This window comes from Lacunisphaera limnophila (genome assembly GCF_001746835.1).
Classification (GTDB): domain Bacteria; phylum Verrucomicrobiota; class Verrucomicrobiia; order Opitutales; family Opitutaceae; genus Lacunisphaera; species Lacunisphaera limnophila.
Map to the genome: position 1 here is coordinate 1,429,345 of NZ_CP016094.1, position 230,686 is coordinate 1,660,030.

General features: G+C 66.7%; 172 protein-coding genes and 2 pseudogenes (2 of these 174 running past the window's edge). 71 read left to right on the forward strand and 103 right to left on the reverse strand.

What is annotated here, in order from left to right:
* Both Verru16B_RS06025 and Verru16B_RS06030 read left to right on the forward strand, forming a co-directional pair.
* Positions 1-398 carry the 3' portion of a hypothetical protein gene (locus tag Verru16B_RS06025; protein ID WP_069961441.1) on the forward strand. 265 nt of this gene lie to the left of the window's left edge, so only the last 398 of its 663 coding nucleotides appear in the window; its start codon lies off the left edge, out of view; its stop codon occupies positions 396-398.
* A gap of 255 nt (positions 399-653) precedes the next feature.
* Positions 654-1,811, forward strand: a complete 1,158-nt coding sequence (locus Verru16B_RS06030; RefSeq protein ID WP_157772277.1) for a zinc metalloprotease — start codon at positions 654-656, stop codon at positions 1,809-1,811.
* A gap of 5 nt (positions 1,812-1,816) precedes the next feature.
* Here the strand turns inward: Verru16B_RS06030 and Verru16B_RS06035 are convergent, their stop codons facing one another.
* The 6 genes from Verru16B_RS06035 to Verru16B_RS06060 all read right to left on the reverse strand — a co-directional run bounded on the left by Verru16B_RS06035 (position 1,817) and on the right by Verru16B_RS06060 (position 7,596).
* Positions 1,817-2,296, reverse strand: coding sequence for a paraquat-inducible protein A (locus Verru16B_RS06035; RefSeq protein ID WP_069961443.1), 480 nt, complete (start codon positions 2,294-2,296; stop codon positions 1,817-1,819).
* Between the two features lie 67 nt (positions 2,297-2,363).
* Positions 2,364-2,777: an RrF2 family transcriptional regulator gene (locus Verru16B_RS06040; protein ID WP_069961444.1), complete on the reverse strand. Its 414-nt coding sequence runs from the start codon at positions 2,775-2,777 to the stop codon at positions 2,364-2,366.
* Positions 2,778-2,812: 35 nt separating this feature from the next.
* Positions 2,813-4,162: a sulfate adenylyltransferase subunit 1 gene (locus Verru16B_RS06045; protein ID WP_069961445.1), complete on the reverse strand. Its 1,350-nt coding sequence runs from the start codon at positions 4,160-4,162 to the stop codon at positions 2,813-2,815.
* A gap of 24 nt (positions 4,163-4,186) precedes the next feature.
* On the reverse strand, positions 4,187-5,125 hold the full coding sequence (gene cysD / locus Verru16B_RS06050) for a sulfate adenylyltransferase subunit CysD (RefSeq protein ID WP_069961446.1): 939 nt from the start codon (positions 5,123-5,125) through the stop codon (positions 4,187-4,189).
* Positions 5,122-5,796, reverse strand: a complete 675-nt coding sequence (locus tag Verru16B_RS06055) for a phosphoadenosine phosphosulfate reductase domain-containing protein (protein WP_069961447.1) — start codon at positions 5,794-5,796, stop codon at positions 5,122-5,124. Before Verru16B_RS06055 ends, cysD begins: the two co-directional genes overlap by 4 nt.
* An 84-nt stretch (positions 5,797-5,880) precedes the next feature.
* Positions 5,881-7,596: an NADPH-dependent assimilatory sulfite reductase hemoprotein subunit gene (locus Verru16B_RS06060; protein WP_069961448.1), complete on the reverse strand. Its 1,716-nt coding sequence runs from the start codon at positions 7,594-7,596 to the stop codon at positions 5,881-5,883.
* Between the two features lie 70 nt (positions 7,597-7,666).
* Between Verru16B_RS06060 and cobA the strand changes: the two genes are divergently transcribed.
* Positions 7,667-8,452, forward strand: a complete 786-nt coding sequence (gene cobA / locus Verru16B_RS06065; RefSeq protein ID WP_069961449.1) for a uroporphyrinogen-III C-methyltransferase — start codon at positions 7,667-7,669, stop codon at positions 8,450-8,452.
* 70 nt (positions 8,453-8,522) lie between these two features.
* On the opposite strand, the gene Verru16B_RS06070 is transcribed toward cobA, so the two are convergent.
* The 3 genes from Verru16B_RS06070 to Verru16B_RS06080 all read right to left on the reverse strand — a co-directional run bounded on the left by Verru16B_RS06070 (position 8,523) and on the right by Verru16B_RS06080 (position 12,766).
* Positions 8,523-9,326, reverse strand: a complete 804-nt coding sequence (locus Verru16B_RS06070; protein WP_069961450.1) for a sirohydrochlorin chelatase — start codon at positions 9,324-9,326, stop codon at positions 8,523-8,525.
* 130 nt (positions 9,327-9,456) lie between these two features.
* The gene (locus tag Verru16B_RS06075; RefSeq protein ID WP_069961451.1) at positions 9,457-11,145 is read right to left on the reverse strand and encodes a mucoidy inhibitor MuiA family protein; all 1,689 of its coding nucleotides are present in this window, start codon (positions 11,143-11,145) and stop codon (positions 9,457-9,459) included.
* 76 nt (positions 11,146-11,221) lie between these two features.
* Entirely contained in the window at positions 11,222-12,766 is a 1,545-nt protein-coding gene (locus Verru16B_RS06080) for a sialate O-acetylesterase (protein WP_069961452.1), read from the reverse strand.
* Between the two features lie 83 nt (positions 12,767-12,849).
* Here Verru16B_RS06080 and Verru16B_RS06085 point away from each other — a divergent pair, with 83 nt between their 5' ends.
* The 3 genes from Verru16B_RS06085 (at position 12,850) to Verru16B_RS06095 (ending at position 14,720) form a co-directional block, all read left to right on the forward strand.
* Positions 12,850-13,149 carry a Dabb family protein gene (locus Verru16B_RS06085; protein ID WP_069961453.1) on the forward strand — a complete coding sequence of 100 codons (300 nt, stop codon included), beginning with the start codon at positions 12,850-12,852 and terminating at the stop codon, positions 13,147-13,149.
* A 96-nt stretch (positions 13,150-13,245) separates the two neighbouring features.
* Positions 13,246-14,088 (forward strand): SDR family NAD(P)-dependent oxidoreductase, encoded by an 843-nt coding sequence (locus tag Verru16B_RS06090; RefSeq protein ID WP_069961454.1) that lies wholly within the window; start codon positions 13,246-13,248, stop codon positions 14,086-14,088.
* 152 nt (positions 14,089-14,240) lie between these two features.
* Positions 14,241-14,720 (forward strand): TspO/MBR family protein, encoded by a 480-nt coding sequence (locus Verru16B_RS06095; protein WP_069961455.1) that lies wholly within the window; start codon positions 14,241-14,243, stop codon positions 14,718-14,720.
* 63 nt (positions 14,721-14,783) lie between these two features.
* On the opposite strand, the gene Verru16B_RS06100 is transcribed toward Verru16B_RS06095, so the two are convergent.
* On the reverse strand, positions 14,784-16,271 hold the full coding sequence (locus tag Verru16B_RS06100) for an excinuclease ABC subunit UvrC (RefSeq protein ID WP_069961456.1): 1,488 nt from the start codon (positions 16,269-16,271) through the stop codon (positions 14,784-14,786).
* 129 nt (positions 16,272-16,400) lie between these two features.
* Here Verru16B_RS06100 and Verru16B_RS06105 point away from each other — a divergent pair, with 129 nt between their 5' ends.
* The 6 genes from Verru16B_RS06105 to bamJ all read left to right on the forward strand — a co-directional run bounded on the left by Verru16B_RS06105 (position 16,401) and on the right by bamJ (position 24,268).
* The gene (locus tag Verru16B_RS06105; RefSeq protein WP_083270145.1) at positions 16,401-17,723 is read left to right on the forward strand and encodes a CinA family nicotinamide mononucleotide deamidase-related protein; all 1,323 of its coding nucleotides are present in this window, start codon (positions 16,401-16,403) and stop codon (positions 17,721-17,723) included.
* A gap of 105 nt (positions 17,724-17,828) precedes the next feature.
* Complete coding sequence (gene holA / locus Verru16B_RS06110) at positions 17,829-18,944, forward strand: DNA polymerase III subunit delta (protein ID WP_069961457.1); 1,116 nt, start codon at positions 17,829-17,831, stop codon at positions 18,942-18,944.
* A gap of 143 nt (positions 18,945-19,087) precedes the next feature.
* Entirely contained in the window at positions 19,088-20,533 is a 1,446-nt protein-coding gene (gene purB / locus Verru16B_RS06115; protein ID WP_237023479.1) for an adenylosuccinate lyase, read from the forward strand.
* A gap of 243 nt (positions 20,534-20,776) precedes the next feature.
* Positions 20,777-22,036 carry a 6-phosphofructokinase gene (locus Verru16B_RS06120; RefSeq protein WP_069961458.1) on the forward strand — a complete coding sequence of 420 codons (1,260 nt, stop codon included), beginning with the start codon at positions 20,777-20,779 and terminating at the stop codon, positions 22,034-22,036.
* 202 nt (positions 22,037-22,238) lie between these two features.
* Complete coding sequence (locus Verru16B_RS06125) at positions 22,239-23,471, forward strand: SpoIIE family protein phosphatase (RefSeq protein ID WP_169829279.1); 1,233 nt, start codon at positions 22,239-22,241, stop codon at positions 23,469-23,471.
* An 86-nt stretch (positions 23,472-23,557) separates the two neighbouring features.
* A complete protein-coding gene (bamJ, locus tag Verru16B_RS06130; RefSeq protein WP_083270146.1) occupies positions 23,558-24,268 on the forward strand; it encodes a BamJ family beta-barrel-assembly machinery protein in 711 nt (236 codons plus the stop codon).
* A 50-nt stretch (positions 24,269-24,318) separates the two neighbouring features.
* Here the strand turns inward: bamJ and Verru16B_RS06135 are convergent, their stop codons facing one another.
* Positions 24,319-26,058, reverse strand: a complete 1,740-nt coding sequence (locus Verru16B_RS06135) for an HDOD domain-containing protein (protein ID WP_169829280.1) — start codon at positions 26,056-26,058, stop codon at positions 24,319-24,321.
* Positions 26,059-26,287: 229 nt separating this feature from the next.
* On the opposite strand from Verru16B_RS06135, the gene Verru16B_RS06140 reads away from it, so the two are divergent.
* Complete coding sequence (locus Verru16B_RS06140; protein WP_218918812.1) at positions 26,288-27,871, forward strand: serine hydrolase; 1,584 nt, start codon at positions 26,288-26,290, stop codon at positions 27,869-27,871.
* Between the two features lie 103 nt (positions 27,872-27,974).
* On the forward strand, positions 27,975-28,496 hold the full coding sequence (gene gpt, locus Verru16B_RS06145) for a xanthine phosphoribosyltransferase (protein ID WP_069961461.1): 522 nt from the start codon (positions 27,975-27,977) through the stop codon (positions 28,494-28,496).
* Between the two features lie 32 nt (positions 28,497-28,528).
* Here the strand turns inward: gpt and Verru16B_RS06150 are convergent, their stop codons facing one another.
* On the reverse strand, positions 28,529-28,990 hold the full coding sequence (locus Verru16B_RS06150; RefSeq protein WP_218918813.1) for a DUF3224 domain-containing protein: 462 nt from the start codon (positions 28,988-28,990) through the stop codon (positions 28,529-28,531).
* A 66-nt stretch (positions 28,991-29,056) separates the two neighbouring features.
* The gene (locus Verru16B_RS06155) at positions 29,057-29,449 is read right to left on the reverse strand and encodes a hypothetical protein (RefSeq protein WP_069961462.1); all 393 of its coding nucleotides are present in this window, start codon (positions 29,447-29,449) and stop codon (positions 29,057-29,059) included.
* 202 nt (positions 29,450-29,651) lie between these two features.
* On the opposite strand from Verru16B_RS06155, the gene Verru16B_RS06160 reads away from it, so the two are divergent.
* Positions 29,652-30,464 (forward strand): tetratricopeptide repeat protein, encoded by an 813-nt coding sequence (locus Verru16B_RS06160; protein ID WP_069961463.1) that lies wholly within the window; start codon positions 29,652-29,654, stop codon positions 30,462-30,464.
* 26 nt (positions 30,465-30,490) lie between these two features.
* Here the strand turns inward: Verru16B_RS06160 and Verru16B_RS06165 are convergent, their stop codons facing one another.
* Positions 30,491-31,693, reverse strand: coding sequence for a hypothetical protein (locus Verru16B_RS06165; protein ID WP_099093263.1), 1,203 nt, complete (start codon positions 31,691-31,693; stop codon positions 30,491-30,493).
* A 146-nt stretch (positions 31,694-31,839) separates the two neighbouring features.
* Between Verru16B_RS06165 and Verru16B_RS19100 the strand changes: the two genes are divergently transcribed.
* The gene (locus tag Verru16B_RS19100; protein WP_069961464.1) at positions 31,840-32,556 is read left to right on the forward strand and encodes a YceH family protein; all 717 of its coding nucleotides are present in this window, start codon (positions 31,840-31,842) and stop codon (positions 32,554-32,556) included.
* A gap of 99 nt (positions 32,557-32,655) precedes the next feature.
* Here Verru16B_RS19100 and Verru16B_RS06175 read toward each other — a convergent pair whose 3' ends face one another.
* The 9 genes from Verru16B_RS06175 to Verru16B_RS06215 form a co-directional block, all read right to left on the reverse strand.
* Positions 32,656-32,988, reverse strand: a complete 333-nt coding sequence (locus tag Verru16B_RS06175) for a nuclear transport factor 2 family protein (protein WP_069961465.1) — start codon at positions 32,986-32,988, stop codon at positions 32,656-32,658.
* Positions 32,989-33,075: 87 nt separating this feature from the next.
* Positions 33,076-33,900, reverse strand: coding sequence for a 3-ketoacyl-ACP reductase (locus tag Verru16B_RS06180; protein WP_069961466.1), 825 nt, complete (start codon positions 33,898-33,900; stop codon positions 33,076-33,078).
* Between the two features lie 147 nt (positions 33,901-34,047).
* Entirely contained in the window at positions 34,048-35,196 is a 1,149-nt protein-coding gene (locus Verru16B_RS06185; protein WP_069961467.1) for a Gfo/Idh/MocA family protein, read from the reverse strand.
* Positions 35,197-35,295: 99 nt separating this feature from the next.
* On the reverse strand, positions 35,296-36,120 hold the full coding sequence (locus tag Verru16B_RS06190; RefSeq protein WP_069961468.1) for a sugar phosphate isomerase/epimerase family protein: 825 nt from the start codon (positions 36,118-36,120) through the stop codon (positions 35,296-35,298).
* A 106-nt stretch (positions 36,121-36,226) separates the two neighbouring features.
* Positions 36,227-37,609, reverse strand: a complete 1,383-nt coding sequence (locus Verru16B_RS06195; protein ID WP_069961469.1) for a glycosyl hydrolase — start codon at positions 37,607-37,609, stop codon at positions 36,227-36,229.
* A 104-nt stretch (positions 37,610-37,713) separates the two neighbouring features.
* Positions 37,714-38,250 carry a helix-turn-helix domain-containing protein gene (locus Verru16B_RS06200; protein ID WP_069961470.1) on the reverse strand — a complete coding sequence of 179 codons (537 nt, stop codon included), beginning with the start codon at positions 38,248-38,250 and terminating at the stop codon, positions 37,714-37,716.
* A gap of 239 nt (positions 38,251-38,489) precedes the next feature.
* The gene (gene araD, locus Verru16B_RS06205; RefSeq protein WP_069961471.1) at positions 38,490-39,191 is read right to left on the reverse strand and encodes an L-ribulose-5-phosphate 4-epimerase AraD; all 702 of its coding nucleotides are present in this window, start codon (positions 39,189-39,191) and stop codon (positions 38,490-38,492) included.
* A 91-nt stretch (positions 39,192-39,282) separates the two neighbouring features.
* Positions 39,283-40,791, reverse strand: coding sequence for an L-arabinose isomerase (araA, locus tag Verru16B_RS06210; protein ID WP_069961472.1), 1,509 nt, complete (start codon positions 40,789-40,791; stop codon positions 39,283-39,285).
* 117 nt (positions 40,792-40,908) lie between these two features.
* Positions 40,909-42,567: a ribulokinase gene (locus Verru16B_RS06215; RefSeq protein WP_069961473.1), complete on the reverse strand. Its 1,659-nt coding sequence runs from the start codon at positions 42,565-42,567 to the stop codon at positions 40,909-40,911.
* Between the two features lie 194 nt (positions 42,568-42,761).
* On the opposite strand from Verru16B_RS06215, the gene Verru16B_RS06220 reads away from it, so the two are divergent.
* From Verru16B_RS06220 to Verru16B_RS06230, 3 genes are all read left to right on the forward strand, one after another.
* A complete protein-coding gene (locus Verru16B_RS06220) occupies positions 42,762-43,844 on the forward strand; it encodes a LacI family DNA-binding transcriptional regulator (RefSeq protein ID WP_069961474.1) in 1,083 nt (360 codons plus the stop codon).
* A 126-nt stretch (positions 43,845-43,970) separates the two neighbouring features.
* Positions 43,971-46,367 carry a TonB-dependent siderophore receptor gene (locus Verru16B_RS06225; protein ID WP_069961475.1) on the forward strand — a complete coding sequence of 799 codons (2,397 nt, stop codon included), beginning with the start codon at positions 43,971-43,973 and terminating at the stop codon, positions 46,365-46,367.
* A 111-nt stretch (positions 46,368-46,478) separates the two neighbouring features.
* Positions 46,479-47,270, forward strand: coding sequence for a sugar phosphate isomerase/epimerase family protein (locus Verru16B_RS06230; RefSeq protein ID WP_069961476.1), 792 nt, complete (start codon positions 46,479-46,481; stop codon positions 47,268-47,270).
* A 104-nt stretch (positions 47,271-47,374) separates the two neighbouring features.
* Here Verru16B_RS06230 and Verru16B_RS06235 read toward each other — a convergent pair whose 3' ends face one another.
* The 11 genes from Verru16B_RS06235 to Verru16B_RS06285 form a co-directional block, all read right to left on the reverse strand.
* On the reverse strand, positions 47,375-48,277 hold the full coding sequence (locus Verru16B_RS06235; protein ID WP_069961477.1) for an alpha/beta hydrolase: 903 nt from the start codon (positions 48,275-48,277) through the stop codon (positions 47,375-47,377).
* Between the two features lie 6 nt (positions 48,278-48,283).
* Positions 48,284-49,420 carry an alginate lyase family protein gene (locus tag Verru16B_RS06240; RefSeq protein ID WP_069961478.1) on the reverse strand — a complete coding sequence of 379 codons (1,137 nt, stop codon included), beginning with the start codon at positions 49,418-49,420 and terminating at the stop codon, positions 48,284-48,286.
* The gene (locus Verru16B_RS06245; protein WP_069961479.1) at positions 49,398-51,587 is read right to left on the reverse strand and encodes a heparinase II/III domain-containing protein; all 2,190 of its coding nucleotides are present in this window, start codon (positions 51,585-51,587) and stop codon (positions 49,398-49,400) included. The genes Verru16B_RS06240 and Verru16B_RS06245 overlap by 23 nt, the downstream gene beginning before the upstream one ends.
* Before the next feature lies 1 nt (position 51,588).
* Entirely contained in the window at positions 51,589-53,454 is a 1,866-nt protein-coding gene (locus Verru16B_RS06250) for a DUF2264 domain-containing protein (protein ID WP_069961480.1), read from the reverse strand.
* Positions 53,451-54,455 carry an NAD(P)-dependent oxidoreductase gene (locus Verru16B_RS06255; RefSeq protein ID WP_069961481.1) on the reverse strand — a complete coding sequence of 335 codons (1,005 nt, stop codon included), beginning with the start codon at positions 54,453-54,455 and terminating at the stop codon, positions 53,451-53,453. Before Verru16B_RS06255 ends, Verru16B_RS06250 begins: the two co-directional genes overlap by 4 nt.
* A gap of 30 nt (positions 54,456-54,485) precedes the next feature.
* Positions 54,486-55,592, reverse strand: coding sequence for a class I mannose-6-phosphate isomerase (locus tag Verru16B_RS06260; RefSeq protein ID WP_069961482.1), 1,107 nt, complete (start codon positions 55,590-55,592; stop codon positions 54,486-54,488).
* A gap of 6 nt (positions 55,593-55,598) precedes the next feature.
* Positions 55,599-56,357, reverse strand: coding sequence for an SDR family oxidoreductase (locus Verru16B_RS06265; protein WP_069961483.1), 759 nt, complete (start codon positions 56,355-56,357; stop codon positions 55,599-55,601).
* Positions 56,354-58,102 carry a sodium:solute symporter family transporter gene (locus tag Verru16B_RS06270; RefSeq protein ID WP_069961484.1) on the reverse strand — a complete coding sequence of 583 codons (1,749 nt, stop codon included), beginning with the start codon at positions 58,100-58,102 and terminating at the stop codon, positions 56,354-56,356. The genes Verru16B_RS06265 and Verru16B_RS06270 overlap by 4 nt, the downstream gene beginning before the upstream one ends.
* Before the next feature lie 102 nt (positions 58,103-58,204).
* Positions 58,205-59,248 carry a LacI family DNA-binding transcriptional regulator gene (locus Verru16B_RS06275; protein WP_069961485.1) on the reverse strand — a complete coding sequence of 348 codons (1,044 nt, stop codon included), beginning with the start codon at positions 59,246-59,248 and terminating at the stop codon, positions 58,205-58,207.
* 168 nt (positions 59,249-59,416) lie between these two features.
* Complete coding sequence (locus tag Verru16B_RS06280) at positions 59,417-60,772, reverse strand: Gfo/Idh/MocA family oxidoreductase (protein ID WP_069961486.1); 1,356 nt, start codon at positions 60,770-60,772, stop codon at positions 59,417-59,419.
* Entirely contained in the window at positions 60,769-63,339 is a 2,571-nt protein-coding gene (locus tag Verru16B_RS06285; RefSeq protein WP_069961487.1) for a glycosyl hydrolase, read from the reverse strand. Before Verru16B_RS06285 ends, Verru16B_RS06280 begins: the two co-directional genes overlap by 4 nt.
* Positions 63,340-63,559: 220 nt before the next feature.
* Here Verru16B_RS06285 and Verru16B_RS06290 point away from each other — a divergent pair, with 220 nt between their 5' ends.
* The 9 genes from Verru16B_RS06290 (at position 63,560) to Verru16B_RS06330 (ending at position 79,018) form a co-directional block, all read left to right on the forward strand.
* Positions 63,560-64,738: a Gfo/Idh/MocA family protein gene (locus tag Verru16B_RS06290; RefSeq protein ID WP_069961488.1), complete on the forward strand. Its 1,179-nt coding sequence runs from the start codon at positions 63,560-63,562 to the stop codon at positions 64,736-64,738.
* A 66-nt stretch (positions 64,739-64,804) separates the two neighbouring features.
* Entirely contained in the window at positions 64,805-66,322 is a 1,518-nt protein-coding gene (locus Verru16B_RS06295) for a sugar ABC transporter ATP-binding protein (RefSeq protein WP_069961489.1), read from the forward strand.
* A gap of 32 nt (positions 66,323-66,354) precedes the next feature.
* Positions 66,355-67,248 (forward strand): ABC transporter permease, encoded by an 894-nt coding sequence (locus Verru16B_RS06300; protein WP_218918814.1) that lies wholly within the window; start codon positions 66,355-66,357, stop codon positions 67,246-67,248.
* Positions 67,245-68,273 carry an ABC transporter permease gene (locus Verru16B_RS18650; RefSeq protein ID WP_069961491.1) on the forward strand — a complete coding sequence of 343 codons (1,029 nt, stop codon included), beginning with the start codon at positions 67,245-67,247 and terminating at the stop codon, positions 68,271-68,273. Before Verru16B_RS06300 ends, Verru16B_RS18650 begins: the two co-directional genes overlap by 4 nt.
* Positions 68,274-68,294: 21 nt before the next feature.
* Positions 68,295-69,281, forward strand: a complete 987-nt coding sequence (locus tag Verru16B_RS18655; RefSeq protein WP_218918815.1) for an autoinducer 2 ABC transporter substrate-binding protein — start codon at positions 68,295-68,297, stop codon at positions 69,279-69,281.
* 200 nt (positions 69,282-69,481) lie between these two features.
* A complete protein-coding gene (locus Verru16B_RS06315; RefSeq protein ID WP_157772279.1) occupies positions 69,482-73,174 on the forward strand; it encodes a TonB-dependent receptor plug domain-containing protein in 3,693 nt (1,230 codons plus the stop codon).
* Positions 73,175-73,391: 217 nt separating this feature from the next.
* Entirely contained in the window at positions 73,392-75,425 is a 2,034-nt protein-coding gene (locus tag Verru16B_RS06320) for a sodium:solute symporter family protein (protein WP_069961493.1), read from the forward strand.
* Positions 75,426-75,434: 9 nt separating this feature from the next.
* Positions 75,435-78,038 (forward strand): glycoside hydrolase family 2 protein, encoded by a 2,604-nt coding sequence (locus Verru16B_RS06325; protein WP_069961494.1) that lies wholly within the window; start codon positions 75,435-75,437, stop codon positions 78,036-78,038.
* A gap of 2 nt (positions 78,039-78,040) precedes the next feature.
* Positions 78,041-79,018, forward strand: a complete 978-nt coding sequence (locus Verru16B_RS06330) for a glycoside hydrolase family 43 protein (protein ID WP_069961495.1) — start codon at positions 78,041-78,043, stop codon at positions 79,016-79,018.
* Here Verru16B_RS06330 and Verru16B_RS06335 read toward each other — a convergent pair.
* A complete protein-coding gene (locus tag Verru16B_RS06335) occupies positions 78,966-79,658 on the reverse strand; it encodes a DUF6250 domain-containing protein (RefSeq protein WP_069961496.1) in 693 nt (230 codons plus the stop codon). The two genes, Verru16B_RS06330 and Verru16B_RS06335, sit on opposite strands and share 53 nt — an antisense overlap.
* A 57-nt stretch (positions 79,659-79,715) precedes the next feature.
* Here Verru16B_RS06335 and Verru16B_RS06340 point away from each other — a divergent pair, with 57 nt between their 5' ends.
* Positions 79,716-81,320, forward strand: coding sequence for a rhamnogalacturonan acetylesterase (locus tag Verru16B_RS06340; protein WP_069961497.1), 1,605 nt, complete (start codon positions 79,716-79,718; stop codon positions 81,318-81,320).
* Positions 81,321-81,366: 46 nt separating this feature from the next.
* On the opposite strand, the gene Verru16B_RS06345 is transcribed toward Verru16B_RS06340, so the two are convergent.
* On the reverse strand, positions 81,367-82,398 hold the full coding sequence (locus tag Verru16B_RS06345) for a LacI family DNA-binding transcriptional regulator (protein WP_083270149.1): 1,032 nt from the start codon (positions 82,396-82,398) through the stop codon (positions 81,367-81,369).
* Positions 82,399-82,700: 302 nt separating this feature from the next.
* Here Verru16B_RS06345 and rhaM point away from each other — a divergent pair, with 302 nt between their 5' ends.
* The 3 genes from rhaM (at position 82,701) to Verru16B_RS06360 (ending at position 87,192) form a co-directional block, all read left to right on the forward strand.
* A complete protein-coding gene (gene rhaM, locus Verru16B_RS06350; protein ID WP_069961498.1) occupies positions 82,701-83,015 on the forward strand; it encodes an L-rhamnose mutarotase in 315 nt (104 codons plus the stop codon).
* A gap of 156 nt (positions 83,016-83,171) precedes the next feature.
* Entirely contained in the window at positions 83,172-85,979 is a 2,808-nt protein-coding gene (locus Verru16B_RS06355) for an exo-rhamnogalacturonan lyase family protein (protein WP_069961499.1), read from the forward strand.
* A gap of 73 nt (positions 85,980-86,052) precedes the next feature.
* Entirely contained in the window at positions 86,053-87,192 is a 1,140-nt protein-coding gene (locus tag Verru16B_RS06360) for a glycoside hydrolase family 88/105 protein (protein ID WP_069961500.1), read from the forward strand.
* A 55-nt stretch (positions 87,193-87,247) separates the two neighbouring features.
* On the opposite strand, the gene Verru16B_RS06365 is transcribed toward Verru16B_RS06360, so the two are convergent.
* The 7 genes from Verru16B_RS06365 to Verru16B_RS06395 form a co-directional block, all read right to left on the reverse strand.
* Positions 87,248-88,171, reverse strand: coding sequence for an alpha/beta hydrolase (locus Verru16B_RS06365; protein ID WP_069961501.1), 924 nt, complete (start codon positions 88,169-88,171; stop codon positions 87,248-87,250).
* A gap of 43 nt (positions 88,172-88,214) precedes the next feature.
* A complete protein-coding gene (locus tag Verru16B_RS06370) occupies positions 88,215-90,206 on the reverse strand; it encodes an alpha-L-arabinofuranosidase C-terminal domain-containing protein (protein WP_069961502.1) in 1,992 nt (663 codons plus the stop codon).
* A 65-nt stretch (positions 90,207-90,271) separates the two neighbouring features.
* Positions 90,272-91,294, reverse strand: a complete 1,023-nt coding sequence (locus Verru16B_RS06375; protein WP_083270150.1) for a glycoside hydrolase family 43 protein — start codon at positions 91,292-91,294, stop codon at positions 90,272-90,274.
* A gap of 5 nt (positions 91,295-91,299) precedes the next feature.
* Positions 91,300-93,699, reverse strand: a complete 2,400-nt coding sequence (locus Verru16B_RS06380) for a glycoside hydrolase family 127 protein (RefSeq protein ID WP_083270151.1) — start codon at positions 93,697-93,699, stop codon at positions 91,300-91,302.
* Between the two features lie 180 nt (positions 93,700-93,879).
* Complete coding sequence (locus Verru16B_RS06385) at positions 93,880-94,659, reverse strand: alpha/beta fold hydrolase (protein ID WP_069961503.1); 780 nt, start codon at positions 94,657-94,659, stop codon at positions 93,880-93,882.
* 112 nt (positions 94,660-94,771) lie between these two features.
* On the reverse strand, positions 94,772-95,689 hold the full coding sequence (locus Verru16B_RS06390; protein WP_069961504.1) for an alpha/beta hydrolase: 918 nt from the start codon (positions 95,687-95,689) through the stop codon (positions 94,772-94,774).
* Positions 95,690-95,750: 61 nt separating this feature from the next.
* Complete coding sequence (locus tag Verru16B_RS06395; protein ID WP_069961505.1) at positions 95,751-97,685, reverse strand: glycoside hydrolase family 97 protein; 1,935 nt, start codon at positions 97,683-97,685, stop codon at positions 95,751-95,753.
* 276 nt (positions 97,686-97,961) lie between these two features.
* Here Verru16B_RS06395 and Verru16B_RS06400 point away from each other — a divergent pair, with 276 nt between their 5' ends.
* Complete coding sequence (locus tag Verru16B_RS06400; RefSeq protein ID WP_069961506.1) at positions 97,962-99,197, forward strand: alpha/beta hydrolase; 1,236 nt, start codon at positions 97,962-97,964, stop codon at positions 99,195-99,197.
* Between the two features lie 97 nt (positions 99,198-99,294).
* Here the strand turns inward: Verru16B_RS06400 and Verru16B_RS06405 are convergent, their stop codons facing one another.
* The 20 genes from Verru16B_RS06405 to Verru16B_RS06500 all read right to left on the reverse strand — a co-directional run bounded on the left by Verru16B_RS06405 (position 99,295) and on the right by Verru16B_RS06500 (position 127,578).
* Entirely contained in the window at positions 99,295-102,003 is a 2,709-nt protein-coding gene (locus tag Verru16B_RS06405) for a glycoside hydrolase family 3 C-terminal domain-containing protein (protein ID WP_083270152.1), read from the reverse strand.
* Positions 102,004-102,052: 49 nt separating this feature from the next.
* Positions 102,053-103,165 (reverse strand): glycoside hydrolase family 43 protein, encoded by a 1,113-nt coding sequence (locus Verru16B_RS06410; protein ID WP_069961507.1) that lies wholly within the window; start codon positions 103,163-103,165, stop codon positions 102,053-102,055.
* A gap of 137 nt (positions 103,166-103,302) precedes the next feature.
* Complete coding sequence (locus tag Verru16B_RS06415; protein ID WP_069961508.1) at positions 103,303-104,862, reverse strand: carboxylesterase/lipase family protein; 1,560 nt, start codon at positions 104,860-104,862, stop codon at positions 103,303-103,305.
* Between the two features lie 25 nt (positions 104,863-104,887).
* Positions 104,888-106,072 (reverse strand): esterase, encoded by a 1,185-nt coding sequence (locus tag Verru16B_RS06420; protein ID WP_069961509.1) that lies wholly within the window; start codon positions 106,070-106,072, stop codon positions 104,888-104,890.
* 134 nt (positions 106,073-106,206) lie between these two features.
* Positions 106,207-106,539, reverse strand: a complete 333-nt coding sequence (locus Verru16B_RS06425) for a hypothetical protein (protein ID WP_069961510.1) — start codon at positions 106,537-106,539, stop codon at positions 106,207-106,209.
* Positions 106,540-106,575: 36 nt separating this feature from the next.
* Entirely contained in the window at positions 106,576-107,364 is a 789-nt protein-coding gene (locus tag Verru16B_RS06430) for an alpha/beta fold hydrolase (RefSeq protein WP_069961511.1), read from the reverse strand.
* Between the two features lie 100 nt (positions 107,365-107,464).
* On the reverse strand, positions 107,465-109,012 hold the full coding sequence (locus tag Verru16B_RS06435) for an alpha-L-arabinofuranosidase C-terminal domain-containing protein (protein ID WP_069963637.1): 1,548 nt from the start codon (positions 109,010-109,012) through the stop codon (positions 107,465-107,467).
* A 156-nt stretch (positions 109,013-109,168) separates the two neighbouring features.
* Positions 109,169-110,128: an alpha/beta hydrolase gene (locus Verru16B_RS06440; protein WP_069963638.1), complete on the reverse strand. Its 960-nt coding sequence runs from the start codon at positions 110,126-110,128 to the stop codon at positions 109,169-109,171.
* Between the two features lie 276 nt (positions 110,129-110,404).
* Positions 110,405-111,244, reverse strand: coding sequence for a sialate O-acetylesterase (locus Verru16B_RS06445; protein ID WP_069961512.1), 840 nt, complete (start codon positions 111,242-111,244; stop codon positions 110,405-110,407).
* A 20-nt stretch (positions 111,245-111,264) separates the two neighbouring features.
* Entirely contained in the window at positions 111,265-112,980 is a 1,716-nt protein-coding gene (locus Verru16B_RS06450) for a GH39 family glycosyl hydrolase (RefSeq protein WP_069961513.1), read from the reverse strand.
* 18 nt (positions 112,981-112,998) lie between these two features.
* On the reverse strand, positions 112,999-113,928 hold the full coding sequence (locus Verru16B_RS06455) for a ThuA domain-containing protein (RefSeq protein WP_157772281.1): 930 nt from the start codon (positions 113,926-113,928) through the stop codon (positions 112,999-113,001).
* Positions 113,929-114,020: 92 nt separating this feature from the next.
* Complete coding sequence (locus Verru16B_RS06460) at positions 114,021-116,138, reverse strand: glycoside hydrolase family 43 protein (RefSeq protein WP_069961514.1); 2,118 nt, start codon at positions 116,136-116,138, stop codon at positions 114,021-114,023.
* Positions 116,139-116,253: 115 nt separating this feature from the next.
* Positions 116,254-117,537 (reverse strand): rhamnogalacturonan acetylesterase, encoded by a 1,284-nt coding sequence (locus Verru16B_RS06465; RefSeq protein WP_083270154.1) that lies wholly within the window; start codon positions 117,535-117,537, stop codon positions 116,254-116,256.
* Between the two features lie 35 nt (positions 117,538-117,572).
* Positions 117,573-119,939, reverse strand: coding sequence for a glycoside hydrolase family 95 protein (locus Verru16B_RS06470; RefSeq protein ID WP_069961516.1), 2,367 nt, complete (start codon positions 119,937-119,939; stop codon positions 117,573-117,575).
* Between the two features lie 32 nt (positions 119,940-119,971).
* A complete protein-coding gene (locus Verru16B_RS06475; protein ID WP_069961517.1) occupies positions 119,972-120,853 on the reverse strand; it encodes a PKD domain containing protein in 882 nt (293 codons plus the stop codon).
* On the reverse strand, positions 120,853-121,794 hold the full coding sequence (locus Verru16B_RS06480) for an alpha/beta hydrolase (protein ID WP_069961518.1): 942 nt from the start codon (positions 121,792-121,794) through the stop codon (positions 120,853-120,855). Before Verru16B_RS06480 ends, Verru16B_RS06475 begins: the two co-directional genes overlap by 1 nt.
* Before the next feature lie 19 nt (positions 121,795-121,813).
* On the reverse strand, positions 121,814-122,866 hold the full coding sequence (locus tag Verru16B_RS06485; RefSeq protein WP_069961519.1) for a glycoside hydrolase family 43 protein: 1,053 nt from the start codon (positions 122,864-122,866) through the stop codon (positions 121,814-121,816).
* Positions 122,867-122,935: 69 nt separating this feature from the next.
* Positions 122,936-124,621 (reverse strand): alpha-L-fucosidase, encoded by a 1,686-nt coding sequence (locus Verru16B_RS06490; protein WP_069961520.1) that lies wholly within the window; start codon positions 124,619-124,621, stop codon positions 122,936-122,938.
* Between the two features lie 189 nt (positions 124,622-124,810).
* A complete protein-coding gene (locus tag Verru16B_RS06495; protein WP_083270155.1) occupies positions 124,811-125,848 on the reverse strand; it encodes a glycoside hydrolase family protein in 1,038 nt (345 codons plus the stop codon).
* 185 nt (positions 125,849-126,033) lie between these two features.
* The gene (locus Verru16B_RS06500) at positions 126,034-127,578 is read right to left on the reverse strand and encodes an alpha-N-arabinofuranosidase (protein ID WP_083270156.1); all 1,545 of its coding nucleotides are present in this window, start codon (positions 127,576-127,578) and stop codon (positions 126,034-126,036) included.
* 215 nt (positions 127,579-127,793) lie between these two features.
* Between Verru16B_RS06500 and Verru16B_RS06505 the strand changes: the two genes are divergently transcribed.
* From Verru16B_RS06505 to mqo, 6 genes are all read left to right on the forward strand, one after another.
* Complete coding sequence (locus Verru16B_RS06505; protein ID WP_069961521.1) at positions 127,794-129,806, forward strand: beta-galactosidase; 2,013 nt, start codon at positions 127,794-127,796, stop codon at positions 129,804-129,806.
* A gap of 200 nt (positions 129,807-130,006) precedes the next feature.
* On the forward strand, positions 130,007-130,792 hold the full coding sequence (locus Verru16B_RS06510; protein ID WP_069961522.1) for a DeoR/GlpR family DNA-binding transcription regulator: 786 nt from the start codon (positions 130,007-130,009) through the stop codon (positions 130,790-130,792).
* A gap of 136 nt (positions 130,793-130,928) precedes the next feature.
* Complete coding sequence (locus Verru16B_RS06515; RefSeq protein WP_069961523.1) at positions 130,929-133,121, forward strand: bifunctional rhamnulose-1-phosphate aldolase/short-chain dehydrogenase; 2,193 nt, start codon at positions 130,929-130,931, stop codon at positions 133,119-133,121.
* A 158-nt stretch (positions 133,122-133,279) separates the two neighbouring features.
* Positions 133,280-134,731: a rhamnulokinase gene (locus Verru16B_RS06520; protein WP_069961524.1), complete on the forward strand. Its 1,452-nt coding sequence runs from the start codon at positions 133,280-133,282 to the stop codon at positions 134,729-134,731.
* A 105-nt stretch (positions 134,732-134,836) separates the two neighbouring features.
* On the forward strand, positions 134,837-136,108 hold the full coding sequence (locus tag Verru16B_RS06525; protein ID WP_069961525.1) for an L-rhamnose isomerase: 1,272 nt from the start codon (positions 134,837-134,839) through the stop codon (positions 136,106-136,108).
* A gap of 116 nt (positions 136,109-136,224) precedes the next feature.
* Positions 136,225-137,724: a malate dehydrogenase (quinone) gene (gene mqo / locus Verru16B_RS06530; RefSeq protein WP_069961526.1), complete on the forward strand. Its 1,500-nt coding sequence runs from the start codon at positions 136,225-136,227 to the stop codon at positions 137,722-137,724.
* A 280-nt stretch (positions 137,725-138,004) separates the two neighbouring features.
* Here mqo and Verru16B_RS06535 read toward each other — a convergent pair whose 3' ends face one another.
* Positions 138,005-138,604 (reverse strand): YdeI/OmpD-associated family protein, encoded by a 600-nt coding sequence (locus Verru16B_RS06535; RefSeq protein WP_218918816.1) that lies wholly within the window; start codon positions 138,602-138,604, stop codon positions 138,005-138,007.
* A 315-nt stretch (positions 138,605-138,919) separates the two neighbouring features.
* Between Verru16B_RS06535 and Verru16B_RS06540 the strand changes: the two genes are divergently transcribed.
* The 6 genes from Verru16B_RS06540 (at position 138,920) to Verru16B_RS06565 (ending at position 144,468) form a co-directional block, all read left to right on the forward strand.
* On the forward strand, positions 138,920-139,105 hold the full coding sequence (locus tag Verru16B_RS06540; RefSeq protein WP_069961527.1) for a hypothetical protein: 186 nt from the start codon (positions 138,920-138,922) through the stop codon (positions 139,103-139,105).
* Complete coding sequence (locus Verru16B_RS06545; RefSeq protein WP_069961528.1) at positions 139,090-139,395, forward strand: type II toxin-antitoxin system RelE/ParE family toxin; 306 nt, start codon at positions 139,090-139,092, stop codon at positions 139,393-139,395. The genes Verru16B_RS06540 and Verru16B_RS06545 overlap by 16 nt, the downstream gene beginning before the upstream one ends.
* Positions 139,396-139,692: 297 nt before the next feature.
* Complete coding sequence (locus Verru16B_RS06550; protein WP_157772283.1) at positions 139,693-140,238, forward strand: hypothetical protein; 546 nt, start codon at positions 139,693-139,695, stop codon at positions 140,236-140,238.
* A gap of 213 nt (positions 140,239-140,451) precedes the next feature.
* Positions 140,452-142,227, forward strand: coding sequence for an ATP-dependent nuclease (locus Verru16B_RS06555; protein ID WP_069961530.1), 1,776 nt, complete (start codon positions 140,452-140,454; stop codon positions 142,225-142,227).
* A 128-nt stretch (positions 142,228-142,355) separates the two neighbouring features.
* Positions 142,356-142,925: a hypothetical protein gene (locus Verru16B_RS06560; protein WP_069961531.1), complete on the forward strand. Its 570-nt coding sequence runs from the start codon at positions 142,356-142,358 to the stop codon at positions 142,923-142,925.
* A 103-nt stretch (positions 142,926-143,028) separates the two neighbouring features.
* Entirely contained in the window at positions 143,029-144,468 is a 1,440-nt protein-coding gene (locus Verru16B_RS06565; RefSeq protein WP_157772285.1) for a hypothetical protein, read from the forward strand.
* 229 nt (positions 144,469-144,697) lie between these two features.
* Here Verru16B_RS06565 and Verru16B_RS06570 read toward each other — a convergent pair whose 3' ends face one another.
* The gene (locus tag Verru16B_RS06570; protein ID WP_069961533.1) at positions 144,698-145,741 is read right to left on the reverse strand and encodes a hypothetical protein; all 1,044 of its coding nucleotides are present in this window, start codon (positions 145,739-145,741) and stop codon (positions 144,698-144,700) included.
* Positions 145,742-145,971: 230 nt separating this feature from the next.
* On the opposite strand from Verru16B_RS06570, the gene Verru16B_RS06575 reads away from it, so the two are divergent.
* Entirely contained in the window at positions 145,972-146,337 is a 366-nt protein-coding gene (locus tag Verru16B_RS06575) for a DUF2200 domain-containing protein (RefSeq protein ID WP_069961534.1), read from the forward strand.
* Between the two features lie 182 nt (positions 146,338-146,519).
* On the opposite strand, the gene Verru16B_RS06580 is transcribed toward Verru16B_RS06575, so the two are convergent.
* Positions 146,520-148,739, reverse strand: a complete 2,220-nt coding sequence (locus tag Verru16B_RS06580; protein ID WP_069961535.1) for a S9 family peptidase — start codon at positions 148,737-148,739, stop codon at positions 146,520-146,522.
* Between the two features lie 317 nt (positions 148,740-149,056).
* On the reverse strand, positions 149,057-150,052 hold the full coding sequence (locus tag Verru16B_RS06585) for a cupin domain-containing protein (RefSeq protein ID WP_069961536.1): 996 nt from the start codon (positions 150,050-150,052) through the stop codon (positions 149,057-149,059).
* 340 nt (positions 150,053-150,392) lie between these two features.
* Between Verru16B_RS06585 and Verru16B_RS06590 the strand changes: the two genes are divergently transcribed.
* Entirely contained in the window at positions 150,393-151,160 is a 768-nt protein-coding gene (locus Verru16B_RS06590; RefSeq protein WP_069961537.1) for a rhomboid family intramembrane serine protease, read from the forward strand.
* Between the two features lie 33 nt (positions 151,161-151,193).
* Here Verru16B_RS06590 and Verru16B_RS06595 read toward each other — a convergent pair whose 3' ends face one another.
* The 6 genes from Verru16B_RS06595 to Verru16B_RS06620 form a co-directional block, all read right to left on the reverse strand.
* Positions 151,194-152,414: an MFS transporter gene (locus Verru16B_RS06595; RefSeq protein WP_157772287.1), complete on the reverse strand. Its 1,221-nt coding sequence runs from the start codon at positions 152,412-152,414 to the stop codon at positions 151,194-151,196.
* Between the two features lie 351 nt (positions 152,415-152,765).
* Positions 152,766-153,443: a DNA methyltransferase gene (locus tag Verru16B_RS06600; protein ID WP_069961539.1), complete on the reverse strand. Its 678-nt coding sequence runs from the start codon at positions 153,441-153,443 to the stop codon at positions 152,766-152,768.
* A 132-nt stretch (positions 153,444-153,575) separates the two neighbouring features.
* Positions 153,576-154,073: a GNAT family N-acetyltransferase gene (locus Verru16B_RS06605; protein ID WP_069961540.1), complete on the reverse strand. Its 498-nt coding sequence runs from the start codon at positions 154,071-154,073 to the stop codon at positions 153,576-153,578.
* Between the two features lie 188 nt (positions 154,074-154,261).
* Positions 154,262-154,657 (reverse strand): response regulator, encoded by a 396-nt coding sequence (locus Verru16B_RS06610; RefSeq protein ID WP_069961541.1) that lies wholly within the window; start codon positions 154,655-154,657, stop codon positions 154,262-154,264.
* Between the two features lie 135 nt (positions 154,658-154,792).
* Positions 154,793-155,809 (reverse strand): zinc-binding alcohol dehydrogenase family protein, encoded by a 1,017-nt coding sequence (locus Verru16B_RS06615; protein WP_069961542.1) that lies wholly within the window; start codon positions 155,807-155,809, stop codon positions 154,793-154,795.
* Positions 155,810-155,923: 114 nt separating this feature from the next.
* Positions 155,924-156,808, reverse strand: a complete 885-nt coding sequence (locus tag Verru16B_RS06620) for a helix-turn-helix transcriptional regulator (protein WP_069961543.1) — start codon at positions 156,806-156,808, stop codon at positions 155,924-155,926.
* Positions 156,809-156,963: 155 nt separating this feature from the next.
* Between Verru16B_RS06620 and Verru16B_RS06625 the strand changes: the two genes are divergently transcribed.
* From Verru16B_RS06625 to xdhC, 11 genes are all read left to right on the forward strand, one after another.
* Entirely contained in the window at positions 156,964-157,758 is a 795-nt protein-coding gene (locus tag Verru16B_RS06625; RefSeq protein ID WP_069961544.1) for an SDR family oxidoreductase, read from the forward strand.
* 108 nt (positions 157,759-157,866) lie between these two features.
* Positions 157,867-158,226, forward strand: a complete 360-nt coding sequence (locus tag Verru16B_RS06630) for an L-rhamnose mutarotase (RefSeq protein WP_069961545.1) — start codon at positions 157,867-157,869, stop codon at positions 158,224-158,226.
* A gap of 155 nt (positions 158,227-158,381) precedes the next feature.
* A complete protein-coding gene (locus Verru16B_RS06635; RefSeq protein WP_157772289.1) occupies positions 158,382-159,197 on the forward strand; it encodes an amidohydrolase family protein in 816 nt (271 codons plus the stop codon).
* A gap of 7 nt (positions 159,198-159,204) precedes the next feature.
* On the forward strand, positions 159,205-159,960 hold the full coding sequence (locus tag Verru16B_RS06640) for an SDR family NAD(P)-dependent oxidoreductase (protein WP_069961546.1): 756 nt from the start codon (positions 159,205-159,207) through the stop codon (positions 159,958-159,960).
* A gap of 207 nt (positions 159,961-160,167) precedes the next feature.
* A complete protein-coding gene (locus tag Verru16B_RS06645) occupies positions 160,168-161,469 on the forward strand; it encodes an L-fuconate dehydratase (protein ID WP_218918817.1) in 1,302 nt (433 codons plus the stop codon).
* Positions 161,470-161,503: 34 nt separating this feature from the next.
* A complete protein-coding gene (locus tag Verru16B_RS06650) occupies positions 161,504-162,313 on the forward strand; it encodes a fumarylacetoacetate hydrolase family protein (protein WP_069961547.1) in 810 nt (269 codons plus the stop codon).
* A gap of 241 nt (positions 162,314-162,554) precedes the next feature.
* Entirely contained in the window at positions 162,555-163,496 is a 942-nt protein-coding gene (locus Verru16B_RS06655) for an ABC transporter substrate-binding protein (protein WP_237023480.1), read from the forward strand.
* Between the two features lie 101 nt (positions 163,497-163,597).
* Positions 163,598-165,070 (forward strand): sugar ABC transporter ATP-binding protein, encoded by a 1,473-nt coding sequence (locus Verru16B_RS06660; protein WP_179947405.1) that lies wholly within the window; start codon positions 163,598-163,600, stop codon positions 165,068-165,070.
* 141 nt (positions 165,071-165,211) lie between these two features.
* Complete coding sequence (locus Verru16B_RS06665; RefSeq protein WP_069961548.1) at positions 165,212-166,195, forward strand: ABC transporter permease; 984 nt, start codon at positions 165,212-165,214, stop codon at positions 166,193-166,195.
* 139 nt (positions 166,196-166,334) lie between these two features.
* Positions 166,335-167,585, forward strand: a complete 1,251-nt coding sequence (locus tag Verru16B_RS06670; protein ID WP_069961549.1) for a serine hydrolase domain-containing protein — start codon at positions 166,335-166,337, stop codon at positions 167,583-167,585.
* A gap of 121 nt (positions 167,586-167,706) precedes the next feature.
* Positions 167,707-168,501, forward strand: a complete 795-nt coding sequence (gene xdhC, locus Verru16B_RS06675) for a xanthine dehydrogenase accessory protein XdhC (protein ID WP_069961550.1) — start codon at positions 167,707-167,709, stop codon at positions 168,499-168,501.
* Between the two features lie 50 nt (positions 168,502-168,551).
* Here the strand turns inward: xdhC and xdhB are convergent, their stop codons facing one another.
* From xdhB to aceB, 7 genes are all read right to left on the reverse strand, one after another.
* Positions 168,552-172,328: a xanthine dehydrogenase molybdopterin binding subunit gene (gene xdhB, locus Verru16B_RS06680; protein ID WP_069961551.1), complete on the reverse strand. Its 3,777-nt coding sequence runs from the start codon at positions 172,326-172,328 to the stop codon at positions 168,552-168,554.
* A 77-nt stretch (positions 172,329-172,405) separates the two neighbouring features.
* The gene (allE, locus tag Verru16B_RS06685; protein WP_069961552.1) at positions 172,406-173,149 is read right to left on the reverse strand and encodes a (S)-ureidoglycine aminohydrolase; all 744 of its coding nucleotides are present in this window, start codon (positions 173,147-173,149) and stop codon (positions 172,406-172,408) included.
* Positions 173,150-173,151: 2 nt separating this feature from the next.
* Positions 173,152-174,549: an allantoinase AllB gene (allB, locus tag Verru16B_RS06690; protein WP_069961553.1), complete on the reverse strand. Its 1,398-nt coding sequence runs from the start codon at positions 174,547-174,549 to the stop codon at positions 173,152-173,154.
* A 128-nt stretch (positions 174,550-174,677) separates the two neighbouring features.
* Positions 174,678-175,949 (reverse strand): allantoate amidohydrolase, encoded by a 1,272-nt coding sequence (locus Verru16B_RS06695; RefSeq protein WP_069961554.1) that lies wholly within the window; start codon positions 175,947-175,949, stop codon positions 174,678-174,680.
* A gap of 4 nt (positions 175,950-175,953) precedes the next feature.
* Positions 175,954-176,298: a hydroxyisourate hydrolase gene (uraH, locus tag Verru16B_RS06700; protein WP_069961555.1), complete on the reverse strand. Its 345-nt coding sequence runs from the start codon at positions 176,296-176,298 to the stop codon at positions 175,954-175,956.
* 92 nt (positions 176,299-176,390) lie between these two features.
* Positions 176,391-176,906, reverse strand: a complete 516-nt coding sequence (gene uraD / locus Verru16B_RS06705; RefSeq protein ID WP_069961556.1) for a 2-oxo-4-hydroxy-4-carboxy-5-ureidoimidazoline decarboxylase — start codon at positions 176,904-176,906, stop codon at positions 176,391-176,393.
* A gap of 95 nt (positions 176,907-177,001) precedes the next feature.
* The gene (gene aceB / locus Verru16B_RS06710; protein ID WP_069961557.1) at positions 177,002-178,594 is read right to left on the reverse strand and encodes a malate synthase A; all 1,593 of its coding nucleotides are present in this window, start codon (positions 178,592-178,594) and stop codon (positions 177,002-177,004) included.
* Between the two features lie 149 nt (positions 178,595-178,743).
* Here aceB and Verru16B_RS06715 point away from each other — a divergent pair, with 149 nt between their 5' ends.
* From Verru16B_RS06715 to Verru16B_RS06725, 3 genes and pseudogenes are all read left to right on the forward strand, one after another.
* Positions 178,744-179,244, forward strand: coding sequence for a nucleoside deaminase (locus Verru16B_RS06715; RefSeq protein ID WP_237023481.1), 501 nt, complete (start codon positions 178,744-178,746; stop codon positions 179,242-179,244).
* A gap of 7 nt (positions 179,245-179,251) precedes the next feature.
* Positions 179,252-180,453: pseudogene (locus Verru16B_RS06720) on the forward strand (urate hydroxylase PuuD).
* A gap of 75 nt (positions 180,454-180,528) precedes the next feature.
* Positions 180,529-182,232, forward strand: a complete 1,704-nt coding sequence (locus tag Verru16B_RS06725) for a hypothetical protein (protein WP_069961558.1) — start codon at positions 180,529-180,531, stop codon at positions 182,230-182,232.
* Between the two features lie 120 nt (positions 182,233-182,352).
* On the opposite strand, the gene Verru16B_RS06730 is transcribed toward Verru16B_RS06725, so the two are convergent.
* The 5 genes from Verru16B_RS06730 to Verru16B_RS06750 all read right to left on the reverse strand — a co-directional run bounded on the left by Verru16B_RS06730 (position 182,353) and on the right by Verru16B_RS06750 (position 187,883).
* The gene (locus tag Verru16B_RS06730) at positions 182,353-183,750 is read right to left on the reverse strand and encodes an adenosine deaminase family protein (RefSeq protein ID WP_069961559.1); all 1,398 of its coding nucleotides are present in this window, start codon (positions 183,748-183,750) and stop codon (positions 182,353-182,355) included.
* 131 nt (positions 183,751-183,881) lie between these two features.
* Complete coding sequence (locus Verru16B_RS06735; RefSeq protein ID WP_083270492.1) at positions 183,882-185,216, reverse strand: solute carrier family 23 protein; 1,335 nt, start codon at positions 185,214-185,216, stop codon at positions 183,882-183,884.
* Between the two features lie 5 nt (positions 185,217-185,221).
* Positions 185,222-186,058, reverse strand: coding sequence for a 5'-methylthioadenosine/S-adenosylhomocysteine nucleosidase family protein (locus Verru16B_RS06740; protein ID WP_069961561.1), 837 nt, complete (start codon positions 186,056-186,058; stop codon positions 185,222-185,224).
* Positions 186,055-186,807 carry a 5'-methylthioadenosine/S-adenosylhomocysteine nucleosidase gene (locus Verru16B_RS06745; protein ID WP_083270160.1) on the reverse strand — a complete coding sequence of 251 codons (753 nt, stop codon included), beginning with the start codon at positions 186,805-186,807 and terminating at the stop codon, positions 186,055-186,057. Before Verru16B_RS06745 ends, Verru16B_RS06740 begins: the two co-directional genes overlap by 4 nt.
* A complete protein-coding gene (locus Verru16B_RS06750) occupies positions 186,804-187,883 on the reverse strand; it encodes a purine nucleoside permease (protein ID WP_069961563.1) in 1,080 nt (359 codons plus the stop codon). The genes Verru16B_RS06745 and Verru16B_RS06750 overlap by 4 nt, the downstream gene beginning before the upstream one ends.
* 129 nt (positions 187,884-188,012) lie before the next feature.
* Between Verru16B_RS06750 and Verru16B_RS06755 the strand changes: the two genes are divergently transcribed.
* The 3 genes from Verru16B_RS06755 to Verru16B_RS06765 all read left to right on the forward strand — a co-directional run bounded on the left by Verru16B_RS06755 (position 188,013) and on the right by Verru16B_RS06765 (position 192,989).
* Positions 188,013-190,367, forward strand: coding sequence for a TonB-dependent receptor (locus Verru16B_RS06755; RefSeq protein ID WP_157772291.1), 2,355 nt, complete (start codon positions 188,013-188,015; stop codon positions 190,365-190,367).
* A 252-nt stretch (positions 190,368-190,619) separates the two neighbouring features.
* A complete protein-coding gene (locus Verru16B_RS06760) occupies positions 190,620-191,522 on the forward strand; it encodes an SAM hydrolase/SAM-dependent halogenase family protein (protein ID WP_069961565.1) in 903 nt (300 codons plus the stop codon).
* Positions 191,523-191,648: 126 nt separating this feature from the next.
* Positions 191,649-192,989 carry a uracil-xanthine permease family protein gene (locus tag Verru16B_RS06765; protein ID WP_069961566.1) on the forward strand — a complete coding sequence of 447 codons (1,341 nt, stop codon included), beginning with the start codon at positions 191,649-191,651 and terminating at the stop codon, positions 192,987-192,989.
* Between the two features lie 125 nt (positions 192,990-193,114).
* On the opposite strand, the gene Verru16B_RS06770 is transcribed toward Verru16B_RS06765, so the two are convergent.
* The 8 genes from Verru16B_RS06770 to Verru16B_RS06805 all read right to left on the reverse strand — a co-directional run bounded on the left by Verru16B_RS06770 (position 193,115) and on the right by Verru16B_RS06805 (position 202,853).
* A complete protein-coding gene (locus tag Verru16B_RS06770; RefSeq protein WP_069961567.1) occupies positions 193,115-194,122 on the reverse strand; it encodes an aromatic ring-hydroxylating oxygenase subunit alpha in 1,008 nt (335 codons plus the stop codon).
* Positions 194,119-194,355 (reverse strand): hypothetical protein, encoded by a 237-nt coding sequence (locus Verru16B_RS06775; protein ID WP_069961568.1) that lies wholly within the window; start codon positions 194,353-194,355, stop codon positions 194,119-194,121. The genes Verru16B_RS06770 and Verru16B_RS06775 overlap by 4 nt, the downstream gene beginning before the upstream one ends.
* A gap of 362 nt (positions 194,356-194,717) precedes the next feature.
* Complete coding sequence (gene dctA, locus Verru16B_RS06780) at positions 194,718-196,028, reverse strand: C4-dicarboxylate transporter DctA (protein ID WP_257785154.1); 1,311 nt, start codon at positions 196,026-196,028, stop codon at positions 194,718-194,720.
* Between the two features lie 54 nt (positions 196,029-196,082).
* Positions 196,083-196,802, reverse strand: coding sequence for a GDSL-type esterase/lipase family protein (locus Verru16B_RS06785; RefSeq protein WP_069961569.1), 720 nt, complete (start codon positions 196,800-196,802; stop codon positions 196,083-196,085).
* Between the two features lie 12 nt (positions 196,803-196,814).
* A complete protein-coding gene (locus Verru16B_RS06790; RefSeq protein ID WP_069961570.1) occupies positions 196,815-198,704 on the reverse strand; it encodes a sialate O-acetylesterase in 1,890 nt (629 codons plus the stop codon).
* Between the two features lie 52 nt (positions 198,705-198,756).
* Positions 198,757-200,412, reverse strand: coding sequence for a right-handed parallel beta-helix repeat-containing protein (locus Verru16B_RS06795; protein ID WP_083270162.1), 1,656 nt, complete (start codon positions 200,410-200,412; stop codon positions 198,757-198,759).
* Between the two features lie 35 nt (positions 200,413-200,447).
* Positions 200,448-201,788 (reverse strand): MFS transporter, encoded by a 1,341-nt coding sequence (locus tag Verru16B_RS06800; protein WP_069961572.1) that lies wholly within the window; start codon positions 201,786-201,788, stop codon positions 200,448-200,450.
* Positions 201,789-201,932: 144 nt separating this feature from the next.
* Complete coding sequence (locus tag Verru16B_RS06805; protein WP_069961573.1) at positions 201,933-202,853, reverse strand: alpha/beta hydrolase; 921 nt, start codon at positions 202,851-202,853, stop codon at positions 201,933-201,935.
* Between the two features lie 124 nt (positions 202,854-202,977).
* On the opposite strand from Verru16B_RS06805, the gene Verru16B_RS06810 reads away from it, so the two are divergent.
* Positions 202,978-204,006: a LacI family DNA-binding transcriptional regulator gene (locus tag Verru16B_RS06810; protein ID WP_083270164.1), complete on the forward strand. Its 1,029-nt coding sequence runs from the start codon at positions 202,978-202,980 to the stop codon at positions 204,004-204,006.
* 22 nt (positions 204,007-204,028) lie between these two features.
* Here the strand turns inward: Verru16B_RS06810 and Verru16B_RS06815 are convergent, their stop codons facing one another.
* Positions 204,029-206,446: a hypothetical protein gene (locus Verru16B_RS06815; RefSeq protein ID WP_069961575.1), complete on the reverse strand. Its 2,418-nt coding sequence runs from the start codon at positions 206,444-206,446 to the stop codon at positions 204,029-204,031.
* 148 nt (positions 206,447-206,594) lie between these two features.
* Between Verru16B_RS06815 and Verru16B_RS06820 the strand changes: the two genes are divergently transcribed.
* The 6 genes from Verru16B_RS06820 (at position 206,595) to Verru16B_RS06845 (ending at position 221,231) form a co-directional block, all read left to right on the forward strand.
* On the forward strand, positions 206,595-210,215 hold the full coding sequence (locus Verru16B_RS06820) for a CRTAC1 family protein (RefSeq protein ID WP_069961576.1): 3,621 nt from the start codon (positions 206,595-206,597) through the stop codon (positions 210,213-210,215).
* 311 nt (positions 210,216-210,526) lie between these two features.
* Positions 210,527-213,514: a TonB-dependent siderophore receptor gene (locus Verru16B_RS06825; RefSeq protein WP_157772293.1), complete on the forward strand. Its 2,988-nt coding sequence runs from the start codon at positions 210,527-210,529 to the stop codon at positions 213,512-213,514.
* Between the two features lie 161 nt (positions 213,515-213,675).
* A complete protein-coding gene (locus tag Verru16B_RS06830) occupies positions 213,676-215,676 on the forward strand; it encodes a beta-galactosidase (protein ID WP_218918821.1) in 2,001 nt (666 codons plus the stop codon).
* 101 nt (positions 215,677-215,777) lie between these two features.
* Positions 215,778-216,659 (forward strand): alpha/beta hydrolase, encoded by an 882-nt coding sequence (locus Verru16B_RS06835; RefSeq protein ID WP_157772295.1) that lies wholly within the window; start codon positions 215,778-215,780, stop codon positions 216,657-216,659.
* Positions 216,660-217,347: 688 nt separating this feature from the next.
* Positions 217,348-219,114: a sodium:solute symporter family protein gene (locus Verru16B_RS06840; protein WP_069961579.1), complete on the forward strand. Its 1,767-nt coding sequence runs from the start codon at positions 217,348-217,350 to the stop codon at positions 219,112-219,114.
* Complete coding sequence (locus Verru16B_RS06845) at positions 219,111-221,231, forward strand: glycoside hydrolase family 3 C-terminal domain-containing protein (protein ID WP_069961580.1); 2,121 nt, start codon at positions 219,111-219,113, stop codon at positions 221,229-221,231. Before Verru16B_RS06840 ends, Verru16B_RS06845 begins: the two co-directional genes overlap by 4 nt.
* Positions 221,232-221,317: 86 nt before the next feature.
* Here Verru16B_RS06845 and Verru16B_RS06850 read toward each other — a convergent pair whose 3' ends face one another.
* From Verru16B_RS06850 to Verru16B_RS06885, 9 genes and pseudogenes are all read right to left on the reverse strand, one after another.
* Positions 221,318-222,820 (reverse strand): DUF1961 family protein, encoded by a 1,503-nt coding sequence (locus Verru16B_RS06850; protein WP_069961581.1) that lies wholly within the window; start codon positions 222,818-222,820, stop codon positions 221,318-221,320.
* 4 nt (positions 222,821-222,824) lie between these two features.
* Complete coding sequence (locus Verru16B_RS06855; protein WP_069961582.1) at positions 222,825-223,943, reverse strand: endo-1,4-beta-xylanase; 1,119 nt, start codon at positions 223,941-223,943, stop codon at positions 222,825-222,827.
* A gap of 55 nt (positions 223,944-223,998) precedes the next feature.
* Entirely contained in the window at positions 223,999-224,670 is a 672-nt protein-coding gene (locus tag Verru16B_RS06860; protein ID WP_069961583.1) for an SGNH/GDSL hydrolase family protein, read from the reverse strand.
* Entirely contained in the window at positions 224,667-225,875 is a 1,209-nt protein-coding gene (locus Verru16B_RS06865; protein WP_069961584.1) for a hypothetical protein, read from the reverse strand. Before Verru16B_RS06865 ends, Verru16B_RS06860 begins: the two co-directional genes overlap by 4 nt.
* A 123-nt stretch (positions 225,876-225,998) precedes the next feature.
* Positions 225,999-226,985, reverse strand: coding sequence for a sugar phosphate isomerase/epimerase family protein (locus Verru16B_RS06870; RefSeq protein WP_083270166.1), 987 nt, complete (start codon positions 226,983-226,985; stop codon positions 225,999-226,001).
* Positions 226,986-227,146: 161 nt separating this feature from the next.
* Positions 227,147-228,007, reverse strand: coding sequence for an ABC transporter ATP-binding protein (locus Verru16B_RS19265; protein WP_425483042.1), 861 nt, complete (start codon positions 228,005-228,007; stop codon positions 227,147-227,149).
* 36 nt (positions 228,008-228,043) lie between these two features.
* Positions 228,044-228,907 (reverse strand): annotated as a pseudogene (locus Verru16B_RS19270) (ABC transporter transmembrane domain-containing protein); the annotation flags it as partial.
* A 28-nt stretch (positions 228,908-228,935) separates the two neighbouring features.
* Positions 228,936-230,366, reverse strand: a complete 1,431-nt coding sequence (locus Verru16B_RS06880; RefSeq protein ID WP_069961586.1) for a hypothetical protein — start codon at positions 230,364-230,366, stop codon at positions 228,936-228,938.
* Between the two features lie 18 nt (positions 230,367-230,384).
* Positions 230,385-230,686 carry the final stretch of an MFS transporter gene (locus Verru16B_RS06885; RefSeq protein ID WP_069961587.1) on the reverse strand. It continues 1,084 nt past the right edge of the window, so the window shows 302 of its 1,386 coding nt (coding positions 1,085-1,386); the start codon falls outside the window, past its right edge; the stop codon is at positions 230,385-230,387.

A 230,686-nucleotide genomic window follows, 5' to 3' on the forward strand; every position in this document is an offset into this window, starting at 1 on the left:
TCGCGTATGATTACTCGCGGACGGGCTCGTTCGCGGGATCGCATGTCTCCCAGCACACCGTGAGTGCGGCGCTGCGGGCGTTCAGCACGAGCTACACCTGGGGCAAGCCCTACGTCGAGGCCGGGGTCGGTCACGCGTGGAGCCGCTTTGCCGGCGCGCGGGACAATTCGTTCCTCTGGGAAGTCGCCGTGGGCGCGGAGTTCCAGGTGCTGCCGCGGGCGACGGTCACGCCCTACGTCCAGTACGTGGACGCGCCCGACCTCGCGGGTGACGGCGTGTGGAACTACGGCGTGAAAGGCAGCTACTGGATCGACACCTCGTGGGCGGTCACGGCCGGCTTTGAGCGCGACGACGAGCAGAACACGGCCTTCACGGTCGGCACGAACTTCCGGTTCTAAAAATCCGGACGCCGCCATGGGGCGGAGACCGCGATAGGTCACGGGCCGCGGCGCAGCGATGCGCGGCGGCCCTTGTTTTTTGCCGTCCGGTCCGGCGCGTGCCGGCGCCAGCCGTCCGCCCGACAAACCGCCGGTCCCGGGGCGCTTGAACGGCGGGGCAAAGTGGATTGCTAATCGGCGCATGAGTGCGAACCACACCGGGGCGGTTGAGGCGGGGGGCGGAGGGATCCAGGGTATCAGCCTGGGGCCGCCCCGGTGCGACCGGAGGCGGTGCGGAAGTTCACGTGGCGGCAGGTGGCGGTGACCGGCGCGCTGGCCCTCGTCGGAGCCGCCCTGGGCTTTTTCGCGGCCCGCGATGGGGCCGGGTTGCTGCTGCCGTTGCCGCACAAGCTCCACAAGCTCATCCCACTGGCGGCGCTGCCGCTGGTCTGGCTGGTGGTGGTGGGATTCCATGAGTTGGGCCATCTGGTGGGCGGGTGGCTGACCGGCGGGCGGTTTCTGCTCTGGGTGGTGGGGCCCGGCATGATCCGGCGCACGCCGGCGGGCTTGAAGGTGGCTTGGAACCGGAACGTGAACCTGGCCGGGGGCATGGCCGCGTGCCTGCCGTTGGAGCCGGGGCGGATGACCCCGCGGCGGGCGGCGGTGATGATCCTGGGCGGCCCCGTGTTTTCGCTGGTCCTGGTGGTCGCGGCGCTCGGACTCGCGGCGGGGCTCGTGTCGTTGCCCGAACCGGTCCCACTCGGCCGGGCGCTCGCGCAGCATCTGGCGATGAGCACGGCCGGCTTGTCGCTGCTGATCTTCGGGGTGACGGCCTTTCCCGGCACTGCGGGCGGCTTCAAGACGGATGGGAAGCGGGTGATCGACCTGCTGCGCGGTGACCACCGCTCGGACCAGGAGGCGGCGCTGCTCACGCTGTCGACGGCCGGTCTCGCCGGAGTGCGGCCGGCGGATTACGATCCGGTGGTGGTGGCGCGTACGGTGGCGTTGGGCGACGGATCACTCTTCGATTTGTACGGGCATCTCACGGTTTATTATCATGCGGCCGACCGCGGGGATTGGGCGGCGGCGCAGGGCCACCTCGACCGCGTACTCGCGGGGGAGGAGAAGCTGGTGCCTTTCATGCGCGACACGGTGCGGAGCGAGTATGCCTGGCTGCTGGCGACGGTGGGCGGGGTGGAGGCGGCGGGGTGGGCGCGGGCGTGGTTGGACACGGCGGGCCGGCTCGATTTTGACCCGGCGACGCGGCTGCGGGCCGAGGCTGCGGTGTTGGCGGCCGAGGGCAAAGCGGCGGAGGCGGCGGCCAAAGCCCGGGAGGGGCTGCACGCCCTCGAGCACCGCAGCCTCAGTCCGGTGAAGAACCAGTTCGCCGCCGAGGCATTGGCGGCGATCCGTGATCGGGCGGCGACCGGCTGAGGCCGTCAGGGCCGCAGCAGGCGGTCGAGCCACGCCGAGGCCAGCTGGGTGGCGACGACGGAAAACGTGAACAGGTAGAGGCCGGAGCCGATATGGATCTCGGCGACGGCGGCGGACTTCATTGCGACGATGAGAATGGCGACGACGAACACATCGAGCATGGACCACTTGCTGAGCGTGGCCACCCAGCCGTGCAACCGGCGGACCCGGGCGAGGTCGTGCGCGCGTTCCAGCCAGACGATCGCCAGCAAGCCGAGCTTGGCGCAGGGGAACACGAGGGTGAACAGGCTGAGCACCGCGAAGAGGAAATACTCGCCCTCCTGGAACAGGGTGAGGATGCCGCCCACGACGGAGACCCCGCTGTTGAAAACCCAGAACTTAGTGACGTGGAAGAAGGGGAAGAAGATGCCGGTGCCGAAAAGCAAGACGGCGACGACGATCATGACAGGGATGCCGCGGGAAGCGGGCGGCGTGGACTCGGGCATGGCGGGTTTGTAAGGCGGGCGAGGAGGTGCCGCCAGCGGCAAAACGGGTTCCACCTGGGGCCGGCCCTCAGATGTAGTACATCTCGCTGGGGTTCTTGGCGGCGATCTGGTCGAGGGTGTAGCTCTTCACCTTGTCGGCGAGGGCGGCGCGGACCTCGCTCCAAACCTGCTTGAGGCGGCGGCCGCTCTGGCCCTGGAAGTTACCGCTCAGGCCGAGGCAGTCGCCCTCGGTGGCCACCATGATGTCGTAGAGCGAGATCTCCTCGGGGGGGCGGGAGAGCTTGTAGCCGCCGAGGTTGCCGCGGCGGCTGATGATGAGGCCGTGCGTGCGGAGCTTGCCCAGGATCTGGGCGAGGAAGTTGGCGGGCACAGCCTCGGTGCGCGCCAGGTGCTCGATCTGCGCCAGCTCGCCGGAGCCGTCGAGCCGGGCGAGTTCGGCCATCACGCGGCAGGCGTAGTCGACTTTGACGGAGATCTTCATGGAGAGGGCTGGAGCGGGTTAGGGGTGATCCAGCTTCAGATCGCGTAGTCGGTGATCTCGGGCTTCACGAGCTCGGTGGGGGCGAGCAGCATGCCGGCGGCGACGGTGGCGTTGGTACCCTGCTCGATCAGGATGAAGGAGCCGGTGAGGCGGTTGGTCGCGTAGCCGTCGTAGTAGAGCGGTTTGGCGGTGCGCAGGCGGATCTCGCCGAGGTCATTGACGGCGAGGTCGGCGGGGGCGGGCTGGGCCTCGAGCGTGGCCATGTCGAGGCGGCTTTCGATTTCGGTGACAATCGCCTGGACGGTGCTCGTGGTGTGCTTGAGGAAGAATTTCTTGCCGCGCTGCAGGGCACGCGGGTGCATCCAGCAGACCTTGGCGTGCAACTCGGTGGCGCCGCCGGGGAGGGCGTCGACGCCGACCAGCATGCTGCCGCGGCTGACGTCCACATCGTGCTCAAGCACGACCGAGACGGATTGCGGGCAGAAGGCCTCGGGGACGGCGCCGTCGTAGGTGTGGATTTCCTTCACCGTCGTGACCACGCCGCCGGGGAGGGCCATGACCTTCTGACCAACCTTGACGATGCCGCCGGCAATCTGGCCGCTGAAGCCCCGGAAGTCGTGGAGGGTTTTGTCGGTGGGGTTGTTCGGGCGGTTGACCCACTGGACGGGGAGGCGGAAGGCGCCGAGGTTCCAGTCGCTGGCGATGTGGACGGTCTCGAGGTGGCCGAGGAGGGTTGGGCCCACGTACCAGGGCGTATGGGGGGACGGCTCGACGACGTTGTCGCCGTTGAGTGCGCTCAACGGGATGAACTTCACGTCCTTGATGTCGAGGCGCGGGAGGAATTCCTCAAACTGTGCACGGATCTCGTTGAAGCGGGCTTCGCTCCAGTCGACGAGGTCCATCTTGTTGACAGCGACGACGAGGTGCGGGATGCGCAGAAGTGACGCGATGGCGGTGTGGCGGCGGCTTTGCTCGATCACGCCGAGACGGGCGTCGACGAGGACGATGGACAGGTTGGCCGTCGAGGCGCCCGTGACCATGTTGCGGGTGTATTGGACGTGGCCCGGGGTGTCGGCGATGATGAACTTGCGGCGCGGGGTCGCGAAGTATCGGTAGGCGACGTCGATCGTGATGCCCTGCTCGCGTTCGGCGCGGAGGCCGTCGGTGAGGTTGGCGAGGTTGATCTGGCCGCCGCCGGTGATGTCGGCGGAGCGCTCGAGGGCCTCGATCTGGTCCTCCATGAGCGACTTCGAGTCGTAGAGGAGGCGGCCGATGAGCGTGGACTTGCCGTCATCGACGGAGCCGCAGGTGTTGAGGCGGAGGATGTCGACGACGGGCACGGGCGCGCGGGGGGTGGAAAGGGAGGAGGAGGCGACCACGGACATGAAAGGTTGGGAGTTGGCTGGGTTCTAGAAGTAGCCCGCTTTCTTGCGGTCTTCCATGGCGGCCTCAGAGGCCTTGTCGTCGGCGCGGGAGCCGCGCTCGGTGACGCGGGCGGCGGCGACCTCGCCGATGATGTCGTCGACGGTGCTCGCCGGGCTTTCGACCATGCCGGTGCTGATCATGTCGGCGATGGTGCGGACGCGGCAGACCATGGTCTTGCGGGCCTCGGTCGGCTTGGGCCGGGCGCCGGCGTAGGGATCGGGCTTGGTCGCGTCGGTGTGCGGCGGGGGCACGGGCAGCCACTGGCCGCCGCGGCGGAAGCACTCGCGGGTGTGGCTGAAGTAGATGTTGGGGACCTCGAGCTTCTCCTTCTTGATGTATTCCCAGACGTCCATCTCGGTCCAGTTGCTCAGCGGGAAGACGCGCATGTTTTCGCCGGCGTTGAGGCGGGCGTTGTAGAGGTTCCAGATTTCGGGGCGCTGGTTCTTGGGGTCCCACTGGCCGAAGCTGTCGCGGAAGCTGAAGAAGCGTTCCTTGGCGCGGGCCTTTTCCTCGTCCCGGCGGGCGCCGCCGATGGCGCAGTCGAAGCGGAATTCCTCGATGGCGCCGAGGAGGACGGGGATCTGGAGCTTGTTGCGGCTGACCTCGCCGGGCGCCGGGGTGGCGGTGCCGTTGGCGATGGCCTGGTCCACGGTGCGGACGATGAGCTTGGCGCCGAGCTCCCGGGCGCGGCGGTCGCGAAACTCGATCAGCTCCGGGAATTCGTGGCCGGTTTCAACGTTGAGGAACGGCATCGGGAGATCCGACGGGCGGAAAGCCTTCTCCGCCAGGCGCAGGAGACAGATGGAGTCCTTGCCGCCGGAAAAGAGCAGCACCGGGCGCTCGAACTCCGAGGCGACCTCGCGCATGATGTGGATGGCCTCGGTCTCAAGGTGAGCGAGGTGATCGAGATGGTAGCTGCTCATGAGGCGGAGGCGGTCTGAGCGGCGTGTTTGCCCCAGGCGGCGTGGAGGCCGCACTCGCGTTTCTCGTCGGCCTTGGCCGGGTCGAAGTAGTCCCACTCGTTGGGCAATTTATATTCGGCGAGGTAGGCTTCCATCTGGGCGTCGGTGAAGGTGAAGACCGGGCTGACCTTCAGGGCGCCGAAGTTCGCGTCGAGGGAGACGATGTCGAGGCCGGCGCGGTTCGGGTTTTGCACCTTGCGCAGGGCGGTGATCCAGACGGTCGGGGCAAGTTCCTTCATGCCGCGCTGGAAGGGCTCCAGCTTCATGATGCCGCTGAACTGCTTCAGGCCGGCCTCATCGTCGAGCGAAGGGATGGGGCCGTGCACGGCGTCGCGGTGCGCAGGCGTCATCCGCGGGAGGAAGGGCTTGAGGTTGAGCTTCAGCTGCGCGCGGAGCTGCTCGGCGTGTTTATAGGTCGCCGGGCGGTTGTAGCCGTGGTCGACCCAGAGCACGGGGATGTCGGCCTGCGCCTGCGTGGCGAGGTGGAGGACGACGGCCTCGTAGGGGCGGAAGTTGGTCGAGACGATCGCGCGACCGGCGGCTTGGGCGATGGCCCAGCGGACGACCTCGAGCGGGGACTTGGTGGCGAGCTCGGCGTTGAGTTGCGTGAGTTGATCGGGCGTGAAGGACATGGAAGAGGGGAAAAGGGAGGGAGGAAGAGCCGGCTTGCCGGCGACCGGTGAGGGATCGCCTTCAGGGAAGCTCCGCCGCGGGGATCACGTTGCGGCCGGAGCGGCGGTTTGGGCGGCGGCCGCGGCGCGGGCGGCCTCGGGCAGGAGGATGCGGGTGGAGAAGTCGCCGAAGCGTTCGCCGGTGAGGCGTTCGTTCTTCCAGCGGGTGAGGAGCGGGCGCAGCTCGGCCTCGAGCTCGGCTTCCTTGATGACTTCCTTGTAGACCTGGTTGAGGCGGGTGCCGGAGCCGTTGCCGCCGAGCCAGAGCTGGTACTTGCCGGGGGCCTTGCCGACGAAGCCGAGCTCGGCCATGTAGGGGCGGGCGCAGCCGTTGGGGCAGCCGGTGGAGCGGATGATGATCTCCTCGCCGGCGAGCCCGAGCTCGGCGGCGACTTTCTCGATGCGGTTGATCAGGCCGGGCAGGGCGCGTTCGGACTCGGCGAGGCCGAGGCCGCAGGTGGGCAGCGACGGGCAGGCCATCGAGGCCGCGTGGAGGATGGACGTCTGGTTCTCCGTCTTCACGCCGTGCGTGGCGAGGAGGGCGGTGATGCCGGCCTGGTCGGCGGGCGGGACGTTGGCGAGGATGACGTTCTGGTTGGCGCTGATCCGGAACTCAATGTGCGGGAATTTCTCCGCAACGGCGCGCAGGGCGGACTTCATCGCGTGGCCGGGGACGTCCTTGATGCGGCCGGTCTGGACGAAAAGCGTGAGGAACTGCGAACCGTCGACGGCGCGGTGCCAGCCGAGGAGGTCGCCGGTGGAGGTGAACTCGAAGCGGCGCACGCCGGCGAGGGCGTTGCCGGTGCGGCGGTTGAGCTCGGCGGTCAGCCACGCGACGCCGCGCTCGGCGACGACGTACTTGAGGCGGGCATGCTTGCGGTTGGTGCGGTCACCGAAGTCGCGGTGGATGGTGAGGACGGCGCGGGCGACCTCCACGACCTTGTCCCGCGGGATGAAGCCGATCACGTCGGCGAGGCGGGTGTAGGTCTGGTCGTTGCCGTGGCTGCGGCCGAGGCCTCCGCCGACCGCGAGGTTGTAGCCGAGGAGCCGGTCGCCCTCGACGACGGCGATGAAGCCGAGGTCGTTGGTGTAGACGTCCATGTCGTTGACCGGCGGGATGACGAAGGAGGTCTTGAACTTGCGGGGCAGGTAGGTCTGGCCGTAGAGCGGATCGGTGAACGCGGTGTTCTCCGGGGCGTCGAGGTTGAGCTGGACGTTGTCGACCCAGATGGAGTGGTAGGCGGGGGTTTTCGGGGCGAGGGCCTCGGTGACGAGGTAGGCGTCCTCGATGACCTGGGCGCGGGCCTGGGTGTAGGCGGGCGTGGGCGAGGCGGTGATGTTGCGGTTGACGTCGCCGCAGGCCGCGAGGGTGGAGAGGAGGGAGTCGTTGATCCGCTTGATGAGCGGACCGAGGCCGTTCTTCACCACGCCGTGGAACTGGATGCTTTGGCGGGTGGTGAGGCGGAGGGTGTTGTTGCCGTACTGGGTGGCGAGGTCGTCGAAGACCTGCCACTGGGCGGAGGTCATGATGCCGCCGGGGATGCGGCCGCGGATCATGACGAGCCACTTCTTGCCGGTCTTGCGGAGGTCGCGGTCGTCCTGTTGGTAGATGCCGTGAAACTTGATGAACTGCTCATCATCCTCGGAGAACTTCTCGAGGGCCGGGTCGTTGATCGTGGCGGCGATATTGCCGGCCAGTGTGGGAATGCGCTGCTTGAGGAGCTCGTTCTTGGCGAGGGGGGCGGTGGTGGTTTCGGACATGACTAAGAGAACGCTTGCCACTATACCGAAAAGATAAAGAATAAAAGAGGTCATACTTACTAAAGAAGTCATGTTAACAACACAAGATGCTGCCAAAAAAGGATTTGTCTGGCTCGTTGGAGCCGGTCCTGGGGCGGCTGACTTGATCACTTTGCGGGGTTTGAAGCTGCTGCAAGGCGCCGAGGCCGTGGTCTATGACGAGTTGGCCAACGGGGATTTGCTGCAGAACTGCCCGGCCGGCTGCGAGCTGCACGCGGTCGGAAAGCGGGCGGGAAAGCACAGCGCCACGCAGGGCGAGATCAACGCCCTGCTGGTCAGCTTGGGGTCCGCCGGGAAGAAAGTGGTGCGCCTCAAGGGTGGCGATCCGCTGGTGTTTGGCCGGGCCGGCGAAGAGATCGAGGCGCTGCGGGCCGCCGGTCTGAGCTTTGAGATCGTGCCGGGTGTGACGGCGGCGACGGCTTCGGCGGCGGCGCTGGGGCTGCCGCTGACGCATCGCGATTTTTCCTCGGCCGTGGTCTTCGTGACCGGACACCAGTGCGCCGCCAACACGGATGCGCTCGATTGGGGCGCGTTGGCCCGGCTGCGGGCGACGCTTTGTTTCTACATGGGGGTGCGACGCCTGCCGGAGATCGCGCACAACCTGCTCCACCACGGAATGGCCGCGGCCATGCCGCTGGCGCTCATCAGCGAGGCCACGCGGTCGACCCAAAAAATCACGATCACCACGCTCGGGGAGGCGGAGCGGATGGCGCCGGAGGAAATCGTGCAGCCCGCGCTCGTCGTGATCGGCGAGGTGGTACGGCTGGCGGATTTTGCGGACCGGGTGCCGGGGATGGTGGCAAAAGCCGCGGGCTGAATCCAACCGACGGCGAGGTCGCCGTCGCTCCAAAGAGGAAATGGAGCGTGGGCGACCCCGCCCGCGGGGATTATCGCGCCGCTGCCCGCCAGCGGTCGGCGAGGATGTCGAGCAGCAGCGGGTGTTCCGCGACCAAGGCGGTCATCGTCGTGTGCAGGGCGCCACCGCTGGCGGTCTCGGCCTCGCGGCAGATCTCCGCGACATCGCCGGTCGGGCCGGCATGGCGGCCGGGCAGGAGGAACTGCATCGCGATGGTTACATCGCCGGCGTGCCAACCGGGTTGACGCAGCAGGCGAGCCAGCAAGGGCTCACAGAAATCATAGGCCGAGCCCTCCCGGCGTTCCATGCTGCAGGGGGCGACGGTGTAGGCGGGGCCGAGTTGCCCCGCCAGCTGGCAGGCGAGTTCGTTGCGGACCTCCGTGACGGCTCGGGCGGGGCTGCCGTGGTCGACGAGGGCGACGCGGCGGGAGGGGAGGGCGCGGACCTGGTCGGCGAGGATGCGGGCGAGGCGGTCGTCCTCGGCGGCGAAGAGAGGGGCGGCCACCGTCACGTTCAGGGCGGGGTATTTCGTGCGCAGGTGGGCCAGGCGCTTGGGCAGGTAGTCGGTCAGGGCGCCGCTCGGGCCGAAGAACAGGGGGACAAGCACGAATTCATGCTGGCCGGCGGCGAGCCGGCGCTCGAGGGCGGGCTCGAAGATCTCCGCCGGGGTGCCGTCGAGTTTCTCCGCGGGGACCGCGCTGGAGTGGAGCAGTGAGATGGGTTCGACGGGCTGCCCGATGCACGCGGCGAGGGCCGCTGCCAACCGGCGCAGGCCGAGCGTGGCGGCCGGCTCGAGCGAGCCGTTGTCCATGAGGATCGTGAGTGAGGCGGGCATGGGTTCTGGCTGACGCTTAACCAGTGGCGTCACATGTCAAATTGTAGGGCGGGGACTCCGATCCCCGCCGGCCTGCGTAGGCGTCAACACGGTCGAGGCGGGGTGCGGAGACCCCGCCCTACAGGGAGAATCACTCCAAACCCGCGACATTCACGTCGTTGTCGTGCTCGATGGTGAACTTCACCGTGAGCTCGCGCTTCTCGCCGGGCTTGAGGTCGAGGGTCCACTTGAGCGTGCCCTCGTCGGTGGGCTTCACTTCCTTGGCGTCGGGGGAGAGGAGCTTCACCACGATCTTCTCGTTGCGGGAGAGCGGCACTTGATCGGCGACGATCACGCGCTCGCTGGTCTTCTTGTTGTTCTGGACGGTGATCAGGTATTCGTAGGTGATCCGCTTGCCCGAGTTGGTCAGGCCGGTGTCCTCGGTGAACTTGGTCACGCGCTTGTGCTTGATGGCGATGCCGTCGTCCACGCCGAGGGCGAGGTCGAATTTCTCGCCGCTCATGACGGTGCGCAGGGCGCTGGTGGCGACGAAGGTGCCGTCGAGGAAGACGTTCATCGCGCCGGCGAGCAGCGGGAACTCGGAGCTGTTGACTACCTTCGAGGTGAGGAAGGCCGCGGCCTGGCGCTTCGGCACGGTGAGGTACTCGGGCACGGCCTTGAGGCTCGCCGTCGTGACCGGGACTTTCTGGGGCGAGTTGTCGCTGGGGATGCTGGTGCTGACGGCGATCTTGAACGAGGCACTGGTGGCGCCGGCCTCGAGGGTGGCGGTGGCGAAGGCGGCATCCTGCATCTCCTCGGCCATGCCCCCGGCGTTGCTGGTGAGGGTTTGCATGTTCACCGCCGATGGCGCGCTGGCCATTTTGGCCATCCGCTGTTCGTCACGGCGGGAGCGCTCGGCCTGCTCGCGCAGGGCGATGGGATTGTAGATATCCAGCTGCCATACGTTCAGTACGGGGGCGGCGCCGCCGAGAGACGGGCGGGCGGTGGAGAGGGTGAGGGCGACATCCTGCCAGTCTTCGCCGGTGCTTTGGCGGACAAGGCCGAAGTAGTCGAGCTGCACGAGGCGTTCGCTGCTGGCGACGCGCGCGTCGTAGCCCGGCACCCAGGAGGCACCGGGGACGGTGTAGGCGAGCGAGACATCAAGCGAGCCGGCCTGGGCGGCGGCGACGCGGACGGTCACCGTCTTGAAGGCCCGGCCGCCGGCGCCGCGCAGCTCGTTGAGCTGGTTTTGCACGGTGTTGGTCCGGTTCTGCAGCTCCTCGCGCTGTTCATCGAGGGTGGCGCGGTCGGTGGTGATCTTGGCTTTCTGTTCGGAGAGGTAGGCGAGGGCGGTGGTGAACTGGTTGAGTTCGGGCCGGGGCACATCCTTGGTCGGTGGGGCGAAGAGGGCGGTCTCCATGCGGTCGAGCGAGGCGGCGGAGGCGTTGAGGAGATTGTGGCGGTCGTCGAGGCCGCGCATTTGTTTGCCGAGGCTGCGGAGCTGGTCCTCGAGTTCCTTCACGCGGGCGTCGGGCGTGTAGTCGACGTAGGTCTGGCGCGTGCTGACATCGAGGATGGTGGCCTGGGCGGTACCCGTGCCGCTGACCTGCAGCGACTGCTCGTTGAGGGCCTGGGGCAGGTTGGAGAAGACGAGCTCGACGGTGCCGGGGGTGAGCTGGGCCGTGGCGGTGCGGGTGACGACGGCGCGATCCTGGTAGACGGTGACGGCGGAGATGCGGGAGTCGACGGCGCGGCCGGTCTCGGGGCTGGCCGGCGCGGCGGACAAGCGGAGGCCGGAGGAAAGAAGACAGAGAGACAGAAGCAGACGGGAGGTTTTCATGAAGGGAGAGATAAGACGGTGAGGGGGAGACGCGTCGTGGAACCTTTCCTTAGGCGGATCGGTCGTGAAAAAACAATTACTCCCAATCGTCCGTGCGGAAGGGAACGGCGGGCAGACCGGCGGCGTTGTACAGGGACACGGTCGGGGTGTTGGTGAAGGCGTGGCGCACGGCCACCGGCTCGGGGACCGCGGGTGAGCTCACGAGCACGGAGGTGCCCTCGATTGTCACGGTGGCCGGGTGGAACACGCGGTCGGCGCCGGCGATCGTGAAGCCGGTGATCGCGGGGGTCCGGCTGTTCAGGCCGGTGGCGTCGGTGAAGCGTACGCGGAGGGCGGCGCCCTCGCGGGTGACGGCCTGCGGGGCCGGGCCCGAGTCGACGACGTCGCGCACGCCGTGGATGCGCGCGAGGGCGAGGCGGGCGAGGCGGTCGCCGACCGGGACCTTGTCCTGCGGGTGCAGATCGAGGGGCTCCGTGCCGTCGATGATCACAGCCAGGCCGGCGGCAGGCGTGCGGTGCACGGCGAGTTCCTGCGCCTCGCGCAGGTAGGCCCAGCCCGTGCCGGTTTCCTTGTCCCAGCCCTCGAAGTTGGGCAGTTGCACGACGAGGAACGGGAAATCGCCCTGCGGCCAGGCTGCGCGCCACGCACCGATCATCGCGGGCAGCAAGTCCGCGTAGTCGCGGTGGCGGCCGACGTTGGACTCGCCCTGGTACCAGAGGGCGCCGCGGAGGGCGTAGGGAGCGAACGGGGCGATCATGCCGTTGAAGAGCCGGGCGGGGGCGAAGCCGGAGCCGGGGCCCATGGGCGGGCGCGGCCACGCCATCGTGACGGGTGTGCCTTTGATCCGGTAATCCTCCTGCGCCTGCTGCCACGCGGCGTCGAGAGCGGGCTGAACCGCGTAACGCTCGGGCCACACGGCCAGCGACTCCTGCCATTGCTTGTTCAGGGCCGGCCAGCCGCGCGTGGTACGCAGGACCGGCTCGGGGATCCAGGACTCGATGGCCGTGCCGCCCCAAGAGGCGTTGATCAGGCCGACGGGCACCTGGAGTTTTTCGGCCAGCTGTTGCGCAAAGTAGTACCCCACCGCGGTGAAGGCGCCGAGCGTATCGGGTCCGGCGACCTGCCAACCGCTATGGTTCACGCGGGACACGGGCAGATCGGCGCCGACGTGGTCCACGCGAAGGTGGCGGAGCAGCGGGTTGGCGGGTTTGTTCTGCTCGACCGCAAAAAGCTTCGGTGAGCTGTGCATGCCCCACTCCATGTTGGACTGGCCCGAAGCGAGCCAGACCTCGCCCACCACCACGTCGCGCAGGGTGATGTGGGTGTGGCCGCGGGTCACCACGAGGTCGGCGCCGGTGGCGTTGGCCGGCATCGCGGCAAGGTCGGCGCGCCACAGACCGCTGGCGTTGACCTGGGTGCGCACGGTCTGGCCGGCAAAGGTGATGGTCACGGTGGCGCCGGGCTGGTCGTCCCAACCCCAGACCGGGACGGCGACCTCGCGCTGGAGCACGGCGTGGTCGGTGAAGGGCGGGGCAATTTCAAGGGCGGCGGCGAGGCCGGGCAGAAGGGCGAGGACGGAAAACAGCGGGGGGAGCAACCGGAGCGGGCGGGACGGTTTCATGGGGTGCACCAGCCAAGCCGGAGGTCGCGGGACTCGCAATAGGCATTTGCCACCGCGCGCGCCCGGTGTTTCCTCGGGGGACCATGCTTTACCACTGTGTTTACTTCTGGCTGAAACCCGAGCTCACCGCGGAGCAGCGCGCGGAATTCCGCCGCGGCGTCGAGACCCTCAAGGGGATCAAGAGCGCCGCTCAGGTGGCGGTCGGGGTGCCCGCCAAGACCACGCCGCGGCCGGTGATCGACGCGAGCTACGACGTGGCACTCGTCGTGGTGTGCGCAGATGTCGCCGCCGAGGCCGCCTACCAGGTGGATCCGCTGCACCTCGCCTTCGTGGCGAATTTCAAGACCTATTGGACGCGGGTGCAGATCTACGATTCGGAATAAGGCCTCCGGTTGAACCACGAAGTCCCGAAGAGACAAAGCAGACCCCCAGCCCCGGGCCCTGAGGTTCGGATTGAATAGCAGGAAAACCCAACCCACATGCCCGCCCTCACCACCCAGGTCGTGATCGTCACCGGCGCCTCTTCCGGCATCGGCGAGGCCACGGTGCGGCGGCTGGTGCGCGGCGGCGCGCGGGTGGTTATCACGGCGCGGCGGCAGGACCGGTTGGAGGCGCTGGCGCGCGAGGTGGACCAGACGGGCATCTCGGTGCTGGCCGTGGCGGGTGACATCACCAGCGACGCCGATCGGCAAAAAATCCTGGCGGCCGCGCTGGCCAAGTTCGGCCGGGTGGACGCGCTGGTGAACAACGCCGGCTACGGCACGCGCGGCCCGGTCGAGATTGTCCCGGTCGACCTGATCCGACAAAACTACGAGACCAACCTCTTTGCGCTGATCGCGCTCACGCAGCTCGTGCTGCCGGGCATGCGGGAGCGCGGCACGGGTTGCATCGTGAACATCGGCTCCGTGGCCGGCCGGATCGCGCGGCCGCTCTCGAGCGTCTACGACTCGACCAAGCACGCCCTCGAGGCGATCACCGACGGACTGCGCGGCGAACTGCAACCCTTCGGCGTGCGCGTGAGCCTCATCCGGCCGGGCTTCATCCTCACGGAGTTCATCGAGGCGGCGAACGCCGTGTCGGCCGAGGTGATCGCGCAGGCCGGACCGTACGCGCCGTATTACCGCGGCTACCACGAGGGCACGACCAAGCTCCGCGCCTTCGCCGGCACGCCCGACGACATCGCGCGGCTGGTGGAAAAGGCGCTGGTGAGCGACAACCCCGCGCCGCGCTACAACGGACCTTTCCACGCGAAGGTTTTCCTGTTCCTCCGCTGGCTGCTGCCGAGGCGAGTCATTGGCTGGATGACGCGGCTGAAGACTTGAGCGGTTGGCCACCAAAAACACGGGAAAGGCAAAAAGAGCATGAAGCTGCCGCGGCCGGCGGTTCTCCCAGGGTTCGATTTTATGATTCTCGTGTTTTTTTGGGCCAAACCCTGCGTGAATCTGTCGGAAGCTCTCGGACGTAGTCCAAAACGATGAATGTTTCCTCTGCCCGTGGCTCCTGGTTCGTGCTGGCCGGTTTTATCACCGCCGCTTTCGTGGCGGGAGCCATCGGCTCGGCGGCGACGTTCGAAAACGTCCGCACGTGGTATCCGACCCTCACGAAGCCGTCATGGAACCCGCCCGGCTGGATCTTCGGCCCGGTGTGGACGACGTTGTATGGGCTGATGGGCGTGGCGGTCTGGCGGGCGTGGCGCACCGGCCCGGCGGCGCGGCCGTTGGTGAGGCTCTATTTCGTGCAGCTGGTGTGCAACGCGCTCTGGTCGGTGCTGTTCTTCGGCCTCAAGCAACCGGCGTGGGCTCTGGTCGACATCCTTGCGCTGCTGGGGTGCCTCCTCTGGCTGCAACGCGGCTTCTGGCGGACGGACCGTCTGGCCGGCGCGCTCTGGGTACCTTATGTGCTGTGGGTGAGCTTCGCGACGGTGCTCAATGCGACAATCGTGCGGCTGAATTGACGGCCCGCAGGGACGCGGGCCCTCCCGTTGGAGGCAGGCGTGGGATTCGGGGCTGAGGGCGGATCAGTCCGGGATCACCGTGGTGGGTTTGGCTTCGTGGAGGAAAGCGTGCAGCTCGGCGGCGAATTTAGCGCCGAAGCCATCGAGTTCGGCGATCTGGTCGGCACTGGCGCTGCGGAGCCGGTCGATGGAGCCGAAGTGGGCGAGGAGCGCGGTTTTCCGCTTTTCGCCGAGGCCGGGGAAGTCGTCCAGGATGCTCTCCCGGATCTTCCGCGAGCGGAGGTCGGCGTTGTAGGTGTTGGCGAAACGGTGGGCCTCGTCGCGCAAGCGCTGGAGCAGGTTCAGGCCGGGGTGGCCGAGCGGAAGGTTGAGCGGGGCGCGCGCGTCGGGGAAGATGATCGTCTCGTGCTTTTTCGCGAGGCCGATGAGGGCCGGCGGCGGCGAGTCGAGCGCGACGAAGGCCTTGAGCGCGGCGGCAATCTGGCCGCGGCCGCCGTCGATCACGATGAGGTCGGGGAAAAGTTTTTGCTCAGCGAGCAGGCGCCGGTAGCGGCGGCCCACGACCTCCTCCATGGCGCGGAAGTCGTCGTTACCGATGAAGCTCTTGATCTGGAAGCGCCGGTAGTGGTCCTTGTCCGGTGAGCCGTCGGTGAAGTGCACCATGGACGCCACGACGAAGGTGCCGCTGATGTGCGAGATGTCGAAGCACTCCATGTGCACCGGCGGCGACTCCAGGCCGAGGGCCTCCTGCAGGGCGCGCAGGGCCTCGGCGTTGGGCTGCAGCTTCGTCAGGTCACGGGTGAACTTGCGCGTGCGGGCCAGCGTGCGCTCGAGCGCGAGCACCACGTCGCGCAACTCGGCGGCCTTCTCGAACTCCTGTTTATCGGACCGGGCCTGCATTTCGTCGCGCAGGGCCTTGAGCCATTCGCGCGACTTGCCGTCGAGGAAGGCGCAGGCCTGCGCCACGCGTTCCTGGTAATCCGCGGCGCTGACCTCGTTGGGCCAGGTGGTGAGCTCGGCGCGCACGTCGTCGTAAAGGCGCCAGCGGCCGTCGGGGAGCTTGACCGGGTGGGTGTCGCCGAGGAGCACGCCGAACTGTTTCCGCATGGAGGCGAGCGTGCGGCGCAGGAGCCCGGAGTGGGCGAAGGGCCCGAAGTAGCGCGAGCGGTCGTCCTTGCGGAAGCGGGTGAGGGTGAAGCGCGGCAGCTCGTCGGCGGGGTTGAGGCGGACGAGGAGGAAGCGCTTGTCGTCGGTGAAGTCGGTGTTGTATTTCGGCCGCCACTGCTTGATCAGCTTGCCCTCGAGCAGGAGGGCCTCGGGCTCGGACTTCACCTCGATGATCTCGAAGTCCTCGATCATCTCGATCAGGGTGCGGATCTTGGGCTGGTGGCGCAGGGCGCGGGTCCGCCCGGCCTGGAAGTAGGAGGAGACGCGCTTCTTCAGGCTCTTGGCCTTGCCCACGTAGATGATGCGACCGAGGCGGTCCTTCATCAGGTAGACGCCCGGGGACTCGGGCAGGGCGCGGACTTTCTCCTTGAGGTCGACGGACATCGCCGGAGAGGGAGCACGAAAGCGGGCAAAAGTCAGCTTCCGCTTGTTGGACGGGGGTATGCAGGCCGGGGCGCCCGCAGGCTGGCATTTTGCGGGAAAGGGGGTACGGTGCCCCAGTTAGTTCAGTAAATGGCACACATTCCGGCACACTCCGATCCCGCGCGCCAAGGCGCGCCGACAACTTCCTCACGCTACGAACTCCTCACCCTCGGTGACGAGCTGCTGCTTGGGTTGACGGCGAATGCCCACCTCACGTGGATCGGCGCCCAGTTGGGCCGGCGCGGCGTGCAGTTGCAGCGCAACGTGACGGTGACGGACGAGGCCGACGCCATCGCCGCGCAGTTTCGCGAGAGCTGGGCGCGGGCGGATGTCGTCATCACGACGGGTGGCCTGGGCCCGACCTGCGACGACCGCACGCGCGAGGTTCTCGCCGCGGTGCTGGGTCAGAAACTGGTATTCGACCCGCGGACGGAAGAGGCCATCCGGGCCCGCTTCGCGAAGTTCCAGCGCGTGCCGACGGCGAACAACCTGAAGCAGGCCTATCGTTTTGAGCGCGGCGAGGTGCTGCCCAATGCCAACGGCACGGCCCCCGGCCTCTGGGTCGAACAAGAGGGCAAGCTGCTCATCATGCTGCCGGGCCCCCCGAACGAATTGCAGCCGATGTTCACCGAGCAGGTCATCCCGCGCCTGGCGGCGCGGGGCAAACTCTCGGACCAGGAAGCCTACATCCAGATCCGCTCGATCGGCATCGGCGAGTCGGCGCTGGAAACGATGTTCGAGTGCACCTTCAGCCGCAGTCCGGGGCTGGGCATCGCCTTTTGCGCCCACCAGGGGCAGGTGGACTGCCGCATCAGCTCCCCCGACGGGCGGTATGGGATGGAAAAGCTCCGCGCGATCGCCAGCGAGTGCGCGGCGCTGCTCGGCGACAATCTCCTGTGTTTCGGCCATGACAGCATCGCGCAGGTGGTGGCGGACCAGCTCAAGCAGCAGGGCCGCACGCTCGCGGTGGCCGAGGCCAGCACGGGCGGCATGCTGGCCAACGCCTTCGCCGACCTCTGCGGCGCCTGCAAATTTTTCCAGGGCGGCATCGTCAGCACGAGCAATGAGGCCAAGATGCTCATGCTGGAGTGTCCGGAGTGCCTCCTGAAGCAGCATGGTGCGGTCAGCCCCGAGTGTGCCGTCGCGATGGCGAGCGGCGTGGCGGAGAAGCTGGGCGCCGACTACGGCCTGGCGATCACCGGTTTCTCCGGCCCCTGCACGGGCGGAGGCGAGAATCCCCTCGGCAGCATCTATATCGGCCTGCACAGCCCCCACGGTGACTGGGCCAAGCAGCTGACCTACCCCGGCCCGCGCGCCGCGGTGAAGCAGCGCGCGATCAACGACGCGATCGACTGGTTGCGGCGGGAGGTGCTGAAGGAAACGCACCGCATCGCCGCCCCGCAGGTGAACTGAGGGGGCCTGGTTGCAGGGCGGGAGCTCTACATCCCGCCCTTCAGTTGAAATGCCATAAAAATTCGGCGTGCGCTTTGGGAGGATTCGTGGGCAAATCACCGACCGATGCCTCCCGCCGCCACCAAAGCCTTCGTCTTCGTCTGCGGACCCGACGACTTCCTCGTCGGGCGCGTGGGCCGGGAGCGGTTCGACGCCCTGGTGGCCGAGGCGCAGGCCGACGATTTTTCCCGTGAGATCATCAACGGGTTTGCCGGCAACCTGGAGGAGGTGGAGACCGCGGTGAACCGCTTTCGCGATGCCGTGCAGACCGTGCCGATGTTCGGCGGCAAGCGCGTGGTGTGGCTCAAGGACGTGAGTTTCCTCGCGGACAACGTGACCGGCCGGGCCGAGGGCACGCTCAAGCAGGTCGAGGCACTGCAGGAGATCCTGGCCAAGGTGAATCCGGATGAGGTCTCCGTGGTGGTGACCGCGGCACCGGTGGACCGCCGCCGCAGTTTTCCGAAGTGGTGCGAGGCGAACGGCGATTTCACGCTGGCGGGCGGCGACGGGGACAATGCCGTCGAGGCCCTGGCGGGCGTGGCCCTGGCGGAGGCGCGCGCGTTTGGCGTCACGTTCGGCGAGGGGGCCGTGGAGGTGCTGCTCACCAAGGTCGGCGCCAACACGCGGCTCATCACGGAAGAGGTGCGCAAGCTGGCGACCTACGTGGGGCAGGAGGGCGGGGTGATCGAGGCGGCGCAGGTGATCGAGCTCACGCCCAACATGGCGGAGGGTGATTTCTTCGAGTCGGCCGAGCGGTTCTTTGCCGGCGACCTGCACGGCACCCTGCGCGCGCTGACGCAGCATTTCTTCACCGGCGGCGACGCCCGCCCCGTGCTCTCGTCGCTGCAGAACCGCAACCGCATCCTGATCCAGGCGCGCGTGCTGATCGATGCCGGCGACCTGCGCGCGCCCGGTCCCTACGGTTTCGACAAGGCGGCCTGGGCGCGCGCGCAGGGCGCCTACGCGAAGCACTTCGGCGGGGACGCCGAGAAAAGTGGCTACAACCTCTTCACGCAGAACCAGTGGTATGTCGGCAAGCTGGTCGGCACGGGCCGGTTGCCGCCGCTGCGCCGGCTGATCGACAACCAGCAGGAGTTCATCGCGGCGTTCGAGGAAATCATCCGCCGGCCCAATGATCAGGAAACCGTCCTGCGCGAGATGGCGGTGCGGTGTTTGACGTAAGGGTCGCGGTTGATGGGCGCACAGGGTATCACGGGCGCGGCCCAGCGGGAGCTGGGCCCTCCCACAAGGCAGGGGATCCCGCGGCCTACCTGACACGGTTTGCCATTGGCAAGGGGGCGGGCGGGGGCTAACGCTTTCCGGTCTTGAACCACCCGACGTCCACCCCCGCCACCGATCCCATTCCCAACGTGCTCGCCGAGCGTTATGCCTCGCGCGCGATGCAGGAGATCTGGTCGGCGCACGGACGCATCCTGCTGGAACGGGACTTCTGGATCGCGGTGATGAAGGCGCAGCGCGACCTCGGGGTCGCCATCCCGGCCGAGGCGATCAAGGATTACGAGCGCGTGCGCGATGACGTCAGCCTCGAACGCATCAAGGAGCGCGAGCGGGTCACCCTCCACGACGTGAAGGCCCGCCTGGAGGAGTTTTCCGACCTGGCCAGCCGCCAGTTCATCCACCTCGGGCTGACCAGCCGCGACCTCACGGAGAACGTCGAGCAGCTGCAGGTCGCCCGCGCACTGAAGCTCGTGCAGTTCAAGGCCGTGGCCGCGCTCCATCTCCTCGCCCAGCGCGCCGCCGAATACCGCGACGTCATGCTCACCGGCCGGACGCACAACGTGCCCGCGCAGCCGACCACGCTGGGCAAGCGCCTCGCCATGTTTGGCCAGGAGCTGCAGCTGGCCCACGACCGGCTCGATAACCTCATCGCCCGCTACCCGGTGCGCGGCCTCAAGGGCGCGGTCGGCACGCAGCTGGACCAGCTCACGCTGCTCGGGGGGGACACCGACAAGGTGGACCAGCTCGAGGGCCGCATCATCAAGCACCTCGGTTTCAAGGCGGCCTTCGGCGCCGTGGGCCAGGTCTACCCGCGCTCGCTCGATTTCGACACGGTGAGCGCGCTGCACCAGGTGGGGGCCGCGGCCGCCAGCTGCGCGACCACGCTTCGCCTCATGGCCGGGGCGGGCCTGCTGACTGAGGGTTTCCAGGAAGGGCAGGTGGGCTCGTCCGCGATGCCGCACAAGGTCAACGCCCGCAACTGCGAGCGCGTCTGCGGCTTTTCGACCATCCTCTCCGGTTATGTCACGATGACGGCGGCCCTCGCCGGCCACCAGTGGAACGAGGGTGATGTGTCGTGCTCGGTGGTGCGCCGCGTGGCGCTGCCCGATGCCTTCTACGCGATCGACGGCCTGTTCGAGACCTTCCTCACCGTGCTGCGCCAGCTGGAGGCGTTCCCCGCCGCCATCGCGGCCGAGAACCAGCGCAACCTGCCCTTCCTCGCCACGACCACGATCCTGATGGAGGCCGTAAAGAACGGCGCCGGTCGCGAGACCGCCCACGAGGCGATCAAGGAACATGCGCTGGCGGCCGCCAAGGCCCTGCGTTTGGGCGGAGACGCCGATCTGCTGGCCCGCTTGGCCGGCGACAAGCGCGTCGGCCTGGGCAAGAAAAAGCTCACGGAGGTCCTGCGCCAGAACGAGCGTTTTGTCGGCGCGGCCCCGCACCAGGTGGATGCCTTTGTGGCCGCGGTCGCCCCGCTGGTGAAAAAGCACAAGGGCGCCGCCGAGTACCGGCCGGGCAAGCTGCTCTGACGTCATTTTGTAGGGCGGGGTCGCGGACCCCGCCTTGCGTTCGAACATGATAGAGCGGGAGAGGCGGGGTTGCTCCGCCCTCTCCGCCAAGCCTCCGTCGGCGCCCCGCCCTACAGTCGAGCCGTTGCGCTCGGGTCGCCCTAAATCCCCCCGGCCGGGAGATTTGGTTTGCCAGTCCCCGGGGCGGGGCCTTTTTTGACCCTTCGCGTTCATTTAGATACCAGCTTTAACCACACCCACACCATGGCAGAAGAACTCCAAGGCAACTGTCTCATCGGCCAGACCGGCGGCCCGACCGCCGTCATCAACGCCAGCGTCGCCGGCGTTGTCGCCGAAGCCCTCAATCATTCGTGCATTGAGGAAGTCTACGGCGCGCTCAACGGCGTGCACGGCCTCCTGAACGAGGACCTCGTGGACCTCGCCTCCGAGTCGCAGCAGGCGATCCGCGGCCTCCGCTATACGCCCGGCGCCGCCCTGGGCTCCTGCCGCACCAAGCTCAAGAAGCCGGCCGATTTCGACCGCGTGCTCGAGGTCTTCAAGGCCCACAACATCCGTTACTATTTCCACATCGGCGACGGCGACTCCCAGGAGACCGCGGTCAAGCTCGGCGAGACCGCCGCGGCCGCCGGCTACGAGCTCCGCGTCATCGGCATCCCGAAGACGATCGAGAACGACATTTCCGCCACGGACCACTGCCCCGGCTACGGCAGCGCCGTGAAGTTCATCGCCGCCAGCGTCAAGGAGCTCGCGCTCGACGCCGAGGCGATCGGCCAGGGCGACCTCGTGACGCTCGTCGAGGTCATGGGCCGCAACACCGGCTGGCTCGCCGCCGGCGCCTCGCTGGCCAAGCGCCGCGACCACCCGAACGATCCCCCGCACCTCGTCTATCTCCCGGAAGTCCCCTTCAGCAACGAGAAGTTCGTCGAGGATGTCCGCCGCGTGCTCAAGCGCGAGAAACACTGCGTGGTCGTCGTGGGCGAGGGCCTCGTGGACAAGGACGGCAACTACGTTTCCGTCGAGACCAGCGCGTCCGATCCGGCGGGCCATGCCCAGCTCGGCGGCGTGGGTGAGGCGCTCAAGGATCTCGTGGAGTCCCAGGTCGGCGCGAAGGCCCGCGTGGCCCGCTTCGGCGTCGCCCAGCGCGCCGCCGCCCACCTGGCGTCCAAGACCGACGCCGACGAGGCGTTCCTCGCCGGCCAGGCCGCCGTCAAGGCGGCGGTCAACGGCGAGACCGGCAAGCTCGTCACGCTCGTGCGTGGTGACGGCGATGTCTACACCTGCGAGACCGGCCTGAGCGCCCTCAGCGATGTGGTCGGCAACCTCAAGAAGCTCCCGAAGGAGTGGGTCAATGAGGACGGTGTCAGCCTGAACTTCCAGTTCTTCCGCTACGCCACCCCGCTCATCCAGGGCGAGGTCGCGGTGCCGTTCGACAACGGCCTGCCGGCCTACGCCAAGCTCACCCGCGAGAGTGTCGACAAGACGCTCCCGGGCTACGAGGGCTGAGCGCCGCAACCCGATTGATTTCCGAGAGCCGGTCCGCGAGGGCCGGCTCTTTTTTTGTCAGGGCCGCGAAAATCACATGGCGGGGTCGCCGTCGCGCCCAGGAATGATGGAGCGCGGGCGAACTCGCCCTCGGTCGGGTTGACCCTTGCCCCAAAAAACCCTCGCGTGACCCGCGCTGGCGTCGATGATGGGCGTACCCGCCATGGACAGCAGCCCCATCCCGGTCCTGATTGTGGACGACGACCCGACGACCACGGCGGTGCTCCGGGGTTTGGTGCGTAACCTGGGCGGGGGCCTGACCTGCGAGGCAACCTGCGTGGCCACCGGGGCCGCGGCGCGCGTGGAATTTAAGCGCGGCGGCCATGCGCTCGTGCTGCTCGATTATCTGCTGCCGGATGAGGACGGGCTCACGCTGCTCGCGGCCGTGCACGCGCTGCCCGAGGACCGGCGCCCGGTCGTGATCATGCTGACCGGGGCGGGGAGCGAGCAGGTGGCGGTCGAGGCGATGAAGCTCGGCGCGAAGGATTACCTGGTGAAGACGGCGCTCAACCTGCCCACGCTGCGCCGGGCTATTCTCGGGGCGCTCGAGCGCCGGCGGCTCGAGGAGCAGCTGGCCGAGTCCACCGCGTTGCTGCGCCGCCAGCACGCCCAGTTGGAGGCGGATCTCACCATGGCGCGCGAGGTGCAGCAGGCGCTGCTGCCCCAGGGTTACCCGGTGTTCCCGGCTGACGCGGCCCCCGCGGACAGCCGGCTGCGGTTCTGCCACCACTGGATTCCCAGCCACCAGGTGGCGGGGGATTTTTTCACCGTGTTTCCGGTGTCGGCCACCGCGGCCGGCGTGTTCCAGTGCGATGTGATGGGGCACGGCGTGCGCGCCGCGCTGATCACGGCGTTGTTGCGCGGGTTGATCCGCGAGCAGCAGGCGCTCGCGGGCGACCCGGGCGCCTTCCTCGGCGCGCTGAACGCCCAGCTCCACGCGTTGCTCGCGCGTGTCGGCGACCTCGTCTTTGTGACCGCGGTGTATCTGGTGGCCGACGCTGCGGCCGGCGAGGTGCGCCTGGCCAACGCGGGGCATCCCACGCCGTTGCACCTGGAACGCGGGGCCGGCCGGGTGACCCCGTGCACGCTGCCCGACGGGCCCGGCCCGGCGCTCGGGCTCATGCCGGAATTTGTCTACGCCACCGCGCGGCGTCCGCTGGCGCCCGGCGACGCCGTGTTGCTGTTCACGGACGGGATCTATGAGGTGGAAGGGGGGGATGGTGAGCAGTTCGGCCAGGACCGGCTGCGCGAGGCCGTGGCCGCCCGGCTGGCCCAGCGCTCCGGCGAAGTCCTCGACGGGCTGCTGGCCGAGGTGCAGGCGTGGCGTCCTCCCGGCATCGGCGGTTTGCCCGACGACGTTTGCCTCGTGGCGGTGGATTGCGCGCCGGTCGGCTGAGCGGCGGCAATCCCGGTCTTGTGTTGCCGCGCGCGGTCGTTTTCTGTCGCGGGCCTGTTTCCTTTCCTGCCACCGTCCACCCACCCATGACCCTCCACTCCCCCGTCATCCGCGCCACGCTCGCCGTCCTTGTTCTCTCCCTCACCGCCTGCGGCAAGAAGCCGGCGGAGGCCCCGGCCCCGAAGGCGGCGGTCATTGAGTCGGTCGACCAGAAGGTGAGCTATGGCATCGGTTTCAACATCGGTTCCGGCCTCGCCCGGGACCGCGCACTCGCGGTGGACCAGGCGGCGCTCTTCGCCGGCGTCAGCGACGGCCTGGCCAAGGCCGAGACCCGGGTGAAGGAAGCGGACCTCGAGGCGGCTTTCCAGGCGATGCAGCAAAAGATGACCGCGGCGCTCGCGGCCGAGGGGGAAAAGCAGCTCGCCGAGGGGCAGGCCTATCTTGCCCAAAACAAGGCCAAGCCGGGCGTGACCGTGACGGCCTCGGGGCTCCAGTATGAGTTGCTGGCCACCGGCACCGGCGCCAAGCCGAAGGAAACCGACACGGTGAAGGTCCACTATCACGGCATGCTGACGAACGGCACCGTCTTTGACAGCTCGGTGCAACGCGGTGAGCCGGTCGAGTTCCCGCTCACCCGGGTGATCTCGGGCTGGACCGAGGCCCTCCAGCTGATGTCGGTCGGCGACAAGTGGAAGCTCACGATCCCGGCGGGGCTGGCCTACGGCTCGCAGCCGAAGGGCGACATCCCGCCGAATTCCGTTCTGATCTTCGAGGTCGAGCTGCTCGGGATCCAGTAAGGATCTGACAGGCGTTTCCGCGACCGCGGCTACACGTCGTTCAGGCCGCGCTACGGGGCGGCCTCGGCGACGAGTTCGCCGACGGTGCCGGCCTGGTGGCCGCTGAGCTCCGTGCGCAGGCGGCCGCACTGGGCGTGGATCTTCGCCTCGAAATTCGGCAGGTTGAAGCTGGGGTAGAGTCCCTCGCTGAGAACGCGCCACTGCGCGGTCGCCTCAATCGGCTTGGCGGTGTCGAGGACCGGATCCCCGCTGGCGCCGACGCCGTTCTGACGGCAGAGCTTGCGGGCGAGCGACACGATGGCGGCGAGCTGTATGTCCTCGGTGATGGCGGCCGGATCGTCGATGCCGCGGAGGACATTGATGAAGCGGCGGGAGAGCCCGAAGCGTTCGCCGAAGTGCACGCCCAGGTGGTTGCCGGTGCAGCCGAGAAAGAGTTTTTCCGCGTCGTGGAGGCGGAGGCGCTGGGTGTGGGCGTGCTGGAGGATGGCCTGGAAGCCGGCGGGGTGGAGGTGGGCGAGGATCAGCCGGCCGATGTCGTGGAGCTGGCCGGCGACGCGGGCCACGGGCTCGAGGCTGTAGAACTCGAGGTCGTGGCAGATGGCCTGGGCGATGCGCGCGACGCCGCGCTGGAAGGTCCAGTAATGCGGCCAGTTGAACGTGGGAGGCAGGTTGAGCCGGCGTTCCTCCACGACGACCAATCCGCGCGCCTGCTGCTCGAGCCGCAGTTCGCCGAGCTGGCCGACGGCGAGCCGGGCGTCCTCGATGAAGTTGTCGCCGGCCTGCGGGGGATGGGCCTGGTTGGCCGCGATCAGCATCTGGACGGTCAGGCCGGGGTCGCGGGCGACCAGGTCCATGAGCGGGTTGATGCAGGAGGGATGGCCGTTGGCGATCATCTGGAACGCGGCGGCGGCGGAGTCGATCACCGGGCAGCCGGGCAGGGCCTCGATCTCGCGCTGGAGCTGGGCCCAGGGCAGGACCGGGCAGCGTCCTTCCGCGGGGGCGGCGAGCCAGTTGGCCCGGTCCTGGGCCTCCTCGACGGTCATGTCGGTGGTCTCGACGTAGAAATCGGGCGACGCCGCGTGGTCGGGATCGAGCCGGCTGGCGAGGAGAAGGATGGCGTAGTCGAGATTCTCGAGGTCACTGGACCAGAGGGACCAGCGGTTCTCCCCGGCGTGTTCGATCATCTGGGTCAGGGCCTCCACGACGGCCCAGGCGCCGGCGGCCTCGGCCTGCTGGCGCAGGGGGGTCACCCGGTTGGAGGCGAGGCGGCTGTCGGCCATGGCCTCGCATTGTTGGAGGGGCAGGCGCGCGAGGCCGAGGTCGCGATGCAGCGCCGCGAGCTGGTCATGCAGGGCGGCGGGCGTGAGGCCCATGAGGCGGCAGAATGATTTTTCCTCCTCGAAGAAGCGGTTGCGCCACGGGTCGATCGCGGCCTTGTCGATCTCGGCGAAGATGTCCTCGTCGTGATACGGTTTCACGAGGAAGTTCTGGACGCGGAGATTGACGGCGAGGCGCACGGCATCGCGGTCGCCATGACCGGTGTAGACGACGACCGGGAGGTGTTGCAGGCAGGGATCGGCGCGCAGTTTCTGGACGAGGGACAGGCCGTTGCCGCTGCCCTCGAGCTTCAAGCCGGTGAAGAGCAGGTCCACCCCGGGATTCCGGCGGAGGAAGGTCCAGGCGGCGCCGGGGCTGTCGACGGCGACGAAACGATGCTCCCCGCGGGCGAGGATGCCATGCATGGCTCGCCTCGCCGTCTCGCTGGGGTCGACAAGTAGAATGCGGGCCATGGGACGGGGTAACGCAGTGGCGTCCGCCAGCGACGGGGCCGAGGGCGGACATTTGTGCGTCAGGGAAGCCATCGTCTCCCGCCGGGCGGGGCTTGAGGTAAAAACCCGGTCTAGTCCGGCCGGGCGCGCCCGGCCAACGGCTTCGGATTGTAAAATGCGCCCGACCCGCCGGGTGCTGGGGTCGCTCGGACTTTGACAATACCCGGGTGGGGTGGGAAATCATGAGGTCATGAAGATGATCCTGCGGGCGGTTCTGGTATGCGTCGTCGGGTTGACTGGCCTACGGGCAGCGGAGCGCCCCGCGGGGCTCCATGATTTCGACGCCTATGTGGCGCGGGTGCAGCAGGAGTTCGACGTGCCGGGCCTGGCGGTGGCGATCGTCAAGGACGGCGAGGTGGTGCTGGCGCAGGGTTACGGCGTGCGCGAACTGGGCCGGCCCGAGCCGGTGGATGGGCGCACGCTGTTCGCGATCGCGTCGAACACCAAGGCCTTCACCGCGGCCGGGCTCGCGATCCTGATGGACGAAGGGAAGGTGGCTTGGGATGACCGCGTGACGGAGCGCCTGCCGTGGTTCCGGATGAGCGACCCGTACGTGACGGCCGAGATGACCGTGCGCGACCTGCTCACGCACCGCAGCGGCCTGGCCCTCGGGGCGGGCGACCTGCTGTTCTGGCCGGCGACGGATCTCACGACCCGCGAGGTGGTGGAGCGGCTGCGGTTCGTGCCGCTGGCGAACAGTTTCCGCGCCGAGTACGCCTACGACAACATCCTGTACGCCGCGGCCGGGCTGGTGCTCGAGGAAGTGTCGGGGATGAGCTGGAAGGATTTCATGCGGCAGCGGATCTTCGCGCCGGTAGGCATGACGGACTCGCTGGTGAACTGGCTGGACCTGCCTCCCGGTGGCAACGCCGCGATGGGGCACGCCAAATACGATTTCAAGGATCTCAAGCCCGTGCCGCCGCTGGCGTGGGACAACGCGTCGGCCGCCGGCGGCATCTATTCGAGCGCGCAGGACATGGCCAAGTGGGTGCGGGTGCAGCTCGCCGGCGGCCGGTTGCCGGCGGGCGCCGACGGCAAGGAGGCGGTGCTGTTCCAGCCGGCCCGACAGAAGGCGATGTGGTCGCTCGTGACGCCCATGGGGATCGGCGAACCCAAGATCGAGGCGCTCAAGGTCACGCGGCCGAACTTCCGCGGTTACGGCCTGGGGTGGGACCTCGCGGACTACCGCGGCCGCAAGGTGGTTTCGCATACCGGCGGCTGGCCGGGGCAGGTGTCGAAGGTTGCGCTCATCCCCGAGCTGGGGCTGGGCGTGGTGGTGCTGACCAACGCTGAGTCGGGCGCGGCGTTCCAGGCGGTGAGCCTGCGGGTGCTCGACGCCTACCTCGGGGCGCCGGCGACCGACTGGGTGGCGGCCTACGCCGAGCTGATGAAGCAGGGGCAGGGCAACGCGGACGAGTCGTGGGCGAAGCTGGTGGCCGGGCGCGCGGCGGACTCGACGCCCTCGCTGCCGCTGGCGAAGTACGCCGGCACCTACCGCGACGTGTGGCGCGGGGATGTCTTCATCGAGGAAAAGGACGGGAAGCTCGCGATGCGTTTCAGCCGGACGGAGAAGCTCACCGGCGACTTGGAGCACTGGCAGCACGACACCTTCATCGTGCGCTGGCACGACCGGTCGCACAACGCGGACGCCTTCGTGACCTTCGCCCTGACGCCCGCCGGCGGGATCGACCAAGTGAAGATGGAGGCGATTTCGCCGCTGACGGACTTCAGCTTCGATTTCCACGACCTCGTGCTGAAGCCGGTGGCGCCGTGACGCCCGGCCGGCCACGCGGCCGGAGCCTGACTGTTTTTTGGCATTTTGCCTCCTGATTCCGAAGGAGGGTTGACGCCGGCGTGGGCCGGGTTTGCGATCCGGCATGTCCTCCGACCCCACCTCGCGCTACGACGACGAAATTGTCATTTCCTGGGCCGAGTTGCACCGGGACGCCCGGTACCTGTCCAAGCAGCTCCATGCGCTGGGCAGCTGGCGAGGGATCATCGCGATCACGCGCGGCGGCCTGGTGCCGGCGGCGCTGGTGGCGCGCGAGCTGGAGATCCGTCTGATCGACACGGTGTGTGTCACGAGCTACGGCGCGGCCGGTGGCGGCGCCGAGCAGCACCAGGGCGAGGCCACGGTGCTGAAGGGCGTGACGGGCGACGGCGACGGTTTTCTGCTGGTGGACGACCTGGTGGACACGGGGCGCACGGCGAAGATCGTGCGGCAGATGCTGCCCAAGGCGCATTTCGCGACCCTCTACGCCAAGCCCCTCGGGCGGCCGATCGTCGACACCTGCGTGAAGGAATTCAAACAGAACAAGTGGATCTTCTTTCCCTGGGACATCGAGTACCGCTTCGCGCGCCCGATCAAAGACGGCGGCGGGGACACGGCGAAGGGCTGAGGCGAGGGGAGCCCGTTGGGGCCAGAACGGGATCAGCCCGGTTCCGGCAGCGTGTAGTCGAAGGTGTAGGTGTGGCTGCCGTCGGCGGCGATCTGTATGTCCATCGTGCCGGTGAGGCCGGTGAGCCCGGCGGTGCCGGAGTCCGGCACGACGGTGATGCTTAATGAGGGGGTTCCGCGGTTCATCGTGCCCGTGTGCTGCAGATAAAATGTGCCGCTGCGGCCGGCGATCGAACCGGTCACCTTTTCGATGGCGACATAGCCGGCCGAACCCTTGGTCGTGGTCATGGCGACGAGCATCTCGCCCGTGGCGGTGGCGGTGAGGTCGCCGGTGTAGCTTTTGTCGAGGGTGAAGCGGGCCTCGCCGGCCGGGGTCATCTTCACTTCGAAAGCCCCGGCGGCGCGGGTCGGGCCGGGGGCCGCGATGGGCTGGGCGGACGACAGGGCCGCAGTGGCCAGGCCGAGGGCCAGGGTGGCGAGAAGGGGTTTGGTCATGACGGTCAGCCTAGCACAGGGGTCTGACAGCGTGATGTCAGGAGCAATTTTAGCCGCCGGCCCGATTCAGAAGAGGCCGCGCCACCGACCCACCAGCCACGGGGCAAAAAACAGCACGAGCATGCCGAAGCCCAGCAAGCCGCCCCGGCGCAGGTCGAAGTCCGACAAGATGCGTTCCCAGCTCGCATGAAAGACGAAACGCCCGAGGGAGATTTCAAAGGTTAGCATGCCCGCGAGCCACAGGCCACCGATGGCCCAGGCGTCGGAGGGGGTGGCTGGCGCGAGCCAGGGCAGCGTGAACCAGGCGATGGTCAGGATGAGAAGGGAGGCGGTGCCGACACTGAGCTGACGGGCCCGATGGTCGCCCACGCGGCGGTTGAGCAGCCGGACGCGCAGGATGCCATGCACGGTCTCGGCCAGTGCAATCAACCCACAGACGAGCAGGGCCCGTATAAGCATCAGGGTTCCAGGCTAGGCGAGGAAAGACACGGGGTCGAGGCCGGGGCGAGTGCTTGAGCGGGCGCGACGCCGGCCAGGACCGCGTGAAATCCCGGCAGCGTGAAAATCGTCGCCTGATTGTCACGCGACGCCACTGGACAGGAAGGGCCCCGGCGCTTGGAGTGCAGGGGCCGTCCATGGGCCGTCCATCACCTTGCCAGTCATGAGATTCCGTCTCCTCGCGCTTTTCTTTGCGGGTCTGGGGTGGAATGTCGGCGCGGTGGAACCCGATCAGGCGGTGGTACTCTATCGGGCAGGGCGTCAGGCGGAGGCCGAGATCGTTTTCCGGCAGCGGCTCGCCGAACGACCGGAGTGTGCCGAAACGCGGTGCTATCTCGGCAAGCTCGCCATCCGGCGCGGGGACTATCCGGCCGCCACGGAGTTACTGGAGCAGGCGGTCGCGCTCGCGCCGCGGGAGTCGGAGTATCACCACTGGCTGGGCAACAGCCTGGCGTGGGCGGCGGCGGGGGCGCCGTTCCGCGAGAAGGCGGCGTTGGGCCGACGGTGTCTGGCGGCTTATCGCCACGCGCTCGAGTTGGATCCGGACAATCTCCGGGCGCGTTTCAGCCTGATGAATTTTTATCGGCATGTCCCGCGGCTGTTGGGCGGCGGGCTGGGTCGCGCGCGGGAGGAGGCGGCCGAAATTCACCGCCGGGATCCGGTGGAGGGCGCCTATGCGCGGGCCGTGTTGCAGGCACAGGAGGAGGATTTCGCCGCGGCGTTCAGTTCCTTGCGGGAGGTATTGGCGCGGCAGCCGGGGCATTATGCGGCGAATCATCTGCTGGGCCAAGTGGCGCTCGCCTCCGGGGAGCGGCTCGCCGAGGGGGCGTACGCCCTCCGCCGTTGTCTCGAGCTCGAACCGACCGAAACCGATGCTGGGCACGAGGCGGTGGTGCGGTGCCTCGGCGAACTGAGGGCGCGGGGAGCCGGAACCGAACCCAGTGAGGTCGCGCGGCGGGTGGGCGCCAGCGGATGAACCCCATCAATTGAGGCTGATCCCCGTTATTTCTTCCTGGCGTTGAAGTGCAGCACGGGCCCGTGGCCGGCCGGGTTCTCCGAGGCGTAGATCGTGCCGGAAAGGGCGCCGAGCGGGCGGATGAGGAGGCCCTTGCTCTGGCCGTCGAGCAAGCGCTGCAGCACCGGGCGAGGAAGGGTGAAAAACGCCGGGGCACCCGGCTGGTCCGCGAGCTCGAGATCGATGATCATCTGGGTGTTGAAGACGTCGGCGTAAGCCCGACCCTGCAGGAGGCTCTGGTAGGTGACGGTTTCCTGGTCCCAGGCCGGGTCGCCGCCGAGGATCTCGATGACGTGGATCTTGCCGAATTCCTCGCCCAAGTCCCTGCCCATGGCGGCCTGGTATCGGCCGCCGAGGGCCAGCGAGCTGGTGGTCAGCTCCAGCACGCCGCCGCCGTCGGCCTGGAGGCCACGGAACGCCGCGACATCCCAGCGGAGGACGATCCACTGCGTGCCGTTGACGGTGAGAACGCGGGCCGGACCGGCGGGTTCGCGGACGCGCCAGTCGTTGAAATTCACGTCGGGGAAATCGGTGCTGATCACGCTGTCGTGCGTGACGGGCGCGTGATGGGAGAAGGTGGCGACGGGTGGCACCGGCGGGTGATAGGCGAGCGGTTCGCCCAGGTCGGGGGCAGCCTCATCCCGGCGCACGACGTCGGCGCGATAGTAGTCGATATCGACCTCGTAGTGGTCCGGGCCGAAGTCGGTGGCGCAGAGCTGGACGAAGACGGAGTCGCCGGGACCGGCGTCGAAATTGCGGGTGGTCATGCTGATGACGTACCAGGTGTTGGGCTCGGCGAGGTCGTACTCACGCAGGTGCTCGTGGTAGTCGGTCGTACGCTGGGTATTCAGCATGAAATTAACGCGGCGGGGGGCGTGGCTGGAGCGGACGCGGGCCTCCACGCGCAGCTCGTAGACGGGGTCCCGGAGCTTCGCGAGGTCGAGGCCGGCGGAGACATCGCGCTTGATGAGGGTGTACCAGACGCCGTGTTGGTCAGCGGTGGCGTCGATCGTGAGGCGGGCGAAGCCGTCCTGGGGGACGAGGGTGGCCTGGGCGGCGCCGTCGCCGGTCATGGTGAACCAGCCCTCGATCTTGGGTCCATCGAAGCCATCGATCCACTGGGCCCGGCCGGGAACGACGGGGATGAGAATCAAGAGGAAGAGGGTGAGCAGACGGGGCGGGGTAAGCATGGCCCGGGTGATACTTCCGCCTTGGTCCGGGTGCAAATGTGGCCTGAGGCTCTATATAGACTGGAGGGCGCGGCGTGAGCTAGCTCACCGCCCACGGCTAGTGAAGCGGTGGTTGCAACGGGCGGAGGCGGAGGTGGAATGAAGGCATGGACACCCTGGATCAATCCCCGCCGGAAGGAACGCCGCCGCCGGTCGCGCTCGATTTTGTGGAGGCCCGGGTGCTGGGCTGCCTGATCGAAAAGGAGGCGACGACGCCGGATGCGTACCCGCTGTCGCTCAATGCGCTGGTGAACGCGTGCAACCAGAAGAACAACCGGGCGCCGGTGACGGAGCTGGGCGAGCGGGAGGTCGAGGGCGCGCTGGACCGGCTGAGGGGGAAGCGGCTCGTGACCGCGTTCAGCGGGGCAAACGCGCGGGCGATCAAATTCAAGCACCGCTTCGGGGAAAGGTTTCCCGTGGAGCCACTGGCGCAGGCGATGCTGGCCGAGTTGATGTTGCGCGGACCGCAGACGACGGCGGGGTTGCGCGGGAACTGCGAGCGCATGGCGGCCGTGCCGGATCTGGCGGGGTGTGAGGTGCTGCTGGCTCATCTGGGTGAGCGGGCAGAACCGCTGGTCCGCAAACTGCCGCGTCAGGCCGGACAGAAGGAGGCACGCTGGGTGCAGCTGCTGACGGGCGAGCCGTCGGCGGAAGACGTGGCGGGTGCGGCCGGAGCCGAGGGGGCGCGCGAACCGCTCAAGGTGGCGGTGGCGCTGACGTTGCCGCCGGAAATAGAGGCGAGAGTGGCGGCGCTGGAGGCGGAGGTCGCGGGCCTGAAGACTGAACTGGCGCGGTTGCGGAAGGCGCTGGGCGAGACGGGCTGAGGCAGATTAACCACAGAGACGCAGGGAGTCCCGAAGTAGCGATAGGGAAAGCCGAGGTCGGGTGTTACTATTCCGACCGCTGTTAGTCGCTAGCTGGATTCAGTCGGAGGTTATCTCCAAGGCTGCGATTTTATCGTCCTTGAGCGTCAAGTGATACTGGAAGGGGAAAGGGCTGCCGGGGAAGTCGCCGGAGACTTCGGCGGTCAGCACGGTTTTTCCGCCCTGTTTCTCGATGGCGGTCACGCTCATCCGGGTGCGATATTTGCGGGATACTTCCTCGAACCAGGCCTGGATGGCGGAGGCGCCCCGGTGGGTCTGCTGTTCGTCGCGCACGATTGCATCGGCTGCAAAGCAGGCGGTGAACGCGATGCTGTCGTGGTCGTTCTTCGCCGCGACAAACGCGGCCAGCAGGGGCGGGAGAGGTGGTTTCATGCACGCAACATAGCATGAACAGCTGACAAGCTTGTGTCAGGAGGGAGTGCCATGGGAAAGGCGAACGTGAATTGCCGCCGTCACGCCTCAGAGGCGGGGAATGGTCAAACCACCGTCGACCATGACGACTTGCCCAGTTGAGAACGGAAAATCACCGCGGGCCAGCCCGGCGACGGCCTTGCCGATATCGTCGGGGAAACCCCAACGTGGCTGCACGCAGAGGCCGCCGGCAATCAGTTTGTCGTATTTCTCGGTCACCCCTGCGGTCATGTCGGTTTTGATGACGCCGGGGCGGACTTCGTAAACGGGGATGCCGGCGGGGCCGAGGCGGGTGGCGAAGAGCTGGCTCAGCATGCTCAGGCCGGCCTTGGCGATGCAGTACTCGCCGCGGTTGATCGAGACCACCGTGGCTGAGATCGAGGTGATGTTGATAATCGTGCCGCTGAAGGCGGGATCAGCCTGCTTGGCGGCGACCATGTCGCGGGCGAAGGCTTGGGTGAGAAAGAACACGCCGCGGAGGTTCGTGTTCATGACGTAGTCGTAGCTTTCCTCGGAGGTTTCGAGGAGATCGGCGCGGACCTTTGGCGCCACCCCCGCATTGTTCACGAGGAGGAAGGAGCGAGTAGCGAGTAGCGGGTAGCGAGCAGGGTCGAGCCCGGAAGCCTCCGGCGCGGCAGCGAGAAAGGCCTTCGTCGCCGCGACGATTGACGCCCGTCCTTCGACGGAGCCGACGTCGCCGCGGGCGTAGCCGACGCGGACGCCGTGCTTGCGCAGGGCCTCGAGTGGCTCGGTCACCGCGTCCGCGGGACGGACGCCGTTGATGACGAGGTCCCATTTCTCGGCGGCAAGTTTCTCGGCGATGCCGAAACCGATGCCGCGACTGCCGCCGGTTACTAAGGCTACTTTAGTCATGGTAAGAATCCGTAAGTTTAAACTGGCGTTGAAGATGCCGAGTGAGCGGGGGGCGGCGAAGGATGAAGTAAGAATTAAGAAGGAAGAAAGGAGGCCTCGGGCGCTGATTTCATAATTCTTCCTTCTTACTTCTTCCTTCCCGCGCGCTCACTTGAGCGCGGGGACGTCGAGCCAGCGGCGTTGGGCCCAGCTGTCGAGGGCGACTTCGGCCAACTGCACGCCCTTGGCGCCCTCGTGAAGGGACCAGGGGAAGGCGGAGCCGGTGACGACATGCTTGAGGAAGAGCTCCCACTGGATCTTGAAGGCGTTGTCGTAGAAGCCCTGGTCGGGAACGCGGACCCAGCCGTCCTTGTATTTGATCGAGCTGTCGATGTCAGGATTCCAGACGCAACGCGGGGTGGCGGCGAGAGCCTGGGCCTTGCAGTCGCGGAGGCCGGCGACGGCGGAACCGTGCGTACCGTCCACCTGGAGCGTGAGCAGGTCGTCACGGTCGACGCGGACGTCCCACGAGGAATTGAAGTGGCAGATGACGCCGTTCTTCAGCTCGAAGGTGGCGTAGGCGGAGTCGTCGGCCGTGCACTTGTAGGGTTTCCCGGCCTCGTCCCAGCGCTGCGGGATGTGGGTGGCGCCGAGGCAGGTGAGGCTCTTGATGTCACCGAAGAGATTCTGGATCACGTACTGCCAGTGGCAGACCATGTCCACGATGATGCCGCCGTCGTCCTCCTTGCGGTAGTTCCACGAGGGGCGCTGGAGTTTCTCGTGCTCGCCGGTGAAGACCCAGTAGCCGAACTCGCCGCGGACAGAGAGGATTTTGCCGAAGAAGCCCTGGTCGATGAGCCACTTGAGCTTAACGAGGCCAGGGAGCCAAAGCTTGTCCTGCACGACGCCGTTCTTGAGGCCGGCGGCGACGACCTCGTCGGCGAGGGCGAGGGCCTCCTTGGACGTGGTGGCGGTGGGCTTCTCGCAGTAGATGTGTTTCTTGGCGGCGATGGCCTTGCGGACGCCCATCGGGCGCTGGCCGGTGAGGGTGGAGTCGAAGTAGATCTGGTTGTCGGGCTTGGCCAGTTCGGCGTCGAGGTTGGTGGAGACGCGGGTGACGCCGACACGGGCGGCGAGGGCCTTCAATTTGGCCTCGCTGCGGCCGACGAGCACCGGGTCGGGCATGATGACCTCGTCATCGGAGAGCTTCACGCCGCCCTGGTCGATGATGGCCTTGATGGAGCGGATGAGGTGCTGGTTGGTGCCCATGCGTCCGGTGACGCCGTTCATGATGATGCCGATTTTGTGGGTTTTCATAAAGGGAGGGGTTGATGGATGAAGTTATGAACCGCAGAGGCACAGAGAGCACCGAGGCAGGAATGGTGTTTCTCTGTGTCGCTGTGGTTAAAAGGTGAGTTAAACGTGGTCCTTGTAGGCCTGGACGATCTTTGCGAGGTACTCATCCTGGTCGGTGGCCCAGAGGCGGGTGCTGAAGACTTCGACTTCGTTGAAGCCGTTGAAGCCGGTGGCTTCGACCCAGGAGCGGATCTGTTTCAGGGGGATGCAGCCCTCGCCCATGAGACCGCGGTCGAGGAGGAGATCCGTGGTCGGGGTGCGCCAGTCGCAGACGTGGTAGGCGAAGAGGGCGTTGAGTCGGCCGCAGCGGGCGATCTCGGCTTCGAGCGCGGGGTCCCACCAGAGGTGATAGACGTCGGCGGCGACGCCGACGTAGGGCGACTTGAGCTGCTCGACCATGTCGTTGGCCTGGCCGAGGGTGTTCACGGCGGAGCGGCTGTCGGCGTACATCGGGTGGAGGGGCTCGATGGCGAGCTTTACGCCGGCGGCCTGGCACTCAGGGAGGAGGGCGGCGATGCCGTCGGTGATCTGTTTCCGCGATTCGGTGAGCGGCTGGCCGGGGACGGCGCCGCAGACGAGGACGATGAGCGGCGCGCCGAGCGCGTGGGCCTCGGCGATGGCCTTGCGGTTGTCGTCGAGCGCCTTGGTGCGGTCGGCGTCGGTGGTGGCGGGGAAGAAACCGCCGCGGCAAAGCGAGACGATGGAGAGGCCGTGGTCGCGGAGGAGTTGGCCGGTTTTGGCGATGTCGCGGCCGGCGAGGGTATCGCGCCAGACGGTGATGCCCTTCACGCCGGCGGCGGCGAACTTCGCGGCCGAGGTCTCGATCGCCCACGGCTTGGTGGTGATCGTGTGGATGCAGAGTTTATCGAGGGACGCGGGGGTCATCGGAAGGAGGGGACTAACCACAGAGGCACAGAGGACACAGAGGAGAGAGATTTTGAAGCAGGGGGGATTGTTCTCTGTGTTCTCTGTGTCTCCGTGGGTAAAAAAATCAGGTCTTCAGGCAGCCGAAGAAGGTGTAGTGGGGCTTGCCCTCGATGAGGCGCTGGAGGGTGAGGGCGGCTTCGCGGAGGTGGTAGTCGCCCCACATGCAGGCTTCGCCGCAGGGGACCTTCTGGCCGGGGGGAATGAAGTCCCAGCCGTTCGGGCGGTGGTAGACGCTGTGGAGGAGGAGGCCCTGGTGTTTCGGGTCAATGCCCAGGTAGGCGTCGCTGAGAAGCGTGCGCATCGTGGTGAGACCGGCCTGCCAGTATTTTTTGCCCGCGGGGGTGGACTCACCGAGGTAGCGGCCGAGGCGGAGCAGGCCCTGCACGCCGATGGCGGCGGCGGAGCTGTCGACCGGTTCGTGGTCGTTGAAGATCTCGGCATTGCGGGTGCGCCAGTCGCCGAGCTTGTGCAGATTCGGCGCGCCGCCGTCCCAGTAGGGGATGCCGTCGAGGGCAGTGTTGGCGATGAACCAGTCGCAGGTGGCGGTGGCGCCCTTGAGGAGGAGGGCCTCCCACTTGGCGCGGCCGCCGAGGGGGGCGAGGTCGGCGTCGGCGAGAGTTTTCAGGAACTCGAGCTCCTCGGCGAAGCCGACCATGGCCCAGGCGAGGCCGCGGGTCCAGGTGGTGAAGCCGGAGAAGCCCTGCTGGGAGTTGGGGCAGCGGAAGCGGCCGTCGTTGCGGTTGAAGATGGCCTCGTGCGTGGTGCGGCCGCGCTCGGCGGGGACGTCGTAGCTGTCGCGGCCCTCGCCGTAGTAAATCGAATATTTGGCGGTGGCCTCGATGTGCTGCAGGCCGCGCTCGAGGAGGGAGTGCGGGGCGTCGTTCTCGCCCATGAGGCGGTGGCCGAGCTGGTGCGCGACCATGAGGATGCGGACGGAGCGGATGGTGTCGACGAAGAGGGAGTGCGGGCCGTTGAAAGAATAGATATAGCCACCACCGCCGTGGATCGGGGACCAGCGCGCGGCCTGGACGGCGCCGGAGGCTTTGATCGCCAGTTCGCAGAAGTCGACCTGGGTGGCGGGGAGCTTGCCCTCGCGCTGGAGGCGGAGCCAGTTGCCGTAGGTGGAGAGGTTGTTGAACCCGTGGTCGTGGACGCCGGTGTGGGAAACGTGCGAGGCCATGCGGTCGACCGTGAGCTTCGCGGCCGCGTCGGCGTAGCGCTGTTCGCCGGTGGCGTCGAACTGGAGGAAACCGGAGCCGTAGTTGAAGCCCTCGGTCCACTCGGTCCAGCCGCGGGCGGTGTACTGGCCGGCGACGGTGAAGACGGGCGAGCCCTTGACCGGGTCGTAGTGCTTGAAGATCAGGTCGATCTTCGTGCCGGAGAGCTGCCAGAAATTCCGGAGCGCGGGGGTGAGGGCGGTGGCTTGCAGCTGGTCGTCAATTTTCATGAGGGCAGGGGAAGAGGAAGGTTTTGAACCACAGAGACACAGAGGTCACGGAGGTGGTGATACAGTCAAAGGGCTTTGGCTCTGTGATCTCGGTGTCGCCGTGGTTAGTACCGTTTGTCTTTGCGGAGGTGGAGGATCACGAATTCGGAGTCGGCGAGGGACTCGTACGCGTGCTGCTGGATGGCGTCGAACTGGATGCTCTCGCCCTCGCCGAGCTCGACGGTCTCGTGGGGGAGGGTGACGCGGAGCCGGCCGGAGGTGACCCAGCAGACCTCGGTGTCGTCGTGGTGGATCTCGGGGCGGTTGACCTTGGCGCCGGCGGGGGCGGAGCCGAGGTGGGCGACGACGTTGGCGTATTTGACCTGGCGGAATTTGAAGTCGCCGGAGCGGTAGGTTTTCTCGGCGGTGCGATGGACGAGCTCGGATTCGCAGAGGGCGAGGAGGTCGGTGGCACTGAGGCCGAAGGCGCGGGCGAGGCGGTAGAGGGTGTCGAGCTCGGCCGACTGCTGGTTGCGCTCGAGCTTGGAGATGACGCCGACGGAGACGCCGGAGGCCTCGGAGAGGGCGGCGAGGGTCAGCTCATGCTGGTCGCGGAGGGTGCGCAGCACCGAGAAGTCAAACTTGGGGGCAGCGGGGGGCATGTTTCGCCGGAAGACAAAAACAAGCTGAATATAGTCGTCAACGAAATAGATTCCCTCTGGGGATGTAAAAATGAGAGGGGGCCGAGGCGGGTCGAGCCAGACCTCCAGCCGTAGCCAAGGCTAAGGCTTGCAGGCAGGCCGGGCTGATTACCGGCGGACAAAACCTGCCCGGAGGTCAGGTTCCACCCCAAGTCAAAAACCCGCGGTCCGCCGGCGCGCGGCGACCTTACGGGAATGTTTTAGCAGTGGCCGGGCTGGCCGTAGTAGGCGCCGGGGCCGTGCTTGCGCTTGAAGTGCTTGGCCAGAAGCGCGGGCTCGATGGTCTTGAGCTTGGGTTCGAGCGAGAGCGACATCAGCGCCATGTGGGCGATGCACTCGACGGCGACGGCGACCTCGACGGCCTTGGCGACCGATTTGCCCCACGTGAAGGGGGCGTGGCGGTTGACGAGAACGGCGGGGAAGTCGGCGGGATCGAGTTTTTTGAAACGCTCGACGATGACATTGCCCGTTTCCCATTCGTAGGCGCCGCCGCCGATTTCCTGGGCGGACATCTTGCGGGTGACAGGGATGTTGCCGTTGAAGTAGTCGGCGTGCGTCGTGCCGAAGATCGGGATCTCGCGGCCGGCCTGGGCGAAGCTGGTGGCGTGGGAGCTGTGCGTGTGGACCACGCCGCCGATGTCGGCGAAGGCGAGAAAGAGCCGGCGGTGCGTAGGCGTGTCGGAGGAGGGGTTGAGCTTCCCCTCGACTTTCTTCCCCTCGAGGTCGATGAGGACCATGTCGGCGGGCTTCAGGTCGGCGTAGGCCACGCCGCTGGGTTTGATGGCGAAGATGCCTTTGGCGCGGTCGATGGCGCTGGCGTTGCCAAAGGTGAGGTTGATCAGCCCGTGCCGCGGCAGGGCGAGGTTGGCCTCATAGGCCTCGCGTTTAAGCTCTTTGAGCACGTTTAAGTCCTAAGTTTAAGTTGAAGAGAAAGACAGGAGGAAAGCGGGAGTCTTAAACTTCAACTTTCCCCTTCAACTGGTTTTCGGGCCCTCAAGCCCGGAAGCCGTCGTTCAGGTGGTAATAGACCTCGTTGTTGCGGAGGTCCTGCTTGAGCTGCGGGAGCGTGGTGCCGGCGTTGATGACGACGGTCTCGAGGCCGGCGATGGTGGCGAAGTCCTCGAGCATCTCGGTGGTGACCGAGTAGCTGTAGCCGGTGTGGTGGGCGCCGCCGGCGTAGATCCACGCCGCACAGGCGGTTTTGAAGTCGGGTTTGCATTCCCAGACGGCGCGGGCGACGGGGAGGTTGGGCAACTTGGGCGGCTTGACGGCCTTGACCTCGTTGACGATGAGGCGGAAGCGGTTGCCGAGGTCGACGAGCGATGCGTTGAGGGCGTCGCCGGCGGGGGCGTTGAACACGAGGCGCACGGGGTCCTCCTTGCCGCCGATGCCGAGCGGGTGGATTTCGACGGCGGGTTTGCCGGCGGCGATGGACGGGCAGATCTCGAGCATGTGCGCGCCGAGGACCTGGTGGCCCTTGGGTGACATATGGTACGTGTAGTCCTCCATGAAGGAGGTGCCGCCGGGCAGGCCGGCGTTCATGACCTTCATGGCGCGGACCAGGGCGGAGGTCTTCCAGTCGCCCTCGCCGCCGAAGCCGTAGCCGGCGCCCATCAGGCGCTGCGTGGCCATGCCGGGGAGTTGCTTGAGGCCGTGCAGGTCCTCGAAGGTGTCGGTGAAACCCTTGTAGCCTCCCTGCTCGAGGAAGGCGCCCATGCCGAGTTCGAGGCGCGCGCTGTAGCGGAGTTCCTCGTGGCGTTTGCCGCCTTTCTTGAGGGCGGGAACCACGGCGTAAGTCTTCTCGTAGTCGGCGCAGAGGGCGGTGATGTCGGCGGCACTGACCGCATCCACGACGGAGACGAGGTCGCCGACGCCGTGGGTGTTGACGGCGAAGCCGAGTTTCATCTCGGCGGAGACCTTGTCGCCCTCGGTGACGGCGACGTTGCGCATGTTGTCGCCGAAGCGGACGAACTTCGCGCCCTGCCAGTCGTGCCAGGCGCGGGCGGCGCGCTGCCAGGCGCCGATGCGCTCAAGCACCTCGGCGTCGGTCCAGTGGCCGACGACGACCTTGCGGGCGAGGCGCATGCGCGTGTGGATGAACCCGGCCTCGCGGTCGCCGTGGGCGGCCTGGTTGAGGTTCATGAAGTCCATGTCGATCGTGCCCCAGGGCAGGTCGCGGTTGAACTGGGTGTGCAGGTGCAGGAAGGGTTTCTTCAGCACGCTGAGGCCACGGATCCACATCTTCGACGGGGAGAACGTGTGCATCCACAGGACGAGGCCGGCACAGTTGGCGTCGTTGTTGGCGGCGAGCATCACGTTGGTGATCTCGTCGGGCGTGGTGAGCAGGGCCTTGAAGACGGTCTTGAGCGGGAGCTGCTGCGAGGCGGCGAGGCCGGCGGCGACCTTTTGGGCGTTGGCGGCGACCTGCTGGAGAGGGCCGGGGCCGTAGAGGTGCTGGGAGCCGCAGACGAACCAGATTTCAGGGGAGGCGAGGAGTTTCATGAGAAGGGAAAGTAGCTAGTAGCGGGTAGTGGGTAGCGAGTAGGGGAATCGTTATCGTTCTCTTCATCGTTATCCTAATCTCGGCCGAGGAGAGAACGATTACGAGAACGAGAATGATCAGGACCGGACGGATTCCTTGATCGTGAGGAGTTCCTTCATGACGCCGCCGAGATCGGCGGCTTTGGTGCGACCACCGAGGCTGTCGTGGAGCTGGCGGTAGAGAACGTAGAGCCGGTCGTAGGTCTTCTGGGCGGGGGGCTTGGGCCGGTAGGCGACCTTTTTTAGGGAGGTCATCTTCCGTTGGGCGGTGGGGAAGTCCGGGTGGGCGCCGGCCAACACGGCGGCGCTGACGGCCGAGCCGAGGGCGCAGGCTTGGGAGGAACCGGCGACCAGCATGGTGCAGCCGGTGATGTCGGCGTAGATCTGCATGAGCAGCGGGTTCTTCTCGGCAATGCCGCCGGCGCAGACGACGCGGTCGAGGGGGACGCCGTATTCCTTGATCCGCTCGATGATGGCGCGGGCGCCGAAGGCCGTGGCCTCGATGAGCGCGCGGTAGATCTCGGCCTGGGTGGTGTAGAGCGTCTGGCCGACGAGCAGGCCGGTGAGGCGCTGGTCGACGAGGATGGTACGATTGCCGTTGTTCCAGTCGAGGGCGAGCAGGCCACTCTGGCCGGGCTTCAGCTTCGCGGCGTCGGCGGTCAGCGTGGCGTGGAGCTTGGCGTCACCCAGGACGCCCTCGACGAACCACTTGAAGATGTCGCCCACGGCGCTCTGGCCGGCCTCGATGCCATAGAAGCCGGGGAGGATGGCGCCTTTGACGATGCCGCAGATGCCGGGGATGTCGGGCACGGTCCGGGCGGCGGAGACCACGCCGCAATCGCAGGTGGAGGTGCCGATGACCTTGACCAGCGTGCCCTCGGCCACGCCGCAGCCGATGGCGCCGTAGTGGACATCGAACTCGCCGATGGCGATTGGGATGCCGGCGCGCAGGCCGAGTTTCCTGGCCCATTCGGGGGAAAGATTGCCGGCGGATTCGCTGGCGTCGTGGGCCTTCTCGTACAGGCGGTCGCGGAGGTCGGCCAGGCGCGGGTCGAGGAGGGCGAGGAACTCCTTGTCGGGCAGGCCGCCCCAGTCTTCGGCGTAGAGGGCCTTGTGGCCGGCGGCGCAGACGCCGCGTTTCACGGCCCGCGGGTCGGTGACGCCGGCGAGCACGGACGGGACCCAGTCGCAGAGTTCGACCCACGAGTAGGCGGCGGAGAAGACCTTCGGGTCCACCGCGAGGCAGTGCCAGAGCTTGGCCCAGAACCACTCGGAGGAATAGGTGTTGCCGCACTTGGCGATGAAATGGGGACGGTGTTGCGCGGCGAGGGCGGTAATCTTCGCAGCCTCGCGCCAGCCGGTGTGGTCCTTCCAGAGCCAGCACTGGGCGTTGAGGTTCTTCGCCCATTTCTTGTCGGTGGCGAGGGCGCGGTTCTGTGCGTCGACGGGGATCGGGCTGGAGCCGGTGGTGTCCACGCCGAGACCGATCACCTTCGAGGCATCGAAGCCCTTCTGCTTCCGGGCTTGGGCGAGGGCGCCCTTCACGGATTTCTCGAGACCGAAGAGGTAGTCGGCGGGCGACTGGCGGGCGACGTTGTGGTCGCGCGGGTCGAGCAACACGCCCTGGGTGCCGCTGGGGTAGTTGACCACGCTGGTGCCGAATTCCTTGCCGTCCTTGCAGCGCACCACGAGGGCGCGGACGGAGTTGGTGCCGTAATCAATGCCGAGGGTGAACATGGGGTAAGAAGGGTGAGGTGTAGGGGCGGATGGGAGACCGGTCAACAGGAGGGTAGGCATGACCGTAATGTGGGGGGGACGGGGGGACGGCGGCGCGCGCCGAACAGCCTGTCCAGAGGCCAGGCGCCACCTGCCTGCATGACTTACTTGACGGTTACATGATTTGGGGGAAACAGTGCAGGCCTGTCATTCCCATGGCCCGTCCCACCCTGAACGACATCGCCCGCCAGGTCGGTTTCTCGAAGAACACCGTCTCGCTGGCGTTGCGGGGCGACCGGCAGATCCCGGAGGAGACGCGCGAGCGCATCCGGAAAGCGGCGGCGAAGCTGGGTTACCAGCCCAACGCGGTCGTCTCCCACCTGATGGCACAGCTGCGGGCCAGCCGGACGACGCGGCTGCAGGCGAAGCTCGCGCTGGTTAACGCCAACCGCGACCCGCAGGCGTTCCGGGCGCACCCGACCATCCCGACCTATGTGGAGGGCTGCGAGAGCCGGGCCGAGAAACTGGGCTACGGCTTCGACCGGTTCTGGCTGCACGACCCCACGCTCAACGCCCAGCGCTGGCTGCGCATCCTCCACACGCGGGGCATCAAGGGGCTCGTGCTGGTCGGCCTGATGGACACGACGCACCTGCCCGACGAACTCGCCCCGGTCTGGGCGCAGTTGCCGACCGTGGTGACCGGCGTGCGCACGCGCGACCCGGCGCTGTCCTTTTGTTGCGTGGATCACCACCACCTGGCGCTGACCGCCTTCGAGCGGGCGCTGGCGCTCGGTTACAAGCGGCCCGGCCTGGTGCTCGACGATGTGATCGACGCGCTGGTGGAGCGGCGGTTTTCCGCCGGCTACCTGACCGGCCAGCGGACGCTGTTGCCGCGGGCGCAGCATGTGCCGGTGTTCAGCGAGGAGACCGGCGCGCAGGCCGAGCCGAAGGGGTTCCGGGCGTGGTTGGACAAACACCAGCCGGACGTGATCTTCACGCTCTACAACAATGTCATCGCCTGGCTGAAGGAAGCCGGACGGCGGGTACCGGAGGACATCGGCGTGATCCAGCTGGAGTGGCGTTCCACCCGTCCGGAGATCGCGGGGATGAACCAGCACAATCTCGTCACGGGCGAGGCCGCGGTGGACATGGTGGTGAGCCAGATCCACAACAACGAGACCGGCGTGCAGGAGTTCCCGCGCGCGACGCTGATCGGCGCGACGTGGGTGGACGGGCAGAGCGTGCGCCCGCAGGCCGCACCGGCCGCGCGGCCGGCCCGGGTCCGGGCGGGCCGCTGAGCGGAACTCCAATCCTGCCGGGCGGGATCATAACTATCGGCAGGGTCCATAACTCTGACAAATGGGCTTGATCTCATTTGCTACTTATATTTATTAAGTATTAGTTTCCACCCCAACCCCAAGCGTATGACCCCACGTATTCCCGTCGTATTCACGCGGGCCCGGGCAGCAGGTTGCTGCTGCCTGGCCCTTTTTGCCCTCTCGGCCCAGGCCCAGACCACCCCCACCACCCCCACCGCCGCGCCGGCGCCAGTCGGGGAGACCGTCGTGCTCCCCACCTTCTCGGTGTCGACGAACAAGGACAGCGGCTACCGGGCCGCCAACTCCGTGTCGGCCACCCGGGTGGACACCGCGATCAAGGACCTGCCGTTCGCGATCAGCGCCTTCACCGAGCAGTTCATCACCGACGTCGGGGCGCGCGACCTCTTCGATGTGGTGCAGTACGCACCCAGCGTGACCAGTGCGGGCAAGGAGTTCAACTCCGGCAACTCGGTCTATGCGATCCGCGGCTTTGACCAGGCGCCGCAGCACAACGGTTTTGTGGGCGAGGGTTACGTGGACACCGCGACGATCGAGCGCGTCGAGGTGGTGAAGGGGCCGTCGTCGCTCCTCTACGGCCAGGTCGCCCCCGGCGGCACGGTCAACTACATCACCAAACGCGCGCACGCCAAGGCCCGCACGTCGATCAACGCCCAGTTCGGCACCCACAACTTCTGGCGCACAGGCCTGGACGTGAACCAGCCGTTGGTGGGCGACAAGCTGCTGTTCCGTTTCAACGGCGTGTATGAGAACGGCCTCGAGTTTCTCAACCCCGGCGCGCAGAAGACCCGCGTGCTGGCGCCGACCCTCACCTGGAACATCAGCGACCGGGTCGCGCTGACCGTCGACTACCAGTGGTTCCGCCGCCGGGAGAACCCGCCGCAGGCGCAGCTCAAGCCCAACGTCGAGATCGTCGGTCTCCCGCCGGCCAGCGGCATCCTCAGTGCGAGCGGGCTGCTGATCAATCCGCTCAACAACATCGATCCCGGCTTCCTGACCTACTATCCGCTCCCGCGTGATTTCAACTACGTCTCCCGAAGCGACTATCGCGACTCGGATTACGAGTCGGTCAACGCCGAGCTCACGGCCCGTCTGAACGACCACTGGACGGCGCGGGCCAACTTCAATTGGAACACGCGCCGGGTGGCCCACAAGCTGACGGGCCTCGGCGCCGTCAGCATCACCGTGCCGACCAGCTACTACCCGACCGGCGCCACCCTGCCGATCTCCGCGGCCAACTACCGGCTCGCCGCCATCGCCTACGCCGAGGACCTGCTCACGAACATTGATCTCGCGCTCCTCGCGCCCCAAGCCCAGCTGGGCCGCCGCAAGCGCCTCCAGGAGGACTGGGGCTTCGGCCGCACGTCCCAACTCGAGTTCGCCGGCAGCTATGTCACCCATGGCGTGAAGCTGAAGCCGCTCGTCGGCTTCTTCTACAACGAGTCCGTCAGCCGGGGCCTGCTGCGCTCCAGCCCGACCGCCAGCTTCTTCCCGGTCTGGGACATGAAGAACCCGGCCACGTGGAACTACGACACCGACTTCGACCCGGGCGCACAGCCCATCACCACGAACTCCCGTTCTCCCGGCCGCAACTCGGCCGCCTACGCCATCATGAACGCGAGCTTCCTTGAGGACCGCCTCAACGTCGTGGCGGGCGCCCGGTACAACAAGTCCTCGGGGGCGACCGACAATCTCCTGAACCCCGCCGCCAGCGTGGCCAAGGTCTCGGCCAAAAAGATCACGCCCCAGGCTGGCATGGGTTGGAAGATCACCCGCGACATGATGATCTATGCCTCGTACAGCCAGTCCTACGTCAACAATGCGGCCGCCCTCCAGCGGGCCAACGTGCCGATCGGGCCCGCCAAGCCCACCACGGCTGAGGGCTACGAACTCGGCCTGAAGACCGATTTCCTCGGCGGGCGCGTGTCGTCCACCGTCGCGATCTTCCAGATCGACCAGAAGGACCGCATCCTGCGCTTCAACTCCTTCAACTCCTCGGGCGTGACGGTCACGAACAGCCTTCAAGACACCATCGATCGCAGCAAGGGCATCGAGGCCGAGCTGACCTGGTCGCCGGTCGACAACTGGCAGGTCTATCTCAGCGGGGCCATGAACGACATCCGCGTCATCCAGGTTCCCCCGGGCATGGAGGCCTTCATCGGCAGCCACCCCGAGGCGACGGTCAAGGCGCTCTTCAACCTGTGGACGCGCTACAGCTTCACGCAGGACGCGGTGAAGGGCCTGTGGGTGGGCGGTGGCTTCAATCACACCGGCCGGAAGGCGCAACGCACCAACAACCCGCGGCTCTTTCTGCCCGCCGACACGCTCTGGAACTCGGCCATCGGCTACGACTGGAAGCGGGGGGACCGCGACATGAGCGTGGTCGTGAACTGGCAGAACATGGAGGACATCGAATACTATCCGGCCAACCAGCAACGCGGCCTGCCCGGTCGCGCCACGGTCTCCTTCACCACCCGCTTCTAAGCGGGTCATCGTCCCAGGGGCGCCGGCCAGGCCGGCGCCCTTTTTTATGCCGGTGCCCGACGGTTGGATTTGGCCTCGTCAGGTCCCGGACCTTTTCCGCACCATGACGCGTTGAGCTACACCCGCATTATTTCCACCCTGGGCTGTCCCGACCTCGCGCTGACCGGGGTGGGGGCGCTGGTCCGCGGCCATGGCCTTGACGGCTGCGAGTTACGCGCCCTCGGCGGCTCGCTGGACCTGCACGCCCATTTCACGGCGGAGTACGGCTCACCGGCGGGGCTGGCGGCCCGGCGGCCCGCGGAACCGGTCACGGCTTTCTGCACCTCGCTCAAGGCGGTCGGTGCGACCGCGGTGGAGCGGGAGCAGTTTCTCCAACTCATCCCGTGGGCGGAGGCGCTCGGGGTGTGCGGGCTGCGGGTGTTCGACGGCGGCACCACGGGCGACGCGGCGGAACTGGCGGCCATGGCGGACACCGTGCGGTGGTGGCGCGAGCTCCGCGCCCAGCACGGTTGGAAAACGGACATCATGATCGAGACGCACGACACGCTGCTCACGGGCGCGGCGGTACGGCGGTTGCTCGCGGTGGCGCCGGGCACGGCGATCCGCTGGGATTCGCACCACACGTGGAAGAAGGGCGGCGAGGATCCGTGCGTGACCTGGGCCGCGATCAAGGACGCGGTGGCGGCGATCGATGTTAAGGACAGCATCAGCCGGCCTTCCGCTAAACACGCCTGGACCTATGTGTTGCCGGGCGCGGGAGAATTTCCGATGGCGCCGTTGCGGAAAGTACTGGCGGCCGAGTTTGCCGGGCCGGTGAGCCTGGAGTGGGAAAAGCTCTGGCACGCGTATCTGCCCACGCTCGACGAGGCGCTTGTCGCGGCGGAGAAGAGCCGGTGGTGGTGAGGAATTGTTTGTAGGGCGGGATCTCCTAATCCCGCGGCGAACGCGTCTTGGCGGGGTTGCTTCGCCATCTCCGCCAAGCCTCCGTCGGAGACCCCGCCCTACAGCTAAGGCAATCCCGGCTGCACCGGCAGAATCTTCAGCCGTTCGAGGAAGGCATTGGATTTCGCGGCGATGATCGCGCGTTCCTCCTGGGTGCCGAGGTTGTGGGCGCCGCCGGGGAGGGTGACGAATTCGCAGGCGTTGCCGGTGGCACGCAGTTTTTCGTCCAGGGCCACGGCATACTGGTAGGGTACGACGGTGTCGGCGTCGCCGTGAAACATCAGCACCGGCGGCATGCGGGCGTCGAGTTGGTGCTGAGGGGAAAGGGCGAGGCCGTGGCCGGCGAAGCGGTCGGAGCGCTGGCCGCCGGATTCGGAGGTGTCGGCGGCGGCGCTGAGCAGGATCAAGGCGGCGGGTGGGTGGAGCGGGGCCGTGGCCGGGTCACTGCCCCAGGGCGTGGCGGTGATGGCGGTCCAGAGCGCGAGATGACCGCCGGCGGAGGAGCCGCTGACGACCACGCGCTGCGGGTCGATCCCGAGCTCGGTGGCGTGGGTCTGGACCCAGTGCAGGGCGGCACGGGCGTCGGCGACGCATTGGGTGGCATCGGTGCCGTGGCGGTTTTTCACGCGGTAATCCACGGCGATGCCGACGAGGCCGAGCTTGGCGGCGTTGCGGCCGTAGCCGGCGGATTGGAGCGGGGTGCCGTTCAGGAAGCCGCCGCCGAAGAAATGGATCCAGGCCGGGCGCCGGTCCGCGGCCGACCAGCCGGCGGGTTTGAACACGTGGAGCCGCATGGGCTCCGGCGGCAACTCCTGATAGATGAAGGTTTCGGCGCCGGGGAGGGTGAGAGGGGTTTCCACGGATTTGAGCGGCGCTAGCGCGCGGGTGGACGCCTGACTTTCGGCTGAGCTCAAGGCCGGCGGCAGGCAGGCACTGACCAGCAGAGTGGCGAGGAGGCGGATCAGCATGGCGGATTACCTCGGGTTGGCGGCGGCCTCGGCGAGCAGGTGATCAAGAAAGCCCGGTGCCAGTTTTTCGTTCTGCCGGTGAGGCCAGGTCTCGGGCGCCGTGTTGTAGGGGCGGAGGAATTCGACGGCGCGGCGCAGGCTCGCGCCGTTGGGCGCGGTGTAGGCCCAGAAGTCGGTCCCGAGCCCGGCGGCATGCCGGGCGGCGACGGCGAGGGCCTCCAGGTTGAAGACGCTGTAGCCCAGGCCGTCCGCGCGACGGATTTCCTCCGGCTGGCTGCCGTCGGGCTGGATCTGGTGGACGATGAGCGCCCGGGCTTCCTCCATCAGCGCGCGGGCCAACGTGTCCTGACCGGTGTAGCGGGCCAGGGGGATGGCCTGGGCGAAATACCACGAGCCATGGTTGTTCTTCGCCGCCCGCTCCTCGAGCGCGACCGGGGCGGTGGTGAACCAGTGCAGGAAAGCCGTGAACCACGTGCGGATGACGGTTTTCTCGTCGTGGGCGAGGGCCGGGGAATCGTCGAGCAGGCGGAGCGCGTCGACGACCTGCGCGAAGCCGCGGGAGTCAAGCAAGCCGGTGGGGTTGCCGCGGTTCCGGTCATGGCCGAGACGGACCTGGGCGTAGTCCAGGTGCGGGTTCATGCGCGTGGCCGGCGTGACGAACCACGCGCGCAGCCACGCGCCGGCGCGGCGCGCGGCGGTTTCATCCCGGTGCACGTGCCAGGCCGCGGCGAGTTGCTCGACCGTGTCACAGAATTCCCCGATGCGCTGCCGGTCACCGCGGGCGACCTGTTCGCGGTTGTGTCGGCCGTCATGCCGGACAAAGGGCAGACCGTCGGGCTTGGCCGGGTCCGGCCACCAGTAGCGCGCGTAGCTCACGTAGTCGTGCGGATCACCGCTCGGCGGCAGGACGGTTTTGTCGGTGACGGTCGTGATGGGGACGGTGAGGGCGGCTGGCGCGTGCTTGGCGAGGGTGGCCAGTTCGGCAGGGGTGTGCTGCCAGGAGTCGAGGGCGAAAGAGGGGACGGACCAGAGGACGCAGGCGAAAGCCAGCAGGGCTCCTCGTGGGCCCGCGAGCTTGCTCGCGCCAAGCCCGCGCCCGCGAGCGGGCTGCGAACAGCTTTTAGCGGAGCTGGATCGAGTCATCAGTGAGGGTGAGGAGGATTTCGGTGCCGCCGTGGGTGATGGCGAGGGATCCATCGGGCGTGAGCGTCGCATCCACGAAAGCCAGACGCAGAGGCGCTCCCTCCGGGCTGACTGAGCGATAAGGGAAGAGCACGGCGTAGACGGTGTAGGTTTGGGCGGGCGCGGTGCTTTCGAGGGTGAGGTGCGTCTGGTTGTGCCATTTGCCGGTGAGGTAGGAACCGCTGATCTCGCCCGAGGCATACTTGGGATCGACTGGGACGGGGAACCGGTCGGTGACCGTGGCCTGCCAGGCGACGCCGGGGGAGACGAGCTTCACCTGCAGGGCCGTCTGACCGCCGCTGCCCTCGAGGTGGAGGCGGTTGTCCCCCAGCCACTCGATGCCCTTTTCGCCGTGCAGCAGCCACGACAGCTTGCCCGGCGTGGCGAGTTCGACGCGGTCGCGGAGAACGAGGTAGCGTTGGTCGATGAAGACGAGGTCGCGGGTGACACGCTGCACGCGACCCTTCGGCTGAAGCGTTTGGTAGGCGGCGGTGGCGTCGCCGGTGGTGAGCACGTAACGATCGCCGGTCTCGAAGCGGGTGATGCGGCCGGTGGCGTCCTTACTCTGGGCCTTTTGGCCGAGGCCGTCGATGAGCAGCGTGTTTTTGGAAATCGTCTGGCGGGTCCAGTCGCGGTGGTGCGGGGAATTGTGGAATTCGCGATAGGCGGAATTGATTGCGAGGCCTTCGCCGTACGCGTTCAGGATGAAGCTATTTTGATCCGCGTGGCTGTGGCTGAAGGAGCCGTAGGGCGAGGATTTGAAGGTGACGTGGATGTCATTCGCCGGATCGCCGAGTGCGCTATGGAGCGAGACCCAGCCGACGTCGGCGAAGTGGCGTTGCGGCGGGAGCCCCGCGACAGGCTCGGGGCCTTGAGCTTGTCGAGACGGTTCGTTGAGCGGACGGGCGGCGGGCAGAGGGTAGGCGGAGGCGATGAAGTTGCGGACAAGAAACTCAGCGGCGGTGGGGTAGGTGCGGCTGAGATCGTCGAGGCCCTTGTCGATGGGGCGGGGGCGGCGGTCGGTGCAGAGCTCGGCGTAGGTGCGCAGGAATCCGTTCTGCTGCACGCGCGCGAGGTGTTCCATGTAGTCGGCGATGACGGGCTCGAGGTTGAAACGGCCGGCGTTGGAGGTGTCGCCGAAGGTCGTGTGGAGGTAGGGCTGGACATGGTAGACCGCGAAGAGCGGGGAGTTCCGCCAGAACGGCGACGCGTAGGCGGCGGGATCGCCGAGGGCGAGGAGGGCGTCCTGGAAAGCCGCGTGCTCGAAGGTGCCGCGCCAGTAGGCGGTGCCCTCGCCCCAGCCGCCGTCGTCGCCGCCCCAGGGACTGAACTGGTCGCGGTAGAATTGGTAGGCGTAGGTCCACCAGTCGCGCGCCTCGGGTAAGTCGTCCCACAGCGCGAGGGCGGTGAGGCCGGTCATCGGCATGAAGCGCACGGGATGCGAGGAGAGGTCGGCCGCGATGGAGTTGCGGGTGATCTGCGAGATGTTGCCCTCGTGTTCGATCCACTCGACAGAGCGGCGGCCGCGCTCGCGGAAGTGGGCGAGGATGGCGGACTTCTCGGCGGGGGTCAGCTGGTCGCGGAGCTGGTCGTAGACCAGGGGCAATTTGCGCCACAAACGGAAGTGGGCCTCATCGTTGTAGTAGATGTCGGTGGCGCCGACGACGGCGCCGGATTTCCAGTCGGGGGCGAAGTGCCAGGCGGCCGCGCCGAGGAGGAAATCGCGGGCCTTGGTGAGGTACTTTTCCTCGCCGGTGACGATCCAGCAGAGGCTGGCGGCCTCGGCGACGGCGGAGATCACGCCACAGGTGTCCTGGACCGCGCGCCACTGGTCGGCCATGGCGGAGGTGCGTTTCGAGGGGGCCGGGTCGCCGTAGGTGACGGGTTCGGCGGGAAAGGGGAGGGCGAGGTACTTGGCGTCGAGGTCGGCCTTGAGCTTGGCGAAGGCCTTCGCGCCCTCGCCGGTGGTGCAGTAGGCGCGGAAGGCGTCGTGCCGGCCGGCGAGTACGTTGGTGCGCGGGGCAGCGGCGGGGACGATCGAGGCCGGCTCGGTTGCGGCTTGGGCCCATGGGCCCCATAAGGCGGATAGGCCCCATAGAAGAAACGCCGTGCGGCGAAGTGAGCGCATATCAGGAAAGGGCGGGCAACGACCAGTGACGCAGATCCCAGTCGCCGAGTTTGGGGTGGTGGAGTTTCCAAGTGCCGGCGGGCGCGGCGAGAATTTGCCAGGGGGCGGAGGCCGCGCGGTCGGAACCACTCCAGGACAGGGCGGCGAGGAGGCCTGGGCCGTCGTGGCGGTGGGTCGTGGCGATGGGCGTGACGTGATAGGGGGCGGCGACGTGGCGGCGCTCGGTGGTGTCGTCGAGGCGTGTGTCCCAGTCCGTGGCGGTGAAACCCAGGAGGGGCTGGAGGGCGGTGCCGCGGTGGTCGGGGGAAAACGCGGTGAGGGCAGCGCGTTCCACCGGCGGAGCCGTCAGCGGCAGGGCGAAGCCCCCGAGGCTGAGGACGACCGGTTGGCGGGCCTCGTAGCGGTGGACGTGCAGCAGCCAGCCGGCGCGCCAGAAGACGAAGGTTTCGACGGAGGTGTTCACCTGGCCGGTCTTGGCGCCGAGGTTCCAGCTGTAGCCGAGGTGGTCGTCGGCGAGCTCGACGGCGACGGTCGAGTGACGGCCGAAGACGCGGCCGTCGTCGACCCGGGCCGTGAGCGCGCTGTCGGGAGAGACGGCCGAGATTTCGGGAAAGGCGTAGCAGAAGTGGACCCCGGTGCGGTAGCTGAGCTTGCTCCACTTCCACGCGCCATAGCGGAGCTGGGTGTTGCCGACCATGGAGCCGGCGTTGAGGATCTCGACCTCACCGTCGGGGAGGCTGCGGGTGACCAGGCCCGGCGCGGGCATGACCCGGACGAAGCCACGCTCGGCGGGCAGGGGTTGTTCGGGGTCGTGCCAGAAGGCGTGATCCGGCGGCAAGAGCAGCGGGGTGAAGCCCTTGGCGGCCCAGTAGGGTGAAGCGGGGGCAGAATACGGCTCGATGATCCGCGGGAAGACGTCAGTGAACCCGGGGGCCAGCGCGCCCTGCGCGGTGTAGATCGGGCGGGAGAGAAAGAAGTCGAGGTTGCGCGTGCAGAGGCGGCGCAGCAGGCCGGGGGCGAGGTCGGTGCAGGCTTCGGCGAGGGCCAGGCCGAAGACGTTCAGACAGTTGAAACGGTAGGTGATGGAGCGGCCGAACGCCGGGTGTTCCCCGCTGGCGGCAAAGAAGTGCTGGTAGTCGGCAACGAACAGGCGCGCCCAGTCGCGCCAGCGGGTGGCCCGGGCCGGGTCCGCGGGACCATGCAGATGGGTCCACATGAGGCCGTAGAAGTGGAAGGCGTAGGCGTTGTAGTGGTCGTAGGCCTGGTTGATGCCGTCCTCGAACCAGCCGCCGCCGCGGTGCATGGTCTCGAGCTGGTTGAGGTGGGCGGTGATGACGGCGCGGTCGGTGCGATGCGCGGCCCCCTGGGTTCCGAGGAACTCCAGGATGTGGACCGACATGAAAAGGTGGTTGTTATTGACGATGCCGCCGCCGCGGCAGGTGGCGAACCAGCGGAGCACCTGCGCCTGGTCGGTGGGAGCGAGCGGAGCCCAGAGGTCGCGCGGGGCTAGCTGCAGCGCGATGGCGAGCAGGCCCATCTCGACGTGGTGCTGGTGGTAGGAGGCGTCGGGCCCCCAGTATTGCGGGTGGGCGGGGTCAGTGCCGGCGACCAGGCCGGCGCGAAACCAGCGGGCGAGCTGCGCGCGGAGCGCGGCATCCTCCGGGTGCGGCGCCGACTGCAGCCAGAATGCGGCCAGCGTCAGCGGGCGGGCGAAGCTCTCGAGCCGGTCGGCCTGGGCGTCGTGGTCGGAGGGTGCGCCGGCCAGCGGCAGGTCGGCCCGGCCCGGCTGCATGAGGCCGGCCAGCGGTTCGAGCAGGCGGCGGGCGGCGTCCTGCCAGTGGCGGTAGGCGGGCGGCAGGTCGCTCATGTCGAGGTGTCGTAGACCGTTGGGGTGATGACGGCGCGCAGCGGGCGGTCCTCGGCGTAGGCGACGAGGTTTTCGACGGCGAAGGCACCGGCGTCGCAGCGGCGGTCCGTTGTCGGGCCGGCGATGTGCGGGGTGAGCGACACGTTGCGCAGGCCGCGGAAGGGCGAGTCGGCGGGCAGCGGCTCGACCCCGTAGACATCAAGGCCGACCATGATCCGGCCTTCCTGCGCGACCCGCAGCAGCGCGGCCTCGTCGACGACGGCGCCGCGGCCGACGTTGACGAACACGCCGCCGGGCCGGATGAGTCGGAGGTGTTTTTCCTGCACAAGGCCAGCGGTGGAGGGATTGAGCGGGGCGAGCTCGACGATGATGTCGTTCTCCGCGAACAAGGACTCGAGGGAGGCGGCGCGGCGGATGCCGTGGGCGGCCTCGACCTCCGGGGTCACGTCAGGGGCGAAGCTGGTAATCGTGACATGAAACGGACGCAGCAGCTGAACGAGCTCGCGGGCGATCTGGCCGTAGCCATGTAAACCGATGCGGCGACCGAAGAGCGAGGCGGTTTCGGTGCCGCCGTTTTTCCAGGCGCCTTCCGTATGCATGGCGATGGTCCAGTGCGGCGCGCGGCGGAGGCAGGCCAGGATGTGGAACAGGGCCCATTCGGCGACGACGCGGCTGATGGAGCCGCCCCAGTTGGTGACGACTAGGCCGGCCTCCAGCTGGTCGCGGCGGACGAGCCGGCGGACGGAACCGCAGAGGTAGCAGACATAACGGAGGCGGGGCGGGAGGACGGGAGGCAGGGGCGGGGTTTTCCAGCAGGCCAGCAACACCTCGGGATCCGCGGCGGCGAGGGCGGAGGCAAAATCCGCAGCGCTTTGTCCGGTCGGATCCCAGACGGTAAAGCGCGGCGTGACAGCCCGGGCCTGGCCGAGCAACGGCTCGGGGAGGAAATCACGGAGCTCCTCGGCGGTCAGCGAGGCAAGGATGGCGACGGGGCGCGGCATGGGAGAATGGGTCGGGGCGGGGGGAGAGGGTCAGGCGACCGGTTGGCCCGGGGCGGGGGCGTCCGGCGGGTAGCATTCCAGGATCGAGGCGACGGGCCCGGGGGTGATGGCCAGCGGGCCGAGGCCGGCGGGCGCGAAAAACTTGTCGTAGAGTCCGAGGTGGTGCGTCTCGCCGCCGACCTGGACGGTGCAGGCGCCGGCCGTGACAATGCCGATGTGTGCGGCGGGTTCGATCTTGGTGGCCGGGCCGCGGTAGTGCGAATGGCGCATCCGGAAGCAGGGCGTGCGTTCGGGCCCGATGAGGTCATCCTGATGCGAGTCCGGCCCGAGGGCGCGGCGCCGGCGCGGGGGACAGACGGCCTCGGTCTGAACGCGGTGGAGCGGCCAGGGGGCGGGGTCGAAGACATCGAGGCAGAAGTCGAGTCCGCGGCCCATGAAGCGCGCGGACTCCGGCAGCACGTAGCCGCCGCGCTCGAACTCGAAACGGACGACGAGGTCGCTGGGTTCCTGGACTTCGACGAGCAGGATGCCTTCGCCCAAGGCGTGGGGCACGCCGCCGGGCACGAGAAAGGTGTCGCCGGGCTGAACCGGAATCCGGTCGAAGCAGGCCTCGAGGGCAGCGAGGTCCTGGGTCTCGATCAGGCGGCGGAGTGTCGCCCGGCCGGGGGGGCGCTGGAAGCCGAGATAAATATAGGGGGCCGCGACCTCCGGACGGGTGGCGAGGACGTGATAGGCCTCGGTCTTGCCCGAGGGTGAATTCAGGAAGCGGCGGGCGAAGGCGGCGGTCGGGTGGACCTGAAAGTGCAAGCGGATCGACGGGTCCAGCAGCTTGACCAGCAGGTGGGGCGAGGCGCCGTGGGCCGCCGCATGGTCGGCCCCGAGGAAATAGGCGGGGTCGGTGGCGAGCAGGGGGGCGAAATCGTGGAGCTCACCGCCCACGCGCACCGTCGAGCGGCCCTCAGGAATGGCTTCGCGACCGGGATTGACGGCGCGGGTGGTGGAGGCGACCCAGTCCTCGGGAAAGTGGCTGTCCGCGGGGGCGGCGGCCGCGGCGAGCCGGTCGAGGTTTTGCCCGCCCTGGTAGGTGCGCCAGACGCGGTTGGGGGGGAGGAGGACGAGTTTACCGCGGGGGTCCATGGAGGTTCAGATGACGGCGCTGAGGCCGCCGTCGACGGTGAGGATCTGGCCGTTGATGAAATCGGCGGCGGGCGAGGCGAGAAAGACACAGGCGCCGGTGAGGTCGTCAGCGCAGCCCCAGCGGCCGGCGGGGGTGCGGCCCTTGATCCAGGCGTCGAATTTCGGATCACCCGCGAGCGGGGCGGTGAGCTCGGTGAGGATATAGCCGGGGGCGAGGCCGTTGACCTGGATGTTATGCTGCGCCCACTCGGCGCACATGGCGCGCGTGAGCATCTTGAGGCCGCCCTTGGCGGCGGCGTAGTTGCCAGTCGTGGGCCGCGCGAGGTCGCTCATCAGCGAGCAGATGTTGATGATCTTGCCGCGGCGGCGGGCGATCATGCCCGGGGCGACGGCGCGGGTGACGAGGAAGGCGGAGGTGAGGTTGGTCTGGAGCACGGCGTGCCAGTCGGCCAGGGGCATGGACTCGAGCGGACCGCGGCGTTGGATGCCGGTGTTGTTGACGAGGATGTCGACGGCGCCGAGGCCGGCAGCCGCGGCCTGCACGGCGGATTCATCGGTGACGTCGAAGGCGGCGACCTCGATCGCGGCGTGGCCGGCGGCGCGCAGACCGGTGGCGGCGGTGGCGAGCCGCGCGGGGTCACGGCCGTTGAGGACGACCTGGGCGCCGGCGGCGGCCAGGGCCTGGGCGAGGGCGAGACCGATGCCCTGGGAAGAGCCGGTGACGAGGGCGCGGCGGCCCGCGAGGCTGAAGGAGGGCGCGTTCATGCTTTGAGGGGGCGGCCGGAGCGGATCAGCAGGACGCCGATCAGCACGACCGTGCCACCGCAACCGAGGAAGGCAAGGCGACCGACCAGCGGGTTGGGGATGAACGCGAGCAGGCAGACGAACACCCCGTACGCGAAGGAGAGCCAGCCCACCGCGGAGGACTGTTGGGTGTCATTGGCGTTGGCGGCGCCCTCCTCGCGGTCAAAATCAACCGGTGTGGTCATCTGGGTGAAGAATGCGTCAACCTGCGCGCGATGTTCCGGCGCACAGCGCGACCAGAACAGCTTGGTGCCGATGAACCAGGTGGAGGCGAGGATGACATTGGCGAAGAACTGGAAGCCCTGGATCCAGTATTCGCGGGAGGCGGCGTCCAGGGGCAGCGGGTGGTTGAACAGGGCCGCACCCCACTCCGGCGTGAAGAACTGGCCGACGACCATCGAGCCGAAAAACCCGACCAGCACGGTGCTCCACGCTGACCACGGCGGGGTGTGGCGGATCACGAGGCCGAGCAGCAGCGGCACGGTGACCGGCACGCCGATCAGGATGCTCACGCGCTGCATCATCAGGAAGAGGCCGAGTTCCTTGATCTCCGCCATGCGGATGGCGATGGAGATCACCAGCACGCCCAGCACGAAGGTGGCGAGGCGGCCGACCCGGAGCAACTGCCGTTCCGTGGCCTGCGGCCGGAAGAGCGGCTGGTAGAAGTTCTTCACGAAAAAGCCCGCGTTCTTGTTCAGGCCCGAGTCCATGCCCGACATGGTGGCCGCGAAGATGCCGCTCACGAGCAGCCCGAGCATGCCGACCGGCATGACCACCTGGGAGATGGCGATGAACGAGGCCTCGTCGGGGGACTTGAGGGTGGGGAAAATAGCGGCGAGGTCGATCTGCAGCGCCCGGGCGGCCATGGGCGGGAGAAACCAGATGAAGATGCCGACCACGAAGAGCCCGGCGCCGAGGTAGCCGGCCCAGCGGGCGTGACGGCTGTCCTTCACGCTGAGGTAGCGGCCGGCCTCGAAGAGGTTGTTCGTGCTGATGATCTGCTTGAGCAGCATCGCGGTGCACCAGAGGCCGAGGAACTCCTTGGTGAAAATCTCGCCGAGGTTGAGGTGGGCCACGGGCAGGCCGGCGACAAACCCGTCCCAGCCGCCGAGCCGCAGCAGGGCGAGGACGGTTACCGCCGCACACACCGGCATGAGGATCAGCACCTGGATGAAGTCGGCCGCCAGCACGGCCCAGCTGCCGCCGAGAAGGGTCATCACGAGCACCACCACACCCGTGACGAGGAGCGTCCAGGTGAGGTCGAGGCCGAAGATGGCGGCGAAGAAGACGCCGAGGGCGTTGAGGTGGATGGCCGCCTGCAGGGTGCTGAGGGGGATCTGGAGCCACATCATGACCTGCTCGCTCACGGCGCCGAAGCGCTGGCGGATGGCCTCGACGGAGGTGATGACGCGCGTCTGCCGGAACCGCGGGGCGAAGAACACTGCGTTGAGCACGAAGCCCACGGCGTTGGCGACGAAGATGGCCATGACCGGCCAGCCATCGAGGTAGGCCTTGCTGGCGGCGCCGGTGAAAGTCCACGCGCTGAAGGCCGCCATGAAGGCAGAGCCCCCCACCATCCACCACACCGCCTTGCCGCCGCCCCGGAAGTAGTCGCTGATGTTCGTCACGAACTTCCGGAAGACCCAGCTGATCGCCAGCATGTAGCCAAAGTAGAAAACGAGCACGGCGTAGTCGAAGCGGGTCATGGGGTGGGGTCGTTCAAGACAATATAATAATTATTAAAGGCCAAGCCAAAAAACCGCCGGGCAGCGGCGCGGGGCCGGGCGCGGCGGGCCGGGGTCATGGGATCACCGGGCGGGGCCGGTGGAGTTGCCGACCACGAGGGGGGCGGGGAGGACGAGGTCGCTGAAACCCTCGGCGGGGGTGCCCTCGCCGGCGACGAGGCGGGCGGCGGCCTCGCCGAGCTTGTCGGGGCTCGTGCCTGCGCCGGTGATGCGCAGCGCCCCTTCCACGCTCAGGCGGGAGACGTCGGCCGAGGCCAGGCTGATGTCGCCGGGCACGCGCCAGCCCGCGCGCTGCAGGGTGAGGGCGGCGCCGTAGGCCATCTGGGAGTTGTAGGTGACGAAGGCGGTGGGGAAGTCCTTGCGCTTGGCGTGGCGCAGCAGGGTGTGGATGGCTTCGGCGCCCTCGGCGCGGTCCGCCTGGTTGACAATGACGGTGTAGCGCGGATCCAGGGCCAGGCCGAGCGGTTGCAGGGCGGCGGTGAAAGCGGCGAGGCGGGCGTTGTGCCGGCCGAGGCCCGCGTTGCCGCCGAGCCAGCCGAAGCGCTGATGGCCCAGGTTGAAGAGGTGGCGGACCAGCTCGGTGAGGGCGCCGGGCTCGTTGCCAAGCACGGAGTGGCAAAGCCCGTGGTAGCGGGCGGACACGGCGACGACGCGCCGGGTGTGCCGGCACAACTCACCCAGAAAGGGCCGGGCTACTTCACCCAGCACGACGACGCCGCCCAGGCGGTTGCTGGGATGGAAACACTGGCCGAGCTTGGCCGGGCTGAGTTCGTCCTCGGCCCCGAGATAGACCAGGCGCTGGCCGAGCCGCTCGAGTTCCTGGTGCAGGCCATGCTGGACGTGGCCAAAGTAGGTGCTGGGAATGTAGAGGCGCAGCGGGGCGCGCAGGATGTAGCCGATCTGCCCGAGGCGCGAGGCCTCCGGGGTGGAGTCGACGCGCATGCCCTTGGGCAGGTAGCCCTGGCTGATGGCGCGATCCCAGATGCGCTGGTAGGTGTCGGGGTTGATGCCCGCGCTGCGTCCGTTGAGGGCGAGGGAAACGAGGGCCTGGGAGACGCCGAGCTCCTTGGCGAGGAGGGTTTGGGAGATTTTTTTCTTCGGCCGCACGCTCCAGCTCTTGATAAGTATGACCGGAGGTTCAACGCCTTATTGGCCAGGAGGGCGCGGGAATCTGGAGCCACGGCGACCCCGCCATGGTTTGGACGAAGACCGCAGCGAGGTTGCCGCGGCTCCAGAATTTCCGAGGCAAACCTGCGCGGAGCGCAGGTTCCACCCTCAAACCAGCTGACTGAGCTTGGTCGCCTCGGGGCGGAGGGAGACCAGGTCAGTGAGATTCACCGGCTGGTTGCGCCGGATCGACTCGAGGCCGGCGATGCCGACGAGGATGGAGGCGGCGCCCTGTTCGTGACCGGCGAAGCGGCCCCAGGCGTCGGCGTCAGTGGCACCCGGGGCGTAGAAGGAGCGGTTGAGAATTTCGTCGGCCCCGCCATGGGCCGCCTTGATGACGGGCATCGGCACGGTGTAGCCGGTCTGGAAGTGCGGATAGACCTTGATCCACTCGCCCTCCGCCTCCTGGCCGGGGCGGTCGTCCTCCAGCTTGAAATCCTTCGGGCGGACGGCGCGGTTCATGTGCGAGCCGATGAACTCGTGGTATTCGATGCGACCGCGGTCGCCGTTAAAGCACACGCGCATGCCCTCACGGGGCGAGTAGCACACGAGCGAGTAGGTGAGCAGCTCGCCGGTGCGGTAGCGGACGTTGAGCGACATCTGGTCGGGGATGTCGATACCCTCGCGAAACACATTTTGGTCGCGGATATAGCCGGAGTCGGCCTCGCCGGCGCGGTAGATCCGCCGGAAGGACTCGCTCTCGTCCAGGTCGAGACGGAACGGATCGTCCTTGGCCTCGGGGTGGCCGGTGTAGCGCGGGTAGGCCGTGAGCGCGCCGTCGCCGCGGGCCACGGCGTTTTTCTTCCCGTAGAAGACTAGGTCCCCGTAGGCGAAGACCTGGGCCGGGATGGCGTCGAGCCACCAGTTGACGAGGTCGAAGTGGTGCGTGCTCTTGTGCACGAGGAGCGTGCCGGACTCGGCGGCGTGCGAGTGCCAGCGGCGGAAGTAGTCGGCGCCGTGGTTGGTATCGAGGAGGTACTCGAGGTTGACGGAGCGGACCTTTCCGATGACGCCGCTGGCGATGAGTTCCTTCACCTTCGTGCGGAAGGGGGCCCAGCGGTAGTTGAAGGCCACCCGCACGCGCCGGCCGCTGGCGCGCTGGGCCTCCAGGATGGCGTGGCACTTCGCCGCGTCGATCGTCAGGGGCTTCTCGGTGATGACATCGCAGCCGGCGCGCAGGGCGCGGATGATGTAGTCATGATGGGTGTCGTCCTTGGAGCAGACGAAGACGGTGTCGGGCTTCGTCTCGCGCAGCATGGCGTCAAATTGCGCGGCCGGGTAGGCGGGCACGGCGTGGTAGGCCCAGTCGCCGGCGAGCAGCCCGTTGTAGTAGGCCATGCGCGCCGGGCTGAGGTCGCAGATCGCAACCAGCTCGTTGGTGTCACGGTAAGTCGTGACGAGGGGCTCGATGAAGCTGATGGCGCGGCCGCCGGTGCCGACGAAGGCGAAACGTTTCTTGGTCATGGCAGGGAGAGGGGCTGAAGCGGCGTGAGGGTGACAGGCCCGAGCAGGCCCGAGGGGGTGTCCGGCCAGGCGGAGGCGTTGAAGGGCTTGTAGTCTATATCCACGAAATTGATCTCGTGCATGATTTTCCAGTCCACCTTGCGGCGGTCCAGGTCGCGGATGCGGTTGGCGGCGAGGTTGGTGACGTCGAGCTCGAGCACGTTGCGCCCGGGCCGGAGGTGCGGGCCGACGCGCAAGCGGAAGGGCAGGCTCCAAGCGGTGGCGACCTCGGTGCCGTTAAGGCGCACCCGGGCGCTCTCACGCACGTCGCCGAGGTCGAGCAGCCAGTCGGCCGCGGGGGTGGCCGGCAGGTCGAATTCCAGCCGGTAGCGCGCGGTGCCGCCGAAAGCCTGCGCGGCTTCCCCGAGTTCCGTCCAGGGTTTCAGTTCCGGGAGGCGGGCGGATCGGGGCAGCGTCGGTCCCCCGGTCAGGAAGGTGAGTTGCCATACCCCCGGCAGCGGCACGGCGGGACCGGTGGGAGCGGTCCAGGTCCAGGCGGGTGCGGGCGAATCCGGGGCGGACTCGAAAGTGCGCAGCAGGAGGGATGCCCCCGGGGCGAGTTGGAGGTATACTTCGGGGCTGAGGCCCGGGCGCAGCGGGGCCGCCCCGGTCTGGCCGGTGAGCGGGTCGGTGAGAGTGGCGGCTCGCGCGGGCGTGCCGAGGCGGAGCCAGCCGTCGAAGGCCCGGGCGGTGAGGTTGACGAAAAAATAGTCCCGGCCTCCGGCGCGGGCCCGGCGGATGAATTCAAGCCCGGCTTCGACGGCGGGTTCCCGCGGGATCAGGTGGGCCGCCAGCGTGGTGAACAGGGCCGAGGGTTGCTGCCATTCGGGCGCGGCCAGCAGTTCGCGGAATTGCGCGCGACGCTCCGCCAGCCGGCCGAGGCCGGGCACGTCGACGGGGGCGCCGTCGGGCAGGATGATCGTCGCACCCGCGAGCCGGAGAGCGCGGAGGTGGGCGAGGGTCTCGACCGGCATATGGTGGGTCAGCGGCACGACCAAGGCCCGGTAGCGGCCGCCGCCCGGGGTTACGATGGCGCCGTCTTCGGCGCGGGAAGCCAGGAGCTGGGCGTCGGAGAGATAGTCGACGGCGTAGCCGGCCTGGATCAGCTCGGTGGCGCGTTGTTCGAAGGCGGAGCTGTTGAGCCAGCTGCGGTCGTGCACCCCGTATTGCTTCATCAGGCCGTCGGGCGCGTGCAGCACGTCGTGGAAGGGCCAGTAGAGCAGCACGTCGTTGTCGGGGCGCCCGGACTGGAGAACGGTCTGCACGCGGGTGACGTAGGCGTTGAGCGCGGCGAAGTCCTGCCACCAGGTGTTCTGGGGGTTAAACTGCGTGGAGGCATAAAACAGCCAGCCCGGCCAGACGGCGTCCGGCGGCGAGTAGGCGGTACCATGGTAGAAGACATGGTTGATGCCGCTGGTGAAGAGCCGGTCGATCTCCGGCTTGGCGAAAGCGAGGGCCACCTGCCAGTGCTCGCGCAACCAAGTGCAGGTTTCGCTGGAGGCGAGCGGCCGGCCCATCACATGCGCGGCGGACGAGGCCATGCGCAGCACGAGCGGGTCGGGCAGGTCGCGGGTGGAGGTCCAGGTTTGTCGGAGCCCGGGAATAGGGAAGGGCGTTGAGCCGAAGGTCTCGGTCTCGGGGATGTCCACGGCGCCGTAGAGGTCGAGCAGGTTGGCCGGGGCCCCGTGGGACTGGTTGCGCACGAGGAAGCCGTGGTCGTGTGACCAACGAATCCAGGTCTGCAGGTATTCGAGATGGAGTTGGCCGAGCGTCGCCCGGTAGTCGGCCTTGAGGCGGGGCAGGGGCGCAGCGAGGTCGCGGCGGAGTTCGGCCAACTCCTCCGCGGTCAGCTTGCGGGGATCCATCAGCCCCGCGGCGTGGTCCTGCAGGTCGTAGCCGTGCAAGGCTTGGAACGCCGCCGGCAGCTCCGGCGTCCAGCCGGACTCATAATATTCGAACGAGTCGTGAAACTGTCCGCGCACGAGGCCCGCGGGAAAAGTGGTGAACGCCGCCGTGAACGGCGCGAGGTAGCGCCCGAGCGCGGCGGGGGAGTAGGGATCGACGACCAGGCCCTCGGCGCCGGGTGCGGCGCGCTTGACCTTCATCTTCGTGGGCGTGCCGGCGAGACGGCCGTCCTGCAGGATCAGTTTTTGCGCGCCGTCCGCCGGGGCGACCCAGGGCCCGCCGAAGGGCCAGCCGGTGCCGGTGGCCATGTCCACGCCCAGACCGAGGCGCTGGGCCTCGCGGCCGGTGTGGGCGAGCAGCTCCATCCAGCGGGGGGAGAGATACGCCACCTGGCGGGACTCCGCGCCGCGCACGCCATAGATGGGCGTGATCTCGACACCGCCCAGGCCCGCGGCAGCGAATTGCTCCAGCTGGCGGGTGAGTCCGGCCTCGTCCACGGCGCTGCCGGGCCACCACCACCGGGTCCAGGGCTTGGTGGTGTCGACCACCGGGCCGGCGACGAGACCGATGGGAGCGAGCAGGCCGAGGCCAAGGAACAGGACAAGCGCGGGGTGGAGTCTCATGCGATGGGGTCACGCGGTTTTATGCCCGGTCCGGCCACAGATCAAGCGACCGGGCATGCAATCTGCTCGGACTGTCAAGACCGCGCAGGCAATGACGCCCGGGGTGGCTGGACTAGTTTGCCCGACTCAGCCCCGCACCTACCCCGCGCGGGAGTGGCCGCCGCCCCTCGGGGCCTATCCGGTTGCTTCCGCCGACCCCCTCCGCTTCTTTTTCCGTTTCATGTCCGCCCTCTCCTCACCCGCCCGGATCGCCATCATCGGTGTGTCCGGCTATGGCCGCATCCACCTGCAGCTGGCGCGGGAATCCCGGGATCGCGGGGAGATCCGGATCACCGCCGCCGCCATCATCAACCGGGAGGAGGAGGCCGCGACGGTGGCGGAACTGCGGGCTCAGGGCACCGAGGTGTTCACGGACTACGCCGAGATGTTCCGCCAGCACGCCGGCCGGATCGACCTCTGCCTGATCCCGACTGGCATCCACTGGCACGCGCGCATGACCATCGCGGCGCTGGAGGCCGGGGCCAACGTGCTGGTGGAGAAACCGCTGGCCGGCTCGGTGGCCGAGGTGGCCGAGATCCGCCGGGTGGAGCAGCGCACCGGCCGGTTCGTGGCGGTGGGCTTCCAGGATTTCTACGAGCCGGGCACCATCTGGCTGAAGCAGGAGCTGCAGCGCGGGGTCATCGGCGACATTTGGTCGGTGCGGTTTCTCGGCGTCTGGCCCCGGCCGCGGGCCTATTTCACGCGCAACAACTGGGCGGGTCGCCTGCAGGTGGACGGGGTGGCGGTGATGGACTCGCCGCTGAACAACGCCTTCGCGCACTTTGTGATGCTCAGCCTGTTTCTGGTCGGGGCGGAGGATTCCGTCACCACGCCGCGGCTGGAGGGCGTCGAGCTGCTGCGGGCCCACGCCATCGAGAGCTTTGACACCGCGGTCGTCCGTTCGCTCACCGCGCGCGGGGTGAAGCTGTGGTTTGGCGCCAGCCACGCGTGCCGCGAGACGGTCGAGCCCGAGATCGTGATCACGGGCCGTCACGGCCAGGCCTGCTGGCGCTACGAGGCCGAAGCCTGGTGGCGCGCCACCGACGGGGTCACCACGCGGCGCACGCTGCTCGACATCACCGGTGCCCGTCGCGCGATGTTCCAGGCCGCGTTGCGGCGCTTGCAGGATCCCGCGGTCCCGATTTGCACCAGCGAGCTGGCCGGCCGGCACACGGCGCTGATCGAGGCGATCCACGGGCAGGCCCGGGTGGAGGTGGTGCCGGCCGACAAGATCATCTGGGCGGGCACCAACGGCGACACCACGCAGGTGCCCGAGATCCTCGGGCTGGGCGAGGCCCTGCGCCGTTCCTACGTGGCCGAGCAGTCGCTGGCGGCGAGTGGTTTCTCCCTCGGCGCCTGAGTGCCGCCCGGAAAAGGGATATGATTGACTCCGCTCATATGGGCCGGAAGGTTCCGGCTTCCCCGCATGCACCCGGATACGGTCCCACCCCTGTTGAGCCTGGCCGGCATCGAGAAGCGCTATGGCGCGGTGCGGGCACTGCAGGGGGTTGATTTCGAGCTCCGGGCCGGCGAGGTGCACGCCTTGCTCGGTGAGAATGGGGCGGGCAAGTCGACCCTGATCGGCATCATCACCGGGGCGCGGCCGCCGGATGCGGGCACGATGACGCTGGCCGGGCGGGTGGTCGCCGGGCTGGATCCCGCGGCAGCGCGCCTGCTCGGCATTGCGTGCGTCCACCAGCAGCCCGCGCTGTTCGCCGAGCTGACCGTGGCCGAGAACATCGGCCTGCGCCTCGAGGCCGGCGGCGCGTGGCGGCGCGTGGACTGGCGGGCCCGCGCGGCCCGGGCCGCGGAACTGCTGCAGCGCGTCGGGGCGGAGTTTCCCGCCACCCGCACCGTGCGCGAGCTGTCCATGCCCGAGCAGCAGCTGGTGGAGATCGCGGGCGCGCTCGGCGCGGGCGCGCGGATTGTCATCATGGACGAGCCGACCGCCTCGCTCACGCGGCGGGAGCAGGAAAAACTTTACGGGATCGTGCGCGGCCTCCGCACGGCCGGGGTGGGGGTCATCTACATTTCCCACCGCCTGGAGGAGATCCGGGCGCTGGCGGACCGTGTCACGGTGTTGCGGGACGGACAGAGCGTCGGCACGCGGGCCGTGGCCGACGTGACCGAGCCGGAGCTGATCCGGCTGATGGTCGGCCGCGAGGTTGGCCTGACCGAGCGCGCGCCCGGCGCCGCGCCCGGGGCCGTGCGCCTGGCGGTGCAAAAACTCGGTTGTGCTGCCGGCGGGGTGGGCGACATCTCCTTCGAGATCCGCGCGGGGGAGATCCTCGGCTTGGCCGGTCTGGTCGGCGCGGGGCGCACAGAGTTGGCGCGCACGCTATTCGGCCTGACGCCGGCGGACACGGGCTGCATCCGGATCGACGGGCAGGAAAAAAGAATTCGCACCCCCGGCGACGCCATCGCGGCGGGCCTGGCCTACGTGCCGGAGGACCGGCGGCGCCACGGCGTCATTCTCGAGATGCCGATCGCGCAGAACATGACGATGGCCGTGCACCGCCGGCTGTTCCCGGGCGGCTGGCTGCGGTCGGGGCCGGAGCTGGCGCTGGCGGCGGACTATATCCGGGACCTGGGCATCAAGGCCGCCGGGCCGGACGCACCCGGGGCGAGCCTGAGCGGCGGCAACCAGCAGAAGGTGGCGCTGGCGCGCTGGCTGGCGACGCAGCCGCGCGTGCTCATCCTGGATGAGCCGACGCAGGGCGTGGACGTGGGCGCAAAAAGCGAGATCCACCGCATCATCCGCCGGCTCGCCGCCGACGGGCTCGCCGTGCTTCTGATCTCGAGCGACCTGCCGGAGGTGTTGGCGATGAGCGACCGCCTCGGCGTGATGCGCGGCGGCCGCCTGGTGGAGATGCTGCCGGGGGGCACGCCCGCGCCGGTCGTGATGGCCGCGGCGCTCGGGCAGACGGGGAGGGCGGTCGCATGAGGCGGCCCACCCGCGAACTTTCGGTGGCCGGCGTGCTCGCGCTGCTGCTGGTGGCCATGGCGGTCCTGGCCCCGGCGTTCTTCGCGCCGCAGCCGCTGCGGTCGCTGCTGGTGCGCGAGATGCCGGCGCTCGTCGTGGCGTGCGGCATGGCGTTCGTGATCATCGCGCGGGAGATAGACATTTCCGTGGGCGCGCAGTTTTCCGTGTGCAGCGTCGTCGCCGGGCTGCTGGCCGTGCGCGGCTGGCCGCTGCCGCTGGTGCTGGCGGCGGCGATGGGCACGGGCGCCCTCATGGGCCTGGCCAACGGGGCGCTCGTCGCGCTGGCCCGGCTGCCCTCGATTGTGGTGACGCTGGCGACCATGGTGACCCTGCGGCAGGGCCTGAACCTCGCGCGGCAGGGTGAATTCGTGAACCTGCCCGATGGCGTGCAGTGGTTCGGCCTGAGCCAGACCGCCGGTCAGTGGCTGGTGCTCGCCGTGGCGGCGGGCGTCCTGACGGTGCTGGCATGGGCGGCGCGGCACCTGGCGGCCGGGCGTTTTGTCTACGCCGTGGGCAGTGAGGCGGACGCGGCCCGACTGGCCGGCATCGACCCCGCGCGCGTCACGCTCGGGGTCTTTGGCTTCATGGGGGTCCTCACCGGTTTCGCGGCGATGCTGAACCTGGTGCAGTCGCCGCAGATCCAGCCGCTGGTCGGCAGCGGCCTGGAGCTGAAGGTCATCGCCGCCGCGGTGGTGGGCGGGGTCGCGATCTCCGGCGGCCGGGGCAGCCTCTGGGGCGTGCTCGCGGGCCTGCTGCTGCTCGCGACGATTCCGCCGGCGCTCATCCACCTGCACATCGAGGCTTATTGGGAGAAGGCGATCCAGGGTGCGATCATTCTGCTGGCCGCCGCGTCGGACGGTCTGGGCCGGAAGGGGGGCCGCGCATGAGCCCAACCGGGGAAACCCCTCTCTGGCGGCGGCTGCTGTTCCGCCATGAGACACTGTTGCTGCTCGTGCTCGTGGTCGAGTGGCTGCTCTTTTATCACTACGGCACGACGGTGAACCGCCGGGGGGTGACGGTCGGCTTCGGCACGATGGACCGGCAGATGGACATCCTGCGCCACTCCTGTGAGATCGGGCTGCTCGCGCTGGCGCTGACGCCCGTGATCCTCACGGCCGGCATTGATCTGTCGGTCGGTTCGCTGCTGGGCCTCTGCGCGATCGTCTTCGGCAAGCTCTGGCACGATGCCGGGGTGGGACTGCCGCTGGCCGCAGCCCTGACGCTGCTGGCCGGGGCATTGGCGGGCGGACTCAACGCCGGGTTGATCACGCGGCTGCGGCTGCCGCCGTTGATCGTGACCCTGGGCACGTATTCGCTGTTCCGCGGGCTGGCCGAGGCGATGACGCAGGGGGCTGTCACCTACACGGATTTTCCGGCGGCTTTCCTGTTCCTGGGTCAGGAGCGTTGGCTCGGATTGCCGGCCCAGGCCTGGGTACTGCTGCCGGTGGCCGCGGGCGTCTGGCTGATGGTGCACGCGACCGCGACCGGCCGTTCCCTGCGCGCGATTGGGTTTTCACCCGAGGGCGCGCGTTATGCCGGCCTGCCGGTGGACCGCCGCGTGGCGCTGGTCTATGTGCTGGCCGGGGTCATCGCCGCGCTGGCGGCGCTGATCTACACCGCGCGGCTCGGGCAGGCGAAGGCCGATGCGGGGACGGGCTACGAGCTGTTCGCCATCACCGCGGTGGTGCTCGGTGGCACCAGCATCTTCGGTGGGCGCGGCAGCATCACCGGCACACTGCTCGGCGTCGCGGCCATCGCCGTCTTGAAAAACGGCCTGGCCACCCTGCCGGTGGTGATCCGCCTGAACGCAACCGAGGAACTGGCCGGGGTGCTCACGGGTCTGCTCCTGTTGCTTGCGCTGCTGGGGAGCAACCTGCCAGCCTGGCTGGGCCGAGGTCGGACTCCCCGCTGAACCTTACGACCCCTTACCCCCATGAAATCACCCCGCATCCTCCTCCTGTCCGCCCTCGCCGTGCTGATCGCAGCCGCCAGTTCGGTCTCCGCCGCCGAGTCCAAGCTCATGATCGGCATGCTGCCCAAGGCCAAGGGCAACGCCTATTTCATCTCCTGCAAGAACGGCGCGGACAAGGCCGCGAAGGAACTCGGCGTGGAACTGCTCTTCGACGGACCCACGGACAGCAACGCGGCCAAGCAGAATGAGATCGTCGAAAACTGGATCACGCTGGGGCTGGATGTCATCACCGTGGCGGCCGAGAACAAGGAGAGCCTCTCCACCGCGCTGCGCAAGGCGCGGGCCCAGGGCATCGCGGTGCTCACCTATGACGCGGACGCGATGCCGGACGCGCGCTCGTTCTTCGTCAACCAGGCCACGCCGGCGGGCATCGCGCTGGGCCTGCTGGACAAGGCGGCGGAGCTGGCCGGCGGGGAGGGCGAGATCGCGATCATCACCGCCACTCTCACGGCCGGCAACCAGCGGGAATGGCTGAGGATCATCCATGAAACGCTGCCGGTGAAATACCCGAAGCTGAAGCTGATCGCCGTCCGCCCGAGCGACGACCTAAAGGACAAGGCGCAGTCCGAGGCAACCGCCCTGATGAGCGCCCATCCCAACCTCGAGGTCATTGTCGCCATCTGCACGCCCGGCACGCCCGGCGCCGCGGAGGCGGTGAAGCAGGCGGGCAAGACCGGGAAAGTGCATGTCATCGGCCTCGGCCTGCCCAACGAGAACCGGCGTTACGTCCACGAGGGCGTCACCGACGCCGTCATGCTCTGGAACACCGAGGATCTCGGCTACCTCACGGTCTATGCCGCGGCGGCGCTGGCGCATGGCGAACTGAAGCCCGGAGCCAAGTCGTTCCAGGCCGGCGCCCTCGGGTCCTTCGAGATCACGGGGGACAACATTCTCCTCGGGAAGCCCTATTTCTTCACGAAGGAGAACATCGACCGGTTTGATTTTTAGCCCCGGCTGGCCGGGGTTTGCTCGGACTGTCTGAAACGTGCCCCCGTTGTGTCAGGCGGGAGGGCGCGTTCTGTGGGGCTAGTCGCCTCACCCCGCCTTACCCCCTGTTACCTTGGCATGGGCTGCACCCCGCCTTCCGCGCGCAGCCGTATGATTTTCCAAGACAACCTGACCCCAAACCAACCATGACCCCGCACAAGATGCACTCCCCCCGAGTCCGGCGTTTCCTGACGCCGTTGCTGGCCCTGACCGTGGCCCTGCCTGCCATCGCGCAGACGGCCAATCCCGCCCCCGCCCCGTCCCCGACGGAGGAGAAGAAGGACGTGCTGCAACTCTCGCCCTTCACTGTCACCACCACCAAGGATCAGGGCTACTTTGCGGAAAACACGCTCGCGGGCAGCCGCCTGCGGATGAACATCTCCGATCTCGGCTCCTCGATCACCGTCGTGACGAAGCAGCAGATGGAGGACACCGGCTCGCTCGATATCAACGACGTCTTCCGCTACGAGGCCAACACCGAGGGTTCTTCCACCTACACGCCTTCGGTCCAGTCGCTCCGCAATGACGGCGTGGTCGACGTGAACGCCGGCTACACCCACGGCGGTGACGGCCAGCCCCAGACCAACGCCAGCGCCAACCGCGTCCGCGGCCTGGGCGTGCCGAGCTCCTCGAGCAATTACTACCCGTCGATCTCGCAGGTGCCCTTCGACGCCTACAACATCCAGTCGATCGAGATCAGCCGCGGCCCCAACTCCATGATCTTCGGCATGGGCAGCCCGGCCGGCATCGTGAACTCGAGCACCGCGCAGGCGGTCATCGGCCGCGACGCCGCCTCGGTCTCGCTGCGCACCGACGACCAGGGTTCCCAGCGCGCCAGCTTCAACTTCAACAAGAGCCTGATCGACGACCGCCTGGCGATCTACGGCGCCTTCCTCGTCGACAACCGGGAGTTCGCCCGCAAGCCCTCCTACGATGATACCCGCCGTATGTACGGCACCTTCACGTCCCGTCCGTTCCAGAAGACCACCTTCCGCGGCAGCATCGAGAAATACGAGAACGACAACAACCGCCCGAACACGCTCACCCCGCGCGATGGCGTCACCCAGTGGCGCGCCGGCGGCAGCCCGACCTACGACCCGTCCACCGGCCGGATCACCCGCAACGGCCAGTATGCCGGCACGCTCGCCCTCCGCGCCGGCTCCCCGCGCATCGCCGAGACCCGCGCGTACATCGAGTCGCGCCCCGGTTACAACCCGGCCCTGTGGAACACCGCCCGCACCGCCTACAACGGCATCAATATCTTCGGCGGCGGCGCGCTGACCACGGTCGGTTCCGCCCTCTTCACGCCCGGTCTCGGCCTCGGCACCACCAGCCGCCCGATCCAGCAGATTGCCGACGGCGAGGTCGTCAACTGGTTCTCCGCCGAGGCGCCCCAATACCGCCAGGTCTTCGGCACGACCGCCAATCCGGCGGCCAATGCGGCGCTCTTCCCGGCCGAGGCGGCCATCTTCGCCAATCCGCTCAACGCCGCCGCCTACGACACCAGCTATTCCAACTCGGCCTTCTTCACCGCCGTCGGCAACGGCGTCGGCAGCTACCGTTACCCGGGCGTCACGGACCGGTCGATCTACGATTGGGAGAACATCAACATCCTGTCCATGAACTTTGGCCATGATGAGAACACGACGATGAACCTCGAACTGGAGCAGGAGCTCCTGCCCAACCTGAACTTCAGCGCCGGCTGGTTCCGCCAGGATTTCAAGTCCACGACCAACTATACGGTTTCCCAGCTCAACGTCGCGACCCTCTTCGTCGACACCAACGTCAAGCTGCCCGACGGCCGCGCGAACCCCTATTTCGGCCTGCCCTTCGTGGAGGACTTCGATCCGGACCGCTTCATCAACAACGAGGTCAACGACAGCCGCCGCGCGATGCTCGCCTGGACGCCTGACTTCACCAACAACGACGGCTGGACCAAGTGGCTCGGCCGCCACCAGTTCCTCGGCCTGGTCTCGCGCAACGAGTCCACCCGCTCCTTCATCCGCCAGCGCTGGTTCATCACCGCCAGCGACGAGGGCGCCGATGGCACGATCTTCTGGTCGGCCAACCCGAACAACAACACCGACGGCAGCCCGACCGGCTGGAACCGTCAGGGCCGCAGCGGCCGCCGCCTGTATTATCTCTCCACCCCGGGCAGCCCGACCGACGGCTCGGTCACCCGCGGCAGCGGGATGAACTCCGCCGCCAACCGGCAGTCGGGTGAGGTCCAGATCTGGAACCACGGCACCAGCAGCTGGAGCAATATGGGCCTGACCCAGGAGTTCATCGACATGGATGCCTCCACCGGCCGCACCTACCGCCAGGTCGACTCCAACAGCCTCGGCGTCACCAGCACCCTCTGGAACGACCGCCTCGTGGCGACCCTCGGCATGCGCACCGATGACTACAAGGCGCGCGCCACCACCAACGGCGTCGTCCTCGCCCAGGATGGCACCACGATCGCCGCGGCCATGACCAATCCGCAGAAGTGGATCAACGGCGTCTACCAGACCGATGTCGTCCTCAACCGCTGGAACCGCTGGGACCTGCTCAAGGGTGACACCAAGACCATGGGTGGCGTCCTCAAGCCGTTCAAGAATTGGGGCGGCATCGACCGCCGCGCGAACGACGGTTCCGCCTGGTGGGACTTCGTGCGCAGCGTCGGCTTCAGCTACAACAAGTCCGACAACTTCAATCCCCCGACCGCCGCGCAGGTGGACGGCTTCGGCACCCCGCTGCCCAAGCCCACCGGCGAGGGCACGGACTACGGTGTGCAGTTCTCCCTGTTCGACAACAAGCTCTTCGCCCGCATCAACTGGTTCGAGTCGAGCAACCAGAACGAGCGCACGAACCCCGGCACCTCCATCAGCCGCCTGACCGGCAACGTGGACACGACCCTGTTCCGCAACTGGGCCCGCACGATCGCCCTGATTAACTCCGGCGAGGATCCGCGCCTGATCGGCTTTGGCGAGGGCCTCACCCCGGCCGAGGAGCAGTCGATCCAGGACGCCGCCGCCGTGATCTGGAAGCTGCCCTACAACTACTACAACGACATCGGCACGATCTTCGCGACCCGTTCGGCCGTGGCCGAGGGCAAGGAGTTCCAGCTGACCTACAACCCCTCCACCAACTGGACGATGAAGTTCACCGCCGGCGAGCAGGTCACGAAGTATTCCAACGTCATGCGGGAGTTCTACGCCTGGTACGATGAGCGCAGCCCGGTCTGGATCGCCGCCCGCGCCAGCGACTACCTGCTCCCGCAGTACCAGTCCCTGGCCACCTACAGCACCTCGGGCGGTCGCGCGGTCAACCTCACCACGTTCTTGAACAGCTACGGCTACGACTCGGCCGTCCGTCTCGACGAGCCCAACGGCAACTTCAACGTGCAGCGCTACTACGACAATGTCGTGACCCCGCAGGTGGCCATCGCCACGGATCTCGAGGGCCAGGCCGCCCCCGGCCAGCGCAAGTACCGCTGGTCCTACCTGACCAACTACACGTTCAACGAGGGCCGCTTCAAGGGCTTCTCCGTCGGCGGCAGCGTCCGCTGGGAGGACAAGGCCATCATCGGTTACTACGGCCGGGCCAACACCGCCGCCGGCACGACCGACCTGACCCTGTCTGACACCACCCGCCCGATCTACGACGACGCCAACACCTACACCGACCTGTGGATGAGCTACACCCGCAAGGTGTTTTCCGACAAGGTGCGCATGAAGGTCCAGCTCAACATCGTGAACGCCTTCGAGAGCGGCGGCCTGCAGGTCGTCGGCGTGAACTACGACGGTTCGCCCAACGCCTACCGCATCATCGATCCCCGCCAGTTCATCCTGCAGACGACCTTCGACTTCTAAGCGGATTCGATCCGGTTTGTTTCAAACCCCGCGGTGCCCACCGCGGGGTTTTTCTTTGGGCGGCTCGGGCTCGCCGTGGGATTTGCCCCCGCGCGAACTGTCCGAGCCGCGGTCCGGTTGCGGGTGGGGCGGCAGCCCCAACTTTGGTTCTTCCCCGCGGCGCCCCTTGCTGGTCAACTCCGTCCCGCAGGTCGGCGCCCCCCCAACCCCTCCCCCCATGCGCTTTGGCAGTCTTCATATCGTGGATATTCTCGTGGTGCTGGCCTACCTCGCCGCGGTGGTGTGGATCGGCCGCCGGGCCGCCGGGGCGACGCAGAACGAGGACGGCTTCTTCCTCGCCGGCCGCAAACTCGGCAAGCTCTACCAGTTCTTCCTCAACTTCGGCAACGCCACCGAGCCCCAGGGCGCCGTCAGCACCGCCAGCTTCGTCTACCAGCAGGGCGCGCCCGGCGCCTGGCTGTCCTTCCAGACCGTCTTCATGAACCCGTACTTCTGGTTCATGAACGTCTGGTTCCGCCGCGTGCGCCTCACCACCGTCTCCGACCTCTTCGAGGACCGCTACGCCAGCAAGGGCCTCAGCCTCTTCTACGCCACCTTCCAGATCCTCGTGGCCTGCGTCTTTCTTGGCTTCGGCAACGTCACCGCCTACAAGATCGCCTCCTCCCTCGTGGTGAAGCAGGAGAGCCAGTGGACGGTCGAGGACCGCGCCACCGTCGAGGGCTACCGCGAGCTCAAGGCGCTGGAAAAGCAGGCCGCCGTCGCCCCGCTGCCCGAGGCGGCGCAGCAGCGGCTGGAAATCCTGCGCGACCGCAACGCCCGCGGCGAACTGCACAGCTACGTCACCCTGCTCAACGACCTCCTGTTCTATGGCATCTTCACCCTGGTGGTGGGCAGCTACATCGTGCTGGGCGGCATGGCCGCCGCGGCCGTCAACGAGGGGCTGCAGAGCGTGCTCATCATTGTGTTTTCCCTGCTGCTCATCCCCACCGGCCTGAGCGCCATCGGCGGTTGGGGCGCGCTGGCGGAAAAAGTCCCGCAGGAGATGTTCAACCTCTTCGGCGCGGCCGGCGGTGCGCAGTTCACGGTGTGGAGCCTCGTCGGCATCCTCCTCGTGAGCATCGTGCAGAACGGCGGCCTGAGTCACAACATGGGCATCTGCGGCTCAGCCAAGAACGAGATGGCCGCGCGCTCCGGCGTCTCCGGCACCTACCTGAAACGCCTCATGATCATCCTGTGGGCCTTCGCCGGCCTCATCGCCGTGGCGATGTTCGGCGCCGGCGGGCTGTCGGATCCCGACGCCGTGTGGGGCACGATGTCCAACCAGCTCCTCGGCACCGGTCTCGTCGGCCTCATGCTGGCCGGCGTGCTGGCCGGCACGATGTCCACCCTCGCGGCCAAGGCCCTCGCCATCTCCTCGCTCTTCGTCCGCAACGTCTACCGCCAGATCTGGCCCGATATCACCCAGGCGCAGGGCGTCTTCTACGCCCGCTGTACCATCGTCGTCGTGCTGGTCATGGGCACGGTGGCGGCGACGCTCATGGGCAGCTTCTACGACATCGTGAACATCGTCCTCACGGTGAACATCCCCTTCGGCGCGGCCGTGCTGCTCACCTACTGGTGGCGCCGGGTCACCGGTCCGGCGGTCTGGGCCTGCGTCATCCTCTCCACGCTCACCATCCTGGTCATCCCGTGGACCGCCTCGAAGGTCCCCGCCATCGCGCAGAGCACGGAACTGGCCCAGCCGAGCACGAAGCCCGGCACCGGGGTCTACTTCTCCAAGGTCGTGCACCGCGATGCCGCCGACCTCACCAGCCCGTACATTGCCGCGCCCCTGCGTACCAACCGCTTCAACCTCGAGGCCTGGTTGTTGGGCCGGGCCGGGGTGGATGTCGTCGCCCTCAGCCCGACCCAGCGTTTCACCCTGCAGTTCTTCTTCGACGCCCTTTTCCCGTTCGCTGTGCTGATCGGGGTCAGTCTGTTGACGAAACCGACGGATCCCGCGCGCGTCGCGCAATTCTACGGCAAAATGAAAACCCCGGTCGGCGACACCCCCGAGTTGGAGGAGGCGGCCATGGCGGAAACCCGCCGCAACCCGGCGCGCTTCGACCACACCAAGCTCCTGCCGTGGTCCAATTGGGAATTCTGCAAATGGGACCGCGCGGACACCGTCGGCTTCCTCGCCTGCTGCACGCTCTCGGCCTGCATCGTGGGGCTGTTTGTCTTCCTGCTGAACCTCGCGAGCGGCGGCTAATCCTCCCCCATGTCCCTCCGTCACTTCCCCCTGGTTCTTGCCCTGATCAGCGGGCTCGCGGCTGGCGCCCGTGAGACTGAGGTCCGTTACCTCTCCGGCACCGGCCCCGAGAACGCCGTGCCTTGGGAATTCCTTTGTACCGGTGGCCGCAACAGCGGGATCTGGACCACCATTCCCGTGCCGTCCTGCTGGGAGCAGCAGGGTTTCGGCACTTATAACTACGGGGTCCATCACCGGCCTTCGAAGGACAAACCCAACCCGCCGCCGCTGGCCGACGAGGAAGGCCACTACCGCCACACCTTCCGCGTGCCGGCGGAGTGGCGCGATCGCGCCGTGCGCCTCGTCTTCGACGGCGTGATGACCGACGCCGAGGTGACGGTCAACGGGCGCTCCGCCGGGCCCGTGCACCAGGGCTCGTTCTACCGCTTTCATCATGACATCACCGCGCTGCTCGATTTCGAGGGCGAGAACCGGCTGGAGGTTGTGGTCCGCAAGAAATCCGCCAATGAGAGCGTCAACCGCGCCGAGCGCCTCGGCGATTACTGGCTTTTCGGCGGCATTTTCCGCCCGGTCTGGCTCGAAGCCCGCCCGCGCGCCGCCATCGAGTGGACCGGCATCGACGCCCGGGCGGATGGCACGTTTACCGCGGACATCCATTTCGGGGCGGCGGCGGCTGTCGCCGGTCGCGTGACCGGCGTGCTGGTGGACCAATACGATCACGAGCTGAGTCCGCCGCTCTCCGCCGCCATTCCCGCTGGGGCCGCAAAGGCGACTCTTTCCGGCCGTTTCGAAAACCTCGCCCTCTGGACCGCCGAGACGCCCAACCTGCATCGCATGCGTTTCACCTACTCGCCGGAGGGGGGTGAACCCCACACCGTCACCGAGCGCTTCGGCTTCCGCACCTTCGAGGTTCGTCCCCAGGACGGACTCTACCTCAACGGCACCAAGATCATCCTCAAGGGTGTCAACCGCCACTGCTTCAACCCCGACACGGGCCGCACCATCTCGCGCGCGCAGAGTTATGCCGACGCGCGCCTCATCAAGGAGATGAACCTGAATGCCGTGCGAATGTCGCACTACCAGCCGGACAAGCATTTCCTCGAGGCCTGCGATGAGCTCGGTCTCTACGTGTTGAACGAGCTCGCCGGTTGGCAGGGTGCCTACGACACGCCGACCGGCACCCGGCTGATCGGCCAGCTCGTGCGGCGCGACGTCAATCACCCGAGCATCCTTTTCTGGGACAACGGCAACGAAGGCGGCTGGAACACCGAAGTGGACGGGGAATTCGCGAAGTGGGACATCCAACAGCGGGCCGTCCTGCATCCGTGGGCGAAATTCAGCGGCGTGGACACCGACCATTACGAAGTCTGGGACTCCCACGTGAAAAAGAGTGCCGGGCCGATGCTCTACATGCCCACCGAGTTCCTGCACGGCCTCTACGACGGCGGCATCGGCGTGGGATTCCGCGACTATTGGGACGTGATGAAAAAGAGTCCGACGGTGGTGGGCGGCTTTTTCTGGGTCTTCGCCGACGAGGGCATCGCCCGGACCGATCAAGCCGGCCGCATCGACAACGCCGGCAACCTGGCCCCCGACGGCATCGTCGGCCCCCGCGGCGAGAAGGAGGGGAGCTTCTACACGGTGAAGGAAATCTGGTCACCGGTGCAGATCAGCCTGCCGGCGGTGTTGCCCCCGGGCTGGACGGGGGCGGACATCCGCAATGAGTACCAGTTCACCGACCTGGCCTCCGCCTCCTTCCGCTGGGAATGGCTGCGGGCCGGCCCGGAAGGGGAGACGCTCATCGAGGCGGCGGACCAGGCAGGCCCGGTGCTGGCGCCGGGTGCATCGGGCATTTTGCCGTCACCCTTGGTCGTGCCGGCGGGAGCCGAGTTTCTGCGACTGACGGCGTTCGCTGCCGGCCAGGTCGTGACGGTGGCAAGCGCCTGGACCGGTCCGGTTGCCGCCCCGCCCCCGGCGGCGAACGCGGCGCCGGCGGGCGCGCCCGACTGGCTCGGTGAACCCACGGTGCTGGCCCTTCGGCGGCAGGACCGGCGCTTCGAGCCCGTGCCGGCGGCGACAAACCCGGTATTCCGGTGGACGCGGCAGCCGGATGGCGCGCTGCGGCTCGACTATGAGTTCACCTACGACGGCCCCGCCGACGTGCTGGGCATCCGTTTTCCCGTGGCCGAGGCCCGCCTGCAGGCCAAGCGCTGGCTGGGTCACGGCCCCTATCGCGTCTGGCAGAACCGGCTGGAGGGCGGCTGGCTCGGCGTTCATGCCATGGCCTTCAATGATGCCACACCGGGCGAGAGTTGGGCCTATCCCGAATTCAAGGGCTGCTTCCGCGACTGGCGCTGGCTCAGTTTGCTCACCCCCGAAGGCTGGTTGCAGGTGACCAATCTCTCGGGCGTGCCATTCTTTGGCCTCGGGCGGCCGCGCGACGGGGTGAATGGCCTCTATGCGATGCCGGACCTCGGGCTCAGCTTCCTCGAGGTCATCCCCGCCATGCGAAACAAGTTCCACAGCCCGGAACAGCTCGGACCGCAGTCGCGCACCCGCGAGGTCGCCGGCATCCACCGCGGCTCGCTGCTATTCCGGCTGGACCGGCCCTGACCATGCTCCGCCGACTCCTCCTCACCCTGATCCTGGGCGCGAGCACACGTCTCGCAGCCGACCCCGTGTACCTGTTCACCTATTTCACCAAGAACGGCGAGGACGGCCTGCACCTCGCTTGGTCGGAGGATGGCTACAAGTGGCAGGCGCTGAACGAGGGACGTAGCTTGCTCGCGCCGCTCATCGGCTCGAAGGAGAAACTCATGCGCGATCCCTGCGTGGTGCGCGGGCCGGACGGGACCTACCACCTGGTATGGACCTCAGGCTGGTGGGAGCGCGGCATCGGCTACGCCTCGACCAAGGATTTTATCACCTGGTCGGACCAGAAGGAAATCCCGGTGATGGCCCACGAGCCCACCGCGCGGAACAGCTGGGCACCCGAGATCGTGTACGACGAGGCCAAGGGGGAATTCCTGATCTTCTGGGCCACGACGATTCGCGGACGGTTTCCGGCCACCTCCGGCGCCTCCGAGGATGACCTCAACCACCGGATGTATGGCACCACGACGAAGGACTTCGTGACCTTCACGCCGACGGCCTTGTTCTACGACCCCGGTTTCAACTGCATCGACGCGACCTTCCTGCAGGCCGACGGTAAGCGCTGGCTCGTGATCAAGGATGAGACCAAGTTCCCGACGCCGGCGAAGAACCTGCGGATCGGCCCGGCCGGGAGCCTGCGCGGACCTTTTGGGCCTTTGTCGGCGCCCTTCTCTCCTCCCGGACTCTGGGTCGAGGGCCCGACCGCGGTGAAGATCGGCGACGAGTACCTGGTCTATTTCGACGCCTACACGCAGAAACACTACAGCGCCATGCGCTCGCGCGACCTGGTCAATTGGGAGCAGATCCCCGCCGGCGAACTCCACTTTCCCTTCGAGGGCACCCCCGAGCGCATGCGGCATGGCACCGTGATCGAGGTGCCCCGCGCGCTCATCGAGCGGCTGCGGTCGGCGACACCCCCGCATGCACCGCAAAATCCCTGATCTCGATCTGGCTGTCCACCGAGCGGAAGCCGAACCAGCCGCTGCGCAACGGGGCGGGGTCCGTCCAGTCGAACACCACCTCGCCGTCGCGGATGAACTGCACGCGACCGTTTTCGTCCGCGGTGATCGTGATCCGGTAGGCCTGGTCGGGCTGCAGCAGGAACTCCGGGGCCGAGAGATCGTGCGCCGGCAGGAGCGGGCGCGCGCCGGTGCCGTCATAACGGCGGAAGCGCGTCGTGGTGTTAGTGTTCCCGCCGTAGCCGACGTAGTAGGTGCGCAATGCATCGTAAGAGGCGAAGGTCCCGTCGCGTCGCCCCGCCCCCGGGGCGAAAAGATCCCCGTCCGGCTGCGCCGGATCCGTCGCCATCCAGAAGCAATTCAAGTCCGATACCCGCCCGGTGGACCGCACCGTCGCGGTGTAGCTGATGGTCACGGGCGCCGTCAGGCGGTGCCGGAACCACACCGTGATCCCGGTCCGGTTGGTGATTGTCATGCCCGTGCCCTCGTCGAAGGCCAGCCGGGCGGTAGCGGCCGCTTCCACCCGCCACAGGTCGCCCGATTTGAAAACGTCCCGGAACAGCGGGGCCTCCGCCCGCAGGAATCCCGGCAACAGCATCACCCCCAGCAGCCACTTGCTCATGCCTCCAGCACACGCGCCGGGCGTGGATAGGCCACTGCAAAATCCCTTTTCGCTGTCATGATAATTCCCCTCGTCCGATTCCTGCCGCTGCTGCTGTCCCTCACGGTTGCCTCGACCGCCGCCACCGACCTGCCCGTCAACCCCGCGGCGGAGAACCGTCCCCTTGATCCGGCGCTGCCCACGCTGTTCATTGCGGGCGATTCGACCGCCGCGCCGGGGAGCGAGGCGTCCTTGGGGTGGGGCGTGCCCTTTCCCGACTACTTTGATCCCGCGAAGATCAACGTGGTGAACCTGGCCCGCGGCGGACGCAGCAGCCGCACGTTCATCACGGAGGGCCTCTGGGACAGGCTGATCGCGCAGGTGAAGGCCGGGGATTTCGTGCTCATCCAGTTCGGCCACAACGATGGCAGCCCGGTCAACGAGGAGGCCACCGTGCCACCCGAGCGCCGGCGTTCGCGCGGCAGCCTGCCCGGGCTGGGCGAGGAGACGGTCGAGATCGACAACATCGTGACAGGCCGGCACGAGGTCATCCGCACCTTCGGTTGGTATCTTCGGAAGATGATCGCGGACGTGCAGGCGAAGGGCGCCACGCCGATCCTGCTCTCGCTGACAGTCCGCCACCTTTGGACAGACGGCAGGGTCGAGCGCGGTTCGGGCCAATACCGGGTGTGGATCCGCGAACTCGCCCGCAGCGCCGGGATTGGATTCATCGATCACACGCGCCTGATCGCCGACGAGTACCAACGCCGCGGCGAGGCGGCGGTGAAGGAGCTTTTTCCCCGCGATTACGTGCACACCAGCGCGGCCGGGGCCGATCTGAACGCGGCCCTGGTGGTCGCCGGGCTCAAAGGTTTGCGGCCCGTTCCGTTTAAAGAGGTGTATTCCTCTAGAGGGGAAGCCGTGGAAGCCGATCGCATCGGCTGGTTGAACCTGCCGGAGCCGGCGGACCCCAAGCTGCCTTCGCTCGTCCTCATCGGCGACTCGACCGTGCGCAACGGCGGGGGCGACGGGGCCAACGGGGAGTGGGGCTGGGGCGATTTCCTCGGCGCGCATTTTGATCCCGCCAAGGTCAATCTCGTGAACCGCGCCATCGGCGGGCTCAGCAGCCGCACCTTCCGCACGCAGGGACACTGGGAGCGGGCGCTCACGCTGGTCAAACCGGGTGACTTCGTCCTGATGCAGTTCGGCCACAATGATGCTGCGCCCTTGAACGACGACCAACGCGCCCGGGGCACGATCAAGGGCACGGGGGAGGAGACCGAGGCGATCGACAACCTGCTGACCAAGCAGCCCGAGGTCGTGCACACCTACGGCTGGTATCTGCGGCAGTACATCCGGGAGGCGCGGGCCGCGGGCGCCACGCCGGTCGTCTGCTCGCCCGTCCCGCGAAAGACCTGGCAGGACGATCGCATCGTTCGTTCGACGACCGACGGTTATGCGGCCTGGGCGCGGCAGGTGGCGGAGCAGGAGGGCGCCGCCTTCGTCGACTTGAATGACCTGGTTGCCACCCGCTACGAGGCGCTGGGCGCCGAGGCGGTGAATACGCTCTTCGCCGATGCCCATACCCACACCAGCCGCGCGGGGGCCGAGCTGAATGCCGGCTTGGTGGCGGGCGCGCTGCGGGCTTTGCCGGGGGATCCGCTGGCCGCGTGGGCGAAGTGATTTTTGTGGGGCGGGATCTCCGCATCCCAGCCTATGGGCAAACCGCTTACCCGCCCGTCGCCGCCGCGCGCAGGGTCGGGCCCTCGAGGAAGCGGGCGGGGATGGTCGTGAGCGAGGGTTGCACCGGGATGCCGAGCTCGTTGTGCAGCAGCTGGCCGATCACCAGTTCCGCGGCGCGCGCGCCGATCTGAGCGGGCTGGAAATCGAGGGCGGCGCAGGGCTCGGTCGTGCGCAGCGAGTTCAGGCAAACGAAGCCGTGGGTCTTCGGCAGCCGGGCACCACAGCTGCGCATCCACTCGATGGCCTCCGGAAAGTGGCCGATCACGACGTCGGGCTTGTGCTTGCGGAACCAGGGAATGAAATCCTCCCGCGAGAGGTTGGTCGTGCGCAGGGCGGGTACCTCGACGAGGCCCGTCAGGTATTTCTGGTGGGCGAGGAAGGCGCCTTCCCAGCGATACTGCAGGCGCTCATCGATCGCGATCTCCATGAACAGGCCGGGCCGGCGGTACCCGCGCTCGTGCAGCTCGCGCAGCAGCATGACCATCGAGCGGTAATGGTCCAGGCACACGCAGTGCAGGGGCGGGTGATTGATGAAGAGGTCGGCATAGACCGCCGTGTAACGCTCCCAATTCAGGCCGGAGAGGTCGGGCAGGCCGGAGGCGGGCAACAGGACCAGACCTTGGATATTCCGGGTGTGCAGGATCGTGTCGAGGCGGTTGAGCCGCATGCCCTCGGGTCCGAGCTCGAAGCGCTCCATCTTGAAGCCGAGCTCGCCGGCGCGGTCTGCGATGCCCTTCAGCACCGCTTCGTTGTACCGCACGGCATGCGCCGGGCGTTTGGCGTCGACGATCTCCAGCGCCGCCAGCACGCCGCGGAACTGCTGGCCCCGCGAGCGTCGTAGTTGCGACATGACCGCGCCGGTCAGCGGGTTGTGCTCGTAGCCGGCCTCCTTCGCCGCCTCGCGGACGCGCCGGACCGTGTCGGCCTTCACGCGCGGGGAACCGCGGAGGGCGTCGGAAATGGTCGTGCGGGATAGGCCAAGCGTCTTGGCCAGGGTGCGCAGCGTCGGGGCGGACATGGGGTGCGCCTAAACTCCGCGGATCCCACCAAAGCTCAACGCCAAATTCGGAGCGTCCGATTTAGGGAGGGATCCCGGTCCGACGATGCGGCCCGAACCCTTTCCGCGGATGACGCGGATGGCCGCGGATCAATCCGGGCCCTTATCCGCGAGAATCCGCGCTATCCGCGGGGAATCCTGGTTCCGCCATGGTTGGCTGGTCGGACTGTCCCTGCAGCTTGCGCTTGGTTCTACGCGCAAACCGGTGAAGAGTGGCTCCATCCCCCACGCCGGGATTCGTTCCGGCTGACCTTTCTCTCTGTATGATCCGCCAAGCCTTTGTCATGTCGGTCCACCCCGGCCACGAGCAGGAATACGAGCGCCGGCACCGCCCTATCTGGCCCGAGCTGGAGAAGGTGCTCAAGGACCACGGCGTCCACAACTACTCGATCTTCCTGCACCCCGGCACCCGCCAGCTCTTCGCCTACGCCGAGATCGAGGACGAGGCCCGCTGGCAGGCCATCGCCGCCACGCCCGAATGCCAGCGCTGGTGGGTGCACATGGGCGAGGTGATGCCTTCCAACCCCGACCACAGTCCGGTCGCGACGCCGCTGCGCGAGGTATTTCATATCGATTGAGAATCCCCACCCCCCGTGGGCGATGAGCTTGCTCACGCTACGCCCACGCTGAAGTGATCGTGGCGCCAGCGAGCTGGCCGCCCACAAGGCTCTGACAATTCGCCCCCTCTCAGATCCCGGCCCCAGATCCTCTACCCCCTGACCCCAATTCTGCCCATGTCCTCCCTGACCCGTCGCGAGTTTGTCCGTAAAACCACCCTTGTGGCGGCGGCCGCCCAGCTGGCGACCAGCCTGCGGGCCACGTCGACCGGGTCCGCTCCCGCACCGGCCGCTCCGGTCCGTGCTCCTGATACCCTGCACTGGCTGGAAGGAACGCCCGCGGCCCTGCCCGGAGCGACCTGGGGCCGGCCCTGGCCGCGGGGGCAGCATCCGCGGGATACCACCTTTCAATTGCAGACGACCGACGGGGCCGCGGTGCCGCTGCAGAGCTGGCCGCTGGCCTTCTGGCCGGATGGCTCCCTCAAGTGGACGGCCCACGCCATTCCCGCCGATGCCCCAGCCAGCGCGGAATACCGGATAACCGCCGGTTCACCGGCGGCGCCGGCGCGTCCGGTAAAGGTCACCGAGAGCGCGGAGGCCGTGGAAATCGACACCGGCGTGATCCGCGCCGTCATCGGCCGCCGCGGCGGCGACCTGATCCGCACCATCACCCGCGACGGGAAAGAAATCGCCCGGGCCGGCCGGCTGGTGTGTCAGCTCCAGAACCGTCGCGACCCCGCCGCGATCCGGGTGGAATCGTTCACCGGGGAGATCGCCGCGGTCACGGTCGAGCAGGCCGGACCGGTGCGGGCTGTGGTGAAGATCGAGGGCAAACATCGGCAAACAGGAGGCCCTTCGACGGGTTCGACAAGCTCACCGCAGGCGGGCTCAGGGCAATCGGGCCCACGGCCCGATTGGCTCCCGTTTGTCGTCCGGCTTTATTTCCACGCCGGCGGGGAGATGGTGCGCGTGATGCACACCATCCTCTTCGACGGCAACGCGGAGCAGGATTTCATTTCCGGCCTGGGCGTGAGTTTCACCGTGCCGTTGCGCGGTGAGCTGTACGATCGGCACGTGCGCTTCAGCGGACCGGACCGCGGCGTGTTTGGCGAGGCCGTGCGCGGGCTCACCGGCCTGCGCCGTGATCCGGGCAAAGCGGTCAAGGAAGCCCAGGTCGCCGGCCGCGCCACGCCGCCGCTGGCGGAGTGGGACCAGCGCGTCGTGGAACGCCTGCAATACGTCCCGGCCTACGCCGACTGGACCCTCCTACAGGCCAATGCCGATGGTTTCCAGCTCCGCAAACGCACCCACGCGGGCCACACCTGGCTCGATGCCGCGCAGGGCCAGCGCGCGGGTGGGCTCGGCTACATCGGTACGCCAGCGGGTGGCGTCGCCTTCGGCCTGCGCAATTTCTGGCAGAGCCACCCCGCGCAGTTCGACATCCGTGGCGCCACCGGCGATGCGGCGACCGTGACCGCCTGGCTGTGGGCGCCCGACGCCGCCCCGATGGACCTGCGCCCGTATCACGACGGGCTCGGCATGGACACCTTCGACAAGCAATATAACGGCGGCCTCGAGATCACCTACGAGGATTACGAACCCGGTTTCAACTCGCCCGAGGGGGTCGCCCGCACGAGCGAGCTGCACCTGTGGTGCCTCGCCGCCACGCTCGCCCGCGAGACCCTCGCTGCGCTGCAGCGCACACTCGAGGCCCCGCCGATGCTCGCGAACTCGCCCGCTTGGCTGCACCAGTGCGAGGTGTTTGGGGCGATCTGGAATCCGTCGGACCGCTCGGTTCCGGCCCGGGCCGCGGTCGAGGATCGGCTGGCCGCGTATTTCGACTTCTACGTCGGCCAGCGGGAGCAGCGCCGCTGGTACGGCTACTGGAACTACGGCGATGTGATGCACACCTACGATGCCGACCGGCATGAGTGGCGCTATGACATCGGCGGCTTCGCGTGGGACAACTCCGAGCTTTCGACCGATCTGTGGCTCTGGCTTTACTACCTGCAGACCGGCCGGGCTGACGTCTTCCGTTTCGCGGAGGACATGACCCGCCACACCGGGGAAGTGGATGTGCACCACCTCGGGCGCTTCGCCCCGCTCGGTTCGCGACACAACGTGCAGCACTGGGGTTGTAGCGCCAAGCAGCTGCGCATCAGCACCGCCACTAACCGCCGCTATTATTTCTACCTCACTGGCGACGAGCGGGTGGGCGACCTCATGCGCGAGCAGGTGGAGGCCGGCCGCGCGCTCCTGAAGTTCCCGCCAGGCCGCAAGCTGGCCTTTGCCAACGAGCAGGGCGACCAGTCCCGGGGCACGCCGACCAGCCCTGACAGCGTGGGCGCCAGTATGGGCACCGACTGGGGCTCGCTCGCGGGCGCGTGGCTCACCGAGTGGGAGCGCACCGGCGACCCGAAGATGCGCGACCGTCTCATCGCGAGCATGCGGACCCTCGGGGCGCAGCCGAAGGGACTCTTCAGCACCGGCCTCATCCTCAATGTCGAGACGGGCGCCTTTGAGATCACGAAGAGCGACAAGGTCTCCGTGTCGCACCTCAACGCCGTCTTCGGCCTCGTCGAGGTCTGCGCCGAGCTAATCGCGCTGCTCGACGTGCCCGCGTTCAAAACGGCCTGGCTCGACTACTGTGAGCTCTACAACGCGTCCGCCGAGGAGCAGACGAAGCGCCTGGGCTCGGCCCTGCGCGCCAACGGCCTGCGGCAGGGACACGCGCGGCTCACCGCCTACGCCGCCAAGCTCAAGGGCGACCCGGCGCTGGCGCAGCGGGCCTGGGCGGAATTTGCGCGGGATTGGCGCGGCCGCGAGAGCGCGACCGGCCGATTCCCGGTGACGCGCGTCGAGGGCCCGGCCGTGCTCCGTCCGGTGGACGAGGCGGTCTTCGTCTCGACCAACGACGCGGCGCAATGGGGCCTCGCCGCCATCCAGTGCCTGGCCCTTATCGGTGAACACCAGCCGGCGGGGTGAACGTGAGTTCCGTGCATCCCGACGAAGCCAACGGGCTCCACCTACTTGATCCACACCGCCTCCACTCTTCCCCATGACCCCCTCCCGCTTCCTCCGGTCCGCCCTCGCCGGACTTCTCTTGGCCGCCGGTACCGCCGGGGCCGTGCCGACCGCGTCGGTGCCGGAATTCTCCGACTGGCCCGCGGGCACCGCGCCAGCCGAGGTGGGCCGGCGGGTGGCGGAGAACTTTGCCGCCCGCTCCTTCCAGTGGCAGACCGATCCCAAGCGCCGCTATGTGATCTACCCGGAGATCTGCGCCTGGTATGGCGCTCTCACCGTGGCCGGGCTCAGCGGTGACACGGCCCTGCGCGACCGGCTTTACGCCAAGTACGACGTCCTGCTCACGCCCGAGGGCGCGGCGCGCGTCTCACCTGATGCGCACGTGGATTACCGGATCTTCGGCGTCGTGCCGTTGGAGTTCCAGGTGCAGGGCCGCGGCGACGCTTGGCGCGCCATCGGACTGACCTACGCCGACGCGCAATGGGGCAACCCCGTGATCGCGGATGGCGTTTCGCCGGAGGCCCGCTGGTGGATCGACGACATGTACATGCTGCCCATCCTGCAGGTGCAGGCGTACCGCGCCTCGCGGCAGGCCAAGTACCTCGATCGCGCCGCGCTGACGATGGCCGCCTACCTGGATAAACTGCAGCAGCCGAACGGCCTTTTTCTCCATGCACCGGATTCGCCGTTCTATTGGGGCCGGGGCAACGGCTGGGTGGCCGCCGGCATGGCGGAACTGCTGCGCGACCTGCCCGCCGATCATCCGCACCACGCCCGCATCCTCGCCGGCTACCGCGCGATGATGGCCGCGTTGCTGCCGGTGCAGGGGACCGACGGCCTGTGGAAGCAACTCGTGGACAAGCCCGAGAGTTGGGGCGAGACCTCCGCCACGGGGATGTTCACCTTCGCGCTCGTGACCGGCGTGAAATCCGGCTGGCTCAACGCGAAGGACTATGCCCCGGCCGCGCGCCGCGCCTGGCTCGCCCTCGTGGCGCACCTCGATGACGACGCCAACCTTGCGGAAGTGTGCGTGGGCACCGACAAGGCCCGGAAGACGACCAAGAGCGACGACCTCAAGGTCCAGTATGACTTCTACCAGGCCCGTCCCCGTCGGAGCGGGGATCTCCACGGTCAGGCGCCGGTGCTTTGGACGGCGAGCGCGTTGCTGCGGTGAGGCAAAAAGTCCGCGGAAGCACCGACCCTACAAAAAGGCAGGTGCGGGCCGAAGCTCAGCGGAAGAGCCGCTGGGCGAAGTGGTACAGGTTGCTGCCCCAGTGGGCGGGATCGTGGCCGAAGTCATCAACGTTCCAGATATGCGGGACGTTGTGCTCCTTCAGGTAGGTGTGGACGCCTTGGGAGATGCTGATGAGGCTGTCCTTGTTGCCGCAGGAGATGTAGAGGAGTTTCAGCTGCGCGCGGGCGGCGGCGGGATCGGGCAGCAGTTCCGCCGGGGGCCGGGTGTTGGGGGCGGCGGAGAAGGCGCCGATCCAGGCGAAGGTGTCGAGGTGGCCGAGGCCGAAGTTGAAGGTTTGGCCGCCGCCCATCGAGAGGCCGGCGAGGGCGCGGTGCTCGCGGTCGGTGTACGTCGCATAGTGGGCCTCGATGGCGGGGATGAGGTGGTCGAGGAGATCGCGCTCGAACATCGCGAAGCCGATGGCCCGCTCGGGGGCGAAGGAATTGCCGATGGCGCGGTCGTCGGGCAGGGCGCGGCCGTTGGGGATCACGATGATCATCGGCTCGGCTTGGCCTTCAGCGATCAGGTTGTCGAGCAGGGCGTCCGGCTGGGCAAAGCGGATCCACTCGGTCTCGTCGCCGCCGATGCCGTGGAGGAGGTAGAGCACGGGGTATTTCCGGTCGGCCGAGTAGCCGGGCGGGAGGTAGACGTTGGCCAGGCGGCGCGTGCCGGTGACGGCGGAATCATAGTGGAAGGGCTCGAGGCGGCCGGCGGGGACTCCGGGGCGGCGCACGTTGAAGCCGAGGGGCGCGTCAGGATAGGCGCGCACGTCATCGGGCCCGAGCACGATGGGCCCGCCGAAACCGCCGCGGGGACGCGCGGGAGGAGTTTCCGCCGCGGGTTGGTCCTGCGCGGGCATCGCCGCGGCGCTGGCAAGCAACAGCAGGGTGAAGGTGAGGCGGGCGGGGGAGGTTTTCATGGGGTAAATGATCGGTTGTTGGCTGTGCCGTGGGGTCGCGGTCTCAGCGGCCCGGGAAGCGGAGGAGGGTGAGGGAGTTCGCCGGGGCCTCATAGGTAAAGGCGGCGGCAAGTGGCACGGTCGTGGTGACCGGCACCACCGCGGGCGGCTGGCCGTCGGTGTTGGCCACGTCGGCGTCCGCGCCGCCGAAGACGGTGCGCTGCGCGGTGGCGGGTAGGGGCCCGGCGCCGGCCAGGTTCACGGCCACGGTCTGGGCGGTGGGCTCACCGTTGACGAGCTTGAGGATGATGTCGCCGCTGCGGCTATCGCGCACGGTGGAGGCCGCGAGCTTGGTGCCGGCGGGCGCGGGCGCGAGCGTGGTCGGAAGCGCGGCGTCGCCGGCGTTGTGACCGAACAGCTTTTGCACGGTGTAGTTGAGGCTGGGGAAGACCTCGGTGCCGGTGAAGTAGATCAGGTCGGGCGTCCACTGGGTGTGCTGGCGGCGGGCGAGCAGGGGGGCGAAGGAGGAGAAGACGACCTGGTCGCCGTTGCGTTCGAGTGAGGTGAGGTGGGCGGCCTCGGCGAGGGCGGTGCGCAGGGTGTTGCGGCGGTCCTTTTCGTGGGCGGCGTATTCGCCGACGTAGACCTTGGGGCCGGCGCGGTCGTAGGTGTCGTAGCGGGCGAGGTTGTCCCACATCCATTGCGGCGGGACGTAGTAGTGCTCGTCCACCAGCGCGAGGTTCAGCTCGCGGGCGAAGGCCCAGCCCTTGTCGAAGTCCTCGCCGCTGGCGAAGGGGCCGGAGGTGCCGATGACGGTGATCTCGGGGTGCTTTGCCTTGAGCACGTCGTTGATAAGGGTGAAGCGCTCCTTGAATTCCGGGGTGATGGCGTCCTCGTTGCCGACGCCGAGGTATTTCAGGCCGAAGGGCGCGGGGTGGCCGGCGGCGGCGCGGACGGCGCCCCATTTCGAGTCAGCGGGGCCGTTGGCCCACTCGATGAGGTCGAGGATGTCCTGGATGTAGGCGGGCATCTCCGCCAGCGGCAGGCCTTCCTGGCCGCGGCCGGGCGAATGGCCCGCGTGCTGGCAGCACACGCCGGCAGTGACGACGGGCAGGGGCGCGGCCCCGATGTCCGCACAGAATTGGAAATATTCATAATACCCGATCCCCATCGTCTGGTGGTAGCCCCAGGAATTGCGCGCGGCCCGGCGTTGCTCGAGCGGGCCCACGGTGTCCTTCCAGTCATAGTAGGCGTGGATGCCGGTGCCGTGCACGAGGCAGCCGCCGGGGAAACGTACGAAGCGCGGCCGGAGGTCCGCGATCGTCTGTGCGAGGTCGCGGCGCAGGCCGTTGGCGCGGCCTTGGAAGGTGTCGTGCGGGAAGAGCGAAACCATATCCAGCGCGACACCGCCCGCCGCGTGCGCGAGCAGGACGAACCGCGCCGCCGGCTCGGAGTGTGCGGGCGTGAGCGTCGCCGTGTGTTTGGTCCACGTGCGGCCGGAGATTTCAAATTTGGCCTCGGCCAGCACGCGGCCGTCCGCCCCTTCGAGGCGGACGGTCACCGGCATGGGCTTCGTCTGGTCGCCGGGGCCCCACATGATGCCCATGTAGGCCTGGTAGGCGAAGAAGGAGACCTCGTAGGCCTGGCCGGCCACGAGCGGGATCTGGTCGAAGCCGAGGTTGGCGACGCCGACGCCATCGCCGGCCTGGGTGACATTGAGGAGCAGGTAATGGGGATTGTTGGCGTGGACGGGGCGGGAGTTGCCGAGCCCGAGGTGGCCCTCACCGGCGCCGGTCTTCACGAGGTCCCAGAAGGAGAGCGGGCCCCACTTGGCCTGCTCGGTGGGGCTGTATTCGAAGGAGCGGTTTTGCAGTAGCTCGGCGTAGAGCCCGCCGTCGGCGGCATAGTTCAGATCCTCGAAGAAGATGCCGAAGAGGTCGGGGCTGATCGGCTTCGCCGGGGCGTCCAGCGCGACGGTGAGGCGGTGGGGCTCGGCGGCGGTGCCAGTGAAAAGCAACAGCGCGGACAGCAGACAGGCAGGGGTAATGCGCTTCATGGGGAGAGAAGATAGTTGCGGGGAAAGGTAGTATCAGCGGAACCCGGGTCGGCCGTGATGTCAGCTCAGCGTGCGCCCAGCTCGCCCTTGAGGCGGAGAGTGTGGCCGAGGTCCTCGAGCTCGAAGAAGCGGGCGCGCTCCACTTTCCGGTTGGGCTGGTGGATAACCATCACCAGGCGGTCATCGAACGTCTTGAACACCGTCGGGTGGCCGCCGTCGTCGGACCAGAGAGGCTCGGGCAGCTGTTCCCACGGGCCGAAGACGCTGCCGCTTGACGACCGGGCGATGCCCACCGCGTATTTGGTCGGGCCGTAGCTCGACCAGAGCATCAGCAGGGTGCCGTCCTTGGTGCGGTGCAACCAGTTGCCGTCGCTCACGTAGGCGTGGTAACGTTTGCCCTGGTAGAGTTCGCCGATGTCGCCGCGGCAACGCACCCACGGGCCCTCGGACGCGGAGAAAAGCAGCTTCGGATCACCCACCGCCAGGGCCAGGTCGTCGCTGAGTTGCACAATATCAAAGCTGCCGTCGGTGATCTGGGCCCACTCGTGACAGAACACCATGTAAGGCACGCCGTCTTCGACCCACAGGCTGCCGTCGAGGGCCATCCAGTCGGGGGGCGTCTGCGGTCCGGTCCCGAGCGGCTGAAACGGTCCGAGCGGCGAGTCGGCGACGAGGATCTCGGTGCCGCGTTTCACATTTTGCGGCCGGCCGGCAGGCGTCGGCAGGGTGTCCTTCGACGTGATGGTCACGAACAGGTAGTACTTGCCGCGGTAGGCATGCACCTCCGGCGCCCACACCGTCTCGCGGCCCCAGTGGTCGGCGGGCACCTCCCACACCGGCACCGGGTCGGACCAGTGTTCGAGATCCTTGGACTGGAAAACCATCACGGCCTTGCGCTTGATGCCGCCGTCGAAGATGCCCGCGGTCGTCGTGCCGTAGATGTAATAGGTCTGCGTGGCCGGTTCGGGCAGCACGAAGGGGTCGCGGATGCGGACCTCCGCCCGGGTGGTCGCGGCGGCGCCGGAGACGCCCGCGAGCGCGGCCGCGAGGGTGACGAGGCGGATGAGGCGGGGCAGGGTCGCGGGCATCGGCGCTATTTGGTTTCCGCCTTCACCAGGCGCACGCCGTAGACGGAGCCCGTGCGGGATTTCTCGCGGGCGGCGAACTTGACGGTGAGCGGGCCGGCGGCCGCGAGGTCGGCCGGGAGCGGATAGACGACGTCCACCATCCGGTCGCGGCGGTCGCCGCTCAGTTCCACGGTGGCAAGCACGCGGTCATTGACGAGCACGTCGAAGCGGCGGTCGCGCTCGCTGCCATCATAGGTCACGACGAGTTCGAGGGCGGTCCCGGTAGCGCCGGCAGGATTGAGGGAGTAAGCGAACCAGCCGCCCACCGCCTCGCGCCAGCGGAGGCCGTGCGTGGAGCCCGTCCGGGTGGCCTCGCCCGTGAAACCGTGCTCCACCTCCGACTGCTGCTCACCGGGAGCGACGCGGTCGAGCGTGCGCGCCTCCAGCGCCAGCAGCGCCCGTTCCGAGGCCTCAAGGGCGGCGACCACGGCCGGATATTTATCCGCCGTCACCGTCCGCCAGTAGAGCATGTAACGGGAGTCGTGGACCCGGAAGAAGGGCACCAGCTCGAGGGCGCCGAAGGCCTGCGGCCGGATGAGGTCCCCCGCGGTGAAGGTCAGCGGCCGGCCCGCGACCGGGCGGAGGCCGGCGGCGAGCTGCGCCGGATCGCCCACCAGCATCGGGGCCCCGTCGAGCGGGAGGTAGGGGCCGGGGGAGATATGGCCCATGCGGCTGTCGTTGGCGACGAGGCCCTCGAGGGGGCCGGTGCCGGTCGGGGCGGCGAGGACGATCGGGCCGTGCAGCACCGCGGCGTAGTCAGAACCGTCGGGCAGGCGCTCGAGGGTCGTGGTCATCGGCAGGGTGAGCTCGAGGCGGTCGCCGTCGCGCCATTCGCGCTCGATTGCGAAATAGGAGGAGGGGGATGAGGTCACGGCCAGCGGCTGGCCGTTGAGGAGGATCACGGGCCGGGCGCACCAGGCCGGGTGGCGCAGGTGCAGGGTGAAACGCTGCGGCTGGGCGGTGGTGACGGTCAGGGTGGTGCGATCCGTGTCGGGGAAGGTGGTTTCCTGCCGCAGGCGGACGCCGCGTTCGGCCCAGTCGAGCTCGGAGGCGACAAACAGGTTCACGTAGAGGGCATCGTGGGCCGCGGACCGGGCGTAGAGGAAGGCGCCGTATTTGCCGTGGTTTTCCATGCCGCTGCCGACGCAGCACCAGAAGCAGACCCCGGGTTGAGAGTAGACGCGGTAGTGGCGCGGGCGGAGGGGGGTGAAATAGACGTAGCCGCCGTGGTCCGGGTGCTGAGAGGCGAGGATGTGGTTGTAGAGAGCGCGCTCGTAGTAGTCGGCGTAACGCGCGGCCGGCTCGGCGCGGAAGAGCACCTCGGTGAGCCGGAGCATGTTGTAGGTGTTGCAGGTTTCCGGGCCCTCGCGGGACTCAAGGAGGGAGGAGAAATCGTCGGGCGGATTGAAATGCTCGCGCTCGCTGTTGCCGCCGAAGACGACGCTGCGGGGGCCGGCGACGCGGTTCCAGAAGTAGCGCGAGGCATCGCGCCATGAGGCATCGCCGCCGAGCTCGGCGATGCGGGCAAAGCCGATGACCTTCGGGATCTGGGTGTTGGCGTGCAGGCCGGTGAGCTGGTCCTCGTGGCGCAGGAGCGGATTGAGGATGGCGCGGTGCGAGAAGCGTTGCGCGAGCCGCAGGTATTTGGCGTCGCCGGTGATGGCGGCGACATCGGCGAGGACCTCGTTCATGCCGCCGTGCTCGGTGCCGAGCATGGCCTGCATCTGCTCGTCGGTCAGCCGCGCGAGGAGGGTGTCACACCAGTCGGCGAGGCGCACGAGGACGTCCTTCGCCTGCGCATTGCCGGCGAGCAGCCAGGCGTCGCGCAGGCCGGCGAAGAGCTTGTGCTCGTTGTACCACGGGACCCAGGCGCCGTTGAGGCTGAAGCTTTGGAAATTGTGCCGACCCGCGGCGATATCGTCCCAAAGCGTGCGGCCGCGGGGGATGCCGCCGACGTAGCCGTCGCCGCCGGCCTGCTGGCAGGCAGCGAGCCCGGCGACCATTTGGTCGATCCGGCGGCGCCACTCGGCGTCGCCGCTGGCGGCCCATTCCTGGGCGAGGGCCGTGAGGTAGTGGCCGCCGGTGTGGCCGGAGAGGCCCATGCTTTCCCAGTTGGGATATTTGGGCTGGGGTGTGGCCAGGCCGGCCTCGATCCGGAACGGAGCGAGCAACCGGTCAACATCGTGGGCGAGCAGGTAGCGGCGGTTCACCTCCTGCGCGTGGCGGAAGGGCCCGTCGAGGAGCTGGACCCGGCTGAGCGGGAACAGCCCGGCGGTGGCGGCCGGTCCGGGGCCGGTGGCGTCGGCCGCGAGGCCGGATAGGGTGAACAGGGAGACCAGCAGAATGGCGGGGGTGACGCGCTTCATGGGGGATCAGGTTGTTGGGCGGAGGCCGGGTGGCGAGCAAAGCTCCGGGGGATCGTAATGTGTAGGGCGGGGTCGCCGAACCCCGCCTTCCGGCGAACACGATATCATCATCGAACCAAGGCGGGGTTCGGCGACCCCGCCCTACAACAAGGCAAACCCCCGCGGAGCGCGGGTTCCACCTTACTGCGCGACGGGCTTATTCTGGTCGCTGACGGATTCCGCGATGAGGGTGGCGACGCCGCGCGGGTCCTCCTGCTGGGCGACATGGCCGCCGGGGAAGGTGCGGATCGTCCAACCGCGGGCGACGGCGTTCTGCCAGCTCTTGTCCGTCTTGGCGCGTTCCTCGGCGGACTTGTCCTTCGGCACGAAGGCGACGTAGGTCACGGGCAGCGCGAGGGCGGCGGGGTTCTTGTAGGAGACGGGCTGGTTGAAGCACTTGATCGACTGCTTCATGCTGTGCGGCGGCTTGTCGCCGGGCTTGACCCAGGGCACCTGCATGAAGCCGTCGGCGAACCGGGGGCCGGTGGGGTTCTGGCCGCCGAAGATATCCCAGATGGACTGGCCGTCCTGGGGCACGGCAGCGTCGAGGAAGACGACATGCTTGATGCGCTCGGGCACGCGGTCCATGACGCCGGTGATGACCATGCCGCCGTAGCTGTGGCCGGTGAGCACGATGTCATGCAGGTCCTCGAAGAGGATCAGGTTCACGACATCGTTGATGTGGGTCTGCAGGTCGTTGTCGGGGCTGCTGAGGTGCATGCGCTCGCCGAGGCCGGTGAGGGTGGCGCGGTAGACGGTGTGGCCGTCCTCGACGAGGAAGTTGCCGCAGCGTTTCCATTCCCAGCCGCCGGCGGTGGCGCCGTGGACCATGACGAAAGTCTCCTTGGCCGGGAGGGAGGTGGTGAGGGCCGTCACGCCGAGGGCGATCAGGGAAATGACACGAACGAGGGGGTTTTTCATGAGGGATGGGGGTGGAGAAGAAAATGTAGGGCGGGGTCGCCGAACCCCGCCTTTCTACGAACACGATATCACGTGCACGGCGGGGTTCGGCGACCCCGCCCTACAACTGGGTTCATCGGTCCTCGGGGAACATGATCTGCGCGGTCTGCCAGAGGTAGCGGCGCCAGTTGAGCCATTCGTGGCCGTGGGAGCTGAGGACGGAGAAATGACGGACGCCGTGCTCGGCGAGGACGGCGACGGTTTTCATGCTGTTGAGGTAGGCGATGTCAGTTTCGCCGACGGCGACGTAGATGGGCATGCGCAGGCGCTCGTTGATCTTGAGGTCGCTGAGCAGGGGCTGGATGCGCTCCTTGAAAAGCCCGAGCTGATCGGGCCAGTAGCCGGAACTGAACACGTAGAGTTCGCCGAAGGTCTCAAGGTGGGTGAGGCCGGTGTTGAGCACGACGAAGCCGCCCATCGAGAGGCCGGCGACGGCGCGGCTGGCGCGGTCCGGACGCGTGCGGTAACGGGCGTCCACGAAGGGCAGGATGTCCTTCAGGTATTCCTGCGTGCACGCGTCGTCCTCGCCGAGCTTGGGCGGCGTGCCTGATACGAGCCGGCCGGTGTTGGGCATGACAATGATCATCGGGCGGGCTTTCCCGTCGGCGATGAGGTTGTCGAGGATATGGGGCGCGTGGCCGCTTGCGGTCCAGTGGCTGTCGTTCTCGCCGCCGCCGTGGTTGAGGTAGAGGACCGGATAACGGTGATCCGTCGCGGAATCGTAGCCGGGCGGCAGGTACACGTGCATGCGCTTCTCCGTGCCGGCGGAAGTGCGGTAAGTCACGAGCTCAACGCGGCCATGCGGTACTTCGCGCTCGGCGTAGAAGGAGATGTCCTCGGGCGCGGGCAGGGCCGGCAGGATGGGGACGGGGTGGGCGGGTTTCGGGACGTTATAATGGCTCGCGGGCGACGGGCGCGGCGCGGGGGTTTCCTGCGCCAGGGCGGTGGCAGCGAGGAGGAGGACGGGAAGAGCGAGCTGACGGAGGGTCATGGGGGAGAAGCGGGGCGCGTGAGGGGGTATGGGGCCGGTCCGGGCCAGTCAGAGACTGGCCCTACTCAAACAGCACGGCGCCGCCGCCGACCTCGAGGGTGAGGGTGAGCTGGCCATCCGCGCCGACGGTGACCGGGCGCGTGGCGGCGGTCTGGGCGGGGCCGTCATGGATGAGAGTGAGCGTGCGGCCGGCGAGGAAGGGGACGCTGAGCGTCAGTTCCTTGGCTTGTTTCTCGCCGTTGGTGGCGGCGACAAACCAGCGGTTGCCGTGGCGGCGGGCCAGCGCGACGTGCTTGCCGGGATAACCGGCGAGGTAGCGGGTCTCGTCCCACACGACGGGCACCGAGCGGAGGAAATCGAGGACGAAGGCCGGTTGTTCCTTGAGGTTGTTCGGTGTGAGGCCGAAGTGCTGGAGCGGCGACTGGTAGAGCACGGTGGTGGCGAGCTGGAAGGCGTCGGTGGTGCGGCGCTGGTTGCCTTTGCCCGCTTCCTTGTGGAAGGTGCGGTTCAGGACCATCGGGCCGAAATCGAGCGGGGCGACGGGGTTGCGCAGGTGGGACAGGATCGTGCTGAGGCGGGCCTCGCCGTCGGCGAAGCCCTGGGAGAAGATGAGGTTCTCGGAGACGGTGGCGGCCTCGCTGGACAGGAAGTTCGGGTACATGCGTTCCCAGCCGCGCGGGATCGTGGTGCCGTGGAAGACCAGCATGAGACCGTGGGCGTTGCCGTCCGTGAGGATGTCCTCGTAGAGCTTCATCGTCGTCTGCTTGTCGCCGCCGAAGAAGTCGACCTTGAGGCCCTTCACGCCGATGGACTTCAGCCAGGCCATTTCCTGCTGGCGGGCGGGGGCGGAGTCCATGCGGTTGCGCGGGTCCTGCGGGGCATCGTTCCAGGCGCCGTTGGAATTGTACCAGAGCAACACCTCGACCTTTTTCGACCGGGCATAGGTCACGAGTTCGGCGAGCTTGGCGCGGCCCAGGTTTCCCTCCCAGAGCGCGTCCACCAGGATGTATTCCCAGCCCATCGTGGCGGCGAGGTCGATGAAGGTGCGCTGGTCGGCCTCGTTCATGCTGGCATCCTGCCAGACGAGCCAGCTCCAGGTGGCGCGGCCGGGGGCGTAGACCTGCGACGGGGCGTAGAGGGGTTGCACGACGTCGGTGGCGACGGTGCTCTCGACGATGGGCGCGAGCGTCGCGCCGACGGTGAGGGTGCGCCAGGGCGTCAGCAGCGGCATCGCAGCCGAGACGGTGGCGTCACCGATGCCGCCGTTCTCGCCCGGCTCGGGGAAGGCGATGGGATAAATCCCGTCTGGCGTGGGATCGCCGAGGCGCGTGCCAGCGTAGTGGCTGGTGGTGCCGGTCTCGGACACGAGCACCCAGCCGTTGTCGCCGACGCGAAAGAGGGCGGGGAAGGTGAAGCCGAGGCCGGTGGGGGACTTCGTGCCGACGGGCTCGTCGATCTGGTAGCCTTCCTCGTAACTGGGCTTGGACTTCATCCAGCCGTCGCCGGGTTTGGCCTGCCAGGTGACGAAGGCGGTGGCGGCGGCGGGAAAGTTGAAGCCGGTGGCCTCGCGCTGGATGGTGACGCGCTGGCGGTCTTTGCCGGAGAGGCGGTAGGCGAAGGCGACATCGCGGTCGCTGACGCGGAAGATGACCTCGAGGGAGTCGCCCGTGGCGTTGGTGAAACGGGCGGTGAGCTCGTTGGCCACATAATGCACGTCGCGCACCTTGCCGTGCGGCAGGGTGTAGCGTTCATCGATCTGCGCCGTGGTAACGCCGGCGGCCTTCAAGCCGGTGGCGAAGCTGCCGAGGCTCGTCTCCAGGCCGAGAGGGGAAGGCTCGAGCATCAGGCGGCCGTCGCGGCTGACCTGGTAAGTCAGGGCGCCGCCGTCGAGCGTGAGCTGCACGGCGAGGGCCCCATCGGGGCTCTTGATGGCCTGGGCGGGCAAGACCTGGGCCAGGAGCAAGGCGAGTGGGGCGAGGAGAAGACGGGTTTTCATGGGGACGGAAGGCGAAGGGGAGGGACGACGGCGTCGGCTGCGGCCGCGATGCCAGGAAGGCGGCGGCGGGGGATGCGCATGAAACGAGGGGGTGGGGTGCCCGGGGCCGGGGTGGCCAAGGCTGCCCATGTTCTCGCGGCCTCGCTCGAATGGCATCACGCATGTCACTTTACCGTCACGGGAAACCCTGGTCGTCGGCTCCGGCCGGAGCGAAAGGTTGTATCGCGCGATCCCCGCGATCATCGTCGCGTCGTCCGTCTCCCCCACACCCCACCCATGAAAAATTCGCTCCGCGGGATCGTCCTCCCGCTTACTTTGGTTGTTACGCTCCTGCCGGCCAACCTGGCCGCCGCGGACCAGACCTACGCCGTCACCCTCGACCAGCCGGTTCACGGACGATTCTCGGTGGACCCGGCCCTGCCGGCGGACGGCCGCTATCCCGCGGGCACCGTGGTCACCATCACCACGCAGCCGGATACCGGGTACACGCTCGATGCCGGCTATTACTCGGTGCCCGGCCGCTGGGGGGCGATGTATCACGAGTCCCCGACGCCGGTCTTCAGCGTGGTGATCGACCAGGACAAGCACCTCGGCGCCTCGTTCATCGAGGCGGCAGCGGTGGCGCATGTCACGGTGCGCGACAACATCGTCTACGCCCAACCGGGCAAGAAACCGCTCAAGTATGACGTGTTCTCGCCTGTGGGGGCGAAGAACCGGCCGATCATCGTCATCATCCATGGCGGCGGCTGGACGACCAACGACGAGGACGTCATGCGCGGCCTGGCGCGCGAACTCACGCGCGGCGGGCAGTTCGTCGTGGCTAGCATCGACTACCGCTGGGCGGGCAAGGCGGATGGCGATGCCACCGCCAACTCGATGGTGAACCTGATCGAGGATTGTTACGGCGCCATCGCCCACATCAGGGAGCATGCGGCCGACTACGGCGGCGACCCGACGAGGATCGGCGTGACGGGCGACAGTGCCGGCGGCCACTTGTCGGCGTCGGTTTCCCTGATGGTGGAACGGATCGGCACCCGCGGCTTCGGCCGCGAGCCCGGCGTCTTTGAATTCAAGCCTACCTATGTGCCGGCCGGGAAGTCCGTGGCTGAGCTGAAGGCGGAGATGCTGGTTGCGATCCGGGCGGCGGCGCCGAGTTACGGCGTGTTCGCCGGGGCGTGGCTGAAGGCCGACCCCGAGAACCCGGCGGCGGACGCGAGCTGGGACCAGGCGGTCCAGCCCCTCCATGCGATTCCCGCGGCGACCGGGCGCGCCGTGCCGCAATACCTGACCCGGGGCACGCGCGATCCGCTGATCACGGACGCGATGGTCACGGAGTTCATGGACGCGCTGGTGAAGGCCGGGCAGCGGGTGCAGTACGTGCAGGTCGGCGGGGCGGAACACGCCTTCTTCGACTGGAAACCCGATGCGAAGACAAAGGCCACCTTCGCCGAACACGGCGTCTATTACGCCGCGGAAATGAAGGCGTTCTTCGCGAGCGTGCTGCAGCCGTAAGGCATGCCGCGCTGCCAAAAACCAGCCCGCGCGAAGCGCGGGCTCCACCGGGCGGCGTTGACGGGAATTCCTGCCCGGCGAACGCGGCCCGGCGGGTTCAGAGCTTCACGGTGATGGTCTGGGTTAGGTCGGCGGAGGAGGCGCCGGCTGCGAGGGTCCAGTCGCCGGCCGGGACTGCGTAGTCCTTGGCGGCCACATCCCAGCGCCGGAGGGCGATGGCGGGGACCGTGACGGTGACGGTGCGCTTCTCGCCGGCCTTGAGCTGGACGCGGGTGAAGCCGCAGAGGGCGCGGATTTCCTGCGGGGCGGAGGCGGCGGGCGGCGTGGCGTAGAGCTGCACGACGTCGGCCCCGTCGCGGGTGCCGGTGTTGGTGACGTCGAGCGTGACGGTGAGCGCGCCCTCGGCGGCGGGCGTCACGCGGAGGTTGGCGTAGGAGAAGGTCGTGTAGCTGAGGCCGTGGCCGAAGGCGTAGAGCGGCTTCCCGGTAAAGTAGCGGTAAGTCCGGTTCTTCATCGAGTAGTCGGAGAAATCCGGCAGGTCCGCCGTGGACCGGTAGAAGGTCACGGGCAGGTGACCCGAGGGATTGACGAGGCCGAAGAGGACCTCCGCCACGGCCCGGCCGCCGCTCTGCCCGGGATACCAGGCCTGCACAATCGCCGGCAGGTTTTCGTCCTGCCAGGTGAGCGCCATGGCCGAGCCGCTGCAGTTGACCAGGACGACGGGCTTGCCCGTGGCGTGGAGGGCGCGGATGAGGTCCTCCTGCTCGGGCGGCAGCTCGATGGCGTCGCGGTCGAAGCTTTCCCCTTCCTGCGCCGCCGTGATGCCGCCCACGTAGACGATCACGTCGGCCTGCGCCGCCTGCTCCAGGGCCTCGGCCTTGAGCTCGGCGACCGAGCGCGTCGGCGTGTTGTCCTGTCCGCTCCACGGCGCGGTGGCCGTTTTGGATGTGATCGGGCTGCCCACGGCATGGGTGACCTTGAAGTCCTTGCTGGCCACGGCGCGGATGCCATCGAGGATGGAAACCGCGCGCGTGGGGGTGCCGTGGTAGTTGCCCTCGAGCATCGACTTGGAGGCGGCGTTGGGCCCGATGACGGCGAGCTGCTTCAGCTTCGCGCGGTCCAGCGGGAGCACGCCGGTGTTCTTCAGCAGCACGATCGACTGCCGGGCCAGCTCCAGCGCCACCTCGTCGTGCGCCGGGAGTTCGTTGTCGAGGAGCGTGTACTTCGAGAACGGCACGAGCTCCGGCGGATCGAAGAGGCCGAGGCGGAAGCGGGTCCACAGGGTGTGGTAGAGCGCGACGTCGATTTCCTTTTCGGTGATCAGGCCCTGCTGCACGGCGCGCACGAGGGCGTTGTAGTCGCCGCCGCAGCAGAGGTTGGTGCCGGCCTTGACCGCGAGCGCGGCGGCCTCCTCGGCGGTCTTCACGTAGGCGTGCTGTTTCTCGCCGTAGATGTCGCGGATGGCATCGCAATCGGACACCACGTAGCCCGTGAAGCCCCAGCGCTGGCGCAGCACGCCGGTGAGGAGGGCGGCGTCGGCGCTGACCGGCACGCCGTTGATGGCGTTGTAGGCGCTCATCACGCCGCCGACCTGGGCCTCGCGCACGAGGCGCTCGAACTGCGGCAGGTAGGTGTCGTAGAGGTCGCGCTCGTTGACCACCGCGTTGAAACGATGCCGGGAAGGCTCGGGGCCGCTGTGGACGGCGAAGTGCTTCGCGCAGGCCATCGCGAGCATATAGTTCGGATCGTCGCCCTGGATGCCCTTGACGAACTGGATGCCGATTTCGGCGGTGAGGAACGGATCCTCGCCATACGTCTCCTGCCCGCGCCCCCAGCGGGGATCGCGGAAAATGTTCACGTTGGGCGTCCAAAACGTCAGGCCCGCCCACCACCGGGAATCGCCCTGGTGCAGGTTGGCGTAGTCGTTGAACTTGGCGCGGCCCTCGATGCCGATCACCCGGCCCTCCTGGCGAAACAGCTCCGGGTTCCACGACGAGGCGGCCCCGACCGCCTGGGGAAACACGGTGGCGGCCCCGTTGTTGGCGACGCCGTGCAAGGCCTCGTTCCAGTAGTCGTAGGCGGGCAGGCCGAGGCGGGGGATGCCGGGGGCGGCGTTCTTGAGTTGCGAGACCTTCTCCGCGAGCGCCATGCGCCGGATCAGATCGTCGGCGCGGGCGCGCAGGGGCTGCGCGGGGTCGCGCCAGATCGCGGGTTCCTTGACCTCGGGCGGGACCATGGCGGCCCGCGAGAAGGCGTCGGCGAGATCGGAGGCGGCGAAGGCCACGACCTCCGCGCCGGCCTCGTCCTTGATCGTCACCGTGTTGAACTTCGCGTGGCCCTTGGTGGCGGTGAACACCAGCCGCAGTGGCCCGCGCAGGGCATCGTCGGATTTCTCGACGGTGCCGGTGACGGTGGCCGCCTTGCGCCGGCCGCCGGCGGCCACGAAGAGGTCGAAATCCTTCGCCAGCACCTGGTCGCCGGCGGTCACGTCGAACACGCGCTCGCCGGCCGCGTTCGCCTGCGTCTCGGAGGCGGCGATCTCGACGGTGTAGCGGCCGGCGGGGAGGTTGGCGATGGCCACGGTGAACTGCGGACCGTTGATATCCTCCCGATAGGCTGCGGGACCCGGCATCGGGGGCCCGGGGGGTTCCTTGCGGTGGGTGAAGTCACCGGTGACAGTGACCTTGCCGCCGCAGGTGGTGCAGGCCTCGTCGGCGGCGAAGGCCGCGGTGGCGGCCAGAAACAGGCCGGCGAGGAGCAGGCGCAACGAGCGGGTGCAGGTGGGCAGGACGGCGGACGATTTCATGGTAGGGGCAACGGGGGCGGGGAGAATGGGGCCGGAGAGCGGGCGGGTTCTATTTCTGATCCAGGTTCACCTGCCAGTGGGCGGCGACGGCGCGGAGTTCGTCGGGGGTGAGAGGGATGACGGCGCCGTGCTTGGGGCGCTCGAAGTTCGTGCCTTTCATCACGCCCTCGTTGAAGCGGCCGAGGTGGTGGAAGGTCACGAAGTCCTCGGTCTCGCTGAAACCCATGTTGTTGGGCCGCGCGCCGTAGACGTCGTACATGAGCACGTAGGTGGAGGTGCCGGTCCGCCGGAAGATGTTGGGCGCCTCGGTGTTCACGGTCTCGGGGTCGATGCGCTGCGGCACCACGGTGTAGCCGTCGGCCAGCCGGGGGGAAGAGGCGTAGCGGATCTTGGCATCCGCGACGTAGAACATGTGCCAGGTGCCGTCCACGAGCGTGAGGTCGGCGTCGATGCCGCCGATCTCGGGAATTTTCTTGGGCACGGTCTCGAGCTTGGTGAAGGCCTCATCGGCGTGGGCCCAGAAGATGTTGGCGTGCTTGTTGGCGTAGCGGATCGTGAAATACACGACCATTTTGCCGGCGACCGGGTCCCAGGTCGTCTGCGGCGCCCAGGAGCAGTCGATGTCGCCGAGTTCGGGGAAGGCGAGGTCGACGCGGAAATTGGCGTGCGTCCAGTGGATGAGGTCCCAGGACTTCATGAGCACGAGGGCGCGGTTGTTGCCCCAGCCGTATTTTTCCTCGGGGCGCTGCCAGCGGGTTGTGCGGTGGCCGGCGCGGTCGCCAAAGATGTGCAGGTCCGTCATCGCGAGGTAGAATGCGCCGTCGGGGCCGCGGGCGATGTGCGGGTCGCGCACGCCCTTCTGCTCGGCCAGCGCGGCGCCGTCGAAGACGGGATCGCCGCCGTTGACGTCCGTGAAGGTGTAGCCGTCGCGGCTGATGGCGAAATAGGCGCAGTGGGTCGGGTCCTTGAAATACACCATGAGGTAACCGCCCATGTCTTGCTCGGAACGCGGGCCGGCGGTGGCGGGTTTCTCGAGGGCCGGCACGATGACGGTGCCGACTGGCCGGCGCGGGGTGGCGGGTGGGGTCGGAGCCGCCGGCGCCTGGGCGAAGGTGGTGGTCGCGGCGGCGGCGGCGAGGAGGAGGCAGGAGAGGAGTTTCATGGGGTGCGTTCTTGCGGGCTGTAGGGCGGGGTCGCCGAACCCCGCCTTGCTGTGGAGACTGTGCTGCTGGGGAGGCGGGGTTCAGCCGTCGCCAAGGCTATGGCTGACACGGTCGGCGACCCCGCCCTACAGGAAGACTACTGCGCCCAGGCCGCGCCTTCGGGGGTGCGGCGCCAGGCGAAGTAGGTGTCGAGTACGGCCAGCGCGTCGGCGCTGGGGACGGGGCCGGGCTGGGCGGTGTCCTTGAAGACCATCACCTGGCGGTCGGTGGCGGTGAACTCCGGCCAGGCCGGGACGCCGGGGCCGTTGGGGTTGCCGTGCTTGGCGAAGTTCGCCCAGTAGGTGGACACCGTCTCGGAGATCGCGAAGTCCGCGGGGGTAAGCCGGGCGTCGTTGCGGTCGAGGGTTTGGAAGACATAGGGCACATCCACGCCGTGCGGCATGCCGTGGTCGGCCTCGGGCGAGTCGGCCGGGCGTTTCGCGTGCTGGTCGAAGTAATAGAAGAACACCTTGGACTTGCCGGTCTTAACCTGCAGGTTCGCCCAGGACCAGGTCTGCCAGCCGAAGGCGGCGTCGCGCATCAGGTCGCGCGCGGTCTTCGGGACGGTGCTTTCCCCGGCGGGGTAGGCGGCGAGGAGTTTTTCGGCGAAGGGGCCGTAGCGCTTCTCGGTGTTGGCGCGGTATTCGGCGGGCGTCTTCTCGCGCGAGAAGCTCAGACCCTCGTCGGAGTTATAGCCGACGAGGATGGCCACGTCGTTGTACCGGCCGGCCTGGTAGAGCTTGTGCTGGTCGTCGGGAATGATGTGGCCGTCGACGATGGGCCAGGCGGCGCCGCTGCCCCAGCCGGCGGGGAGTTTGCCGGGCGCGACCTGACGGAGTTCGGCGAGGGTGGCGGCGCCGGCTTTCTGGGCGTAGGCGACGCCGGAGGCCTCGGCCATGGCGAGGGTGCGCATGTTTTCACCCGGGTAGGTGGTGGGACGCGTGGGGCCGAAGGAACCGCCGCTCTGGGAGATAGCGCCTTGAAAGAGCCCCTTCGCCTGCGGCGAGGCGCAGAGCATGCTGACGGCGATGCCGCCGGCGGATTCACCGAAGATCGTGACCTGGTCCGGGTCGCCGCCGAAGGCCGCGATGTTGGCCTTCACCCACTGCAGGCCGGCGATTTGGTCCATCAGGCCGTAGTTGCCGGAGGCGCCGTGGCCGGACTCGGCGGTGAGTTCGGGGTGGGCGAGAAAGCCGAGCGGGCCGACGCGGTAGTTGATCGTGACGAGGACGACACCCTTGCGCGCGAGGTGCTCGCCGTTGTGCGTGGGATTGTTGTTCCCGCCGAAGGAGAAGCCGCCGCCGTAGATCCAAACGAGCACGGGGATCTTGTCGCCGGGGGATTTGGCCGGGGTCCAGACGTTGAGGTAGAGGCAGTCCTCGCTCACGCCGTTCGTGCCGTCGCCCTGATAGGGATCGGGACCGAACTTGTCGGCGGCGCGCACGCCGTCCCATTTCGCGGCGGGCTGCGGGGCGCGCCAGCGGAGGTCGCCCACCGGCGGGGCGGCAAAGGGGATGCCCTTGTAGACGGCGAGGTCCTTTTCGGCGACGCCTTGCACGAGACCGGTGGCGGTCATGACCGGTGCGGGGGCTTGGGCCAGGCCGGGGACGGTGGCACCGAGGGTGAGGAGGGAAGCGAGACAGAGGGCGGATTTCATGGGAGAGGAGCGGGACCGGCGGGGGTTATTCTTTCCGCCACAGCTTCGGCAGGAAGCGTTCGTGCAGGAGGTGGCGCCAGGTGGCCCAGTCGTGGCCGCCGTGGCCGCCGACATAGTACTCGTGCTGGATGCCATGTTTCACCAGCGCCTGGCGCAGGGCCTCGGAGCGTTCGCCCAGGCGGCCGGTGGATTCCAGGGCGCCGAGGCCGACGAAGAGATAGTCGATCTTGGTGTTCACCGCCGGGTCGTTGAGGAAGGTGGCGAGCGTGCGCTCGCTATCGGGGTCGCCGGCGCTGAGCACGCCGAAGTTGGCAAAGAGGTCGAGCGAGTTGAAGCCGGCGTACATGGTGTGGCGGCCGCCCATGGAGAGGCCGGAGAGGGCGCGGCCCCGCGGATCGCGGCGGACGGAGTACTCGCGCTCGACGAGCGGGAGCACGTGCTGGCGGAGTTCGGCTTCGAATTTCTTGAAAGTGAGCTCGGCGTGCTGCGGGTGGTTGCGGTGAACGACCTGGTTGTTGGGGATGACGATGACCATCGGGACCGCCTTTCCCTCGGCGAGGAGGTTGTCCATGATGAAGTTAACGCGGCCATCGTGGATCCAGTTGTGCGGGAGTTCGCCGCTGCCGCCGACGAGGTAGAGGACGGGGTAGGTCTTCGTGCGGTCGTAGCCCGGCGGGGTGTAGACGTAGAGGTCGCGCTCACCCTGGGTGACATCGGAGTGGTAGATGTGGCGGGTGATGCTGCCGTGCGGGACGGGGCGTGCGTCGTAGTAGGCCGGACCGTCGCCGTGGACGATGAGCTGGCTGTAGGGCGGCATGCCGGTGAAGGCGGCCTGGGTGTTGCTGGGATCGGCGACCTGCACGCCGTCGATGCGGATGAGGTAGGCGTAGATGTCGGGGCGGAGCGGGCCCATGGTGAGCGTCCAGATGCCGTCCGCCCCCTTTGCGAAGGGTAGCGTCTCGCCCCAGTTCCGCCCGACGGCGGCGAGCACCGCGCCGTTGAGCTCGACCTTTTCCGCCTCAGGCGCCTTCACGCGGAAGGTGACGGTGCGGTCGGCGTGGACCTCGGGGGAATTGAGCGGCGCGCTGAACGGGATAAGGTTCTCCGTGTTCTGCTGCGGGTTGTAGTCGAGGTTGACGTTCGCCTGCTGCGCCCGGGTGAGGAGGGGGAGCAGGAGACAGCCAACGGCCAGGAGGAAACGGGGGCGCATGCAGCGGCGGGGGTGGGGGTTAGGGCCGCCGGATCGGGGACAATCCGGCGGTGGGTATCGCGGGTTGAAATGTCTAGGGAAAGCGGAGCCGCGCGGCCACGGGCCCGCCATGTTACCGTCCAGTGGCGCGGGGCTCAGCCCGGGACTGCGGGGATCGGGATGCGCAGGTCGGGTTCGTCGTGTTCAAAATTGATCCGCAGGCTGCCGGCCACCTCGGTGCCGGCGGGGGCGGCGGCCGCGGCCAATTCCTCGGGCGAGGGGGGCGGCAGGTGGACGCCGATCGTTGCGAGGGACTGCCGGAGACGGGCGAACCCGGCCGGCGGGAGTTCCAGCGTGAAGCAGACGGCCAGGTTCGAGAACTGGTTGTAGTCGAGCACGTGACCGCCCGCGGCGACGATGGCATCGGACGCGGCGGAGGTCGCGGCGTGTCGGGGTTCGCGGGTTCGTCCCTCGAGGCGAATGATCATGGGCGCAGGTCGGTGCGGCGGATCCGGGTGGGCGGACTACGGGGCGACGGGCGTGTTTTTGTCGTTTACCGCCTCGAGGATCAGGGCCGCCAGCCCTTGGGGGTTTTCCAGCATGGCGGTGTGGGAACCGGGAAAGGTCCGGACCGTCCAGCCGCGGGCGACGGCGTTCTTCCAGCTGGGGTCCCGCGCCGCGCGCTCGGCGACATCCTGGCCGGCCGGGATGAAAGGCACGTAGGTCACGTTCAGCTTGAAGGCGGCCGGGTTGTTGTAGGCCACCGCCTCGTACGAGGGGCCGATGGGTTGACCGACATTGTGCGGATAGGTCGTCGGATTCTCGTTCAACCAGGCGGGAATGCGCCGACCGTTTTTGACCACCATGTCTGCGGGGGGGCCGCCTTGGCGGGAAAATCCGGTCTCGCCGTCGTTGGGCACGGCGGCGTCGAAAAACATCACGTGTTTGATGCGCTCGGGAATGCGGTTCATCACGCCGGTGATGACCCGCCCGCCGTAGCTATGGCCGGTAAGGATCACGTCGTGCAGGTCCTCGAACAGGATCGTGTTCACGACGTCGTTGATGTGGGTGGTCAGATTGACCCCCTCGGCGCTGAGATGGGACCGCTCGCCGAGGGCCGTGAGGGTGACGCGGTACACGGTGTGGCCGTCCGCGAGGAGGTGGTGGCCGGTTTCCTTCCATTCGTAGCCGCCGGCGGTGGCGCCGTGCACGAGGACGAAGGTGTACTTCGGGGCCGGGTCGGCGGCGTGGCTGACGAGGGCTAGGCCGAGCGCTAGGCCGGCGAGGAGGACGGGGAGGAAGCGGAGTTTCATCGGGTGGCGGGGGCGCTGGGGCGGGGTCTTTAAGCCGCGTTACGAACGTGATATCACGGTCGAACGAAGGCGGGGTGCGGCGACCCCGCCCTACAGTCACTCACTTTTTCAGGGGGATTTCGAGCTGGGTAAACGAATGGGCGGGGAAGGTGTGGTTGATCTGGTGGCCGGTGAAAGCCAGGTCGGTGGTGACGGTACGCACCTGCTCCGCCGTGGCGGTGTTAGTGGCCGTGATGGAATCGGCGGTGATGAGATGCACGCGGCCCTGGCCGGTGTAGGCGCCGGACTGCAGATCCACGTCAGCCGTGATGGCCTCGGTTTCACTGCGGTTTACGACGTTGATCACCAACGTGCCGCTGGCCTCGTTGTGCACGGCGGTGACGTCCAGGTAGGGGATGTCCTTGAAGGCCTTGTTGCTGTAAGTGGCGCAGCGGGTGTGGACGTCGAGTGCGGTGCCTCGGCAGTTGTTGGAATAAAGGGAGAACGGGTAGTAGAGGGAGGTCTTGAAGCTGCCCTCGGGGGTGATGCCGACGAGGGAGGTGAGGAAGGTCAGGTTCGCCATCTTGACGATGTCGGCCTGGCGGATGAAGGCGTTCAGGTGCTGGGCCAGCAGGAGCGGGCCGGCCAGGGTGTTGCCCCTTGCGCCGTATTCGTCGAACGAGATGTAGATCGGCCGGTCGGTCTCGGATTTGACCATGGCCTTCTGGATCTGGCCCTTGGTCACCTGGATGATCCGGTCGATTTCCATGCCCAGCGACATCTCGTCGGCGAAGCCCGGCTTTTCGAAGGCCCGCAGGACCTGGAACACGTAACGGTGGAGGGAGATGTAGTCGACGTAGCCGGCCATCTGGTCGAGCACGTAGTCGTTCCAGTCGGTCCAACCGTCCTTGGGGTCATACCGCTTCGTGACGAGGGGGTAGTTCGACGCGCCGGCGGCGACGAGTTTGATGTTCTTGTCGACGGCGCTCATCATCTTCGCGGCCTCGATGGCGAACTTGGTGTAGTCCTCCTTGCTCTTGTACCCGAGCTGCCAGGGGCCGTCGGGTTCGTTGCCGAGGGCCCAGTACTTGACCTTGAAGGGTTCCGGGTGGCCGTATTTGGCGCGGAGGTCGGCGTAGCGCGTGCCGACGGGGGCGTTGCAGTATTCGACCCAGCGGGCGGCCTCGTCGATCGTGCCGGTGCCGGCATTGATGCAGATGAAGTTCTCGGCGCCGACCAGGTTGCAGAAGGCCACGTATTCATCCGTGCCCATCTGGTTCGACTCCTTGCGCGTGCGCGAGAGGTCGAGGGAGACGGGACGGTCGGCCTTCGGGCCGATGGCGTCCATCCAGTTGTGGCCGGACACGAAGTTGCCGCCCGGCCAGCGGACGGACGCGACCTTCAGCTCCTTGACCTGCTGGAGGTATTCCCGGCGGAAGCCGTTTTCGTCGGAGTGCGGTGAGGCCGGGTCGTAGAGTGGCCCGTAGACGATGTCCGGGCGTTCGCCATTGGACAGCGGCTCGAGGAAGCTGCTGTAAATGTTGGGATCGATCGCGCTGATGGTGCGGTCGAGGTCGACCTTGATCAGGGCGGGCTCAGCGGCCGAAAGGGAGCCGGGGAGCGCGGCGGCGAGGCACAGGGCGCCGAACAGGAGTGCGGGAGATTTCATGGGGGTGAAGCGATAGGGCGGGGTCGCCGACGGAGGCGGGGCGGAGAGGGCGAAGCAACCCCGCCGCGAGCGCGGCATCGGCAGCGAATCAAGGCGGGGTTCAGCCGTCGCCATGGCTATGGCTGACACGGTCGGCGACCCCGCCCTACAATGATCTTACTTGGCGGCGACCGGCTTGAGGAAGCCGTTGTGGTCGAGCCAGTGGGTGAAGGGTTCGAACCAGTAGTAGGTGGGGTGGCCGGGGTAGCCCATGCCGAAGCCGTGGCCGCCGTCCTGGTAGAGGTGGAACTCGACAGGGCGCTTGGCGTCGTACCACGACTTGATCAGGCCGAATTCGCCGTTGAAGAGGAAGTCGTTGGCGGCGATGGCCACAAACAGCGGGGGCGCGTCCTTCGGCACCTCGACCGGGCCCATGCCGCCGTAGATCGGGGCGATGAAGAGCAGCTTCATGGTCTTGGAATTGAGCGTGCAGTGCATCGTCAGGCCGGCGCCGGCGGAGAAGCCCATCATGCCGATGCGGTCGGGGTTGACGTTCCATTCCTGGGCGCGGGCCACGATCATCGCGTAGGCGGCCTCGGCGTCGGCGAGCTGGTTGTCGAGATTCGGGCGCGGCGGGCGCGGGGGCGTGGCCGGGGCGGGCGCGGCAGCACCGCCGGCGGGCGGCGTGACGGCGGCGAAGGTGCGGTTCATCGACTGCTGCAGGCCCTCGATCGTCGGCGGGGTCGGGATGAGGCGGTACTTGAGCACGAAGGCGGCGATGCCGCGCTCGTTGAGCGCCTTGGCGATTTTCCAGCCCTCGTTGTTGATGGAGAGCCAGCGGAAGCCGCCGCCGGGGGCCACGATGACGGCGGTGCCGTTGGCCTTGGCGGGATCGGGGAGATAGGGCGTCAGGGTGGCGGTGGAGACGTTGCGCACCATCGGCTCGCCCCACTGGCGGAACCAGCTTTCGGGTGCGGGTTGGTCGGCGACGCCGCCGGTGCCGAGCGGGATGGCGCCGGGCTCGGCGGGAGCGTCGAGCGGGAGGATGGTGCCGTCCTGCGCGAAGGCGGACGCGGCGCAGGCGAACAGGGAGACGAAGGCGGCCTTTTTGGCCAGAGAGACGAACAGTCCAGGCATGGTAATGCGGAGTTGGGGGTTGGGGGTGCCCATCGAATCCTGGATTAGGACGAACCAAGTCGCGGGTGCATCGGGCATAGGCCGGGGCGCCGGCGGTGGCAACGGGCGGTGCAGCATTACCGTCCAGTACGGACGGGGCCTCCGACGGAGGCTTGGCGGAGATGGCGAAGCAACCCCGCCTGCGTTCGATCAGGATGCCGCGGGCGAGGCGGGGTTCGGCGACCCCGCCCTACAACTTCGGACGAGCTAAAACCCCGACGCCGAGGGACACCGGTATTATTTGGCGCCGAGCAGCGGCAGCATTGTCTCGGCGTAGCGGCGGCCGAGTTCGCGGTAGCCGGCGGGGCTGAAATGCAGGTGGTCGGCCACGGCCTCGCAGCCGTCGGAGGACACGAAGTGCGCAGTCGGGATGGTTTTCGGCAAGTCGGCGATGACCGCGTTCATGGCGGCACACTTGCCCTGCTGGTCGGCGGGGACGACGCCCCCGGCGAGCAGCGGCACGGTATCGGCGGTCAGGCCGAGGTCGGCGAGCAGCCGCTCGTAGACGGCCTTGACCTTGGTCGGCCAGGCCGGATCGCCGACGTTGGATTCACCCTGGTGCAGGAGGATGCCCTTGATGACACCCGATTGTTGCGCGATCCGCGCCATGTCCACGAGCCGCTGGTAAGGACTGTCGTTGTACGCCTTGAGGGCACCCTTCATCCAGCCGGGGGCGGTGGCCACATAGTCCGGGAAGGCCACCGGGTCGAAGAGCTCAATCTTGCAGCCGCCCACGGCGACGTTCACCACGCCGATGCGGATGTTTTCCGGCAGCGCGGCGGCGAGGGCGCGACCGAAGCCGTCAGCGGGGCTCATGCCGGAGTTCGGCCGGCAGAGCGGTGGCGTGGCGGGATACCATTTCCCCTGCTCACGGCCCAGCGTCGGGAAATCGACCGCCGCCAGGACCTGGAAGCGCGGGTTGGCGTAGGACTTCTCCTCGTCGGGGATGCCGGGATAACCCTCCATGTTGGATTGTCCGAGGCAGAGGTAGATGTGGAAATCCTTGTCTTGGGCCTGGGCGCGAGCGCAGAGCAGGAACAGGGTGGCGACGGCCAGCGGGAGGAAGCACTTTTTCATAAGGAGGGGGCGGGGGGAACTCAGCGTTGCTTGAGGGGGATCTCGATCAACCCGACGGACTGACCGAGCAACTGCAAGTCAAAGGTGGCGGCGCCGGCGGCCGGGGTGGACGCGGGCAGGGGTTCGGCACGGAGGGTGGCGGCGGCGTGCAGGCCGGCGATTTGCGCGGGCGTCGGGTCCTGCGGTTCACCGAGGGCCAGCCAGGCGGTGAAGGCGTTGGCGTGGGTCTGGTCGATCCGGGTGAGCGTGACGGCGGCAAGGTCGTGATCGGCGGTGATACCGGTGACCCGGAGCGAGGCCGCCGTTGACTCGTAGAAACCGACGGCGACGTCGTGATAGTTCCACACGAGGATGCGGAGCGCGCCCGTGTCTGTCCGCGTGGCGACGACGCCGAGGTCGGGGGCGCCGCGCACACTCTTGGTCAGGATCTCGGCGATGGGGCGCATACCGGTGGACGCGGACTCGACGCGCATCGACCCGAGACGCGAGAAGAGTTTGAAGGCGTTGAAGACGGGCAGGGCGATCTCGTTGGTCGTGAGGGCGCGGAGGCCGTTGAACCAGGGTTGGTCGTGGAAGGTGAAGGCCCAGGAGACGGCGCCCTGCAAGTTGCCCCCGTGGGCGGCGGCGAGGTCCTGCTTGCGCATGAAGGACGCGGCGGTGTACGCGGCGAACTGCGAGGTGCGGCGGTAGTCGCGCTGCGGGTCGAGCGTCGACGGACAGCCCGCGCAGCCCTCGGGGTCAGACTCGCCGATGTAGACAGGCAGGGCGGCGTATTCCGGAAAGCCCGCGATGATGCCGCTGTAGAGATCGATCGTCGCGAGGTGATTGCGGAGATCCATCTCGACGCGGCCCGACTCGTCGAGGCGCGTGAGACCCTTCGCGTGGTAGGCGACGAAGTCGAGCGGGGCGCCGGTGCCGCCAGTGGCCGCGTTTTTCCCGGAGCGGCAATGCTCGAGGAAGGCCGCCATGAACAGGTCGCCACGCTTCCACTTCGGGTCCGTGGTGTGCGGCGCGCCGACGCGGGCCTCGGGGACGACGGCTTTCACCGCGGCGGTGAAGTGGTCGTAGAGGCGGCAGTAATCCGCGACCGTGCCCTTGAAGTAGGGCGACTCGGGCTCGTTCCACAATTCCCAGAGCCAGGAAGCGACGGCGGCGCGCCCGTAGCGCTCGACGCAGTGGCGGACCCAGGCCTCGATGAACGCCTGCCACTTGGCGTGGTCCTTGGGTGGGTAATAGGCGCCACCGGAGAGGATGTCGTTCGAGGGCAGGCCGCGTTTGGTCAGTGACGGGGTGTAGGGTTCGGGCGAGGCCGAGAGCGCCTGCGGCATGAAGCTGACCTCGATGAAGGGTTCGAGGCCCGGACGGGTGAGCTCGTCGAGGATCGCGTCGATCCGCGTCCAGTCCAGGACCGGGTTGCCCTGCGCGTCCTCGGTATAGACGTTGGTGCTGGACCACTTGAGGGCGAGGGTGCCGTCGCCGCTGGTGTGGAGGTGATGCACGCGGATGCGGATGGGTTCCGCGTCCGTCATCTGGTTGAGCTCGCCGAGCAGGTGCCGGCCCTCGGGCGTGAGCGTGGTGAGGGCCTCGTCGTAGCCGAAATAGTTCCAGATCGGGCGGAGTGCCGTGGTCGGCCGGTCGGCGTGGACGGTGATCTCCACCGGACCGTCCGCGGCGGCGAGGGGCGCGGCGAGGCCGAGGGCAAGAGCGAGGCCGAAGAAGGAGTGGGGGTATTTCATGGGCGTGGAAGGGACGGCTCAGGGCGTGGCGGGCAGCGGTATATCCCCGCGTACGGAGACTTTTTCGGCGGTCGGGAAATCAGCGGGCACGGGATAATCAGCCGGGCGGCCGGCAAGCCACTGGAGGGCGCGGACCATGACGGTCTGCAGGCCGGCGCAGCGCATGCGGGCTGGCTGGGTGTCGCCTTTCCAGACATGGCCGAAGGTGGAGGTGTAGACGCGGCCGCGGCCGTAATCGACAGTCCACTCCAGCGGCCATTCCTGTTTCGTGTCCGGATCGAAACCGTGGGAAAGCACCGTGAGATTCTCCGCCGGACCGCGGGCGAAATAGTAGACCTCGATGTCGGGGGTGAGCCAGGAGCGCGGAAGGCCGGCGTGCAGCGGGTGGTCGCCGAGGCGGTGGACGACGGTGTCGAGGCGGTTGCCGTGGCCGGTGTCGCGCCCCTCGCCGGCCGGGATGCGGATGGTCCGGCCATCGGGGCCGACGGCCAGGGCCCAGCCGAAGGTCTTTTTGCGCCAGCCGAGACCGATCATCTCATTGTAGGCGGGCCAGCCGGCGAAGGCGTTGTTGCCGGCGTGCCAGACGTAGAGTCCGCCGCCGTTCCGCACGTAGGCCTCGAAATCCTCCTCCACCGCGCGCGGCCATCGGGGGCCGCCGCCGAGGTCGTTGCAGGTCTGGATGACGACGTCGTGGTCGGAGAATTTGGGACGCCAGGTATCCCAGCCCGGGGAGTCTGCGGTGGCCGGGGCGGTCGAGACCGTGACGGTGAACTGGCCGGTGGGCTCGAGGATGCCGCGGATCAACGCGGTGGTGAGGCGCCAGTCATGGTTGCTGTAGCCGTCGACGATGAGCACCCGGAGGGGGGCGGGACCGGCGGGCGAGGCCACGCCGAGCGTCCAGCCCAAGGCCAGCCACAGGAGCAGACAGACGGGGGTAACGCGTCGCACGGAGATCACGGTGACGGTGGGATCGGTCGGTTCGAGGGGTGCCGTGGTTGACCGTAATGTGGGCGTCGGACGATCGAACCCGGATCAGGCTGTCATTCGGCCGCGACCTCGGCCCAGGTGAGCACGGTGCCGTCGCGGCGGTTGGGGGTGGTGCCGGGCCAGTCGGCGCCGTAGGGCTCACCGGTGTCGGGGGCGAGGCCGACGAACCGGTTGGTGTGCAGCGAAAGCAGCATGCACTGGCGGTCGCGGAGCAGGTCCTGCCACATGAAAAGACTCGCCGCGGATTCCTGCTTCAGCGGGCGGACGTCGGCGGAGAGACCGGCGCCGACGACGGTGAGGAAACCGCTGCCGTCCATGACCTCGAGGGCGACGCGACCCTGGCCGCGGTCGTGGACGCGGAAACGCGCCTGCGGGCTGCTGGCCGGCTTCGAGCCGGGCGCGGCCGAATGGAGCATGCCGTGCGGGTTGGCCCAGACGACGGAGCCGTTGGCGAGGTTGGTGAAGGTGATGACCTTTCCGAGAGGCAGGTTTGGCGTGCGATCGGCCAGCGGTTCCTCGACGCGGAAGCCGGCGAAGTCGGCGTGGCCGCCTTCGCGGCCGGCGGTGTTGAAGGCGAAGAGGCCGAGGCGCGTGCCCTGGAAGGTCTTCAACTGGTAGGGCAGGCGGATCTCGCCGCCGATGTCGGTGAAGGTCCGGCCGTCGGTGCTGTAGCTGAGGCGGGCGACATCCTCGTCGAGATCGGCGGTGGCGCGGAGCCAGACGCGCGGCGCGGGCAACGGTTGGTCGAGGGTCTGATTTTTGAACTGGTCGTAGTGGCGGAGCACGAAGCCCGCGTCGGTCGACGCGACGCCGAGCGTGGCGAAGGGCATGTTCACGAGCGCGAGGCCGGCGGTGTCGCCGGGTTGCAGGCCGGAGGCATCGAGCTCGGCCGTCACGACGGAGACCGGGCCGATGGCGCGCTGCGTGAGCGTGTTCTTGGCCCAGAGCAACTGGGTGGCGGGGAGGGTGTGCAGGCGGAGGGAGCCGGGGTTTTCCGTGAGCGACCATTTCGCGTTCACCGGGTTGTGGTTCCATTGCCAGACGGGCAGGAGCTTCGGGCCGGCGAAATCGTCGCTACGCTCATAGGGGGCGTGAGGTTCGACCTTGGCAGCGACGGCGGGCTTGGTCCAAGTGCGCGGTGAGCGGCCGAGGTTGCCGGGCAGGCCGAAGTACGGCCAGCCGTCCACCCAGGTGACGGGCGAGAGCGCGGTGGTGCGGCCGACGGAGCGGAAATCGAGCATGGAGAAACCCCACCAGTCGCCGTTGGGCAGGTCGACGATGCCGCCCTGGTGCATGGGCACGGCGGCGTGCTGGTTGCCGCCCGGGGCGGAGAGTTGGAAGGTCGCGCCGGGCTCCGGCACCTTCATGCCGAGGCCGATGGGGTTGAGCGACCAGCCGCGTTGGGTGCCGAGGGTTTCCTTGGCGGCGATGACGCGGGTCTCGTAGGGCCCATGCACGTGGTCGGCGCGGGCGGCCTGCATGCGGCCGGTGGGCGCGTAGTTGGCGCTGAGGATGTGATACTGGCCCTTGATCTTGTAGAAGTGGTGGCCCTCCCCCATGGCATTGCCGCGCGGGATGACGACGCGCTCGCTGCCGGCGATGAAACCGCTGAGGTCGGGCTTGAACTCGATGACCTTCACCTCGTCGTAGCCGTAGACGGCGTAGATGCGGCCGTCGTCGTCGAAGAGCACGGACAGGTCGTGGATGCCCGTCTGGATGCTGCGGTGCGCCCAGGGGCCGGCGGGATTGTCGGCGGTGAAGACCTGCAGGCTGTGGCCGTTGACGTTGGAGAAGAGGTAGAACTTGCCGTTGTGATAGCGGATGCACGGCGCCCAGATGCCCTGGCCATAGGCTTCCTTGCCGTTCTCGAGGTTGAAATCCGGCCCGAGCTCGAGGCGGTCGAAGGCGTAGCTGAGGAATTTCCAGTTCACGAGGTCCTTGGAGTGCAGGACCACGAGGCCCGGCATCGCGTGCATCGTGGTGCCGGCGAGGTAGAAGTCCTCGCCCACACGGATCAGATCGGGATCGGAGAACTCGTCATAGAAGAGCGGGTTCGTGTAGGTGCCGTTGCCGTTGTCGGCGGTCCAGGATACCGCGCGCGGCGCGGCGGCGAGGACCGGGGTGGCGGCGAGCAGGAGCAAAGCGGCAAGGCGGGGCAGGCGGGGGCGCATGGGGCGATCGGGGTTGGGCCGGATACTGGACTCCGGCGCGGGGTGCGCAAACCTGCACGCGGTCGCCGGGAAACGGAAGCCCCGGGCCCGCTTTACCGTCACGTGGGGGATGGATTCAGTTGCCCCGGGGCGTTTCCGTGCGGCGCTGCGGGCTGGCGGGCAGCGTGAAGGCAGCCGGATCGTCGGGCTGCGTCGGGTTGTAGCCGGTAAAATCCTCGGTGAGGAAGGGTTCGAGCGACAGGCGCGTGTCGCGGATGCCCTGGGCCACGGCTTTCGCGAGTTGGTAGGCGCCGTAGTTGTTGTGGTGGGTGGCGTCCTGGCCGCCGTTGCTGAAGGCGAGGGGGGCGCGGTCGGGGCCGAGGGCCTCGTAGAGCGCGCGGCTGGCGGCCTCTAGGTCGATGAGCGGGACCTTTTCCGCGGCGGCGACGGCGCGCACGGCGGCGGGGTAGTCGCCGTGGGTGTTGCGGATCTTGCCGTCGGGGCCGAAATTCCGGCGCTGGGGCGAGGTCACGAGCACGGGCGTGGCGCCGCGCAGGCGGATCTCGGCGAGATAGGTGCGCAGGTAGGCCGGGTAGGTGGTGGCGGCCTCGACGTAGGTCTGCGGCCAGTTCTTTTTCTGGTCGTTGTGCCCGAATTGAAGGAAGACCCAGTCGCCGGCCTGGAGCTGCGAGAGCACCTTGGCGAAGCGCAGGCCGGTGAGGAACGACTTCAGCGTCTCGCCCGACTCGGCGTGGTTGGCGACGGCGACCTCCGGCCGGAGGAAGCGCGGGAGCATCTGGCCCCAGCTGGCGCCGTCTTCCCACCGCTGGTCGGTGACAGTGGAGTCGCCGAGGAGGAAGACGGTGGGGTGGTGCACCCGGGTCACGGCGACCGATTGCACTTGGGGCGAGGGACCGTTGAACTCGAGGGTGAGCTTCTTGTCCCAGGTGAAGGAGCCCAACTCGCGGTCGTTGAGCAGGACGGTGGTCCCGCCGGGCGCGTTGCCCGGCAGGGGGGGCAGGATGGGATCACGCACATTGACCACAAAGAAGCGGCGCACGTCTTCGCCCGGGGCGGTCTTGACCGACTCGAGCATCAGGCGGCGCGATTCCGCCTTCACGGTGGTGTCGCCGGCTACCGGGCCCCGGAAGAGGACTTCGACCAGCCAGTTTCCTTCCGGCACCGCGACGGAGTAGATGAACGGCCGGCCCTCCGTGTTGTGTCCGGTGCCGAATTCATAGCCGGAGCCGCGCTCGGTCGTGAAGGGTGCGGGGTCGGAGAGATCATAGGCCGTCCAGCGCGTGACGTCAGCCCAGCTCAGAACCGGGAAGGTCGCAATAAGCGCGGAAAGCGCCAACGACCGCAGCCGGAAAAATCCCCGCGGATTACACGGATGACCGGCTGGGGTGAAGTGGGTCATTTTTCGTGTCTCTTGGTGACTTTTCGTGGCCAAGTTCAGTCCAGGCTCGGCCCGAAGGTGCGGGACTCGCCGGGCTTAAGATCCACGGCGACGATCTTGTCGCCGTAGCGGAGGGAGCCGCCGGTGCCGGTGACGCTGCGCACGGTGGCGGAGGTGAGCTTGCCGTCGGCCCAGGCGAGATCGACCTCGTAGCCGCCGCGGGCGCGGAGGCCTTTGACCGAGCCGGTGGGCCAGACTTTCGGCAGGGCGGGCAGGAGTTGGATCTCAAATTTCAAATCTGAGACTTGAGAGGTGGCCGTCCCGGCCGAGCGGTGGCTTTGGAGCAGCATCTCGGCGATGCCGGCGGTGCCGCCGAAGTTGCCATCGATCTGGAAGGGCGGGTGGGCGTCGAAGAGATTGGGGTAGGTGCGCTCGGGGCGGAGCAGGAGCTTGAGGATGCCCATGGCGTGTTCGCCGTCGTGGAGGCGGGCCCAGAGGTTGAGGCGCCAGCCGATGGCCCAGCCGGTGGCGTCGTCGCCGCGCAGCTCGAGGGACTTGCGGGCGGCGGCGGCGAGGGCGGGCGTCCGGAGGACGTCGATCTGCTCGCTGGGATAGAGGGCGTAGAGGTGCGAGGTGTGGCGGTGATGCTGCTCGGGCGCGCCAGCGTCCCAGTCTTCCATCCATTCCTGCAGCTGGCCCTGGGCGCCGATGCGGTCCGGGGGGAGCTTGGCGCGGGTGGCGATGAGTTGCGCGCGGAATTCGGCATCCACGCCGAGGATCTCGGAGGACTGGATGCAGGCGGCGAAGAGGTCGCGCAGGATCTGGTTGTCCATGGCCGGGCCGGCGGCGATGGAGACGTCGCCGCGGTGGGCGTTCTCCGGGGAATTCGAGGGGCTGGTGACGAGCCAGTCGCCGCCGTGGCTCTTCTCGGGGACGAGGGTCTCGAGGAAGAACTGCGCGGAGCCCTTCATCAGCGGGTAGGCGCGCGCGAGGAAGGCGCGGTCGCCGGAGAAGAGGTAGTGTTCCCAGAGGTGGTAACAGAGCCACGCACCGCCGGTGGGCCACATGCCCCAGCGGGCGCCGTCGATCGGGCCGGTGGCGCGCCAGAGGTCGGTATTGTGGTGGGCGACCCAGCCGCCGGCGTTGTAGTGGTCCTTGGCCATCTTGGCGCCGGTCTGGCTGAGATCCTCGATCAGCCCGAAGAGCGGTTGGGTCAGCTCGGCGAGATTGGTGATCTCAGCCGGCCAGTAGTTCATCTCGGTGTTGATGTTGATGGTGTACTTGCTGCCCCAGGGCGGCGTGAGGCTGTCGTTCCAGATGCCTTGGAGGTTGGCGGGCTGGGTGCCGGGGCGGGAGCTGCTGATGAGCAGGTAGCGACCGTACTGGAAGAAGAGCGCGGCGAGGGCGGGATCGTTCTCCGTGGCGAAGCGGCGCACGCGCTCGTCGGTGGGGAGGTCGGCGGACGGCGTGCGGCCGAGGTCGAGGGCGACGCGGCGGAACAGGCGCTGGTGCTCGGCGGTGTGGGCGGCGAGGAGTTGGTCGAAGCTCTTGGTGGCCGCGGCGGCGAGCGTGGCGCGGTTGAGGGCGGCGGGGTCGCCGCTGACGTCGTTGTACTTCTTGAAGCTGGTGGCGGCGGCGATGAGCACGAGCGCGGAGCGGGCGCCGCTGACATGGATCTGCTGGCCGTCGGCGCGGAGCGTGCCGCCCTCGGGGATGACCTGCACGCGGGCTTGGAAGGTCAGGGCGCCGGGGATGCCGGCGGAAGCGCCGTTGCGGCCGTCGAGGAGGAGGATGTTGTCGCCCTCGGTGCGGCTGTTGGCCTGCTGGTGGCTCTGGGCCCCGAGCGTGAAGGTGAGGCGGCCCTGGTCGGGGCGGTTGGGGGCGGTCGCGGTGATCCGCATCACGATCACCTGGTCCACGGGGCTGGCGAAGACCTCGCGCACGTGGACGGTGCCCCAGGCGCTGGTGCCGATGGTGAGTCGGGTGGTGGCGACGGCGGTGTCGAGGTTCAGTTCGCGACCGTAGGTGGCGGCCGGCTCGCCGCCGGCGAAGGTGAACATCAGGTCGCCGACCGTCTGGTACGGCATCTGGGTCATCGGCTTCGACATGAACTTCGCCTGGGTGAGCTTCTGCGCGGCCTCGTGGTCGCCGGCGGCGATGAGGCGGCGGATTTCAGGCAGGGCGGCGAGGGCCTCGGGGTTGGCGGGGTCGTAGGGGCCGCCGGCCCAGAGCGTGTCCTCGTTGAGCTGGAGGCGTTCCTGGTGGATGCCGCCGAAGACCATGGCGCCGAGGCGACCGTTGCCGACGGGCAGGGCCTCGACCCACTCGGCGGCGGGGCGGGTGTAGCGCAGCGTAAGATCCGGCGCGGCGGCGAGGGGAGCGACCAGGCTGAGCAGCAGGAGGGGGAGGTGGCGGGGTTTCATAAAGGAGGAAAGGATTTAGCGAAGCGGGCGATTCAAGGTGTCAGGGTGGGCTCGGGCGGCATCAGCCGGAAGGCGCAAAGCAGCGATGCATGGCCGAAGGCGGCGCGCTGCGGCGAGAGGCACCAGAACCCGCGGGGTGTCGGGCCGTCATAGTCGATCACGATCCAGGACAGGCCGATGATCTTGTTCTCCGTCAGGAGGGAAGTCACGGAGCGTTCCGGACCCTCGGCGCCGGCGTAGTCGAAGGGCGTGAGGTAAAACTCGACCGTGATCTTGCCGCCTTCGCCCGGCTTCACGGTGAAACGCTGGGCCGACTTCGCCCAAGGCGCGTCCTTGATCCAGGTGCCCGCGCCGAGGATGAAGGCCCAGTCCTTGTTCACGGCGGGGGTGAACACGTGGTAGTTCTGCGCGTGGACCCCGTGCAGGGCGCGGCGCGCGGCCTCGGCGTCGATCCGCGGCTCGGCCCGCAGGTCGGCCGGGGCGATGAGGTCGGGCGTCCACACGCTCTTTTGGTCCCGGGCGACGAAGGGGCCGCCGGAGGCGTCGCCATCCACCATGACCTCGAAGGTGTCGTTGCGCAGGCCGGGTTGGGCGAAGTCCCAGTAGTCATCCTCGGCCTCGTAGAGGAAATAAAGCCGGTCCTCTCCCTTGACCCAGCCGACCTTCACGCGCACCGCGAGGGTTGCGTCCCCGGCGGCCGGCGGCTCGGCGGCAGTGTTGTGCAGGTGCGAACGGTCCTCGACGTAGCTCTCGGGCACTTGGGCCCAGTCGGAGGCGTCGCCGTCGATCACGGGTGCGCGGTCGGCCGGGAATTGGAAGACCTGGTAGGTGATGGCGGGCTTCTCCAAGGAGAAGCCCGTGGTCGCGAGCATGGCCGCGAGGATGGGGGACCAGCGACGGGGCATGACGGTCATCAACGCGGGGTGAGCAGGCCGCGAGCGCGCAGCCATTCCTCGGCGCGGTCGGGCCAGTCGGAGGCGGTGCCGAAATCCGGTTTCAAGCCCATGCCGTGGGAGCCGCGCTCGAAAGCGTAGAACTCCGCCGGCACGCCTGCCCGGGTCAGGGCCTGGAAAAAGCGAATGCTGTTCTCGATCGGGACGGATTTGTCCTCCTGCGTGTGGATGAGCAGGGTCGGGGGCGTGGCGGCGGTGACCTGGAGCTCGAGGGAGGCGAGGGCCAGGCTGGCCGGGGTGCGCTGCGCCCCGAGTAGGTTCTGGCGCGAGCCCTCGTGGGTGACGCCGTCGGCCATGCTGATGACGGGGTACATCAAAATGAGGAAGTCGGGCCGCGCGTTGACGGCGTCGAGCGCCGCGCCGGTCCGGCCGTCGGAGTGATCGAAGAGGGTGCCGGCGCTGGCGGCGAGGTGGCCGCCGGCCGAGCTGCCCATCACGCCGAGGCGGGCGGGATTGATTTTGAACTCGGCGGCGCGGGACCGCACGAGGCGGACAGCGCGGAGCACGTCCTGTAGCGGGGCCGGGTGGCCGTATTCCTTCAGGCGGTTCTTGAGGATGAAGGTGGTGACGCCGAGGTGGCTGAGCCAGTGGGCGAACTGGATGCCCTCGCGGTCGTTCGATAGGATGCCGTAGCCGCCGCCCGGGCAGACGATCACGGCCGTGCCGTTGGGCCGGTCGACGGCGGGCCAGTAGACGGTGAGCGTGGGCTCGGAGACGTTGGCGATCCGTCCGCCCTCCTCGAGTCGTTCCGGCCCAAGCGGCCCCAGCGCGGCGGGAGCGTCCGGCCGGACGGCGGCGGGCACGCCCTCGGGCCAGAGGGGAATCACGGGGTGATCGGAAAAGGCGGCGGAGGCGGGGGCAGCAAGGAGGGCGCTCATCAGGAAAAAGACGGGGAGTTTCATGGGGTGGGTTTGATCAGGCTCAGCGGCCAGGTGTGGGAATCGGGTCGTCGGGGCGGGGGACGCCGAAATCCGGCGTGCCGTCGGCGCGCCAGCGGACGGCTTGCACGCGGGTGTGGCGGTTGGGGTCTTTGAGGGGGTCGCCCTTGATCTCCTCATAGCTGCGGGCGTGGTAGACGATGAGGTCGGTCACGCCGTCCTCCGCCACGGTGAAGCCGTGGTGGCCGGGACCGTAGATCCGGTTGGTCTCGCTCGTAACGAAGACAGGCGCGGGTGACTTCACCCACGATTGTGGGTCGAGCAGGTCGGCGTTTTCATCCGCGGTGAGCATCCCCAGGCAATATTCCGGCCCGGTGCCGGCGGCGGAGTAGGTGAGGAAGAGGCGGCCGTTCTTCTTGAGGACGACAGGGCCCTCGTTGACGGCGTAGCGGACCTTCTCCCAGTCGAACTCCGGTTTCGACAGCAGCACGGCCGGGCCGGCCAGGGTGGTGGGCGAGGCCATCGGCGCGATATAGAGGTTGGTGTTACCCGGGATGCCGGGTTGCTGCTGCGCCCAGAGCAGGTAGCGCCGGCCGCGATGCTCGAAGGTGGAGGCGTCGAGCGTGAACGACTCCCAGCCAGTCTTGAGCTGGCCACGCTCGATCCATTCGCCCTCGAGGGGGTTGGCGGCGGTGTTTTCCAGGACGTAGATCCGGATGTTCCAGATCTTTTCGGCTTCACCCGCGGCGAAGTAAATGAACCACCGGCCGTCGAGGTGATAGATCTCCGGTGCCCAGATGTGCGCGCCCATGATGCCCGTGGGGTGTTTGCGCCAGATGACCTTCTCCTCCGCGGTCGGCAGGCCCGCAAGCGTCGGCGCGCGGCGCAGCACGAGGCGGTCATACTCCGGCGCCGTGCCCATGTAGTAATAGAAACCGTCGCTGTGTTTCAGGACATGGGGGTCGGCCCGCTGGAAGATGAGCGGGTTGGGGAGGTCGACGGCAGGAGTGGCGTGGGCGCACAGCGGCAGACACAGCAGGCACCCCAGGGCAAAGCTGGCCAGCATGAATCCCTGGGGCAGGCGGGGGTGGGGCATGACGCGTTAGGATTGGTTTGAAAACACGCTGCCGCAACCGGGAATGCTTCTTACAGTCAGGCGTCGTGGTTAGCGCAGCGAGACCTTGAACACCACGGGGGTGGCGGGGCCGGCGGGCGCGCCGGCGTCGAGGACGAGCGCGGCGGCGGTCTGCGTCCATTTCACCGGGACGGCGGAGCCGAGGAGTACCACGCCGGCGATGGCGCGGTCGAGGCGGCCGGCCGCGGTGCCGAGGGCCGGCACGGCCACGGGCTGGGTGGGGCGCACGAGGCCGATGACATAGAGCGTGCGGCCGTCCGGGCTCTGGGTGAAGCGGACGTCGTCGGCGGTGTAGGGCTTGCCCTTGCCCTCGTTGAAACCCTGGCCGGTGAGCTCGGCGCCGGCGGCGGCCGGGCCCTCGCCGAAGAGCTGCCACGGGCGCGTGCCGAAGATGGCCGAGCGGTTCACTTCCATCCAGGCGGCGATGCCCTCCACGACGGCGAGCGACTGGTCGTCGGGCGTGCCGTCCCCGCGCAGCGGGATGTTGAGGAGCAGGTTGCCGTTCTTGCTGACGATGTCGGCGAGCATCTGAATGACGGTGGAGGCGCTCTTGTAGCGGTTCTCCTCGGCGAGACGCTTCTCGTAGTGCCAACTGCCGATGCAGGTGCAGGTCTGCCAGGGCAGGGCCTGGATGGCATTGGGCGCGCCGCGCTCGACGTCCCACACGAGGGCGCGTTTCTGGTCGGGCGTGAGTACCTTGCCGAAGATCACTACCTCGGCCCGCCCGCCGTGGCGCGCGGCGCTCTGGTTGTAGTAATGCGCGGCGATCTTGAGGCCGGCGTCGCTGACCGGCCAGAGGGGCAGGGCGGTGTCGTCGAAGTAGACCAGGTCCGGCTCGACCCGGTTGATGAGGTCCATCGTGCGGTTGTAGAATTTCTCGCAGTAGGCCAGGTCGGGCGCGGTGATCCCGTTGCCCCAGTCCCAGCGTTCGTGGATTGCGAGGGGTTTCAGGAAATCCGGGGCCGGTGCGTGGCGCTGCTCGTATAGATCCTGCGGGTCGAGGCCGTCCCACCAGGTGCCCTTGCCGTCGGCCGCAGTGAGCTTGCCGTCGTAGGGGACGCCGGCGAGCGGGCCCTGGGTGTCGGCGCCCTGGGCGGGCTCGTACCAGCTCCAGGCGTGGGCGGCGTGGATGCTGACGCCGAACTTTAGGCCCTGGGCGCGCGCGGCCTTGGCCCAGCCGGCGATGAGATCCTTCTTGGGGCCGACGCGCACGGAATTCCAAGGCTGGTATTTGGAATCCCAGAGGTCGAGGTTGTCGTGGTGGTTGGCGAGGGCGAAGAAGTACTCGGCGCCGGCGCGCTTGTAGAGGGCGACGAGCTTGTCGGGATCCCAGTTCTCCGCCTGCCAGCGGTGGATGACCTCCTTGAAGCCGGCCTGCGACGGGTGGCCGTAGGTCTCGCGGTGAAAGGCAGTGACGTTGGGGCCCCAGGCGGGGCCATTTTCAAAATAGAGGTGGCGGGCGTACCAGTCGCCCATGCCGGGCTCGCACTGCGGGCCCCAGTGGGCCCAGATGCCGAACTTCGCGTCGCGAAACCAAGCCGGTGCCTCATAGCCGCGCAGGGAGTCCCAGGTCGGCGCGAAGGGGCCGGCGGCGACGGGCTCGCGCGCGGTGCTGACGATGACGGTGGGCACGGCGTCGCTCGGGATCGACGCGAGCGCGGCGGCGGGGATCAGGGCAGGCAGCAGGACACGGAGGAGGCGGACGGCGGTTTTCATGGGGCGGGAAAGCGGGGTACGCGGACGGGGACCGGTCGGACGGGGGGATGCGGTCATGATGTACACTCTGGGCGGCGCGGCCACTCCCGTCGCATGGAGATAGCCGGCCGAATGATGGATATAATGGGCGGCGGGTGAGAACGCCCAACCTAGGGCAAGGTCACCCGCGCTCCAAACCGGAGGCACGTCTCAGCGTGGCGGGAGCGCGATGGGCGTGGGGGCGTTGCGGTCGGCGGTGAGGACGCCGTCCTGCTCCATTAGCTCCACGACCTGGATCGAGCTGCGGCGGAGTTCGAGGTTGTCCTGGTCGTCGGGGCTGATCGTGCCGGACCGACCGGGGTGCGTGAAATAAAAGAGGTAGGCGCGATCACCGGCGACCACGACGCCCGGGTGGCCGCCGTTCACGCCGTCGTCGGCGCCCGTGCCGGGCACGCCGAGGAGGTCGCCGGTCTGCGCGGTCCAGGCGGTCAGGTCGTCGGAGCGGTAGACGCCAAGGCCCTTCCAGAGATCGACGAGCATCCAGTAGGAGTTCTTCCAGCGGAAGACATACGGACCCTCGCCGGGGCGCTCGCCGACGCCGGCGGCCTTACCGCGGTTGGTCCAGGTGGAGAGATCGGGGCTGTCGGCGTAGTAGATGGATTTGCGGTCGCGTTCGTTGTTGTACCACATCCGCCAGCCGCCGCCGGGTAGGGCGTGCACGCCGGCGTCGATCACGCGGTCGGAGGCGAGGGTCAACGCGGAGACGTAGGTCCATTTCCGCAGGTCGGCGCTCGTGAGGTGGACGATGCGCCGCGGGTGTTGCCAGGTTTCGAAGATCCCGGGCACGACCGTGAGATACATGTGGTGTACGCCGTCGGGGCCAGTGATGACGTCGGGTGCCCAGTGGGTGGGCTCCGTGCCGCCGATCTCCGGCGGGAGTTCGATATCGGCCGTGCCGAGGTAGGACCACGCGGCGCCGTCGACCGACTCGGCGATACCGATGTGGCAGCCGTGGACCCAGGCGACGCCGGACAGGCCGGCGACGTTGGCGCGGCGGTTGGTGTAGAACATCCACCAGCGTTGGGCGGTGGGATTCCAGACGATGACGGGGTCGGCCGCGCCGTCGTGAACCGGGTCGCGGTAGAGGGGTTTTGGCGCGATGGGGTCGGTGGATGCGGCGGCGAAGGCCGGGGACAAGCCCGGGGCGGCAAGCAACGCGAGCAGGACGGGGAGGAGAAGCGATTTCATGGGGGGTAATTCCGTCATCCTGAGCATCGCGAAGCATGACGGTTGCGGTGCGTTGTAGGGCGGGGTCACCGAACCCCGCCTGGTCGGATGGAGGGCCCAGCTCCCGCTGGGCCACGGCACATCAGGTGATGCGCCCTCCGCAAATTCAGGCGGGGTTCGGCGACCCCGCCCTACAACTAGCCAGCTCAGAGCGTCAGCACCACGACGGATTTGGCGGGGAGTTCGATGGTGAGGGTGTCGCCGGTCCGCGTTGCACCTATGAAGGCGACAGGCCGGACGACCTCGGGCACGGCGAAGGTGTTGTGTGCGTCCATCGCGGCGGCGGTGAGGATGCGGCCGGAGACCGGGGCGACCGGCACGCCTTCGAGGGTGGTGGTGACGGTGATGGCGTCGGTCGGGTGCAGGTTCACGAGGGAGACGTGGACCTTGCCGGCGGCGTCGCGCGAGGCGGAGGCGCTGACGCGCGGGAGTTTCTCGGCGCCGTAGACGTAGTCGGGGGATTTCAGCTCCAGGGGCAGGCTCGTGGCGCCCTGGTGGACCTTGAACATCTCGAAGACGTGGTAGGTCGGCGTGAGGAGCATTTTCTCGTTGTCGGTGAGGATGACGGCCTGGAGCACGTTCACCATCTGCGCGATGTTGGCCATCGTGACGCGGTCGGCGTGTTTCTGGAAGATGTGGAGGTTCAGGCCGGCAACGACGGCGTCGCGGAGCGTGTTGTTTTGACGGAGGAAGCCGGGGTTGGTGCCGGGCTCGACATCATACCAGGTGCCCCACTCGTCGACGACGAGGCCGACCTTCTTCTGCGGGTCGTACTTGTCCATGATCGCGCTGTGCTTGGTGACGAGGGTCTCCATGAGCAGAGTGTTGCGCATCGTGGTGAACCACTGGTCCTCAACGAAGCCGGTGGCGGGGCCCTTCTTGCCCCACTGGCCGGTGGGGAGCGTGTAGTGGTGGAGGGAGAGGCCGTCCATCTGGCGCGCGGCGCTGGCCATGAGCTCCTCGGTCCAAGCGTAGTTGTCGCCGTTGGGGCCGCAGGCGATGCGCTGGACGCGGAAGCCGCGGTCGTAGTTCTTGATGAACGTGTTGAAGTGCTTGTAGACGTCCGCGTAGTACTCGGGGCGCATGTTGCCGCCGCAACCCCAGGTCTCGTTGCCGACGCCGATGTACTTCACACGCCAAGCTTTCTCACGGCCATGGGCGCGCCGGAGGTTGGCCATGGGGGACTGGGCGTCGCTGGTCATGTACTCGACCCACTCCTGGGTCTCCTGCACGGTGCCGCTGCCGACGTTGACGGACACGAAGGCCTCGCAGCCGAGCTGTTCCACGAGGTCGAGGAACTCGTGCGTGCCGAAATGGTTGTTCTCCACCACGCCACCCCAGTGGGAGTTGTACATGGAGGGACGCTTTTCGCGCGGGCCGATGCCGTCCTTCCAGTGATACTCGTCGGCGAAGCAGCCACCCGGCCAGCGGAGGACGGGGATGTGGAGATTCTTCAGCGCTCCGACCACGTCGTTGCGGATGCCGCGGGTGTTCGGGATGGGGGAGTCGGGGCCGACCCAGAGGCCGCCGTAGATGCAGTGGCCGAGGTGCTCGGCGAAGTGGCCGTAGATCTCGCGGCTGATGACGGGACCGGACGAGCCGGCGCGGAGGGTGAGGGTGGCGGTCTCGGCGGCCGGCAGGCCGGCAACGGCCAAGGCCAGCAGGCCCAGGAGGGGGAGGGGGCGTTTCATGGGGCGGGTGGGGTGCGCCGAGCAAGGCGGCTTTGCCGGCCCGCTGCAAACTGTCCCGCCGCTTGACCGTCATATTTCACCCGCCGGCCGGACAATCCGACTGCGATCCCTTTGACGGCATCGCCAGCGACGCGATTGACTGGCGCCTTGCCCCTACGCCTGCTTAAACCCGACCCAGCGACGGGACGTCTTCGGTCGTCCGCCTCCAAAGCCCCATGAACCAACTCCTGCACGGCACCTGCTATTACCCCGAGCTCTGGCCCGAGGCGGACATCGACCGCGACATCGCGGAAATGAAGCGGCTTGGCCTGAACATGGTGCGGATCGGTGAGTTCACCTGGTCAAAGATGGAGCCCGACGAGGGGCAGGTCTCCGTGGATTTCTTTGTGCGCGTGCTCGACCGGCTGCATGCGGCCCGGATCGGCGTGGTCTACTGCACGCCGACACCCACGCCGCCGGTGTGGCTTACGCACGGCCGGCCCGACCGCTGCTTCGTGGACGCCGAGGGTCGGGTCATGAGCCACGGTGCGCGCCAGCACGCCAGCTACGAGCACCCCGAGGTGCGCGCGGCCTGCCTGCGGATTGTCGAGACTCTGGCCCAGGCGGTGGGCCGCCACCCCGCGATCCTTGCCTGGCAGATCGACAACGAGTTCAAGTGCCACGTCGGCGAGGACTTCAACCCGCACGCCATCGCCCACTGGCACCGCTGGCTCGAGGCGCGCTATGGCAGGATCGACCGCCTGAACGCCGCCTGGGGCACGGAGATCTGGAGCGAGCGCTACCAGCGCTTCGACCAGGTGCCCCCGCCCGTGCGCACGCCCTTCCTGCACAACGCCTCGCTCAGCACGGCCTACCGGATGTTCTGCCGCGAGAGCATCGCCGAGTTCCAGGACGCGCAGTGCGCCGTCATCCGCCGCCACTCGGACAAGCCGATCACGCACAACACCGTCACCTTCTTCTCAGTCAACCACGAGCGGCAGTTCGCGAACCTCGATTTCGCCTCCTTCGACGACTACCCCGACCGCGACCACTGGGCGGCGATCGTGTTCGACAACGACCTCTGCCGCCCGGCCAAGCCCGGCCGCGCGCACTGGTTCATGGAGACGAGCGTCGCGCACAACGGCTGGTTCGGAAACCACGAGATCGCGCACCCGCCGGGGTTCCTCGCCGTCGAGGCGGTCGCCTCGTTCGGCCTCGGGGCGCAGGCGATCAACTACTGGCTCTGGCGCCAGCAGCGCACCGGCTGCGAGCTGCCGCACAGCGCCATCATGAGCACTTGGTTCAAACCCTCGATCGGTTACGCCGAGGTGGCGAAGGTCGAGGCCGCACGCCGGCAGATCGAGCCGCTGATGGTCGCGAGCCGCCCGGCCATCGCTGAGGCCGCCGTCACCTGGTCCGACCTCGGCCGCGCTATGCTCCAGACGGAGCCGCTCGGCGGGCGTCCCGGCTATGAGGTGGATTTCAACCAAACGGTCGCGGCGTGGCACGGCCTGCTGCTCGAGGCCGGCATTCACCGCGATGTCCGTTTTGAGGGTGCGGCTCTCGACGGCCTGAAGCTGCTCATCACGCCGATGATGCCGTATGTGTCGCCGGCCTTTTTGGCGAAGGTGGAAAAGTTCGTCCGCGCCGGCGGGGTGTGGATCTGTGCCCCGACCACCGGCACGCGCGGAGCCGAGCACGACGTGCCGACCGACGCCGGCCTCGGGCTGGTCGACGCCTTCGCGGGCGTCGAGACGGTGTTCTCCTTTCCCATCACCGGCACTGGCTCCACGGGCAGGGCCTTCGGGCTCACCGCCCCGGTGGCCGGCTGGTGCTCCGCGCTCCGGCCTGCGTCCCGCGACACGAAGGTCATCGGCACGCTGCAAAGCGAACAGGCCCCGGGCCTCGCCTTCCTCACCGAGCGCAAGCTGGGCCAAGGCGCCGTCGTCGTGCTCGGCGCGCTCCCCGACGGAAAGGCCGGCGCGAAGCTGCTGGCGAAACTCGTCGCGCACTACGCGAAGCAGGCCGGCATCACGCTCCGCTTCGAGACCACGCCCGGCACGATCATCTGCCCGCGCGTGACCAAGGACGGCAAAAAACTCTGGGTCGTCGTCAACCTGGACGGCAAGGGTGGGCGGGTCCGAGTCCCCAAGGGCGCGACCGACGCCCTCACCGGCAAAAAGCTCCCCGCCGGCCCGTTGAAAGTCCCGCGCTACAGGTGGCGGGTGGTGGGGATCGGATATTTGTAGGGCGGGGTCGCCGAACCCCGCCTTCGGAGCGCCCAGCTCCCGCTGGGCCGGGAGATGTGCCCTCCACCTGGCCAGGCGGGGTTCGGCGACCCCGCCCTACATCAGAGGGACCTCGCCCGCCATTCGGACGCTCCGATCCCGCGCGACCGGGTATATGATTGACTCCGCTCATATAAAATGAGGCCCTTGGCGCTCCTCCCATGCGCGTCCCCCGCCACATCGTCGACCGTCGCCAGGCGCGGTTGTGCGACCTGATCCGGACCGACGGCTTCCTGCCGGTGGCCGAGATCTGCCGGAAGCTCGGGGTGTCCGCGGCCACCGCCCGGCGCGACTTGGCCAGCGTGGCGGCCAGCGGCCACATCACCCGCACCCGCGGCGGGGCGCTGGCTGACTACAACGCCTCCTTTGCCTCGCTGGGGGAGCGGGCCGGCCGCGCCCGCACCGCCAAGGGCCGCATCGCCGCCGCCGCGCTCACGCGGTTCCCGCTCCGCGGCACCGTCTTCCTCGACGCCGGCACGACGGTGCGCGCCATCGCTCGCCAGCTCCTGCGGGCCCGCCGCGACCTGACCGGCCTCAGCATCGTCACCAACAGCCTGCCCGTCGCCACCCTACTTGGCGGCGCGCCCGGCCTCGACCTGCATGTGCTCGGCGGCACCTTCCTGCACCGCCAGGCCGTCCTGCTCGGCGCCGACGCCGTGCGCTCGCTGGCCGCGTGGAAATTCGACGCCGCCTTCCTCGGCGGAGAGAGCATGGACGCCGACGGCATCAGCAACTCACACGCCGAGATCGCCGTCTTCCAGACCGCCGTGCTGCTCCGCACCACCGCGCCTTACTTCTGCCTCGACGCCGGCAAGCTCGGTCGCACCACCCCTCACCGCATCGGCGGCTGGGACACGCTCGGCTTCCTCGTCACCGACGCCAGCCCCGCCCAGCTCGCCGCCGCGGAGATCCCGCTGCCGCCGACGCGGCTGGTCCTGGCCAAGTGACGGACTTCGAACCAAGGCCCATCTTGAAAACTGAAAATCGGTCATCGCAAAACTGAGCATTTCCGGACCCCGGCTTACCCAATTTCAAGATTCTCGATTATCAGTTGCCCGATTTCACGATCTCCCCCTCTCCACCATGAGCTCCTATAAATACGTCAACTTTGCCTGGGATGATGCCGCGGCTGCGGCCCTCGATCCGGTCGGCCGCCTCGTCTACCGCTCCAACCTGCTCGGCGGCGACCAGCGCATCACCAACACCGGCGGCGGCAACACGTCGTCCAAGATCACCGAGAAGGACCCGCTCAGCGGCCAGCCCACCGAGGTCCTCTGGGTCAAGGGCTCCGGCGGCGACCTCCGCACCAGCACCCGCGAGAACTTCTCCTCCCTCTACCAGCAGAAGCTGCTCGATCTCCAGAAACTCTACGGCTCTCGCGCCGACAAGGGCCTCAAGTCGCAGGCCGAGGACGACATGGTCGGCATGTTCTCGCACGCCACGTTCAACCTGAACCCGCGCGCCTCCTCGATCGACACCACGCTGCACTCCTTCCTGCCCGGCAAGCATGTCGACCATATGCACCCCAACGCGGTGATCGCCATCGCGGCCTCGCAGAACTGCGAAAAGCTAACCCAGGAAATCTTCGGCGGACAGATGGCCTATGTGAAATGGATGCGCCCGGGCTTCGAGCTCGGCCTCGCCATGCAGGCGATCGCGCAAAAGAACCCGTCCACCAAGGCCATCATGATGGGCCAGCACGGCTTCATCTCGTGGGCCGACGACGACAAGGCCTGCTACACCTGGACCCTCGACTGCATCGAGAAGGCCTCCGTCTACATCGAGACGAAATACGCCGCAAAGGGCGGCGACGCCACGGCCTTCGGCGGGCAGAAATACGCCACCCTCGACGAGGCCAAGCGCCGCGCGACGTTCTCGGCCATTCTCCCCTGGCTCCGCGGCCAGGTCTCCAAGGAGAAGCGTTTCATCGGCACCGTCCAGGACGACGCTAAGATCCTGCGCTTCGTGAATTCGAAGGATGCCGCCCGCCTCGCCGAACTCGGCACCTCCTGTCCCGACCACTTCCTGCGCACCAAGATCAAGCCGCTCTACGTCGACTGGAACCCGCAGGCCGAGGACACCGCGGCCCTCAAGGCCAAGCTCGCCGCCGGCCTCGCTGCCTACCGCCAGGACTACGCCGCCTATTACGCGAAGTGCAAACACGCCAACTCCCCGGCGATGCGCGACCCGAACCCGACCGTCGTGCTCATCCCCGGTCTCGGCATGATCGCCTGGGGCAAGGACAAGTCCGAGAGCCGCGTCACCGCCGAGTTCTACAACTGCGCCGTCGAGGTCATGCGCGGCGCCGAAGCCATCGACCAGTATATCGCCCTCCCGCAGCAGGAGGCGTTCGACATCGAGTACTGGCTGCTCGAGGAGGCGAAGCTCAAGCGCATGCCCGCCGAGAAGGAACTCGCCCGCCAGGTCATCGTCGTGATCGGCGCCGGCTCCGGCATCGGCAAGGAAACCGCCCACCGCCTCGTCAAGGAAGGCGCGCACATCGTCTGCGTCGACCTCAACGCCGAGGCCGCCGCTGCCACCGCCAAGGAGATCGAGGCCAAGTACGGCGTCGGCATCGGCGTCGCCGGCACCGGCCTCTCGGCCTGCGGTCCGGCCCTCGGCCTAGCCGCCAACATCACCGACCGGGCCAGCATCCGGAAGATGCTCGACGAGGTGGCGCTGGCCTACGGCGGCTTCGATTCTATCTGCGTGACCGCCGGCATCTTCGTGCCGTCCGACACCTCCGGCCACATCCCCGACGACAAGTGGGCCCTCACCTTCGCCATCAACGTTACCGGCAGCTACCTCGTCGGCGACGAGGCCTCGAAGACTTGGAAGGAACAGGGCCTCAAGGGCCAGCTCGTCCTCACCACCTCCGCCAACGCCGCCGTGGCGAAGAAGGGCTCCGTCGCCTACGACGTCTCGAAGGCCGCCGGCAACCACCTTGTCCGCGAGCTCGCCATCGAGCTCGCGCCGCTGGTCCGCGTCAACGGCGTGGCCCCCGCCACCGTCGTGCAGGGTTCGGCCATGTTCCCCCGCGACCGCGTCATCGGCTCGCTCGCCAAATACAATATCCCCTATACGGATGATGAGGCGACCGATTCCCTCGTGAAGAAGCTGGCCCAGTTCTACGCCGACCGCACCCTGACCAAGGCCCCGATTACCCCGGCCGACCAGGCCGAGGCGTATTTCCTGTTGGTCAGCCAGCGCCTGAGCAAAACCACCGGCCAGATCATCACGGTCGACGGCGGCCTGCATGAGGCCTTCCTGCGTTAACAAACCCATCGTGAAATCGGTCATCGGTCATTGAAAAACTGAAAATTGCCGAACACTGGCCTGCTCAATTTCAAGATGAGCGATTTCACGATGACCGCTTTCAAGATTTCCTTCTGATTCCCTTTCTTAAACTTCAACTTCCGACTTAAACTCCCCGTATGGCGAAGCCCTTACATTGTGCGGCCATCGATCTCGGCGCCACGAGCGGCCGGGTGATCCTTGGGACGTGGGCGAAGGGGCGGCTCTCCCTCCAGGAAGTCCATCGCTTCCCCAATGCCCTGCGCTCGGCGGGCGGGCATGATTACTGGGACATTCCCGGTCTCTGGCAGGAAGTGCAGGCCGGCCTCCGCGCTGCCGTCGCCGCCCTGCCGAAGGGCGCCACGCTTGCGTCCGTCGGCGTCGACACCTGGGGCGTGGACTACGTGCTCACGAACGACGCGGGCCGGATCGTCTTCCCGACGCACGCCTACCGCGACGCCCGCACGCAGGTGGGCCTCACGCACCTGACGAACACCCGCGCCGCCCTCCAGCGCATCTACGCGGCGACCGGCATCCCGGCCGTCTTCTACAACAGCTCGCTCCAGCTGGCCGAGACGGTCGAGAAGTGCCCGGCCATCACCGATCTCGCCACGCGCTGCCTCTTCCTGCCCGACTACTTCAATTTCCTGCTCTCGGGCCAGATGGCCAACGGCCTCTCCATCGCCAGCACCACCCAACTCCTCGACGTGCACGGCGACGACTGGTCGCGCGTCGCCCTCGACTACTTCCGCGTCCCGCCCGTGTGGCTAACGAAGCCCGTCCCGACGGGCGCCCGGCTCGGTCGTTTGCGCCCGGAGGCCCTGAGCCTGCCGAACGGGGCCGGACTCGAGCAGACCCAGGTCATCGCCGTCCCCGGCCACGACACCACCTGCGCCTACGACGCCATGCCGGCGGCCGCCGATGGCGCCGACATCTTCCTCAGTTCCGGCACCTGGTCGCTGGTCGGTTTCGAGAGCGACCAGCCCCTACTCGGCCCCGCCGCCCTCACCGCCCGCGTGGCGAACGACCGCACCGGCCGCGGGGAGTACCGTCCCCTCGTCAACGTCCTCGGCCTCTGGCTCCTCGAGCAGACCCTGAAGGATTTCGCGACCCGCCCGAAAAACGACCGCGAGTGGTCGGCGCTGATCTCAGCCGCTAACCGCTTGCCGCTTACCGCTTCGCCCTTGGACATGATCTTCGCCGAGTTCGCCAACCCGCCGTCGATGAAGGCCGCCATCGACGCCCAGCTGAAGCGCCGGAAGCTCCCGCTGCCCAAGACCCTCGCCGGCTATGTCCGCTTGATCTGCGACTCCCTCGGCGCCGGGCATGCGATGGCCATCCGCGATTTCGAGCAACTCTCCGGCCGCACGTTCAAGCGCATCCTCATGGTCGGGGGCGGCGCCAAGAACCGCCTCCTCTGCCAGGCCACGGCCAACGCCGCCGGCCTGCCCGTCCACGCCTTCGCCATCGAGGGCTCCGTCGTCGGCAACCTCGCCAACCAGCTCATCGCGCTGAAAGCGGTGAAGAACCTGGCCGCCTTCCGTGCATCGCTCGCTGCCGATCTGAAGCAAACCATCTATCAACCCCGCTGAAATTCATTTTTCACGCAAAGCCGCAAAGCCGCAAAGTTTCCAACCCTTTGAATCTCTCTTACTTTGCGTCTCTGCGGCTTGGCGTGAAACAACTCCCCTGAATCCATGCCTTCATCGAAGAACATTTCCGCCGCTTACCGCCTGGCTCGTTCGCGTTATGCCGAGCTGGGCGTCGATACCGAGGTCGCCATCCGGCACGCGCTTCGCGTTCCCGTGTCCCTCCACTGCTGGCAGGCTGATGACGTGCGCGGGCTCGAGACGCCAAAGGCCGGCCTCGCCGGCGGCGGCATCATGACCACCGGCGGCTACCCGGGCCGCGCCCGCAACGGCGACGAGATGCGCGCCGACCTCGACCAGGTCCTGAAGCTCCTCCCCGGCAAGCAGCGCCTCAACCTCCACGCCTTCTACGCCGAGACCGGCGACCAGCACGTGGACCGCGACGAGCTCGAGCCGCAGCACTTCGCCCGCTGGCTCGGCTGGGCCAAGGCGCGCCGCGTCGGCCTCGATTTCAACCCGACCTACTTCGCCCACGAGCACGCCAACTCCGGCTTCACGCTCTCCCACGCCGACCCGGCCATCCGCAAGTTCTGGATCCGCCACGGCCGGGCCTGCCGTCACATCGCCGAGAGCTTCGCCAAGACGCTGGGTTCGCCCAGCGTGCACAACCACTGGGTGCCAGACGGCGCCAAGGACGCCCCGGCCGACCGCTTCGCCCCGCGCGAGCGCCTCGCTGCGTCCTACGACGCCATTTTCGCCGATAAGACCGTGAACCGGAAACTTTGCGTCGACGCGGTCGAGGGGAAACTCTTCGGCCTCGGCTCCGAGGACTACGTCGTCGGCTCGCAGGAGTTTTATTCCAACTACGCCCTCAGCCGCGACCTCGTGCTCTGCCTCGACCTCGGGCATTATCACCCGACGGAATCCGTCGCCGACAAGGTCTCGGCCCACCTCCAGTTTCACCCGCGCCTGCTTTTGCACACCAGCCGCCCGATCCGCTGGGACTCGGACCACGTCGTCATCCTCGACGATGCCGTCCGCAACCTCTTCCTCGAGATCGCCCGCGGCGACGCCTGGGACCGCGTGTTCGTGGCCCTCGATTTCTTCGACGCCTCGATCAACCGCCTCGCCGCCTACGTGGTGGGCACGCGCGCCACGCGCCAGGCCATCCTCGGCGGCCTGCTCGACCCCTCGCTTGCGCTGAAGGACGCCGAGCTCGCCGGCCGCGGCCATGAGCGCTTGGCCCTGATGGAGCTCACCCGCTCGCTCCCCTGGGGCGCGGTGTGGGACGAACTGTGTCAGCGCGAAGGCGTCCCCGCCGGCGCCGACTGGCTGAAGGACGTGGCGCGGTACGAACGTACGGTCACCTCCAAACGCTAAGATTCATTTTCTCACGCAAAGTCGCCAAGTCGCTAAGTTAAACAATCCACCCTGCCTTACTTTGCGCCTTGGCGGCTTCGCGTGAAAATCAGGATCCCTGATTTCTGTTTTCAGTCATGAATTCCCACACCCCCAACCCCGACGTCGTATTAATTGGCAGCGGCGTCATGTCCGCCAATCTGGGCGCGCTGCTCCGGCGGCTCGACCCCTCGCTGAGGATTCAGGTGTATGAGGCGGCGCCGGAGCTGGCCTTCGAGGCGTCCAACGGCTGGAACAACGCCGGCACGGGCCACGCCGGCATCTGCGAGATCAGCTACACGCCGAAGCCCGCCGACGGCAGCCCGGTGAAGGTGCAGAAGGTCATCGATATCTTCCAGGAGTTCGAGCAGACGCTCCAGTTCTGGGCGCACGCCGTCGGCACCGGCATGATCGAGACGCCCAAGGACTTCATCAACCCGGTCCAGCACATCAGCTTCGTGCACGGCGACGACCAGGTGGCCTTCCTCAAGTCGCGCTACGCCGGCATGTCGGCCCACCACTTCTTCCGGGAGATGGAATTCACCACGGACCCCGCGAAGATCGGAGCCTGGGCCCCGCTTCTCACCGAGGGGCGCGACTCCGCCACGCCGATCGCCGCCACCAAGATGGACGGCGGCACCGACATCAACTTCGGCGTCCTTTCCCGAAAGCTCCTCACCTGGCTCGCGAACCAGGACGGCTGCGGGGTTGCCGCCGGCCACAAGGTGGTGGGCTTGGAGAAGCAGGCGGACGGCCGATGGCGGATATCGGTGGAAAACCTCAAGTCCGGGGAGACCCACCAGACGCAGGCCAAGTTCGTCTTCGTCGGCGCTGGGGGCGGCAGCCTGCGGTTGCTGCAGCTGGCCGGCCTGCCCGAGGCGAAGGGCCTCGGCGGCTTTCCCATCGGCGGGCACTGGCTGGTGTGCGACAACCCCGCGATCGTCGCCAAACATCAGGCCAAGGTCTACGGGCAGAACCTGCCTGAGGCGCCCACGATGGCCGTGCCGCACCTCGACCAGCGCATCCTCGACGGCAAGAAGACGCTCCTCTTCGGCCCCTTCGCCGCGTGGACCACGCGTTTCCTGCACCGCACCGGCGCTTGGACCGACCTCCCGGCCACGGTGAAGCCGCACAACGTGACGACCCTGCTCAAGATCGCCGCGACCAATTTCCCGCTCGTGAAATATCTGCTGCAGCAGGGCACGCAGAGCATGGCGGACCGGATGCGGGTGATGCACATCTTCTACCCCAACGCGAAGGCCGAGGACTGGAAGCTCGTCGACGGCGGCATCCGCGTGCAGGCGATCAAGAAGACCGACGGCGAGGCCGGCATCGTGCATTTCGGCACGGAGGTCCTGACCAGCGCCGACAAGTCCATGGCCGCCCTCCTCGGCGCGTCGCCCGGGGCTTCGGTGTGCGTGAACATCGTGGCGGATGTCATCCGGCGGAGCTTCCCGCACCTGACCGAAACCGACGCCGGCCACCAGCGCTTGCGGGAGCTGATCCCGACGTACGGGATTGATTACCGACTGCCCGAGAATGCGGCGCGGTTTAACGAGTTGGCCGTAGCGGCGAGAAAGCAGCTCAAGCTGATCTAAGGCGGTTTCACGCATCCCGTTGTTTGCCGCTGCAAACCCGGGACCAGTCGCCCAGCCTGCGCTGTGGCTGGAAGGCGCAGTGACGCCAAGGTGGAACCCGGCCTCTGGACGGGTTGGTTTTGAAAAGACGGTTTAACCACGAAGGCACGAAGGACACGAAGGTTAGATTCCCCTGGAGGGCCCTGCTCCCGCTGGGCCGGGCTGTAGGGCGGGATCGCCGAATCCCGACTGCTTGGCCGCAATAAACGCAGAAGACGCAAAAGAGTCAGTGCGGTGGCTCCTACACGCCCCGGCTCAGTGGAACTTCTCCCCGCGTTTCATCATGCCGAGGATCAGTTCGAGGCGGCGGGCGCGGGTCTCGGGTTTCTTGGCGGTAGTAGATGGCGTAGCGGTTGGCGGCGTTGAGGGATTCGAAGAAGGCCTTGGCCCGGGCGTGGGGGGCGAGTTGGGCGAGGAAGTCCGCCGGCATCTCGGCGGCGCGGGAGGACGCGTAGGCCTGCGTCCATCGTCCGTCGGCCTGGGCCGCGTCGACCATGGCCTGGCCGGCCGGCTGCATGCGGCCCGCCTGGGTCAGGCGGGCCACGTGGCCGACGTTGATCTTGGACCAGGTGCTGCGCGGCCCGCGCCGGGTGAATTTCTGGAGGAAGGTCTGCTGGTCGTGGCTTTGCTTCTGGCCGTCGATCCAGCCGTAGCAGAGCGCCTCGTCGAGGGCCTCGGCGTAGGTGACGCTGGCGATCCCGCTGTCCTTCTTGGCGATTTGGAGCCAGATCCCCGGGTGGGTGCCGTGGTTGGCCTTGAGCCAGCGCCGGAAGGCCGCCGGCGAGGCAAAGGCGAGGATCGGCAGCTCGGGCTTGGTAGTCTTGGGGGACGGTTTGCTCATGGGTGGGTGGGGGAGGGCGGCGGTTGGGGAGAGTCCGCCCGGATTTCCGACGACCTCAAGACCCAAGCCCGGACCGGTTTTAGGGCGGGATCGCCGAATCCCGGCTGATTGGCCGCCAAAAACGCAAAAGGCGCAAAAGGATCCAGACGGTTTAACCACGAAGGACGCGAAGGGGCACGAAGGGAAATTCCCTTGGAGGGCCCGCGTCCCTGCGGGCCAGAGGCCTGGCGACGGCTGGTCCCGGCGGGCCGGGCCTTGGTCTGCCGGATCCAACCCGGGCCTTGCCACGACCCAGGAGCTGGCTAGCCTTCCCCCATGAGCAGCAAGGAACTCGTGATTGATCTTGTCCGCCGGTTACCGGACGAGGTTTCGCTCCGGGACATTGTCCGGGAGATCGAGTTTGTGGCCGGCGTGCGGGAGGGATTGGACTCCTTCGACAAGGAAGGTGGGTTCACGGTGGAAGAAGCCAGGGCCAAACTCGATGAATGGACCGCAAAGTAGTCATCTCGGCGCGCGCGCTGCGTGACCTGGAAGAGATCGTCCGTTACATCGCGACCGACAATCCTCCGGCGGCCGCCCGGTTTGGCGCTTTGCTCCTGACGGAGGCCGAAGCCATCGGTCTGAAGCCGGAGACCGGACGCATGGTGCCCGAGTTCAAGGTCCCTGAAATCCGGGAACGGATAGTCCGCTCCATCCGGATCGTGTATCGGGTGGACGCCGCGCAGCACCGGGTGGTGATCGCCCGGTTCTGGCATGGCGCGCGAGGAAAGCCGGAGATCGGGCCGGCCTGAGTCCGGATTGTTTAACCACGAAGGACACGAATAGACACGAAGGGCGGATTCCCCCTGCGGGCCGGATCTCGATCACCGGAGGTTGGCCGCCAAGAACGCAAAAGGCGCAAAAGGGGACGCTTTGCAGTCCCGGTGTGCCTTGTCCTCTGCTCGCTACCCGCTACCCACTACCCGCTACTTTCCTTACCCCCGTTTGACCTCTGCGCCCTTCGCGCCAACCTCCTGCTCCGACCTCCTTGGTCTGCTCTTCCCCTACTCACTACCCGCTACCCGCTCCTCGCTACTCCTCCCATTCCCATGCCCCTCCTAACGATCGTTCCCCCGATGGCGGGCGCTGAGCGCCGGTTCCAGCCCTTCGTGGATTTCGTGCAGAAATCCTGCGGGTGGGAGACGGAGTTCGTGCGGCTGAACCTGCCCGGGCATCGTCCGCCCTTTGGCTCGACGGAGATCTTCCCCGGGGTTGACGCCCAGACGGTGGGCAAGGTCGTGTTCGGCTTCTCCCTCGGCGCCCTCTACGCCCACCTGGGGGCGTTGCGGGCCCGGCACCTGATCCTCGGCTCGATCTCGCCCTTCTTCCTAGAGGACGACGACGAACCCGAGCGCTGGATGATCTCCTACAAAGCCGGCAACCCCGCCACCCCTGCCGACATCCTGGTCGGCGCCCTCGAAGACGCCCAAATGCACCGCCGCGCCACCGCCATCCGCGACTTCTACCGCCAGCACACCTACACCGACGTCGCCAGCGCCGAACACGAGCTGTGGCATCCGAACTACCTCAAGGAGATCAAGGCCGCCCTCGATCGGCTTCAAACCCAGCCAGACCAGTCAAGAGTCAAGAACTGACGATCTTTCGAAGCGTCCATGGGTCGGTCTGACATCCTCGGAACGTCCGTTTCTAGCCCAATCGCTCCATTGATCCTAATTTTGCGTCGCCTCAAACCGTCCGCGAGCTTTGAGTGGTAGTGGCACTCAAATATTGGGGGCCGCCACCAGAAGCCTCGGGCCGGGCCTTCGCAGTGGCTGCACACTGTAATTACCTCTACCGCACGTTGGCCCATGAGAATCGAAAAGCTAGAGATTGAAAATTTCCGACGAATTGAAAAGGCCGTGATTCATTTGAATCCGGCTACGTTTGTTATAGGCCCCAATAACTGCGCGAAAAGCACTGTGATCGCTGCGCTCGAGGCTTTACTGTCCCTCGAACGCGACAAACTCACGCAGGCGGATATCCGCGAAAAATCCGATGGCACACGCGCGCCGGAAACCGTGATCACCGGCTATTTTGGACCAATCACCGCGGAAGTTGCAGCCGCCCGCGGATTCCGCGGACGGGTGATTAACAATCAATTTGTTTACCGTAAAAAGCTTACCATCGAATCGGGCAAGGCGCAGATCCAATGCCGTGAGCAACCGTCGAGCCTGAAGCCTGAATTCAAGGTAAAGACCGTGGGTGAACTCATTGCCGCCGGTATCACCGCCGAAGTGATCAAGGAAGTCCTCGATCTGGAGGTGCCCGCTGATAAGCTCGGTAAGGATTGGTTCAAGTCACTGCCTGAAGTGATGACTTTCGATACGGCGGCGGAACCTGTCTGGGTCGAAAATCCAGGTGGTATCGCGCAGAATGTTATTTCTCGCCTCCCGCGATTGATCCACATCCCGGCCTTAACCGACTCTAAGGAAATCGAGTCCGGTGAGAAACAATATGTGCTGGGTGAGTGCCTTAGTCTGCTCTTCGAGGATTTGCTGACGGGCAATGCAACGACCCATGAAATCCAGGAGAAGCTGACATTACTTCAGGGACAAATGGATCCAGGGGCGGAGCATTCGCTACTCGGAGGTTTGGTTAAGGCGGTGAACAAAATTATCGAGGACGTTTTTCCGAAATGTGGCATCGCTATCACGCCATCACTCCAAGGCGTGCTGGAGATCCTCAAGCCCAAGTATGACGTCAAGGTTTTCTCCAATATCCGGACGCCCGTCTCGCGCCAAGGCACGGGCTTGGTGCGCACCTGCGCGTTTGCCATGCTCCGGCACCACGCTGCCCTAAAGTTACAAAAGGAAATTCAAACTCGGCCGGTGGTTGTCGCATTCGAGGAGCCCGAACTTTTTCTCCATCCCTCGGCGGCCAATATGTTGCGCGACACCATCTATGCATTGGGACGTTCGGATCAAATCGTCTGCACAACGCATTCCCCATGGATGATCGATCTGAGGCAGGACGCGCAGAGTATTACCCGCATGAGTATCGGCGAAAATGATCGAGCGGAGGCATGGAACTATGGCGTCTCTTCGGAATTGGGTAAGCTGCAGCCCGAAGACAAGGTCCGCGTTAAACTCATTCAGACTTTCGATGATGAGCTGGCCCGCGTTTTCTTTGCCGAGAGGGTGTTGGTGGTGGAGGGCGATTCGGAGGTGGCTGCCATCCGACAAACGCTCCGCTTGCTTCCCGAAGGCCAGCGGAAAATCATCCAGTCGCGTTTCCAGATCGTGAAGGCACGCGGCAAGGCTTCGATTATCTCTCTAGTGAAATATCTCCACGCTTTGAACCTAGACGTATCTGTTATGCATGACGGGGACCAGGGCACACCCGGGGCGGAAGTATTTAACGCACCCATCGCCGCTGCGTTGAACAAGCCAAGTCGCTTGTTCGTCCTAACCCCAAATCTTGAAAATACACTGGGTTACACGCCGCCTTCCGCGGACAAGCCTTACCATGCATTCATGAAGACGAGCGCATGGAACCAAGTGAGCGATATCCCTGTAGCTTGGCGGACCACCCTGGCGGGGATTTTCGAAATTACCTGGCCGGCGGATACACCACCCGCCGCGTGACCGTGCATTCTTCAGCCGCTTCGGAGGCGCCGGAAAACTTAGGGGTGAGTAGACTGCCTTGTTCACGGCTCGCAAATTGCCTAAAATCGGGGCAAAAAAGTAGCCAGACTATATAACTCTCTTCATCCATGCTCCCCGAATTTCCCAGGGCAAAAAAGCGCGCCGACGAACTTTGGATGGCAGCCATGATGGCAGGAATGCGCAGTGATCCTTTCTTGGCGGGAATCGCCATCCGGGTTCAGAAGGAGGGACGCCGCGCCTACGTTGATGGCTCTGAAATGAACTATGTTCCCGCGTCCGTAGCGACCACCCTCAAAGCAAATGTTGGACGTGGAGAGACCGTCGAAGAGTTCTATAATTCGGCTGAGGCGCTCGGTAAAAAAATGGGTGATGAGCAGGCGAAATACCTTTTTAAGGTGATGGAGCAGCCAAGCACGACCTTCCAGCCATTCAACTTCGGTCCGGACGTGACAATTGACGACATCCTCGGTGTCTGGGACAAAATGTTCGTCCGCTTTAAGGAAGGCCGGCCGCAGTGGCCGCAAATCACCAGTAGCGCTGAAGTGCTTGGACGTCTGCGAGAAATAATGGAGCAGTCGCTACAGGATCCTGTGTCCCGCGCCAAATGGCAGGCGCTTATAGACAAGAAACGCAAAGAATACGATGAGAGAGAGGCTCGTAGAAGACTGGTTGATTAGAATTCACGAACGCGGTTACGACGTCGCGTTCTGTCAGGTCTTGCTCTCGCAGGGCCTGCACGTCCTACGCGCTGGGCACAGCCCCACTGAGCACGGAAAGGATGTGATCGCCAGCACGCCCGACCGCTCAAAGCTTTGGGGTTACCAACTCAAAAGCGGCAATTTTTCCCAGGCCGATGTCACCAAGCACCGCGAGCAGCTAAACATGCTCGTCGAAACCCGCCCAATCTTTCCAGGCCTGCCCCGCGACTTCGAATACCAGCCTGTTTTGGTTACCACTGGAGAATTTAAAGAACCTGCTGTCTCGCTTATCAAGGAGCTCAACGAAAGCTGGCGCGTCCGCAACCTTCCGGCACTTGAACTCATCAACGGTCGTGCCCTGCTTGCCGATCTCCTTAAACTCTCGGCCGACTTCTGGCCCGTTGCGCTGCCTGCCGCCCGCACTCTCCGTTCGCTTTACCTAGTGGAAGGGAAAGGTGATTTCGACCCTGACGCATTCTCGGACCTCCTAATGCGCCTCTTCGCGGAGAAGACTGGCAGAAACCTGGGGCGCCAAGCCGCCGCCGCCAATCTCTTCACAAGCTACCTCCTTGGTCCATTCCAAGAGAACATGGATCACTGGAGCGTCTTTCGGGGTTGGACGCTCACCGCCGCTTCAATCGCCTGGGCCGGCGCCAAGTCCAATACTTCAGAAGGAACCTGGCATGAGCCTTACAGGCTCGCTCGAGATGCCGCCAAGGCGGCCCTCGTCGCCCTCCACAATGAAGCGAAGAACGAAAACAAATTTCGGTCTCACGGCATGGAATTCGACGACTACACCCGCGTTCGCAACGTCACAGCCATGGCAGCTGCCGTCTGTGTTGAACTGATGTCGCAATCAACCGAAACTCGAGCACCAGATATCTACCTAGCACGTCTTACGCAGTTTATTGCTGAAGATCGCCTGCTCTTTTGGGGCGAAGGTGCGCTTTCACAGCACCTGATGCTGATTTGGTTTCTCGAAAAGCACGGTGCACACGACATTGCCAAAGTGCTCTTGTTGCGAATCATCACGCTTGTCGCCAGGAAAAATCAAGAGGGCAGCCCAGATCCGTTGCCGGATGGCTATACTTCACCCGATGACTGCCTCACGGAGTTGCTTTCAGAGACCTCGGACAGCGAGGTAAAAAAAGCCGTCGAGTCCCATAGCTTGCTAGCGCTCATCATTCTCTGCGCCCGCCGACAGATGCGTGCGGAGCTCAATGCAATATGGGTGGACATCACACACGTGCGGATGTCCATACTTCGCACAGAGGATCCACTCGACGTTCTCCAATGGTCTGCCGATAACGCCACCGAGCATTCCCAGCAGTTCAATGAACACAGCTGGCGCGAACTCGCAGAATTTGCGTTTCTCCAAGACGTCGACCGACTCCTCCCAATCTTTCAAAAAGACCCAGATTTTGCGCTCATGTATCTGCTCACCTTTCAGCATCGCATGATGGGGAGTTTGCTCAAGCATCTCGATGAGCACTTCGCTCGAGTTGAAGGTGCTTCCAAGTAGTCTGACACTATGTTTGCCTTCGTTGATTGGACCAATGCGTTGGTGCTTTCGATTTTGATACACTTATGCGAAAACTCGCCACGGTCCTCAGTCATCCGTGGCCACTGTTTTATCCGTAGCGAAGCATCAGGCCCAACTACGTCTCGCGGAGGAGTCGAAGGTGGCGAAGCCACCTTGGTTGGTGCTTTCGCCTGCCCCCTCGTTGCCTTCTATCCCTTCGGGAGATTCCTCAGGTCTCCGCGTCGCGGCCGAGGATGCCGCGGCGCATGAGGCGGCTGGTTTTTTCGGACGGGGCCCAGACCAGTAGGACGGCCATGATGCCGTAGATCGGCAGGTGGCCGACGAGCTCCACCCAGCTGAAGAGCGTGAGCGTCAGGTTGATGATGCCCCAGGCCGCGATGATGATCACGCGCGGGAAGATGCCGAAGGCCAGGAACAGGCCGATGAGCAGCTCGGTGGTCCCGGCAAACCAGATGAAGGCCGCGTTGGACAGGGGGAAGCCGACGGCCCCGGTGAAGTTCAGCGGGAATTGCTCCAGGAAGGTGAGCGCCAGCGCGGGGTTGGCCAGTTTCTCGGTGAATGCGACGAAGACAAAGCCCACCCCCATGGAAATGCGCAGCAACTTCAGCCCGTGCTTCGCCAGCGCGGGTGACGGGGCCAGCCGGGGGAACAACAGCTGGTCGATCGAGTGCGGTCCGCGACCCTTGCAGAAAAAGAAGACCGCGGCGCCGAGGTAATGGAGATTCTCGAAGGTGGTTTCCCAGCCCACGACAAAGCCGGCGACGACCCACAACACCGCCAGCGAGGCCGCGAAGACCCGCGTCATGCCGCCGTAGAGGAAGCTCAGCGCGATGGCGATCTGCCAGGTCCCCAGGAGGTAGTTCCAGGGTGCGGCGGGCACATTGTTCGGCGAGAACAGCCGGCCCTGCACGCCGAGCACGAGGAGCGGCACCGCGAAATGGATGCCAATCACCACGGGCACCCATCCGTAGAACCGGGCCATCCCCTCATCCGTGGCCCCCAGGCGCTCGGGTCCGGGGATCAGGTCGCGCTCCCCGCGCCGCCGCCAGAAAAACTCGGCGACGGCCGTGAGGGCGAGGGCCGCGGCGACGGCCGTCAGGCAGAAGGTCGAGAAAAAGCCACCGGCGGCCAGCGCGGGGACCTCGCCCGACACAAACCACTTCTCGTGGGCCTGCGCGGCCGTCGGGCCCGCGAAGCAGGCCAGCAAAAGGACAAGGGGCGTGAAAATCCTGCCAGAGCGTGGAATACTCATGGGGGCATGGTGACAGGTGGAAGAGAAAGCAGAAGGCTGAAACAGGAAGGAAGCCCTGATGGGGTCTGGATCAGACCAAGGCAATTTTGGCCACGGATAACACCGATGGCCACGGATCAATGCCCGGGGCCGGCCTTGGGCCGCATCCGTGTTCATCCGTGCCATCGGTGGCTAAATCCTCCGGGTTTTTTGCTCTGTGCCTTCGTGTCTTCGTGGTTAATCCTTCGGCCATGCCGAAATCCACGCCCACCAAGCACCGCATCTACACTATGCCTTTTGCCAAGGTCTATCCGTTCCTCGTCGCCAAGGCCGAGCGGAAGGGGCGGACCCAGGCGGAGGTGGACGAGATCATCCGCTGGCTGACCGGCTACACGGCTAAGGGCCTGGAGAAAGTGCTGAAGGCGCAGATCGACTTCGAAACCTTCTTCGCGCAAGCGCCGAAGAAGAACCCAAAGCGGAAGCTCGTCACCGGCCTCATCTGCGGCGTGCGCGTCGAGGAGATCAAGGAACCGCTCATGCGGGAAATCCGGTATCTCGACAAAATGGTCGACGAACTGGCGAAGGGGAAGGTGATGGGGAAGATACTGCGCGACTGAGGTCGCGCAAGGGAGAGACCTGAGACCTGAAACCTGAGACCTGAAGGGGCGGGAAGGGTGCGGCGAGCGGAGGGCTGCGACGCCCTTGCGGGGAACAGGCGGGGTTCGGCGACCCCGCCCTACAGTTCGAGGCAAACCCGCGCGGAGCGCGGGTTCCACCTTGAGGCGGGGCCCGCAGGGGGTCACTCCGGGGACTTCAGGTGTTGGTTGAAGAAATTGATGACGAGGAGTTCTTCGCGGTAGCTGATCAGCGGGTTCTCGGCGCCGGCCATGTGGGTTCCTGTCATGGGGAGAATCTCAAAGGGCTTGCCGGCCATGAACAGGGCGTCGGCCAGCTGCAGGGTGTGCTGGAAGTACACGTTGTCGTCGGTCAGGCCGTGGACGAGCAGGAGCGGGCGCTCGAGCTGGTCCACATAGGTCAGGGCGCTGCTCACCTGATAGGCGCCGGGGTTCTCCTGAGGCAGGCCGAGGTAGCGTTCGGTGTAGTGGGTGTCGTAGTTCTCCCACGTGATGACCGGCGCGCCGGCGACGCCGGCCTTGAAGATATCGGGGCGGCGGAGGGTGGCCATCGCGCTGAAGTAACCGCCGAAGGACCAGCCGGTGACGCCGACGCGCTGCAGATCCAGCTCGGGATACTGGGCCCCGAGCGCGAGGAGGCCCTCGATCTGGTCGTTGAGTGCGATGTCGATCAGGTTACCCCGCACGGCCCGCTCCCAGTCGCGTCCGCGCCGCGGGGTGCCGCGACCGTCGAGCTTCACGACGATGTAGCCCTGGTCGGCCATCCACTGGTCCTTCAGGTAGGAGCGCAGGCTGGACGACACCACCGTGGTCGTCGGGCCCGCGTAGACGGACAGGAGGACCGGGTACTTCCGGCCCGGCTGGAAATTGCGGGGACGGACGAGCGCGGCGTAATAGGAACGGGGGCCGCCGACTGTCTGGGTGAGCTCGACCTGAGGCCAGACCGGGGGATCCTCGGCGACGGATTTGAGTTCGCCCAGTTTCCGGCCGTCGGCTGCCAGCACCGCGGTGCCGGAACTGCCGTCGAGCAGGTTGAAGAAATGCAGCAAGACGCGGTTGTTCTCGGAGAGTTGCAGGCTGTGGTTGCCGCGGGCCGGTGTCAGGTCGGTGCCCGGACCGCCGGCGAGGGGGATTTTCCAGACATGCGTCTCGCGCGGGTCGGCGCTGCCCTTCACGTAGAGCTCGCCGGTTTCCTCGACGACCTTCACGACGCCGCGGTAGCCAAAGCCAAGCGGCGTCAACTCGCGGACCAGGCGGCCGTCGGCGTCGCGCAACTCGACCTGCCAGTCGCCGCGGGACTCCGTGGTCCAGAGGAACTGCCGGCCGCCCTCCAGCCAGAGGGGCATCAGGGCGGTGTCGTCGAGGTTGAGCCAGGCGGGATCGGATTCCTGGAGGAGTTCGCGGGTCTGCCCGGTGGCCGGATCGACGGCGAGGAGCACCTGGTGTTGCTGGGCGCGATCCTGCACCAAGATGGTCAGCGGGGCGCCCGCCTCCTTCCAGACGATGCGGGTGAGGTACGGGTACTTCGCCGCGTCCCACTGGACCCAGCGGGTTTCGCCGCCGGCGCGGGCGATGACGCCCAGGCGGACGACGGCATTCGGGGAGCCGGCCTTGGGGTAGGCGAATTTCGTGGGGGCGACCTCCGGGCGGAGCGGGTCGGCGATGTAGCGCGTCTCGACGCCGGACTCGTCGGTCTGCTGATAGGCCAGCCACTGGGAATCGGGCGACCACCAGTAGCCCTCGCGGCGGTCCATTTCCTCCTGGGCCACGAATTCGGCGGTGGCGTGGGTGAGGGTCTCGGTGGCGCCGGAGGTCAGGGCGCGCTCCGTCAGGCCGGCCAGGTCGATCACGTGCAGCTCGCCGTCCTGAACGGCGGCCACGGCGGTGCCGTCGGGCGAGAAGCGCGGGTCGATCCAGTTTTTGCCCGGCAGTTCGGTGACGCGCAGGTCGGCGCGGTTCACGAGGTAGAGTTTGCCGGACAGGGTCACGAGTAGGCGGCTGCCGTCCTTGGTCAGGTCGAAGCGGGTGAAGCCGCGGGCGGTGACGCGCGCGCGTTCGCGCCGGGCCTTCTCCTCCGCGCTCAGCGTTTCCTCGGCGGAACCCAGGATCTGCGCCGGGGTGATGAGCTCGCGCTCCTGGCCCGTGGCGAGGTCCAGCTCGTAGAGGTGGAGCACGCGGTCGCGCGCGCCGCTGCGCAGGAAGAGCACGGCGCTGCCGTCGGGGGTGAGGCGGGACGACACCGGGCGGCCCAGCGTGTAGCTGCGCGTTTCGGCGAGGTTGCGGAAGAAGGCGAGGTTGGCGTCCTCCGCCGCGGGCAGGCGGCTGGCGGCGAACAGGCTGGAGAGACAAAGGCCAAGGCGAACGAGCCGGTGGTTGATCAGCATCCCGTGATTGAATACGACCGGCCCGGTGAGTCCATGCGGAAGGGAGGGGGGCGGGGAAGGAAGAAGGAAGAAGGAAGAAGGATGAAGTAAGATGTAAGAAGGAGTGGGGAGCGGACGGCGGATGACGGAGGGCGGAGGGCTGCGACCGGCTTTTGCGCTTTTTGCGTTTTTGGCGGCTAAGGTTCGGGGGATGGGAGCCAACGCGTCCGGAGGCCGGGCTCGGCAAACGGGCGTCGACAAGCAACGCCCCTACAGGGATCCGGCGGGGTTCGGCCCGTTCGACTTGACTCAGGGCAGGCGACCCCGCCCTACAAGCTTCACGGGACCGGGACGTAGTCGTCGGGGGAGAAGGCGAGGGTGCTGACGGCGTAGAATTCCAGGGCGGTGTCGGGGGCGGCGGTGATGGCGTGGCGGACCGCGGGGGCGAGGAAGACGATCGAGCCGGGCTCGACGGGGGAGGTGACGTCGCCGACGACCACCGTGCCGCGGCCCTTGATCACCAGAAAGTATTCCTCGCCGGTCTTCATGTAGCTCATCCCCGTCGTCTTGCCGGGGGCGAGGGCGAAGTGGGCGACGCTGGTGCGGCCAGTCTTGGCGTGGCCCACGAGGCCGACAAGCTCGCGCAGCTCGACGCCGGGGCTGACGCTGATCGGGGCCACCGCCGTGGGCAGGAAGACAGTGGGGTTGGCCGTCATCGTCGCCGCGGGCGCGGGCGCAGCCGGCTTGGTGACGAACTCCGCGCGCGTCAGCTCGTCGATGAGGGTAGCCGCGGCGGGGTACTGTTTCTGCAGGTCGTCCCGGTAACCCGGCTCGTAGTCGGCGTAGTCAAAGCCCGGCGCCATGGTGCAGCCGAAGAAGGCGTAGCCCGCGGGCGTGGCCTTGACGGGCCGCGCGCCCATCCAGGTGCCGGCCAGGACGGTGTATTGCGGCTGCTGCCCGGCGAGCGGGTCGGAGCCGAGCGTGACCACCTCGCTGCGGCCGTCGGGGTGGAGCAGGAGGAGCTCGATCGGGTCGCCCTGGTAGAAATGCCAGATTTCGTCCGTGAGCAGCCGGTGCATGGCCGAGAAATCCTCGCGGGTGACGAGCGCGTAGATCGACGTCCCCACGAGGCGCGGCGCGCCGTAACGGGGCGGCAGGGCGGCGGCGGGGATGCGTTCGGTGCTGTTGTACGTGACCTTGAACCAGGCGCCCTCGCCCGGGATCTTCTCCATGCCGTAGTGCGAAATCAGCCCTGCGGCCGGCCCAACGGGTTCGGCGAGGGCGGGGAGGATGGAGGCGGCGGCGAGGAGCGTGGCGAGGAGGGAGGGGCGCATGGGGGATTGGGAAAGTAGCGAGGAGCGGGTAGCGGGTAGTGAGTAGGGGCGGAGGGCGGACGGCAGACGGCAGACGGCAGACGGCAGACGGCAGACGGCAGACGGCAGCCGGCAGGCGATCAGCAAAGCATATGCCAAGGGGGGCGACCTTGCTTCCGGGGCCCTATCCTTCCGATTGTCTCTGGGTGTTGTGCCCAAAGCCGTTTGGAATGGATCCTATTTCAAGCTCTTGGTGCCTTTGTCCGACTTTGCGCCTCGGCGACTTTGCGTGATACACGGCTCGGCATTTTCCGTCGGTTTGGAGGGTTGCGAACGGGCGGGCGGCTGTAAGGTTTGATCGATGAATCGCATGTCCCGGGCGGTCGCCGTCCTGCTGGTGCTCAATGTCGTGGTGTTTGGCGCGAGCCTGCTCGGCGCGGGGTGGCGCGAGCAGATCGTGGCCGCGGGCGCGTTTTGGTTTCCGGGCAACGAGAACTTCCAGCTCTGGCAGGCGGTGACCTACATGTTCCTGCATGCGGACATGGGGCACATTTTCTTCAACATGTTCGCGCTGGTTTCCTTCGGCACGGTCCTGGAGCGGGAATGGGGCGCCGGCCGGTTTCTGGTCTTCTATTTCCTGTGCGGCGTGGGTGCGGGGCTCATCCAGACGGGTTTTAATTGGTATGAATACAACGGGCTGTACGCCCAGCTCGTGGCGGCCGGGATGTCGCCGGAGAAAGTCGCCACGCTGATGACCACGGGCCGGGGCATCCTGCCCGGGGATGCCGCCAGCCAGGCGGTGGCCAAGGAGCTTTACCTGCTGTTCCACGGCCGGATGGTCGGCGCGTCGGGGGCGGTGTACGGCCTGTTGGTGGCGTTCGGGTGTCTCTTCCCCAACGCGAAGCTCGCCCAGATTTTTGTGCCCGTGCCGGTGGCGGCGAAGTTCTTTGTGCCGGGTCTGCTCGCCCTGGACCTGCTGTCGGGGGTCACGGGCTTTTCGCTCTTCGGCGCCGGCGTGGCGCACTACGCCCACCTCGGCGGCGCGGCGATCGGCTTCCTGCTCATGCTCCTGTGGCGGAACCGTCGCCCGGGCATGGCGCCGCGCTGGGGCGAGGACCGGCCGGTTTGACAGGGGAGGGTTGACCACCGATGGCGCGATGGCTCAGGCGGCTTTCGGCGGCGGGGTGAGGGGCGATACGGCGCCGGTGTCTTTTACGAGGACGCGGCGGGCGAGGAGGATACTGAGCAGGGCGGCGGCGACGGCAATCCAGCCGAGCCAGTTGAAGTGCAGGAGGTGGCCGTTCGGCTGCTTCACAACGATCCAGCCGCCGAGCGACGAGCTGACGCCCGACGCCAGGTCGCGCGCGCAACTGCTCAGACTGAGGAAGGCGCCGCGCCGGGATGACGGCACGGCCAGCGTCATGATGGCCTGCGCCGGCACGAAGCGGCCGCTGGCGAAGACGAAGAACAGGCCCGTCAGCATCAGGATGGCCCAGACCGGCAGCGGTCCGGCGTTGGCGATGGCCAGGATGATGAGGGAGGCGATGAGCACCATGAAGGTGAAAACGCGCTGGCGGCCGAGACGGTCCGCGAGCCGGCCGACCCGCGGGGCCGTGAAGACACTCAAGACGCCGCCGATCATGTAGACCAGGAAGAGGTATTGCTCCGGCAGGGCCAGGTCGCCCACGAGGTGCGGGGACAGGAGCGGGATGATGCTGAAGTGGCCGAGTACCATCACGCCCATGAAGAGGAGGGCGCGGCCGGCGTTGGCGTCGCGCATCAGTTCGCGGAAGGCCCGGCCCTTGTCGGCCCCGGCCTGCACGTGGCCGTGCACCGGCGGGACCACGCGGTAGACGAGAACCCACACCGCCGCCCCGACGGCGGCGACGACGAGGAAGGGCATCCGCCAGCCCCAGAGCTGGGCCAGTTGCAGGCCGACCGGCACGCCGATCGCGGCGGCAACGGCGAACGCGGTCATGACGATGCCAATGCCGGCGGCCCGGCGCTCGGGGGGCACGATGTCGCTGACGATCGCCAGACAGAGGGAACCGGAGATGCCGCCGAAGGCCCCGCCAATCGCCCGGGCGAGGAGGAGGGTGTGAGCGTTGGTCGCGAGGCCGCAGAGCAGAGTTGCGACGGTGAAGCCGGCGTAGACCCAAAGCAGGAGCGTGCGCCGGTCAAAGCGGTCGATGAAGGGGGCGCCCAACAGGCCGACAACGCCCGCCGCGATGGAGTAGGCGGCCACCAAAGCGCTGAACTGTCCCGCGCCCAGGTCGAGCTCGCGCATCAGCTGCGGCGCGAGCGGCATCATGACCATGAAGTCCATGATGTGGGTGAACTGGATCGCCGCCAGGACCAGCAGGATCAGGCGTTCGGAAGGCACGCGTGGCATTGGGGGCACTATTCAGGTCTTCCCGGGCGGGGCAACTGCGGGAATGGGCATCGCCTCAGTTGGGGGACCGGTACAGTTGAACACCGGGACACGAAGGTGTCCGATCTTTTGGCCACGGATTCCACGGATGAAATGCCCCGGATTTTTTGCCGCAAAAAGGCGCAAGGTCCGACGGCGAAAGGTGCTCTCAAGGCGCCTATAGGCGCGCGGGCTATGTCCGGCTGCCAGGCAAAACGATCTTTGTGCCTCTTTGCGGCTAACCTACCTTGGTTAATCCGTGCCCACCTGTGCAATCCGTGGTTAACCCTCTCCGGTTCCCTTCGTGACTTCGTGGTGAATCCGTCAGAGATCCGCGGTTGTCACCGTTTGCTCACGGGATTGTTCGCAGCGTTTCTTGGACAGTTCGACGCCGAGGGCGTCGAGACCGAGCGCGTTGGCCACGGCGGGGACCGTGCCGACGCCACAGAAGGGGTCGAAAATGAGTTGGGCGCCGACCTGGTCGCGGGCGAAACGGACGGCGTGGGCGGCGGCGCGGACGCCCATGGCGCGGATCCAGAGGCTGCGGCCGGCGTCGGAAATGACGTCGGGGATCAGCAGGATGTCGGGGCACACCATCGCCCGGGAGACGGCGATGAGGTGCGTGTAGCCGGGCCGGCCGTGCGTGAGCATGCCGGGCGGACGGCGGCAGACGACCTTGTGGAAGAGCACGCGGGCGCCGGCGTCCTCGGCGGCGCGGATGACCAGCGCGCCCTTGTCGATCCAGATACCGTCGCGCTTGATGTCGGATTGGAAGAACAGCGCCGCGCTGTCGTCGGGCACGGCGTCCACCACGAGGCGCACGGCGTCCAGGAACCACTCGCGCCAGACGGGGAGGGTGCGGCCGATCTCGGACACATCGGGCACCGATGTCACGGCGCAGGCCCGGTCGATCCGGCCGCGGGCCTTCATCCAGGCAATGGCATCCGCGCAGACGATCTCGCGCCGGGGCGCAGGTGGGAGGGAGGCATCAGTGGCGGGCATGCTCGGAGAGGAATTTTGAAAACTGAAAATCTTGAAATCCTAAATCGTGGAAATGGAGACCCCGGGATGCTGAAATTTTCAGTTTTTCGATGCCCGATTCTCAGTTTTCAAGATTTCCGGTCAGTCGCGGGCTCAGAGCGGCTTGGTCAGGAAGATCGCTTCGCCGGCGCCGGGTTGGAGGGAGTAGCGCCTGAAACCGGCGGCGGTGTAGGTCTTCAGGGCGTGCTGGTTCTGGTCCAGGACCTCGAGGGTCAGCTTGCAGCAGCCGAGTTCACGGGCGTGGGCCTCGACGGCGGCCAGCAGGCGGCGGCCGATGCCGCGGCAGCGGTGGGTCGGGACGATGCAGACGTCATGCAGGTTCACCAGCGGCTTGGCGGCGAAGGTCGAGAAACCCAGGAAACAAACGGCCACGCCAACGGGGGTGTCGCCCTCGTAGGCGAGGAAGACGAGCGTGGTAGGGTGGGCGCGCAGGCCGGGGATGAGGCGCGCGCTGACATCGGGGGCGAGCGGGGCGCCGTCGCCCATCGGGTCGCGCGAGTAGGCGTCGACCATGGCCAGCACGGCGGCCTGATGCTCGGGTCGGTCCAGGTCGGCAAGGAGGGTGCGGATCGCGGGGGTGGGAGACGTCATGGGGGTGAGCCAAGCGCGGCACGGAGCGGAGGTCGACGCCGAAGCCTTAGGGGAGCCGGTGCAGTGGGGGCTGCGGGGGGAGGGGACAGACGGGCGAGGAGGTGGCGGGAGGGTGCTTGCACCCGATCCCAAGCAGTCGCGAGCGAGCTCGCTCCCACCAGGATACGGCCTGATCTGGCCGGGGATCCTTACTTCTTCTCCCAGGTGTCGGCGTGGGCCTTTAGGATCTTCTCGATGAGCTTGGCGGGCGGGGTGGTGTGCTTTTGCACGATCTCTGTGACACCGGCGAGGGCGGCCTGCTCGATCATCTCGAGGTTGCCGCCGGAGGTGAAAACGAGGATGGGGATGTGTTTCGTGTAGTCGGCCTCGCGCACGGCGCGGATCAGGTCCACGCCGTTGAAGCCGGGCATCATCAGGTCGGTGACGATCACATCGACCTTCTTGTCCTCGAGCACCTTGGCCGCCTCCTCGGGCGAGCCGACGACATGGGTGGGGATGCCAGCCATTGCCAAGCCGGTGGTGAACACCTTGCGGGTCGTCGGGTCGTCATCGATGAACAGGACGGTGGGCTTGGGGTGGTTCATGGGCGGGGCGCAGCGCCAGACGTGCGGCGGAAATGAATAGGTGCGGGAGAATCGCGCCACTCGCAACCGTCATTTTGGCCGGGGCGCAATCAGGGCGCGGACGAGCCACGCTCCTACACCGCTATAAAGTCCGGCCTAGCTGACCTCGATCATCGCCTTGAGGACGGCGGGGTTGCCGGCGATGTCGCGGGGGAACACGGTCGGCGTCTCGGCCAGCTTGAAGCGGTGGGTGATCCACGGGCGGGTGTCTACCTTCCCTTCCTCGACGAGGCGGATGACCTCGCGGAAGGTGGCAGGCAGGGCGTTGCGGCTGCCCATGACCGTGAGCTCGCGGCGGTGAAAGTTGGGGTCGTTGAAGGTGACGTCGCCCTGAAAAAGGCCGACGAACACGATGCGCCCGCCGTGGGCCGGGAGGTCGAAGCAGCCCATCATCGAGCCGGGATTGCCGGTGGCGTCGATCACGACGGTCGGTAGGTCGCCGCCGCCGATGGTTTTCAGGTCCGCGACGGCGGTGGCGCCGGGCTTGAGCGTGTGGGTCACCCCGAGTTGTTGGCGGCAGAAGTCGAGGCGGGTGTCGCTCACATCCATCACGGCGAGGGTGGCACCGGTGACCTTGGCGAACTGGATCACGCTGAGACCGATCGGACCTGCGCCGATGACGAGGATGAAGTCGTCCGCGGTAGGCGCAGCGCGCTCGACGGCGTGCGCGCCGATGCCGAGGGTCTCGACGAGGGCCAGCTGCTCGTAGTCGAGGCGGGTGGACGGGTGGAGCTTGCGCGCAGGGACACGGAGGAGCGGACGCATGCCGCCGTCGACGTGCACGCCCATGACCTGGAGCGCGGCGCAGCAGTTGGGCTTGCCGCGGCGGCAGGCGATGCAGGTGCCGCAGTTCAGATACGGCTCGACCGAGCAGCGGTCCCCGGCGCGGAGGCCGTGCGGGGTGTCACCGGGGTCGATCACCTCGACGCCCAGCTCGTGGCCGAGCACGCGCGGGTAGGTGAAGAACGGCTGTTTGCCCGCGAAGGCGTGCAGGTCGGTGCCGCAGACGCCGAGGCGGTGCACCCGCACGAGGGCGGTGCCGGGTGACGGGGTCGGCTCGGGGCGGTCGGCGGCGCTGAATTGGCCGGGTTGGTCGAGGGTGATTGTGAGCATGGGGGAAGGATTTTTACCGCGGATAGTGCGGATAGGCGCGGATGTGGAAATAGGGCAGAGGAAACCGGGGTTTGGAACTATCCGCGTTCATCCGCGTGATCCGCGGAGAATGTTTCATAGGTGCTTGAGGGAGCGTTGGAATTCCTTGGGGGCGACGTGGTGGACCTTCTTGAAGCAGCGGGAGAAGTGATAGGGGTCGGCGAAGCCCACGTGACCGGCGGCCTCCTTCACCAGGGCGTTGGGATCCATGAGGTACTCGGCGGCGAGGGCCATCTTGCGGTGGAGCAGGTACTGGTAGGGGCTGAGACCCTGGTAGCGGCGGAAGAGCCGGCAGAGGTGCGAGGCCTCGACGCCGACGGCCCGGGTGATGTCGCCCAGGGTGGCGAGGGTGGCGGCCTGGCCCTCGATCGCTCCCTTGCAGCGGAGGAAGGTCTCCTCGGCGGCGGCGCCGGTCCGGCCGGCGACGCCCGCCAGTTCCTCGACCTTGAGCAGCAGCACCTCGACCAGCGCCGCGCAGATCCGCCCGGCCGTGGCCCGGTGGTGGCTGCCCTCGCGGATGAGATCCTCCCACACGCGCTGTACCTCGGGGAACATCGCCAGGTGGACGGTCCCTCCGGCGCGCAGGCCGGCGGCGCGCACTCGCGTCGTAGCGCGCTTGCCGGTGAGGCAGAGGAAATACTTGGCCATCGGCCGGGCCGGGTCGGTGCGGATCTCCAGGCGCGTGGTGGCGTCGTAGTGGAAGAGGCTGCCGGCGCGCAGGGCATGCTCGGTGCCGTTCAGCCGCGTGGTGCCCTCGCCGGCCACGACCAGCTCGAGCGCGCAGAACTCAAACTGCTTCCGCTGGACCAGGTAGTCCGGGTCGCACTGCTCGAAGCCGCCGTAGGCCGGGATCACACCGGCCCGGCCCGAGTCCGTCAGCTCCAGAAAGAAATACCGCGAACCCGAGACCTGGGTGGACAGGACGGCGCCGGGACGGGGCGGGGCGGGGCGGAGGGCCATGGGGGCAGTGCTAAGGCCCGGCGCGTTTCCCGCAAGAATATCCATCCCAATGCCAGATATCTCCATTTGCCCAGAGTAGCCGTGTTGCCCAGATTAGTCATCCTGACTGGATGGGCCGGTGGTGTGCCGGCCCGTTACCCCACATCCCCCTCCTCATGAACCTGGAACTTCAACACAAGGTCGTCCTGGTCTCCGGCGGTGCCAAGGGCATCGGCGAGGCCATCACGCGCGGCTTCGCCGCCGAGGGGGCGATCCCCTGCATCCTGGGGCGTAATCCGGCGGAGGCCGCCGCGCTCGTGGCCGAGATCCGGGCCCGCGGTGGCCGGGCCGAGGCCTATGCCTGCGAGATGACCGACGAGGCGGCGGTGCGCACCGCGGTGGCGGCCGTCCTGCAGCAGCATGGCCGCATCGACTGCGTGGTGAACAACGCCGGCGTCAATGATGGCGTGGGCCTGCGGAGCCCGGTCGCCGACTTTCGCGCCTCCCTCGAGAAGAACATTGTCCAGTGCTTCGTGCTGGTGCAGGCCGCGCTCGACGCGCTCATCGCCAGCCGGGGCACGATCATCAACATCGGCTCGAAGTGCGCCGTCACCGGGCAGGGCGGCACGAGCGGCTATGTTGCGGCCAAGGGCGCGATGAACGGCCTTACCCGCGAGTGGGCCGTCGATCTCGCGAAGCATGGCATCCGGGTGAACGCGGTGCTGCCGGCGGAGGTCATGACCCCGCTCTACGCCCGCTGGTTGGAGAAGCGGCCCGATCCCGCCGCCTCGCTTGCCGCGATCAAGGCCACCATCCCGCTCGAGCGCCGCATGACCACCGCCGAGGAGATCGCGCACACCGTGGTCTTCACCGCCTCACCCCGCGCCTCGCACACGACCGGCCAGATCCTTTATGTGGACGGGGGATATGTGCACTTCGACCGCGCGTGCACGACCCAGGCGAGCACGTGAGCCAAGGAGAAATCGTGAAATCAGCCATCGGGCATCCAGAATCTTAAATTTCAATCCCTCCGATCAGTCCGTTCCGGCCAATCTGACTTGCTGGATTTTCGATTTAACATGCCCGATTTCACGATCTCCTCCTCCGCCCAGAAGCCGGTCCGGTATGGCATGACGCTGCGCGTGCGGCCGGAGCGGCTGGCGGAATACAAGCACCACCATGCGGCAGTCTGGCCGGGGGTGCTGGCGACCATCTCACGCTGCCACATCCGCAACTACTCGATCTATCTGCGGGACGGGGTGCTCTTCTCGTACTTTGAGTATTGGGGCGATGATTTCGCCGCCGACATGCAGCGGATGGCGGCCGATCCGGAAACCCAAAAGTGGTGGGCCCTGATGGAGCCGATGCAGGATCCGTATCCCGACCGGGCGCCGGGCGAGTGGTGGTCCCGCATGGAGGAAGTGTTTCACCAAGACTGAGGCATGAAAGGTCTCCACCAAACTTGGTCTGGTTGTAGGGCGGGATCGCCGAATCCCGCCTTGGTCGAATGGTGGCCGAACAAGTCAAGGCGGGGTTCGGCGACCCCGCCCTACAGTTCAGACAGCGCCGCGTCATGACCTTTATCGACGCACACATGCATTTTTGGGACCGGGCCGTCCTGCCGTATCCGTGGCTGGAGGAGGTGCCGTCGATTGCGGGCCGGCATACGCCGGCGGAGATGGTCGCCGAGGCGGGGGCGGATGCGCCCGAAAAGATCGTATTTGTCGAATGTGGCGCGCCGTGGCGCGAGGAGGTGGACTGGGTTGAGCGCCTGGCCGCGAGCGAGCCGCGCATCGCGGCCATCGTGGCCAAGTGCGCGGTCAACGAGGGGCCCGCCACCGTCGCCGCCCTGGCGGAGCTCAAGCGCCACCCACGGGTGCGCGGCGTGCGCCACCTCATCCAGCACGAGCCCGACCCGGATTTCTGCGCCCGGCCGGCATTCATCGCCGGCGTGCAGGCGGTCGGGGCGGCCGGCCTGAGCTTCGACGTGTGCTGCTTCCATCACCAGTTGCCGGCGGTCGTCCGGTTGGTGCGGGCCTGTCCGGAAACCCACTTCATCCTCGACCATTTCGGCAAGCCCGGCATCCGGGCCGGCCGGCTCGACCCCTGGCGGGCGCACCTGCGCCAGCTGGCGGCGTTGCCGAATGTGGACTGCAAGCTATCCGGCCTGATCACCGAGGCCGACCCGGTGGTATGGCAGGCGACCGACCTGCACCCCTATGTGGCGCACGCGCTGGAGGTCTTCGGCCCCGGCCGCCTGCTCTTCGGCGGCGACTGGCCCGTCGTGAAACTCGCCGGATCGTACGTGCGCTGGCTCGACACGGCGCGCGGCTTGGTTTCCCATTTGTGCCCGGCCGACCGGGCCGCCCTATTCCACGGCAACGCCACCCGCGTCTACCGGCTGGACTGACCCCCCCATGTTTACCCTCACCAACAAGATCGCGCTCGTGACCGGCGGTGGTTCCGGGATCGGCCGCGCCATCGCCCGTCTCTTTGCCCGACAGGGCGCGTTTGTCTGGATCGTGGATCGCGACGCGCTGGCCGGTCGCGGCGAGGTCGACGCGATCCGGGAGGAAGGTGGCCAGGCCGATTTTGCCGAGCTGGACGTCAGTGACGCCGCGGCCGCCGCGGCCCTGGCCCTGCGCCTGCCCCCGCTCGACATCCTGGTGAACAACGCCGGCATCGGCCACGTGGGGAGCCTCCTCGAGACCGCCGCCACGGATCTCGACCGGCTGCATGCGGTCAACGTCCGCGGGCCGTTCAACCTCTGCAAAGCCTTCGTCCCCGGCATGCTCACGCGCCGCCGCGGCAGCGTGATCAACCTCGCCTCCATCGGCGGCGTCCTGGCCGTGCGCGACCGCCTCGCGTACACCGTGACCAAGCACGCCGTCGTCGGCCTGACCAAGGCGCTTGCCCTCGACCACTCGCACACGGGGGTGCGGTTCAACGCCATTTGTCCGGGCCGGGTCGAGACCCCCTTTGTGCGCTCGCGCCTCGCTGAGTATCCCGACCCCGAGAAGGCCTACCGCGAGATGGCCTCGACGCAGCTCAACGGCCGCATGGCGCAGCCCGACGAGATTGCCGCCGCGGCCCTCTACCTCGCTGCGGATGTATCGGCGATGGTCACGGGCTCCAACCTCCTCATCGACGGCGGCTGGTCGGCGGGAAAGTAACCGGAAGGCTTAACCACAGAGACACAGAGGACACAGAGACGGATCACCCGATCACTATTTTACACGGAAAATATCCGAGCCCGATAAAACGACCCCAGCCATGATCAAGACACTTCAGTGCCTAGCGTGGTTTAGCCCCGGCCTTGCTCTGTGACCTCTGCGGTTCAACCCATCCATCCTTTGACTCATTCTGGCATCATCACCGGCTTGCGCGTCCTGGACGTGCGGTTTCCCACCTCGCTCTCGCTGGACGGTTCGGACGCGATGAATCCCGACCCGGATTACTCCGCGGCCTACGTCGTGCTCACGACTGACCGGGTCGACGGCGTGGAGGGCCATGGCCTCACCTTCACCATCGGTCGCGGCAACGACATCGTTGCCGTGGCAATCGAGGCCCTGCGCCCGTTGGTCGTGGGGCAGCCGGTGGCGGCCTTCACCTCGGCCCCGGGCGCCTTTTGGAAACACCTCACCGGCGACTCGCAGCTCCGCTGGATCGGGCCCGAGAAGGGCGTGATCCACCTCGCCACCGCCGCGGTGGTCAACGCGCTGTGGGACCTATGGGCCAAGCTCGAGGGCAAGCCGCTCTGGAAACTGCTCTCCGATCTCTCCCCCGCTCAGATCGTGGAACTGGTGGATTGGCGTTACCTGACCGACGCCCTCACTCCGGAGGAGGCCCTCGCCATGCTGGAGCGGCTGGCACCGACGCGCGCCGCCCGCGAGGCCGAGATGCGCCGGGACGGCTATCCCGCCTACACGACCTCGGCCGGCTGGCTTGGTTATCCCGACGAGAAGATCCGCCGGCTCTGCGCCGAGGGCATCGCGGAGGGCTTCACCCATTTCAAGATGAAGGTCGGCGCCGACCGGGCTGACGACCTGCGCCGCGCCGCCATCTTCCGCGAGGCCATCGGCCCGGAACGCGGGTTCATGATCGACGCCAACCAGCGCTGGGATGTTGGCGTCGCGATCGAGTGGACCAAGGCCCTCGCCCCGTTCCGCCCGCTGTGGATCGAGGAGCCGACCTCGCCCGACGACGTTCTCGGCCATGCCGCCATCGCCCGCGCGCTGGAGCCACTCGGCATCGGCGTCGCCACCGGCGAGCACTGCCAGAACCGTGTCATCTTCAAGCAACTCCTCCAAGCCCGCGCCATCGCCTTCTGCCAGATTGACTCCTGCCGCCTCGGCGGCGTGAACGAGGTCGTGGCCGTGCTCTTGCTCGCGGCGAAGTTCGGCATTCCCGTGTGCCCGCACGCCGGCGGGGTCGGCCTTTGCGAATACGTGCAGCACGAGTCGATCTTCGACTACATCTGCGTGAGCGGCTCGCTGGAGCAGCGCACCACGGAGTATGTGGACCATCTGCACGAACACTTCCTCGATCCGTGTGTCGTGAAGGGCGGGCGTTATCAGGCGCCGCTCGCCGCCGGCACCAGCATCACGATGAAACCCGCGTCTCTCGCCGAGCACACCTATCCCCACGGGGCGGTGTGGCAGAAGCTGCGCAAGACCAGCTAACCAAAGAATCCGTGGCTCAACCCCCCTCCCTTTCATGAAAATCATCCGCTACCTCGATTCCGCCGGCCGGGCGCATTACGGCTCCGAGCAACCCGACGGCTCCGCCCTGCGCCTCGAGGGTGACATCTACGCCGGCCCCCGTGTTACCACCGATCGGGCCGATGTGCGCAAGCTCCTCGCCCCCGTGGTGCCGGCACAGATCCTCTGCATCGGCCTCAACTACCGGCAGCACGCCGAGGAGACCAAGGCCAAGATCCCCGAGCGGCCCATCCTCTTTGTGAAGGGCATCAACACGCTCCAGCACCCGGGCGACCCGATCCTGATCCCGCAGCACCTGCGCAGCGACGAGGTGGATTACGAATGCGAGCTCGCGGTGGTCATCGGCAAGGCCTGCAAGAACGTCACCCGCGCGACGGCCCTGGATTACGTCCTGGGTTACACCTGCGCCAACGATGTCTCGGCCCGCGACCACCAGATCAAGCTGGGCGGCGGCCAGTGGTGCCGCGGCAAGTTTTTCGACACCTTCGCCCCGCTCGGGCCGCGCTTGGTGACGACTGACGAGATTCCGAACCCCAACGCCCTGGCGATTTCCACGACACTCAGCGGCGTGCGCGTCCAGGGCTCGAACACCGCCGACATGATCTTCGACGTGCCGGCCATCATCGAGTACCTCAGCGGCAGCACGACCCTCGTCCCCGGCACGGTCATACTCACCGGCACCCCGCAGGGCGTCGGCATGGCGACCAAACCGCTGCCCCGCTGGCTGCGCCCGGGCGACTCGGTGACGATCGAGATTGAGCAGATCGGCGCCCTGACCAACCCCGTCGCCCTCGAGCCGGTTTGAAGCCGGACCTGAGACCTGAAACCTGAAAACTGAGACTTGAGACCTGAAAGTTGCGAGCGATGCATGACTTCCCCCATTGTTATCCTGAAGGCAGCCAAGGATCCGGGAGGTGGGCGGCCAGCTTGCTGGCGCCACGAACGCCGCAAGGTGATCGTGGCGTGAGCAAGCTCACCGCCCACCTAGAGAGCCCTGGATCCTTCGCTTGGCTCAGGATGACATAATAATCAATTACCCCAACCCCATGATGAAACTACCCCACGCCCTTTGCCTTCTTGCCCTGATTCCCCTGACGGCCTTTTCCGCCAATGAGAAAATTGCCGTCATCCCCAAGGGCACGACCCACAGCTTTTGGAAATCCGTCGAAGCCGGCGCCCGGCAGGCCGGGGCTGAGTTCGGGGTCGAAATCCTGTGGAAGGGCCCGCTAAAGGAGGACGACCGGGCCCAGCAGATTGGCGTCGTCCAGCAGTTCGTGTCCTCCGGCGTGGATGCCATCGTGCTCGCCCCGCTCGACGACACCGCCCTGCGCACCCCGGTGAAGAGCGCCGCCGACCGCAAGATCCCGGTGGTGATCTTCGACTCGGCGCTCAAGGGTGAGGTGGGGAAGGATTTCCTGAGCTATGTCGCCACGAACAATTTCCGTGGCGGCGAGATCGGCGGCACGGAGCTGGTCCGCCTGCTCGGCGGCAAGGGCAAGGTCGTGCTCTTGCGCTACGCCGAGGGCTCCGCCAGTACGGCCGAGCGCGAGGCCGGGTTCCTGTCCGTGATCAAGCAGCACCCCGGCATCACCCTCATCGTCGAGAACCGCTATGCCGGCGCCACCATCAGCTCCGCGCAGGATGCCGCCATGAACCTCATCGACAAGATCCGGGAGGCTGACGGCCTCTTCTGTCCCAACGAGTCCTCCACCCAGGGCATGCTGTTGGCGCTGCGCCAGACCGGCCTGGCGGGGAAGAAGACCTTCGTGGGCTTCGACACCTCGCCCTTCCTGCTCACCGCCCTCGAGCGCGGCCAGGTCCAGGCGCTCGTAGCCCAGAACCCGACTCGCATGGGTTACCTCGGCGTGGCCACGGCGGTGAAGCACCTGCGCGGGGAAAAGGTGGAGGCCACGGTCGACACGGGCTGCGTGCTCGTGACGAAGGAAAACCGCAACACGCCCGAGGTCGAGGCGGTCGTGGGGAAGTAAGGAATTTTATCAATGAACCACGGAGGCACTGAGGACACAGAGCCGAACCCAGACCAGGGGTATTTCTCCGTGCCCTCTGTGTCTCTGTGGTTCACCCCCTGATGTCTCCCATCCTCCAGCTCTCCGGGATCAGGAAGCGCTTTGGCGCGACGGTGGCGTTGGATGGGGTCAGCCTGGAAGTTCTCCCGGGAGAGGTGCACGCGGTGGTGGGGGAGAACGGGGCGGGCAAGAGCACGCTGATGAAGATCCTTTCCGGCGCCATTGCGGCGGATGCCGGCACGATGCAGCTGGCAGGCGCGGCCTTCGCGCCGGCCGGTCCGCTGCAGGCCCGCCGCGCAGGGGTGGTGATGGTGAACCAGGAGCTCGCCATCGCCCCGCACCTAAGCGTGGCCGAGAACATCGTCCTTGGCGCCGAGCCGGGTCGCGGCGGTTTGGTGCGTCACGCCGAGTCCCGCCGCCTCGCGGGGGCGGCGCTGGCGGAGTTAGGCCGGCCCGACATCCCCCTGCACGTCCCCGCCGGCTCACTCAGCATCGCCGAGCAACAGCTGGTCGAGATTGCCCGGGCGCTGGCGCTGGGCTGCCGGGTTCTCGTCCTGGACGAACCCACGAGCAGCCTCACGCACGCCGATGTCGAAAAACTCTTCGGCCTCGTCCGCCGCCTGCGGGCGCAGGGCCGGTCGGTCATCTACATCTCGCACTTCCTCGAGGAGGTGGCGGCGTTGTCCGACCGCTACACCGTCTTGCGCGACGGCCAGAGTGTGGCCACGGGACGCACGGCGGAGACCACCATGGACCGCGTCGCCCAGCTCATGGTGGGCCGGCAGGTGAACGAACTTTACACCCGTTCGGTGCGGCCGACGGGGGAGGTGGCGCTGGAGGTCACTGGTCTGGCCGGACCGGTCAAGCCGGTCTCCGCCTCGCTGCAGCTGCGGCGAGGTGAGGTGCTGGGTCTCGCCGGCCTGGTCGGCGCGGGGCGCAGCGAGCTGTTGCGGACGATCTTCGCCCTCGACGCGGTGCGGGCGGGCACGGTGCGCGTGGGGGTCCACGCCGGACCGGCCTCGCCGCTCTGGCGCTGGCGACAGGGGCTCGGGCTGTTGAGCGAGGATCGCAAGCGTGAAGGTCTCGCACTGAATCTCAGCCTGGAGCACAACCTCACGCTGCCGCGGCTGGATCCCTTCATTCGTCCCGCGGCCCTCGCGACGGAGACCCGCGGGTGGATCGAGAAGCTGGGCGTGCGCTGCGCCGGACCGGCGCAGGCCATCGGCAATCTCTCGGGCGGCAACCAGCAGAAGATCGCCCTCGGCCGCCTGCTGCGCAACGGGGCCGACGTCCTCCTGCTCGACGAGCCCACGCGCGGCGTGGATATCGGGGCGAAGCAGAACATCTACCGCCTGATCGACGAGCTGGCCGGGTCCGGCAAGGCCGTGCTCATGGTCAGCAGCTACCTGCCCGAGTTGCTCGGCACCTGCGATCGCATCGCGGTCATGTGCCGCGGCGTGCTCGGCCCGGCGCGGCCGGTGGCGGAGTGCACGGAGCACAGCATCATGCTGGCAGCGACGGGGACGGCAGCGTGAAGGCCTGAAATCGAGAAAACTGAAAATCAGGAATCTGAAATCAAAAATTTCCAATCCGGCGGCAGTTCCCGCTCCTTTCATCCATTTTCAAGATTCTAGATTTCACGATGCCCGATTTCACGATTTCCACTCTTCCCCTCAATGTCTGACACCCTTCCAGTTTCCGCCAAAACCACCTGGTTGCGCCACGTGCTCACGGCTTTTGCGCCGCTGGTCGGGTTGATCGCGGTGTGCGGGCTGTTTGCCGCGCTGCGGTTCGACACCTTTGTCACGCCGGACAACTTTGCCATCATCCTCCAGCAGACGGCCGTGATCGGCATCGCCGCGCTGGGCATGACGCTGGTCATCATCGCGGGTGGCATCGATCTCTCGGTCGGCTCGATCATCGCGCTGGGGACAGTGGTCATCGCATTGCTCCTGCAGGAAGGGTATTCCCCCCTCGTGGCGGCCCTGGGCGGCGTCGGGGCGTCTGCGGTCTGCGGGGCGTTGTCCGGCCTGCTGATCACGCGGCTGCGGTTGCTGCCATTTGTCGTTACCCTCGGCATGATGGGCGCCTTGCGGGGCGCGGCCAAAGGACTGGCGAACGAGCAACCCGTCTACCCCGACGAGACCTGGCTGAACGACCTGATGCAGCTGGGGAGCCGCGGCGGCCTGCCGTCGGGCGTTTGGCTGATGCTCGGGTTCGCCGTGCTGGTGGCGCTGCTGCTGCGGTATACGCGCTTTGGCCGCCATGTGTTTGCGGTCGGGTCGAATGAGCTGACCGCGCGCCTGTGCGGCGTGCCGGTCGAGCGGGTGAAACTCTTGGTTTATATCCTGGGCGGCGCCTTCGCCGGGCTGGGGGCGGTGCTGCAGTTTGCCTATCTCACGGGTGGCGATCCGACGACGGCGGTCGGTCTCGAGCTCAACATCATCGCGGCCGTGGTCATCGGCGGCGCCAGTCTGGCGGGCGGGCAGGGGACGATCATCGGGACCCTGGTCGGGGCGCTGATCATGAGCGTGGTGGCCAATGGCTGCACGAAGCTGGGCCTGTCCAACTGGGTGCAGGAGATCGTCACTGGCGGTATCATCATCGCGGCGGTCCTGCTGGATTACTTCCGGCGGCGGAACGCGGCGGCGAATGGTTGAGCTTCCGCACTGATACGAACTTTATGAACCACGGAGGCACAGAGGACACAGAGAAAGACGCTATTGGATTCAGCTTGGCTCTGTGTTTTCTGTGTCTCGGTGTTTCATCTTCAGCTGTTTTCCGATACCCCTTTACCCCATGAAAATCCCCCGACTGCTTGCTCCTGCCTTTGTTTTCATCGCCTTGCTGGGCCTGGCCCGGGCGGCCGATCCGGCGGCGCACGGCTTCGACCCCGAGCGGCTGAAGCGGCTGGATGCCGTCATCCAAACCGAGATCGACGGACAGCGCCTGGCCGGGGCGGTCATGATCGTGAAGCGCGACGGGCAGGATGTCGTGCTCAAGGCCTACGGCGCCCACGACGTGGAAAATGCCGTGCCGATGCGGACCGACTCGATCTTCCGCATCGCCTCGATGAGCAAGGCGGTGACAACCGTCGCGGCGCTGATGCTCTATGAGGAGGGCCGGTTCATGCTCAACGACCCGGTGGGCAAGTTCATCCCGGAGTTTGCGAAGTCCGTGGTGGCCGTGGCGCCGCCCGCAGGCTCGCCGGCGGACGTCAAATACGTGACGGTCCCGGCCAAACGGGCGATCACGATCCGGGATCTCATGACGCACACTGCGGGGCTGAGCTACGGTGATTTTGCGGCGATCGAGGATTACAAGAAGGCGAAGCTGCACGGCTGGTACCTGCTGGACCACGACGAGACGATCGGCGAGGCGATGAAGCGCCTGGCCACGCTGCCGTTGTCGGCCCAGCCCGGCGAGGCCTTCAATTACGGCTACGGCACGGACCTGCTCGGGCATCTCGTCGAGGTGGTGTCGGGCATGCCGTTGGACCGGTTCTTCGAGGAGAGGATCCTGAAACCGCTGCGGATGCCGGACACGGGCTTCTATCTCCCGCCGGAGAAGGCGGCCCGCCTGGCGGTCGTATATGGCCGGGAGGGCGACAAGCTGGTCCGGAAGGAGGACTCGGCGCGCACGGATTTCATCAACGGCCCGCGCAAGCTGTTCTCGGGTGGCGCCGGCCTGTATTCGACGGCGTCCGACTACGGGCGCTTCCTGCAGATGTTGCTCAACGGGGGCGAGCTGGACGGCGTGCGGCTGCTGAGCCCACGGACGGTGGCGCTGATGCACGTGAACCACACGGGCAATCTCTTCGGCTGGGACACGAAGGCCTTCGGCCTCGGTTTCTGGGTGAACGAGGATCCGGGCGCGCAGGGCGAGCTGGTGGGCGTGGGCGCCTATGGCTGGGGCAGCGCGTATTTCCCGCAGTATGTCGTCGATCCGCAGGAGAAGCTGGTGGGCCTGCTGATGTGCCAGCTCACCCCGACGGGCGGCAGCAATTTGAACCAGCGGTTCAAGGTGACGATCTATCAGGCGTTGAAGTGAGGGGGTGCCCGGTCACTGGACAGGGCTTCACGAGTTCGGGAGCAAACCTGTCCGGAGGCCAGGTTCCACCTTTTGCGTGCCGGTTTGACTCGGCGGCGCTTCGGCGTGTTTATCACCGGACATGAATCCGGGCACGCTCTATGAGGAACTGCTCGCGCTCGAGCGCGGCGGCACGGGGTGCGTGCTGGTGATCCTCGTCGAGGCCCTGGGCAGCACGCCGCAGGACACGGGGGCCAAGATGCTCGTGACCGCTACCGGCCTGCATGCCGGCACGGTGGGCGGGGGCAAGGTCGAGGCCAAGGCGCTCGCGCTCGCGCAGGAGATGCTGGCCGCGGGGGAAAGCGGACCGCGTTTCGTAACCTGGACCCTCCGGACCGATGTCGGCATGACCTGCGGCGGCTCGGTGAAATTCTACCTGGAGCCGCACCTCGCCGGCGGCGCGGGCGCGGCGTGGCCGATCTGGATCTTCGGTGCCGGGCACGTCGTGCAGGCGCTGGTGCCGGTGCTGGCGCCCCTGGCGTGTGCCCTCACGGTGGTGGATCCGCGGCGCGAGTGGCTCGACCGGCTGCCGCGGGCGCACAACCTGCGCCTCATCCAGACCGACGAGCCGAGGGAGCTGGTGCCGACGATGCCCGACCATGCTTTTCTGCTGTGCCTGACCAAGGGCCACGCCAGCGACCGACCGGTGTTGCAGCGCGCGCTGGCGGAGCGGACGTTTCCCTTCGTCGGCGTGATCGGCAGCGACGCCAAGGCGGAGGTCCTGCGCCGCGAGATGATCGCCGACGGCCTGCCGCCGGAGCGGGCGAAACAGTTTTATTGTCCAGTCGGATTGCCTTTCGGGAGCAACGACCCGCGGGAGATTGCGATCAGCATCGCGGGGCAGTTGCTCAAGGAGCGGGATAGATTGAAGTTGTAGGGTGGCATCACCGAATGCCGCCGTTCGAGGCGGGGTTCGGCGACCCCGCCCTACAGTTGCTGTCGCGCCTGGATCGCGGCGTAGATGGCCTCGCCGGTGGCGGGGGAGGCAAGGGGGACCTCGCCGGTGCCACCGAAGGCGGACACGGCGTCGCGGATGGCCTCGCGGACGGCGATGGCGAGCATGAGCGGCGGTTCGCCGACGGCCTTGCTGCCGTGAATCGTGTTCGGTTGGGACGCCTTGGGCATCAGCGTGACGTTGAACTCCATGGGCGCGTCGCTGATGTCGGGGATCTGGTAGGTGCTGGCGCTGTGCGTGAGGAGGCGGCCCTTGGTGTCCCACTTTAATTCCTCGCTCGTGAGCCAGCCCATGCCCTGCACGAAGCCGCCCTCGATCTGGCCGCGGTCGACGCCGGGGTTCAGGGAGTCGCCGACGTCGTGCACGATATCGACGCGGCGCACGCGTTGCATACCGGTGTAGCCATCGACCTCGACCTCGGCCACGGCCATGCCGCAGGCGAAGTAGTGGAAGGGGCGGCCGGTGGCGGTTTTCCAGTCCCAGTGGATACCGGGGGTTTTGTAGAAGCCGGTGGCGGAGAGGCTGACGCGCTCGGTGTAGGCCTTGGCACAGACCTGGGCGAAGGGGAGGGCCTGGCCTGAATGCTTCGCGCGGACGTCGCCTTGGAAGAATTCAATCTGGTCGGGCGAAGTGCCCAGCAGAGCCGCGGCCACGGGGGCCAGGCGCTCGCGAAGGGTGGTGCAGGCGGCGGCGACGGCCATGCCGTTGAGGTCGGCGCCGCTGGAGGCGGCGGTGGCGGAAGTGTTGGGCACCTTGTCGGTGCTGGTCGTCATCATCCGGATGGCCGACGCGGGCAGGCCGAGCTCGCGGGCGGCGATGCCGAGGATCTTGGTGTGGAGGCCCTGGCCCATCTCGGTGCCACCGTGGTTCACCTGAACGGAACCGTCATGGTAGATATGAACGAGCGCGCCGGCCTGGTTGTAGTGGGTGAGGGTGAAACTGATGCCGAATTTCACCGGCGTGACCGCCAGGCCGCGCTTGATGCGGGGGTGGGCGGCGTTCCACGCGGCGATCGCGGCGCGGCGGGCCGGGAACCCGGCGTTCTCCCGGGCCTGGTGCCACAGCGACTGGAGGCGGTTGTCGCCGATATCCTCGTGGTAATGCGTGCGGTTGGTCTCGCCGGTGCCGTGGTAGAGATTGCGTTCACGCACGACCTCGGGCGCGAGGCCGGTGCGGCGGGCGACACGATCCATGATCTCCTCGATCACAAGCATGCCCTGCGGACCGCCGAAGCCGCGGAAGGCGGTGTGGGAAGTCACGTTGGTCTTGGCCACGCGGCTGCGGAAGGCCACGGCCGGGAGGTAGTAGGCGTTGTCGAGGTGGAAGAGGGCGCGGTCGGCGATGGGCAGGGAGAGATCGAGCGACCAGCCGCCGTCGGCGACCAGCGTCACGTCGGCGGCGAGCACGCGGCCGTCGACGTCGTGGCCGATCCGGAACTTGGCGTGGAAGGGATGACGCTTGCCGGTGAGCGTCATGTCGAGGTCACGGTCGAGCTGCCAGCGCACGGGCCGGCCGGTTTTGCGGGCGGCCAGCGCGACGATCGCGGCGATGGCGTTGCCCTGGGTTTCCTTGCCGCCGAAACCGCCGCCCATGCGCGGGGCCTGGACCACGATCTTGTGGCGGGGCAGGTGGAGGACCTCGGACACGATGGCCTGGATCTCGGACGGGTGCTGGGTGGAGGAGTTGATGAGCACGGCGCCGTCCTCGCCCGGCTCGGCCCACGCGGCCTGGGTTTCGAGGTAGAAGTGTTCTTGGCCGCCGAACTCGAACTCGCCCTCGAACGAGCGCGGGGCGGCGGTCAGCGCCGCGGCGCAGTCGCCGCGGGAGAGTGCGTGCCAGTCGGTGTGGAAGCTATCCGCCGCGACGGCGGCCTTGAGCCCAAGCACGGCGGGCAGCGGGGCGTAGTCCACCCGGACCAGCGCGGCGGCCGCGCGGCAGGCCTGCGGGGATTCACCGACGACGATGGCAACGGTCTGGCCGTGGAAGAGCACCTCGTCCTGGGCGAGGAGCGGTTCGTCGTGGCGGGCGGGCCCGGTGTTGTTTTCGCCGGGGATGTCCTCGGCGAGGAGGATGGCGACGACGCCCGGGGCTTTCAGCGCGGCGGAGATGTCGCGGCGGAGAATTTTGGCGCGGGCGTGCGGAGCCATCACGGGCCAGACGTCCAGCATGGGGCGGCGCTGCGCGGTGTCGTCCACGTAGAGGGCGCGGCCGGTGACGTGGCCGGCGGCGCTTTCGTGGCGCAGGGCCTTGGTGGCCTCGTCGACCGGCCAGGCGCCCTGGTAGGCATAGTCGGGCGGCAGGTCGTGCACGAGGCTCTGTTCGCCGGAGACGAATTTTTGCCAGAGGGAGACGACCAGCCCGCGCCGGTAGGCGGCGCCGCTGCGGACGTCGTCGATCGGGGTGAACTCGCCGCGGAGGGCTTCGGCGGCGAGATCGGCGGATTCGGCGAAGGTTTTGCCGAGAAGGAGGGCTTCGGTTTTCAGGGCGCGACGCGGGCGTTCGGCGACGCCGCCGTACGCGAGGCGGGCGTGGCGGACGATGCCCTTTTTGTCGACATCCACGCAGAACGCGGCGGCCACGATGCTGATGTCGAGTTCCGTGCGGTGCGACACCTTCACGAAGTCGGCGCGGCGCTGGCGGCCGCGGGCGGCGGCGTATTTGGGCAGGACGATCTCCTTGATGACCTCGCCCGGTTGCAGGAGGGTCTGGCGGTAGCCGGTGAAGAAGTCGGCGAGCGGCACGGTGCGGGTGCGCCGCGCGGTGGCGAGCACGAGGGAGGCGTCGAGGGCGAGGAGGACGGGGGCGCTGTCGCCGATGGGGGAGGCGGTGGCGATGTTGCCGCCGAGGGTGGCGCGGTTCCGGATCTGGCGGGCGGCGAAGAGGCGGAGCATCCGGGCGAGCGGCGGGTTGTGGGGGGCAACCTTCTCCTCGACGGCCGTGAGGGTCACGGCGCCACCGATGCGCCAGCCGGCCGGGGTGCGGCGAATGCGCGTGAGCTCGGCGACGGCCTCGGTGGAGATGAGGAGCGGAAAGGACTTAAATTTCTTGTTCAGCTCCACGCCGATCTCGGTGGCGCCGGCGACGAGGCGGGCGGCGGGGAATTTTTTCCGGAGGCGGAAGAGCTCGGCGAGGGTGGTGGGGCGGAAGAAGCGGTCGGCGCCGGCCGCATAGTCGAGGGCGGCGGGGGCGGGGACGGGCTTTTTGAGGCGGGCGGCAAAGGAGTCGGAGGTGGCACGCGTCTCCCGACCCGGGCCACGACTATCATATGCCTCGAGCGCGGCATCGCGGATGGAGCGGTAGCCGGTGCAGCGGCAGAGGTTGCCGCAGACCTGATCGTTGATCGCGGCGGGGCCGGTGCAGCCCTTGCGGTAGTAACCCTCGAAGAGCGAGACGACGAAGCCCGGCGTGCAATAGCCGCACTGGGAGCCGTAGTTGCCGACCATGGCTTGCTGGACCGGGTGAAGGTGGTCGCCGGTGGCGAGACCCTCGACGGTGACGACCTCGCGGCCGGCAAACATCGGGAGAAGGGCGATGCAGCTGTTGATCGCGCGGTAGGTGGGTTTCCCGTCCGCGTCGCGGTCCACCACGGCGACGGTGCAGGCGCCGCAGTCACCCTCGGCGCAGCCCTGCTTGCTGCCGGTGCGGCCGGTGGAGCGCAGCCAGTCGAGCAGGGTGGTGGTGGGGGACAGGCCCTCGATGCGCACGGGGGCGCCGTTGAGGGTGAAGGCGAAGGTGGAGGTGGTGGCCAAGGGAGAGAGGGCGGGGTCTCCGAAACCCGCGGACTGGGACGCCAGGACCGAAGCAGGCGAGATTCGGAGATCCCGCCTTACAGGGCCGACCGGTTGACGTCCTTGTAATACAAGTAGCTAGCAGGAGTCTTGCCCATCGCGACAAACCATTGCGGGCAATAGGGGCCCATCCAGATCACGTCGCCCTTTTCGACCGGGTACCAGGAGTCCTCCAGGCGGTAAACGCCCTGGCCGCCGAGCATGAGGAGACCGTGTTCCATGACGTGGACCTCGACAAAGGGGAGATGGCCGCCGGGTTGGTAGGCGAAGACGTTGACGGCCATGTCGAAGGCCGGGAGGTCGGGCAGGAGGACCTGCAGATTGGCCGCGGGGTCGCCGAGGAAGGGCGTGCCCTTGACCGAGGCCACGTCGCCGATGATCGCGGCGGGGGTGGCGACGCCGGGGAGCGGGGCATATTTCTTCTGGAAGAGGGTGAGCTGGGTGCCGGCCTTGGGGGCGGTGAGGCTCCAGGACTGGCCGGCGGGGACGTAGAAGTAGCCGCCGGGGCCGACCTTCGCCTTGTCCTTGCCGACGGTGAGCGCGCCGCCGCCGCTCATGACGTAGCCGAAAGTCTGGAGGTCGCTGGCGGGCTGGGCGGCGCGGCCCTCGTGGGTGAACGTGACCTGCAGCTGGGCGAACTTGGCGCCCAGGGCCGGGTTGATCAGGATGACGGACGTCGCGCCGGTGATGCCGGGGACGGCGCTGTTCACATGGTTGTGCGGCGTGAGGAGCGCATGCCGGGGGCCGATGTGCGCGCGGGTGTGGCCAAAGAGTTCGGGCATGGTCAGGTGGTGATTGGCCGCAGAAACTGACCCTTGGGGGCGCCGGATGCAACCCTGCCGTCGGCCCAGACGGGGCGGCCGCGCACGTAGGTGTCCGTGACGCGGACGCGGGAGGGGCGGCCGAGGTACGGGCTGATTTTGTGGCGGGTCCAGAGATCGTCGGCGGTGATCTTGCGGGCGGCGCCGAGCTCGATGAGGCAGAAGTCGGCGTCCATGCCCTCGGCGAGCAGGCCCTTGCGGCTGTCCAAGCGGAAGCGGCGGGCGACGTTGCGGGCGAGGACGGCGGCGAGGAGCGGGAAGTCCCGGTCGGCGGTGGTGGCGCAGGCGTTGAGCAGGAGCTGGAACCCGTGTTGCACGCCGCCGATGCCGCCCCAGATCTCGAAGAAATTCGGCGAGGTCTTCAGGTCCGGTGGCGCGGGCGAGTGGTCGGAGCCGACGGTGTGGATCTGGCCGGCGCGGAGGTCGTCCCAGAGGGCGAGGCGGCGTTTCTCATCGCGGATGGGCGGGGCACACTTGGCGGGCGCGCCGAGCTTCGCGACGTCCTTGTCGTTGAGGAGGAGGTAGTGGGAGCAGGTCTCGGCGGTCACGTCCACGCGCTGGGCGCGGGCCTCGGTGATGAGGGCGACGCCCTCGGGGCTGCTGACGTGGACGATGTGGAGGGCGCAGCCGGTCTCGCCGGCGAACTCGGTGGCCTGGCGGATGGCGGCGAGCTCGACCTCGACCGGGCGGGAGGCGAGCCAGGCCTTGGCGTCAGTTTTCTTTTTGGCGCGCTGGGCGGCGGTGAACTGGGTCGCGAGGGCGTCGTCCTCGGCGTGGACGGCCACGAGGAGGCCGAGTTTGGCGGCGCGTTTCATGCCCTCATAAAGGGATTTGGCGTCGACGCGGGGGAAGCTGGCGATGCCGCTGTCGGACATGAAGGCCTTGAGGCCGATGGCGCCGGCGTCGCGGAGGCCGGCGAGCTTGTCGAGGTTGCCGGGCACGAGGCCGCCCCAGAGGGCGAAGTCGGTGCAGGCGAGCTGCTCGGCGAGGGCGCGCTTGGTGCGCAGGCCGGCGGCGTCGAGCACGGGCGGCTCGGAGTTGAGCGGCATGTCGAAGAAGCAGGTGCCGCCGCCGGCGGCGAGGGCGAGCGAGCCGTGGGCGAGGCCCTCCCACTCGGCGCGGCCGGGCTCGTTGAAGTGGACGTGGGCGTCGACGATGCCCGGGAAGACGTAGCGGCCGGCGGCGTCGAGCTCGGCGTGGGTGGGGTCGGTGATGGACTCGGCCACGCGCACGATCCGGCCCTCGAGGAGGCCGAGTTCCACGGCATGGATGCCGTCGGGTGTAACGACCCGTCCGCCGCGCACGATCAGGTCGAGCGTCTCGGGCTCGACGGGGGTGAGGGTCTCGCGTTTACGGGGCATGGGGTTTCAGGGGTGGGCGGTGAGCTTGCTCACGCCACGGATACATTAAAGTGATCGTGGCGCCAGCGAGCTGGCCGCCCACAAGACTGGATCCTTCGCTGCGCTCAGGATGACAGGTGGCGAGGATTTCATCCGCGTTCTTTCGCGAAATCCGCGGCCAGCCGTTCCAGGAAGTCCACCATCACTTGGAGGGCGACGGCGAGGTCGGCGGGGGCGGCGTATTCGTCGGGGTGGTGGCTAAGGCCGTCGCGGCAGCGCACGAAGAGCATGGCGATGGGGGTGAGGTCGGCCATGATGACGCCGTCGTGGCCCGCGCCACTGACCAGGGCGAGGGATTTGCCCTGCACGGCCCGGACACTGCGGTCGAGGGCCGCGGTGAGCTCGGGCGAGCACGGGGTGGCACGGTGCTTCATGGTCTGCTGCCACGCGAGGGTGAGGCCGCGGCGGCGGGCGATGTCCTGCGCCTCCGCGATGAGGTGATCCACGGCGCGGCGGCAGGCGGTGTCGTCGGGGTGGCGGACGTCAAGGCTGAGGACGGTCTCGCCCGGGATGACGTTGGCGGCGCCCGAGGGGACGGCGAGGGTGCCCACGGTGGCGACCAGCGGCGGGCGGCCGCCGGCGTATTTCTCGGCGAAGAGAATGAACTCGGCGGCGCCGGCAAGGGCATCACGGCGCAGGTTCATCGGCGTGGTGCCGGCGTGGCCGGCGCGGCCGCGGAAAGTCAGGCGGCCGCGGGTCTGGCTGGCGATGGCCGAGACGACGCCGACGGCGAGCTTGCGGTCCTCGAGCACCGGGCCCTGCTCGATGTGGACCTCGACGTAGCCGAGCAGGTCACCGCGGCGGTGGGCGGCCTTGGGCGGGGTGTAGTGGTGGCCGGCGTGGGCCTCGATCACCTCGCGCAGGGTGTTGGCGCGGGAATCGGTGAGCAGGAGGTCGGCCGCACGGAGGCGGCCGGTGTAGGCCTTGCTGCCGAGGTAGGCGCCGGTGAAACGCACGGCTTCCTCCTCGGAGAAACCGAGCACCTCGACCGCGAATGGCAGCGTGACGCCGCGGCGCTTGAGCTCGGCGAGCGCGACAATGGGGAGGACGACCCCCAGCGCGCCGTCGAAGCGGCCGGCGTTGCGCACGGTATCCAAGTGGGAACCCAGGAGGAGGGTCTTGGGTTTGCGCGTTCGGGTCGCCCCTGCGACCAGCGCCGGGCCGGCGGGCAGCCGGCCGATGAGATTGCCGGTGTCGTCCTCGCGGACGGTGAGGCCGGCCTCCTGCATCCATTTTCCGACGAGGGCGTTGGCCCGCTCCATCGCGGGCGAGAGGAAGGTGCGGGTGAGGCGGCCGGGTTCATCGGTCACCCGGCCGAGCTCGTCGAGCCGGCGGGCGAGTTGCTGCGCAGCGTGGGGCATGGCGTCAGCTTCCGCGGTAGGTCTGGTAGGCCCAGGGGGTGACGAGCAGGGGGACGTGGTAGCTGGCCTTCGCGTCGGCGAGGGCGAAGCGGACGGGCACGCGGTCGAGGAAGGGGCTGTCCTTGTGGTGCGTGACGAAGTAATCCTTCACGAAGAAGAGGAGCTCGTAGGTGCCGACGACCATGGTGTCGGAGGCGAGGAGGGGCTCGTCGGTGCGCCCGTCGAGGTTGGTGACGACGGCCTTGAGCTGGTGCGGTTTGCCGTCGAGGTTCCAGAGTTCGATGCGCATGCCGGCGGCGGGGCGGCCGGTGGTGAGGTCGAGGACGTGTGTGGAGAGTTTGCCGGGCATAAGTGAAAAAATGTACCGCGGATAACGCTGATCAACGCGGATCAAGGCAGTGTAGTGATTGCATCATCCGTGTCCATCCGCGTAATCCGCGGTCAATCCTGCTTCAGGACGTCTCCCAGACGGAGGCGGGCGATTTTTTCGATCTCACCGAGGGCGGTGGTGAATTCGGTCTCGGGGGAATGATTCACCCGGGTGGCCATGGCCTCCAGGATGGCAGCCTTGGCGTTGAGGCGGGCGCAGATGATGAAAGGGAAACCGAACCGGGCCTTGTAGGTGTCGTTCTGGCGGGTGAAGGCGGCGAGCTCGGCGTCAGTCAGGCGGTCGAGGCCGGCGCTGGCCTGTTCCCGGGTTGATTCGGCGGTGAGCTGCTTTTGCTGGGCGAGGCGGCCGGCGAGGTCGGGGTGGGCGCGGATGAGGGCGAGCTGTTGCTCGCGCGGAGCGGCGCGCATCGTCCGGCAGAGGGCGGCGTGGAGGGCGTCGGCGTCGGCGAAGGGGCGCTGGGGCCAGGTTTCCTCGGCGACCCAGGGGGAGTGCTCAAACAAATGGCCCAAGGCCGCGGTGAAGTCGGCTTGGTCAGATTGATTAAGACTGGAAAGCGTTACCGGCATCAGCAGAGCGGGAAAACAGGAATTAACCACAGAGACACAGAGGGCACAGAGAAAATATATACTCCGTGATCTCAGTGCCTCTGTGGTTCAAAAATTCAGGGCAGGAGTTCGTAGGCGGGGAGGGAGAGGAACTCGTCGAAGTCGGGGCTCTGGGACATGCGCATGAAGAGGCTGACGGCCTCGGGGAAGCGGCCGGCGTTGTAGCGTTCGTCGCCGTACTCGGCGCGGATGGCGGCGAGTTCGGCGGGGAGAAGGGCGTCGTAGAGCGCGGCCGTGACTGGGCGGCCGTCGGCGAGCTTCGCGCCGAATTTCAGCCATTGCCAGAGCTGGGAGCGGGAGATCTCCGCGGTGGCGAGATCCTCCATGAGGTGATGGATGGGCTCGGCGCCGGAGCCGCCGAGCCAGGCCTCGAGGTAACGGACGCCGACGTGGAGGTTCCAGCGGACACCGGCCTCGGTGATCGGGCCTTGGAGCGGCGCGAGGAGGTCGGCCGCGGTGACCTTCGTGGCATGGATGACGTGGAGCTGGTGCGCCCCCTTCATGTGCTCACCGAAGGCCTCGAGGGCGGTCTGGACCAGGCCCGGGTGGGCGACCCAGGTGCCGTCGTGGCCGGCTTTGACCTCGCGGGTCTTGTCGGCGCGGACCTTCGCGAGGGCGGCGGCGTTGGCGGCGGGGTCGCCCTTGATCGGGATCTGGGCGGCCATGCCGCCCATGGCGTAGGCGCCGTGGCGGTGGCAGACGTTGATGACGTGGGTGACGTAGGCGCGGAGGAAGGGCACGTCCATGGTGATGAGCGTGCGGTCCGGGAACATATAGCCGGGGCGGTTGCGGAGCTTCTTCACCATGCTGAACATGTAGTCCCAGCGACCGCAGTTGAGGCCGGAGGCGTGCTCGCGGAGCTCGTAGAGGATTTCCTCGGCTTCGAAGGCGCCGGTGATCGTCTCGATGAGCATGGTGGCGCGGACGCTGCCGCGCGGGATGCCGAGGGCGGCTTGGGCGTGGAGAAAGACATCGTTCCAGAGGCGGGCCTCGAGGTGGCTCTCGAGCTTGGGCAGGTAGAAGTAGGGCCCGCTGCCGCGGGCCAGGAGCGCCCGGGCGTTGTGGAAGAAGTAGAGGCCCCAGTCGAAGAGCGAGGCGGAGATGCGGGCGCCGCGGAAGTGGACGTGTTTCTCCTCCATGTGCCAGCCGCGCGGGCGGGCGATGATGACGGCGATCTTGTCCTTCAGCGCATACTTTTTCCCCTCGGGCGAGGTGTAGGCGAGGGTGAGCCGGGCCGCGTCGTGCATGTTGACCTGGCCGTCGAGGCAGTTTTCCCAGGTCGGGGAGTTAGCGTCCTCAAAGTCGGCCATCCAGCACTGGGCGCCGGAGTTGAGGGCGTTGATGGCCATCTTGCGGTCAACGGGGCCGGTGATTTCGGTGCGGCGGTCGAGGAGGTCGGGCGGGATGGGGGCGACCTGCCAGTCGCCGCCGCGGATGGCGGCGGTTTCGGGCAGAAAGTCGGGCAGTTGGCCGGCGTCGATGGCGCGCTGGCGCTCGACGCGGCGGGCGAGCAGCTCGAGACGGCGCGGGCCGAAGTGCTCGCAGAGGCCGGCGACGAAGGCGCAGGCCTCGGGCGTCAGGATGCCGGTGTAGCCTGGGTGCAAGGGGCCGCGGATTTCGAGGCCGCCGATGATCGGGTAAGAACTCATGGGGAAGGCAGGGAGGTAGCCGGATGCGTGCCGGGTGTCAGCACAAGATTGGCCGGGGTGGGAATGGTGGGTGGGTCGATGAGACCCGACAGGGGACATGCGGGCGGGGGGCTGGAGCCCCCCCCCTCCTGCAACCGGAAGCTCGCATCATGGCCCGGCTCTTGCTTTCGTCCGTGCCCATGACCCAGGACGAATTCATGCATGAGGCCATCAAGCTTGCCGAGGATGGCATGCACGGCGGGCGCGGCGGCCCGTTTGGGTGCGTGGTGGTGCGCGCGGGTGAGATCGTGGGGCGCGGGCAGAACCGCGTGACCTCGACCAACGACCCGACGGCGCACGCGGAGGTCACGGCCATCCGCGACGCCTGCACCAACCTGAACACCTTCCAGCTGACCGACTGCGAACTCTACACCAGCTGCGAGCCCTGTCCGATGTGCCTGGCGGCCGTCTACTGGGCGCGGATCCCGACGGTGTATTACGGCAACACGCGGGCCGATGCCGCGGCGATCGGCTTTGATGACGACTTCATCTACCAGCAGGTCCCGTTGCCGCCGGAGAAGCGGACGGTCCGGATGACCCCGCTGCAGCGCGAGAAGGCCCTGACGACCTTCCAGGCCTGGGCGGCCAAGGCCGACAAGGTCCGGTACTGACCTTCCCATGGATATCGCCTACCTGCTGGATTTTCTCGGCCTCTTGGTGCGCTGGCTGCACGTCATCGCCGGCATCGCGTGGGTCGGATCCTCGTTTTATTTCATCTGGCTCGACAACACGATCGAGGCGCCTGCGCCCGGGTCCGACAACGCGAAGAAGGGCGTGGGCGGCGAGCTCTGGGCCGTGCACGGTGGCGGGTTCTACAACCCGCAGAAGTACCTCGTCGCCCCGGCGGCGCTGCCGGAGAAGCTGCACTGGTTCAAGTGGGAGGCCTACACCACGTGGCTCTCGGGCACGGCACTACTGGTCCTGGTCTACTGGTTGAAGGCGGGCGCGATGATGGTGGACGGCAACGTCCGCGCCCTCACCGCCCTGCAGGCCGTCGGCATCGGGGCCGCCAGCATGGTGGGCTCGTGGATCGTGTACGACCTGTTGTGCAAGTCCCCGCTGGGGAAGCGCGACGGGTGGCTAGGGCTGGTGGTCTTCGGGCTGATCACGGCGCTGGCGTGGGGGCTGGCGCACACCCTCGGCGGGCGCGCGGCCTTCATCCACGTCGGCACGGCGATTGGCACGATCATGGCGGCGAACGTGTTCTTCGTGATCATTCCCGGCCAGAGGCGGATGGTGGACGCGATGAAGGCGGGGCAGGCGCCGAACCCGCTGGATGGCAAGCGCGCGAAGCAGCGCAGCGTGCACAACAACTATTTCACGCTCCCGGTGATCTTCACCATGGTGAGCAACCACTACGCCGCGACCTACGCGCACCCGCACAACTGGGCGGTGCTCACGCTGATCATGGCGGCGGGCGTCAGCATCCGGCATTTTTTCAACCGCAAGCACAAGGGCGTCTATGCGTGGCAGTACCTGGCGGTCGGCGCGGTGTTGCTGGGCATCACCGCCTGGTGGACGGCCCGCGCGTGCAGGCGCTGCCGCCCGTACAGGGCGAGGTGACCTTCAACCGCGTGCGGGCCATCGTCGGCCAGCACTGCGTGGCCTGTCACTCGCCGTCGCCGACCTTCCCGGGCATCACCGTGCCGCAGGCGGGCGTGCTGCTGCACACCCCCGCCGATCTCGTGCAGAATGCACCGCGCGTCTACCAGCAGGTGGTGGTCACGCGGCTCATGCCGCTGGGCAATACGACGCACATGACGGACGAGGAACGCGCCGTGATCGCGGCGTGGGTGAAGGCGGGCGCGAAGATGGAGTAGGGGGGCGGGCCTGTCCGCCGCTCCGGGCTTGTTTCAGGCCGCGGGGGGACCTAGGGAATGGGCGTCACCTCACCCATGGAATACCCCTACCGATGGTTGGCCACCGCCTTGTCCCTGTTTTGCGCCCTGCTGGCGCTCCCGTCGACCGCGGCGGCCAAAGCCTCCACGTGGAAGGACGTGCAGGGCGCGACCTTCAAGGGCGAGCCGACCGAGATCCTCGGGCCCTTCGTGATCTTTCGCACCAATGGTGACAACGGGCGGCGCGTGTTGTTGCGGGCCTTTACGCCCGAGGACTGCCGGCGGATCCAGGCCGAGATCGCGGCGCTGCCCCCGCGGGCGGACCGCTTTGCCGCCGCCCGGGGGCAGGCCACCCGGGAGCTGGTCGGCTATGTGTTCCGGGTGGAGCGCGGGGAGTTTGTGTCCGCCGACCTGGCGGACCGGCCGGAGCCGGAGCTGATGCTGGCCCTCAGCGGCTCGCACAATTCGGCGGAAGGCTGGTACCTGTCCGCCAACTTCAATCAGTTTTATTGGCGCATCCAACGGGTCTACCCGGGCCTGATGGAAGGCGTGTTCCTGGGTGCGCGCCATGACATCGACCAGCACCGGAACATCGCGATCTCGTCGGGGATGCCCTGGCTGGTGGCGGACCTGAGGCGGCAGCCGTCGATGGGCTCATTCCGCCGCTACATTGCGGCGAAGGAGGGTGCCAATGCGGTGCTGCTCACGCGGCACGGGGTGCCGTTGGTGGCGGGCGCGGCGGGGGATGTCGGCGAAATGCGGGTGGTGGTGGACCAGATGTCGGACCTGCTCTGGCAGATCGACCCGGACAACCCCGCGGGCTGGCCGGACCGGCTGCATTACCTGAAGGCGACGCGGCCCGCCGAATTTGCGAGCAGCCGCGCCGAGCCGTTGCTGGTGGGAAATCCGCTGAGGGCGGACGGGCTGCGGCGCCATGGCGTGAAACGGGTCGTGGCGCGGCTGGCCGTGGCGGCGGACGGCAAGGTCACGCCCACGCTGTTGGCCGACGCCGGGGATTATCCGGCCAAGCTGGCCGGGGCGCTGCAGGCCGCGCTGGCGCAGGCCGTGGTGGCCCCGGCGATCGAGCAGGGCCGGCCCGTGGCCGGGACGCTCGACTACCGCCTCGAGGTGCCGCCGGCGGAGGCCAGCCACGAGGCCGAGCGCGCCTGGCTGGGCAGCACGGCATACCCGGTGCTGCCGATCAACGACTGGCTCGTGCTCCGGCCGATCAAGGTCTCGGAGCAAGATTTCGAGATGACGATCATCGGGGAGAAGAGCGACGGCACGGTCATCCTCAACGCCTTCGAGGTGAACAGCGGCAAGATCTCGCGCGCGGCGCAGATGACCGCGTTCAACAGCGATTTCTTCGCGGAGACCGGCGTGGACAGCGTGCGGCCCCGGGAGGGCGACCGGCAGCGGATCGACGCCGAGACCGAGCTGACCTGGGAGAAAATCCGCAGCAAGGACGGGTTTGTGGACATGCAGACCGCCCTGCCCAAGGACTACACGGTGGGTTATGCGTGGGCGGAATTCGAGTCACCGCGGGAGGCGGAGGCGCTGCTGGGGCTCGGCAGCGACGACGGCGTGAAGATCTGGTTCAACGGCGAGCTCGTGCACGACAAGTGGATCCGGCGGCCTAGCCGGCTGGATGACGATGTGGTGCCGCTGCGGCTGAAGGCGGGGAAAAACCGGATCCTGATCAAGATCCAGAACGCGACGATCGACTGGAGCTTTGTGTACCGGCTGCGGTTGAAGCCGTGAGCGGAGGAACCCGGCCTGCCGACGGTTGGTTTGTAGGGCGGGATTTCCAGATCCTGTCACGACCGTGATAGCGCGTTCGGCCGAAGGCGGGATTTGGAAATCCCGCCCTACAGTCGAGCCTCAGAACGACAGGCCCCAGGTGCGCTGCGCGTAGCCGTAGGTGACGGGCTTCACGTCAGCGGGGCGGGTGAGGGAATCGGCGGGAAGAAATTTCGCCTCGAAGGCGGCGACGGCGGCCTCGTAGTCGGCGAGGAGCTTGGCCTTCACCTCGGGCTGGGCGAAGGAGAAGACCAGGGAGTTGCGACCGAGCTGGACGAGTTCGTCCCAGGACAGGTTGTAGTGCTTCACGGCGGTGAAGTACTCGTCGGTGAGGTTGGAATCCCACATGCCGCGATCGTCGGTGTTGAGGCAGACGGGGATGCCGGTGCGGAGATACTCGGGGAAGGGGTGTTTCGCCGGGTCGGGGATGTACTCGAGCAGGCGGTTGGAGATGAGGTTGATCTCGACCAGCACGCGGCGGGTCTGCTGGAGGAGGAGCAGGGTGTCGGGGTCCTGGATGAGATTCAGGCCATGGCCGATGCGGGAGGCGCCGAGGAGGAGGGTGTCGCGGACGTGCGAATCGGGTCCGTCCATCTCGCCGCCGTGGATGGACAGGGCGAGGGTGGGGTACCGGCTGCGCAGCTCGCGGTACTTGGCGAGGAAGCGGGCGGGGTGGCCCTTGTTGTTTTCCTCGATGCCGGCCATGTTGATGCCGACCCAGAGGTCGCGGTTGGCGTCGACGAACTGGTACAGGTTTTCCAGCTGGAATTCCGCGTTGGGCAGGAAGCGCAACACGGTGGATTGGAAGCGCACGGTCACGCCGGTGGCGATGGCGTCGGGCTGGGCGAGGCGGGTGCGGAAATACGCGGCGGCGTCGGCGGGCGGGATCGGCTTGCCCGCATTATCGGCGAAGCCCATCGCGCCTTGCTGGGTCTCGAGGTAGCGCATGCCCTCGGCGCCGTAGGCCTTGATGACCTCGACCAGGATCTCGCCGACCACGGTAAGATTCTGGTGCAACTGGCCCATGCGCGGCCAGATCCAGGTGAAGAATTCGTCGCGGCCCTCGCCGGTGCGGTCGAGGCGGAGGGAATCGAGCCAGCCCTGTTTCTGCTCCGGCGTGAGGCGGTCGAGGCGGGTGTAGTCGGCCTGGAGCTCAGGGCTGAGGGCGTCGTAGCCGTGCTGGCGGAGGGTGTGGTAGAGGATGAGCGTCACGCCGGTGCCGGGCACGGCGTGGAAGCGGGTGCGCGTGTAGAACGTGTCACCGCCGTTGCGCGCCGGGTCGGTCGCGATGGCGTACCACCACTCGGGGAGGGCGGAGCCGCCGAGGTGGTTGTGCAGGTCGCCGCCCTTGGGCAGGGCGTAGAGGAAGGTGTAGAGCTGCGCCGGCGTGGCGGTGCGCTTGATCTCCTCAAAGCGGGGGGAGAAGGAGGCGGCCGAGGCGGAGGCGACGAGGCAGAGAAGCAGGCAGGGGATTCTCATGGGGCGAAGGTAGGCGAGTGGCGAGGGAGGCCGCAACGAATTGCTGGGCTGTAGGGCGGGGTCTCCGAACCCCGCCGCGAGCGCGATATCACATTCGAACCAAAGCGGGATTCGGAGATCCCGCCCTACAATCAGAACAACCCGGCGAGGATGGCGCGGATGAGGTGGAGGCTGAAGATGAGGGCGAGGAGGTGCGTAAGGAGGGAGGTTTCCTTCATGCGGCCGGTGGCGATCCGGATGACGCTGTAAGCGATGAGGCCGAGGCCGATGCCCTCGGCGATGCTGAAGCTCAGCGGGATGCCGGCGATGATGAGGAAGACCGGGGCGGTCTCGACGAAGTCGTCGAGCTTCATGCCGGCGACGGACTGGAACATGAAGATGCCGACGATCACCAGGGCCGGGGCGGTGGCCGCGGCCGGGATCGCCAGGATCACGGGGGTGAGGAACAGGGCGAGGAGGAAGAGGATCGCGGTGGCGGCGCCGGTGAGGCCGGTGCGCCCGCCCGCCTCGACGCCGGAGGCGGACTCGATGTAGCTGACGACCGTGGAGGTGCCGAAGAGCGAGCTGAGGATGGCGGCGAAGGAGTCGGCCACGAGGGCGCGGCCGGCCTTGGGTAGCTTGCCGTCCTTGTCGAGCAGGCCCGCGCGCTGCGTGACACCGATCAGGGTGCCGATGTTGTCGAACATGTCCACGAGCAGGAGCGTGAGGATGATCGGCAGGGCCTTGCCGAAGTCGTGCAGCAGCAGGTCGAAGTTGAGCTGAAACATCGTCGGCAGCGGCGAGGACGGCAGGGAGAAGAGCGAGCCCGGCATGGTCGTGACGGTGCCGCCCTGTCCGTTGGAGACGAAGAGGCCGGCGAGGGTGACGGCGAGGATGGAGAGGATGATCGCGCCGGGGACCTTGCGGGCGACGAGGACGGCGGTGAGGAGGATGCCGCCGAAGCAGAGGAGGACGGCCGGGGTGCCGAAGTCGCCGTGGGTGACGAAGGTGGCGGGGCTGGCCACGACGATGCCGCCGTTCTTCAGGCCGATGAAGGCGATGAAGAGGCCGATGCCGCAGGTGATGGCGAGCTTCAGCTGGTGGGGGATGGCGGCGATGATCTTCTCGCGCACGCCGGTGACGGAGAGGGCGAGGAAGATGCAGCCGTTGACGAAGACCAGGCCGAGGGCGGACTGCCAGGAGACGCCGAGCCCGAGGCAGATGGTGAAGGCGAAGTAGGCGTTGATGCCCATGCCCGGGGCGAGGGCCAGCGGGTAGTTGGTCATGAACCCCATGATCAGGGTGCTGACCGCCGCGGTGAGCGCGGTGACCGTAATGAGCGCGGCCTGGGGCATGCCGGCGGCGGCCAGGATCGCGGGGTTGACCGCGAGGATGTAGGCCATCGCGGCGAAGGTCGTGAGGCCGGCGGAGAGTTCGCGGGCGACGGTCGTGCCGTTCTCCGGGAGCCGGTAAAGGCGGTTGAGCAGCGAGGTCATGGGGTGGCGGGCAAGGGAGGCAGATTTTGCAGGAAGCTGACAGTGAAAAGCGCGGTGGCGCGGGCGGCCATGGCGTAGAACGGCACGCCCTCGTAGGGGGCGTCGCTGACGACCCGGAAGGCGACGTAGCGGATACCGTAGGCGTGGGCGAGGGCGGCGATGTGGCCGGATTCCATCTCCTCGACGTCCATGCCGAAGGTCTTGGCGGACCACTGCACGCGGTCGAGTTCGAGGTTCACCTCGTGGGCCGAGCCGATGATGCCGGGGTAGACGCGGCCCATGGGATTGCGCGTGCGTTGGGCGACGGCGAGCGCGGCGGCGTCGCCCGCGAAGCCCGTGGGATAGGCGACGAGCTCACCGGTGGCGGGATCGCGGAGGCGCTGGGGCAAGGGCGTCCAGGTGAGGGCGTCGCTGCCGGCGCCGGCCGCGCGGACGGGCGTGATGAAGTTGCCGTAGTCGAGCGTGCGCCGGCCGATGATGATGTCGTGGAGCGAGAGGTAGGGCACCTGGGCGCCGCTGGTGCCCTGGTTGACGATGAGCTTCGGCGCGAACTCCTCGATGCCGAGGATCGTGGCGGTCGTGCAGTTGAGGAGGCCCTGCCCGGTGAGGGAGATGGCGACGGAGTGCGAGCCGATCCGGCCGGTCCAGAAGGTGAAGCGGCCGAGCTCGATTTTCTGTGAGTCCTCGAGGGCCTCGAGGATGTCGGCGACCTCGGGACGTTCGGCGCCCTGCACGAGGACATCGACGGGGGCGGCGCGGAGGGCGGCCGTGAAGAGCAGGAGGAGCCCGGTCAGGATCAGGCGGGAGGGCCCGCCAAAGAAGGACAGGTTCATGGGAGGACCTCCAGGAGTTGCAGCACCAGCGCGGCGGCTTCGCCGGGCTGACCGTCGATGACGCGCAGGCCGAAGGCGGGCACGCCAAGGAGCAGGGCGCAGCCGGCGACGTGGGCGGATTCGCCGTCCTCGGTGTCGGTGCGCCACTGGGTGCGAAGATAGGCGATGCGGTCGGCCTCGCGGTTGACCTGGTGGGCGGAGCCGAGCACGCCGGGGACGAGGCGGCCGCGGGGGGCGGTGAGCTTTTGAGCGGCGGCCAGGACGGCGGGGTCGGCGGGGAAGTGGGCCTGATGGGTTTCCTCTTCGCCCGGGGTCATCAGCGGGTGGAGCAGGGGGTGCCAGGTGAGGGGGGCGGTGCCGGTGCCGAGGTCGCGGTGCGGCGAGACCATGCCGTCGAAAGCGGCGAATTCGCGGCTGAGCACGACATCGCCGGCCTGCAGGGCCGGGTCGTGGGGCCGGGCGGCGCCGTAGGACACGACGAGGCGCGGGGCATAGCGGCGAATCGCGAGGGTGGTGGCGGCGACGGCGTTGAGCGGATCGCCCTCGGTGCGGGTGAGGACGACGCGGCGCGGGCCGAGAGTGCCGAGCCAGAACTGCCAGCCGGCGCGGGACTCGGTGCGGACGTCGGTCATTTTGGCCAGGAGGGGCTGCAGTTCCGCCTCAGTGGCGGCGGTGAACAGGATGTCGGCCCCGGCGGCCCGCAGGGTGACCACCAGCAGGACAAAGAGAGGGAGGAATGACCGCCTCATGGTTGGGGGGCGGCGGACGGGATCTCGGTCTCGTAGCGATCCCAGCCCTTCACCAGGGCATGGACGACTTGGGAGCCGACCGCGTGGGCGGCTTCGAGGGACGGAATAAAGGCGGAGTAGTGGCCGATGCCCTCGCCGGCGAGACTCTGGGCGGCGGTGAGGCCCGGGGGCTGCATGTCGTGGTTGCTGGCGGTGCGCAGAACGAGCACGCGGTTGACGTCGGCGCGGCCGGCGCGGGTCAGGTTGGTGAGGGCGCGGAGCGTGCCGGTGTCCTCCATGGCGGTCGTGACGTAGTTGCCGCGGCCCTCGGTGTAATAGGCGACCCAGTCGTTGGCCCACTGGTTGAGGAGTTTCCCGTGCCAATAGGTGCTGGAGGCGAGGTTTGAACCGATGAGGACGGAGGGGGGCTGGAGGGCCTTGGGGTGGTCCTGATAGCGGGCCCGGAAACCCTGCACGGACTCGGTGTCCTGCAGCGGGGTGTTCTTGGTGAGCGCATAGGCCCACTGCAGTAGGCCCGGGTTGAGGGCGTAGGCGTTGTCGACCCGTTCCGCGGCCGGTTGCATGGGGGTGGCGTAGGGGGTCTTCTTGCGGATGGGGATGTAGCCGGTTTTCCAGTCGGCAGGGATCTCGCGGGCGTCGATTTCGTGCCCGAGGTCACCCTCGACCGCGTAATCGGTCCAGACGGCGGAGCCGGCGGAGGCGTCGGCGGGGTCCAGGCCGGCAATGCCAGCCACGAGCCAGTAGCTTTTTGAGAGGTCAAAACGCGGGTCGAGGCCGAGGGCCATGATGCTGCTGGCGGCGTTGGTGTTGCCCATGCCCGTGACGATGCCCAGGACGGAGCCATCGGCATTGGCCCGCAGGTCGCGGTAGCCGGCGGGCAGGGGGATGACGCGGTCGAGCTTTTCGCGCTCGACCCAGAATTGGAATTCGCCCGGGGCGTCACCTATGTCGTTGCCCTGCTCAAACATAGCAACGACGACGACCTTGGGTCGCAGGACCTCGGCGGCGGGGCAGGCAACGACGAGAGTGAACGCCAGGCTGGCCGCCAGGCGACGGAACGGGGGGTGGGTGACCATGGGGCGGGCTTTAGCAGGGGGCATACCGGGGAGGGTGTTTTTTGTCGCCAACAAACCGGGAGTGGCGGTGGCATATGGCGTGCTTATTACACAATGCTGGCGTCCACGCCATCACCTCTAACACCTACCATGAATACCAACTTGCTACGCACGTTGCTGTCCGGCCTTGCGCTCGCCAGCCTCACCGGGCCCTCGTTCGCCCAGACCACCCCGCCGGTGGACAATTCCCCGCCGACCGACGGCGAAGTCCTGGAGCTCGAACGCTTCAAGGTGACCTCCGGCGTCGACGTCGAGGCGATCGTCCTGCCCATCGCCCGCCCGTTCAACTCGGTGTTCGGCACCGATGACAACATCGTCGACGTGCCGCGCAACGTCACGATCATCTCCCGCCAGCAGCTGAGCGACATCAGCATCGAGAGCGTGCTGGACTTCTCCAAGCTGACCTCCAGCGCCTTCACGACGACCAACTTCGGCGCGCCGTCCAACGCCAGCATCCGCGGCCAGTCGGCCGACGTGTTCCTGAACGGCGTGCGCTCGCGCATCACCTCCAACGGCAACGGTCTCCCGGTCGATTTCAACTCGGTCGAGTCCGTGAACATCGTCAAGGGCCCCGCCACCGCGGTGCAGGGCGCCTCGATGTACGTCGGCGGCTTCATCGATCTCGTCTCCAAGCGCCCGTACTTTGACAAGACCAAGGGCTCGGTCAGCGCGACCATCGGCTCCTACAACACCAAGCGCTGGACCGTCGACGTCGGCGGCCCGATCTCCAAGGAGCTGGCGTACCGCGCCAGCTATTCCGGCGAGGACAGCGACGGCTACTACGTCAACGGCTTCAAGAAGACCCACTCCTTCTACGGCGCCCTGAGCTACCGCCCGAACCCGAACTACGAGCTGTTCGTGAACAGCCAGTTCTTCGTCGCCAACTACACCGAAAACTGGGGCATCAACCGCGTGACCCAGAACCTGATCGACCACGGCCTCTACACCACCGGCATCAATATCAACAACGGCTCGGCTGGCTCGCCCTCCGACGCGCAGAACTCGTATCACGTCCAGGCCGGCGGCAACACCATCGCCTGGGGCCCCGAGGTGAAGATCAACCGTCACACCCGCCTGCTCCGTCCGTCCAACGACTCCTACGGCGAGGAGTTCAACATCCAGGCGATCCAGACCCTCAAGCTCTCGGCCGAGATGAAGCTGAAGAACACCTCGTTCTACAGCCACACGGAGCGCGACACGATCAGCACCTACTACTACTCCGAGATCATCGATCCCTCCTACTTCATGGAGAACCGCACGGAGTTCATCTATGACAGCCCGAAGTTCACGGTGAACACCGGCCTGGACCTCCGCTACCAGCGCACCAAGGCCTATGACGACTACTTCTTCGAGCCGGCCAACGTCTGGGACATCACCAAGGACGTGAACTTCATCAACGTCTACAACTCCGCCGCGTTCGTGAACGGCGGCCGCGGCTTCGCGGTCCCCGGCTGGCCCGGCCGCTTCGCCCAGCCCGGCCTCTTCAACGGTGACACCAACGACTCCAAGGGCACGACGATCGGGCCCTTCGCCCAGTCCACCTGGAACATCAACGACAAGTGGAGCCTCGTGACCGGCGTGCGCGTCGACTACTTCAAGGCCAAGGTGCGCGAACCGCTCCTGCCCCCGTTCGTGCGGGATGAGATGAGCGTGTCGCTGCCCAACTACAACGTCTCGCTGATCTACAAGCCCACGACGACCTCGAGCGTCTACGCCACCTACAACAACTCGAAGAACACCTCGGGTGCGGTCGGCAACGGCGGCGGCATCACCGGCTGGGACGGCAACAACTTCGGCCAGCTCGACAAGGAGCTCTTCCAGCAGCCCAGCGAGCTGTACGAAATCGGCACCAAGTACGCCCTCGCCGGCAACACCGTGTTCCTGAACTTCGCCGCCTACGACCAGAAGCGCACGGCCAAGAGCACCAGCTCCACCGTCGTCCAGGAATACCACTACAAGGGCTTCGAGGCCGAGCTGAACTACCAGCCGAACAAGCACATCTACGCCACGATGTCGTACTCCTACATCGATGCCGAGGCCTCCGTCGGCTTCCAGTACGCGATGTTCGACCCGGGTGAGCTGCCGCCGGGCAACTCCACCAACGCGGCGATCATGTTTGGCAACACCGCCAAGGTCTCCGGCCTGCCCTCCCACCTGTTCAACGCCCTCGCCTCGTACTCGTTCGACAACGGCTTCTCGGTCAGCGCGAACGCCGTCCTCACGGGCGAAATGAACAACAACACCGCCGGCAGCCTCGTCATCCCGTTCCAGTACACGATCGACGCCTCGGCCTCCTACGCCTGGAAGGACTGGAACTTCCGCATGCAGATCCTGAACGTCACCGACGAGGAGAACTGGTCGCCGCCGAACGCCGTTTACGGCAACGGCTCGATCCTGGCCCTCCCCGGCACCCAGGTCCAGTTCTCGGTCAAATACAGCTTCTGATTTCTGGCCATATCCCCAAGGCCGCCCCTCACCGGGCGGCCTTTTTTTTGGACCGGTGCTTCGTTTGGGTGGGAGCGAGCTCGCTCGCGACTCGACACCCCGGGTGTCGCGAGCAAGCTCGCGACTGTCTTTTGTAGGGCGGGGTCGCCGAACCCCGCCTTCGTTCGACGGTGATATCACGTTCGAGGCGGGGTTCGGCGACCCCGCCCTACAACCTGATCCCACGCCACTGAGCTATTTTATTTCCTCCCCATGAAATCCCGCTCCCTGCTTCTGTTGCTCCTGCTCGTCACCGCCCGCCTGGCGGCCGGCCCCAACGCCATCGTCATCCAGACCGACTTCGGCACGAAGGACGGTGCCGTCGCCGCCATGAAGGGCATCGCCTTCGGGGTCTCGCCCGGGCTGCCGATCTTTGATCTCAGCCAGGATAATACGCCCTACAACATCTGGGAGGCGGCTTACCGCCTGAAGCAGACCGCCACCTTCTGGCCCGCCGGCACGGTGTTCGTCTCCGTGGTCGACCCGGGCGTCGGGACCGAGCGCTCGTCGATTGTGCTCCAGACCAAGAGCGGACATTTCTTCGTCGGCCCCGACAACGGCACCTGGACGCTGGTGGCCGAGGAACTGGGCGTCGCCGCCGTGCGCCGCATCGACGAGACGACCAACCGCCGGGCCGGTTCCGAGAAGAGCTATACGTTCCACGGCCGCGACATCTACGCCTTCGTCGGCGCCCGACTGGCCGCCGGCCTGATCCCCTACGAGCAGGTCGGGCCGCTCCTCGAGGCGAAGGTCGTGAGCCTGCCTTACCAGAAGGCCACCCGCGAGGGTGCCGCCCTGCTCGGCACCATCCCGATGATTGATTTCCACTATGGCAATGTGTGGACGAACATCCCCGACACCCTCTTTGAGGCGCTGACGCCCGCGCCCCAGTTCGGCGAGACCTTTACCGTCACGATCTTTCATGACGGCAAGGAGGTCTGGCGCGGCCCCATGCCCTACGCCCGGACCTTTGGCGAAGTGCCCGAGGGTTCGCCGCTGCTTTACCTGAACAGCCTGCTCAACGTGGCCTTCGCCCTCAACATGGGCAGCTTTTCCGAGACCCACGGCCTCTCCTCCGGCGGCGCCTGGACCGTGCGGGTCGAGCGGGCGAAGTGAGTTTCTTGTAGGGCGGGGTCTCCGAACCCCACCTCGAACGTGATATCACGGTCGAACGAAGGCGGGGTTCGGAGACCCCGCCCTACACTTCCCGCCCTCTGGCCCGCCGCCTGCTGAACCGCCCCCATGGACATCCTACCCCCGCCGGCTGCGCCGGAGAAAAACACGACGATCCTCTATGGCCTGGAGGACAAGATCCCGCTCGGGCCCTCGGTGCTGGTCGGGGTGCAGCATGTGTCCGCCATGGTGGTCGGTACGGTCACGCCGCCGCTGATCCTGGCGGGCGCCCTGAAGTTTTCCCCGGCCGACACCGCCTATCTCGTGAGTATCGCGCTGCTGGCCTCGGCTTTTGGCACCTGGCTGCAATGCCGCCGGCGCGGCCCGGTCGGGTCGGGTCTGCTGAGCGTCACGGGCACGAGCTTTGCGTTTCTCCAACCGTTGTCACTGGCGGGCCAAGCCGGCGGGCTCGCACTCATGCTGGGCGTTTCGTGCGTGACGGCGCCGCTGTTGATTTTGCTGGCACCCTTCATCGCGCGCCTGCGGCGCGTCTTCACGCCGCTGGTCTCGGGGGTGGTGGTGCTGCTGATCGGCGCCTCGCTGATCCCGACCGCCTTCTATGGGTTAGCGACGCCAGTGGCGCCCGACGCGCCGCCGTGGCTGGGCCTCGTGGTCGGTCTGGTGGTGGTGGCGGTGATTGTCGGCGCGCAGGCCTCGGGCCGTGCCTGGGCGCGCATCGGCGGCGCGGCGCTCGGTATCATCGCGGGTTGTGCCGTGTGCGGGTGGTTTGGCGGCCTGCGGGCGCCGGAGGCCGGTAGCGGCGCGTGGTTCACGCTGCCGCGGTTTTTCCCGCATGGGTTCGCCTTCGATTGGAAATTTGTGCCGCCGTTCCTGTTCATCACGCTGGTATCGATGCTGGAGGCGATCGGTGACATCACCGCCACCTCGCAGCTCTCGGGCCTGCCGGGCAAGGGGCCCGACCATTGGAAGCGGATTTCGGGCGGGGTGCTGGCCGACGGCATCACGAGCACGGTGTCGGCGCTGTTTGGCGGTTTTCCCAGCGCGACCTATGCGCAGAACAACGGCGTCATCCAGATCACGGGCGTGGCGAGCCGCCGCGTCGGTTACGTGATGGCCGTGATCCTGGCCCTGCTCGGGTTGGTGCCGGCGGTGGGCCGCTGGATCACGGTGCTGCCGCCGCCCGTGCTGGGCGGGTTGGCGCTGATGATGTTCGGCCTCGTGGCGGTGGCCGGCGTGCGCCTGCTTTTCTCAGCGGGCCTCGGCCAGCGCGAGGGGGTGATCGTGGCCCTGTCGCTCGGCATGGGCCTCGGTCTGCCGACGCAACCCGCTCTGCTGGCGAGTCTCCCCGGCTGGTTGCACGGCTTGCTGGAGTCCGGGATCTCTGCCGGCGGGCTCACCGCGCTGGTACTGACGCTCGCTTGGCCGGGACCGGTGAGCGCGAAGGATTGAAATGGAGCCCGGGGGTTCTCGCCCCGCCTCTCAAACGTGGGGCCGAGCTTGCTCGATCCTATGGCGTATCATGTCGCAACCTCAGGACCGACCAAGCTTGGTCCCGACGGAAACAAGGCCGGCTCTCAGGCGGTGAAGCCTCGGCCGAGCCCGAGCCGCGCCAGCTGGCGGCGGTATTCCACGGAGGTTCGGTCGGCCTTCACGTGGACTTCCTCGCCGAGGTCGATGGGCAGGTCCTCGGGATTCTGTCGCTCCACGATCCGCTGGTCCTCGGCGTAGACCTTTTGTTGAAAGGCGATCAGGTCCGCGACGGGCTGGTCGCGGTCGAAGTTGCGCGCGACCACCGCAAACACGCGGGTGCGGCGGGCCGAGACCGGACACGCGGCGTTGAACACCACAAGCCGGCCGCCGGCCGGAAAGTCGACGGACAGATGGGCGGTGAAGGGAAGATGCAGCTGGTAGATGCGCCGCCAGGTCTGTTGCGCGGCCGCAGGATCGCTCACGTTGCCCACGCGGCTGGCAAACTCGGCGCGCACCCCGCGGGGCGTCGCCTCAACCTCATAGCGGGGCACCACGGGATCGCTGGCGGCGAAGGTGGTGGGATGAACAAAGGTGAAATGCGCCACGTCGCAGAAGCTCTCGACCTGTCGGCCGGCTGACGCATCCCAGTCAAAGGGCGGCACGGTCACGATCTGGAACGCCGGGTCGACGTGCTCGGGGAAGTCCGGCACCGTGTCCGGTTGCGCCCCCGGATCGAGACTGACCCAGACAAGGCCGTGGCGTTCGCGCGCGGGAAAGACCCGGAGGGCCAGCTTGCCCGGGATCGGAGCGTTCGGATGGGCCGGGATGAGCGTGCAGCGGCCGGTGCCGTCATAGCGATAGCCGTGGTAGGCACAGGCGATGGCACCTTCCTGCATGCACCCGAGGCTGAGGGGCGCACCGCGATGCACGCAGAGATCGGCCGCAACCGTGAGCCCGGTGGCGGTACGGTAGAGTACGAGATCCTGGTCCAGCAGGCGGGCGGCGAACGGCGCCGTTGCGGTCACATCTGCCGATAGCGCGACCGCATGCCAGCAGCGTGCGAGCACGGTCCAGTCGGTGGCGGGAAACGTACAGTTCCGGGGCGGGGTCATGCGATTAACTCCATCGGCTCCTCGGGCGGCTTCGCTATCCAGGGCATCGCGACAAACACGGCGGCCATCGTGATGCAGGCGTTGTCCCAGAAGGGCGGGGGTGCGGCGAAGCGTTGGGGGTCCATCTTCTGCAGCAGCCCAAACGGACAGGCCCCCTCGATAGGGAGGTGGGTCTCGGTTTTGGGCAGGCGCAGGAGAAATTCCGCAAGGCCTTGCTCCGCAAGGTAAGGCATAAACGCAAGGTGCACGAATCATGCCAGAGGGGGCATGGCCAGACGCTCCCGCGGCAGGTTCCCTGGGCCATAAAGCCTGGGCGAAGGAGGCTTGTCACCCGTCACCTCCCCGCGACACAGTCGCGCGACGCCTTGGGGGCCGGTAGCTTAACGGTTAAAGCAGGGGACTCATAATCCGTAGAAGAAGAATCGGAATTTGTGATGAAGAATCGAAGTGATGATTCTGCCCATCAGTGATTTTCGTAGATCGATTTGCTTGTTGAGACAGCAGCCTCTCAAACAGTTTTGGCCACTTCTTGGCCATATTTGATCCGCAGGGCTCAAAAATGGGTGCATTGGGTGCACTTGGTAGACACCGGGGGTCAACCATTATTGAATTCGCTTTGGATGCTCTTCTGCAACGGGCCTAGGCTGGCGCGTAGGGCTGCCGACGTTACATCCTTTTCCCAAAGGCTGATCACCAACGTGGCTACGCCGTTGCCAATCAAGTTGGTGATCGCGCGGCACTCACTCATGAAGCGATCGACGCCGAGCAGCAGCGCCATGGCTTCGACCGGGATGCCAGGCATAGCCGCGAGGGTGGCCGCGAGCGTGACGAAGCCAGCGCCTGTTACCCCGCTGGCTCCCTTGGATGTTAGCATCGCCACGCCGAGGAATGTGAGTTGCTGCCCAACACTAAGCGGGGTATTGGTGGCTTGGGCTAGAAACACAGCGGCCATAGCCATGTAGATGTTGGTACCGTCGAGATTGAAGCTGTAGCCCGTCGGAATCACCAACCCCACGGTGGACTTTTGGCAGCCGAGCGCCTGTAGCTTGGCGATCATGCCGGGCATGGCGGTTTCGCTGGAACTGGTGCCAAGCACGAGCAGCAACTCTTCCTTAATGAACGCGAGAAAGCGGAAGAGGGAGAAGCCGCACGCCCGCGCGATTCCGCCCAGAATCACGAAAACGAAGAAGCCCGATGTCACATAGAACCCCGCCATCAGGGCCAAAAGACGGTGCAGAGAACCCAGGCCGTAGCTGCTCACCGTGAAAGCCATCGCCCCGAAGGCCCCGACCGGGGCAAGCCGCACTATGATGGCCAGGATTCGGAATAGCATCGTCGAGAGGAGTTCGAGGCCGCGGATGAGCGGAGCGGATGGAGTCCCCATCCCTGCCAGCGCCAAGCTAGTTAAGAGTGCGACCAGCAGAACCTGCAGCAGGTCTCCGCCCACAAAGGCCTCGAAGATGGTCTTGGGGATAATGTTCAGGACGAAGCCCACGCCCGAGAGGGACTGGGCGTTTCGGGCAAACTCCCGGGTGGCATCGGGAGCCAACTGGGCCACATCCACATTGAACCCTTCACCTGGACGGAGGCTGTTGACGACGACCAGGCCTACGATGAGCGCCAGGGTCGAAACAATTTCGAAGTAGACCAAAGTGCGCAGGCCGACACGACCGAGTTTTCGCATGTCGCCGACAGAACCGAGCCCGAGCACGATTGTGCAAAATACGATCGGCGAGATGAGCATCTTCACCAACTTGACGAAACCGTCGCCCAGGGGCTTCAGGTATTTACCCTGCTCTGGTGCCAGCCAGCCAACAATAATGCCGGCAGCTACAGCGACAAGCACCTGCAAATACAGGGTCCGGTACCAAGGTGTCGGGGCGGAGGCGGGAGCTTGTGGGGACACGGAAATGCAATGCTTGGCTTGGGAATCTTGTCCTCTCGGCAAGCGACGCTCAACTCACTGGGTGGGTTTTGGGTTGCGGGCGTGTGCTGCTGAAAGCAAATGGGGGCACAGCAGCGCGGCGAGCACCTTGTAGCCCGCCGCATTCAGGTGCAGTTTGTCCTCGGCGAAGAGCGCGGGCGAAGGCTTACCATCAGCGGCCAGAAACGAGGGATAGGTTTCGATGAACTCCAGCGCAGGCGTATGCCGGCAGAAGTTGGCGATAAGCGAGTTGGTCTCGCGAAACTTGTGGCGCAGGTGCCAGCGCTGGGGATTGTGGTAGATCCCGATGTAGCTGATGGGGACATCCGGCAAGGCGCGCCGCGTGTGTTCCACAAAGCGTTGGAAGTCGGCCAGCACTTGCTCCGGGGAATGGCCGTCGGCTAGGTCATTGCCCCCGGCGAACAACACGATCTGCCGCGGCGCATAGGGAAAGGCGATGCGCTGGAGATTCAGAGTGACCTCCGCCAGCCGCGCGCCGCCAAAGCCGCGATTGATCACCTCAAAACTGGCGAAGTCCTCCTGGAGGGTTACCCAAAGCCGGATCGTCGAGCTGCCGAGAAACAGAATCTGTCCAGGAAGCGGCCGTTGCGCGGCATCAGCCTCTTCATAGCGCATGATCTCGCTCGCAAAGCGCTGTGGGTCGCGCGGGAGCGGTTCGGCCCAGGTCGTGCTAGCCCCGCCGAGCAGAAGGAATATAATGTATATCCAGCGCTGGCGGAGGACGAAATAATTCATGACCGGAAGGTATTAGCGTTGGGCCGGTAGTTCGGCCCGGAATGGTGCAGCCGGCAGTCCTTCCTGATTGATCAGGTTAGCGTCGGGATTGCGGGCCCACGCGTAGCGCACAGTCGTCGGGTGCGGGATGGCGCTCGATCTGACGACAACGCTTGCGCCCTCAATGGAGGCTTCGGCGGACACATAATCGCCGGCCGGGGTTTTCAGCTCGAAGCCGCGAATAGGTTGCCCATCGCGGGTCGAAAGGCCGCCCCCGACTTCTTTGAAGGTGATCCGCAAGCCGGAATCCGAGGACGCTAGACCGGCGAACATCGGGCCCGTCCAGATTGTGTCCTCGCCATACGCCACGTGGCGGGCCAACCGGTAGAGGCGTTCGCCGAACGGGCGCTTATCGGCGGGGTGAAGATCCGCTGGATCGCCGATGTCGAGCGTGACCGCAAGGCCGACATTGGTCAGCTGCGTTGCCATGGCCTGCGCCTCACGCAGTTCGGCCCAATCGTAGTCCGTCGTGCTTGGTAGTTGGACGATGAGGAAGGGGAAATCGCCCTGACCCCATTGCCAGCGCCATTCTTGAATGAGGGCGGGAAGAAGGGTCTGATATTCCACCGGGCGGCCTGCGTTGCCCTCACCTTGATACCACAAGGCTCCGCGGAGGCCGTAACCGACGATGGGGGAGATCATGCCATTGAAGAGCGCCGTGGGTTCGCGCTGGTAGTAGCGTGGCACGATCAGCGTCGGCTCGAAACTGCCGTCGTATCGCCACGGCCCCAGCAGGGAAAGTTGCACCGAGCCATCAGCGGCGGTGAGCGTAGGTTGATCTTCACCCTTGCCCAGCTGGCCGGCCGACCATTCGGAGTAGAGCCGGATCGAAATGGAGTTGGCGCCGGCCCTGACGAGGCGGCCGGGCACGCGGTACTCGCGCACGCCGCTCCAACGATGCGAGCCCACGAGTATCCCGTTGAAGTAGGTTTGGTCCCATTCGTAGCAGCGGCCGAGGTTCACGATTAGGTCCCGGCCGGCCGCAGCGGGCGGCACCTCGACGGACTTTCTCAGCCAGACGATGGCATAGTCGGGCAGTTTCATCGTGGCCGCGCTGAGGGGATAGTTGGCAACGGGCCAGGCCTGGTCATCAAAGTCAGCCCGGTGGGCGCCGTGCTGAACGCCAGCCGTGCCTTTCTCGAAAACGGCGTCGCGCTCGGCGTCAATGCGCAGAGAGGCCTGTTGTCCGGCTGCCCAGTCCTCGTTCGAGGCCAGGATGCTTTGCACCCGCTCGGAAAAGGCGGGCAGCACCGCAAGGCTCTGATAGCTTGTCCAGGCTTCCGCCGGCGTGCCGCTCCAAGTGGCGTTGATGATACCGACCGCGACGCCGCGCTCGGCGTGCAGCCTGCGCGCAAAATGAAACGCCACGGCGGAGAATCCCCCGGCGGTCCCCGGCGAGCACATCTGCCACGCAGTTTGCTCCATCCGGTCGAGCCGCGTTCGGCTCACGACTTGGGGCACCCGGAGGTTGCGGATGTTTGGCAAGTCAGCCGCCGCGATGTCGGCCGCAGCACCAGTAGCCATGCTCAGGCGGAAATCCATATTGGACTGACCGGATACCAGCCAAACCTCACCAACCATCACATTGGTGAATGTTGTGGTATTCCGGCCTCGGATCTTCATGCGGTGAGGTCCACCCGCTGGCAATGAGGGCAGGGTGATTTTCCAGCGACCATCCGTGTCGGTCCGGGTCTCGCTGGTGGTGCCGGCGATCTCGATGCGGACTAAAGCGCCAGGGGAGCTGCGGCCCCACACAGGATTCGGCTGATTCTGCTGCAGCACCATGTTGTCGCCAAACATGCCTGCGATTTCCCATTTCGGGTCTTCGGGCGCTGCTGTCAGCAGACAAGTGATCGAACTCATGAGCAACAGGAGGTGAAAGAATGCGGGTTTCACGGGTCGTAGGGGGCGTTGGCTACTGCTCGTAGGGTCCAATGTCGTTTGGTTCAGGAGGCAGGACTAAGTCCCTGAAGTCGTGCGCACTGGCACTGGAGTGACCGAGGAGCGACCGGTCGAGTTTCAGCGCAGCGTTGAGCAAGGGGGAGCCGGGCTGGGGCAGGAATGCCGTCATGGCGGACAACTCGGTCGTCCGGGTTGCCGCATGGCCTTGTTCGAGCGCGTCCAGTTTCGGATCAGCTTGGTGACCGACAGCCTGCCCATTGTGCGTCTCCGGGTTGCCTTGGGCCCCTCTCCATTCCGTCAGGGACGAGAATGATTCCGTCCCCCAGCGCCACTGAGCCAAACCTTGCTTGGTCCAGTAAAGGTTGCCCTTGAAGATCACCTTGTCTGTGTGTCGGTCGATATCGATCAGCTTGGTGCCGCCGGTCCGGACAAACACATTATTGTAGAACGCGGCTTCGAGGGGCTTGGATTCAAAACCCATTTTCACCGCGCTGCCGGCAGTCTCGTCACAAACCACCAGATTGTTGTGAAAGACTACATCGCGACAACTCGCGGCCGTCGGATTCCCGTTCCAAATTCCCAATCCCGACTGGCCCCGGGCCCGGCCGTCGTTCCAGCTGATGTTGTAGCGCACCGTAGCGTTGACGATGGGTGCAGCACCCTCGAACTCGCATACTAGATAGCCGTAACCCTCGTTGTTGTAGGAGAAACAGGATTGGATCACGCAGTTGGTGGAGCCACCATCAATGTCGAAGCCTCCGCCGTCCTGCACTCCCGGTGTGCTCTTCTGGTTGTAGACCAGGCAATGTTGGATGGTCACGCTATCGGCCCCCCAGCACCAGATGCCTACTGGTCCGCCGCCGTCCCTGTCGTTGGTGCCACCGCCGTTGTCGTGGGCAACGCAGTGCTCGATCAAGCCGCCTTTGGTACCCGCCATGATGATGCCCGAACCGGAATGCGGGCCCTTCAGCGTGGGATCTCCGTAGCACTGCGAAACGGTGGTGCGCAGGATCTGGAGATTGCGGTGGGATTGATTTTCCGCGCTGCCCGGCATGCGGCCAAAGCTGACAATGCCATCCGCCAGGCAGGACTTCACGGTGCAATCACTGATGACCACGTCCGCAAAACCACTGTAGGAAGGATCGTCGGCCCCGATCGAGATGCCTAGGTAGAACCAGGTGACCAACAAGCCTTCGAATCGGAGCCCAGACAGCTTGCGGCCGTCCTTGAGGTCGCACCAAAGCGAAACGCCATCGCGCTCGGTGGCGTCGGAGACTTCGGGGCCACGGCCCAGCAGGTGGAGATTTCGAATGGTGATGCCGGCCGTGTTTTGGATGCTGATACCATGCTGGCCGCGGGGGGGCATGATGATGGCACGATCGGTGCCGCCAAAAATGTCGATGATGATGGGGTTGGCCGCAGTGCCTTGATCATCCGGCAGAAAAACCAATCCTGCATCCAGGAATTTATCCCCGGACATTAACCAGATCCGGTCGCCGCCCTGAAGCTTGAGTTGGTTGATTTTGGCCAGGGACCGCCAGGGCGTGGTCGATTTGGTCCCCGTGTTGCGGTCATCACCGTGGGTGGAACTCACATAGTATTCCCGGGCCGCCAGAGATTGGCCGGCAAGCACGAGGGACAGCAGTAACATTCCGCGGTGAATTTTCATGGCTTGGAAAGCGACGCTGCGGTATGGCTGCCCGGTTAGACGACCCCGCGCCGGGCTTCCAATTGTCGGCGTACCTCCGCCGCACGCTCGCGCGAGAGCGGATACTTTTTCAGCATGATGATGCAGGCGACCGCCGCCAGGGCGGGAGCGACGGTCAGAAACAGCCGCATGGCGAGGATGGTGCTGGGAGACTGATCCGCCTTGAGCGCCACATCAAAGCCCACCCAATTCAGGACCAGGCCGGTGATCATGAAGGCGAACGAGGTCCCGGTCTTGGTCAGCCAGGAAAAGACTGCGCCGAAAAGACCCTCGCGGCGCTGGCCGCTGGCAAGTTCGTCCTCGTCACAAATATCGGCAAACATGGATTGAACCACCATGGAGATGGCCACCCAGAGCGCGCCGCCGCCGAGCACCGGGTCCAGCACCACCCACCAGCCCGTGCCGGGCCGGAAAATCCACCAGCGCGCACAGGCGCCGACGATCAGCAAGCTCAGTACCGCGATCATGGTGGTTTCCTTGCCGATGCGCTTGGAGATGGCCGCGAGGATGGGAATCGAGATCAGGCCGACGATGCCGTACGACGAGGAGAGCACGCCTTTCCAGAACGAGCCCTGCACCAGGTCGCCATGGCAGACATAATAAACCAGCAGGTAGTAATCCATGCTGCTGGCCAGCATGCCCACCATGTACGTGGTGACGACCATGGCGATGAGGTAGCGGAAGGGCCGGTTGGCAAACGCGGCCTTGATCGTGGGCCAGAAGCGGACTTTTTCCTGCTGGGCGGCCATGGTGGCGAACCGTTCCCGCCCCGCCAGTCCCGCAATGATTCCCGGCACCGCCAGGAAAAACACCGCCACCCCCCAAGCCACGGACCTCACGCCAATCATGGGGGTCGCGAAGATGGCAAGTTGCGACAGGGGAAAGACCCACGAGTAAGTCAGTTCACCGAGGCGATTGAAGAAGGAGCTGAACCCCTGGACCCGGGTCCGCTCGTCATAGTCGGGCGTGATCTCGTAGGAAAGACTTTGCAGCGGGACAAAAAAGACCGAGTGACAGAAGAAGAACAGGATCGAGGTCGCCACAAACCAGCTGAGTTGCCCCACCTGACTCCAGCCGGTCGGAACCATCCAGATAAGACCAAACGTCAAAGCCATGCCGATGGAGCCGATCACGATAAACGGCCGGCGCCGACCAAAGCGCGACCGGGTGTTGTCGGAGATGTTGCCGACAATCGGATCCACAAAGGCGTCGAGCACCCGGGGCAAGGCCAGAGCCAATCCGAGCCAAGCCGGATTCACACCGAGCGTCATCTGGTAAACCGGTGTCGCCATCGCCTGCACCCCGATGGTGGAGTAATACGAGGCAAGGCCGCTCAATCCGAAAAGGGAAAGATAGCCAAAACTGAGGTGATCACGACTTGCCGGAGTGGGTTTCATTGCGAATTGGTGCGGTAATCAGACGGGTTGGACCCGGCGGGGAAATCCAGGGGTCGCGACGCAGGAGGGATTTTTTAGACCGGGTTACTTGCTTGGGAATTCGGAGATCAGCCTGTGGTGGTGGAGCCATTCTCCGACGCGGTGCGGCCAGCCGGAGGCGGGGCCATGGCCGAGCTCCATGCCAATACCATGCGGGCCGGATTCGAAGGCATGAAATTCCGCCGACACACCGGATCGGGTCAGGGCTTGGTACAAGAGGAGACTGTTCTCGATCGAAACCTCGGTGTCAGACTGAGTATGAACCAGCAAGGTGGGAGGAGTCGAGGGCGTGACTTGCAGCTCTGGTGACAGCAAGCGAAGCAGGTCGGGCGCGGGAGAGTCACCCAGCAGGGCCGTGCGGGATCCGAGGTGAGTGGCCCGGCCGCTCATGGTGATCACCGGGTACAGCAAAATCAGGAAATCCGGCCGGGCGCTCAATGCGTCGAGCGGATCTCCGGTGCGCCCGGCAGGGTGGTCGTAAAGGGTGCCGGCCGTGGCCGCCACGTGACCGCCTGCCGAGCTGCCTAGCAACCCGATCCGCAGTGGATCGAGGCCAAACTCCGCGGCCCGGGAGCGGACGAGGCGCACCGCCCTCAACGCATCCTGCAAGGCTGCGGGATGGCCGTATTCCTTCAGGCGGTATTTCAGGACAAAGGTGGTGATGCCGAGGCGATTAAACCACCTGGCATAGGTGTGACCCTCGAACTCCAGGGAAAGACTCCCGTAGCCGCCGCCGGGACAGATGATCAAGGCCGTGCCATTAGCTTGCCCAGCCTCAGGCCGACTGAGACTTAGCGTCGGAACCGTGACCTGTGTTAACCGACCTTCCACCAGCTGTTCCGCACCGAGGTCCGTCCGTAGATTCGGGACACCCTCCGGCCACAGGGGAATGGCTTCAGTGGGGCGGTGTTCATCCGCGCGGCTGGAAACGCCAAGCATCAGCAGCAGAAGCAGACCAAATTTCATGAGATTCGTGGGGTAGGACTAACAGACCATGCTGGCATCCAACCCCGGGTAAGGACAGTGGCGAAAAGGTTTAACTGTATAGCGATGACTTGCTCCAAGGCCCCGACCGTGTTTTGCCTGAGCCATGCGACGCGTGTCCATGCGGGAAATTGCGGCAGCCGCCAGGGTCAGTGTGATGACGGTCTCGCTCGTATTGCGCGAGCAAGGCCGGGTATCCGAGGCGATGCGGCAGAAGGTCAAGCAAACGGCCGACCAGCTGGGATATCGACCCGATCCCGCCCTTTCCGCCCTGATGACCTACCGGCATGAACGTCAGACTGTGCGCGACTACCAGACCCTCGCCTTTGTGAGCAATTTCTCCACCCAATATGGCTGGAAAGAAGAAATATACACCCGGCTCTATTTCGAGGGCGCGGTCAACCGGGCGGGAAAACTGGGCTATCGTGTAGAGCCGTTTTGGATGAGACAGCCGCGCATGACGCCGGAGCGGGCGACACAGATCCTGGAGTCGCGGGGCATCAAGGGGCTGCTCGTGGCCCCGGTGCCGGCGGCAGTCGCCCGGCTGGAACTCGATTGGGAAAAATTTTGTGCCGTCTCGCTATGTCGCAACCTAGCCTCGCCTGACATCAATGTTGTCGATCACAATCACTATCAGAGCATGACCTTGGCCTGGAGGGAACTGCGGCAGCGGGGCTATCGTCGTGTGGGCTATGCCATCAAGGAGTATTCAGAGGAAATCGCGGGCCGGCTCTGGCTCGGCACCATGCTGATCGAGCAACAGCGCGATCTAGCTCAGCAAAAGGGCATTCCTCCGCTGGTGGCCCCGGTTTGGAATCGGAAAGTTTTCGCGGCCTGGCTAGCCCGATACCGGCCGGATGTCGTGATCTCGCCCGATATCGCCGCCTATCGCTGGCTGCAGGAACTCGGGTGGAAGATTCCAGACGATATTGGTTTTCTCTGGCTGGAGGCCGTGCCCGATGAGGGCATCACGGGTGTTTGTCAGCATTTTGAAAACGTCGGCATCGCTTCGGTCGACCTGGTGCATCTGGAACTGATCCGCAGCGCCTATGGCATTCCATCTGTCCGCCAGACCATCGGCATCGATGGCAACTGGTATGAAGGCCGAACCCTGCGCCCCTCGGCCAGCGGATAAGGCGGGCCTGTCGGAGCCAGCCTCAGAGGCGGTTGCGCAGTTCGGCGGGCAGTAAGCGGTGACTCAGTTGCGCCAAGCCCGGATCGGATATGGACAAGTCAAAGGCGCGGCAAAGGACCAGGAGTCGGAAAAGGGTGGCAGGGGTCAGGAAACGCAACTTCGCTTCGTCCAGCTTCTCGAGGCAGCGGGCCACCTCCTCCCGGGCAAGTTCCGGGCGTTCCCCCTGGGCCAGCACAATGGCCAGGCTGACGCGGCGATCCCAGGCCAGGTTGCGGCTGGATCCACCCGCCAGATTTTCCATCAGTGTCTCGAAGATCTTGGTGAAGGCCGGCGGCCCGCCCCGGGCGCGTTCCACCTGGGCGAGTGCCACCAGCGCGCCAAGGTCCGCGGGGAATCGTTGGAGCGCCTGACCCGCGGCCGCGGCGAGTTCAAGCTGCTGCGTCTCCAGGAAATATTCTGCGGTCCGGCTTATGGCTGCGGCCGGATTTTCCTCGTCCGTCACTTCAAGAATGACGGTCCGATAATCCTCGAAACCGGGGATGCTGGGCAGCTGGTACGGCCGTGGCCTCAACCATGGCGGAAGGGCCCACCGATGAACCGCACTGATGAAGGTGTCCTCTGGTTTGGCGACCGACCAGCCGGCAAGCACCTCTAAATCATTGTCCCAAGACGGAAGGATAAGGTGGGTGACCCCGCGTTGATTGAGGAGTGCCTGCGCCTCATCGGCGGTGGTCGCGCTCACGATGCGAACCGCAGCGGCCAGGCCATCGCGGTTTTCCCAGTTGACCGTGCCAAGGCCGCGCCGCCCGCTGTGAAAACTCAGGTTGGGAGACAGTCCCGGGGGGGCCAGAAACACGTTTTCCGGCGCGGTGTGGTCGGCCAGCCAATGCGCCAGCGATCGCTCAAGAAGCCCTTCCACCTCCAACCGGGTAAATTCCACCTCACCATCCTGGGTGGATGAGGGCTTGAGCAACGCCAAGCCCGGCAGGAGCAACAGGCCCACACCTGCGGGCCAATGCCAGGGCAGGCGGGAAGTGGTGCCGCGGAGCTGGACAGCCACGACCATGGCCACGAGCAGTGAGAGCAACATCAGGTCAACCAGAGCCCACCAAGCGAGTTGGGACAGGGCGATGAGCAGCGTCACCAGGACAGGACCCAAGGCCAGCGCCAGGCTCATTCTGGCGGGGAGTGGCGTCCGGTGACTCGTGCACAACCAGATCGCCGGGCCGAGCAGCATGAGTGGAAGGCAGGTGGCGAGCAGTGCCGGGCTGAGTCCGTCGCGGCTAATCCAGGTGGCCATGCTTTTCGCCACGGTACCATTGGGCAGGAGAGTCAGTCGGGCGGCAGAGATATCGCCGAAAAGCAGGGAAGGCGATTTACTCCAGTGCATGGCCAACGGGAGCGCGGCCAGCGATGCCAGGACAAGTAGCAGACGCGCAGCCTGCGTCCAGGACCGGCGGGTCTTCCGGGATTGAGGATGGGCCCAGGCGAACTCCAGCACTTCACCCAGTCCGAGCCAGGCGAGACCATAGAGCGGGTGTACGGCGTGCAGCTGGAAGTCGAGGTGCGCGGGATAATACTCAATCAGATAGGCAGCCAGGCAGGTGGCGGATCCGCTGAGGCTCCAGAGCCGCCACGGTGGCGTGACTGCGGCGGTGGGGTCAGGTGCATTGCCTCGGCGAGCGAGCCAAGCGGCCAGCAGACCACCTAACGCCAGGCCGATGAGCAGGAGCGCCGCGTGCGACGGGCTGATCCACAGCCCAAGTCCACTCGTGACCCCCGCCAGACAAGACAGCGACCGGGAGCTTGTCCCACGATGGAAAGCGGCGAGCAGCGGCAGGATGGCGCCCACCGCCACCAGATTGGTCAGGTTGCGGTCATCCGGGGCCCCGGGCAGGAATCCGCCCGCCACCGGGTAGACCGTCACCAGCCCCAAGGCCAGCAGGAGGCATGGCCACGCACCAAAATGGAATGCGACAAACAAGGTTGCCCCCATGAGCAGCACCAGGTGCAGTAGTGGATCCGCCCAAAGGGCCGCCCGCTCGGTGGCCTGCCCGAGCGAAAGTTTGGAGAGTGCGTGATCGCACCAGGCAAGCAGGCCTAGCCACCAGCGATAGGGGGACGCGGCATGGACCTCCCGGCCGAATGGCGCGTTCTCCGTGTCGATGTGCCGGATGCGCCACTCCTTGGTGGCAAGCATCTGCTGAGTTTCTGCGATCCACTGGTAACTGCGGTCATGGCCCTCGGGCACGAGCAACCAACGTTTTCCTCCGGCATAGCCCGTCGGAGTAGTATCGTCTACCAGCGCGGCCTCGTGGTCGGTGTGCGTGACGGTTTCTACTCGTTGCACCCGCTGGACGGTGCACCACAGCAGCAACCCGCCGGCTCCCAACATCGTGAGCAGCCAAGTGCGGAGGGGAAACAGGTGGGGTTTGTTCATGGGGCGAGCTTGACGACAGGGCCGTCCAACGGGTCCGCACGCAAACTCAGGAAGTTCGGTGGATCAAGCTTAGTTCAAACCGATGCTCGCCGTCGCGCGCACTTGACTCACCTCCGCAATCTCTGTCCAACGAGCGTCGTCCCGAGCCATGAAATCTCGCTTCGCGCAGCCGACGACCCTGAAACTTCTGGTGAGACTGACGCCGAGTTTTCGTTTGATCCTCACCATGGTCTTCCCGGTCCTGCTGCCCGCGGCGACGCCGGCGGCCGGCATCAGCGAACAGGCCTTGGTGGCGCGGTCGGGCCCGCGCGGGGCCACGATGTTCCGGGCCATGCCGGCTTCGGAAACTGGAATCGTGACTGAGAACAACTATTCGGATCCGACAATGTGGGCTGAGCGGCACCGGGAACTGGAGCTCGGCGCCCTGGGAACCGGCGTGGCCATCGGCGACTATGATGGCGATGGCCGGCCGGACATTTTCGTCGTGAGCAAGACCGAGGGTAGCCGGATGTTCCGTAATCTTGGCGGATGGAAATTCGCGGACGTGACGGTGACGGCCAGAGTGGCCGATGTTGGCGAAGCGGCGGGTATCTGGAAGCAGGGCGTCACCTTTGCGGATGTGAACAACGACGGCTGGCTTGATCTCTACGTGTGCCGCTTCGCCGCGCCCAATCTGCTCTATATGAACCAAGGCGACGGCACTTTCCGGGAAGAGGCGGCGAGCCGCGGCCTGGCCGTCATGGACGCATCGGTCATGGCCGCCTTCTGTGATTTTGATCGGGATGGCTGGCTCGACGTTTTGCTCCAGACCAACCTGCTCGACGAGATCAAGCACCCCCAGGGGCAGAGAAATTACCTTTTCAAGAACAAGGGTGACGGCATCTTCGTCGACGTGTCCGAGCCAGCCGGGATCTCCGGCGAGGCGCAGGGACACTCGGTCGCGTGGTGGGATTACAACCACGATGGTTGGCCCGACCTTTACGTGGCCAATGATTTCGCGCCGGAGGACAAACTCTACCGCAACAATCGGGATGGCACTTTCTCGAATGTCATCGACCAGGCGGTCCCGCATACGCCGGCCTCATCCATGGGATCGGATCAGGGCGACATCAACAACGACGGTCTGATCGATTTGCTGGTGGCGGACATGGCCGCCACCACGCACGAGAAGGATCATCGCGGCATGGCCGCCACGCGCGGAATGGCGGTCGACCCCGTCCATCCTTCCTTGGCGCCGCAATACCCGCGGAATGCACTGTATCTTGCCACCGGCACCGACCGATGCCTCGAAGCCGCTTATCTTACCGGACTGGAGGCGACCGATTGGACCTGGTCGGTCCGCTTTGAAGACCTCGATAATGACGGGCGACTGGACCTGCACGTCACCAATGGCATGATCAATGAGTCGCACAACTCAGACCTACTGGGGCGGTTGATGCTGGCCCAGAATCCGGCCGAGAAAGTGCGCATAACCAAGGCCAGTCCACGGCTCGTCGAGGAGAACCTGGCCTTTCGCAATCTCGGCGACCTGCGGTTCGAAAGCGTGGGATCGGTCTGGGGCCTCAATGAGCGCGGGGTGAGTTTTGGGGCTGCTTTTGGAGATCTTGATGGCGATGGCGACCTCGACCTGGTTTATGCCAACTATCAAAAAGGCGTGACCGTCCTGCGCAACGACGCGGAGACCGGTCACCGGGTAGTATTCGCCTTGCGGGGCACGCGATCAAATCGTTTCGGGGTGGGGGCCCGGGTGCGGATTGAAACCGAGGCCGGCGGCCAGGTCCGCCAACTCGTGCTCGCTCGCGGTGTGTTGTCGAACTCAGAGCCGGTGCTTCACTTCGGTTTGGGCGAGGAGGAACGGATCAATCGGGTCACGGTGGAATGGCCCAGCGGCCAGACGCAGGAACTCACCGACCTGGCCGCCGACCGCAAATACACCCTCACCGAGCCCGCCGGCCCCGGCGAAACTCTGTTGGTGCAGAAGCCTGCGTCACGCGGACAATTCACCGATATGAGCCAGGCGGCAGGTTTGTCGGTGCTTTCGCGGGAATTTATGTTCGACGAACTGGTCCAGCAGCCGCTGCTCCCGTCGAGGCAGAATCAGCGTGGACCCGGTCTGGCCGTGGGGGATACCCGGGTCACCGGGCGGGCGGATATCGTGGTGGGGGGCACAGCCCGCGATCCGGCCAAGTTGCTCCATGCTGGGAGCGATGGACGGTTCACGACGAGCGAGATCCCGTTCCTGGCGACAGTGGGCCCGCTTAGCGACGGGCCGCTCCTGCTGTTTGAGGCCAATGGCGACGGGCATCCGGATTTGCTGGTGACGAAGGGCGGCAGCGCCCGGCCCGCAGGATCAGCAGAGTTTCAACCGCGTTTGCTCTACAACGATGGCACAGGCGTATTCCAACCGGCCCCCCCGGACCGCCTGCCCCCGTTGCCGTTCAGTGTGGGCGCGTTGGCGGCCGCGGATTTCAACCGGGATGGTCAGTTGGACTTGATCATCGGGGCACGCGTTTTGCCCGGACTCTACCCGTTAACGCCCCGTAGTGCGTTACTGGTGAATCGGGGCGGGCGCTTTGAGGATATAACGGAGATCATCGCGCCCGGTTTGCGTGAGGCCGGGATGGTGACTGCCGCGTTGTGGAGCGATGTTGATCGCGATGGCTGGCCGGACCTGCTGTTAACGATTGAGTGGGGACAGGTGTTATACTTTCACAACCGCGGTGGACAGGCGTTCGAAAACTGGACGGACCGGGCCGGGTTTGCCACCGGCGGCACGGGTTGGTGGAATTCGATTGCCGCCGCGGATTTCAACAGAGACGGGCGGAGCGATTTCGTGGTCGGAAATGTTGGTCTCAACACTCAATACCGGGCCGATGCCACCCATCCGGCCCTGCTGTTTGCGGGTGATTTCAAAGGGGACGGCACGATGCAACTGGTCGAAGGATATTTTGAAAAGAACCGGATGTTGCCGAGGCGTTCCCGCAAGGCGCTGGGGGCGTCGATCCCGGCCATTCTGAAGCGGTTAAATCGCAACGATTATTTTGCCCGCGCAACGCTGCCGGAGATCCTAGGGGATAAGGATCTTGCCGCGGCGCAGCGCTTTGCCGCCACCGAGCTCCGCAGCGGGGTGTTCCTGAGCCAGCCCGATGAGACCTATCGCTTTACCCCCCTGCCCCGTCTGGCCCAGATCGCCCCCATCAATGGCTTGTCCGCGGGTGATTTCGATGGCGATGGCTGCGCGGACATCTATGCGGTGCAGAATTCCTTTGCCCCGGTGCCGGCCGTCGGGCGCATGGATGGTGGCTTGAGCCTGCTGCTCCGTGGAGACGGTGCCGGGCAATTTGCCGCCGTGCCACCCGGCGAAAGCCATTTGCTCGTGGCGGGTGACGCCAAGGCGCTGGCGGTCCTCGATTTTGATCAGGACGGCTGGCCGGACTTTCTGATCACGCGCAATAACGGCACGACTTTGGCCTATCGGAACAACGGCCTGCCTGGAAGAAATTCGCTGTGCATTTCCCTCCGTGGCTCCAAAGGAAACCCTGCGGCAGTCGGGGCGCGGATTTCACTGCGGCTGTCCAATGGCCGCTGGCAATCCGCCGAAATCTATGCCGGATCCGGTTATTACAGCCAGTCAGCATCCTCGGTTTTCTTTGGCTGGCCCGAGGGAATTGTCCCTCAGGAAATTTCGGTCGTGTGGCCCACCGGCGATGTCACGAATTTGCCCGTGCCGAAGAATCCGGAAACCACTTGGCGCATTGACGCTCCTTGATTCTGAGGGTGGGCAGGAATGCGCGGTGATCGCTTTCTGGGTCTAGCAGGCAGCGATGGGTGAAACAGAGACAGCCCTGCGTGCAACAGGGTGGTTGAGTGCAACCATTGGACGAAAAGATATACAATTAAAGCAAAGGGTCCGTTGCCGGCATTGCCCCAGGGTGTCACCAACTCGCCCCAGAAATCGATCAGTTCACCCCATTACCCCCCCGGTTGACTGTTCAGGCTCGATCCGTCGAGCCTGGATCGGAAACCCCAAGAAATAACCCTACCGGTTCTGCTTACTCGCAGGATCTCCACCGCAAAACCATGAATCCTAACACCATGTCTCGTCGTTCTGTTCGCTGGTTGGGCCGAAGTCTGATGCTCAGCGTTGGCCTGATTTCGTTGCAGGCCCAGCAAGTCAATCAGAGCAATCCTGCCGAACAGTCGGGTCCCACGCCGGCCAAACCGGTGGTCCTGGAATCCGCCAAACCCGATGAGGAAGTGCTGGTGCTCTCCCCGTTCGTTGTCGATGCCAGTCAGGATAAGGGCTATCGGGCGACCAGCACCTTGGCCGGCAGCCGCATCAACACGCAAATGAAGGATGTCGCCGCCCCGGTCACCGTGTTGACCAAAGAGTTTCTTGATGACTTGGGGGCGGTTGGAATCAACGATGTAATGAGCTATCTGGCGAACGGTGAAGGCACCGGTTCCTACACCCAGACCAATGCCGTGTTGGGAGCACCCTCAGACGAGATCGTGCAGAATCCCACGACTGCGCAACGCGTCCGCGGCCTCCAATCCGCGGACATCACCCGCGACTATTACTACAGCCTTTCCAACGGTGTCGGGTTTGATTCCTACAATCTGGATCAGGTCACATTGAGCCGCGGACCGAATTCAATCCTCGCGGGCCTGGGTTCACCGGCCGGTATCATCAACTATTCGCCGCAACAGGCGGGCCTAGGTCGGAACTCCACGGAAGTGAGCTATCGCTTCGGCAGCTGGGGTGACCAGCGCGCCACCTTGAACAGCAATCTGGTCTTGGCCGATGATAAACTGGCTGTGCGCGTTGCTGGTGCTTGGAGTGAAAAAGGCTACAAGCAGCAACCGGCGTTCAATAAAGACCAGCGGCTCTATTTCGCCGCCACTTTCAAGCCCTGGCAGAAGACCAGTGTGCGGGCTTCCTACGAACAGGTTGCCATCGACCGCAATCTGCCAAACACACTCACTCCGGAGGATGGGGTCACGCAATGGGTGAGCGAAGGTAAGCCGACGGCCTCTCCTCCGGCGACGCCCGCGTACAGTTTTCCCGCTTTTGATGGCGCTGGGCAGACGCTGATCTACAATACGGCGGGCGTGCTGGTCGGGGCCCAACCGATGAACGCCCCGAACAGCCGGACCTATGCCCAGAAAAATCTCACGGGGGTCAAAATTTGGACCCCGCTGCGCCTGAACCACAACCGCTACCTCGACTTGGAGAACCTCAACACCAACGCCCAGTTTGCGGACATCACCTACAAGACCTACACGTTCTCCATCGACCAGGAAATCCTCCCCAATCTGAATGCGAATGTAGGATACACGCGGGAAGATATTGAGCAGGAGCGTATCGTGCTCTACCGCCCGCAGTACACGATTCTCAATATCGACGTCAATACGACGACCCCGTGGGGTGCTCCGAATCCGTTCTTCGGCCAGCTCTACATGGATCAGCGCGGCTTGGACAACAAGAACACCTCGGACAACAAAAACGAAGTCATGCGCGGCACGCTGACCTATGACCTGGATCTCAACAAGCACAGCAAGTGGCTTGGGCGGTGGCGTCTGACGGGCTTTGCCGAGAGCCGGGAAACCAATTTCAATTCCTTTGGCTACACGACCAACGCCACGTTCAGTTCGGGTGCCGCGATGACCCAGCTCAATGCCAGGCACTACCTCGGTGGCTCCTTTGACAAGCCGGCGACTACGGTCCCCATCTATCATGGTCTGGTTTCGAGCGTGCCGCACGCCTACTTCGACTCGGCCACCAGCAGCTGGAAATCCGACACGCTGACCAGCAGCTATGTTCAGGGTGCCAACAACAAGCGCCTGGACAAACTGGATACTTCAGCCGTGGTGTTGCAAACTTGGCTGTGGGACGACCGCATCGTGGGTCTCTTTGGCTACCGCAAGGACAAGAATGGCTCGGCCACCCTGACCAGTCAGGGTACACCGGTCAGTGCTTCGGCTGCTTTCCCGGCCTTGACGGAACTCAGCGGCACGACCCGCTCCCTGGGTGTGGTCTACCATGCCACCAAGTGGCTGAGCTTCCACTACAACAAGTCGGATAATTTCGTGCCCAACGCCGGCTCGATCGACCTGTTGGGTAATCCCACGCCTTCGCCCACCGGCGAAGGTACCGATTACGGTGCTTCCTTCAACCTGTTCGACGACAAGCTGAACCTTAAACTCAACATTTATGAGCTGGAGTCCAAGGACGGCCCGGCTGGCAGTGACGCCTCCTTCGCGGGTTGGTGGTCGATGCCGTGGTTTGACACCGATGTCATGAAGGCCTTGGCCACCCAAGCCGGCAAACCGTACCAGCAGGGCATCCAGGCGGGATTGATCTATGGCGATCCCCGCCTAACCAATGGCTACACGGCCAACAGCATTTCCAAGGGCTTGGAATTGGAGGCAACCTACAACGTGACCAAGAACTGGCGCATCATGGGCAGCATCTCCAAGCAGGATGCCAAGCAATCCGGCGTGGCGGTTCCGCTGACCGAGTTCATCAACAAGCGCATTGAATACTATAAGGCTCAGGGGCTTTGGACCGGCGTCGTCGGGGCCGGCATCTGGGGTGCCGCCCAAACTGGCGAGCAACACTACAACCAGTGGGTGCTGCCGGGCGTCATCGCCTATCAAGCCAGCGACGGCAAGCCCTCGCAGCAGATCGCGGAATGGCACGCCAGTGGTCTCACCAACTACAGCTTCACTGAGGGCAAGCTGAAGGGCTGGGATATCGGCGGTGGCCTGCGCTACGTGGACAAGGCCGTCATCGGGAATCCCGCCTTCACGAACGCATCCGGCGCCGTTACAGGACTGGACACGGCCAATCCCTACACCGAGGACAGCTATGTGGGCGTTGATGCGTGGATCGGATATTCCACCAAGTGGCGGGAAAAATATGATGTGTCGTTCAACCTCTACGTCTACGACCTGCAGGAAAGCGGCGGCTTCCGCGCCATCGGAGCCAATTCTGATGGCACGAGGGCGGTATTCCGCATTATTCAGCCGCGTAGCTTCTACTTCACTACCAAGCTGAAATTCTGACGCCACGGGTGTGGACCAGAGGTCTGGCGAACAACCCTCTCGGTAAGACCGAGAGGGTTTGTTTTCTCCCAAAGCACCCACCAATCGATCACCCTTGTTCCTATGCCGAAACCGGCATGACGTCCTTCCCGATGGTACATCATCCTTTGAATTCCCGGCCCTTGCCCAAGCACATCGCCTATGGCGGGGACTATAATCCGGAACAGTGGGCCGAGGCGGTCTGGCAGGAGGATGTCCAGCTCATGCGCGAGGCCGGAGTGAATCTGGTGACCGTGGGCGTGTTCAGCTGGGCCAAGTTGCAACCGAGCGAGCGGCGGTTTGATTTCGGCTGGCTCGACCGGGTGTTGGACCTTCTGCATAGCAATGGGATCGGGGTTTGCCTTGCGACCGCCACAGCGTCGCCGCCGCCTTGGCTTTCGATCCAGTATCCAGAAATCCTGCCGATCCTGGCTGACGGCGTGCAACTGCAGGCGGGGGCCCGGCAGCATTACTCCCCCAGCAGCAGGATCTATCGCAAGTTTGCCCAAAGATTGGTGACACGGATGGCGCGCCGGTATCGCAAGCATCCTGCGCTGGTCACCTGGCACATCAACAATGAGTATGGCTGTCATGTGCCGGAGGGCTGCCATGGTCCGGATAGCACCCTGGCCTTCCGGGATTGGTTGCGGGCAAAATACTCCACGCTCGATGAGTTGAACGAGGCCTGGGGTACCGCCTTCTGGAGCCAGCAATACGGCCGGTGGGAAGAGGTGCTCACTCCCAGGCGAGCTCCTTATCACAGCAACCCCACCCAATGCCTGGATTTCAAGCGATTCACCAGCGACGCATTTCTTGCGCTGTATCGGATGGAATTGGGGATCCTGCGCAGAGCTACGCCGGACATTCCGGTTACGACCAACTTCATGGGCTTCTTCAAGCCGCTGGACTATCGGGCCTGGTCCCCGGAGCTCGATTACATCTCCTGGGACAGTTATCCGGATCCCGGCGACGAGGCTGCGGCGCGCCATGCAGCGGCGGCGGGGCATGACCTGATGCGGTCACTCAAACCGGATCGCCCGTTTTACCTGATGGAGCAGGCGACCTCCTATGTTAATTGGCGGCAGGTCAACCTGCCGAAGCGCCCGGGCCTGATGCGCCTGCACAGTCTGCAATCAGTCGCGCGGGGTGGCGATGGCGTCCTGTTTTTCCAGTGGCGGCAATCCAAGGCCGGCGCGGAAAAATTCCACAGCGGCATGGTGCCGCATGTGGCGATTGCCAAAAGCCGGGTCTTCGCCGAGGTGCGGTCACTCGGAGCCGAATTGAAGAAACTACAAGGCGTCACAGGATCGTTGGTCCGGAACCGCGTCGCGATCGCCTTTGACTGGCATGCGTGGTGGGCGGTGGAGCTGGAATCCAAACCCGGCCGGATTGACTATGCCGGTTGGACCAACCAGCTGCACCGGTGGTTCTACCAGCGGAACATTGGCGTGGATTTCGTCCACCCCGGCAGCGACCTGGGTTGCTATAATCTGGTGCTGGCGCCCGCGCTTTACCTGCTGTCGGCCAGTGACGCCGCCAATGTGGAAAAGCATGTGGCCGGCGGAGGCACTTTGCTCGCCACCTATTTCTCGGGCATCGTTAACGAGAGAGAGCAAGTCGTGACCGGCGGCTACCCGGCCCTGCTCAGCAAGACCCTTGGACTGTGGGTCGAGGAATGGGTCCCCTACCCGGAAGGACGGGGCAACCAGGTGCGGTTTGGGGGTCAGCGCTACCGGTGCGACCATTGGTGCGACCTCCTGCACCTTGAGGGAGCCAAGGCGCTTGCGACCTATGCCGGTGACTACTTCGCCGGGCGCGTGGCCGTCACACAGAACAAGTTTGGCCGCGGCCAGGCCTTTTATCTGGGGACACGGCTCGATGTATCGGGCTTGGACCGGTTGCTCACCCTCGTGGGACGGGCCGCGGGCGTGCAGGCGGTGTTGCCTGCTCCGCCGAACGTGGAGATCACCCTGCGCGAAGGTGCGGCGGCGCGATATTTGTTTCTGCTCAATCATGGCGACAAATCTGCCCGGATATCCCTGCAGGGTTTGCACGGACGGGAACTGCTGGAGAACCGTAAAGTGGCGGAATCACTGGTCGTGCCGCCGCTGGATGTCCGCGTGATTCAGCTGCCTAAAAAATGAATAGTCATCGGTCGCCTGTCTTCGGAAGGCGCGTTGGCGCGCTCCTTTTTACGGCGATTCTCGGCGCCTCCCAGTGTGCCCAGATTGCGACCGGCCACCCCGTGCATCGTCCCGGCCTGCCTCGCCTCGGTGCGGATCAGGTCGGGACGCCGGTAGTCCTGCCACAAGCGGTGCAGTTCGACTTCACTTCGCGGCTGACTGGGCAGGATTACCGGCTGTACGTGTCCGTTCCGCCCCGGTTGCAGCCGGGCAAGCGTTACCCGGTGCTCTACGTGCTCGATGGTTATTGGTATTTTCACGCCGCGGCCCGCAGTGTGCCGGCAGACCCGGGGGATCACCTGCAGCCGGCGATTGTCGTGGGCCTCGGCTATCCGACAGACAAGATGGACGAGCTGCTCCGCCGCCGGACTTTTGACTTGGTGCCGCCTCCTCCCCCGGGCGGTGCCATGGCTGGAGTGGAACCGGGCACGGGCGGACTGGATGATTTCATCCGCATGCTGCTCGAGGAGGTCAGGCCATTCGTGCAGGATCGCTATCCGGTTGATTCAGGCCGGCAGGCCATCTTTGGGATGTCCAATGGCGGTCTTGCGGTCTTGCGGATGCTTTTCCGTCACCCGCAGGCCTTTCAAACCTATATTGCGGCCAGCCCCGCCATCTTTCACCACAATCGGGTCATCCTGGCGGACGAGGCGAATTTCGGGGCGAAGCTACAGGCCCTGGAGACCACTTTGCGCGTGCTTATCACCACGGCCGTCGATGAGCAGTACCGGGGAACGGATCCAGTGCTGCTCGCGAATGACTGGCGCTTCGTGGACAATGCCGCCGAGCTCGCCGACCGGCTCGCCGGGCTGAATGTCGCCAAACTCAAGGTGACCTACACGAGTTTTTCGGATGAAAACCACAAATCGGTCGCGCTATCGGCATTAAGTCGGGGCCTCAGATTCGCGCTTCAGACTTCTCAGGTGAAGAGCGATGGCCCGTAAAGGCCACGGGCCGGACTAAATACAGCCACCCTGAATAGATGTGGATGGGTGGTCTGCAGCTGTCTATCCTTGGCGGAGCAAGAGTGGTGTCCGACCAAGGACAAATATCTTAACAAGTATGGCTGAGAAGTCGGCGGAACGGCTGGCGTGCCAATTTTTTCCGCTCCCGGGAAATCGAAACGCAACCAAATCTCCACGCTGGTGGCCGCGATAGGCCGTTAGTAGCCTGTATTTGGACAATAAGTTTGGCTGCGAAAAACCGTAATGATTGGCCAATGCGACATCCTTGATCGGGGTTTCACCCATCCGTAGAACCCTTAAGATTGGCCATCATTAACACGCGCGCCAATATGATTGGCCATGGTATTCTTCTTCTCGAGGGAAAGCTCAGAAACCGAATTGAATATAGGGAACTGCTTAGGCGGTTAAAGGTGTGAGTTATTCTGGGAACCGCCCGGTGCCCGTGGAATCGCGATTTATGCCTACTCAGAAAGCGCCGTTACCGAGATAAAGCTGATATCAATCAGTTCGTTTACCTGGCTGAGATAGAATTAATCCCTGATTTCCCCACGGAAGCGTACATGTGTAGTCGGATCGCCAAGTCATGCTACTGGTGCCTTCTGGCAAATAAAGGTTGTGGCTCGGCACATCATAGTTGTGCCTCAGGGATCCCCACGCCCCTCCCACGATGCCTACCCTGCATTGGATCGATTATACGATCATTGGTTCATACCTGGCCCTCTCCTTGGGCATCGGCATAGCCATGACCCGGCGGGCCGGGCGCAGCACTGAGAACTACTTTCTCGGCGGCCGCTCGATGCCCTGGTGGGTCAACGGCATCTCGCTAGCCGCCACGAGCTTTGCCTCGGACACGCCCTTGGTGGTTACCGAAATGGTGCGCGGCCGCGGCTTGCAACGGCTGTGGTGGCTGTTTGCCGGGGTGCTGGCCCTGACTGTGGCGGTTTACCTTTTTTCCCGGCTTTGGCGCCGGTTGGAAGCGATGACCGATGCGGAGTTTTGCGAGTTGCGCTACGACGGCCGGCCCGCGGCGGTTCTCCGCGGAGTTCGCGCCTTCATGAGCGGCGTGGTGGGCAATCTCATCACCATGGCCTGGGTAACCCTCGGCATGGCCAGCATCATCACGGTCATGATGCCCGTGGACAAATGGACCGCCGTCGGTCTCGCGATGGGCGTAACCCTGATTTACACGATGTTCGGCGGCTTTTTCAGCGCCGTGCTGACCGATGTGTTCCAATTCGTGATCGCCGTCGGCGCCATGCTGCTGCTGGCCGTGATGGCCGTGTGGCAGTTTGGCGGCATGGCGGCCGTGCTGGACGCCGTCCGCGCCTCGCCCGCACATGGCGAGCGAACCTTGGCCCTCTTTCCGGACTTCACCCATGGCAATCTCGATCTCGCCTGTTTCCTGATCCTGATCGGACTGTGGTGGACCGACTCCGGGGCCTATGTCACGCAACGCATGAGCGCCTGCCGCAACGAGCGGGACGCCGCGAAGGCCATGATGTTTTTCGCCCTCTGGCAGGCGATCCGCCCGTGGATGTGGGCCGTCGTGGCGCTGGTCTCGATTGCGCTGTTCCCGGTCCTGACCCCGCCGCTCAATGACACCTCGGCCTATCCGCTGGTCATGAACCATTATCTCGGGATCGGCCTGCGCGGCCTGCTGATCACCGCATTTCTCGGGGCCTTCATGTCCACCATCACCACCCAGCTCAACTGGGGGGCCTCCTACCTGATGCAGGATGGTTATTGCCGGTTTTTCCGCCCGCAGGCCCCGGAGCGCGAGCGCGTTTTGGTTTCCCGGGTGATGACCGTGGTGCTTGCCATCGCGGGCATCGGGCTCACTCCGCTGCTCACCTCCGTGACCGAGGCGTGGGAATTTCTCGCGCTGCTCATGGCGGGCGGTGGCATCATCGGCGTCTTCCGCTGGTTTTGGTGGCGGATGAACGCCTGGACCGAACTCACGGCCATGGGCTCCGGGCTGGCCTGCGCCCTGTTCAATATTGGGCTCCAGCTCATGGCCCCCCGCCTGCCCGTGTTCGGCCTCGCGTGGGCAGACTGGCGATTCGAACTGAAGCTCTTGTTGTTCACCGTGGTCGCTCTCACGGCCAGCGCGGCCGCCACCTACGCGACCCGCCCGGTCGCCATGGAAAAGCTTCGTACCTTCAACCGGAAGGTCCGGCCCGGCGGCTGGTGGGCCCCGGTGGAAAAAGGCGAGAATCTGAGCCAGTTGCCCCCGCCCGTCCTAACCCGGCGGACGGCGCTCGATGTTGTCGGCGGCATGGCCCTGTGCCTCGGCACCACGGTCGGCATCGGCTTTGCGGTGCTCCTGCGCCCCGGTCTGTCCGCCCTGGCGTTCACCGTCGCCTTGGGGGGAGCTGTGGCGGTTTATCGCTGGTTCCAACGCGACAAACTCTTCACGGATGCCCGGACCCCTTGACCGCGCCCCTTCCTTTTCGCAACGCCGACCTGCCGCTGGCCGAGCGGATCGAGGACCTGCTCGCCCGGCTCTCGCTGGCGGAGAAAATCGGGCAGTTGATGCACGACAATCCCGCGGTGCCGCGCCTGGGCTTGCCCGCCTATAACTGGTGGAACGAGGGCTGCCACGGCGTTGGGCGCAACGGCCGCGCCACCGTCTTCCCCCAGGCCATTGCCCTCGGGGCCACGTTTGATCGCGAGTTGGTCCGCCGCATCGCTGACACCATCGCCACGGAAGCGAGGGCCAAGCACCACGCGGCCGCTCGGGCGCAGGACGGCGCGACCCAACAGTATCAGGGCCTGACCTTCTGGGCGCCGAACATCAACCTCTACCGCGACCCGCGTTGGGGCCGCGGCCAGGAAACGTTTGGCGAGGACCCGGTGCTCACCGGCGAACTCGGCGCGGCTTTCGTCCAAGGCCTCCAAGGCGACCACCCCCATTACTTGAAAACTGCGGCCTGCGCCAAGCATTTGGCCGTCCACAGCGGCCCGGAATCCCAGCGCCACGGTTTCAACGCCCGGGTCAGCGACCGTGATCTGCGAGAGTCCTACCTGCCCCATTTCGAGCGACTGGTCCGGGCGGGGGTCGAGGCCGTGATGGGCGCCTATAATCGGACCAACGGCGAGCCCTGCTGCGCCAGCGCGAACCTGCAACGCATCCTGCGCGAGGAGTGGGGCTTTACCGGCCACTTTGTCTCCGACTGTGGCGCCGTGGATGACTTCCATCGCGGCCACCAAGTCACCCCCGGGCCGGTGGAGTCCGCCGCGCTCGCCCTGCACCATGGGTGCGATCTCAATTGCGGCTGCACCTACCATGACCTCGCCGAGGCGCTGCGTCGTCAGCTCGTGACCGAAGCCGAGATCGACCGCTCGCTCCGGCGCTTGCTGCGCACGAAATTTCGCCTGGGTTTGTTTGATCCGCCGGAGCGCGTTCCCGGCGCGACCACGCCCCTCGCGGTGGTGAATTCCGCGGCTCATCGCACCGTCGCCCGTCGGGCGGCGGTGAACTCCATCGTCCTGCTCAAGAACAACGGCCTGCTTCCCCTCGCTTCCTCGGTCCGCAACCTGATGGTGGTCGGTCCGGGCGCGGCCAGCGTGGATGCCCTGCTCGGCAATTATTTCGGCCTCAACCCCCAACTCGTCACCTTGGTCGAGGGTCTCACCGCACGGGCTCCCGAAGGCTGCCGGGTCGGCTACAGCCCGGGCTGCCTGCCCGACGATGCCAGCACCCCGCCGTCACCCGCAGCCATCTATGAGTGTTCCTGCGCGGATGTAACCATCGCCGTGCTCGGCACCTTGCCGGTCTACGAAGGCGAAGAAGGCGATGCTTTTGCCTCACGCGCCGCCGGTGATCGCCCGGCGATCGAGCTCAGCGAGAGCCAGCGGCTCTTCCTCGCGAAATTGCGGGCCAACCAGAAGCCCGTCGTGCTCATCCTCACGGGCGGCGGCGCCATCGCCTGTCCCGAGGCCCACGAGTGGTGCGACGCGATCCTGCACGTCTGGTATCCCGGCTGTGAAGGCGGGCATGCCGTGGCGGAGGTGCTGTTCGGGGATGCCGAGCCCGGCGGGCGCCTGCCCGTGACTGTGCCGCGCGCCACGGTGGATTTACCGCCGTTCGAAGATTACGCGATGGCCGGCCGCACCTACCGTTTCGCCACCAAGCCACCGCTCTACCCCTTCGGCTATGGCTTGGGTTACACGACCTGGGCACTGGCCGACCTCCTATGCCAGCCCGCGGCGGTCGGATCCGCTGAGCCGATTGAAGCCAGTGTGCTCATCCGCAACACCGGCACCCGCCTCGGCCGCACCGTGATCCAGTTTTATGTATCGCCTCCACCCGGCGGCGGCGGACCCGACGTGAAGCTGGTTGATTTCGCCACGCTGGAACTGGCGCCGGGCACCGTCACGCGCGTGGCCGGCCGACTGCCCGCAGCCACCTGGAGCGTGCATGGCGAAGACGGAAGGCCGCGGCATACCCCGGGTGATTGGCAAATCATCGCCGCTTTCGCCGCACCCGTGGACCGTGCCCGGGAATTGGGCGTGCCCGCCCCGCTGCGTAAACATGTAGATGTGACCTGACCGCCTGCAGGCTGCCCGACTGACGACTTGCCCCTTCACTGTTCCTCGGCGAGCGGGTCAATTAGCGGCGATCAATATCTGGCTTCTTACCGGCCCGGCCGATTCCAGATCTTCAGGTTCCGGAAACGCATCTTGGTTCCATACATGAGGCGCAGGGCCACCCGCCCCCGGTCGAGCACCGGGCCGCTGTGGGTGTCCGGATCGTCCATCATATCGAACACCCAAACCCCGTCGATCGCGCCGCGCAGACGATTGCCTTCCTGCACGAAAAGCAGGCGATGCCATTCGTTGAGCGCCAGCGGCGCCTGGGAGGACATCGCCAGCGGCCTCATCCACGGGTTTTTCACCAGGACCTGCGTGGCCAGATCGCCGCGCACATCCACGGCGTGGCGGAAATATTCCCAGTGATAGTTGCGCACGCGGTCGGCAATGATGGTGTCCATCGAGCCGCTGGTGCGCGGGAGATGATCGGCCAGAAAATCCTCGCGCTGCATGCCGCTGGCTTGAACGACGAGCAGGGCCAGCCCCGTCGTCTGCTCCGGCCGGAACTCGAATTCCACCGCGAGGTCGCCCTCGAAAACGTCGGGACTCCAGAAATACACCCGCGACTCGGTGTTGACCGCATCCGGCGTCTGCAGCAGCAGTCCTTCCGGTGTGATTTTGCGTTCCTTCAGCACGAACGGCTCCTGCATGCAGCCCTGCTGGTGCCAGCCGGTGAAGTCGCCGCTGCCTGTCAGGGCGCGATCGTAGGCGAAGTTCCATCCGGGGCCAGGCTGCCAATCCGCCGGCTGCGCGGGTTGCACGGTGAACAGGCGCCGGAGTTCGTCATTTACCGCGACACTTTTTGTCGTGGGGTCGGCGTCATACCGCCGGGCAATTTCAGCGGCGGAAATCTCCTCGGCCTCCGCCTCGAATCCGGCGAAGGCCATCGCGGTGTTGCCCAGATAGAGGGTGTCACCCGCGGGATCGCAGTGGAACGGATAACTTGTCGTGGCGCAGAGAATGCCATTCACATAAACGCGAAACCGGCTGGCGGGCTTGTCCCAGGTAAACACCAGCTGATACCACGTGCCCCGGCGCAGCGGCAGATGCTCGACCGGCACATACGGCGTCACGCCGAAGTCAGCGGCCGTGTTGCCCGCCGCGCCCTGCTTGAACTTGGCGATCATCTGCGGGTGCCACTGACTCTGCCAATACCAGGCAAAGACTGACTTGGCCGGATCGTTGCCGGGCAGGCCATCCGACAACAGGGCATAGCGCTGCCAGTGCGGATCCTTGCGCGCGACATGCTCCAAGGGCGGCGAGACGGTCAAGGTCTCCAGGGGCGATACCCATAAGGTAAACGACCCGCGCTCGCCCTGCTGCACCGCACACGGAATCTGCAGTGAAGTGGACAGGCTCAGCGGCTGATACCCGCGCCGGCCGGCGATATCCACAAACCGATAGGGCCCGGCCACCACCGCCGGGCGATTCGCGGGGGTGGACAAGAAGTCGCCGGCCAGCGGCACCGCTATCCGCTCCGCGCCCGGAGCGACCGCGGTCAGGAGAAGAGCGGCGGCAACCATCAATCGCGAATCGCGGATGAGCATGGGATCAGGACCGGGGTTCGGATGCGACGGACAAGACCGCGTTAAAGGCCGGCTTGGGCTGCAGGTTGCGATCAAAGAGCAGCGGATGATTGGTCCGGCCCTTGACCGGCCAGTTGTTCAGCCAGGATTTGCCGTCGTGCAGATTCCAAAACGTCACCCGGTCCACGAGGTCATGATGCTTGCGCAGCAGGGCGAACAGCCGCGCATATTGTTCGGCCTGCCGCTGAAGCAACTCCGGCGGGGCCACCGACCAGCCGAGATTGGTCGTGGTCGGTTCCTCTTTTTGGGCGGTGTCGGCACCCCACACACTGCGCTCCACCAGGTCGAGATCCAACTCGGTGATCATGACCTTGACCCCGAGCGCACGGAACGCGGTGAGCGACCGGTCAATGTCGTCGTAGGGAATGCGATCGAGCTGCAGATGCAGCTGCATCCCGATGCCGTCCACCCGGAGGCCGCGGGCCTGGAGGTCCCTGATCAGGCGGAGGGTTTTCTCGCGCTTGTGGGGATACTCGTTGCCGTAGTCGTTGAAATAGAGCTCGGCGTCGGGATCGGCCTCATGGGCAAACTCAAAGGCTTTCGCGATGTAGTCGTCGCCCACCAGCTGCTGCCACTTGTTGGGGCGAAGATATTCCTCCGGCTTGTCCGAAAGGCCCTCGTTGACCACGTCCCAGCCCTTGATCCGGCCCTTGAAATGTCCGACGACTGCGTGGATGTGCGCGCGCAGGCGCTTGAGCAGCAACTCGCGTGCGGCCGGCTTGTCGCCGTCGAGAAAGAACCAGTCGGGAGTGCTCTGGTGCCACGCCAAAGTATGGCCGATGACCGGCAGATTGTGCTGCTGGGCGAACGCGACCAGCGCGTCCCCCTCATCAAACGTGAACACCCCTTCCTGCGGCTGGACCCGGGCAGGCTTGAGGTTGTTTTCCGAGGTGATGACGCTGAACTCCCGGTGAATGAGGGCCCGTTCCGCCTCGTTGAAACTGCTCATGCTGCCCAGCGCGACCCCGACGGCAAAATCCGCCCGGAACGCGTCCTTAAGGGTGACCGGTTCGGCGGCGAAACCCGGTAGGGCCAGGGCCAGGACGAGGAGACAGGTCGGGAATGATCGATGATCAGGATTCATGTTGGTTGAGGTTAGGCTGCGGGCACGCAGAGGTTGTCGGTTCAGCGAGCAAGTTTCAGAGGGCGGCGGCTTCGCGCCAGGCTTGGGCCATGAGCTGGTGGCCCAAGGGCGAGGGATGCACACCATCGGCGGCCAGCTCGGCCGCGGAATAGCGCTGCCGGGCCACCTCAAACATTGCCTGGTAAGGCACAAAGGCGGCGCCAAATTCCTGCGCCAGTTGCCGCACCACTCCGGCCCGCTCGTGCAGCTCAGCTAGCCAGGCGTCCTTGAATTCACCGCCGGGCAGCGCGAACGGTTCCCCGAGCACCAACCGAACTCCGGGGCGGACGTGGCGGGTCTCCACTAGAATCCGGCGGTAATGTTCGGCATACCGGACCACCGGGATGCCGTTGCCATTCAGATGCTGATGCCAGGTATCGTTCACCCCGACCAAAATGCTGACCAGGTCCGGCTGGAGCGCCAGGGCGTCCGGGGCCCAGCGCGCCTGCAGGTCGCTGCTGCGGTCGCCGCTGATGCCCCGATTGAGAAACCGCCAGCCGGCGCCGGGATTTTCCGCCAGCAGATCCCCGGCCAGGCGCCCGACATAGCCGGCCCCGAGGGCCGCCGGATCGTTGGGGCCGGGACGCGTGCGGTCGCGCAGGCAGTCGGTGATGGAATCGCCTTGGAACAGCAGCACGGCGCCGCGGGGCATTGGACTGGGTCGTTTCGGAGCCGAGACAACGGTCATGGCGGGAGAGAAGGCTTATTTTGGGGCTGCCAGAGGGACTGGAAATAGCGGCCGGATTCACTGAGGGAGCCATCGGGCCGGATCAGCCAGAAGCCGCGCAGGTGCTGCGGGTCGGTGATGGGCGGCGCCGGGTGCGGGGCGGTGCGCGGGTCAGGTTCGTTGCAGTAGAGCTGCCACTGCGAAATATAGAGCACCCGCGCCGCCAGCGCCGCGCCGAGCAATTCGTCCCAGCGCTCGGTGATTCTCTCCGGGTGAACGTTCTCCGGGATGCCGATTTCCCCGAGATAGACCGCCCCGGGGCCGAAAAGCGCACCCGTGCGCGCAAAGCGCCGGATGGTCTCGATCGCGCGGACCAGCGTGGGGCCATCCTGCATGGCATCGTAGCAGCTGTAGGAAACCAGGTCGACCTCGACGAGCGGCAGGACGTGCTCCGTCAAGGTCGGAATGCCTTTCCAGGCGTCAGCGACCCGGTTGACCTCGACCGCATGCACCACCCGCAGCACAGAGCCGGCCGGGGCCGCGGCGCGCGCCCGGTTCACGCCCTCTTGGCGGGCGGCGAGCCGGCGCGCGTAACGCGTGCAGCGGACCTGCCAATCGGGCGGTGGTGTGTCCCAGAGCACGCCGGTCCCACGCAGCTGCCAGTCTCCTTCCCAGTTCTGCAGGATGATCGTCAGGGGCCGGTCGCCGTGCGTCGCATAGAGATAGTGGACCAGTTCCTCCCACTCGGCGGTGATGTGCGCATAGAACTCCGGAGGTTGCTCCGCATTCCAGCCGCGTTCGCCGGGGCTGTGGGCGTTCAGCATCAAGGTCGTGAACGGCAGCCGGAACACGGTTTGCCAATAGGGACTGGCCGCGAGGTCCCGCAGCGTCTTCATCGCCGGCCAGTCGCTGTTCCAGGCATTGTCACGCGCGGCGCGCCCGGGCTCGAACCAGAACTTCCCCACCCGCGTCCCCAGTTCGAGCATCTTCTCCGCCCCTTCGATCAGGTTGGGTTTTGTGGTCAGGAAATACTGCCCGTGCACCAAGGTCGTGCCGATCATATCGCGATACTGCTCGCGCCGCTCGGGGTGGCGCGAAGGGCTGGCGCTGGTATCCCGCCCGGCTTCCGGCTGTTCCGCCGCGGCCAGGCGGGCGGCCAGGGCCAGGGCCGGCAAGGTGCGCAGGAATTCCCGGCGGGATTGGGGCGAAAAAGCAGGGGACGTCATGCTAACTCCGTCCCAAGGTTGCCGGGCTTTGTGCCCGTGATGCGGACAAACGGTGTGGCGCCCGGGTTGCGGCGGAAGCCCGCGGGCCCGTGAGGCAAAGCAGCGCGGCTGGGTTGAGCGGGTTCATGGTGTGATGGATTCGGTGGCAGCGAGCCCCGCGCGGAGTTCTGCCAGCATTTTGGTCGTCTCGATGGAGGGGTCGTAGCCCGGACGCCCCATGGCCAGCGTCTCGATCGGCACATAACCGCGGTAGCCGGACCGGCGGATGATGCCGACGAGTTTGGTCATGTCGGTCTTGGGTGTATGGGTCGCGCTGCCGGTCGTCTCCTTGATCTGCCAGTTGACCGCGTAGGGGGCAACCAGGGCGATATCGGCATAGGGATCAGCGGTCAGATATTTGCCGGTGTCGACGAGCGCGGCGCAGGCTTCGTGGTCCACGCGCTGCAGCAGGCTGAGGTGCTGCGCGCCGGTGTTGATGAAATCCCCGTGATTCTGCACGGCGATGATTACGCCATATTTTTTGGCGTGCTCGGCGCATTCGCGCAACGCATCGGCCAGCCAGTTTTCGACCGTCTCCCGCGGGGCGTTCTGAGCCGCCTGTTGCCAGTTTTTGAAGGGCGACTGGGAATCGGCGAAGGCGCGTACTGTGGGGGCGCCCAGTTTCGCGGCAACTTCGATCCAGGTCTTGAGGCGGGCCACCCCCTCGGCGCGGATGGCCGGATCGGCGGCGACGAAATCATTGCGCACGCCGGTGCCACTGATCCCCAGGCCCAGATTGAAGGCATGCCGTTTGAGCCGATATAGGTAGCTGTCCTCCGGCGCCAGGGGATAGCCCGGAAAGAAATAGCCGGTGAGGTCTACGGCATCGAAGCCGGTTTTGGCACAGAAATCACAGACGCCGAAAAGATCGATGCCCTGGGTCGGGTCCTTTGCGTTGGCGTTCAGCAGTTCGAGGAACGAAAAGGCATTGAGCGAGGTGCGCAGGTGCGAGCCGCCGACCCGGCGGGGCCGGGTGAAGGCCGCAAAGGCGGGCGATACGCCGCCGGCAACAAACAGGGGCAGGAGTGCGGCTTGCGTGAGAAACGTGCGCCGCGTGGACGAGGTGTTCATGAAGATCGTTTTCGAAGTGAAGCTCCGGCTCTGTCGCCCAAACCAAAGCCGAGGGAAGACTGGGGTGGCCCGGCTGGCGCCCGGAAAGGTAACGGCCGGCTCCGGGCCTGCGCGAGGCCACGCGCACTGTTACCGATTACCCGGAAGAGTGGCATCATGGGTCAGGCGTGATCCCGGAACTGGAGGGCGTGAAGATGGGCATATAGGCCGCCGCGTTGCTGCAACTCCTCATGGCTCCCCTGCTCGACCAGCCGGCCAGCGTCGAGCACGAGAATCTGATCCGCATGCCGCACCGTGGCCAGGCGGTGGGCGATGCTGAAAACGGTGCGCCCCCGGGCGATCTCCCGCATGGACGCCTGAATGAGCTGTTCGGATGCCGCATCGAGGGCACTGGTGGCCTCGTCGAAGATCAAAATACGCGGATTGGTCAGCAGCGCGCGGGCAATCGCGATGCGCTGGCGCTGACCGCCCGAGAGCTGCGCACCGCGTTCGCCCACGACGGTGCTATAGCCGTCGCCCAGTTGCAAAATGAAGTCATGCGCGTTCGCGATCTTGGCCGCCGCCACGATCTCCTCGCGCGTCGCGGCGGGGCGGCCATAGCGCAGGTTGTCCTCGATGGTGCCGGAAAACAGAATGCTCTCCTGCGGGACGAGGGCGATGTGCCGGCGCAGCGAGGCCAGAGAAACGTCCCGGAGATCGTGGCCATCAAGCAGCACGCGGCCGGCGGTGGGCTCATAAAACCGGGCGAGGAGTCCCACCAGCGTGGATTTACCCGATCCACTGGGGCCCACGATGGCTACCGCTTGGCCGGGCGGGACGGTGAATGTCACCTCGCTGAGCGTCGCGGGCCGGCCATTGCGCGAACGGGGATCGTAGTTAAAGTCAACCCCCTCGAACCGGACCTCGCCCTTGATCTGGTCCAGCGACTGCGCCCCGGGTGCATCCATGACATCCGGGGTCAGGTCCAGCAGTTTGAATACATTTTCCATGCCCGTGAAGGCGCGATGAAAAATCCCGGCCATGTCCACAAAGCGGACGATGGGAGGAAACACGAGCGCCAGGTAAGCGTTGAAGGCGACCAGCGTCCCCACCGCCATTCGCTCCTGCAAAACCAGCCAGCCGCCGTAACCAAGCACGATGGCTCCGCCCACGGCGGCCAGGGTTTCGGCGACGACGGAGAGCAGGGTGTTGCGCATGACCACGCGGGAATAGTTGAAGTAGTCCTCATTAATGCCGCTCGCGAAGGCCGATACTTCGTCGGCCTCGCGGCCAAACGCCTTGATCACGCGCGGATTCGCCACCTTCTCATGAAGGAAGCCCACGACGATGTCCCAATGCTGGCGGTGAGTCCGACTCTCCCCTTGCATCTTCTGCCGGTGGTGCAGGTAGTTGAACAAAAACAAGGGCAGCACCAGACAGGCCGCGAGCGCCAGCTGCCACTCGATCAAAAACAGAAAACCCAGCACTGCCACCACCATCACCGTGTCCGCGATCAGGTTGATCAGAATGCCATTGGTCAGGTTGTAGAGTTCGCCCGTGTCCTGGCAGATACGTGAGACGGTCTCGCCGGTCTGGGCGGAATCGTAATAGCGCAGCGAGACGGTTTGCAGGTGGGCGAAGAGCCGGATACGCAAATCGCACACGAGCCGCATCGTGACTTTTTGCAGCAGGCGGTTCCGGAACAGGGTGAGCAGCCCACGTGTGGTGAGCAGGAGCAGCGATACGCCCACCAGCACTAGCAGCAACTTAACGTCTTGGTGGGGCAGGGCTTCATCGAGCAGCAGCTTGAACAACCAGGGCGTCGGCAGTGCCAAGGCAGTCGCCAGCACCATCAACGCGGCCCCGAGACCCAGCCGGCCGGCAAAAGGTCGACAGAGGGCCAGGGTGCGGACGATCGTGCCGCGACGGTCGGAAGAATTCATCAAGGGAAAGGCCGGGGCTTCGCGCCGTTCACGCCGACGCACTGATGTCTTTCAGGTCCGCGCGGGCGGATTCGTAGCTGGTGGCGTAGGCTAGCGCCGCCGGATCGGGGGTGCGACCCTGCAACCGACACCATTCGGCATAAAGGGCGGGCCACCAGTTCTCGTGTGAGGTCAGGCCACGATCGCGATAGCTGCGCCAGTCGATCAGCACGCGCGACCAGCAGGCATCCCCGTATTCCACCGCCTGCTTGGCGTCACCGATCGCCTTGACATACCAGTCGCGTCCGATGCGGGCGTGCAGCACCTCGTCGGCCCAGTCGTAATCCTGGATCAGGGCGGAAAAGGCATCGCCCGACGCCTGGCCGACCTCCCATTCGAAGCGCTTGCCGGTCTTGGGCATCAGGCCCTGCTCGATAAAATAGAGCACGGCGTGACGCTCCAAGGGCTGCAGCTGGGTATTAAGGGCGAGCGACCAGGTGAAATTCACCCGGACCAGTTTCCGCCAGTCGAGCCCGGCCCGCAGGAAGCCGATCTCGCCCATCATGGCATGGCGGGCCTCATCCCAGAGCTGGCGGGTCAGATCGACGGTATACTCCCACGGCTTGCCCTTGGTCTCACCGATGATCGACGCCATCATCTCCGGCACATCGATCTCCCGGAGCCGCTTGTAATACATCATGAGCGGCTTGGCCTCCACCGGCATCGCCAGATCGTAGAGGAAAACCTCGGCATGTACGCCCATGTTGTAGGGATCGGAAAAACGCTCGTCGCGCTGCGGCACATAGTCAGGAAGGCGCGGGAGGGCGGAAAACTGGCGCTGCACCACCCCCGGCACCTCGGGCTGACTGCCGTCTAGCCCACCGGCCTGCGCCAGCAGTTCCTCGAGCAATGCGACCCATGGCTTCAGGGCGGCGAGCCCGGCGGCCGGCAGCATGGCCGGCACAGCCTGGGCACCATAGGCAATCATCTCGTCGACCTCAATCAGAGCAAAGCGGCACAGCCGGAATGAGGGATGGTCGACCAGGCGGTTGGTTTCTGCCAAGTGGCGCTGCAGGGCGACACGCAAGGCGGGTAACGCCTGCTCATATAGGCCGACCAGCAGCGCTCCGGTATTCGGGGCCGCCAGAATCTCATCGAAGAACGCCTCCAAGGCCGGGTGCGGCACGACATCAAGCCCCAGCGGCGGCTCGCGCATCTCCCCCACCCGCTGGCGCCAGGCCGCGGCATGTTCGGCGCAGTAATGGGCGTGCAGGCTGAAACCCATCTTGAGCTCGTAGACGGGCTCCGCCGCCAGCCGCTGGATGAAGATGCCGTGCAGCCGCCGGAAGGCCCAGTGGTGGCGCTTGAGCCGGGCCACGCAATCGTCGATCGACAGCCCGAGCTGCATGGCCTCGGCGAACGAGGCAATACCGGCCACCGGGGGGAGGTTGTTAAACGAACGGTAGTCGGTGATATTCATCGGAGGCGGCAGGTTAGACTATTCCGGGGCCACATAACCAGCCTGTCCGCCGAGCTGTTGCCAGCGGCGGTGGACGAAAAGCCCCAGCCCGATCGAGATGACCGCGAGGAGGCTACCGGCAAGGAAGGTGTAGCGATAATCGCTTCCCAGCCGGTCGAGCGCCGCCCCCAGCACGGGACCGAGGACCATGTTCATAAAGGCTGCGATCAGTCCCGCGGCCGCGGCAAACTGCGCAAACTTCAGCTTGGGGAAAAGCATCTGCGCAATCGCCGCCGTGCCGGTGAAAAACGTGCCCGAGAGGATGCCGTGGGCGAGAAAGA

Excerpts from the sequence above, each read along its gene's own strand:
- Verru16B_RS06035 (WP_069961443.1), bottom strand. The coding sequence starts at position 2,296 with ATGCCCGAGTCCACGCCGCCCGCTTCCCGCGGCATCCCTGTCATGATC.
- Verru16B_RS06040 (WP_069961444.1), bottom strand. The coding sequence starts at position 2,777 with ATGAAGATCTCCGTCAAAGTCGACTACGCCTGCCGCGTGATGGCCGAA.
- Verru16B_RS06045 (WP_069961445.1), bottom strand. The coding sequence starts at position 4,162 with ATGTCCGTGGTCGCCTCCTCCTCCCTTTCCACCCCCCGCGCGCCCGTG.
- cysD (WP_069961446.1), bottom strand. The coding sequence starts at position 5,125 with ATGAGCAGCTACCATCTCGATCACCTCGCTCACCTTGAGACCGAGGCC.
- Verru16B_RS06055 (WP_069961447.1), bottom strand. The coding sequence starts at position 5,796 with ATGTCCTTCACGCCCGATCAACTCACGCAACTCAACGCCGAGCTCGCC.
- Verru16B_RS06060 (WP_069961448.1), bottom strand. The coding sequence starts at position 7,596 with ATGTCCGAAACCACCACCGCCCCCCTCGCCAAGAACGAGCTCCTCAAG.
- cobA (WP_069961449.1), top strand. The coding sequence starts at position 7,667 with ATGTTAACAACACAAGATGCTGCCAAAAAAGGATTTGTCTGGCTCGTT.
- Verru16B_RS06070 (WP_069961450.1), bottom strand. The coding sequence starts at position 9,326 with ATGCCCGCCTCACTCACGATCCTCATGGACAACGGCTCGCTCGAGCCG.
- Verru16B_RS06075 (WP_069961451.1), bottom strand. The coding sequence starts at position 11,145 with ATGAAAACCTCCCGTCTGCTTCTGTCTCTCTGTCTTCTTTCCTCCGGC.
- Verru16B_RS06080 (WP_069961452.1), bottom strand. The coding sequence starts at position 12,766 with ATGAAACCGTCCCGCCCGCTCCGGTTGCTCCCCCCGCTGTTTTCCGTC.
- Verru16B_RS06085 (WP_069961453.1), top strand. The coding sequence starts at position 12,850 with ATGCTTTACCACTGTGTTTACTTCTGGCTGAAACCCGAGCTCACCGCG.
- Verru16B_RS06090 (WP_069961454.1), top strand. The coding sequence starts at position 13,246 with ATGCCCGCCCTCACCACCCAGGTCGTGATCGTCACCGGCGCCTCTTCC.
- Verru16B_RS06095 (WP_069961455.1), top strand. The coding sequence starts at position 14,241 with ATGAATGTTTCCTCTGCCCGTGGCTCCTGGTTCGTGCTGGCCGGTTTT.
- Verru16B_RS06100 (WP_069961456.1), bottom strand. The coding sequence starts at position 16,271 with ATGTCCGTCGACCTCAAGGAGAAAGTCCGCGCCCTGCCCGAGTCCCCG.
- Verru16B_RS06105 (WP_083270145.1), top strand. The coding sequence starts at position 16,401 with ATGGCACACATTCCGGCACACTCCGATCCCGCGCGCCAAGGCGCGCCG.
- holA (WP_069961457.1), top strand. The coding sequence starts at position 17,829 with ATGCCTCCCGCCGCCACCAAAGCCTTCGTCTTCGTCTGCGGACCCGAC.
- Verru16B_RS06120 (WP_069961458.1), top strand. The coding sequence starts at position 20,777 with ATGGCAGAAGAACTCCAAGGCAACTGTCTCATCGGCCAGACCGGCGGC.
- Verru16B_RS06125 (WP_169829279.1), top strand. The coding sequence starts at position 22,239 with ATGGACAGCAGCCCCATCCCGGTCCTGATTGTGGACGACGACCCGACG.
- bamJ (WP_083270146.1), top strand. The coding sequence starts at position 23,558 with ATGACCCTCCACTCCCCCGTCATCCGCGCCACGCTCGCCGTCCTTGTT.
- Verru16B_RS06135 (WP_169829280.1), bottom strand. The coding sequence starts at position 26,058 with ATGGCCCGCATTCTACTTGTCGACCCCAGCGAGACGGCGAGGCGAGCC.
- Verru16B_RS06140 (WP_218918812.1), top strand. The coding sequence starts at position 26,288 with ATGAAGATGATCCTGCGGGCGGTTCTGGTATGCGTCGTCGGGTTGACT.
- gpt (WP_069961461.1), top strand. The coding sequence starts at position 27,975 with ATGTCCTCCGACCCCACCTCGCGCTACGACGACGAAATTGTCATTTCC.
- Verru16B_RS06150 (WP_218918813.1), bottom strand. The coding sequence starts at position 28,990 with ATGACCAAACCCCTTCTCGCCACCCTGGCCCTCGGCCTGGCCACTGCG.
- Verru16B_RS06155 (WP_069961462.1), bottom strand. The coding sequence starts at position 29,449 with ATGCTTATACGGGCCCTGCTCGTCTGTGGGTTGATTGCACTGGCCGAG.
- Verru16B_RS06160 (WP_069961463.1), top strand. The coding sequence starts at position 29,652 with ATGAGATTCCGTCTCCTCGCGCTTTTCTTTGCGGGTCTGGGGTGGAAT.
- Verru16B_RS06165 (WP_099093263.1), bottom strand. The coding sequence starts at position 31,693 with ATGCTTACCCCGCCCCGTCTGCTCACCCTCTTCCTCTTGATTCTCATC.
- Verru16B_RS19100 (WP_069961464.1), top strand. The coding sequence starts at position 31,840 with ATGGACACCCTGGATCAATCCCCGCCGGAAGGAACGCCGCCGCCGGTC.
- Verru16B_RS06175 (WP_069961465.1), bottom strand. The coding sequence starts at position 32,988 with ATGAAACCACCTCTCCCGCCCCTGCTGGCCGCGTTTGTCGCGGCGAAG.
- Verru16B_RS06180 (WP_069961466.1), bottom strand. The coding sequence starts at position 33,900 with ATGACTAAAGTAGCCTTAGTAACCGGCGGCAGTCGCGGCATCGGTTTC.
- Verru16B_RS06185 (WP_069961467.1), bottom strand. The coding sequence starts at position 35,196 with ATGAAAACCCACAAAATCGGCATCATCATGAACGGCGTCACCGGACGC.
- Verru16B_RS06190 (WP_069961468.1), bottom strand. The coding sequence starts at position 36,120 with ATGACCCCCGCGTCCCTCGATAAACTCTGCATCCACACGATCACCACC.
- Verru16B_RS06195 (WP_069961469.1), bottom strand. The coding sequence starts at position 37,609 with ATGAAAATTGACGACCAGCTGCAAGCCACCGCCCTCACCCCCGCGCTC.
- Verru16B_RS06200 (WP_069961470.1), bottom strand. The coding sequence starts at position 38,250 with ATGCCCCCCGCTGCCCCCAAGTTTGACTTCTCGGTGCTGCGCACCCTC.
- araA (WP_069961472.1), bottom strand. The coding sequence starts at position 40,791 with ATGAAACTCCTCGCCTCCCCTGAAATCTGGTTCGTCTGCGGCTCCCAG.
- Verru16B_RS06215 (WP_069961473.1), bottom strand. The coding sequence starts at position 42,567 with ATGTTCACCCTCGGCATTGATTACGGCACCAACTCCGTCCGCGCCCTC.
- Verru16B_RS06220 (WP_069961474.1), top strand. The coding sequence starts at position 42,762 with ATGGCCCGTCCCACCCTGAACGACATCGCCCGCCAGGTCGGTTTCTCG.
- Verru16B_RS06225 (WP_069961475.1), top strand. The coding sequence starts at position 43,971 with ATGACCCCACGTATTCCCGTCGTATTCACGCGGGCCCGGGCAGCAGGT.
- Verru16B_RS06235 (WP_069961477.1), bottom strand. The coding sequence starts at position 48,277 with ATGCTGATCCGCCTCCTCGCCACTCTGCTGGTCAGTGCCTGCCTGCCG.
- Verru16B_RS06240 (WP_069961478.1), bottom strand. The coding sequence starts at position 49,420 with ATGACTCGATCCAGCTCCGCTAAAAGCTGTTCGCAGCCCGCTCGCGGG.
- Verru16B_RS06245 (WP_069961479.1), bottom strand. The coding sequence starts at position 51,587 with ATGCGCTCACTTCGCCGCACGGCGTTTCTTCTATGGGGCCTATCCGCC.
- Verru16B_RS06250 (WP_069961480.1), bottom strand. The coding sequence starts at position 53,454 with ATGAGCGACCTGCCGCCCGCCTACCGCCACTGGCAGGACGCCGCCCGC.
- Verru16B_RS06255 (WP_069961481.1), bottom strand. The coding sequence starts at position 54,455 with ATGCCGCGCCCCGTCGCCATCCTTGCCTCGCTGACCGCCGAGGAGCTC.
- Verru16B_RS06260 (WP_069961482.1), bottom strand. The coding sequence starts at position 55,592 with ATGGACCCCCGCGGTAAACTCGTCCTCCTCCCCCCCAACCGCGTCTGG.
- Verru16B_RS06265 (WP_069961483.1), bottom strand. The coding sequence starts at position 56,357 with ATGAACGCGCCCTCCTTCAGCCTCGCGGGCCGCCGCGCCCTCGTCACC.
- Verru16B_RS06270 (WP_069961484.1), bottom strand. The coding sequence starts at position 58,102 with ATGACCCGCTTCGACTACGCCGTGCTCGTTTTCTACTTTGGCTACATG.
- Verru16B_RS06280 (WP_069961486.1), bottom strand. The coding sequence starts at position 60,772 with ATGACCAAGAAACGTTTCGCCTTCGTCGGCACCGGCGGCCGCGCCATC.
- Verru16B_RS06285 (WP_069961487.1), bottom strand. The coding sequence starts at position 63,339 with ATGAGACTCCACCCCGCGCTTGTCCTGTTCCTTGGCCTCGGCCTGCTC.
- Verru16B_RS06290 (WP_069961488.1), top strand. The coding sequence starts at position 63,560 with ATGTCCGCCCTCTCCTCACCCGCCCGGATCGCCATCATCGGTGTGTCC.
- Verru16B_RS06295 (WP_069961489.1), top strand. The coding sequence starts at position 64,805 with ATGCACCCGGATACGGTCCCACCCCTGTTGAGCCTGGCCGGCATCGAG.
- Verru16B_RS18650 (WP_069961491.1), top strand. The coding sequence starts at position 67,245 with ATGAGCCCAACCGGGGAAACCCCTCTCTGGCGGCGGCTGCTGTTCCGC.
- Verru16B_RS18655 (WP_218918815.1), top strand. The coding sequence starts at position 68,295 with ATGAAATCACCCCGCATCCTCCTCCTGTCCGCCCTCGCCGTGCTGATC.
- Verru16B_RS06315 (WP_157772279.1), top strand. The coding sequence starts at position 69,482 with ATGCACTCCCCCCGAGTCCGGCGTTTCCTGACGCCGTTGCTGGCCCTG.
- Verru16B_RS06320 (WP_069961493.1), top strand. The coding sequence starts at position 73,392 with ATGCGCTTTGGCAGTCTTCATATCGTGGATATTCTCGTGGTGCTGGCC.
- Verru16B_RS06325 (WP_069961494.1), top strand. The coding sequence starts at position 75,435 with ATGTCCCTCCGTCACTTCCCCCTGGTTCTTGCCCTGATCAGCGGGCTC.
- Verru16B_RS06330 (WP_069961495.1), top strand. The coding sequence starts at position 78,041 with ATGCTCCGCCGACTCCTCCTCACCCTGATCCTGGGCGCGAGCACACGT.
- Verru16B_RS06335 (WP_069961496.1), bottom strand. The coding sequence starts at position 79,658 with ATGAGCAAGTGGCTGCTGGGGGTGATGCTGTTGCCGGGATTCCTGCGG.
- Verru16B_RS06340 (WP_069961497.1), top strand. The coding sequence starts at position 79,716 with ATGATAATTCCCCTCGTCCGATTCCTGCCGCTGCTGCTGTCCCTCACG.
- Verru16B_RS06345 (WP_083270149.1), bottom strand. The coding sequence starts at position 82,398 with ATGTCCGCCCCGACGCTGCGCACCCTGGCCAAGACGCTTGGCCTATCC.
- rhaM (WP_069961498.1), top strand. The coding sequence starts at position 82,701 with ATGATCCGCCAAGCCTTTGTCATGTCGGTCCACCCCGGCCACGAGCAG.
- Verru16B_RS06355 (WP_069961499.1), top strand. The coding sequence starts at position 83,172 with ATGTCCTCCCTGACCCGTCGCGAGTTTGTCCGTAAAACCACCCTTGTG.
- Verru16B_RS06360 (WP_069961500.1), top strand. The coding sequence starts at position 86,053 with ATGACCCCCTCCCGCTTCCTCCGGTCCGCCCTCGCCGGACTTCTCTTG.
- Verru16B_RS06365 (WP_069961501.1), bottom strand. The coding sequence starts at position 88,171 with ATGAAAACCTCCCCCGCCCGCCTCACCTTCACCCTGCTGTTGCTTGCC.
- Verru16B_RS06370 (WP_069961502.1), bottom strand. The coding sequence starts at position 90,206 with ATGAAGCGCATTACCCCTGCCTGTCTGCTGTCCGCGCTGTTGCTTTTC.
- Verru16B_RS06375 (WP_083270150.1), bottom strand. The coding sequence starts at position 91,294 with ATGCCCGCGACCCTGCCCCGCCTCATCCGCCTCGTCACCCTCGCGGCC.
- Verru16B_RS06380 (WP_083270151.1), bottom strand. The coding sequence starts at position 93,699 with ATGAAGCGCGTCACCCCCGCCATTCTGCTGGTCTCCCTGTTCACCCTA.
- Verru16B_RS06385 (WP_069961503.1), bottom strand. The coding sequence starts at position 94,659 with ATGAAAAACCCCCTCGTTCGTGTCATTTCCCTGATCGCCCTCGGCGTG.
- Verru16B_RS06390 (WP_069961504.1), bottom strand. The coding sequence starts at position 95,689 with ATGACCCTCCGTCAGCTCGCTCTTCCCGTCCTCCTCCTCGCTGCCACC.
- Verru16B_RS06395 (WP_069961505.1), bottom strand. The coding sequence starts at position 97,685 with ATGAAAACCCGTCTTCTCCTCGCCCCACTCGCCTTGCTCCTGGCCCAG.
- Verru16B_RS06400 (WP_069961506.1), top strand. The coding sequence starts at position 97,962 with ATGAAAAATTCGCTCCGCGGGATCGTCCTCCCGCTTACTTTGGTTGTT.
- Verru16B_RS06405 (WP_083270152.1), bottom strand. The coding sequence starts at position 102,003 with ATGAAATCGTCCGCCGTCCTGCCCACCTGCACCCGCTCGTTGCGCCTG.
- Verru16B_RS06410 (WP_069961507.1), bottom strand. The coding sequence starts at position 103,165 with ATGAAACTCCTCTCCTGCCTCCTCCTCGCCGCCGCCGCCGCGACCACC.
- Verru16B_RS06415 (WP_069961508.1), bottom strand. The coding sequence starts at position 104,862 with ATGAAATCCGCCCTCTGTCTCGCTTCCCTCCTCACCCTCGGTGCCACC.
- Verru16B_RS06420 (WP_069961509.1), bottom strand. The coding sequence starts at position 106,072 with ATGCGCCCCCGTTTCCTCCTGGCCGTTGGCTGTCTCCTGCTCCCCCTC.
- Verru16B_RS06425 (WP_069961510.1), bottom strand. The coding sequence starts at position 106,539 with ATGATCATTCGCCTCGAGGGACGAACCCGCGAACCCCGACACGCCGCG.
- Verru16B_RS06430 (WP_069961511.1), bottom strand. The coding sequence starts at position 107,364 with ATGAAACTCCGCTTCCTCCCCGTCCTCCTCGCCGGCCTAGCGCTCGGC.
- Verru16B_RS06435 (WP_069963637.1), bottom strand. The coding sequence starts at position 109,012 with ATGAAATCTCCCGCACTCCTGTTCGGCGCCCTGTGCCTCGCCGCCGCG.
- Verru16B_RS06440 (WP_069963638.1), bottom strand. The coding sequence starts at position 110,128 with ATGCCTGGACTGTTCGTCTCTCTGGCCAAAAAGGCCGCCTTCGTCTCC.
- Verru16B_RS06445 (WP_069961512.1), bottom strand. The coding sequence starts at position 111,244 with ATGAAAAAGTGCTTCCTCCCGCTGGCCGTCGCCACCCTGTTCCTGCTC.
- Verru16B_RS06450 (WP_069961513.1), bottom strand. The coding sequence starts at position 112,980 with ATGAAATACCCCCACTCCTTCTTCGGCCTCGCTCTTGCCCTCGGCCTC.
- Verru16B_RS06460 (WP_069961514.1), bottom strand. The coding sequence starts at position 116,138 with ATGCGCCCCCGCCTGCCCCGCCTTGCCGCTTTGCTCCTGCTCGCCGCC.
- Verru16B_RS06465 (WP_083270154.1), bottom strand. The coding sequence starts at position 117,537 with ATGACCCACTTCACCCCAGCCGGTCATCCGTGTAATCCGCGGGGATTT.
- Verru16B_RS06470 (WP_069961516.1), bottom strand. The coding sequence starts at position 119,939 with ATGAAACCCCGCCACCTCCCCCTCCTGCTGCTCAGCCTGGTCGCTCCC.
- Verru16B_RS06475 (WP_069961517.1), bottom strand. The coding sequence starts at position 120,853 with ATGACCGTCATGCCCCGTCGCTGGTCCCCCATCCTCGCGGCCATGCTC.
- Verru16B_RS06480 (WP_069961518.1), bottom strand. The coding sequence starts at position 121,794 with ATGAAACTCCCCGTCTTTTTCCTGATGAGCGCCCTCCTTGCTGCCCCC.
- Verru16B_RS06485 (WP_069961519.1), bottom strand. The coding sequence starts at position 122,866 with ATGCCCCACCCCCGCCTGCCCCAGGGATTCATGCTGGCCAGCTTTGCC.
- Verru16B_RS06490 (WP_069961520.1), bottom strand. The coding sequence starts at position 124,621 with ATGAAAACCGCCGTCCGCCTCCTCCGTGTCCTGCTGCCTGCCCTGATC.
- Verru16B_RS06495 (WP_083270155.1), bottom strand. The coding sequence starts at position 125,848 with ATGAAATCGCTTCTCCTCCCCGTCCTGCTCGCGTTGCTTGCCGCCCCG.
- Verru16B_RS06500 (WP_083270156.1), bottom strand. The coding sequence starts at position 127,578 with ATGAAACGCCCCCTCCCCCTCCTGGGCCTGCTGGCCTTGGCCGTTGCC.
- Verru16B_RS06505 (WP_069961521.1), top strand. The coding sequence starts at position 127,794 with ATGAACCAACTCCTGCACGGCACCTGCTATTACCCCGAGCTCTGGCCC.
- Verru16B_RS06510 (WP_069961522.1), top strand. The coding sequence starts at position 130,007 with ATGCGCGTCCCCCGCCACATCGTCGACCGTCGCCAGGCGCGGTTGTGC.
- Verru16B_RS06515 (WP_069961523.1), top strand. The coding sequence starts at position 130,929 with ATGAGCTCCTATAAATACGTCAACTTTGCCTGGGATGATGCCGCGGCT.
- Verru16B_RS06520 (WP_069961524.1), top strand. The coding sequence starts at position 133,280 with ATGGCGAAGCCCTTACATTGTGCGGCCATCGATCTCGGCGCCACGAGC.
- Verru16B_RS06525 (WP_069961525.1), top strand. The coding sequence starts at position 134,837 with ATGCCTTCATCGAAGAACATTTCCGCCGCTTACCGCCTGGCTCGTTCG.
- mqo (WP_069961526.1), top strand. The coding sequence starts at position 136,225 with ATGAATTCCCACACCCCCAACCCCGACGTCGTATTAATTGGCAGCGGC.
- Verru16B_RS06535 (WP_218918816.1), bottom strand. The coding sequence starts at position 138,604 with ATGAGCAAACCGTCCCCCAAGACTACCAAGCCCGAGCTGCCGATCCTC.
- Verru16B_RS06540 (WP_069961527.1), top strand. The coding sequence starts at position 138,920 with ATGAGCAGCAAGGAACTCGTGATTGATCTTGTCCGCCGGTTACCGGAC.
- Verru16B_RS06545 (WP_069961528.1), top strand. The coding sequence starts at position 139,090 with ATGGACCGCAAAGTAGTCATCTCGGCGCGCGCGCTGCGTGACCTGGAA.
- Verru16B_RS06550 (WP_157772283.1), top strand. The coding sequence starts at position 139,693 with ATGCCCCTCCTAACGATCGTTCCCCCGATGGCGGGCGCTGAGCGCCGG.
- Verru16B_RS06555 (WP_069961530.1), top strand. The coding sequence starts at position 140,452 with ATGAGAATCGAAAAGCTAGAGATTGAAAATTTCCGACGAATTGAAAAG.
- Verru16B_RS06560 (WP_069961531.1), top strand. The coding sequence starts at position 142,356 with ATGCTCCCCGAATTTCCCAGGGCAAAAAAGCGCGCCGACGAACTTTGG.
- Verru16B_RS06570 (WP_069961533.1), bottom strand. The coding sequence starts at position 145,741 with ATGAGTATTCCACGCTCTGGCAGGATTTTCACGCCCCTTGTCCTTTTG.
- Verru16B_RS06575 (WP_069961534.1), top strand. The coding sequence starts at position 145,972 with ATGCCGAAATCCACGCCCACCAAGCACCGCATCTACACTATGCCTTTT.
- Verru16B_RS06580 (WP_069961535.1), bottom strand. The coding sequence starts at position 148,739 with ATGCTGATCAACCACCGGCTCGTTCGCCTTGGCCTTTGTCTCTCCAGC.
- Verru16B_RS06585 (WP_069961536.1), bottom strand. The coding sequence starts at position 150,052 with ATGCGCCCCTCCCTCCTCGCCACGCTCCTCGCCGCCGCCTCCATCCTC.
- Verru16B_RS06590 (WP_069961537.1), top strand. The coding sequence starts at position 150,393 with ATGAATCGCATGTCCCGGGCGGTCGCCGTCCTGCTGGTGCTCAATGTC.
- Verru16B_RS06600 (WP_069961539.1), bottom strand. The coding sequence starts at position 153,443 with ATGCCCGCCACTGATGCCTCCCTCCCACCTGCGCCCCGGCGCGAGATC.
- Verru16B_RS06605 (WP_069961540.1), bottom strand. The coding sequence starts at position 154,073 with ATGACGTCTCCCACCCCCGCGATCCGCACCCTCCTTGCCGACCTGGAC.
- Verru16B_RS06610 (WP_069961541.1), bottom strand. The coding sequence starts at position 154,657 with ATGAACCACCCCAAGCCCACCGTCCTGTTCATCGATGACGACCCGACG.
- Verru16B_RS06615 (WP_069961542.1), bottom strand. The coding sequence starts at position 155,809 with ATGCTCACAATCACCCTCGACCAACCCGGCCAATTCAGCGCCGCCGAC.
- Verru16B_RS06620 (WP_069961543.1), bottom strand. The coding sequence starts at position 156,808 with ATGGCCCTCCGCCCCGCCCCGCCCCGTCCCGGCGCCGTCCTGTCCACC.
- Verru16B_RS06625 (WP_069961544.1), top strand. The coding sequence starts at position 156,964 with ATGAACCTGGAACTTCAACACAAGGTCGTCCTGGTCTCCGGCGGTGCC.
- Verru16B_RS06630 (WP_069961545.1), top strand. The coding sequence starts at position 157,867 with ATGCCCGATTTCACGATCTCCTCCTCCGCCCAGAAGCCGGTCCGGTAT.
- Verru16B_RS06635 (WP_157772289.1), top strand. The coding sequence starts at position 158,382 with ATGCATTTTTGGGACCGGGCCGTCCTGCCGTATCCGTGGCTGGAGGAG.
- Verru16B_RS06640 (WP_069961546.1), top strand. The coding sequence starts at position 159,205 with ATGTTTACCCTCACCAACAAGATCGCGCTCGTGACCGGCGGTGGTTCC.
- Verru16B_RS06650 (WP_069961547.1), top strand. The coding sequence starts at position 161,504 with ATGAAAATCATCCGCTACCTCGATTCCGCCGGCCGGGCGCATTACGGC.
- Verru16B_RS06655 (WP_237023480.1), top strand. The coding sequence starts at position 162,555 with ATGATGAAACTACCCCACGCCCTTTGCCTTCTTGCCCTGATTCCCCTG.
- Verru16B_RS06660 (WP_179947405.1), top strand. The coding sequence starts at position 163,598 with ATGTCTCCCATCCTCCAGCTCTCCGGGATCAGGAAGCGCTTTGGCGCG.
- Verru16B_RS06665 (WP_069961548.1), top strand. The coding sequence starts at position 165,212 with ATGTCTGACACCCTTCCAGTTTCCGCCAAAACCACCTGGTTGCGCCAC.
- Verru16B_RS06670 (WP_069961549.1), top strand. The coding sequence starts at position 166,335 with ATGAAAATCCCCCGACTGCTTGCTCCTGCCTTTGTTTTCATCGCCTTG.
- xdhC (WP_069961550.1), top strand. The coding sequence starts at position 167,707 with ATGAATCCGGGCACGCTCTATGAGGAACTGCTCGCGCTCGAGCGCGGC.
- allE (WP_069961552.1), bottom strand. The coding sequence starts at position 173,149 with ATGCCCGAACTCTTTGGCCACACCCGCGCGCACATCGGCCCCCGGCAT.
- allB (WP_069961553.1), bottom strand. The coding sequence starts at position 174,549 with ATGCCCCGTAAACGCGAGACCCTCACCCCCGTCGAGCCCGAGACGCTC.
- Verru16B_RS06695 (WP_069961554.1), bottom strand. The coding sequence starts at position 175,949 with ATGCCCCACGCTGCGCAGCAACTCGCCCGCCGGCTCGACGAGCTCGGC.
- uraH (WP_069961555.1), bottom strand. The coding sequence starts at position 176,298 with ATGCCCGGCAAACTCTCCACACACGTCCTCGACCTCACCACCGGCCGC.
- uraD (WP_069961556.1), bottom strand. The coding sequence starts at position 176,906 with ATGCCGGTAACGCTTTCCAGTCTTAATCAATCTGACCAAGCCGACTTC.
- aceB (WP_069961557.1), bottom strand. The coding sequence starts at position 178,594 with ATGAGTTCTTACCCGATCATCGGCGGCCTCGAAATCCGCGGCCCCTTG.
- Verru16B_RS06715 (WP_237023481.1), top strand. The coding sequence starts at position 178,744 with ATGGCCCGGCTCTTGCTTTCGTCCGTGCCCATGACCCAGGACGAATTC.
- Verru16B_RS06725 (WP_069961558.1), top strand. The coding sequence starts at position 180,529 with ATGGAATACCCCTACCGATGGTTGGCCACCGCCTTGTCCCTGTTTTGC.
- Verru16B_RS06730 (WP_069961559.1), bottom strand. The coding sequence starts at position 183,750 with ATGAGAATCCCCTGCCTGCTTCTCTGCCTCGTCGCCTCCGCCTCGGCC.
- Verru16B_RS06740 (WP_069961561.1), bottom strand. The coding sequence starts at position 186,058 with ATGAACCTGTCCTTCTTTGGCGGGCCCTCCCGCCTGATCCTGACCGGG.
- Verru16B_RS06745 (WP_083270160.1), bottom strand. The coding sequence starts at position 186,807 with ATGAGGCGGTCATTCCTCCCTCTCTTTGTCCTGCTGGTGGTCACCCTG.
- Verru16B_RS06750 (WP_069961563.1), bottom strand. The coding sequence starts at position 187,883 with ATGGTCACCCACCCCCCGTTCCGTCGCCTGGCGGCCAGCCTGGCGTTC.
- Verru16B_RS06755 (WP_157772291.1), top strand. The coding sequence starts at position 188,013 with ATGAATACCAACTTGCTACGCACGTTGCTGTCCGGCCTTGCGCTCGCC.
- Verru16B_RS06760 (WP_069961565.1), top strand. The coding sequence starts at position 190,620 with ATGAAATCCCGCTCCCTGCTTCTGTTGCTCCTGCTCGTCACCGCCCGC.
- Verru16B_RS06765 (WP_069961566.1), top strand. The coding sequence starts at position 191,649 with ATGGACATCCTACCCCCGCCGGCTGCGCCGGAGAAAAACACGACGATC.
- Verru16B_RS06770 (WP_069961567.1), bottom strand. The coding sequence starts at position 194,122 with ATGACCCCGCCCCGGAACTGTACGTTTCCCGCCACCGACTGGACCGTG.
- Verru16B_RS06775 (WP_069961568.1), bottom strand. The coding sequence starts at position 194,355 with ATGCCTTACCTTGCGGAGCAAGGCCTTGCGGAATTTCTCCTGCGCCTG.
- Verru16B_RS06785 (WP_069961569.1), bottom strand. The coding sequence starts at position 196,802 with ATGAATTATTTCGTCCTCCGCCAGCGCTGGATATACATTATATTCCTT.
- Verru16B_RS06790 (WP_069961570.1), bottom strand. The coding sequence starts at position 198,704 with ATGAGTTCGATCACTTGTCTGCTGACAGCAGCGCCCGAAGACCCGAAA.
- Verru16B_RS06795 (WP_083270162.1), bottom strand. The coding sequence starts at position 200,412 with ATGAAAATTCACCGCGGAATGTTACTGCTGTCCCTCGTGCTTGCCGGC.
- Verru16B_RS06805 (WP_069961573.1), bottom strand. The coding sequence starts at position 202,853 with ATGAAATTTGGTCTGCTTCTGCTGCTGATGCTTGGCGTTTCCAGCCGC.
- Verru16B_RS06810 (WP_083270164.1), top strand. The coding sequence starts at position 202,978 with ATGCGACGCGTGTCCATGCGGGAAATTGCGGCAGCCGCCAGGGTCAGT.
- Verru16B_RS06815 (WP_069961575.1), bottom strand. The coding sequence starts at position 206,446 with ATGAACAAACCCCACCTGTTTCCCCTCCGCACTTGGCTGCTCACGATG.
- Verru16B_RS06820 (WP_069961576.1), top strand. The coding sequence starts at position 206,595 with ATGAAATCTCGCTTCGCGCAGCCGACGACCCTGAAACTTCTGGTGAGA.
- Verru16B_RS06825 (WP_157772293.1), top strand. The coding sequence starts at position 210,527 with ATGAATCCTAACACCATGTCTCGTCGTTCTGTTCGCTGGTTGGGCCGA.
- Verru16B_RS06840 (WP_069961579.1), top strand. The coding sequence starts at position 217,348 with ATGCCTACCCTGCATTGGATCGATTATACGATCATTGGTTCATACCTG.
- Verru16B_RS06850 (WP_069961581.1), bottom strand. The coding sequence starts at position 222,820 with ATGCTCATCCGCGATTCGCGATTGATGGTTGCCGCCGCTCTTCTCCTG.
- Verru16B_RS06855 (WP_069961582.1), bottom strand. The coding sequence starts at position 223,943 with ATGAATCCTGATCATCGATCATTCCCGACCTGTCTCCTCGTCCTGGCC.
- Verru16B_RS06860 (WP_069961583.1), bottom strand. The coding sequence starts at position 224,670 with ATGACCGTTGTCTCGGCTCCGAAACGACCCAGTCCAATGCCCCGCGGC.
- Verru16B_RS06865 (WP_069961584.1), bottom strand. The coding sequence starts at position 225,875 with ATGACGTCCCCTGCTTTTTCGCCCCAATCCCGCCGGGAATTCCTGCGC.
- Verru16B_RS06870 (WP_083270166.1), bottom strand. The coding sequence starts at position 226,985 with ATGAACACCTCGTCCACGCGGCGCACGTTTCTCACGCAAGCCGCACTC.
- Verru16B_RS19265 (WP_425483042.1), bottom strand. The coding sequence starts at position 228,007 with ATGGCCGGGATTTTTCATCGCGCCTTCACGGGCATGGAAAATGTATTC.
- Verru16B_RS06880 (WP_069961586.1), bottom strand. The coding sequence starts at position 230,366 with ATGAATATCACCGACTACCGTTCGTTTAACAACCTCCCCCCGGTGGCC.